Origin of the sequence: Phreatobacter stygius (assembly GCF_005144885.1) — a bacterium.
Taxonomy (GTDB): Bacteria; Pseudomonadota; Alphaproteobacteria; order Rhizobiales; family Phreatobacteraceae; genus Phreatobacter; species Phreatobacter stygius.
Genome location: NZ_CP039690.1, coordinates 4,696,983 through 4,927,668, shown reverse-complemented (window position 1 = coordinate 4,927,668; position 230,686 = coordinate 4,696,983). Strand labels below are relative to the sequence as shown.

The 230,686-nt window shown below is 66.6% G+C and carries 203 protein-coding genes, 1 other RNA gene, 1 pseudogene, 2 CRISPR repeat arrays and 2 riboswitches (2 of these 209 only partly in view); of the genes and pseudogenes, 101 read left to right on the top strand and 104 right to left on the bottom strand.

Going from position 1 to position 230,686, the window contains the following annotated elements:
* Positions 1-562 carry the 5' portion of an ABC transporter substrate-binding protein gene (locus E8M01_RS23105; protein ID WP_170182036.1) on the bottom strand. It extends 557 nt beyond the left edge of the window, so 562 of the gene's 1,119 nt are visible here — the first part of the coding sequence; it begins with the start codon at positions 560-562; its stop codon lies off the left edge, out of view.
* 273 nt (positions 563-835) lie between these two features.
* On the opposite strand from E8M01_RS23105, the gene E8M01_RS23100 reads away from it, so the two are divergent.
* The 5 genes from E8M01_RS23100 (at position 836) to E8M01_RS23080 (ending at position 5,369) form a co-directional block, all read left to right on the top strand.
* Positions 836-1,993, top strand: a complete 1,158-nt coding sequence (locus E8M01_RS23100; protein ID WP_136962315.1) for a M24 family metallopeptidase — start codon at positions 836-838, stop codon at positions 1,991-1,993.
* A gap of 141 nt (positions 1,994-2,134) precedes the next feature.
* Positions 2,135-2,788 carry an NADPH-dependent FMN reductase gene (locus tag E8M01_RS23095; protein ID WP_136962314.1) on the top strand — a complete coding sequence of 218 codons (654 nt, stop codon included), beginning with the start codon at positions 2,135-2,137 and terminating at the stop codon, positions 2,786-2,788.
* Between the two features lie 5 nt (positions 2,789-2,793).
* Positions 2,794-3,120, top strand: coding sequence for an antibiotic biosynthesis monooxygenase family protein (locus E8M01_RS23090; RefSeq protein WP_170182035.1), 327 nt, complete (start codon positions 2,794-2,796; stop codon positions 3,118-3,120).
* Positions 3,121-3,187: 67 nt separating this feature from the next.
* On the top strand, positions 3,188-4,357 hold the full coding sequence (gene argE, locus E8M01_RS23085) for an acetylornithine deacetylase (RefSeq protein ID WP_136962312.1): 1,170 nt from the start codon (positions 3,188-3,190) through the stop codon (positions 4,355-4,357).
* Between the two features lie 73 nt (positions 4,358-4,430).
* Positions 4,431-5,369 carry a LysR family transcriptional regulator gene (locus E8M01_RS23080; RefSeq protein ID WP_136962311.1) on the top strand — a complete coding sequence of 313 codons (939 nt, stop codon included), beginning with the start codon at positions 4,431-4,433 and terminating at the stop codon, positions 5,367-5,369.
* A 4-nt stretch (positions 5,370-5,373) separates the two neighbouring features.
* On the opposite strand, the gene E8M01_RS23075 is transcribed toward E8M01_RS23080, so the two are convergent.
* Together E8M01_RS23075 and E8M01_RS23070 are read right to left on the bottom strand one after the other, a co-directional pair.
* Positions 5,374-6,528, bottom strand: coding sequence for a M24 family metallopeptidase (locus tag E8M01_RS23075; RefSeq protein ID WP_136962310.1), 1,155 nt, complete (start codon positions 6,526-6,528; stop codon positions 5,374-5,376).
* Positions 6,529-6,562: 34 nt separating this feature from the next.
* A complete protein-coding gene (locus tag E8M01_RS23070) occupies positions 6,563-7,648 on the bottom strand; it encodes an LLM class flavin-dependent oxidoreductase (RefSeq protein WP_136962309.1) in 1,086 nt (361 codons plus the stop codon).
* Positions 7,649-7,977: 329 nt separating this feature from the next.
* Between E8M01_RS23070 and E8M01_RS23065 the strand changes: the two genes are divergently transcribed.
* Complete coding sequence (locus tag E8M01_RS23065; protein ID WP_246088396.1) at positions 7,978-9,624, top strand: SulP family inorganic anion transporter; 1,647 nt, start codon at positions 7,978-7,980, stop codon at positions 9,622-9,624.
* A gap of 100 nt (positions 9,625-9,724) precedes the next feature.
* On the opposite strand, the gene E8M01_RS23060 is transcribed toward E8M01_RS23065, so the two are convergent.
* The 5 genes from E8M01_RS23060 to E8M01_RS23040 all read right to left on the bottom strand — a co-directional run bounded on the left by E8M01_RS23060 (position 9,725) and on the right by E8M01_RS23040 (position 13,635).
* Positions 9,725-10,348, bottom strand: a complete 624-nt coding sequence (locus E8M01_RS23060) for a LysE family transporter (protein ID WP_136962307.1) — start codon at positions 10,346-10,348, stop codon at positions 9,725-9,727.
* 88 nt (positions 10,349-10,436) lie between these two features.
* Positions 10,437-10,958, bottom strand: a complete 522-nt coding sequence (locus E8M01_RS23055; protein ID WP_136962306.1) for a methylated-DNA--[protein]-cysteine S-methyltransferase — start codon at positions 10,956-10,958, stop codon at positions 10,437-10,439.
* 132 nt (positions 10,959-11,090) lie between these two features.
* Positions 11,091-11,741 (bottom strand): DNA oxidative demethylase AlkB, encoded by a 651-nt coding sequence (gene alkB / locus E8M01_RS23050; protein WP_136962305.1) that lies wholly within the window; start codon positions 11,739-11,741, stop codon positions 11,091-11,093.
* Positions 11,742-12,183: 442 nt separating this feature from the next.
* Positions 12,184-12,954, bottom strand: coding sequence for a DUF2182 domain-containing protein (locus E8M01_RS23045; protein WP_246088395.1), 771 nt, complete (start codon positions 12,952-12,954; stop codon positions 12,184-12,186).
* A gap of 48 nt (positions 12,955-13,002) precedes the next feature.
* Positions 13,003-13,635: a DUF1326 domain-containing protein gene (locus E8M01_RS23040; RefSeq protein ID WP_136962303.1), complete on the bottom strand. Its 633-nt coding sequence runs from the start codon at positions 13,633-13,635 to the stop codon at positions 13,003-13,005.
* A 519-nt stretch (positions 13,636-14,154) separates the two neighbouring features.
* On the opposite strand from E8M01_RS23040, the gene E8M01_RS23035 reads away from it, so the two are divergent.
* Positions 14,155-14,517 carry a hypothetical protein gene (locus tag E8M01_RS23035; protein ID WP_136962302.1) on the top strand — a complete coding sequence of 121 codons (363 nt, stop codon included), beginning with the start codon at positions 14,155-14,157 and terminating at the stop codon, positions 14,515-14,517.
* A 30-nt stretch (positions 14,518-14,547) separates the two neighbouring features.
* On the opposite strand, the gene E8M01_RS23030 is transcribed toward E8M01_RS23035, so the two are convergent.
* Both E8M01_RS23030 and E8M01_RS23025 read right to left on the bottom strand, forming a co-directional pair.
* Positions 14,548-15,462: a LysR family transcriptional regulator gene (locus tag E8M01_RS23030; RefSeq protein ID WP_136962301.1), complete on the bottom strand. Its 915-nt coding sequence runs from the start codon at positions 15,460-15,462 to the stop codon at positions 14,548-14,550.
* Positions 15,463-15,497: 35 nt separating this feature from the next.
* Complete coding sequence (locus E8M01_RS23025; protein ID WP_136959355.1) at positions 15,498-16,463, bottom strand: IS481 family transposase; 966 nt, start codon at positions 16,461-16,463, stop codon at positions 15,498-15,500.
* A 108-nt stretch (positions 16,464-16,571) separates the two neighbouring features.
* Here E8M01_RS23025 and E8M01_RS23020 point away from each other — a divergent pair, with 108 nt between their 5' ends.
* The 3 genes from E8M01_RS23020 (at position 16,572) to E8M01_RS23010 (ending at position 19,873) form a co-directional block, all read left to right on the top strand.
* Positions 16,572-17,147 carry a hypothetical protein gene (locus tag E8M01_RS23020; protein ID WP_136962300.1) on the top strand — a complete coding sequence of 192 codons (576 nt, stop codon included), beginning with the start codon at positions 16,572-16,574 and terminating at the stop codon, positions 17,145-17,147.
* 65 nt (positions 17,148-17,212) lie between these two features.
* On the top strand, positions 17,213-19,402 hold the full coding sequence (locus E8M01_RS23015; RefSeq protein ID WP_136962299.1) for a xanthine dehydrogenase family protein molybdopterin-binding subunit: 2,190 nt from the start codon (positions 17,213-17,215) through the stop codon (positions 19,400-19,402).
* 24 nt (positions 19,403-19,426) lie between these two features.
* On the top strand, positions 19,427-19,873 hold the full coding sequence (locus E8M01_RS23010) for a (2Fe-2S)-binding protein (RefSeq protein ID WP_136962298.1): 447 nt from the start codon (positions 19,427-19,429) through the stop codon (positions 19,871-19,873).
* Positions 19,874-19,876: 3 nt separating this feature from the next.
* Here E8M01_RS23010 and E8M01_RS23005 read toward each other — a convergent pair whose 3' ends face one another.
* From E8M01_RS23005 to E8M01_RS22965, 9 genes are all read right to left on the bottom strand, one after another.
* Positions 19,877-21,022, bottom strand: a complete 1,146-nt coding sequence (locus tag E8M01_RS23005) for an extracellular catalytic domain type 1 short-chain-length polyhydroxyalkanoate depolymerase (protein WP_136962297.1) — start codon at positions 21,020-21,022, stop codon at positions 19,877-19,879.
* Positions 21,023-21,220: 198 nt separating this feature from the next.
* Positions 21,221-22,726 carry a serine protease gene (locus E8M01_RS23000; protein ID WP_136962296.1) on the bottom strand — a complete coding sequence of 502 codons (1,506 nt, stop codon included), beginning with the start codon at positions 22,724-22,726 and terminating at the stop codon, positions 21,221-21,223.
* Between the two features lie 252 nt (positions 22,727-22,978).
* Entirely contained in the window at positions 22,979-24,478 is a 1,500-nt protein-coding gene (locus tag E8M01_RS22995; RefSeq protein WP_136962295.1) for a tripartite tricarboxylate transporter permease, read from the bottom strand.
* 1 nt (position 24,479) lies between these two features.
* Complete coding sequence (locus E8M01_RS22990; protein WP_136962294.1) at positions 24,480-24,926, bottom strand: tripartite tricarboxylate transporter TctB family protein; 447 nt, start codon at positions 24,924-24,926, stop codon at positions 24,480-24,482.
* A 30-nt stretch (positions 24,927-24,956) separates the two neighbouring features.
* Complete coding sequence (locus E8M01_RS22985; protein WP_136962293.1) at positions 24,957-25,931, bottom strand: Bug family tripartite tricarboxylate transporter substrate binding protein; 975 nt, start codon at positions 25,929-25,931, stop codon at positions 24,957-24,959.
* A gap of 163 nt (positions 25,932-26,094) precedes the next feature.
* Positions 26,095-28,026 carry a M15 family metallopeptidase gene (locus tag E8M01_RS22980; protein ID WP_136962292.1) on the bottom strand — a complete coding sequence of 644 codons (1,932 nt, stop codon included), beginning with the start codon at positions 28,024-28,026 and terminating at the stop codon, positions 26,095-26,097.
* A 254-nt stretch (positions 28,027-28,280) separates the two neighbouring features.
* Complete coding sequence (locus E8M01_RS22975; RefSeq protein ID WP_136962291.1) at positions 28,281-30,758, bottom strand: hypothetical protein; 2,478 nt, start codon at positions 30,756-30,758, stop codon at positions 28,281-28,283.
* Positions 30,759-30,803: 45 nt separating this feature from the next.
* Entirely contained in the window at positions 30,804-34,694 is a 3,891-nt protein-coding gene (locus E8M01_RS22970) for a hypothetical protein (RefSeq protein WP_136962290.1), read from the bottom strand.
* Between the two features lie 208 nt (positions 34,695-34,902).
* Positions 34,903-35,721, bottom strand: coding sequence for an IclR family transcriptional regulator (locus E8M01_RS22965; protein WP_246088394.1), 819 nt, complete (start codon positions 35,719-35,721; stop codon positions 34,903-34,905).
* 134 nt (positions 35,722-35,855) lie between these two features.
* Between E8M01_RS22965 and E8M01_RS22960 the strand changes: the two genes are divergently transcribed.
* From E8M01_RS22960 to E8M01_RS22930, 7 genes and pseudogenes are all read left to right on the top strand, one after another.
* The gene (locus E8M01_RS22960) at positions 35,856-36,713 is read left to right on the top strand and encodes a fumarylacetoacetate hydrolase family protein (RefSeq protein ID WP_136962289.1); all 858 of its coding nucleotides are present in this window, start codon (positions 35,856-35,858) and stop codon (positions 36,711-36,713) included.
* Positions 36,714-36,746: 33 nt separating this feature from the next.
* Positions 36,747-37,550, top strand: coding sequence for a 2-oxo-hept-4-ene-1,7-dioate hydratase (gene hpaH / locus E8M01_RS22955; RefSeq protein WP_136962288.1), 804 nt, complete (start codon positions 36,747-36,749; stop codon positions 37,548-37,550).
* A gap of 12 nt (positions 37,551-37,562) precedes the next feature.
* Positions 37,563-37,949, top strand: coding sequence for a RidA family protein (locus tag E8M01_RS22950; RefSeq protein ID WP_136962287.1), 387 nt, complete (start codon positions 37,563-37,565; stop codon positions 37,947-37,949).
* Positions 37,835-38,589: pseudogene (locus E8M01_RS35890) on the top strand (flavin reductase family protein). Before E8M01_RS22950 ends, E8M01_RS35890 begins: the two are co-directional and overlap by 115 nt.
* Before the next feature lie 24 nt (positions 38,590-38,613).
* Positions 38,614-39,483, top strand: coding sequence for an amidohydrolase family protein (locus E8M01_RS22940; protein WP_136962286.1), 870 nt, complete (start codon positions 38,614-38,616; stop codon positions 39,481-39,483).
* A gap of 50 nt (positions 39,484-39,533) precedes the next feature.
* Positions 39,534-40,514, top strand: a complete 981-nt coding sequence (locus tag E8M01_RS22935) for a Bug family tripartite tricarboxylate transporter substrate binding protein (RefSeq protein ID WP_136962285.1) — start codon at positions 39,534-39,536, stop codon at positions 40,512-40,514.
* A gap of 137 nt (positions 40,515-40,651) precedes the next feature.
* Positions 40,652-41,191: a DUF805 domain-containing protein gene (locus tag E8M01_RS22930; protein ID WP_136962284.1), complete on the top strand. Its 540-nt coding sequence runs from the start codon at positions 40,652-40,654 to the stop codon at positions 41,189-41,191.
* 10 nt (positions 41,192-41,201) lie between these two features.
* On the opposite strand, the gene E8M01_RS22925 is transcribed toward E8M01_RS22930, so the two are convergent.
* The 11 genes from E8M01_RS22925 to cas3 form a co-directional block, all read right to left on the bottom strand.
* On the bottom strand, positions 41,202-42,392 hold the full coding sequence (locus E8M01_RS22925) for an MFS transporter (RefSeq protein WP_170182034.1): 1,191 nt from the start codon (positions 42,390-42,392) through the stop codon (positions 41,202-41,204).
* Between the two features lie 316 nt (positions 42,393-42,708).
* Positions 42,709-45,299: a CRISPR direct-repeat array (repeat unit 29 nt; unit sequence CGGTTCATCCCCGCGCAGGCGGGGCACAC).
* Between the two features lie 125 nt (positions 45,300-45,424).
* A complete protein-coding gene (cas2e, locus tag E8M01_RS22920; protein WP_170182033.1) occupies positions 45,425-45,727 on the bottom strand; it encodes a type I-E CRISPR-associated endoribonuclease Cas2e in 303 nt (100 codons plus the stop codon).
* Entirely contained in the window at positions 45,708-46,658 is a 951-nt protein-coding gene (gene cas1e, locus E8M01_RS22915; RefSeq protein ID WP_136962282.1) for a type I-E CRISPR-associated endonuclease Cas1e, read from the bottom strand. The genes cas2e and cas1e overlap by 20 nt, the downstream gene beginning before the upstream one ends.
* 6 nt (positions 46,659-46,664) lie before the next feature.
* Entirely contained in the window at positions 46,665-47,348 is a 684-nt protein-coding gene (gene cas6e / locus E8M01_RS22910; protein WP_136962281.1) for a type I-E CRISPR-associated protein Cas6/Cse3/CasE, read from the bottom strand.
* Positions 47,345-48,133 carry a type I-E CRISPR-associated protein Cas5/CasD gene (gene cas5e, locus E8M01_RS22905; protein ID WP_136962280.1) on the bottom strand — a complete coding sequence of 263 codons (789 nt, stop codon included), beginning with the start codon at positions 48,131-48,133 and terminating at the stop codon, positions 47,345-47,347. Before cas5e ends, cas6e begins: the two co-directional genes overlap by 4 nt.
* A 4-nt stretch (positions 48,134-48,137) precedes the next feature.
* Entirely contained in the window at positions 48,138-49,205 is a 1,068-nt protein-coding gene (cas7e, locus tag E8M01_RS22900; RefSeq protein WP_136962279.1) for a type I-E CRISPR-associated protein Cas7/Cse4/CasC, read from the bottom strand.
* 6 nt (positions 49,206-49,211) lie between these two features.
* Positions 49,212-49,799 carry a type I-E CRISPR-associated protein Cse2/CasB gene (gene casB, locus E8M01_RS22895; RefSeq protein WP_136962278.1) on the bottom strand — a complete coding sequence of 196 codons (588 nt, stop codon included), beginning with the start codon at positions 49,797-49,799 and terminating at the stop codon, positions 49,212-49,214.
* Positions 49,799-51,427, bottom strand: coding sequence for a type I-E CRISPR-associated protein Cse1/CasA (casA, locus tag E8M01_RS22890; RefSeq protein ID WP_136962277.1), 1,629 nt, complete (start codon positions 51,425-51,427; stop codon positions 49,799-49,801). The genes casB and casA overlap by 1 nt, the downstream gene beginning before the upstream one ends.
* 137 nt (positions 51,428-51,564) lie before the next feature.
* Positions 51,565-52,047 (bottom strand): type II toxin-antitoxin system YhaV family toxin, encoded by a 483-nt coding sequence (locus E8M01_RS22885; protein WP_136962276.1) that lies wholly within the window; start codon positions 52,045-52,047, stop codon positions 51,565-51,567.
* Positions 52,044-52,493 carry a type II toxin-antitoxin system PrlF family antitoxin gene (locus E8M01_RS22880; protein WP_246088391.1) on the bottom strand — a complete coding sequence of 150 codons (450 nt, stop codon included), beginning with the start codon at positions 52,491-52,493 and terminating at the stop codon, positions 52,044-52,046. Before E8M01_RS22880 ends, E8M01_RS22885 begins: the two co-directional genes overlap by 4 nt.
* Positions 52,494-52,496: 3 nt before the next feature.
* Positions 52,497-53,889: a CRISPR direct-repeat array (repeat unit 29 nt; unit sequence CGGTTCATCCCCGCGCAGGCGGGGCACAC).
* Positions 53,890-54,032: 143 nt separating this feature from the next.
* Positions 54,033-56,648 carry a CRISPR-associated helicase Cas3' gene (cas3, locus tag E8M01_RS22875; RefSeq protein WP_170182032.1) on the bottom strand — a complete coding sequence of 872 codons (2,616 nt, stop codon included), beginning with the start codon at positions 56,646-56,648 and terminating at the stop codon, positions 54,033-54,035.
* Positions 56,649-57,023: 375 nt separating this feature from the next.
* On the opposite strand from cas3, the gene E8M01_RS22870 reads away from it, so the two are divergent.
* Positions 57,024-58,214 carry an MFS transporter gene (locus E8M01_RS22870; RefSeq protein WP_246088850.1) on the top strand — a complete coding sequence of 397 codons (1,191 nt, stop codon included), beginning with the start codon at positions 57,024-57,026 and terminating at the stop codon, positions 58,212-58,214.
* A 14-nt stretch (positions 58,215-58,228) separates the two neighbouring features.
* Here the strand turns inward: E8M01_RS22870 and E8M01_RS22865 are convergent, their stop codons facing one another.
* Positions 58,229-59,482: a flavin-dependent oxidoreductase gene (locus tag E8M01_RS22865; protein ID WP_136962273.1), complete on the bottom strand. Its 1,254-nt coding sequence runs from the start codon at positions 59,480-59,482 to the stop codon at positions 58,229-58,231.
* A 172-nt stretch (positions 59,483-59,654) separates the two neighbouring features.
* Here E8M01_RS22865 and E8M01_RS22860 point away from each other — a divergent pair, with 172 nt between their 5' ends.
* The gene (locus E8M01_RS22860; protein WP_170182031.1) at positions 59,655-60,875 is read left to right on the top strand and encodes a GGDEF domain-containing protein; all 1,221 of its coding nucleotides are present in this window, start codon (positions 59,655-59,657) and stop codon (positions 60,873-60,875) included.
* A 31-nt stretch (positions 60,876-60,906) separates the two neighbouring features.
* Here the strand turns inward: E8M01_RS22860 and E8M01_RS22855 are convergent, their stop codons facing one another.
* On the bottom strand, positions 60,907-62,364 hold the full coding sequence (locus E8M01_RS22855) for an MFS transporter (RefSeq protein ID WP_136962271.1): 1,458 nt from the start codon (positions 62,362-62,364) through the stop codon (positions 60,907-60,909).
* Positions 62,365-62,560: 196 nt separating this feature from the next.
* On the opposite strand from E8M01_RS22855, the gene E8M01_RS22850 reads away from it, so the two are divergent.
* The gene (locus E8M01_RS22850) at positions 62,561-63,553 is read left to right on the top strand and encodes a glucokinase (protein WP_136962270.1); all 993 of its coding nucleotides are present in this window, start codon (positions 62,561-62,563) and stop codon (positions 63,551-63,553) included.
* Positions 63,554-63,583: 30 nt separating this feature from the next.
* On the opposite strand, the gene E8M01_RS22845 is transcribed toward E8M01_RS22850, so the two are convergent.
* The 11 genes from E8M01_RS22845 to E8M01_RS22795 all read right to left on the bottom strand — a co-directional run bounded on the left by E8M01_RS22845 (position 63,584) and on the right by E8M01_RS22795 (position 76,601).
* On the bottom strand, positions 63,584-65,827 hold the full coding sequence (locus tag E8M01_RS22845; protein ID WP_136962269.1) for an alpha,alpha-trehalose-phosphate synthase (UDP-forming): 2,244 nt from the start codon (positions 65,825-65,827) through the stop codon (positions 63,584-63,586).
* Positions 65,828-65,996: 169 nt separating this feature from the next.
* Entirely contained in the window at positions 65,997-67,772 is a 1,776-nt protein-coding gene (locus E8M01_RS22840) for a glycoside hydrolase family 15 protein (RefSeq protein WP_246088390.1), read from the bottom strand.
* A gap of 5 nt (positions 67,773-67,777) precedes the next feature.
* A complete protein-coding gene (otsB, locus tag E8M01_RS22835; RefSeq protein WP_170182030.1) occupies positions 67,778-68,599 on the bottom strand; it encodes a trehalose-phosphatase in 822 nt (273 codons plus the stop codon).
* Positions 68,600-68,899: 300 nt separating this feature from the next.
* On the bottom strand, positions 68,900-69,196 hold the full coding sequence (locus E8M01_RS22830) for a hypothetical protein (RefSeq protein WP_136962266.1): 297 nt from the start codon (positions 69,194-69,196) through the stop codon (positions 68,900-68,902).
* 159 nt (positions 69,197-69,355) lie between these two features.
* Positions 69,356-70,264, bottom strand: a complete 909-nt coding sequence (locus E8M01_RS22825; RefSeq protein WP_170182029.1) for an ROK family protein — start codon at positions 70,262-70,264, stop codon at positions 69,356-69,358.
* Positions 70,261-71,283: an SIS domain-containing protein gene (locus E8M01_RS22820; RefSeq protein WP_170182028.1), complete on the bottom strand. Its 1,023-nt coding sequence runs from the start codon at positions 71,281-71,283 to the stop codon at positions 70,261-70,263. The genes E8M01_RS22825 and E8M01_RS22820 overlap by 4 nt, the downstream gene beginning before the upstream one ends.
* Position 71,284: 1 nt before the next feature.
* The gene (locus E8M01_RS22815; protein ID WP_136962263.1) at positions 71,285-72,115 is read right to left on the bottom strand and encodes a carbohydrate ABC transporter permease; all 831 of its coding nucleotides are present in this window, start codon (positions 72,113-72,115) and stop codon (positions 71,285-71,287) included.
* Positions 72,116-72,118: 3 nt separating this feature from the next.
* A complete protein-coding gene (locus E8M01_RS22810; protein WP_136962262.1) occupies positions 72,119-73,009 on the bottom strand; it encodes a carbohydrate ABC transporter permease in 891 nt (296 codons plus the stop codon).
* The gene (locus tag E8M01_RS22805) at positions 73,009-74,049 is read right to left on the bottom strand and encodes a Gfo/Idh/MocA family protein (RefSeq protein ID WP_136962261.1); all 1,041 of its coding nucleotides are present in this window, start codon (positions 74,047-74,049) and stop codon (positions 73,009-73,011) included. The genes E8M01_RS22810 and E8M01_RS22805 overlap by 1 nt, the downstream gene beginning before the upstream one ends.
* An 18-nt stretch (positions 74,050-74,067) precedes the next feature.
* On the bottom strand, positions 74,068-75,315 hold the full coding sequence (locus tag E8M01_RS22800) for an ABC transporter substrate-binding protein (RefSeq protein ID WP_136962260.1): 1,248 nt from the start codon (positions 75,313-75,315) through the stop codon (positions 74,068-74,070).
* 35 nt (positions 75,316-75,350) lie between these two features.
* The gene (locus tag E8M01_RS22795; protein ID WP_136962259.1) at positions 75,351-76,601 is read right to left on the bottom strand and encodes a Gfo/Idh/MocA family protein; all 1,251 of its coding nucleotides are present in this window, start codon (positions 76,599-76,601) and stop codon (positions 75,351-75,353) included.
* A gap of 96 nt (positions 76,602-76,697) precedes the next feature.
* On the opposite strand from E8M01_RS22795, the gene E8M01_RS22790 reads away from it, so the two are divergent.
* Positions 76,698-77,915, top strand: a complete 1,218-nt coding sequence (locus tag E8M01_RS22790; protein WP_136962258.1) for an ROK family transcriptional regulator — start codon at positions 76,698-76,700, stop codon at positions 77,913-77,915.
* Between the two features lie 13 nt (positions 77,916-77,928).
* Here the strand turns inward: E8M01_RS22790 and E8M01_RS35885 are convergent, their stop codons facing one another.
* Complete coding sequence (locus E8M01_RS35885) at positions 77,929-79,572, bottom strand: AlkA N-terminal domain-containing protein (protein WP_342778623.1); 1,644 nt, start codon at positions 79,570-79,572, stop codon at positions 77,929-77,931.
* Between the two features lie 7 nt (positions 79,573-79,579).
* On the opposite strand from E8M01_RS35885, the gene ogt reads away from it, so the two are divergent.
* From ogt to E8M01_RS22765, 4 genes are all read left to right on the top strand, one after another.
* A complete protein-coding gene (gene ogt / locus E8M01_RS22780) occupies positions 79,580-80,056 on the top strand; it encodes a methylated-DNA--[protein]-cysteine S-methyltransferase (protein ID WP_246088848.1) in 477 nt (158 codons plus the stop codon).
* A 151-nt stretch (positions 80,057-80,207) separates the two neighbouring features.
* On the top strand, positions 80,208-80,852 hold the full coding sequence (locus E8M01_RS22775) for a DUF47 domain-containing protein (RefSeq protein ID WP_136962256.1): 645 nt from the start codon (positions 80,208-80,210) through the stop codon (positions 80,850-80,852).
* A 16-nt stretch (positions 80,853-80,868) separates the two neighbouring features.
* A complete protein-coding gene (locus tag E8M01_RS22770; RefSeq protein ID WP_136962255.1) occupies positions 80,869-81,873 on the top strand; it encodes an inorganic phosphate transporter in 1,005 nt (334 codons plus the stop codon).
* Positions 81,870-82,328, top strand: a complete 459-nt coding sequence (locus E8M01_RS22765; RefSeq protein WP_136962254.1) for an NUDIX hydrolase — start codon at positions 81,870-81,872, stop codon at positions 82,326-82,328. The genes E8M01_RS22770 and E8M01_RS22765 overlap by 4 nt, the downstream gene beginning before the upstream one ends.
* A gap of 34 nt (positions 82,329-82,362) precedes the next feature.
* Here the strand turns inward: E8M01_RS22765 and E8M01_RS22760 are convergent, their stop codons facing one another.
* Together E8M01_RS22760 and E8M01_RS22755 are read right to left on the bottom strand one after the other, a co-directional pair.
* Positions 82,363-83,634 carry an MFS transporter gene (locus tag E8M01_RS22760; RefSeq protein ID WP_170182027.1) on the bottom strand — a complete coding sequence of 424 codons (1,272 nt, stop codon included), beginning with the start codon at positions 83,632-83,634 and terminating at the stop codon, positions 82,363-82,365.
* 7 nt (positions 83,635-83,641) lie between these two features.
* Positions 83,642-84,607 (bottom strand): helix-turn-helix transcriptional regulator, encoded by a 966-nt coding sequence (locus E8M01_RS22755; RefSeq protein ID WP_170182026.1) that lies wholly within the window; start codon positions 84,605-84,607, stop codon positions 83,642-83,644.
* 323 nt (positions 84,608-84,930) lie between these two features.
* Here E8M01_RS22755 and E8M01_RS22750 point away from each other — a divergent pair, with 323 nt between their 5' ends.
* The 9 genes from E8M01_RS22750 to E8M01_RS22710 all read left to right on the top strand — a co-directional run bounded on the left by E8M01_RS22750 (position 84,931) and on the right by E8M01_RS22710 (position 94,757).
* A complete protein-coding gene (locus tag E8M01_RS22750; protein ID WP_136962251.1) occupies positions 84,931-85,743 on the top strand; it encodes an ABC transporter ATP-binding protein in 813 nt (270 codons plus the stop codon).
* A 1-nt stretch (position 85,744) separates the two neighbouring features.
* Positions 85,745-86,494, top strand: a complete 750-nt coding sequence (locus tag E8M01_RS22745; RefSeq protein ID WP_136962250.1) for an ABC transporter ATP-binding protein — start codon at positions 85,745-85,747, stop codon at positions 86,492-86,494.
* 95 nt (positions 86,495-86,589) lie between these two features.
* Positions 86,590-87,495, top strand: a complete 906-nt coding sequence (locus tag E8M01_RS22740) for a branched-chain amino acid ABC transporter permease (protein WP_136962249.1) — start codon at positions 86,590-86,592, stop codon at positions 87,493-87,495.
* Positions 87,496-87,499: 4 nt separating this feature from the next.
* Positions 87,500-88,540, top strand: a complete 1,041-nt coding sequence (locus E8M01_RS22735; RefSeq protein ID WP_136962248.1) for a branched-chain amino acid ABC transporter permease — start codon at positions 87,500-87,502, stop codon at positions 88,538-88,540.
* A 111-nt stretch (positions 88,541-88,651) separates the two neighbouring features.
* Positions 88,652-89,884, top strand: a complete 1,233-nt coding sequence (locus tag E8M01_RS22730; RefSeq protein ID WP_425467678.1) for an ABC transporter substrate-binding protein — start codon at positions 88,652-88,654, stop codon at positions 89,882-89,884.
* 104 nt (positions 89,885-89,988) lie between these two features.
* A complete protein-coding gene (locus E8M01_RS22725) occupies positions 89,989-91,536 on the top strand; it encodes an AMP-binding protein (protein WP_136962246.1) in 1,548 nt (515 codons plus the stop codon).
* A 272-nt stretch (positions 91,537-91,808) separates the two neighbouring features.
* A complete protein-coding gene (locus E8M01_RS22720; RefSeq protein WP_136962245.1) occupies positions 91,809-92,804 on the top strand; it encodes a TRAP transporter substrate-binding protein in 996 nt (331 codons plus the stop codon).
* A gap of 118 nt (positions 92,805-92,922) precedes the next feature.
* Complete coding sequence (locus E8M01_RS22715) at positions 92,923-93,441, top strand: TRAP transporter small permease (protein WP_136962244.1); 519 nt, start codon at positions 92,923-92,925, stop codon at positions 93,439-93,441.
* Positions 93,438-94,757: a TRAP transporter large permease gene (locus E8M01_RS22710; protein WP_136962243.1), complete on the top strand. Its 1,320-nt coding sequence runs from the start codon at positions 93,438-93,440 to the stop codon at positions 94,755-94,757. The genes E8M01_RS22715 and E8M01_RS22710 overlap by 4 nt, the downstream gene beginning before the upstream one ends.
* Before the next feature lie 24 nt (positions 94,758-94,781).
* On the opposite strand, the gene E8M01_RS22705 is transcribed toward E8M01_RS22710, so the two are convergent.
* The 5 genes from E8M01_RS22705 to E8M01_RS22685 all read right to left on the bottom strand — a co-directional run bounded on the left by E8M01_RS22705 (position 94,782) and on the right by E8M01_RS22685 (position 100,284).
* Complete coding sequence (locus E8M01_RS22705) at positions 94,782-95,561, bottom strand: SDR family NAD(P)-dependent oxidoreductase (protein WP_136962242.1); 780 nt, start codon at positions 95,559-95,561, stop codon at positions 94,782-94,784.
* Positions 95,562-95,715: 154 nt separating this feature from the next.
* Positions 95,716-96,573 (bottom strand): PCC domain-containing protein, encoded by an 858-nt coding sequence (locus E8M01_RS22700; protein ID WP_136962241.1) that lies wholly within the window; start codon positions 96,571-96,573, stop codon positions 95,716-95,718.
* A 20-nt stretch (positions 96,574-96,593) separates the two neighbouring features.
* Entirely contained in the window at positions 96,594-98,234 is a 1,641-nt protein-coding gene (locus E8M01_RS22695) for an acyl-CoA synthetase (protein WP_136962240.1), read from the bottom strand.
* On the bottom strand, positions 98,231-99,400 hold the full coding sequence (locus E8M01_RS22690; protein WP_136962239.1) for an acetyl-CoA acetyltransferase: 1,170 nt from the start codon (positions 99,398-99,400) through the stop codon (positions 98,231-98,233). The genes E8M01_RS22695 and E8M01_RS22690 overlap by 4 nt, the downstream gene beginning before the upstream one ends.
* A gap of 5 nt (positions 99,401-99,405) precedes the next feature.
* On the bottom strand, positions 99,406-100,284 hold the full coding sequence (locus E8M01_RS22685) for an IclR family transcriptional regulator (protein WP_136962238.1): 879 nt from the start codon (positions 100,282-100,284) through the stop codon (positions 99,406-99,408).
* Positions 100,285-100,533: 249 nt separating this feature from the next.
* On the opposite strand from E8M01_RS22685, the gene E8M01_RS22680 reads away from it, so the two are divergent.
* The 4 genes from E8M01_RS22680 (at position 100,534) to E8M01_RS22665 (ending at position 105,116) form a co-directional block, all read left to right on the top strand.
* Complete coding sequence (locus E8M01_RS22680) at positions 100,534-101,547, top strand: TRAP transporter substrate-binding protein (RefSeq protein WP_136962237.1); 1,014 nt, start codon at positions 100,534-100,536, stop codon at positions 101,545-101,547.
* Positions 101,548-101,552: 5 nt separating this feature from the next.
* Positions 101,553-103,430 (top strand): TRAP transporter large permease, encoded by a 1,878-nt coding sequence (locus tag E8M01_RS22675; RefSeq protein WP_136962236.1) that lies wholly within the window; start codon positions 101,553-101,555, stop codon positions 103,428-103,430.
* An 8-nt stretch (positions 103,431-103,438) separates the two neighbouring features.
* Entirely contained in the window at positions 103,439-104,236 is a 798-nt protein-coding gene (locus E8M01_RS22670; RefSeq protein ID WP_246088389.1) for an SDR family NAD(P)-dependent oxidoreductase, read from the top strand.
* Positions 104,237-104,546: 310 nt separating this feature from the next.
* On the top strand, positions 104,547-105,116 hold the full coding sequence (locus E8M01_RS22665) for a hypothetical protein (protein ID WP_136962234.1): 570 nt from the start codon (positions 104,547-104,549) through the stop codon (positions 105,114-105,116).
* A 155-nt stretch (positions 105,117-105,271) separates the two neighbouring features.
* Here E8M01_RS22665 and crcB (E8M01_RS22660) read toward each other — a convergent pair whose 3' ends face one another.
* The 5 genes from crcB (E8M01_RS22660) to E8M01_RS22640 form a co-directional block, all read right to left on the bottom strand.
* Positions 105,272-105,703 carry a fluoride efflux transporter CrcB gene (gene crcB, locus E8M01_RS22660; protein WP_136962233.1) on the bottom strand — a complete coding sequence of 144 codons (432 nt, stop codon included), beginning with the start codon at positions 105,701-105,703 and terminating at the stop codon, positions 105,272-105,274.
* Complete coding sequence (gene crcB, locus E8M01_RS22655; protein WP_136962232.1) at positions 105,700-106,083, bottom strand: fluoride efflux transporter CrcB; 384 nt, start codon at positions 106,081-106,083, stop codon at positions 105,700-105,702. Before crcB (E8M01_RS22655) ends, crcB (E8M01_RS22660) begins: the two co-directional genes overlap by 4 nt.
* Positions 106,084-106,118: 35 nt before the next feature.
* Positions 106,119-106,499, bottom strand: a complete 381-nt coding sequence (locus tag E8M01_RS22650) for a DUF190 domain-containing protein (RefSeq protein WP_136962231.1) — start codon at positions 106,497-106,499, stop codon at positions 106,119-106,121.
* Positions 106,500-106,641: 142 nt separating this feature from the next.
* Positions 106,642-107,865: an MFS transporter gene (locus E8M01_RS22645; RefSeq protein WP_136962230.1), complete on the bottom strand. Its 1,224-nt coding sequence runs from the start codon at positions 107,863-107,865 to the stop codon at positions 106,642-106,644.
* Between the two features lie 228 nt (positions 107,866-108,093).
* Positions 108,094-109,398, bottom strand: a complete 1,305-nt coding sequence (locus E8M01_RS22640) for an amidohydrolase family protein (protein ID WP_136962229.1) — start codon at positions 109,396-109,398, stop codon at positions 108,094-108,096.
* A gap of 141 nt (positions 109,399-109,539) precedes the next feature.
* Here E8M01_RS22640 and E8M01_RS22635 point away from each other — a divergent pair, with 141 nt between their 5' ends.
* The 10 genes from E8M01_RS22635 to E8M01_RS22590 all read left to right on the top strand — a co-directional run bounded on the left by E8M01_RS22635 (position 109,540) and on the right by E8M01_RS22590 (position 118,370).
* Positions 109,540-110,553 (top strand): ABC transporter substrate-binding protein, encoded by a 1,014-nt coding sequence (locus E8M01_RS22635; protein ID WP_136962228.1) that lies wholly within the window; start codon positions 109,540-109,542, stop codon positions 110,551-110,553.
* Positions 110,554-110,643: 90 nt separating this feature from the next.
* Positions 110,644-111,423 carry an ABC transporter ATP-binding protein gene (locus E8M01_RS22630; protein WP_136962227.1) on the top strand — a complete coding sequence of 260 codons (780 nt, stop codon included), beginning with the start codon at positions 110,644-110,646 and terminating at the stop codon, positions 111,421-111,423.
* Positions 111,420-112,250, top strand: coding sequence for an ABC transporter permease (locus E8M01_RS22625; protein ID WP_136962226.1), 831 nt, complete (start codon positions 111,420-111,422; stop codon positions 112,248-112,250). The genes E8M01_RS22630 and E8M01_RS22625 overlap by 4 nt, the downstream gene beginning before the upstream one ends.
* Before the next feature lie 17 nt (positions 112,251-112,267).
* Positions 112,268-113,647 carry an FAD-dependent oxidoreductase gene (locus tag E8M01_RS22620; protein WP_425467677.1) on the top strand — a complete coding sequence of 460 codons (1,380 nt, stop codon included), beginning with the start codon at positions 112,268-112,270 and terminating at the stop codon, positions 113,645-113,647.
* On the top strand, positions 113,644-114,834 hold the full coding sequence (locus E8M01_RS22615) for a CaiB/BaiF CoA transferase family protein (protein WP_281287798.1): 1,191 nt from the start codon (positions 113,644-113,646) through the stop codon (positions 114,832-114,834). Before E8M01_RS22620 ends, E8M01_RS22615 begins: the two co-directional genes overlap by 4 nt.
* Positions 114,834-115,610 (top strand): enoyl-CoA hydratase-related protein, encoded by a 777-nt coding sequence (locus tag E8M01_RS22610; protein ID WP_136962225.1) that lies wholly within the window; start codon positions 114,834-114,836, stop codon positions 115,608-115,610. Before E8M01_RS22615 ends, E8M01_RS22610 begins: the two co-directional genes overlap by 1 nt.
* A 7-nt stretch (positions 115,611-115,617) precedes the next feature.
* Positions 115,618-115,950 (top strand): ferredoxin, encoded by a 333-nt coding sequence (gene fdxA, locus E8M01_RS22605; RefSeq protein ID WP_136962224.1) that lies wholly within the window; start codon positions 115,618-115,620, stop codon positions 115,948-115,950.
* A gap of 5 nt (positions 115,951-115,955) precedes the next feature.
* On the top strand, positions 115,956-116,858 hold the full coding sequence (locus tag E8M01_RS22600; RefSeq protein WP_136962223.1) for a LysR family transcriptional regulator: 903 nt from the start codon (positions 115,956-115,958) through the stop codon (positions 116,856-116,858).
* Positions 116,859-116,980: 122 nt separating this feature from the next.
* Positions 116,981-117,721, top strand: coding sequence for a calcium-binding protein (locus E8M01_RS22595; RefSeq protein WP_136962222.1), 741 nt, complete (start codon positions 116,981-116,983; stop codon positions 117,719-117,721).
* A gap of 313 nt (positions 117,722-118,034) precedes the next feature.
* Positions 118,035-118,370, top strand: coding sequence for a hypothetical protein (locus E8M01_RS22590; RefSeq protein ID WP_136962221.1), 336 nt, complete (start codon positions 118,035-118,037; stop codon positions 118,368-118,370).
* Between the two features lie 110 nt (positions 118,371-118,480).
* Here E8M01_RS22590 and E8M01_RS22585 read toward each other — a convergent pair whose 3' ends face one another.
* From E8M01_RS22585 to E8M01_RS22550, 8 genes are all read right to left on the bottom strand, one after another.
* Positions 118,481-118,870, bottom strand: a complete 390-nt coding sequence (locus E8M01_RS22585; protein WP_136964761.1) for a nuclear transport factor 2 family protein — start codon at positions 118,868-118,870, stop codon at positions 118,481-118,483.
* A 193-nt stretch (positions 118,871-119,063) separates the two neighbouring features.
* Positions 119,064-119,828 carry an aspartate/glutamate racemase family protein gene (locus E8M01_RS22580; RefSeq protein WP_136962220.1) on the bottom strand — a complete coding sequence of 255 codons (765 nt, stop codon included), beginning with the start codon at positions 119,826-119,828 and terminating at the stop codon, positions 119,064-119,066.
* 14 nt (positions 119,829-119,842) lie between these two features.
* Positions 119,843-120,589: a GntR family transcriptional regulator gene (locus tag E8M01_RS22575; protein ID WP_136962219.1), complete on the bottom strand. Its 747-nt coding sequence runs from the start codon at positions 120,587-120,589 to the stop codon at positions 119,843-119,845.
* A 142-nt stretch (positions 120,590-120,731) separates the two neighbouring features.
* On the bottom strand, positions 120,732-122,273 hold the full coding sequence (locus tag E8M01_RS22570; protein WP_136962218.1) for an amidohydrolase family protein: 1,542 nt from the start codon (positions 122,271-122,273) through the stop codon (positions 120,732-120,734).
* A 44-nt stretch (positions 122,274-122,317) separates the two neighbouring features.
* Complete coding sequence (locus E8M01_RS22565) at positions 122,318-122,809, bottom strand: nucleoside deaminase (protein ID WP_215908783.1); 492 nt, start codon at positions 122,807-122,809, stop codon at positions 122,318-122,320.
* An 84-nt stretch (positions 122,810-122,893) separates the two neighbouring features.
* Positions 122,894-124,231 carry an MFS transporter gene (locus E8M01_RS22560; protein ID WP_136962217.1) on the bottom strand — a complete coding sequence of 446 codons (1,338 nt, stop codon included), beginning with the start codon at positions 124,229-124,231 and terminating at the stop codon, positions 122,894-122,896.
* Positions 124,232-124,679: 448 nt separating this feature from the next.
* Positions 124,680-126,467, bottom strand: a complete 1,788-nt coding sequence (locus E8M01_RS22555) for an LCCL domain-containing protein (RefSeq protein WP_170182025.1) — start codon at positions 126,465-126,467, stop codon at positions 124,680-124,682.
* A gap of 362 nt (positions 126,468-126,829) precedes the next feature.
* Positions 126,830-127,741 (bottom strand): AraC family transcriptional regulator, encoded by a 912-nt coding sequence (locus tag E8M01_RS22550; protein WP_136962215.1) that lies wholly within the window; start codon positions 127,739-127,741, stop codon positions 126,830-126,832.
* A 152-nt stretch (positions 127,742-127,893) separates the two neighbouring features.
* Here E8M01_RS22550 and E8M01_RS22545 point away from each other — a divergent pair, with 152 nt between their 5' ends.
* The 7 genes from E8M01_RS22545 to E8M01_RS22515 all read left to right on the top strand — a co-directional run bounded on the left by E8M01_RS22545 (position 127,894) and on the right by E8M01_RS22515 (position 135,719).
* A complete protein-coding gene (locus tag E8M01_RS22545) occupies positions 127,894-128,820 on the top strand; it encodes a 2-hydroxyacid dehydrogenase (RefSeq protein ID WP_136962214.1) in 927 nt (308 codons plus the stop codon).
* A gap of 146 nt (positions 128,821-128,966) precedes the next feature.
* A complete protein-coding gene (locus E8M01_RS22540) occupies positions 128,967-130,556 on the top strand; it encodes an ABC transporter substrate-binding protein (protein ID WP_136962213.1) in 1,590 nt (529 codons plus the stop codon).
* Entirely contained in the window at positions 130,553-131,575 is a 1,023-nt protein-coding gene (locus E8M01_RS22535) for an ABC transporter permease (protein WP_136962212.1), read from the top strand. The genes E8M01_RS22540 and E8M01_RS22535 overlap by 4 nt, the downstream gene beginning before the upstream one ends.
* Before the next feature lie 16 nt (positions 131,576-131,591).
* Complete coding sequence (locus E8M01_RS22530) at positions 131,592-132,428, top strand: ABC transporter permease (protein ID WP_136962211.1); 837 nt, start codon at positions 131,592-131,594, stop codon at positions 132,426-132,428.
* Positions 132,428-134,086: a dipeptide ABC transporter ATP-binding protein gene (locus E8M01_RS22525; protein WP_136962210.1), complete on the top strand. Its 1,659-nt coding sequence runs from the start codon at positions 132,428-132,430 to the stop codon at positions 134,084-134,086. The genes E8M01_RS22530 and E8M01_RS22525 overlap by 1 nt, the downstream gene beginning before the upstream one ends.
* Before the next feature lie 29 nt (positions 134,087-134,115).
* Positions 134,116-135,099: an alpha/beta hydrolase gene (locus tag E8M01_RS22520; protein WP_136962209.1), complete on the top strand. Its 984-nt coding sequence runs from the start codon at positions 134,116-134,118 to the stop codon at positions 135,097-135,099.
* The gene (locus tag E8M01_RS22515; RefSeq protein ID WP_136962208.1) at positions 135,099-135,719 is read left to right on the top strand and encodes an FMN-binding negative transcriptional regulator; all 621 of its coding nucleotides are present in this window, start codon (positions 135,099-135,101) and stop codon (positions 135,717-135,719) included. The genes E8M01_RS22520 and E8M01_RS22515 overlap by 1 nt, the downstream gene beginning before the upstream one ends.
* Positions 135,720-135,839: 120 nt before the next feature.
* Here E8M01_RS22515 and E8M01_RS22510 read toward each other — a convergent pair whose 3' ends face one another.
* The 5 genes from E8M01_RS22510 to E8M01_RS22490 form a co-directional block, all read right to left on the bottom strand.
* Positions 135,840-136,088, bottom strand: a complete 249-nt coding sequence (locus E8M01_RS22510) for a hypothetical protein (RefSeq protein ID WP_136962207.1) — start codon at positions 136,086-136,088, stop codon at positions 135,840-135,842.
* An 89-nt stretch (positions 136,089-136,177) separates the two neighbouring features.
* Positions 136,178-136,402: a hypothetical protein gene (locus E8M01_RS22505; protein WP_136962206.1), complete on the bottom strand. Its 225-nt coding sequence runs from the start codon at positions 136,400-136,402 to the stop codon at positions 136,178-136,180.
* Positions 136,403-136,756: 354 nt separating this feature from the next.
* Positions 136,757-136,978 carry a hypothetical protein gene (locus E8M01_RS22500; RefSeq protein ID WP_136962205.1) on the bottom strand — a complete coding sequence of 74 codons (222 nt, stop codon included), beginning with the start codon at positions 136,976-136,978 and terminating at the stop codon, positions 136,757-136,759.
* Between the two features lie 89 nt (positions 136,979-137,067).
* Positions 137,068-137,292: a hypothetical protein gene (locus E8M01_RS22495; RefSeq protein ID WP_136962204.1), complete on the bottom strand. Its 225-nt coding sequence runs from the start codon at positions 137,290-137,292 to the stop codon at positions 137,068-137,070.
* Positions 137,293-137,581: 289 nt separating this feature from the next.
* On the bottom strand, positions 137,582-138,049 hold the full coding sequence (locus tag E8M01_RS22490; protein ID WP_136962203.1) for a MerR family transcriptional regulator: 468 nt from the start codon (positions 138,047-138,049) through the stop codon (positions 137,582-137,584).
* A 90-nt stretch (positions 138,050-138,139) separates the two neighbouring features.
* Here E8M01_RS22490 and E8M01_RS22485 point away from each other — a divergent pair, with 90 nt between their 5' ends.
* The 3 genes from E8M01_RS22485 (at position 138,140) to E8M01_RS22475 (ending at position 141,298) form a co-directional block, all read left to right on the top strand.
* Complete coding sequence (locus tag E8M01_RS22485) at positions 138,140-139,021, top strand: cation diffusion facilitator family transporter (protein ID WP_136962202.1); 882 nt, start codon at positions 138,140-138,142, stop codon at positions 139,019-139,021.
* A 144-nt stretch (positions 139,022-139,165) separates the two neighbouring features.
* The gene (locus E8M01_RS22480; protein WP_136962201.1) at positions 139,166-139,744 is read left to right on the top strand and encodes an invasion associated locus B family protein; all 579 of its coding nucleotides are present in this window, start codon (positions 139,166-139,168) and stop codon (positions 139,742-139,744) included.
* 3 nt (positions 139,745-139,747) lie between these two features.
* Entirely contained in the window at positions 139,748-141,298 is a 1,551-nt protein-coding gene (locus E8M01_RS22475; RefSeq protein ID WP_136962200.1) for a VOC family protein, read from the top strand.
* A 21-nt stretch (positions 141,299-141,319) separates the two neighbouring features.
* Here the strand turns inward: E8M01_RS22475 and E8M01_RS22470 are convergent, their stop codons facing one another.
* The gene (locus E8M01_RS22470) at positions 141,320-142,009 is read right to left on the bottom strand and encodes a hypothetical protein (RefSeq protein WP_136962199.1); all 690 of its coding nucleotides are present in this window, start codon (positions 142,007-142,009) and stop codon (positions 141,320-141,322) included.
* A 259-nt stretch (positions 142,010-142,268) separates the two neighbouring features.
* Between E8M01_RS22470 and E8M01_RS22465 the strand changes: the two genes are divergently transcribed.
* Positions 142,269-142,994, top strand: a complete 726-nt coding sequence (locus tag E8M01_RS22465; RefSeq protein WP_136962198.1) for a hypothetical protein — start codon at positions 142,269-142,271, stop codon at positions 142,992-142,994.
* 2 nt (positions 142,995-142,996) lie between these two features.
* On the opposite strand, the gene E8M01_RS22460 is transcribed toward E8M01_RS22465, so the two are convergent.
* The 8 genes from E8M01_RS22460 to E8M01_RS22425 form a co-directional block, all read right to left on the bottom strand.
* Positions 142,997-143,686: a GntR family transcriptional regulator gene (locus tag E8M01_RS22460; protein WP_246088388.1), complete on the bottom strand. Its 690-nt coding sequence runs from the start codon at positions 143,684-143,686 to the stop codon at positions 142,997-142,999.
* A 122-nt stretch (positions 143,687-143,808) separates the two neighbouring features.
* Positions 143,809-145,260: an FAD-binding oxidoreductase gene (locus E8M01_RS22455; protein WP_136962196.1), complete on the bottom strand. Its 1,452-nt coding sequence runs from the start codon at positions 145,258-145,260 to the stop codon at positions 143,809-143,811.
* Positions 145,261-145,291: 31 nt separating this feature from the next.
* Positions 145,292-146,053 carry an aspartate/glutamate racemase family protein gene (locus E8M01_RS22450; protein WP_136962195.1) on the bottom strand — a complete coding sequence of 254 codons (762 nt, stop codon included), beginning with the start codon at positions 146,051-146,053 and terminating at the stop codon, positions 145,292-145,294.
* 35 nt (positions 146,054-146,088) lie between these two features.
* Positions 146,089-147,375: an NAD(P)/FAD-dependent oxidoreductase gene (locus tag E8M01_RS22445; protein ID WP_136962194.1), complete on the bottom strand. Its 1,287-nt coding sequence runs from the start codon at positions 147,373-147,375 to the stop codon at positions 146,089-146,091.
* The gene (locus tag E8M01_RS22440; protein WP_136962193.1) at positions 147,372-149,045 is read right to left on the bottom strand and encodes a thiamine pyrophosphate-binding protein; all 1,674 of its coding nucleotides are present in this window, start codon (positions 149,043-149,045) and stop codon (positions 147,372-147,374) included. The genes E8M01_RS22445 and E8M01_RS22440 overlap by 4 nt, the downstream gene beginning before the upstream one ends.
* Positions 149,042-150,286: a pyridoxal phosphate-dependent aminotransferase gene (locus E8M01_RS22435; RefSeq protein WP_136962192.1), complete on the bottom strand. Its 1,245-nt coding sequence runs from the start codon at positions 150,284-150,286 to the stop codon at positions 149,042-149,044. Before E8M01_RS22435 ends, E8M01_RS22440 begins: the two co-directional genes overlap by 4 nt.
* Before the next feature lie 56 nt (positions 150,287-150,342).
* A complete protein-coding gene (locus E8M01_RS22430; protein ID WP_136962191.1) occupies positions 150,343-150,693 on the bottom strand; it encodes a RidA family protein in 351 nt (116 codons plus the stop codon).
* 30 nt (positions 150,694-150,723) lie between these two features.
* Positions 150,724-151,641, bottom strand: a complete 918-nt coding sequence (locus tag E8M01_RS22425) for an NAD(P)-dependent oxidoreductase (protein WP_136962190.1) — start codon at positions 151,639-151,641, stop codon at positions 150,724-150,726.
* A gap of 390 nt (positions 151,642-152,031) precedes the next feature.
* Between E8M01_RS22425 and E8M01_RS22420 the strand changes: the two genes are divergently transcribed.
* From E8M01_RS22420 to E8M01_RS22405, 4 genes are all read left to right on the top strand, one after another.
* Positions 152,032-152,874 (top strand): transporter substrate-binding domain-containing protein, encoded by an 843-nt coding sequence (locus E8M01_RS22420; RefSeq protein ID WP_136962189.1) that lies wholly within the window; start codon positions 152,032-152,034, stop codon positions 152,872-152,874.
* 13 nt (positions 152,875-152,887) lie between these two features.
* Positions 152,888-153,553, top strand: a complete 666-nt coding sequence (locus E8M01_RS22415) for an amino acid ABC transporter permease (protein ID WP_136962188.1) — start codon at positions 152,888-152,890, stop codon at positions 153,551-153,553.
* Entirely contained in the window at positions 153,550-154,323 is a 774-nt protein-coding gene (locus E8M01_RS22410; RefSeq protein ID WP_170182024.1) for an amino acid ABC transporter ATP-binding protein, read from the top strand. Before E8M01_RS22415 ends, E8M01_RS22410 begins: the two co-directional genes overlap by 4 nt.
* A gap of 95 nt (positions 154,324-154,418) precedes the next feature.
* Positions 154,419-154,781 (top strand): nuclear transport factor 2 family protein, encoded by a 363-nt coding sequence (locus E8M01_RS22405; protein WP_136962187.1) that lies wholly within the window; start codon positions 154,419-154,421, stop codon positions 154,779-154,781.
* A gap of 56 nt (positions 154,782-154,837) precedes the next feature.
* Here E8M01_RS22405 and metE read toward each other — a convergent pair whose 3' ends face one another.
* A complete protein-coding gene (gene metE, locus E8M01_RS22400) occupies positions 154,838-157,177 on the bottom strand; it encodes a 5-methyltetrahydropteroyltriglutamate--homocysteine S-methyltransferase (RefSeq protein WP_136962186.1) in 2,340 nt (779 codons plus the stop codon).
* 103 nt (positions 157,178-157,280) lie between these two features.
* A riboswitch (cobalamin riboswitch) is annotated at positions 157,281-157,491 on the bottom strand.
* Positions 157,492-157,628: 137 nt separating this feature from the next.
* Positions 157,629-157,841: riboswitch (cobalamin riboswitch) on the top strand.
* Between the two features lie 114 nt (positions 157,842-157,955).
* Here metE and E8M01_RS22395 point away from each other — a divergent pair.
* The 11 genes from E8M01_RS22395 (at position 157,956) to E8M01_RS22345 (ending at position 170,626) form a co-directional block, all read left to right on the top strand.
* Positions 157,956-160,841 carry a ribonucleoside-diphosphate reductase subunit alpha gene (locus E8M01_RS22395; protein WP_136962185.1) on the top strand — a complete coding sequence of 962 codons (2,886 nt, stop codon included), beginning with the start codon at positions 157,956-157,958 and terminating at the stop codon, positions 160,839-160,841.
* A gap of 113 nt (positions 160,842-160,954) precedes the next feature.
* Positions 160,955-162,082, top strand: a complete 1,128-nt coding sequence (locus E8M01_RS22390) for a ribonucleotide-diphosphate reductase subunit beta (RefSeq protein ID WP_136962184.1) — start codon at positions 160,955-160,957, stop codon at positions 162,080-162,082.
* Positions 162,083-162,350: 268 nt separating this feature from the next.
* Entirely contained in the window at positions 162,351-163,550 is a 1,200-nt protein-coding gene (locus E8M01_RS22385) for an IS4 family transposase (protein ID WP_136958598.1), read from the top strand.
* Positions 163,551-163,728: 178 nt separating this feature from the next.
* Positions 163,729-164,382, top strand: a complete 654-nt coding sequence (locus E8M01_RS22380; RefSeq protein WP_246088387.1) for a TetR/AcrR family transcriptional regulator — start codon at positions 163,729-163,731, stop codon at positions 164,380-164,382.
* Positions 164,379-165,143: an ABC transporter ATP-binding protein gene (locus E8M01_RS22375; protein ID WP_136962182.1), complete on the top strand. Its 765-nt coding sequence runs from the start codon at positions 164,379-164,381 to the stop codon at positions 165,141-165,143. Before E8M01_RS22380 ends, E8M01_RS22375 begins: the two co-directional genes overlap by 4 nt.
* Entirely contained in the window at positions 165,140-165,847 is a 708-nt protein-coding gene (locus E8M01_RS22370; protein WP_136962181.1) for an ABC transporter ATP-binding protein, read from the top strand. Before E8M01_RS22375 ends, E8M01_RS22370 begins: the two co-directional genes overlap by 4 nt.
* Before the next feature lie 32 nt (positions 165,848-165,879).
* Entirely contained in the window at positions 165,880-167,085 is a 1,206-nt protein-coding gene (locus tag E8M01_RS22365) for an ABC transporter substrate-binding protein (protein WP_136962180.1), read from the top strand.
* Positions 167,086-167,092: 7 nt separating this feature from the next.
* Entirely contained in the window at positions 167,093-167,956 is an 864-nt protein-coding gene (locus E8M01_RS22360; protein ID WP_136962179.1) for a branched-chain amino acid ABC transporter permease, read from the top strand.
* Positions 167,956-168,858: a branched-chain amino acid ABC transporter permease gene (locus tag E8M01_RS22355; RefSeq protein ID WP_136962178.1), complete on the top strand. Its 903-nt coding sequence runs from the start codon at positions 167,956-167,958 to the stop codon at positions 168,856-168,858. Before E8M01_RS22360 ends, E8M01_RS22355 begins: the two co-directional genes overlap by 1 nt.
* The gene (locus E8M01_RS22350; RefSeq protein ID WP_246088386.1) at positions 168,855-169,361 is read left to right on the top strand and encodes a GAF domain-containing protein; all 507 of its coding nucleotides are present in this window, start codon (positions 168,855-168,857) and stop codon (positions 169,359-169,361) included. Before E8M01_RS22355 ends, E8M01_RS22350 begins: the two co-directional genes overlap by 4 nt.
* Positions 169,362-169,390: 29 nt before the next feature.
* Positions 169,391-170,626, top strand: coding sequence for a metal-dependent hydrolase family protein (locus E8M01_RS22345; RefSeq protein WP_136962177.1), 1,236 nt, complete (start codon positions 169,391-169,393; stop codon positions 170,624-170,626).
* A gap of 42 nt (positions 170,627-170,668) precedes the next feature.
* Here E8M01_RS22345 and E8M01_RS22340 read toward each other — a convergent pair whose 3' ends face one another.
* The 4 genes from E8M01_RS22340 to E8M01_RS22325 form a co-directional block, all read right to left on the bottom strand.
* The gene (locus E8M01_RS22340) at positions 170,669-171,601 is read right to left on the bottom strand and encodes a LysR family transcriptional regulator (RefSeq protein WP_136962176.1); all 933 of its coding nucleotides are present in this window, start codon (positions 171,599-171,601) and stop codon (positions 170,669-170,671) included.
* A 190-nt stretch (positions 171,602-171,791) separates the two neighbouring features.
* Positions 171,792-172,481: a hypothetical protein gene (locus tag E8M01_RS22335; protein ID WP_136962175.1), complete on the bottom strand. Its 690-nt coding sequence runs from the start codon at positions 172,479-172,481 to the stop codon at positions 171,792-171,794.
* Entirely contained in the window at positions 172,478-172,891 is a 414-nt protein-coding gene (locus E8M01_RS22330) for a RusA family crossover junction endodeoxyribonuclease (RefSeq protein WP_136962174.1), read from the bottom strand. Before E8M01_RS22330 ends, E8M01_RS22335 begins: the two co-directional genes overlap by 4 nt.
* A gap of 160 nt (positions 172,892-173,051) precedes the next feature.
* Complete coding sequence (locus E8M01_RS22325) at positions 173,052-173,978, bottom strand: LysR family transcriptional regulator (protein ID WP_136964757.1); 927 nt, start codon at positions 173,976-173,978, stop codon at positions 173,052-173,054.
* Positions 173,979-174,077: 99 nt separating this feature from the next.
* Between E8M01_RS22325 and E8M01_RS22320 the strand changes: the two genes are divergently transcribed.
* Together E8M01_RS22320 and E8M01_RS22315 are read left to right on the top strand one after the other, a co-directional pair.
* The gene (locus tag E8M01_RS22320; protein ID WP_136962173.1) at positions 174,078-174,485 is read left to right on the top strand and encodes a nuclear transport factor 2 family protein; all 408 of its coding nucleotides are present in this window, start codon (positions 174,078-174,080) and stop codon (positions 174,483-174,485) included.
* A gap of 50 nt (positions 174,486-174,535) precedes the next feature.
* The gene (locus tag E8M01_RS22315; protein ID WP_136962172.1) at positions 174,536-175,381 is read left to right on the top strand and encodes a nucleotidyltransferase family protein; all 846 of its coding nucleotides are present in this window, start codon (positions 174,536-174,538) and stop codon (positions 175,379-175,381) included.
* Here the strand turns inward: E8M01_RS22315 and E8M01_RS22310 are convergent.
* Complete coding sequence (locus tag E8M01_RS22310; protein WP_170182023.1) at positions 175,369-177,147, bottom strand: methyl-accepting chemotaxis protein; 1,779 nt, start codon at positions 177,145-177,147, stop codon at positions 175,369-175,371. The two genes, E8M01_RS22315 and E8M01_RS22310, sit on opposite strands and share 13 nt — an antisense overlap.
* A 120-nt stretch (positions 177,148-177,267) precedes the next feature.
* On the bottom strand, positions 177,268-177,951 hold the full coding sequence (locus E8M01_RS22305) for an HAD hydrolase-like protein (RefSeq protein ID WP_136962170.1): 684 nt from the start codon (positions 177,949-177,951) through the stop codon (positions 177,268-177,270).
* A gap of 170 nt (positions 177,952-178,121) precedes the next feature.
* Between E8M01_RS22305 and E8M01_RS22300 the strand changes: the two genes are divergently transcribed.
* Complete coding sequence (locus E8M01_RS22300; protein ID WP_136962169.1) at positions 178,122-179,597, top strand: NAD-dependent succinate-semialdehyde dehydrogenase; 1,476 nt, start codon at positions 178,122-178,124, stop codon at positions 179,595-179,597.
* A 27-nt stretch (positions 179,598-179,624) separates the two neighbouring features.
* On the opposite strand, the gene E8M01_RS22295 is transcribed toward E8M01_RS22300, so the two are convergent.
* A complete protein-coding gene (locus E8M01_RS22295) occupies positions 179,625-181,142 on the bottom strand; it encodes an ArnT family glycosyltransferase (protein ID WP_136962168.1) in 1,518 nt (505 codons plus the stop codon).
* Positions 181,143-181,193: 51 nt separating this feature from the next.
* Positions 181,194-181,826 carry a LysE family translocator gene (locus E8M01_RS22290; RefSeq protein WP_170182022.1) on the bottom strand — a complete coding sequence of 211 codons (633 nt, stop codon included), beginning with the start codon at positions 181,824-181,826 and terminating at the stop codon, positions 181,194-181,196.
* A 169-nt stretch (positions 181,827-181,995) separates the two neighbouring features.
* Here E8M01_RS22290 and E8M01_RS22285 point away from each other — a divergent pair, with 169 nt between their 5' ends.
* The gene (locus E8M01_RS22285; RefSeq protein ID WP_136962166.1) at positions 181,996-182,466 is read left to right on the top strand and encodes a CYTH domain-containing protein; all 471 of its coding nucleotides are present in this window, start codon (positions 181,996-181,998) and stop codon (positions 182,464-182,466) included.
* A 39-nt stretch (positions 182,467-182,505) separates the two neighbouring features.
* Here the strand turns inward: E8M01_RS22285 and E8M01_RS22280 are convergent, their stop codons facing one another.
* The 3 genes from E8M01_RS22280 to E8M01_RS22270 form a co-directional block, all read right to left on the bottom strand.
* Positions 182,506-183,498, bottom strand: a complete 993-nt coding sequence (locus tag E8M01_RS22280; RefSeq protein WP_136962165.1) for a Bug family tripartite tricarboxylate transporter substrate binding protein — start codon at positions 183,496-183,498, stop codon at positions 182,506-182,508.
* Between the two features lie 185 nt (positions 183,499-183,683).
* Positions 183,684-184,751 carry a hypothetical protein gene (locus E8M01_RS22275; protein ID WP_136962164.1) on the bottom strand — a complete coding sequence of 356 codons (1,068 nt, stop codon included), beginning with the start codon at positions 184,749-184,751 and terminating at the stop codon, positions 183,684-183,686.
* A 4-nt stretch (positions 184,752-184,755) separates the two neighbouring features.
* Complete coding sequence (locus E8M01_RS22270; protein ID WP_136962163.1) at positions 184,756-185,160, bottom strand: gamma-butyrobetaine hydroxylase family protein; 405 nt, start codon at positions 185,158-185,160, stop codon at positions 184,756-184,758.
* Between the two features lie 193 nt (positions 185,161-185,353).
* Between E8M01_RS22270 and moaA the strand changes: the two genes are divergently transcribed.
* The 4 genes from moaA (at position 185,354) to E8M01_RS22250 (ending at position 189,388) form a co-directional block, all read left to right on the top strand.
* A complete protein-coding gene (moaA, locus tag E8M01_RS22265; RefSeq protein WP_246088385.1) occupies positions 185,354-186,343 on the top strand; it encodes a GTP 3',8-cyclase MoaA in 990 nt (329 codons plus the stop codon).
* 256 nt (positions 186,344-186,599) lie between these two features.
* Entirely contained in the window at positions 186,600-187,190 is a 591-nt protein-coding gene (locus E8M01_RS22260; protein ID WP_136962161.1) for a hypothetical protein, read from the top strand.
* Between the two features lie 129 nt (positions 187,191-187,319).
* The gene (gene solA, locus E8M01_RS22255; protein ID WP_136962160.1) at positions 187,320-188,450 is read left to right on the top strand and encodes an N-methyl-L-tryptophan oxidase; all 1,131 of its coding nucleotides are present in this window, start codon (positions 187,320-187,322) and stop codon (positions 188,448-188,450) included.
* Complete coding sequence (locus E8M01_RS22250) at positions 188,447-189,388, top strand: DMT family transporter (RefSeq protein WP_136962159.1); 942 nt, start codon at positions 188,447-188,449, stop codon at positions 189,386-189,388. Before solA ends, E8M01_RS22250 begins: the two co-directional genes overlap by 4 nt.
* Positions 189,389-189,450: 62 nt before the next feature.
* Here the strand turns inward: E8M01_RS22250 and nhaA are convergent, their stop codons facing one another.
* Complete coding sequence (nhaA, locus tag E8M01_RS22245; protein WP_136962158.1) at positions 189,451-190,653, bottom strand: Na+/H+ antiporter NhaA; 1,203 nt, start codon at positions 190,651-190,653, stop codon at positions 189,451-189,453.
* Here nhaA and E8M01_RS22240 point away from each other — a divergent pair.
* From E8M01_RS22240 to E8M01_RS22225, 4 genes are all read left to right on the top strand, one after another.
* Positions 190,641-191,441, top strand: a complete 801-nt coding sequence (locus E8M01_RS22240; protein WP_136962157.1) for a type VI secretion system-associated protein TagO — start codon at positions 190,641-190,643, stop codon at positions 191,439-191,441. The two genes, nhaA and E8M01_RS22240, sit on opposite strands and share 13 nt — an antisense overlap.
* A 463-nt stretch (positions 191,442-191,904) precedes the next feature.
* The gene (locus E8M01_RS22235; RefSeq protein WP_136962156.1) at positions 191,905-192,444 is read left to right on the top strand and encodes a TRAP transporter small permease subunit; all 540 of its coding nucleotides are present in this window, start codon (positions 191,905-191,907) and stop codon (positions 192,442-192,444) included.
* Between the two features lie 30 nt (positions 192,445-192,474).
* Complete coding sequence (locus E8M01_RS22230) at positions 192,475-193,938, top strand: TRAP transporter large permease (protein WP_136962155.1); 1,464 nt, start codon at positions 192,475-192,477, stop codon at positions 193,936-193,938.
* A 100-nt stretch (positions 193,939-194,038) separates the two neighbouring features.
* The gene (locus E8M01_RS22225; protein ID WP_136962154.1) at positions 194,039-195,223 is read left to right on the top strand and encodes a patatin-like phospholipase family protein; all 1,185 of its coding nucleotides are present in this window, start codon (positions 194,039-194,041) and stop codon (positions 195,221-195,223) included.
* Positions 195,224-195,278: 55 nt separating this feature from the next.
* Here the strand turns inward: E8M01_RS22225 and E8M01_RS22220 are convergent, their stop codons facing one another.
* Positions 195,279-196,370, bottom strand: a complete 1,092-nt coding sequence (locus E8M01_RS22220) for a TRAP transporter substrate-binding protein (RefSeq protein WP_136962153.1) — start codon at positions 196,368-196,370, stop codon at positions 195,279-195,281.
* Between the two features lie 239 nt (positions 196,371-196,609).
* Positions 196,610-197,698, bottom strand: coding sequence for a TRAP transporter substrate-binding protein (locus E8M01_RS22215; protein WP_136962152.1), 1,089 nt, complete (start codon positions 197,696-197,698; stop codon positions 196,610-196,612).
* Between the two features lie 251 nt (positions 197,699-197,949).
* Here E8M01_RS22215 and E8M01_RS22210 point away from each other — a divergent pair, with 251 nt between their 5' ends.
* The gene (locus E8M01_RS22210; RefSeq protein WP_136962151.1) at positions 197,950-198,822 is read left to right on the top strand and encodes an NAD(P)-dependent oxidoreductase; all 873 of its coding nucleotides are present in this window, start codon (positions 197,950-197,952) and stop codon (positions 198,820-198,822) included.
* Between the two features lie 98 nt (positions 198,823-198,920).
* Here the strand turns inward: E8M01_RS22210 and E8M01_RS22205 are convergent, their stop codons facing one another.
* The 4 genes from E8M01_RS22205 to E8M01_RS22190 all read right to left on the bottom strand — a co-directional run bounded on the left by E8M01_RS22205 (position 198,921) and on the right by E8M01_RS22190 (position 204,181).
* Positions 198,921-200,951, bottom strand: a complete 2,031-nt coding sequence (locus E8M01_RS22205) for a caspase family protein (RefSeq protein ID WP_170182021.1) — start codon at positions 200,949-200,951, stop codon at positions 198,921-198,923.
* Between the two features lie 119 nt (positions 200,952-201,070).
* A complete protein-coding gene (locus tag E8M01_RS22200; protein WP_136962149.1) occupies positions 201,071-201,739 on the bottom strand; it encodes a uracil-DNA glycosylase family protein in 669 nt (222 codons plus the stop codon).
* A 55-nt stretch (positions 201,740-201,794) separates the two neighbouring features.
* Complete coding sequence (locus tag E8M01_RS22195; protein ID WP_136962148.1) at positions 201,795-202,406, bottom strand: glutathione S-transferase family protein; 612 nt, start codon at positions 202,404-202,406, stop codon at positions 201,795-201,797.
* 167 nt (positions 202,407-202,573) lie between these two features.
* Positions 202,574-204,181, bottom strand: a complete 1,608-nt coding sequence (locus E8M01_RS22190) for a sensor histidine kinase (protein WP_136962147.1) — start codon at positions 204,179-204,181, stop codon at positions 202,574-202,576.
* 99 nt (positions 204,182-204,280) lie between these two features.
* Here E8M01_RS22190 and E8M01_RS22185 point away from each other — a divergent pair, with 99 nt between their 5' ends.
* The 3 genes from E8M01_RS22185 to E8M01_RS22175 all read left to right on the top strand — a co-directional run bounded on the left by E8M01_RS22185 (position 204,281) and on the right by E8M01_RS22175 (position 208,735).
* Complete coding sequence (locus E8M01_RS22185) at positions 204,281-204,850, top strand: thermonuclease family protein (RefSeq protein ID WP_136962146.1); 570 nt, start codon at positions 204,281-204,283, stop codon at positions 204,848-204,850.
* Positions 204,851-204,951: 101 nt separating this feature from the next.
* Entirely contained in the window at positions 204,952-207,144 is a 2,193-nt protein-coding gene (locus E8M01_RS22180) for an ATP-binding protein (RefSeq protein ID WP_136962145.1), read from the top strand.
* A 73-nt stretch (positions 207,145-207,217) separates the two neighbouring features.
* Positions 207,218-208,735, top strand: a complete 1,518-nt coding sequence (locus tag E8M01_RS22175) for a malonate--CoA ligase (RefSeq protein WP_136962144.1) — start codon at positions 207,218-207,220, stop codon at positions 208,733-208,735.
* A gap of 69 nt (positions 208,736-208,804) precedes the next feature.
* On the opposite strand, the gene E8M01_RS22170 is transcribed toward E8M01_RS22175, so the two are convergent.
* Complete coding sequence (locus E8M01_RS22170) at positions 208,805-210,151, bottom strand: 3-carboxy-cis,cis-muconate cycloisomerase (protein WP_136962143.1); 1,347 nt, start codon at positions 210,149-210,151, stop codon at positions 208,805-208,807.
* Between the two features lie 150 nt (positions 210,152-210,301).
* Between E8M01_RS22170 and E8M01_RS22165 the strand changes: the two genes are divergently transcribed.
* Both E8M01_RS22165 and rnpB read left to right on the top strand, forming a co-directional pair.
* Positions 210,302-210,535, top strand: a complete 234-nt coding sequence (locus E8M01_RS22165) for a hypothetical protein (RefSeq protein ID WP_136962142.1) — start codon at positions 210,302-210,304, stop codon at positions 210,533-210,535.
* Positions 210,536-210,597: 62 nt separating this feature from the next.
* Positions 210,598-210,995: RNase P RNA component class A (gene rnpB, locus E8M01_RS22160), an RNA gene on the top strand.
* 65 nt (positions 210,996-211,060) lie between these two features.
* Here the strand turns inward: rnpB and E8M01_RS22155 are convergent.
* Together E8M01_RS22155 and E8M01_RS22150 are read right to left on the bottom strand one after the other, a co-directional pair.
* On the bottom strand, positions 211,061-212,506 hold the full coding sequence (locus E8M01_RS22155) for a ComEC/Rec2 family competence protein (RefSeq protein ID WP_136962141.1): 1,446 nt from the start codon (positions 212,504-212,506) through the stop codon (positions 211,061-211,063).
* Between the two features lie 11 nt (positions 212,507-212,517).
* Entirely contained in the window at positions 212,518-216,069 is a 3,552-nt protein-coding gene (locus E8M01_RS22150; RefSeq protein ID WP_136962140.1) for a S8 family serine peptidase, read from the bottom strand.
* Positions 216,070-216,278: 209 nt separating this feature from the next.
* Between E8M01_RS22150 and trhO the strand changes: the two genes are divergently transcribed.
* Positions 216,279-217,049 (top strand): oxygen-dependent tRNA uridine(34) hydroxylase TrhO, encoded by a 771-nt coding sequence (trhO, locus tag E8M01_RS22145; RefSeq protein WP_136962139.1) that lies wholly within the window; start codon positions 216,279-216,281, stop codon positions 217,047-217,049.
* Positions 217,042-217,254, top strand: a complete 213-nt coding sequence (locus tag E8M01_RS22140) for a SlyX family protein (protein WP_136962138.1) — start codon at positions 217,042-217,044, stop codon at positions 217,252-217,254. Before trhO ends, E8M01_RS22140 begins: the two co-directional genes overlap by 8 nt.
* A gap of 16 nt (positions 217,255-217,270) precedes the next feature.
* On the opposite strand, the gene greA is transcribed toward E8M01_RS22140, so the two are convergent.
* The 3 genes from greA to E8M01_RS22125 all read right to left on the bottom strand — a co-directional run bounded on the left by greA (position 217,271) and on the right by E8M01_RS22125 (position 222,679).
* Positions 217,271-217,750 carry a transcription elongation factor GreA gene (gene greA, locus E8M01_RS22135; RefSeq protein WP_136962137.1) on the bottom strand — a complete coding sequence of 160 codons (480 nt, stop codon included), beginning with the start codon at positions 217,748-217,750 and terminating at the stop codon, positions 217,271-217,273.
* Between the two features lie 128 nt (positions 217,751-217,878).
* On the bottom strand, positions 217,879-221,163 hold the full coding sequence (locus tag E8M01_RS22130; protein WP_136962136.1) for a PAS-domain containing protein: 3,285 nt from the start codon (positions 221,161-221,163) through the stop codon (positions 217,879-217,881).
* 127 nt (positions 221,164-221,290) lie between these two features.
* The gene (locus E8M01_RS22125) at positions 221,291-222,679 is read right to left on the bottom strand and encodes an aminotransferase-like domain-containing protein (protein ID WP_136962135.1); all 1,389 of its coding nucleotides are present in this window, start codon (positions 222,677-222,679) and stop codon (positions 221,291-221,293) included.
* Between the two features lie 153 nt (positions 222,680-222,832).
* Between E8M01_RS22125 and E8M01_RS22120 the strand changes: the two genes are divergently transcribed.
* The 5 genes from E8M01_RS22120 (at position 222,833) to E8M01_RS22100 (ending at position 227,848) form a co-directional block, all read left to right on the top strand.
* Positions 222,833-223,222, top strand: a complete 390-nt coding sequence (locus tag E8M01_RS22120) for a DUF983 domain-containing protein (RefSeq protein ID WP_136962134.1) — start codon at positions 222,833-222,835, stop codon at positions 223,220-223,222.
* A gap of 46 nt (positions 223,223-223,268) precedes the next feature.
* Entirely contained in the window at positions 223,269-224,216 is a 948-nt protein-coding gene (locus tag E8M01_RS22115) for an SLAC1 family transporter (RefSeq protein ID WP_136962133.1), read from the top strand.
* 82 nt (positions 224,217-224,298) lie between these two features.
* Positions 224,299-225,171, top strand: coding sequence for a DMT family transporter (locus tag E8M01_RS22110; RefSeq protein WP_136962132.1), 873 nt, complete (start codon positions 224,299-224,301; stop codon positions 225,169-225,171).
* 524 nt (positions 225,172-225,695) lie between these two features.
* Positions 225,696-226,547 (top strand): lytic transglycosylase domain-containing protein, encoded by an 852-nt coding sequence (locus E8M01_RS22105; protein ID WP_170182020.1) that lies wholly within the window; start codon positions 225,696-225,698, stop codon positions 226,545-226,547.
* 170 nt (positions 226,548-226,717) lie between these two features.
* Positions 226,718-227,848 (top strand): M20/M25/M40 family metallo-hydrolase, encoded by a 1,131-nt coding sequence (locus E8M01_RS22100; RefSeq protein ID WP_136962130.1) that lies wholly within the window; start codon positions 226,718-226,720, stop codon positions 227,846-227,848.
* A 44-nt stretch (positions 227,849-227,892) separates the two neighbouring features.
* Here E8M01_RS22100 and E8M01_RS22095 read toward each other — a convergent pair whose 3' ends face one another.
* Complete coding sequence (locus E8M01_RS22095; protein WP_136962129.1) at positions 227,893-228,363, bottom strand: hypothetical protein; 471 nt, start codon at positions 228,361-228,363, stop codon at positions 227,893-227,895.
* Between the two features lie 210 nt (positions 228,364-228,573).
* Between E8M01_RS22095 and E8M01_RS22090 the strand changes: the two genes are divergently transcribed.
* Both E8M01_RS22090 and E8M01_RS22085 read left to right on the top strand, forming a co-directional pair.
* Positions 228,574-228,972, top strand: a complete 399-nt coding sequence (locus tag E8M01_RS22090) for a carboxymuconolactone decarboxylase family protein (protein WP_136962128.1) — start codon at positions 228,574-228,576, stop codon at positions 228,970-228,972.
* Positions 228,973-229,192: 220 nt separating this feature from the next.
* Positions 229,193-230,686, top strand: the 5' portion of a protein-coding gene (locus E8M01_RS22085; protein ID WP_136962127.1) for a Do family serine endopeptidase. It continues 81 nt past the right edge of the window; 1,494 of the gene's 1,575 nt are visible here — the first part of the coding sequence; it begins with the start codon at positions 229,193-229,195; the stop codon falls past the right edge of the window.

Below are 230,686 nucleotides of genomic sequence, written 5' to 3'. Positions count from 1 at the left end.
GGCCGACCGATGCATTCGGATCGAGGCCGGCATCGGTCAGCGTCGCCCGCAGCGAGGGAATGGCGCCGGAGGCCAGATTGGCGACACCGATGGTCTTGTCCTTGAGATCGGCCACCGTCTTGATCGCGCTGTCCTCGGGAACCACGATCTCATAGATGTTGCCGCGATCCTGCAGATAGACGGCCGTGATGGGCAATTGCGGGTTGCGCGCCTTGGCGAGGATCAGCACATCCATGCCGATATAACCCATCTGCACCTGGCCAGCGGCGATCAGCTGGAGCGTCGCAGCCGAGCCTGCGGCCGTACCGAATTCGACGTCGACACCGTCGTCCTTGAAGAAGCCGAGCGGGTTCCCGAGGAACAGGAAGCCGTGATAGGCCTCAACCGTTGCGGAAGCGCCCCACAGCCGCACCTTCGGCCGCCCCTGCGCGTGCGAGGCGGGAGCCGCCAGCATCATCGAGAGCGAAGCGGCCCCGAGCGCCAGGCTGCGCCGGGTGAGGCTCGCCTCGGCCTGCATGCAGCGATCGACCGCGTTATCGGCAGCGCGTGTTTTTCCCGACATCGAACATCCCCTAATCGTCTTCCCCGAGCGGCCTTCGGCCTGTCGCGAGCCAGCCGGCCTGTCGGCCTGCCGGCGGTGCGCCGTGTCGCGAGACGATCTCGTGAGGCGCGATGGCGAGATTGGATCAACAGGCGGCGCCCGCATAATGCCAAGGGGCTATAACTGCTATAATCTAAAGGCTTTAGACGGCCCGCCCGGCGGGTCGCTAGGGTCGGCGTGATCCCGAGATGCCCGCGGCGCTGGATGCGCGCCTGACCCGAGGACCGCGCCACCATGTCGAAAGCCGATTTCTCCAGCGCCGAATTCGCCGCGCGCCTGCAGCGGGTGCGCCAGGCGATCGCCGCGGCCGAGCTCGATTGGATGGTATTGTTTCATCCGGTCTCGATCCACTGGCTGACCGGCTCGGATGCCAAGAGTTATCAGGCCTTCCAATGTCTGATCGTTTCGGCCGAGGACCGGCCGGGCGTCATGCTGACGCGCGAGTCCGAGCGTTATGAATTCGAGCAGGACGCCCTGATCGACCAGCTCGAGACCTGGGGTGGCGCGGAGCCGGAGGACCCGATCGATGTGTTCGAGCGGATCGCCGGCCGGCTCGGGCTGAAACGCGGCCGCGTCGGCATGGAAGTGCCCGCCTATTACCTGCATCCTCACCACTATATGCGCGTGAAGACTTTCCTCGGCGCGGCGCTCAAGGCGGAGCCGAGCAATCTGGTCCATGACCTCAAGATGGTGAAGTCGCCGGCTGAGCTCGCCTATGTCAGGCAGTCGGCGCGGATCGCCGACGAGGCCCTCGAGGTCTTCGTCGCGCATCTGAACGAGGGAACGGCCGAACTCGCCATTGCGGGGGAAGTCTATGCGGCGCTGCTCAAGCGCGGCAGCGGCCTGCCGGCGAGCACGCTGAACCTGGTCTCCGGCGAGCGCTCGTGCTTCAGCCATGGCGCGCCGACGGAACGCCGGCTCCGGCAGGGCGATTTCGGCAATGTCGAATATGGCGCCGCCTTCAAGCGCTACACCGCGACCATCGGGCGGCAATTCTGCATGGGCATGCCGACGCCGCGGATGAACGAATTGCACGCCATCGCGCTGGAAGCGGCCGACGCCATGATCGGCGAGATCCGCGACGGCGTGCCGGCGCTGGCGCCGCACGAGGCAGCCAAGCGGGTGATCGGCCGCGAGGGCCTGGACCGCTACCGGATCCACACGTCGGGTTATGGTCTGGCTCCGGGATTTCCGCCGTCCTGGGGCGAGCCGGTCAATATGTTCGGCGGCGCCACCTACACGCTTCGGGCCGGCATGGTGGTCTCGGTCGAGCCGCCGATCTTCATCGGCGAGGAAGGGCTCGGGGTCCGCCTGATCGACAACGTCCTGGTGACCGCGACCGGCGCCGAACTGCTGTCGCGTCAGCCGCGCGGGCTGATCATGGCCGGCTGAACGGCGCGCGCTTTCACCATTTCAATTATAACAGCTATAGGTGCTTTGCCTTGGACGTATAGGTGAGCCGACCGCACAGTGGGGCGATGCAGCTGCCCTCGGCACTGCCGCAGAGCAACCGAAGCCCGTGCGAGGACGTCCATGCGCCAGGCCCCACGCCCCCTCATCCTCGGCATCGGCGGCACGCCGCGCGCCGGCTCGTCGACCGAGCGTGCCCTGGCCTTGAGTCTCAGGGCGGCCGCCGAAGCCGGCGCCGACACGCTGCTGATCGGCGGCCCCGAGCTGATGCTGCCCATGTACAATCCGGGCGAAACGGACCGCTCCCCCGAAGCGGCCCGCCTGGTCGATGCCTTCCGCCGTTGCCACGGCGTGATCGTCGCCTCACCGGCCTATCACGGCACCTTGTCCGGCCTGGTCAAGAACGCGCTGGACTATACCGAAGACCTGCGCACCGACGACCGGGTCTATTTCGATGGGCTGGCCGTCGGACTGATCGTCTGCGCCGGCGGCTGGCAGGCCGGCGGCCAGACCCTGGCGACCCTGCGCGGCATCGCCCACGCGCTACGCGGCTGGCCGACGCCGCTCGCGGCCATGCTCAATACCTCGACCCGCCTCTTCGACGATGCGGGGGAGTGCCTGGACCTCTCATCCAAGTTCCAGTTGCAGGCGGTGGGCCTGCAGGTCGTCGAGTTCGCACGGATGAAGATCGGCGCCCGCGTCACATCGGCAGCGCCGCCGCATGCGCCGATCGCCGGCCCGGACGGGCCGTCCCGCCTGTCGCTGTCGAGAGGATGACGCCGATGTTCGTTCGCATCTATTGGGGCAAGATCTATCCCGGCGCCTGGAGCTCGATCGAGCAGAAATATCGGGATCTGATGGCTGTCGAAACGCCGGGCCTGCTCGGCCGCCTGGTCAGCCAGGACGTCAACGACGCCGAGAGCATGTTCACCATCACGCTGTGGCGCGACATGGCGAGCGTGCAGGCCTGGGAGGCGTCGCCGGTCTATGCCGAGACCTTCTCCGCTGCATTGAAGCCATTCATCGTCGGCTCGCAATCGGTCTCGCTTTGCGAGGTCAAAGTGGCGAATATTCAAGGCCTGCTGGAATCGTTCCGCCCGGCGACATGAGCCTGCATCGCCGGAGCCTTGGCTCGGGGTGCGTCCCGACCATGCCTTTGACCTCTCGGATGCCCTTATGTCCCCTGCCCCCGTCACCTTGACCGCGCGCGCCATGCTCGACCGGCTGGTCGGCTTCCCGACGGTGTCGAGCGTCTCCAATCTCGACTGTATCGGCTTCATCAAGGACTACCTGGCAAGCCACGGCATCGCGAGCCGGCTGGTGCCGAGCCCTGACGGCACCAAGGCCAATCTCTACGCGACCATCGGGCCTGAGGTGGCAGGCGGCGTGGTGCTGTCAGGCCATACCGACGTGGTGCCGGTGGAGGGCCAGGCCTGGACCAGCGATCCCTGGACGGTGACCGAACGCAACGGCCGGCTTTACGGCCGTGGCACCTGCGACATGAAGGGCTTCGACGCACTGGTCCTGGCGGCCGTCCCCGCCATGGTCCGCGCCAAGCTGACCCGGCCGATCCATATCGCCCTGTCCTATGACGAGGAGGTCGGCTGTATCGGCGCGCCCTTCATGGTGGCCGAGATGGTCAAGACCGTGCCGACGCCGGCCGCCGTCATCGTCGGCGAGCCGACCCGCATGCAGGTGGTGACCGGCCACAAGGGCTCGCTGTCGTTCCGCACGCAGGTGACCGGCCATACCGTCCATTCGAGCCGCATCGACCAGGGCGTCAGCGCCGTCATGGTGGCGGCGAGGCTGATCACCTGGCTTGCCGACACCATGGCCGAGAATGCCCGTCGGGCCGATCCGGCCAATCCGTTCGAGCCGCCCTATACGACACTTCATTGCGGCACGATCCATGGCGGAACGGCGGGCAATGTGGTCGCATCCGACTGCGTCTTCGTCACCGATATCAGGGCCATTCCAAGCGAGGATCCAGCGGATTTTCGCGACCGCTACCTCGCCTATATCCGCGACGTCATCGAGCCCGAGATGAAGCGCATCGCGCCGCATTCGGGGGTCGAACTGGTGCCGCGCGCCTTCGTGCCCGGCCTGAAACCCGAGATCGACGGCGCTGCCGAGCGCATGGCGCGCCGCCTGACCGGCGACAATGGCGTGCATGTCGTGTCCTACGGCACCGAGGCCGGCCAGTTCCAGGAGCCCGGCTGGTCGACGGTGGTCTGCGGCCCCGGCGACATTGCCCAGGCGCACCAGGCCGACGAGTTCGTCGAGATTGCCGAATTCGAGGCGGGCGAACGTTTCCTGGCGCGACTGATCGAGGATTGCTCGGCATGAGGCCCTGTCCCCTTGCGTTCCGGCATGGTCCTGCGTCGTGCTATGCCTGAAATGACCTGAGGGGACGCAAGACTTGGATATCAGAGCGCTCCGCTATTTCCAGACGGTCGCCGAGAGCGGCAGCTACAGCCGCGGCTCGGAGCTGCTGCGTATCTCGCAGCCGGCGGTCAGCCGCACCATCCGCAATCTGGAAGACGAACTCGGCCGTCCGGTGTTCAAACGCCACGGCCATGGCGTCACGCTGACCGAGGCCGGCAAGCTGCTGCTCGAGCGCAGCCAGTTGCTGCTGCGCCAACTGGAACAGACCAAGGCCGATATCCGCAGTGGCCATGCCGGCCTTTCCGGCGTGATTTCCTTCGCGGTGCCACCGGCCGCCGGCCATTTCATCGCGCCGCCGCTGGTCGAGCGGTTCGGTGAAGCCTATCCGCACGTCTTCCTGAAGATCGTCGGCGGCTTCAGCGGCTATATCCACGAATGGCTGGTGCGCGGCCAGGTCGATCTCGCCTGCCTGCACGATCCGGTGCCGCAACGCGGCTTCGAGGTGACGCCGCTGCTCAACGAAGAGGTTTACCTGGTCGGCCGCGCCGGCAGCCTGGGTGCTTCCGTCGGCCGCATCCGCACCGAGGATCTCGCCAAGCTGCCGCTGATCCTGCCGAGCCGGCCCAATGCCTCGCGCCGGCTGCTCGACAAGTGGACCGCGGCGCGCGGCATTTCGCTGTCGGCCAAGGTGGAGGTCGACGACACCACCATCACCCGCGCCATGCTGCGCCAGGGCGTCGGCTTCAGCCTGCTCACCCGTGGCGCCATCGAAGGCGAGTTGAGCCGCGGCGAACTGGAGATCCACTCGTTCGAGCCGCCGGCCTATTGGCCCTTCGCCATGCTCACCTGCCAGAACGTGCCGCGCACCGACATTCAGCACACGCTGATCGGCAAGCTCGCCGAGACGGTCAAGGAGGTGGTGCGTGATCTCGTCCAGTCCGGTGTCTGGTCGGGCGAATTGCCGCCCGAGTGACGGGTCACACGACGATCAGATCGCGCGACGCGCGGCACAACCGTTCGGCACCGGTCTCGGTGACCAGGACATTGTCGACCAGACGCGCACCGAGACGTTCTTCGCCAAGAAAGACGGGCGGACAGACGGATAGCACCATGCCCGCCTCCAGCCGGTATGGGCTGCCGCCGAAGAGATGGATCGGCTCGCCCGATGCCGGCGGGAAGCCTGGCGCCACCCCATAACCCGAGATGTGGACACGGGCATGATCAAGCCCGGCTTCCGCGATCACGCGCTTGGCCGCCTCGTGGGGCACGGTGGCCGGCACGCCGGCGCGGATCGCCGCAATAGCGGCGTCGCTTGCCCGGCGCGCCACATCGTAGAGCTGCAGCATGCGTGCTGAGGGCCGGCCGATCGCGAACTGCCGGCCGATCGACACCGAATAGCGCCGATAGGGCACGCAATATTCGGCATTGCCGAAGTCGCCCGGCTCAAGCCGCCTTTCAGTCGGCGCGCCATGACTGAAGCCGGCGCGCGGGCCGGACACCAGATTGACCGGTGTCACCGGCTGGCCGCCGCCGGCGGCAAGCAGCGCCTGATAGATTGCAGCAGTCACCTCAAGTTCGCTGTGGCCGGGGCGAAGTGCGCCGACCAAGGCCTCGACGGTCAGGTCGGCGATGGCCGCGGCCTTGCGGATGAGGACAAGCTCGCGCGCCGACTTCCTGAGCTTCAGGTCGTGGACGAGGCTGCTCGGCTCGGCGACCAGGGCATCGCCCAGCAGTGCCTTGATCGCGAGATAATGGTGCGGATGCAGATAGAAGGCCGGCACTTCCATGCCAACGCGGGCGGCCGGCAGCCCCAGCCGACGCGCCAGAATCGCGAAGGCCGCCAGCGGGTCTTCCGGCTCCGGGCCCCCCCAACAGACCAGCTCGCCGGTCAGCGCGTCGTCAAGGATTTCCGCCTGTTCGGACAGCCTGGTGAACATGATCGGGGCGACCCCGGCCGCCGGCACCAGCAGGCACTGGAAGGCCTGGTAACCCTTGGCGTCCGAGCCGGTCAGCCAATGGATCGAGACGGGATGGAAGAGCAAAAGCCAGTCGAGGCCGGCATTCGCCATCGCCTGACGGACACGCACCAGCCGGTCGTCGAACTCCTCGGGCGGAAAGTCGGATTTCGACATGCGCGGACAGCCTCTGGCGTGGCGAACGGGTGGCTCAGACCGCGATGGCATAGTCCTTGTCGGCAAAGCGCGGGATCACCTTCTCGCCGATCAGCTCGATCGAGCGCATCACCTGGTCATGATTGGTATTGCCGGCCTGGATCATGAAGATCATCTGGTCGAGGCCGCAATTGGCCCATTTCTCGACCTGGCGCGACAAGGTGTCGGCATCGCCGCCGAGCGCCATGCCGTTCTCGATCAGGTCGTCATTGCTTAAGCCTGAAATGCGCTCGCGCACCTTGGCGACGCCGCCGGCCGTGGTGAAACGCATGTGATTGAGTTCGGCATCGTTGTCGCCGTAGTACCAGCGCGCCGCGGCGCAGGCGAGTTCGCGCCCGACCCGGTCGTTGTCGTGGCAGCAAGCAATGCCGAACACCGCCACCTGGTTGTTGACCACCTTGCCGATCTGGCTCGACCGGTCGCTGCCGGTGGCTGCCGCCCGATAGCGCTGGACCGCCGCCTTGGTGTCGTCCTGGCTGTTGCGGGTCACCCCGATGACACCGAAACCCTGGCGCCCGGCGAATTCATAGGTCTCCAGGTTGGTCGCGGCGATCCACAGGGGCGGATGCGGACGCTGGATCGGGCGCGGCGTGACATGGCGGGCCGGCAGGTCGAAATGCTGGCCCTTGTAACCGGTGAAGAACTCGCCCTCGTACATTTTCAGGATCGCCTCGAGCGATTCCTTGCCGAGTTCGCGCCCCTTGGCCGGATCCACTCCCATGCCTTTCAGGATGTAGGAGGTGGTGCCGCGGCCGGTGCCGAACTCGACCCGGCCATTGCTGAGGATATCGAGGGTTGCGACACGCTCGGCGACGCTGAAGGGATTGTGCAGCGGCAGAAGCACGACGCCGAGCCCCATGCGCAATGTCCTGGTGCGTTGGCTGAGCGCGGCCAGGAACATGTCGGAGGCCGGCGCATGGCCGATCTCGATCAGGAAGTGCTGCTCGGTGATCCAGAAATATTCGAAGCCGGCGGCCTCGGCCGCAACACCCTGGGCAAGGCCATCCCAATAGGCGTTGCGCTCGGTCGTCTCGGTCCAGGGGCGAGGCATCTGGATCTGCGTCATCAGACCGAATTTCATCGCGCTTTCCTCAAACGGTGGCAGCCCGATGATTGCTACGATGCAGCGGCACGCAGGTCTAAGAGAGAGATCCTATAAGTGCTATAACCGGATCGTTCAGTCGGCGGCGACGCCGACCGCCTGTGTTGACCTGCGATCCATTCCTCCCCCGATAGTCGCACGCGTTACCCTTGCGACAACACGACGTCGCATCGACTGCACTCGGCGCTCGGGTGGTGACTTAGCGCTGTAGCGCATCGGCCATTTCGGCCTATGGTCGCCGGATGAATGACCAAGCTTCCGGATCTCATGCCCGGTTGCCTCCGGCCGGCTCCCAGCCGGGGCCGGCATTGCCCGGTTACGCGGCCTTCGGGCGCGACGTCCTGACCGGCCTGACGCTCGCCGCCATCACCATTCCCGAACAGATGGCGACCGCCAGGCTCGGCGGCTTCGAACCGCAGATCGGCTTCTATGCCTTTGTCGGAGCAACGATCGGTTTCGCACTGGCCGGGGCGAGCCGCATCCTCACCGTTGGGGCCGACTCGACCATCACCCCGATCTTCGCCGGCGCTCTCGCGGCCCTGGCCGCCTCAGGCACCACGACGCTCGCGTCTGCGGCCGTCACGCTCGCGCTCATCGTCGGCGCCCTGCTGATCATCGGCGGAACGCTCAGGCTCGGCTGGATCGCCGATCTCCTGTCCGAGCCGGTGGTCACCGGCTTCCTCGCCGGCATTTCGGTTCATATCGTCGTCTCGCAATTGCCTGGCCTGTTCGGACTGGCCGTCGGCCCGGGCGACATGTTCGGCAAGCTCTCCGCCATCGCAACCCAGCTCGCCGCGATCAATCCCTTCTCGACCGGCATCGGGCTTGGCGTTCTCGCGATCATGCTCGTCTCGGAGCGGATCAGCGGCCGCATCCCCGGCGCGCTCATCGCCCTCGTTCTGGCAACGCTTGCCGTGGTCGCTTTCGATCTTCAGCGGCGCGGTGTCGCCGTGCTCGGCACCTTGCCCGGCGGCCTGCCCCATCCGGTCATGCCCGATCTCGGCCTGGAGGATCTGCGCCAGCTTCTGCCGCTGGCGCTGACGGTTGCGCTGGTCATCATGATGCAGACCGCGGCGGTCAGCCATTCCTTCCCCGACCCGGGCGGACGACCGCCCGACATCGACCGCGACTTCGTCGGCGCCGGCGCGGCCAATTTGGTCGCCGGGGCACTCGGCGCCATGCCGGTCAATGCCAGCCCGCCGCGCACCGCCGTGGTGGCCGAGACCGGCGGCGTATCACAGGCGGGCCCGCTGGTCGCGGCGGCCCTCGTGCTCGCCCTCGTCCTGTTTGGCGGCCAGCTGCTCGCCCATGTGCCGGAGGCGGCGCTCGCCGGCGTCCTGCTGTTCGTCGCCCAGCGCATCTTCCGGCTCGGCACCATGGTCACGATCGCCCGGCAAGCGCCGGCCGAATTTGCGCTGATCGCGCTGACGGCTGCGGCCATCATCGTCCTGCCGATCCAGGCCGGGGTGGCCATCGGTATTGGCCTGTCGCTGCTGCACGGCGTCTGGATGACCACCCAGACCCGGCCGGTCGAATACCGGCGGATCCCCGGCACCACCGTCTGGTGGCCGCCCGATCCGCATGCGCCAGGCGAGTTGCAGCCGGGCGTCATGGTCATCGGCTTCCAGGCGCCGCTGCTGTTCGCCAATGCGCGGACCTTCCAGAATGGCGCGGCCGGGCTCGTCTCGGCCTCGGGGCGGCCGCTGGCACTGGTCGTGCTCGAGGCCGGCGGCATAGCCAATGTCGACTATACCGCGGCGATGGCCTTGCGGGCGCTGATCGCCACCTGCAAGGCCTCCGGCGCCGATTTCGCCATTGCCCGGCTGGAGTCGGTACGCGCCCGGCAGGCGCTCGACCGGTTCGGCATTCTCGCCGATCTCGGCCCGGACAAGCTGTTCCGCAGCGTCCAGGAGGCGGTGGCGACATTGACCGACGCCACGCCCGCGCCAAGATAGCGGCCAGGCTATCGCGAGCACGTCATGATCCCGTTCGGCGATCTGCGCGGACGTCTCGACTTTTGAGCGGATGTCGACCGCTCGCCGGCGAGGTCAGCTGTCAGCGCGCGACCGCCAGCCTGACGCCCAGCAGGATCAGCAGCACGCCGACGGCACGGTCGATCCTGGATTTGGCCTTCCGGTAGCCGGCCTGGATCGCGGGCACCGAGAAGACCAGGGCCAGGCCGCAATGCCAGAACGCCGACAGCGCCGCGACCAGGGCAACGGCCGCGCCATAGACCCATGACGGCGCATGGGCCGGCAGCATGACCGCGAAGATACTGCCGAAAAAGGCCGCCGCCTTCGGATTGGTGATGCTGGTGAGGTAACCGCGCCGGAATGCCGCCCAGGTGCCGGCCCGATCGACCGGCGGCACATCGACCGCCCGGCCTGGCTTGGCCGCGCCAAGGATCATCGAGAGCCCGATCCAGACGAGATAGGCGGCGCCGGCAAGCCTGATGCCGGTATGGAGCCAGGCAAGCCGGGTCATCACGACGCCGAGGCCGAGCATGGTGACCAGGGCCCAGGTGAAGGTCGCGCCGGCGACGCCCAGGCCGACCAGGACGCCCGCCTTGCGCGACACGGCGATGGCGGTCGAGGAAATCACCACAAAGACCGGACCGGGACTGAGGCAGGCCAAGAGAAACACGCCGCCGATGGCCACCAATGTCCCGACATGATCCATGGACCGTCCTCCTCCGCGCGGCATGCCCGCCGCGCCACCTTGAGCAGTGGCGCGGCGCTTTGTCCATGCCGTGTGTACCGGCTCCTGCTCAGGCGAGCTGAAACGCCGAGGCCGCCTGCTCGCGCGCGACCAGTTCGCGCTTGCGCTTGAAGCCCCAGCGATAGCCCGCCAGCGCGCCGTCTTTCTTCACCACGCGATGGCACGGAATCAAGATGGCGATGGCATTGGCGGCGCAGGCTTCCGCCACCTCGCGGGCCTCGCGCGGCGCACCGAGCCCGGCGGCGATCTCGCCATAGCTGACAGTCCGGCCGGCCGGGATCCGGCGCAGCGCGTCCCACACCCGCATCTCGTAATCCGTGCCGCGCGGATCGAGCGCCAGGTCCGGATCACGATCCGGGTGATCGACGATGTCGATGAGCTTGCCGACGGTCCCGGCGAGCCCAGCCACGTCCTCGACCACCTGGGCGTCGGCGAAACGCTCGCCCAGCGCCTTGACCAAAGACGGGCCCTGCTCGGCGAATTCGAAGGCGACCAGGCCACGATCGGACGAGGCGGCGATGAACGCGCCGAGCGAGCTTTGCCCGAAGGCATAACGAATGGTTTCGGTCATTTTCATCTCCTCCTTGTCAGTCCACTTGAACTGCGATCGAAGGTAGGTCGTAGGGGGCCGACTTGCGCTCCGGTCCTTGCTTTCAAACTGGATTTCACACCGGCGGCGCTTTGGCCGCGACGACCGGCGGCCTCAAAGCGCCTTGCGGAACGTCAGGTTCAGCCTGACCCGGCCAACCGTCAGATGCTCACCGTCCTTGAGCGCGGGGACGCCGTGATAGAACAGCCGCGACGGCCCGCCCCAGACCACGACGTCGCCGTGCCGGAGCGGGATCTTGCGCACCGTGTCGGTCCGGCTGAGGCCGCCGAACTGGAAGGTCGCGGCAAGCCCAAGCGAGACGGAGACGATCGGGTTGTCGAAGTCGCGCTCGTTCCGGTCCTGGTGTAGCGACAGGCGGGCGCCCGGTTGGTAACGGTTGATCAGGCAGGCATCCGGAACGAAACCGGGATAACCGGCCTCGTCAGCCGCCTCACGCGCCAGCGTCAGGAACACCGCGGGCATGGGCGGCCAAGGCTTGCCGCTCTCCGGATCCTTGCCATCGTAACGATAGCCCCGGCGGTCGGTGACCCAGCCGGCCGCGCCGCAATTGGTCATGGCGACCGACATTTCGAAGCCGCCCGGCGTCACCATGTGGCGGAACGGCGCCTCGGCGACAATGCCGTCGAGTGCTGTCAGCAGCGCCGTTTCGAGCGGCAGCGCCCAACCGCGCAGGATGACCGCGCCAGGCGCCAATGGCTCGCGCTCTGGCGCTTCAGGAGCTTCGTTGCCGAAAAGGTCGTTCATGTCAGTCGATCCCGCCTGTTGCGTCGATCGGCCGCCTCTTGAGATAGGGCACGGCCGCGCGAGCTTTGCCGGGGCCGCAAGTAGACAGCGTCAAGCGTCAAGACACTCCGTCTCTTGCTTTCAAATCCAGTGGCTGCCGGGACGGATGGCGAAAGGCTGATCGCGGGGTTGGTGACACTGAAAGGCATCGGCCGCCGGACGGTCGAGATGCGACTCATGTTTTCGCTGGAACGCCCGGACGTGCTGCCGGTCGACGATTTCGGCGCCAGGGAGGGCTATCGGGCGCTCAAATCGCTCGACGAAACACCGAAGCCGAGGGCGCTCCGCGAGATCGGCAAGGCCTGGGCGTCCCGTCGTGCCGTCGCCTCCTTGGATCCTGGACGCATGCCGCGCGTCCGCGGCAATGTGCCGACGCGAGCCAGGCTCCGGAAAAGCCGCTCCGTCATCGCATCAGCCCGCCGAGGGTTGCGCCGCCCCAGGCGATGAGCAGGATGCCTGCCGCACGCCCGATCCAATGCCCCGCGGGAGCCAGTTTCTCGATCATCACGAAGACGGCGAGACCGGCGATCCACAACAGGTTCATGACGCCGCCGACAAAGAGCAGCAGCATGAGCATCCAGCAGCAGCCGAGGCAATAGCTGCCGTGGACGATCCCCATGGCCAGGGCGCCGCGCGTTCCCTCGCGCCAATGCGTCATGACGAAATCGAGCGGCGACCGACATTGCCGGAGGCAGGCCTGTTTGAAGGGCGTCCATTGATAAATCCCCGCGGCGATCAGCACGCTTCCGGCGACAGCGATGCTCGTCGTTTCCATCATCGGCGAGAGCAGGGCGGCCTGTTCCAGAGCGAATTGCAGCGCGACGGCCGCCAGGCTGAAGGCGGCCCAAACGGCGATGTAACCTGATGCGAACACGCCGGTGGCCGTCACCGGATCGCCCTTGTCCCGACGCCGCCGCGCGATGGAGCCATAGAACAGGATCATCGGAGCTGCGCTCGGCAGCATCATCGCCGCCATCATGACCGCCCACATGGCGAACAGCAGGCCGGCATATGCGGGCGTCCACGCGCCCATATGCATCGGCATCAGCATGCCGTCCATCTCGTGCACGCCCATGCCGGCGCCAGCGATCAGGTAGGCCCATGCCAGCACCGTGACGGTCAGCATGGCGCCGACGACAAGAATCCGATCCCGCCGCAGCAGAGCCTCGATCATCGGGTCACCCATCGCTCGAGCCTGGACCGCCCCGCCGTCATGCGACCCTTAAGCTGCGACCCCCTCAGGCGTCTGCACCACATGGGCGAGCGAACTATGCGTGCCCTTGCTCTCGAACTTGATGGCGCCGGTGCTGCTGATATTGGCCGATGCGATCTCGGCCTCGCGGTGCTCGAAGCCCTCCGGCATGACCACCTGGATGCGGTGCGGCGCGCCGGTGACCGGGTTCTTGATCGGTTCGACATCGGTTTCGAGCACGCCGGGGATGCTGACACGCGCGGTCCGCGCGCCCTTGTCGAACTGGAACGTGACGGGGGCGAAGATCGGGTCGTGCATCTTGGTGACGATCAGGCTGACAATATGGAAGAGCGTGCCTTCCGCCGAATTCTGCCCTGACATGATGGCGAACAGCGCTTCACGCTGCGCCGGGGTTGCCCGTTCGTCGATGATCGGCTGGGCCTGGCCGTTGCCCAGATGCAGGGCGCCGGGAAAGGACACGGTGACGAAGAAGCTCAGCTCGTCCAGGGTGACGTCGTTGAAATGGCCCTTGGTGATGCGCAGGCCGACCATGCCCTCGCAGTTGCCGTTGGTCGGCAACGCGTTGAAGTCGCAGGGGCACCCGAACGCACAGATGCAGTTCTTGATCCACTCGCCTTCGAGACGCCAATTTGCCTGAGCCATCGGATGCCTCCTCAAGTGAAGTCGGCCTCCTGCTTTAGTTCGACAAGAAAGGGTCCATCGACCCTCGGGGCCGAAGCTTCAGATTACAGCCATAAACACCTGGCGACAATGTGAAATGCCGTTGCACTTGCGCCACCAGATCGTCAGGCAAGCACCGGATACCTTGCCTCCTTTGCCTTCCGGTCCGATGCCAGCATGGCGGCGAATTCGGCATGATCCCCCAGTTGACGCCGGTGATGTTCAGTTCCTCCCCTGGCCTGGTGAACCATGTCCGTGACGCGGCCTCGGTGAAGGCCCGGAGCAGAGCCCCGTCACGCCTGGCGATCGGCGAGGAAGACCGTCTCGCTCCGGTGCCGTCAGTCGATCCGAACCCGGACCAGGTGAAGCCAAGGATTGACCTGCCCACGTGACCTTATTCTACCCGCATCTCGTCCACGAAACCGTCTGAATCCTTGCCTAGCTCGACAATCGGCCCGTGCCGGTCGACCGACACGGGCGGACCGATGGGGTGAGACTTTCATGCGCGAAGGCATGTACGGCATCGACTTCACCACTGGCGGCGACGCCGGCATGGGGATGTTCATTTTCGAGGGCGGCCGGGTCTATGGCGCCGATCGCGGCACGGCACGTTATGACGGCAGCTATGAGATCGATGCCGCGACGAAACTGGTGCTGCTGCACCTGAAAGTGACCTTTCCGGCCCATGTGATGACCGTCTTCGGCCTGGAATATCCGTTCGAATGGTCGGTCGATTGCGAGGCGGCGCTCGACCCGCTCAAGGACGAGGACCAGGTGCTGGTCGCCACCTCGATCGGCCAGCGCCTGATGGCGCATTACCTGTTCCTCAGGCCCCTGCCCGGCGCGCCCGCCTTCGTGCAGTGAACCCAGGCCGATACGACTGGCGAGCGCCCGCTACAGGCTCTCGCGAATACAGCCGATGAGCCAGTCCAGGCCATGGTCGCCGACGGTTCGCTGGTGGCGCAGCAGCGACACGGTATAGTTGTCGATCGGCATCGGCGGCGCGAAGCTGTCGAGATCGAAGAACGGCCCGAGGCGTGCGGCAAGCCGTGCCGGCACGGTCGCGATGCAATCGCTGGCCGCGATGATGGCGAGCGAGGTCGAGAACAGCGGCACGCTGGTCCGCACCCGCCGCTCGCGCCCGATCCGCTGCAGCGCCATGTCGACGGAACCGCGGACATTGCCGCGGAACGACACCAGCACATGGTCGAGCGCGCAATAGATCTCGAGCGTCAGGCCCTGGCCCAGCGCCGGATGGCCCTTGCGCGCCACCACCGCAAAACTCTCTTCGAACAGCGGCTCGGCGACGATGCCCTCGGGCAGCCTGAAGACGCGGCCAATCGCGAGATCGATGGTGTTGCGCCGCAAGGCTTCGAAACGATCGGCGCCACCGCCGAATTGCCAGGTGGCCCGGCACCCCGGCGCCGCGGCGGCAAGCCGGCCGGTCAGCGCCGTGGTCAACAGGCTCATCACATGGTCGTTGGCGGCGAGCCGAAACAGCCGCTGCGCGCCGCCGGCATCGAACGTGCCGCCTTCGCTGATGGCGGCCCGCAGCACTTCGATCACGCCCTCGATGCGTGGCGCGAGTTCGAGTGCGCGCGGCGTCGGATCGAGGCCGTCGGACCGGCGCGTGAACAGGGGATCGGCAAAGACGACGCGCAGGCGCGACAGGGCGTGGCTGATTGCCGATTGGCTCAAGCCCATGCGGGCGGCGACGTCGGTCGTCTTGCGACGCCGGACCAGTTCGGCGAAGACCAGCAGCACGGTCAGGTCGAGCCGCCTGATATCGATGAGATCACGATCCTTCATGCAGCGTTTTCATTTTCATTGAGATCGTGGCCACCCTAGCTGTTTAGTCCCGGCATTTGATGGAGTGGATCGAGCCTGAATCGTTGAGGCTCTGTTGTCCAGAGTTTGCAGATGAATTCGTAGGGTGTGAGGCCCTTGAGGGTCTTCAGCCTCCGCCCGAAATTGTAGGCGCTGACGAAGTCGGCGAGATGCGCTTCGAACTGCCGGTGGCTGTCGTAGTGGTAACGCTTGACGGTGGCTTCTTTGATGGTGCGGTTCATGCGCTCGACCTGGCCGTTAGTCCAAGGGTGCTTCACCTTGGTGAGGCGGTGCTCGATGCCGTTCTCCTGGCAGCGCATGCCGAACATGTGCGTCACGTAGCGCGCCGTCGGACCATCGGCATACCGTGGCGGGAAGGTGAACTGGATGCCGTTGTCGGTGAGAACGGTATGGATCTTGTAGGGGACGGCCTCGATCAAGGCCGAGAGGAAGGCTGACGCGGAGGTCCGCCCCGTCTTCCTGACGATCTGTACGACGGCGAATTTGCTCGTGCGATCGATGGCGACATAGAGGTACAGCTTGCCCTCAGCGGTCTGCACCTCGGCGATATCGATGTGGAAGAAGCCGATCGGATAGGATTTGAACTTCGTCTTCGCCGGCTTCTCGCCTTCGACCTCGGGCAGGCGGCTGATCCCGTGACGCTGCAGGCAGCGGTGCAGGGATGACCGCGTCAGCGTCGGGATCGTCGGCTGTAGCGCATAGAGGCAGTCGTCGAGCGGCAGCAAAGTATGCTTCCGGAAGGCGACGATCACGGCCTCTTCCTCAATCGTCAGCACTGTCGAAGTCGGGTTCTTCGGCCCGGTCGGCACATCGGTCACCGAGGTCCGCTTCTTCCACTTCGCGACCGTCTTCTGGTTAATCCCGTAGCGCTTAGACAGAGCCCTCAGGCTCTCTTGACTATGTTGTATCGCTCGACGGACCGCCTCAGTCGTCGTGGCGCTCCCGTGGAGAACCTGGCCCATAGCGCGTCCCTCGATTCCTGCATCGAGATTGCACCATCAAAGCCCGGGATCAAACACCTAGCTTGCGCTTCGTCGAACGGGAAGTGGCCCCGTCGGGAGGCGCAGGCAATGGCGATCAGCCGGTATCGGGGGCAACAGCTTCGGCGATTTGCGGCCATCGTGGCGGTCGCCGCCGCGGCCAGCACGACGGTCCTGGCGCAACCCTCGCCGTCCGCCATCGGCCATCCTTTCGATTCGCTCGCCGCGGTGCTGCAGAGCCCGCGTTGCCTCAACTGCCATCCGCGCGGCGAGCGGCCAGCCCAGGGCGACCAGGGCCGGCCCCATGGCATGAATGTCCAGCGCGGCCCTGACGACCACGGCCATGCCGCCATGACCTGCGCGGCCTGTCACGGCGAGCGCAACAACCTGGCGTCGGGCGCGCCCGGCGCGCCGCACTGGCATGTCGCCCCACGCAGCATGGGCTGGACCGGCCTCGGCGCCGGAACGCTATGCCGGACGATTCTCGACCCGGCCAGCAATGGCGGCCGGTCGGTGGATGATCTGGTCCGCCATATGACCGAGGACAAGCTGGTGCTGTGGGCCTGGACGCCGGGCGGCAAGCGCCAGCCGCCGCCGCTCGGGCGCGCCGCATTCGAGGCGGCGCTCAGGGCCTGGGCCGCCGCCGGCGCGCCCTGTCCGAACTGACCTGTGATCAGCGCCCAACCTTCCATCGGCGCCCAAGTGAATCGAGCTGAGCCCATGGAGCCGAGATGAACCAGCAACTGATTGAACCGGGCGACCTGCCCACGACGCGGCGCGGGCTGATCGGCGCCGGCCTGGCGGGCCTGACCGTGCTGGTTGCCGGGCGCCTCGGCACCGGCGCGGTTGCCGCCCAGGTGGCCGGCGGCGCTGCCGTCGCCATCAATGCCTGGATCGCCATCGGGCGTGACGGCCGGGTCAGGCTGCAATGTGCGCATTCCGAGATGGGCCAGGGCATCGTCACGACCTTCGGAGCGATCCTCGCCGACGAGCTCGGCGCCGACTGGGCCGCCTGCGACGTCGTCTTCTCGGCCGCTGGCGCGGCCTATCGGCATCCGCTCTATGACTGGCAGTTCACCGGCAATTCGGAGTCGGTCCGGACCTATCACGGGCTGATCCGCCGGATGGCGGCGGCCGCCCGCGAGATGCTGGTGGCGGCTGCCGCTGAGCGCCTGCGGGTGTCGGCGGCCGAATTGACCGTCGAGGCCGGCCTCGTCCGCCATGGCCGCTCCGGCCGGGCGATCGGGTTCGGCGAGATCGCCGAAGCCGCCGCCCTGCAGCCGGTCCCCGCCGAGCCGAGGCTGAAACCCGAGAGCCAATGGCGTCTGGTCGGCGGCGGCCGCTCGCTGCCGCGCCGCGACATTCCGACCAAGGTGACGGGCGAGGCGGTGTTCGGCACGGACGTCAAGGTGCCGGGCATGGTCCATGCCGCCGTGATGAGCGCGCCGATCATCGGCGGCAAACTTGAAGGCTTCGACGACGCCGAGGCCCGAAGGGTCGCTGGCTTCATCGCCACCGTGCCGCTCGGTGGCGCGGTCGCCGTGGTGGCCGAGCACTATTGGCAGGCGCGCATGGCGCTGGAGATGCTGAAACCCACCTGGCGGCCGGGCCCCGGCGGCGAGTTCGACGACCGGAGCCTGCAGGCGCGTTATGACGCCGCCATGGCCGCGCCGGCCGACTGGGTGGTCGCCGAGCGCCACGGCGAGGCTGAAACCGCGATGGCGGGGGCAAAGCCGATCGAGGCGACCTATCATTCGCCCTGGCAGGCCCATGCGCCGATGGAGCCGATGAACGCCACGGTGTCGGTGACGCCTGACGGCGTCACGGTCTGGGCACCCACCCAGGGCACCCAGATGACCCAGGTCGTGCTGGCCGGCGTGCTTGCGGTGGCGCCCGAAAAGGTAACGGTCGTCAGGACCTATCTCGGCGGCGGTTTCGGCCGCCGGCTGATCGCCGATTTCGCGGTCCAGGCCGCCCTTTGCTCGAAAGCGGTGGGGCGGCCGGTCAAGCTCATCTGGTCGCGCGAGGAGGATATTCGGCAGGACTGGTTCCGCCCCGCCTTCGAGCAGAGGCTTGCCGCCGTGCTCGATACGCAAGGCCTGCCCAGGGCCTTTCATCACCGGCTGGTCGCCCCGACCATCCTGGCGCCGGTCTCGCCGGTGCCGATCAAGCCCGGCATGATCGACACGCTCTGCGTCGAAGGACTGGTGGAGCATCCCTATGCGGTCGCGCACCGGCGCGTCGACTACAAGATGCTGGAGCTGCCGATCCCCACCATGGTGCTGCGCACCACCGGTCACGGACCGAACAATTTCGCGCTCGAATCCTTCGTCGACGAACTGGCGCTTGCCGCCGGCCAGGATGGCTATCGTTATCGCCGGCGGCTGCTGGCCGGCAACCCGGCGGCGCTCGCCGTGCTCGATCGGGCGGCCGAGCTCAGCGGTTGGAGCGCCCCGCCCGCCGGCCGCTATCTCGGCATGGCTTTCGCCGATTGTTTCCGCGCCTATCTCGCCCAGGTGGTCGAGCTGTCGCTGGAAGGCGATGCCTTCAAGATCCATCGGATCGTCTCGGTGGTCGACCCCGGCCGGGTGCTCGACCGGGTCAATGCCATCTCGATGATCGAGGGTGGCGTGGTCTGGGGCCTGTCGAGCGCGCTCTATTCCGAGATCACCTTCGAGGGTGGCACGACGCGCGAGACCAATTTCGACGGCTACCGGGTTGCCACCCTGCCCGACGTGCCGGAGCTCGTCACCGACTTCCTGGAAAACCGCGCGACGCTCGGCGGTCTCGGCGAGGTCGGCCCCGTCGGCATTCCCGCGGCGCTGTGCAACGCCCTGTTCGCCGCGACCGCCAAGCGCCACCGCACCCTGCCATTGTCCCGCCAGGGCGTGTTCAGCGTCCACGGCAAGGCGTCGGGTTGACATGACCTGCGGCTGAGGAACCCCATGACCCACTTCTCATTCAAGCTGAACGGCCAGCCGGTGACTGTCGATGTCGATCCGTCGACCCCTCTGCTCTGGGTGCTGCGCGACCATCTCGGCCTGACCGGCACCAAATTCGGCTGCGGCGCGGCGCAATGCGGGGCCTGCACCGTGCACGTCGCCGGTGATGCCGTGCGCTCCTGCAGCATGCCGATCGACGCCCTTGGCGCGGCCGACGTGACCACCATCGAGGGGCTGGCGCAAACCCGCTTCGCGACATTGCAGGAGGCCTGGATCAGCCACCAGGTGCCGCAATGCGGCTATTGCCAGCCGGGCTTCCTGATGGCCACCGCCGCACTGCTCGCCAAGACCGCCAAGCCGACGGCGGAAGATCTCGACAATTCGATCACCAATATTTGCCGCTGCGGCACCTATCGGCGCATCAGAGAGGCGATCCTGAGCCTCGGCTAAGGTTCAGCGCAACAGGCCCGCCGCCTTCAGCGCCTTGACGATCACCGTATTGACGTCGCCTGGACGCTGGAGCCCCGGGTCTGGCTGCGCCATGTCGGGGGCCAAAGGCATGGTCATGCGCCGCGGCGGGGCCACCGGGCGCGGCTTGTCGACCTGCCCTGGTGGAATCAGACCCCAGAAGGCCGCGATGTGGCGGGTCGAGGCGAGGCCGGCATCAAGAAAATAGGGACCGGTCTCACCGCCGCCCTCCTGCGAGGGATCGACCGGCACGCCGTGGCCCATGCCGGCAATGGTGACGAGTTCGACGACGCCGCCGTTCGGTCCGCTCCAGGTCAGCCGCTCATGACCTGGCCCAAGCACGCGTTTGGGCTCGACCTCGCCAATACCATGGACATTGGTCCACTGCTTGACGAGCTCATGGGCATTGCCGATGCGCACCGTCGGATCGTCGATGCCGTGCCAGACTGAAACCTTGGCCCGGGGGCCCTTGTATGGCGACGCCGCGCGGACGCGATCGCCCCAGGCTTCGGCCTCGTGGCTGCTGGCGCCGTTCATGCTGGCAAAGGCCTCCTGGACATTGCCGGCCACACCATAAGGCAGCCCGCCAATGATCGCCCCGGCCGCGAACAGCTCCGGATAGGTCGCCAGCATGACCGAGGTCATGGCGCCGCCGGCCGACAGACCGGTGACGAAGACCTTGCCGGCATCGAGCCGGTGGTTGCGCAGCATCCGCTTGATCATTTGCTGGATCGACAGCGGTTCGCCCTGGCCTCGCGCGATGTCGCCGCGGCGGAACCAGTTGAAACAGGTATTGGGATTGTTGGCGCGCTGCTGTTCGGGGAAGACCAGCGCGAAGCCGGCCTCGTCGGCAAGCCGCGACCAGCCCGAGCCATGGTTGTAGCCGGCCGCATCCTGGGTGCAGCCATGCAGCACGACGACCAGCGGGGCGTCAGCGGGCAGACCGTCCGGGACATAGGACAACATGCGCAACCGGCCGGGATTGGAGCCGAAATCAAGGGTCTCGGCGAGTGGGATCGCCACGGCGGAGGCATCGCCCGGAACCGCCGCATTCGCCGCCGACGGCAGCGAAGCGTACCAGTTGCGCCTTTGGCGCATGAGGCTCGCAAGCGAGGCAGAAAGACCAGACATGGTGGCACCCTGTGATCGAGTGCGCCCGAAGACGCTGCATCGCAACATGTTTGCTGCGACGCAACATATTGGGTCCGGAAGTGGCTTTGGCAACCCGATTGCGAACCGCGCTGGGGCGGGCAAGAGCTCAGCGCACCGATTGTTAAGCATCTTCAGCGGGCTGGCGAAGGCTTGCCCTGGGCAAAAAATCGGGGATCGTCAACGCTTGATGCAAGCCACCTGCTGAACCGCCTCTTGTGTGGAGGCGACGATCTCCACGGGCTCGCGGCGAGGCGCGTCATTGGCCGCGAGTGAAGCGGACAGGCCATGGCGGCGGAGGAAGAGCTCGGCCAACTCGGAACGAATGGCGAAATTCACTGACTGAGGAATGTCGCCGCTAACTTGCGCGACACGCGTCGCATTGAGTTTGGAAGTCACCACGCCAACCAGACGACCGCTTCGGTCCAGCAGGGGGCCACCGGAATTTCCTTGTTGAACGGCAGCGGTAATCTGGATGAAGCGGCTATCGCCGCCGATTCCGGCCAGAGCGGAGACATCGCCGCGGGTCATATTGATGCCGTTGCCAAGGATGTCCTGGAGCGGAAAGCCAAGTGCGATGATCTCCTCGCCGATCGCAGGCGAGCGCGCGGCAAACGAAATGGGCGAGGCAGGTACCCGCGCTTCGACCTTCAACAGAGCCAAGTCATTGGTCTGATCGGCGTCGATCAGGCGCGCTGCGCCGAAGACGCCGATGCCGATCGCGCTGCAGTTGGACACCACGTGAGCATTGGTCAGAAAATGGCCTTGCGCCGATACGAGGAAACCGGTGCCGGTCGAGATACTCTCGCGGATCGGTTCGGATGGCCCTCCGACGCCGGCCGGTGCTGCAGCCGGTGCCGGAGACGGAGCATCGACCGGTGGCAAGGGCTGAAGGTTTTGCGAGGGCGGCGATGGCAAGGCCGCCATGGATCCGCGCAGGCTCGCGAGATCCGACTGAGCTTCGGCGACGCTTGGCCCGTCGGCATACGGCTTGAAGTCACTCGACATGGCGGACACGACCGGCCCCAATATGCTGGTCAGGGCCGGGTCATAGCTGATCGCAAAGCCACGCAGAGAAGATCCGGAATCGTGCATGCGCACGTAATAACTGCGCCCGCTCTGTTCAGATCCGGCAATGACAAACCAATTGCCGCGAAACACCTTGTAATGAGCGGGAGGGCGGCTCCTCAGCGTCATCTCGTAGTGCTGCTGCAGGCTGCGCTCGCCGGTCGGGACATTCATGGTGACCAGATCGATGTCGCCGGCTGGCGACCGGAACCGCGTGCCACGCCGGACCGGTTCGGCAGAGGAAATCAGCGCCGACGGCAGGCCGATCATCGTGCCGGTCGCATTGTCTCGGAGCGTCCGATAGCCGACGCCGCCACGGACCCTGGCGGCATCCGCCAACAGTCGATCGAGCTCATCGGGCCGAAGCAAGCCAGTCTCCGGCCGTCCGAGCCGCCGTTGATATTCGCGAATGGCGGTAATGGTTCTCGGGGAGATGTTCCCGTCGGCAATGGCCGGGAAGGTGTTGACCCAAATCAGGCTCCGCTGCAACCCGACGCGCACCCCCAGATCCAGCCGTCCATAGAAGCGGAGCAGATCCTGCTGGGCTTGCGCGGGCACCTGGCCCAAGGCCGCTGTCGCCACGACAAGCAAAAGATAACGGACAACGCGGCCAAACATACTACCTCCCGACGCATCCTGCGCCTTACTCAACTCTCAAGCCAATACTGTCGCGAGACAAGTGATTTTCTCGCGAACGGTTATCGACCAAGTGCAGGTCGGCATGAATAGGGTGGCACGGGCGATCGATGAGGGTTCAGCGCTTGCTGTCCGCAAACCGACACGGATTAGGAACGCGACTGCCGTATCGCAATCGATGTACCCTTGACGGCTTGCTCAGCTGCATGCCTGGCGCCGCTCCGCGCGTCGCGGCTATTCCTGGAACACTTCCTCGCGCTTGGCCCTGACCGCCGGCAGGATCAGCACGACCAGCAGGGCGAGGGTCGCCACCAGCAGCGCGGCGCTGATCGGCCGCTCGAGGAACACCAGCACATTGCCGCGCGACAGGTTCATCGCCCGGCGGAAATTCTCCTCCATCAGCGGTCCCAGGATAAAGCCGAGGATGAAGGGCGCCGGCTCGGCGCCGACCTTGATGAAGAACACGCCGGCGACCGCGAAGAGCAGCATCAGCGCAATATCGAAGGTCGAATTGCTGACCGAGAAGGTGCCGATGCAGCAGAACAGCACGATGGCCGGGAACAGGATGCGATAGGGCACGCGCAGGAGCGAGACCCAGAGCCCGATCAGCGGCAGGTTGAGCACGATCAGCATGAGGTTGCCGAGCCACATCGAGGCGATGATGCCCCAGAACAGCTCCGGCTGGGCGGTCATCACCTGCGGCCCCGGCTGGATGCCGTGGATCATCATGGCGCCGACCATCAGCGCCATGATGGCATTGCCGGGAATGCCGAGCGTCAGGAGCGGGATGAACGAGGTTTGCGCACCGGCATTGTTGGCCGCCTCCGGCGCCGCCACGCCCTCGATCGCACCCTTGCCGAAGCGCTCGGGCGTGGCCGAAACCTTCTTTTCCACCGCATAGGCGGCAAAGGACGACAAGGCCGCGCCGCCGCCCGGCAGCACGCCGAGGATCGAGCCGATGGCGGTGCCGCGTGTCATCGCCGGCAGGCAGGCGCGGATCTCGAGCCAGTTCGGCCAGAGATTCTTCACCGCCACCGACAGGAGGCTGCGGTCCTGCGGCCGGCCGAGCGCGACCGCCAGTTCGGCAATGCCGAACATGCCGATGGCGATCGGCACGAAGCCGATGCCGTCGCCGAGTTCGCCGATGTTGAGCGTCATGCGCGGCAGGCCGGTGTTCACGTCGATGCCGACCAGGCCGAACAGGAGGCCGAGCAGCACCATGGCGATGGCCTTGGCGGGCGAACCATGGGCCAGCGCCACCGAGCCGGTAAGGCCGAGCACCATCAGGCTGAAATATTCGGCCGCGGTGAATTTGATCGCCAGCCAGGACAGCGGCACGCTGGCGGTGGCGATGATGACGGTGGCGACGGTGCCGGCGAAGAACGAGGCGATCGCCGCGATCGCCAGCGCCGGGCCCGCCCTGCCCTGCCGGGCCATCTGATGGCCGTCGAGGCAGGTGACGATGGAGGAGGATTCACCGGGCAGGTTGACCAGGATGGCGGTGGTCGAGCCGCCATATTGCGCGCCGTAGAAAATGCCGGAAAGCATGATCAGGGCCGAGGCCGGCGGCAGCGTGAAGGTGAAGGGCAGCAGGATGGCGATGGTGGTGATCGGCGCGATGCCGGGCAGCACGCCGACCAGGGTGCCGATGATCACCCCCATCAGGCAGAAGGCGAGGTTCAAGGGGGTCAGCGCGACGGCGAAACCGGTGGCGAGATTGCTGATCAGATCCATGTCAGCGCACCGGCCAGATCGCCAGCGGCAGGCCGAGCGCATAAACGAAAAGACCGACCGCGAAGGCGGCGAGCGACAGCGCCACGACGATGTTCTCCCTGAAGCGCACGTCGTGAGAGGCAAAACCCGCTGTGATGACGACGGCAAGGCTGGTCAGCGCCAAGCCGAGGCGCGGCAGCAGCAGCGCGAACAGGCCGACCGCGCCGGCGATCAGGGCAAGCGGCCGCCAGGCGATCTCGGGCAAGCCGACATGGCCGGCGAGCAGCGCGCGGCCGCCGAGACCCAGGCCGAACAGGATGATGATGACGGCAAGCGCGCGCGGGACATATCCGGCGCCCATGCGCGCGGTCGTGCCCATCGGCAGATCGCTGATCAGGACCAGCGCCAGCGCGCCGACCCCGACCAGGAACAGGCCGAAGGCGAGATCGGGGACATTGATGCGGCCCATGGCGCTCTCCGCTGCAGCGGCAGGTTCTGGTCAGTCGAGCGACAGGTTCTCGGCCTTGACGATGGCGCCCCATTCGGCCATCGCCTTGGTCATCCAGGCTGCGAATTCGGCGGCGCTGCCGGCCTTCACCTCGCTGCCGAGCTCGACGATCTTGGCCGAGACGTCGGGCATGGCGAGGATCTTGCCGAGCTCCGCGTTGAGTCTCGCCACCATGGCCGGCGGCGTGCCCTTGCTGGCATAGATGCCCTGCCAGGAACCGGTGTCGTGGATCGGGGTGTTGAGTTCCTTGAAGCTCGGCAGGTTGGGCAGTTGGGCCAGGCGCTTTTCGCCGGAGACGGCTATGCCCTTGAGCTGGCCTTGGGTGACGAAGGGCAAGGTGGCGATGGCGCCGTTGAAGATGACATTGGATTCGTTCGCCACCACGCCGCGAATGGCGGCGGCGCCGCCGCGATAGGGCACCGCCCCCCAATTGATGCCGAAGCGCTTGCCTATGACCAGCGCGGTGAGGTGATTGACCGCGCCGACGCCGCTGGTCGCGACATTCAGCTTGCCCGGATTGGCCTTGTCGAAGGCGGCGAGCTCTTCGATCGTATTGGCCGCGATCGACGGGTGGACCGCGAAGAGATAGGGCGAGAACGACACCATGCCGATCGGCACGAGGTCCGTCGACACGTCGAAGGACAGCTTCTTGAACAAGGCGGGCACGCTGGCCAGCGTGCCGGCATCCGAGAGCAGCAAGGTGTGGCCGTCGCCCGGCGCCCGCGCGACATAGTCGGCGCCGACATTGCCTGACGAACTCGGCCGGTTGTCGACGATGACCGGCTGGCCGATCGCCTGCGACAGTTTCGGCCCGATGAAGCGCGCCAGGATGTCGGATGTGCCGCCCGGCGCGAAAGGCACGATCAGCGTCACCTGCTTGGTGAAGGCTTGCGCGCGGGCTGGTGAACTTGCCGCCTGGATCGATCCAATCGACAGCGCGGCAATAGCGGAACGCCTGGTCAGCATGGTGGTCTCCTCCTCGGTCGTCTTATTGTTGAGGGGAGTGTAGAGCGCTTTCGCGCCGAGGGAAGCGGCGAGATCTATATCCAGCCTTGCGACGCGCCCGGTCGCGGCGCGCCTGTCGAACCGGCGCGGCAGGTCATGCCGGACCGGATCGGCGAAGGCGGTCTCACTTCATCGGCGTCGGCGTGGTCTGCGACCATTTCTCGAACTTGCCGAGCGCGCCCCAGGCGGCGGTCGCAAGGAAGATCGGCAGGAAGGTCCCGCTCATGCCAGCGAGCATGGGGATCGATGTCGCGACCGTGCCCAGTGTCGTGCCGGGCGCAGCATTGCCGAGCACGCTGGTGGCGAGCGCGCCGATCAGGCCAATGGCGGTCTTCTTGCCGTTCAGGAGATCGCCGAGCGACGCGCCGAGCGCCCCATTGACCGGGCCAATGTGGGCGGACGAGGCCGGTGTCGGTGCCGGAATTGGTGTCGGCGCTGGAACCGGCGGCACGGCAGGCATCACGCCGCCCGGGCTCAGCAACGCGGCAAGGATCGCCAGCAATTGCTGCTGGCCGGCGAGTTGCGGCGCCGGGTCGGCCACCGGCACCGGTTGCGCCTGGCGCACCGCGGCCAAGGCCTGCTGCAATTGCGCGATAAGACCGAGGAGACGGGTGAGATCGGGTTGTTGCGTTTCGGGCATGGGCGTTGGTCCTGGTGCCGGGAAAATGGGTGGCGGAACACCGTCGATGATCGGTCCGATCGGCCCGGGGATCACCGCCTCGACCTGACGCGGCGGCGGCGCGACCAAAGGCGACGCGGAGACTGAAGGCGGCGCGGCGTGGGCCGCCTCCACGGCATTCTCGAAATTGACCGCGTAACTGGCGACATCGCCGGCACGGTCGGTACCGATGATGCTGCGGGCGCCGCGATAGTCGCAGCGGCCGGCATCGATGAAATCGGCCAGCTTGCGGCCGGTCCAAAGGCCCTCGACATGACCGACGACCGTGATCGCTGCATCGATCTTCGGATCGGTGATCAACAGATCGGGCTGGCTCACCAAGGGATAACCAAAGCGCTTCTCGAGCTTCTTGTAATTTTCGTGCCAGGTGTTCTGCACCCGGCCGCGACCGAAATAGCTCTGGCCATTGACCGGCAGCGCGTAATTGGTGCGAATACGGCCCTGCTGGAACAGCCGGGTAACGGCTGCGACCGAGCCCTCGGTCGAGGTCGCGAAGCCTTCGCGCACCGGCACCATGCGCCGGCCGGTCTCGTGATAGACGGTCGCCAGGATATAGGCGAACCAACGCGGGTCCCGTCCCCGATAGGTCGCTTCCCAGACGTCGATGAGATCTTCCATGCCGGCGACCTGCGCCTTGCTGAGGCTGCCGGAAAACAGGTCGTCGCGAACCTCGTTGAAGAAAACCTGGCGGTTCATGCCTGCACCCCCCTGGCTCGTTGCTGTCGTGCCGCCGCCATTGGCCGGAAACCCGCCGAAGCGGATCGGTCCGTCGCCGGCTTCGCCATCGTCCGGCGACGGGCTGTCCCCGGCGCTCGATCCCGCCGCCCCTGTGCCCAGGTCGAGCCCGGCCCAGTCGACGCCCGCGGCGAGTTCCTGCGGGCTGACATCGATCTGGAAATGCATGGCGTCCTTGGTCGTCTTGAAATCTCCACCCCAGGCGAAGACCGGCAGGCCAGCCTTGGTCTTGATCGCCAGGGCATCGGCGACCAGAGCCGGCGTCATATCGGTATCGGCGCGCAGGAAGCGCACCTCACGGGCCCGCTCCTCCTGCGTCGGCTTGTCGGCGAACAGGACTTTCCGCCCGTCCGGCGTCTTCTTGTAGGGGTTGGTCTGCCAGTCGACATCGACCGCAATGCCATAGGCATGCAGGCTCGGCTTGGTGCCGCCGGTGATCGGTCGATCGGCATAGCCGCCGGTATCGACCTTGCGGATCAGGTAATCGTGCCGCAGGAAAACGCTTTCCAGCGCATGCCAGGCCTCCGCGGTCGGCGGCGCGATGGCGATCCGCGCCGGGCCGAAAGATTGCCGGACCATTTCAGCTTCACGGCGATAGAAGCGACCCCAGAGGTCGCGCAGATCTTGCGATGAATAACGCATCGGACACCCTGTCTGATGGTGGTTTCTTCATGCGCATGCTGTTGCCCTGGATCGTGACGCGACAAGGCAAGCAATTCAAGACTTATGTCGCGCCTTGATTACCGAAACGGGAACCAATTCACCGATCAGCGCTCAACAACCGCCACATCCCTCTAGGGCAGCTGCGCAACAAGACACTCCGAGTCCCGCTGGGCCACGGAGATATCCATTGCCTCGCAGGACGCCGCGCGCTCGCGGAGCGCCCTGCACGGAGATCATCTCAACGCCATGCTGGGCAGGAGCTGGTTCCATTCGGCGATGAGTGAGTCGTTGTCATCAGGCCTCGCCGCCACCGGCGATGTTCCGTCGGCGACGCGACGGGCGATATGTTCGCCGAGCGCCCGATAGACCTCGAACTGCTCTTCGCTGAAGAACTGGTCCGCGGTCGATTCCTGCGGGAAGACCGGATGGGCCGCCTTGTAGGCCGTGACGTAATCATTCTCGTCGCCGGACAGCGACGCCTTGATATAGAGCAGCAGTCCGGGCTGCGGGTTCGCGTCGCCGGGCACCACCGGGTAATGGATATAGCCCAGCGCCGCGTGCGGCCCTTCCGCCGGTCCGGTCGGCGCCGCGCCTTTCTTGCAGGCTTCGGAGACCAGCCGGGAGCGCGCGCCGATGGCTGTCCAGTCCATGTCGATGCTCACGCCGAAATCGATCCGGGCGAACCGTTCGAGCCTGACCAGCGCCGGGAATTGATAGTCGGGGTCAGCCTCAGCATCGACGACGATGATCAATTTGCAGCGCCGGCGCAGCAAACCATAGACGCCGAGATTTTCGATATGGCCGCCATCGGTCAGGAACAGGTAGGAATTGTCGGCGGTGGTGGCGCCGGGGCGGCGGACGCCCACCCCGGATTTGGCGAAGGCCTCACGCAATAGATAGCGCGGACCGGGAAAGCGCGGCCAGCCGGACGTCGATCCGGGGCCGCCGGTCGCCTGGCCGCTGCCAACCAGCGCGACGATCGCTCGCGGGTTGAGCACCCAGCGGCCCAGGCGGACGTTCAGGAAGGCCAGCGTCGGCGACAGGGGCGCGATGGATGCCATCCCCATATTGGGGGCGGCGGCGGCACCGGAAATCGCCATGGCCGTGCCGATCGTCAGGCCGTCGACCACCCGTTCGGCTGCCCGGGTCGGGGCATAACCGGTCAGCTCGCAGCCGATGAAACGGGGGCTGAACAGGAAGAAATCGGCGTTACGGCCGCGCTGGTTGGCAAAACGCGACCCCGGCACATTCACCGCGGCATTGATCAGGTGATAGGCCGCGCATCCCGGATTGATGCCGGACAGCAGGAATTCGTCGGCCGGTTCCATGGCCGCAGGCTCGACCGGAACGCCGTCGCCATCGGTCGCGCGCCGCTGCAGAAAGGCATAACCAAGCCGGTCCCGATAAAGCTGGTGCAGCGAATTGGCGTTGACGTTGAGAAGCCGCCAGAGGACCAGGAAGACTATTGCCGCAAGGCCGTAGAGGACGGCGACCTGATAGCTGAACGCCCCGGCACTCTTGTCGAACAGCCGCGACAACCAGTCCGGCGCATGGGCGTAGGAACGGGCCCCGTCGCAGGTCGCGGGCGGCACGGCGACACACTCCGAGACCCCTACGCCCCAATAGAACAACAGCATCATGGCAAGCCAGATCATCAGCGGCACGATGGCGGCGGCGAACAGGAGCAGCGCGCGGCTGCCGATCTTGGCGAGCTTGGCGCCATAACCGCCAACGGCTTCGGATGCGGCCTTTTCGCCGAGCTTCTGGACAAAGGGCAGGATCGCCAGGACGACAGGACTGAGCCACGAGATCCAGCCGGCCAGCCAGGTCAGAAGCGGCTGCGGTGTCGCCGTCGATGGCGCGGCACCGGTGGCGGCTTGGGGGCTGTCGAAAACCGCACGCATGATCGCCAGATGCGCCTCGATGACAATGAGGCCGCAAGCCAGCACCATGACCCAGGTCGCGATTTCCGCGATGAGCCGGCGCCGGGCCACGCTGACAATGCGGATATTCGAGACGAGCAGCACATAGACGAACCAGAGCGCCGCGAGGCCAAGCAGGATCAGGATGCTGAGCGGCATCCGGTAGCCGGCGACGGCCGGCCTGAGACCGTCCGGGACCCACCAGGTCGCAGCGAGCCAGGAGGTGTTCGGCGCAATGAACAGCAGCAGTGCCGCCGCGGCCAGAAGGATCGGCAAAAGCACCAGGACGCTGAGCACGATGCCGCGCATATAGACGACGAAGGCAGCCAGCACCGCGCCGATGCCGCCGCGCACGAGATAGCGCGAATTGTCGCGCAAGTGCCGCGTCTCGGGCGTCTCGCCGGCATCCTGGCCGGTCAAGCCATAGGGGAAGCGGCCGCCACGCTCCGACATGCAAATGGTCATGGCGGTGCCGAGATAGCCACCGCCCGAAACGGTGGAGAGGTAGTCCATCCGTTCGATCGTGCTGAGCGGCTGGTCGCGCGACTGGGCGTGCAGCCCCTGCACGACGCCAAGCGCGAAGGCCGCGGACCGGATGCCACCGCCGGAAAGCGCAAGGCCGGCGAGGCCGCGGTCGGTGCGCGGCCCCCCGGCGACCTCGAGCGCGTCGAGATCGGTCCGACCGAGCCTGCCGCGGCGTGTCGTGATGTCGTCGAGCTCGGCCCTGAAGACCTCGCTGAAGCTTGCGACCGCATGGGCGGCCTCGCCGGCTGCTGTGGTCTCGGTCATCGCGTCCCCCCGCGCCGCTGCCGGCGGCGCCGCTTCGGATCCAGGTCAGTCAATGTCGTAGGAAGGCCCGGTTCGACAGGCGAGCGGCCGCGAGGCGGCGGCGGCGTAGCCGAAGCGGGCATGGGTGTGGAAATAGGATGGGGCAGGCTGCGGCCAGCGGTGATGGTCCAACAGGCCGTAACGCCCTTTGACCGCACGCAGCGCGTCGTTTTTTTCGATGTGATGATCAAGGATCGTGCACAGGCCGGCCAGAACCTCATTGGCCGCCACGGCGCTGTTCGCCTCCCGGTTGGCCAGGAAGAAATCACCGAGCCCGGCACGAATTCCGGCCAATTGCCGGGACAGGGCAGCGCGGGTATCCCTGGTATTTTCCTTGTCCCTCAGATCCGATATCGCTTCGGTCACCGCTGGAATGTTGGGATCTCCCAGCACGGCCATGATGGCGACCAGCACGCGGATATGCTCGGCGGTGAACGGACCCGATTGTTCCGACGCCGCTTCGATGGCAGCAAGCCCTCTTCGACGCAGATCGGCACCGAGATAAGTGACCATCCGGCGTGATTCCTCGCGCAATTCGACAATGAGCGCGGCGTCGGCAGCCGCCAGGAGTTCACGAAGCGAGGCTCTCAGGCGATCGTTGAAGCCGCTTCGCCGGTCGATATCGGCGACCAGATCGGCAACCAGGCTGCGCGCCTCGGCTTTGCGGCCGAGCTCGAACAGCATGAAGGCCGCGCTGCGCAGGTTGATGGCCCGCCGCTCCGGACCGCGCGCGCAAGGCCGGAGAATGGGCGAGGACCGGCCCGGACAGGGACGAGCGAGACGCAGCTGCTGCGCGACGATGGCCTCGATCAGAACCTGCCGTTCCCGGCCCAGCGGCGGCGCGTCGCGGGGCATCGGGAAGGCTGCGTTGAACAGGCCGACCAGGAGCAGATCGTCGGTATCGTCGAGCCACAGGTCGGTTCCCTGAAGGACCGGACCGATGACATCGAGCGCTTCGGAAAAACGGCTCATTCCGATCAGCACGAGGGCCAGATCGATCGGCTTCTGCGCGGCCTCGCTCGCCGCCGCGCAGGTCGCGGCAAGCCGTGCCGCGCAGGACCGCAGATTGCCGCCGGCGAAGCCTGGTTCGACCCGACAGAACCGATAGCTGTTCATCAAGGTGACATCGAGATCGGCATGCAGCGATCTCAGCCGGGCTCCGTCGGCGCTATAGTCCTGCAGCTTGGCTGCCGTGCCCTGCCGCCACCGGTCACAGTCCGGCTGCACGATCCAGCCCGGGGGCGGGTCTTCTGCCGACCTTGCCGAACAGTCGGACGCGCGCTGCGGCAGGCGCACGGATCGCAATAGGCCGGCCATGTCCTGCATGGTCCTGACGCAGGCGGTCCGCGTCGCATTGCGGGTGCCGTCGAGGGCGGCCAGCAACGGTTGCGGATGCGACAGGCTGCCGCCCTGCAGCGTCAGGAGCTTGCCGGCAAGATCGGGCTGGTTCCAGGAAATGGCGTCCAGCGCGAGATCGACCAGGAAAGCGCGCTGCCAGGCGCGATCGGCGTCGCTCAAGACGGGATTGTCCGGCACGCCGCATTGGCCTTCGCGCCGAGCGGCGATGCGGTCCAGGACGGCGACGGCATCTTGCGGATCGCTGTCCCCGGCCAGAAGCAGCGGCAGATAGACCCGCGCGGCCGCGTCGAGATCGAGGTCGCGACAGGTCGCGTTGAGCGCGGCCCAGGCCTCCGCCGCCTGCCCCACTTGATCCGGGTTCAGGCGCCCGTCCCTGGAGACGATGCCGGCCATCAGGTGCAGCGTGACCAGATGGTTGGCGCGGGCGAGATGCGCCGCCCTTGCGGCGAGGCCTGCGCCTGGCTCCCGCTCGAGGATTTCGGTCCGCACCTGCCCGACGAGCTCCGCACGGCGGCCCTGATCCAATGCTCCATCCCGTCCCCAGGCAAAGGCCAGGCGCTGGCCGGTGACCGCCCGGGAATTCCGCTCCAGAATGTTGCGGAAGATCGCTTGCACGGCTGCGGCGGTATCGAGTTCGCCCATCGCCGCCAGGCGCACCACGAAAGCCCCGACCATCGGGGCGTCGGCCGTGGCGAAAGTTCCCGAGCGCTTCCAGGCCTCGATCGCCGCGGCGACCTGCGCCTCGCGTGTCAGCGGCCGGACGGCGGTTTCGAAAGCCGTTGTCGTCGCCAGCATGACCGAGCCGAAAGCCATGGCGAGGACGCCGAGCCTGGCGATCGTGACGGTGCGGAACCGTGTCTCATCGGCGAGCCGGAAGTCGGACGCCGCCGCCGATGTGTCACGCAAGGCGCCATGCAGCCGAGGCACCGGCGTTGCGCCGGCAGCCGGTTGCGGCGTCGCGCCGATGATATGGGCGGCGAGCCAGCCCAGAACGTCCTGACGCACCTTGGTCCGGCCTGCGTCCTCGAAGAAATAGCTGTTATGGACGAGCCCGCCGAAGGACAGGTCCTTGACGATCTGGTCAACCGTATCGTGTTCGCCGCCGGCCTTGCCGCTGGCTGAGAAACGCTCGCGCAATTGCGCGGCGAAGGCGCCGGCGGTCGAGTCGGCGAGCGCCATCATGCTCGCATCGGCCGCGCCCGACAGCGGCGGCCAGACCTGGGTGAAGGCCGGCGGCGCGAGGCCGACGCGGCGGATCACATAGCCGCTCATGTCGTCGCCCTGGACCCGCTGGGTCAGCCCCTCCCAGATGGCCTCGTCGCGCCCCTTGGTGAAGAGCGCCGAAATGGCCCGCAGCACCTTGTCGTTGAGCACGCCATGGGTATCGCGCTGCATCGGGCGAATGGCCGGCGCGGGCAGCAAGGAGGCCCCAAGCGCCGAGATCGCCTCGTCCTGGCGGTGAACCAGGGAATACCAGCGCTGGCCATAGGCGGTGTAGGCGGCCTGCGCGCGAAGCCGGCGCTCCTGGCGGTCCCACATGTTGAGCAGATGTCCCGCTAAGGACAAGAGCAGGACGACCACGACCAGGACGATGACGGCCAGCAGCAGCGCCATGACGACAAGGCCGATCTTGCCGGCAATGCCCTGGTGCAGGCCGGCAACGAACGGCACGGTGCGGGAGGCGACGAGAACGCCGGTGGTCGCCGCGAGCGCGGTCAGCGCCGGCGTCCAGCTCGATGCCAGGCGGCCGACCTGGAACCCCCAGCCCAGCAATTTGAGCCCCAGGTAGACCAGTACTCCCAGTGCCACGGCCGCGATGACGGTTGGCGTCTCGCGCCAGATCGGCCGGTACCAGGCATAGCTGGTCGAGACCTTCGACCAGTCGGTGGCGTTTTGCAGGATCAGGCCCGCCTGGGAAACGACCGACCTGACATCGAGGATCCAGGTCGACCAGGTGGCAAGCCAGAGCAGGAAGCCGACCAGCAGCAAGATGACGCCGAACAGTTCCCGCTTCGACGTTCCGAAGGTCAGGAACGGGGTTCCGACCGTCGCCCAGCTGCGCAGATGCGGCAAGGCTTCGGCAGCCGGACCGGCGCGGCGTGCGGCATCGGCCATGGAGGCGGTCAAGGCATGCCAGATCACCGAACCGCCATGGCTGTGGCCGATCAGGTGATACGGCCGGCCGGCGCCCTCCAGCTGCACCAGGCGGTTCAGCAGGAGTTTGCCCGCCAGGCGTCGCTGCACCTCCGAATTGGCGCCGGACCAGCGGAATTCTTCCACGTCGGGAGCATTGCCGATGGCGGCCTGGACCGCGCCGGCGAGCCCCGTCGCGAACGGGCCTCCCCGTTGCCACCACCTGGCATTTTGCGACGGGTTCACGGCGCTCGACCCGGCGACGGTGCCGTGAACCAGCACGATGACCGGCGCTATGCTTTCCGATCCTGCCGCGTGGTCCATCGCGAACACCAACACAACCCAGGGACGCGAGAAAAGTAAACGACTTTCAACTTTTGGTGTCAATTCCCTACGGGGAAGCAAGACATCACCTTTGCCACCCGGTATTTCTGGATGGCCGGATGACACGATCGACAGCAGTCATCCCAAGACGCCTTCACTCTTCCGATGCGGAAACATCCTGTTGCTTCGAATGTACCTCACTTCAAATGGACGGTCCCACGGAAGGACTAACAGTCAGCCGTCGGATTTGGATCAATTGAGATCAACCGACACCTCGTCTCGGTCGCGCTCAAGCCCGCGCCAGCAGCCGCTCGACCGCCTGGGCCGCGGCGCGCAGGTCCTCGGCAATCGCCTCCATGCGCGCCGGTGACATGCGCCGGATCACACCGGCGCAGGTGATCGCGGCGAAGGCTTCGCCGCTCCGGTCGCGAATGGTGACCGAGAGCGCGCGGGTGCCGGGCACCAGACCACGGTCGCGCACGGCATAACCGAGCTTGCGCGCCTCCTGCACCCAGGCCGAGGCCTGGGCCAGGGTGGCGCCGTAGGAGGTGAGCCGTGGGGCATTCTGCGCCAGGAGGTCGTTGGCCTCGTCGTCGGGCAATCGCGCGAGCAGCGCCAGGCCCGAACTGCTGACGCCGAGCGGTCGCCGGTCACCGACGCTCAGCGACAGGACCTGCACCGGATAGGCGCCGAGCCGGCGGGCCACGCAGACGGTGTCGAGGCCGGCGCGCTGGGTCAGGAACAGGGTGTCGCCGATACTGTCCGTCAGCTCGTCCAGAAGTGGTTCGGCGGCGGCCAGCAGGGGCGAGCGGCGTGGCCGCGACAAGGCGAGCAACTGGATCTGCTCGCCGACGGCATAACGGCGGGTCGCCGGCTTCTGCTCGACCAGGCCCTCGTCGATCAGCGCCAGCAGGATGCGGTGGGCGGTCGGGCGGGTCAGCCCGGTCAGCCGCGCGACATCGGTCAGGCCATAACCGGCCTCGCGGGCCATGGCGAGAATGCGCAGGACCCCGATGGCGCGGCGGATGCTCTGGGTGCCGCTCTCGCCCTGGCGGTCGTCGGCAGTGTCGGGCGCGACAGCCCCTTCAGGCAGTTCCGGCTGGGTCACGATGCTCCTCGGTCAAAGGCCAGTGTCCACCATGTGGACAAGAACGGGCGATTTCAATTGCGTCGAAGCGACATCCCGCGAGGATCCGCCCAACAACAAGGCGCGATGACCATCGCGCCCCGGGAGGAATTGTCATGAAGCTCGCAAGCTTCCGGCTCGGCGGCGCCGAGCATTTCGGCGCGGTCGTCGGCTCCGGCCTCGTCGACCTCGGCGGCCGGCTGAGGCAGTTCACCACGCTGCGCGACGCGATCGCGGCCGACGCCACCGCGCTGCTGCGCGACACGGCCGAACGCGCATCACCCGATCACGCGCTGGCCGATGTCGAATTGACGATCCCGATCACAACGCCGGAAAAGATCTGGTGCATTGGCGTGAACTATGCCGACCGCAATGCCGAATACAAAGACAACTCGGCGCCGCAGAGCTATCCGAGCCTGTTCTGCCGCACGCCGAGCTCGTTTGTCGGCCATGGCGTGCCGCTGGAACGGCCGAAGGTCTCCTCCCAGCTGGACTATGAGGGCGAGATCGTCATGGTGATCGGCAAGGGCGGCCGGCACATCCCCCGCGAAAGCGCGCTCGGCCACATCTTCGGCCTGACGCTTTGCAACGAGGGCAGCGTCCGCGACTGGCTGCACCATGCCAAGTTCAACGTCACCCAGGGCAAGAATTTCGACCGCTCCGGCGCCATCGGCCCATGGATCGTCACCTCGGACGCGCTCGATCCTGCCCAGCCGCTCGAGCTGACGACGCGGGTCAATGGCGAGGTGCGCCAGCACGACTCGACCCGGCGGCTGATGTTCCCTTTCGATTATCTCATTGCCTATCTCTCGACCTTCGCCACGCTGAAACCCGGCGACATGATCGTCACGGGGACGCCGACCGGCGCCGGCGTCCGCTTCGACCCGCCGAAATGGCTCATTCCCGGCGACATCGTGGAGGTGGAGGTGCCCGGCATCGGCACGCTGCGCAATGGCGTGACCGACGAGGCCTGACCCCTTTTTCCCCTGTCTGAACGGACCATCCCCATGCTGTCGCAAGATCAGATCAGCGATGCCGCGCGCCGCCTCGACGCGGCCGAGCGTACCGGTCGGCAAATCAAACAGCTGAGCCTCGCCCATCCCGGCATGACCATCGACGACGCCTACCAGGTGCAAAGCGCCTGGGTGGCGCTGAAGGTCGCCGCGGGCCGCAAGATCAGGGGCCACAAGATCGGCCTGACCTCCAAGGCCATGCAGAACGCGGTCAATATCAACGAGCCCGATTATGGCGTGCTGCTCGACGACATGTTTTTCCGCGACGGCGGCGAGATCGCCAGCGACCGCTTCGTGCAGTTGCGCGCCGAGGCCGAGCTCGCCTTCATCCTGAAGGACCGGATCAGCGGCCCCGATTGCACGATCTTCGACGTGCTCAACGCCACCGACTATGTGGTGCCGGCGATCGAGATCCTGGATGCGCGCATCGAACGTGTCGACGGCGAGACCAAGGCGACCCGCAAGGTGGTCGACACCATCGCCGACAATGCCGCCAATTGCGGCATCGTCATTGGCGGGCGGCCGTTCAAGCCGATGGAGGCGGATCTCCGCTGGCTCGCGGTGATCTTCTCGCGCAACGGCCAGATCGAGGAGACCGGCGTCGCCGCCGGCGTGCTCAACAATCCCGCCAACGGCATCGTGTGGCTCGCCAACAAGCTGGGCTCCCACGGCGTTTCGCTGGAGCCGGGCCAGGTCATCCTGTCGGGTTCGTTCATCCGGCCGGTCGACTGCCGGAAGGGCGACACGATCCATGCCGATTACGGTCCTTTCGGCACCGTCTCCTGCCATTTCACTTAAAAAGGCGACACGATGACCAAGCGCCAGAGCATCTATGTCGAGGGTTTCGGTCACAAGAACCCGATCCCCGCCGCCTGCCGGCTCGGCAATATCCTGATGTCGGGCATCGTCTTTGGGCTGGATCCGGCCACCGGCAACCCGGCGCCCGACCTCGAAGCGCAATGTGCCCTGATGTTCGGCCATATCCGCGCGATCATGGCGGCCGGCGGCGGCTCGACCGACGACATCGTCAAGGTCACCGTGTGGATGACCGACCGAAGCCAGCGCGAGGCGGTCAACAGGGAATGGCTCGCCATGTTTCCGGACCCGGCGACCCGGCCGGTGCGCCAGGCGATGAAGGCGGAGCTCGACGGCGGCAAGCTGATCCAGTGCGATTTCATGGCGGTGATCGGCGGATGACGACGGCGGCGACCCACACGATCCAGACCATCGACATCCAGGCGAAAGATCTGGCGGCGGAGGCCTGTTACCGGCTGTTGACCGGCCTGGTCGTGCCGCGGCCGATCGCCTGGGTCACCACGGTCTCGGCCACCGGCACGGTCAATCTCGCGCCGTTCAGCCACTTCACCTTCGTCTCGCCGAAACCGCCCATGCTGGCGATCAGCGTCGGGCAGAAGGCCGGTGTCTACAAGGACACGGCCAGGAACATCATGACGAGCGAAGAGTTCGTCGTGCATATCGCCGACCGGCCGCTGATCCCGGCCGTGCATGACAGCGCCGTCGAACATCCCCCGAGGTCAGCGAGGTCGAGCTGCTCGGCCTGGAGACGCGGCCCGGCGTCAATGTCCGCGTGCCCCGGCTGACCATCGCGCCGGTCGCGATGGAATGCCGGCTGCGCCATTGCATCGAATTCGGCGAGACGCGCAGCCGCCTCCTGGTCGGCGAAGTTCTCTCATTCCACCTGCGCGACGGCCTGATGGTCGACGGCAAGGTGGACACGCGCCGGCTCGACCCGATCTGCCGGCTGGCCGGGCCGAACTACGCGACGCTCGGCGACATCGTCACCATGGCCGCCATCCACCAGACCTCGAAATCCTGAACCGAGCGGGAGCGCGTGCCGATCATGCCGACCTATCTGCCCTTCGACCCGAACCCGCGGCCACCGGCAAAGCCGCTGCCGCCGCTCAGCTGCGACAGCCAGTTCCACGTGCTCGGGCCGGTGGATCGCTATCCGGTCCGACCGGGTGCGGTCTATGAAATGCCGACCGCCACCATCGACACCGCCTTGACGCTGCATCGAACCCTCGGCATCACGCGCGGCGTCATCGTCCAGCCGACCACCTATGGCGGCGATCACGCCGTGACGCTGGACGGCCTGAAGCGCGCCGGCCCGAACTATCGCGGCTGCGCCAATGCCGCCGTCTTCGCCGACCGGGGCGACGCCTATCTCGACCAACTGGACCGGGCCGGCGTCAAGGGCGCCCGTTTCACCCGTCAGGGCCTCGGCATCGCTTTCGACAAGGCTGAGTTCGAGCGCTCGCTTGCCCGCATCCGCGAGCTCGGCTGGTATGTGAAGCTGCAGCCGGAGGTCGAGGGCGTGATCGGCAATATCACCGATTTCGAGCGGCTCGACCTGCCCTTGCTGATCGACCATATGGGCCGGCCGGATCCGACCAGAGGGCCCGCCGACCCGAGCCTCGCCAAGGTGCTCGACCTCGTGAAGCGCGGCAATGTCTGGGTCATGCTGTCGCTGACCGAAAAGATCTCGAAAGCTGGATCCCCCTGGGACGACGTCATTCCGGTCGTCCGCGCGCTGATCGAGGCCGCGCCCGACCGGATCGTCTGGGGCAGCGACTGGCCGCATCCGGTCTCGACCAAACAGCCGCCGAACGAAGGCGCGCTACTCGACTTCCTGTTTCGCGCCACCGCCGATGACGCCGAGCGCCAGGCCATCCTGGTCGACAACCCCGCGCGCTTCTTCGGTTTCGCCTGATCACAACGACAACAAGCACCTGAACGACAACAAACACCTGGGAGAAACGCATGCGCAAACTGGCCCTCGCCGTGATATCGGCCGTCGCGCTCGCCGGCATCGGACTGACCGCGGCCAAGGCCCAGGCTCCGGCCTGGCCGAACCGCGCGGTGCGGCTGATCGTGCCCTATGCCGCCGGCGGCAATGTCGATGTCGCCGCCCGCATCCTGGCCGAGAAGCTGCAGCAGGAGCTCGGCCAGCCCTTCGTCATCGAGAACAAGCCGGGGGCCGGCGGCCTGCTCGGCAGCGAGACCGTCGCCAAGGCCGACCCGGACGGCTACACGCTGCTGATCGGCGCCAACGGCCCGATCCTGTTCGCTCCGGAAATGGGGACCAGGCGCGCCTATGAATGGCGCCGCGATTTCATCCCGATCAGCACGCTGACGCTGACGCCGCTGGCGCTGCAGATCCATCCCGATCTGCCGGCCAAGACGCTCGCCGAATTCCTGGCACTGGTCCGCACCCGCCAGCCGCCGCTGACCATGGCCTCGCCCGGGCCCGGCACCACCAACCACCTGCTGTCCGAGCTGATGCAGTCGAAGCTCGGGGTCAAATGGATGACCGTGCAATATCGCGGCAATGCGCCGGCGACCAACGACCTGGTCGGCGGCCATGTGCAGTTCAATCTCGATCAGATCTCGGTTGCCCTGCCCTTCCTGAAAGACAACCGCACCCGGGCGCTGGCCGTGACCGGCCCGGCACGGCTTGCCGAACTGCCCGACGTGCCGACCTTCACCGAGCTCGGCTACCCCGAATTCGACGGCCAGACCTTCACCGGCCTGATGGCGCCGGCCCGCACGCCCGAACCGATCATTGCCCGCCTGCACCAGGCGGTGATCAAGGTCTTGAACGACCCCGCGGTGAAGAGCCGGTTCAACGCGCTCGGCGCCCAGTCGGCGCCGATGACCCAGGACCAGTTCCGCGCCTATCTGGAGAAGGAGGACCAGACCTGGATCCCGTTGATCCGTTCGCTCAACATCCGCTCGGAATGAGGCGGGACAAGCGCGCGAAAACAAGGTGCCGCGACGGTTGAATTATTCGTTTGTTCACCGCCAGGTTGTTCAATGCCGCCTCGTCGACTCCCGCGGGCAAATGATGGATTGCCGCGGGCCGCGCAGAGGGGGCGACAATGCCACGCTTTCTTCAGTTCGGCGGCCGCATGGGGCGGCTGGCCTATCTCGGTTACAGTCTGCTCATCGGCTTCGGCCTGGGGTTCGTCCTTGCCCTCATTGGCATGGTCGCCGCGGCAGCCACCGGCGGCCAGGTCAGGACGCTGTGGCAGGTTCCATTGCCCATGCTCGCCCTGGGGGTCGTGGCCGGCATCATCGCCTTGTGGGCCTGGCTGGCCTTGCTGACCCAGCGCCTGCGCGACCTGGGCTTGCCGCCGCTGCCGATCCTCGGCCTCGGCCTGGCCTTCTTCTTTTTCGATCAGTACGCGCTGGTCGGGCTGCTTCAAGACATGGGCTGGCCACCGGTCGGCAGCTCGTCGCTGGTCGGAGGCCTGGTCAATCTCCTGGTGACGCTTGGCCTGCTGCTCATCCCGGGCGGAGCTTTCGAGAGTGACGGCGACGATGCCGATGCCGCGCCCGCCTTCGAGGTGAGCCGGCCGCGGACGGCGCCGGTCGACCGGCGCCAGCCCCGCGCCCATTTCGGCTTGCGCGGCCGCTGAACGGCCGCGCTCAGCCGTGCTGCAACTGCTTGACGATCAGCGCACTGACGACGGTGATCATCAAGGCCGCCGCAATGAAGGCGAAAGCGAAATTTGCCGCGCCATGGTCGATGAAGGCGCCAATGGCGATCGGCGCGACCACCGAACCAAGATCGAGCCCGGCATAAACGAAGCCGAAGACGGTGCCGACCGCGCCGGCGGGCGCTGCGCCGCGCACCAGCATGTCGCGCGAGGGAATGGTCGAGCCGGTGAGGAAGCCGGCAAGCCCGGTTGCCGCCAGCAGCAGCGGTTCGGGCAGGGTGACGAAGCCAAGCACCAGGCTGGCCAGCGCCGCGGCCGCGAGCCCGGCGCCGACCACCCGTTCGTGATTGGGGGTCAAATCGGCCAGGAAGCCGCCCGAGAAAGAGCCGAGCGCGCTGCCGATCAGATAGACCGTCGTGGCGGTGACCGCGACCGCCGCCGAGATCCCCTGGGTCAGCGGCAGCAGGCTTGGCAGGAAGCTCTGCGTGCCGGCCTGGGCAATCGCCAGAAGCGTGAAATAGACCAGGCAGGCGATGATCGGACCGGTCAGCAGCATCTGCCAGGCCGGCGCCTTCTGATGTGCCGGGCGCACCACCGCTTCGACCCTGATCTGGCGATGGCCGAGCGCCACGATCACCGCCAGGACAAGCCCGCCAAGGCCGAGCTGGATCAGCGCGGTCTGCCAGCCGAACTGCTGCGCCAGCGCCAGCGTGGTGACTGGCGCCGCGGCCCAGCCGAGCGTGCCCATGACGGTATGCGCGCTATAGGCCCGGCCGATCCGCTGCGGCGAGATGCGCGCCGTGATGACGGCATAATCGGCCGGGTGGAACACGCTGTTGCCGAGCCCGGAGATGGCCGCCGCCGCCAGCAGCACCGGATAATGCGGCAGAAGGCCGACCAGCAGCATGCCGCCGGCCAGCAATCCGATGCCGATGGGCAGAATGCGTTGCGGCCCGAACCGGTCGACCAGGAAGCCGGCCGCCACCTGGCCAAGGCCGGAGGCGGCAAAGAACACCGCCATGACGAAACCGAGCTCGGTATAGCTCACCCCGAAGGCCGTCCTCAGCACCGGAAACAGCGGCGGCAGGACCAGTTGGAAGAAATGGCTGGAGAAATGCGCCGCGCTGATCAGGGTCATGACCCGGGCATCGTCGCGCAAGGACATGGATTGGTCGGTCATCGATCGGGCCTTGGGGCGAGCGCTCGCCGGGTGCCCATGCTTTAAGCGATTTGCCGCGGATTGCGGCATGGTTTGGCGCAAACCTGCCGCGCGCGGGATCAGTGGGAGGGCGCCGGCCGGCCAGATGCGCTCAAGAACCACGACGTCATCCCCGGTCGAGCGAAGCGAGGGGAAGGGATCCAGGGGTTGCAGAGCAGAACCGCGAAACCGCAAGACCGACCGTACAACGCGCAATGCTGCAATAAATTGAAGGACGCCGACATCCACGCGCAGGCGGGGCACACGGGGTTTTCGCGGCCTGCCAAGGCTCACCCGTCGGTTCATCCCCGCGCAGGCGGGGCACACGATGATGTCCTCGGCGAGCCGAACGCGGATCGCGGTTCATCCCCGCGCAGGCGGGGCACGCACCGGGCGCGGAGGCCGCGGTGGGGCCGGCGGCGGTTCATCCCCGCGCAGGCGGGGCACACTACTGCGGCGAGGCGGTCGAATAGCGCGGGTCCGGTTCATCCCCGCGCAGGCGGGGCACACTCGCCGAAGCCAGTGCGGACCAGGTCCGCGGCCGGTTCATCCCCGCGCAGGCGGGGCACACCCGGCCAGCTTGATTAGGTCGCGCGTCGCCGCCGGTTCATCCCCGCGCAGGCGGGGCACACAGCGCACGCCGTCCCTCGGGCCATGAAATGGCCGGTTCATCCCCGCGCAGGCGGGGCACACGATCTCTGGCCGGCTCCAGCCTGCCGCCTCAGCGGTTCATCCCCGCGCAGGCGGGGCACACGCCAGCGATATATTCTGACAGCCTGCCGAATACGGTTCATCCCCGCGCAGGCGGGGCACACGATGACAGCGCCATCGACGGCCGTTAGATGCTCGGTTCATCCCCGCGCAGGCGGGGCACACAAAAACTCGCCGAGAAAGCGGCCGCAGCGAACCGGTTCATCCCCGCGCAGGCGGGGCACACGATTGCAAGCGACAGGCGTCCCATTTCGAGCGCGGTTCATCCCCGCGCAGGCGGGGCACACGCGCGGCCGGCCTGGATGCTCTCGGCTCGTACCGGTTCATCCCCGCGCAGGCGGGGCACACCCGGGTCCGGATGCTGCCGTCGGCGCCTGGACCGGTTCATCCCCGCGCAGGCGGGGCACACTGTACCGAGAGCATGGCGGCGACACCGTTATGCGGTTCATCCCCGCGCAGGCGGGGCACACGTGCTCGGGCCCTTGGCCAAAGGCCTGGAGGGCGGTTCATCCCCGCGCAGGCGGGGCACACGCGGCCCGACAGCAGCCGCTCCCAATTTGCGGCGGTTCATCCCCGCGCAGGCGGGGCACACCCTCGGCCGTTGGCCAGTGGGTGCCCGTCTCCCGGTTCATCCCCGCGCAGGCGGGGCACACGTGCCAGGGCTGCCGCTCGATCACACCTGCGTCGGTTCATCCCCGCGCAGGCGGGGCACACCCGGCAGGCGATTCGCCAACCTGCTCGAGGATCGGTTCATCCCCGCGCAGGCGGGGCACACTCGATGTTGTCTTTCGCCGTCTGCGACAGGACCGGTTCATCCCCGCGCAGGCGGGGCACACACCGCGCTGACCGGCGAGCAAGTGTTCGTCATCGGTTCATCCCCGCGCAGGCGGGGCACACGCGTAGTGATCCAATGGCGAGAAGCCGAACAGCGGTTCATCCCCGCGCAGGCGGGGCACACCTCGACGCCCTTACCGCCGAGACATCAATCGACGGTTCATCCCCGCGCAGGCGGGGCACACGAAACCTCGCGCAGTTTGGCGTCGGTTTCCGGCGGTTCATCCCCGCGCAGGCGGGGCACACCAATCTCAGACGTCCGAAGATGGCTCGGGAAACGGTTCATCCCCGCGCAGGCGGGGCACACGGGTTGAACGGGAAGCTGCCAATCCGGCCTTGCGGTTCATCCCCGCGCAGGCGGGGCACACCGGTACCGCAATATCGTCTCATGGCCCTACACCGGTTCATCCCCGCGCAGGCGGGGCACACTCGCCATAGTCGGCATGGCTGACCAGGTAGTGCGGTTCATCCCCGCGCAGGCGGGGCACACCCTTGATCGGGTCCGCCATGGTCACGCCTCCGCGGTTCATCCCCGCGCAGGCGGGGCACACGGCGCGCTGAAATAGTGCGGCGTGCGGTCGGTCGGTTCATCCCCGCGCAGGCGGGGCACACACGATTTCGATGCAGCCGACGCTGAGCGCCATCGGTTCATCCCCGCGCAGGCGGGGCACACATGAGACAGCGCTGGCGCGTCACCACCGATCTCGGTTCATCCCCGCGCAGGCGGGGCACACGCGACGTAGCCCGGATCGGGATCGAAGCGGACCGGTTCATCCCCGCGCAGGCGGGGCACACGTGGTCTGGTTCCCGTGTTTGCCGTCGCTGGCCGGTTCATCCCCGCGCAGGCGGGGCACACCTCGATGCGCCAGGGTGTGCCGGAGATCCGGCCGGTTCATCCCCGCGCAGGCGGGGCACACTCGGCGTCACCCTGCAGCAGACCCAGGAGGCCCGGTTCATCCCCGCGCAGGCGGGGCACACTTGAAAACGCCCAAATTCGACCAGTTCGCTGACGGTTCATCCCCGCGCAGGCGGGGCACACGGCCGCAAAAGCCCACGATCATGCTGCAACCCCGGTTCATCCCCGCGCAGGCGGGGCACACAACGATTTGGCGGCTGCCCGCGTAACCCGCCGCGGTTCATCCCCGCGCAGGCGGGGCACACGTTCATGACGGCAGCGACGTGGTGGTCGACGCCGGTTCATCCCCGCGCAGGCGGGGCACACTCCCGGCGCCCGCTTCGGAAAGCATCGGGTGCAGGTTCATCCCCGCGCAGGCGGGGCACACGAGGGCAACCTGTTCGTCCGTCAGCACGGTGTCGGTTCATCCCCGCGCAGGCGGGGCACACTCATCCGAACAAGTGTTTGATTCATTGCATGATTTGCAATGTCGAAAAAACCACCGAATTTTCGCTGGGTTCTGAAGGGTATCCTCGGCCCGCGATCGAGAGCGGACGCGGCCGCGATCCGATCCTCAGACGACCGGCCCGCCCGGGTCTTTCGGCGGCTTGAAACGGACCAGGGTGAGTCCGTCGAAGTCGGCTGCCTCACGGCGATTCTCGCCGATGGTTTCGAAGGCGAAGCCGGAATCCGTCGGGGCGCTCCAGGCGATCACGGCGTTGCCTTCACCGATCATCTGGCCGACTTCTTTCCAGATGCGCTCGCGGGTGCGCTGCGAATAGACGCCGACATAGACGCCGGCGCGCACCTCGGCCAGCCAGAGCGACAGTCGACCGCGCAGGCGCGGCGGCGCATTCTCAACCACGATGACCATCATCGCCGGCCGCCTCCTTGCGTGGGATGGCGGGATCGGCGGCCTCGGGCGCATCCTCGGCCTCGTCGGGAGGCGCAAGGCCGCCAGAGCGCAGGATGGCGTCGACATCCGGAATGATCCGCTCGAGCAGGCCGGTCCTGCGGAAGATGTCACGGCAGGCGATACGGACCTGACGCTCCGGCGAACCGTCGTCGCCCTTGCCCTTGGCGATCTTGGCAGCAGTGGCAAAGGCAGCTGGAACCACGGTTTCGAACTTGTAGAGGTCGGCGATGTCGTAGACGAAACTCTGCGGCTTGCCACGATGCAGAAAGCCGATCGCCGGCGCATAGCCGGAAGCGAGGATCGCCGCTTCACAAAGGCCATAGAGACAGGCGGTGGCCGAGGACAAACAGCGATTGGGAATGTCGGCCTTGTCCCAGTCCCCTTGGTCGTAGCGCCGCGCCTTCCAATCCACCCCGTGGCGCTGGGCCAGCAATCGGTACATTTCCCTGACCCGCACGCCCTCCATGCCGCGCAACTGGTCGACCGAACGCCGCGCCGGCGGCTCCTCGTCGAAGCGGCGGCGGTACATCTCGCGCACCACATTCAACCGTGCCGCGTCATCCAAGGCGTTGCGTGCCTGGAACAGCAGGCGCTCGGCCCTGGCACCTCCCGGCTGCCCAGCCGCATAGAGGCGTACACCGCCCTCGCCGACCCAGACCAGCAGGCAGCCGACCTGTGCGCACAGCACGACGGCGGCATGGGACACGCGCGTGCCGGGCTCCAGCATCAGGCAGGCCAATCCGCCGACCGGTATCTGTACCCGCACGCCGGTCTGGTCGACCAGGACGAAGGCACTGTCGAGCACGTCGAGCTGACCATATTCCAGGAAGACGATGGCCGAGCGATCCTTTAGCGGGATCGGACGCAAGGGCACAAAAACCGACTCGGCCATGGCGCGTCAGTCGCCGAGCGGCCTGAGCAGCATGAGCCCGAGCCCATAGGCGCGTCCCTTGCCGATGCCGGAGCGCAGGGTCGTCTCCAGAGCCGCGGGGTCATCGACGGTCAGCACCCCCTCGAAATCGACCACGGTGAATTCGGCCGGATGTGCCGAGCCCTTTCCTTTCTCCTTCTTGCGGGAAACCTTGAGCAGGTCGTAGCGCTTCGCCTGGCAGAGCATAGGGTCGAAGGTCACGCCCATGCGCTCGCCGCGCGCGGTCAGCCAGGCGAGCGCCGCGGCCTCCCGTTCCTCCGGTGTCAGCGGGCGCCCGGCCTGTTTCTTGGCATGTAGCAGCACGTCGCGAACCAGGCTGCGCGCCCGCCCCGGCTGGGACAGGCTGACCGTGGGATTGGCGCGCAATGAGAAGCCGTAGCGTCGCCCCTTTGTCGGGGCCGGTTGATAGGGGCGGCTCTTCAGGCTCCAGATGGCTTCCTCGCCCGCCGGCTGGCGTTGCGAGACGACCAGAAAGCGACCTGGTTCGGCCTCGCGGAACAGGAAGTCGCGTTCGGCATCGGGTTTGTCGCCGAACAACAGCCAGACCAGCCGGTGGGCGCTGTCCTCGATGCTGCTGTCGAGCAAGAGCCGGGCATAGGCGCGCGCCTGGGGCGTATCACGACGCAATTCGGCTAGGGTCAGGAAGCTCATGCGGCGGCCTCCCCGGCTGGTGGCGGCGCGAAGGTCAAGCTGCCTTCACGGCGATCGGAAAACTGCCAGCGACCGCGGTCGCGCACCGCGTCGCGGCGCTGGCGAATGCGGCCACCCTCGGCCGCTTGCCGCTCCTCGTCGGCGAGGCCGGCGTCCCATTCGAACCAGATGATGCGCTGCCGCTCGACCTGGCGCGTTGCGAACCACGGGAAGCGGAGCTTGGCGTCGGCATCGGCTTCCAGCGCGTCATAGGCAGCGAATGCCGGTTGCAGACCGCTCGCCACCACGATGTGCGGCCGAGGCGGCCGGCCCAAAGGACAGGCCTTGCGCCCGATATAGGGGGTGAAACGTGGCTGTTTCAGTGCTTCCGCCAGCGCATCGAGTGAAGGCGTCTCGCTGCCCTTGTTCCAAAGCGCGACAGTGGCGGCGGCCTCCAGCCGGTAGATGCGCTCCGACAGCACGGTGTTGAGTTCGTCCCCATCGGCGAGCTCTTCCTGGCGGGTGCGCCACTGGCCGTTGCGCCGCGCACTTGGCGCCTGCGCCGTGTGATAATCGCGCAGCGGCCGTCCAGCCACATCGACCCGCACGGCAAAGCCGAGGCCGGTTTCCAGGGCTAAATGCGCTGCCGTGTCGTCGCGCTTGAGGCCGAGCGCACCGGCGACAAGGCCGAGAATGGCCGATTTCGACGGCGCATCCCAGATGCCGCGCCGCTCCCCCACGGCAATGTCGCCGAAGGCGGCCATCGGCCCGGCCAGGCGAAAGACCAGGAAGTCGCGCTCACTCATGGTTTCAGGCCCCGACCGCCGCTCGGCCGGCTCCGACCAGATCGGCCAGACTGCCGCTGCCATCCGCCGCCACCTTCATTTCGGTGCCTTGCGACGCTTCGCCATAAGCCGCAGCAAAGCCGTTGCGCAGATCGGTCAGCCGCCGGTACGACGCCTCGAAATGGTCGTCCTCGCCGGAGCGGCCGCCAACCGCATGCTGGAAGGCCGAGGCCAGGCTGCGTGGCGTCTCCTTGCCGATTTCGAGCAGGGCGTAGCGCGCCTTGGCCCGGCTGGCGAAAGCGTTCTGCTTGCCACTGGGACTGACGGTCGCAGCGGCCCGGATCAAAGCCTCCACCGCGTCGGCGGCGAGCGCCGTGTCACCCGAGAGGTTGTCGACCAGCAGATCGGCATTGACACAGATATAGAGATAAAAGAGCCCCGCGCCGAATTCCTGCACGCCGATGAAACCGGCACCGCGATCGGCCTCGTCATCGGCATTCTTGATGTCGTCGACGGCGGTGTAGTAATCGTCCTCGACGGTGGCGCGGTGGGTGGTGAAAGCATGGGCCACCTGGACGGCCGCCTCGACATTGAAGCCGGGATTGTCGGCCAGCATGCGGCCGAACATGGCGATGTCGGCGGCCCGCGGCTTGTCCTTCAGCACCAGAACCTTCTTCTCGTTGAGGTCAGCCGAAGCGGCCAGCCGGTCGGCCAGCCCGGCGATGGTCGCGAGTTCGTCCGGGCCGAGATGAACGAGCTGTTCGGTCGCGGCCTGCCCCTTCTTCACCTTGCCGAGTTTGTCGTGCTTGATCACCGCTTCGGCGCGCGCCCTGGCTTCCTCCTCGCTCAGCCCCCGCGCGATGAGCGCAGCGACCAGTTCGTGGGCGAAATGCTGCGAGCGCTTGCCAAGCGCACCGGGCAGCCCTTGAATGAACACATCCGAGATGCGGAAGGCGCGCTTGAGGCTCTGCGAGGAAATCCTGAGCCGTTCGGCGCCGCCGAAATTGAGCGTCTTTGGCCGGCCGGTGTCGTCGCGGTTGAGATTGGCGGCGGCATAGGGCGTGAGCAAGTGCAATTGTAGGAAGCGGGTCATGGAGGGTCAGGCTCCGGCTTGGGCGATATCGGTTTCGGTCGGTTCCAGGCCCTCGACGTCGAGCCCGTAATAGGCGCGCGCCCAGTCGCGGCGCACGCGCGGCACATGACGCCAGAGCAGCAGCGAGGCGCCGAGTTCGCCGACCGGCGCTTGCCGGTCGAGCAGCGCCGAGAGCCGGCGTGCCTCGTTGAACAGATCGCCCGCGGTCGAAACCCGCATCAGCCGCAGGAAACGCACCTCCTTCATCTTGCGCGCATCATCGTCCGGCCCGCCAAGCATGGCTGCCGTCTTGCGCCTGGCGGCATCCTGCCTGATGTGGGCGAGCGTGACCGCGGCGGTGGCGAGGTCCGGCTCGCGGTCTTCCGACAATTCGCCAATGCCGCGGATGCGACGGTAGAGATTGCGGAAGGCTGCTTCGCTGAAGGCCAAGGTCAGATCCGGCTCCCGCTTCTCTCCAAAGGGCGCCAAATCAATGCGGCGCAAACGGGCGAGCGCCGCCCGATCCGCCTTGCGGCCGTCGTTTCCGGCATCGGTCAGGCCTTCCCACCATTCGCGAAAATGCCTCTCGATGGATTGGCGCTGGTAGTCGCGCATCAGGCCGCCTCCTTATCTTTCGGCGCCTTGGGTGCGGGGCTTAGATTGAGCGCCCTGCGGACTTCGGCCTTGGCATGGTCCGAAAAGGCGAAATCGAGCTGCCGCCGCGCCGATAACAGGCGACGCGGATTGGCATCGGTCATTCCCTCGATGTCGACCGTGTCGTCGAACAGGAAAAGCGCGTGACGGCGCAGGGTCCTGCGCCAATCCTGCTTCAGGTCGATGGTCGCTTCGGGACCATCCCTGAAGCGCTGGATCAGCTTGCCCAGCAGGGTTTCGAAGTCGCTCTGCGTTTCACGCCAGAGCCGCTCGGCCGGCTCCGGCAATGCATCCAAGGGCAAGGTTTTAGGCAGGCGATAGGAGCCCTCGCGCGGCTGCCCGAAAAAGGCGATCTTGACGGTGTAGCGCAAGGCGCGTGCCGCCGCATCCGCCGCGCGGATCGCGTCGCCGAGCAAAGGGCGCAATTCGCGATAGGCATCGGCGTGGATCGCCACCCAGGGAAAGCGCGCCTCGAGCCATTGAATGGCCTTCGCATTATCGGTCACAAATCCGAAAGCCTCAGCGCTGTCGCCGGGCGTGAGCAGATCCGCGACTTCATTGCGTCGAAAGCTCCAAAGACGGAACGGTTTGGCCGGTTGATTGCTCTCATCCTTCAGTCCCCACCAGGCGATCCAGTCGCCATAGCCGGATGGGCCAACGTGAGGATGCAACGGCAGTTTTCCGGCCTTCTTGTCGTTCCGATAACGCGACAGCGGATGTTCCCAGGAAACATAATTGGCGCCGTAATTGAGCGTGCGATAGCCAACGGCGCCCCGGCCAGTCCTGCCGCCGAAGGCGCACACCACCTCCCCGGCGAAGTCAAGCCGGATGCGGCGCGGGCAGGCGAAGAAAGCGAGCGCCGGGTGCCGATCCTCCGGCGCGACGATCTCCCCTTTGGTCGAGGTTGCAGTCGGACTGAGCCACGGGAAGATCCGCGCCAGATCCGTCAGACCGGCCTCCGGATCGGCATTCGGCACATTGGCCCAGATGCGATCCCACAAGGTGGCGACGGCGAGGCTCTTGCGGGCCGGCGCGAGCAAGGTGGTCAGCGGGCCGCCACCGCGCAGCGACGTGCGATGTCCGGCGCCGCCGGACGGCGCATAGGTCTGCAGGGTGATCAATGCCGCCGCCGCATAAGGCAAGCTCAGGCCGCCTGCCCCGCCACGTTTGACGAAGAGATCGGCATTATTCTTCAGCGTGTTCTCGCCTGGCGCATCGATCAGCAAGCCACTCAGCGGCTTCATCTCGGCCGCTTCGAGCCGATCGAAATCCTGGAAGGCGCGCGGGCCCTCGCCGTCGAAGTCGAAGGCCGAGGCGAAGGGCGCGAAAGCCGCCTGCAGCCTGTCGGGCGAGGGCGGCGTGCGGAAGTGATCGGCCCATTCCACCTCGTCGCGCGGCGCCATGGCGAGCCAGGTCAGGCCGATGAGAAACTCGGTCAGCGCCGCGTTCCAGTCGGCGCGGGGAAAATCGAGGGCGACGATCGGGTCGTTGTCAAACCGGTCCGTGACGGCGCCGGGGGCGACGACGGAGCGGCGGCCCGAGGCTCGCCTGACTTCAAGCCAAGCATCTGAGATCAGATTGAGTGGCATTGCTCCCCCAAGCCCGTGGATCAACTATGGGTTGATTCTAACGACCGTTCAACCCACGCAAAGTGCTTGGACAGTAATCGGGCTTGTACGCGACCAGGAAAGGGCCAATGGCACCTGCCTCGCTCGTTCCCCCTTCGCTAAGTCTTACGAGGCCCCACTTCCGCGGCGTTCGCCAGCAATTCCCCCCAATCATCCGGCGGATCGCCGTCATCCAGGCGGCGCGCGAAGACGGCATAGGGGTCGGTGCGCGATCCGGCTTTGCGCAAGGTGTTTTCGTCGTTCACCCAGGCATAGATGATGATGCGGCTGGCGCTGTCGAAACGAAAGAACAGCCTGAAACGTTGCAGGAACTTCGCCCGACGCCAATGACGGTGCGCGGCACCGAGCGTCTTGCCGAGGCCGTAGACATGGGCGTTCGGATCGCGCGGGATTTCGTCGAAGATCAGGTCGCGGATGCGCGCGAGCAATTTCGCCTTCGGATGCGACGCGACGTCCGACGGACGCTCCGCCGCGAGGCGCGCAACCTCGGCCTCCAACCTGTCGAAGGTCTCGGCAAAGGCCGAGGCACGATAGAGCTTCCAGCCGTGGCGTTCGGCAAGGGGCTCGGCCGGCGGCGTCACAAGGTCACATCGTCGGGAATGACATCGTCATCGGAAACCTCGACATCCCTGGTCAGCGCCTGAATGCGCGCGATATCGGCCTCGGTGAAGGGCTGCAGGCGTTCAGGATGTTCGCGCATGTCGCGTTCGAGGAAGGACAGGTAGGCCGCAACAACCGGATCATGCTCCACCGCATCCGCCGGCGCCAGCTCCGCCTCGCCGGCATCCAGCGTCACCAGCAGGCTGCCCGGCCCCAGAACGTGGGCGCGGATCTTCGCCCGCTGTTTGAATTCGGGATGAGCCTTGAACAAAGCCTTATCGAGCCGCAAGGCTTCGGAACGGCCCGTGGTCGTGATCGATCCCTTGAACTCGGCGCGTGTCATGGGAGTCTCCATTTCCTGATACGTATAATAGTACGTATCAGGAAGAGCTGCAAGATTTCGGCACTCCGATCGGATTACCAACAAGGACGCAGCATCCCCGCCTAGGCGGGGCACACCTTCCCTTCCAAAGCGTCCCCCATATCAACGCCGGTTCATCCCCGCGCAGGCGGGGCACACATGTGGTCGACGGCCTCACGCAAGATCTCGATCGGTTCATCCCCGCGCAGGCGGGGCACACGCCCTGGTTCGAATAGAGGCCGGCCAGGATCGCGGTTCATCCCCGCGCAGGCGGGGCACACCCCCGGTATCGAGGCTCGTGACCGGGTTGACACGGTTCATCGGCGCGCAGGCGGGGCACACATTTCGAGCGTGGCCGTGACGATCACCATGCGCGGTTCATCCCCGCGCAGGCGGGGCACACACATCACGAACCGGCCGCGGCCTCGCTCTGGCTGGCCTGCTGCCGGTTCATCCCCGCGCAGGCGGGACACACACCGCATATCGCCCGACTGCGACATTAGCCGTCGGTTCATCCCCGCGCAGGCGGGGCACACCCCCGGTATCGAGGCTCGTGACCGGGTTGACACGGTTCATCGGCGCGCAGGCGGGGCACACATTTCGAGCGTGGCCGTGACGATCACCATGCGCGGTTCATCCCCGCGCAGGCGGGGCACACACATCACGAACCGGCCGCGGCCTCGCTCTGGCTGGCCTGCTGCCGGTTCATCCCCGCGCAGGCGGGACACACACCGCATATCGCCCGACTGCGACATTAGCCGTCGGTTCATCCCCGCGCAGGCGGGGCACACTGGCGGTTCAATTCGGTGACGCTCCTGACCGCCGGTTCATCCCCGCGCAGGCGGGGCACACCCGCGTTGAACAGACCCGACAGGAACTCCGGCCGGTTCATCCCCGCGCACGCGGGGCACACCGCTGCAGCGCCGGCGAAAATGTCGATGTGTTCGGTTCATCCCCGCGCAGGCGGGGCACACTCCCGGCGGGTTCATCGTGGCGTTTTGGAGGGCGGTTCATCCCCGCGCAGGCGGGGCACACTCCGGAAACAGGTGGCGCGGGAAAAACGCAAGCGGTTCATCCCCGCGCAGGCGGGGCACACAATACGGTGGCTGAGATGCCCGGGCCAGGCGACGGTTCATCCCCGCGCAGCCGGGGCACACGCTGTGACGGGCCCATCCTTCAGCGTCAGCGCCGGTTCATCCCCGCGCAGGCGGGGCACACAGATTTTCAGGATCTTGCCGAACTCATAGGCCCGGTTCATCCCCGCGCAGGCGGGGCACACGAACTGCTCGATGGCGAGATCATCGTCGACAGCGGTTCATCCCCGCGCAGGCGGGGCACACGTCGGTGGCCATCACGCCATCCCCACGGCCTGCGGTTCATCCCCGCGCAGGCGGGGCACACCTCGAGCACGACTTCGGCTGCGACGCCATCGACGGTTCATCCCCGCGCAGGCGGGGCACACTCATCCCCGATAACCATTTGATTCATTGCATGATTTGCAATGTCGAAAAAGCTACCGATTTTTTCCGGGGGTCCAGGGGCGCACAATGGCCTTCCCGAGCGACAGGCGCGGCGCGCATGTGCTCGATCTGCGTGGGATACTCGTTAGGCCATGGTCTCCAATCCGGTCGCCTGGGAATAGCGCACCGCTTGCCGCTGCCCCCGCGCGTCCTTCCATGCGCCCTCCCAGACCCCGGGCAACGCCCCCGGTGTCAAGGCCAGGATGGGCGGCGGATCGAAGCGACCGGGCCAGCCTTGCTGAGCGGCCTTGATTGCCGCGGCTGCGGCGAGATCCGGCGCCTCGGTCTCGGCGACTCGCCTCGCCCGCACCGCGATCTCCGAGAGGCGCCAGGCGCGTCCTTCCGTTTCAGCCTCGCACCAAGGCAACAAAGAGCCATTGGCCCAACGGGCGAGGCGCAACATACGGGTTTCCTCACCAAGACGGGTCGGCGTCTTGTCGTCGCTGTCCCAGGCGCCGGCTTGGCGGTCGAAACCGTCGAGCTTGAGCACGTTGAGGTGGCCAATGGCGCGCTCGGCCTGCCGTTTGGCCTCGGCCCGCAATGCGCTGTCGTCGAGCCCGGGAGGATGGGCAACGGCTTTCGCCCCGAAAACCGGCTCGATCAGGTCGCGCGGCGAACCGCTCGCCAGCGTCAAGCCGCCCTTGTCGGTCAGGACGCGCATGGTGCGCCAGAGCTGGCCGGCGTCGGGATAGACAAAACGCGCATACGGAAACGGAACGTCATACCAGTCGACGCCTGCATCCTCGGTCGCGTCGGGCCCGACAATCCAAAGTTCCGGAGGCGGGCGCGAGGGACGATGGCCATGACGCTGCAGCCGACCCGCTCGCTGGATCAACAGATCCATCGGGCAGAGGTCGGTAACGAGATAATCGAAGTCGAGGTCCAGGCTCTGCTCGACGACCTGCGTGGCGACCAATAGTCGCCCGCGCCGCTCTTCGGGATGGCTGTCCCGCCCGAAGCGGGCAAGCGCTTCGCTCTCCCGGGCCATCCGATCACCAAGAGTGAAACGTGCGTGGAAGAGCTCGACCGTGACGCCCGCGCCGACCGCGGCCCGCAAGTGCTCGAAGGCTGCCACGGCGTCCTTCACGGTGTTCCTGATATAGACGCCACAGGCGCCGCCGCGCGCCGCCTCGACCAGAGCCGTCATGGCCTGTTCCGGCGAGTCGAAGCGGCGGAAAGGAAGATCGCGGCGCGTACCGCGAGCGGCATCGAGAGGGATTTCGATCGGGCCGGTCGCGCCGGTCTGGGTCACGAGCGGAAAAGCCATGCTTCGAGCTGCGGCTTTTTGCACTGTGCCGTAGATCGCCGCGAGCCTTTCGCGCTGCGCCAATGTCAGCGTCGCCGACAGGACGATCGCCGAGCCGCCGAGCGCATGGTGGAACTTGAGCAGCCGTTCCAACCCGACCGCCATGTAGGGGTCGTAGCTATGAGCCTCGTCGACCACCAGGACGCGTCGCGACAGGGCGGCGAGCCTGAGCGACTGGTGGCGGCTCGGCAGGACGGCGAGCAGCGCCTGGTCGAGCGTTCCGACGCCGACCTGTGCCAGGAAGGTCTTGCGGCGATCGTCGGCGATGAAAGCGGCACAGGCCGCTTCTGCGCTGATCGCCTCGGCCCCCTCGCCGCCATAGGACTGGATCTGGCCGCGGCCGATCGAAGCCTGGAAGCCGTCGTTCAGGTCGCGCGCACTATGCGCCAGGACCAGCGAGGGCACGGCACCATCCAACGCGAAGAGCTTACGATAGACCTGGTCCAACCGGGCATGAAGGCCATTGGCGGTCGCCATGCTGGGCAAGGCCCAATAGAGCCCTTCGGCCATGCCCGCCTGCATTAGCCGATGGGCAAGGATCAGTGCAGCCTCGGTCTTGCCGGAACCAGTGAGGTCCTCGATGAGATAGAGCAGTGGCCCCGCTGCGGGGCCTTGCCCCTCGGCCCAGGCCTGCAACGGCGAGGCCAGGGCATCCCTGCCGAGCAGCGTGGTGAGATCGACATGCACCGCGCTGGCCGCCTCCTCGAGACGCGCTTCCGACACCGCCGCCTTCGCCCGACTTTGCGCCAGAGCCCAATAGGCTTCGAGCCCATGGTTCGACGGCTCATAGGCAAACCATTGCTGGTTCGAGCCGATCCAATCGGCCAGGATCATCAACCCGGCGACACGCCAGGTCTCGGCGAGATTGCCTGCCCGCTGTTCGCCGGGTACGCCGATCAATGTCGCGATCGCCTCAATGAAGGCCATGGCATCCGCCCGCGCCGCGCTTGAGATGGCGTTGCGCGTCCCTGCCGACTCCGCGACCGGGGCGCCATGATGCGCGAAGGATGCCGCCATCCAGCGCCTGAGCACGGTGAAGCGCCGGTCGTTCAACTCGGACCAGAGGACGGCGCCCATCTCGCCGTGGCCACGCCCATCATCAGCCGCGAAGGCGCCGGGCATGAGTTCCTGCTGCAGAGCAGGAACCTTCTGTTGAAAATTCTCGGCGAACTTGCCGAGGTCGTGCAAGGCCGCGGCAAGGATCAGCCGGCGGCGCGCCTCCGGCTGAGGCAAATCCGACGCCGCCGCGATCGCCACGAGCCAGCGCGGGCGCAGGTCCAGCAAGGCGCCCATCGCGGCCGCGACATCGAGGCTGTGATAAGCGAGGGGATGCCACGGCGCAGCTCCTTCGACCGGTCGCGCCTTGCCCCAATAGCGGGCGAGATATCTCGGCATCCGATCTTCCGCAATCGCCAATGGCATGAACCACAACCACGCTTTTGAGCACCGCGACGCGGACGCAGGCATCGCCCCCCGAGATTGTCTTGTCAGTCCATGCAGAGCAATGTCATTCGTCACCGCGCAACGCCTGGGACACGCAGGTGCCTCCGGTCATCGGCCAAGCAACGGACCGTCTTCACTTTCGCGTTCCCCCGCACCTGCCGCTTGGGCGATCGGCGCATCTCGGCTAGGAAGCTCGCGCGCGAGCCTGGATACCTCGTCCGGCGCCCCGCGCCAGGAGCCCAGGCCAAAGCGATGACCGTGCAGCCGAGCCTGACCGAACCGGACCCGGCATCCGCCGCGGAGGCGGGCGCGCCGCCCGACCGGCTGATGCGCCATCGGGGTTTCGTGCTGTTCTGGATCGCGCGGGTTCTGTCGTCGCTCGGCTACCAGATCGCCGCGGTGGCGATCGGCTGGCATGTCTATGCCAAGACCGGCAGCGCCTATGACCTCGGCCTGATCGGGCTCGCCCAGTTCGTACCGATGGTGCTCCTGACCTTCGTGGTCGGCCATGTCGCCGACCGCTTCGACCGGCGCCGCATCGTCATGCTGTGCCAGGTGATCGAAGCCGCGACGCTGGCCGTGGTCACCCTTGGCGTGATCGAGGACTGGCTGACGGTGCCCGCCATCTTCGCGGCGGTCGCGGTGCTCGGTGCTGCCCGCTCGTTCGAGCATCCGACCTTTTCGGCTCTCCTGCCGGCCCTGCTGCCGGTCGATCTGCTGTCGCGCGCTCTGGCGATCTCGTCCTCGGCCATGCAGACCGCCACCATTATCGGCCCCTCGGTCGGCGGCCTGCTCTATGCCCTCGGCGCCGGCCTGCCGCTTGGCCTGGCGGCCTTCTGCCTCGCCGCGGCCTCGGTCGCGACCGCGCTCATCAAGGTCGAACGCGCGGCGCCCAGCCGCGAGCCGATCACCTTCCATTCGGTGTTCTCCGGCGTCCTGTTCATTCGCAGCCGGCCGTTGATCCTCGGCACCATCTCGCTCGACCTGTTCGCCGTGCTGCTCGGCGGCATCACCGCGCTGCTGCCGATCTTCGCCCGCGATATCCTGGACACCGGCCCCTGGGGCCTCGGCCTGTTGCGCTCGGCACCGGCGGTCGGCGCGATCGCCATGTCAGTCGTCCTGATGCGGCTGTCGATGCAGTCGCGGGTCGGCCTGAAGATGTTCGCCGCCGTCATCACGTTCGGGCTCGCCACCATCGTCTTTTCGCTCTCGAGCAATCTCGTTCTCTCGCTCGTCGCGCTGGCGATCATGGGAGCGGCCGACAATGTCAGCGTGGTGATCCGCAATTCGCTGGTGCTGCTGTCGACGCCGGACGAGATGCGCGGCCGGGTCAATGCGGTGAATTCGCTGTTCATCGGCACGTCGAACCAGCTCGGCGAATTCGAGTCCGGCATGGTCGCCGGCCTGATCGGCGCCGTGCCCGCCGGTGTTATCGGCGGCGTCGGCACGGTGCTGGTGGCGCTCATCTGGATGAAGCTGTTTCCGGCCGTCCGCCGGGCCGAGACGCTGACGGGATAGCGCCTGGTCTCCAGTCAGCCGCCGGAGGGCCGGTTGACCTTGTCGCGGGAGAAGCCGGCGACCTGTTTGTAGCGCGCCGAAATATCCTCCAGTTCGGCGCGGCTGATGACGTCGTGAACGTCGGCAAAACCATGGGGCGCCCGCTCCTCGGCAAGCTGCATCACCTGCTCCGGGCCATTGCCGCGATTGGCCAGGACGATCGCCGAGGTCGGCGGCCGGCGCTCGGCCTCATAAGCGAGCAAGGCTTCGGGCGTCGGCCCGAGCCTGGCAATGGCATTGGCCAGCGCCTCGGCGTCGAGGATCGCCTGCGAGGCGCCGTTCGAGCCGATCGGATACATCGGATGGGCGGCATCGCCCATCAGCGTGACCGGGCCGAACGACCAGCGTTCCAACGGGTCGCGGTCGACCAGCGGATATTCGTAGATGGTCTGGGCGCCCGCCATCAGGGCTGGAATGTCCAGCCAGTCGAAACGCCAGTCGGCGAACAGCGGAGCGATGTCCTCGAGCCGGGCGGTGCGATCCCAATCCTCGCGGCGCCAGCCCTTGGAGCGGTCGAACGACAATTCGGCGATCCAGTTGATCCGCACCGGTCCGGCCCCGTCAGGGCTGGTGGTCAGGGGATAGCAGACGAATTTCCGATCCTGGTGGCCAGCCATGATCATGGTCCGGCCGGACAGGAAGGGGCGGAAATCCTCGGTGATCGCGCGCCACAGCACGCGGCCGTTCCAGATCGGCGCGCCCTCGCCGGGATATAGCGCCGCCCGGACCGCCGAATGAATGCCGTCGGCGCCGATCAGCACGTCGGCCTGGCGTCTGGCGACCTCGTCACCGTTGCGGCCGGTGAAGCGGGCCTCGACCTTGCCGTCCGATGTCTCGGTGGCGCCGGCGAAACGTTCGCCGAGCCGGATGCGCTCGGGCCCGAGCCGCGCCACCGCCTCCTCCAGCAGAATGGTCTGCAGGGTTCCCCGATGGATGGAGAATTGCGGATAGTCATAACCGGCGTCGAGACCGCGCGGCTCGCTCCAGATCAACTGGCCCAGCTTGTTGAAATAGGTCAATTCCCTGGTGCGCACGGCCGCCGCGGCAAGTCGGTCGGCAAGGCCGAGCCCGGTCAGCACCCGCACCGCATGGGGCAAGAGGTTAATGCCGACGCCGAGCGGACGGATCTCGCCCACCTGTTCATGCAGGCTCGCCGCAATACCCTTCTGGTGCAATGCGAGCGCAGTGATCAGGCCGCCTATGCCGCCGCCGGCAATGATGATGGACACCCTGGCTGTCTCCCCTTGGCGATGCCGCGCCGGTTTTCCGTCGCGCTCGGTCCTGACCCGCTGTTAATATATCCGCGCTATGGATGACAGCCTGCAGGGGATTGTCTTGCCAGCGGAGCGTCCTTGTGCGAGCGACAGGGAGACGCTCGCGGCAGGGGCCGGAAGCGATACCATGACAGTTGACGTTCCGACGCTCTACGTCGTCATCCTGGCCAACTGCCTGGCGATCGGGCTGGTCTGGCTGTTCGTCATCCGCGCCCATCCAAAGCTTGCGGCCGGCCGCATCTGGATGGCTGGCGCCTTCATCGCCTCGGCCGGCGCCGGCGCCTCCATGCTGCGCGGCGAGACCGCCGGACTCGGGTCGATCCTTGTCGGCAACGGCCTTTTGATCCTGGCGTCCTGCATGAGCTGGGTCGGCACGCGCCAGTTTCTCGGCGAGAAGCGGCCCTGGCTCGCGACCGCCGCCATCACCTTGGCGTCGCTGGCGGCACTGGCCCTGTTCACCGTCTGGCAGGACGACATGGCAGCCAGGATCGTCATCTATTCCGCCGGCCAGTGCATTCCGCTCGGCTTCGCCATGGCGGATCTGCTGAGCCGGCGCGAAGGGCGCCGCACGCCCGGCATGATGCTGGCCGCCTCCGCCATGGGCTTCGTGCTCGTCGGCGACATCGCGCGCGCGGCGCTGGCGGTGACCGGCATCGGCGGACCGTTGAGCTTCCTCACCTTCAACGGCATCCAGTCGGCATTTCTGCTGACCACCCTGTTCGGCGCCATGGTGTGGAATTTCGGCTTCCTCTTGATGACCATCGACCGGCTCAGAAGCGAGATCATCCATCTGGCCGTGCTCGACGACCTGACCGGCGTCGCCAACCGGCGCCGGTTCATCCAGCGGCTCGACGAGGAGTGTTCGCGCTCGAACCGCACCGGCCATCCTTTCGTGTTGCTGGCCATCGACCTCGACGGGTTCAAGGGCATCAACGACCGCTTTGGTCACCAGGCGGGCGATGCCTGCCTGCGCCAGTTCACCGACGGCGCGCTGCTCAGGCTGCGCGGCCATGACCTGCTGGCGCGCACCGGCGGCGACGAGTTCTGCGTCATCCTGCCGGCGACCACCCTGGAGGCCGCCGAGGCGGTTGCCCGCGCGCTGGTGGAGAGTTCGCGCGAGCAATGGCTGGACTGGGAGGGCGAGGCGCTGCGCATCACGGTCAGCGTCGGGCTTGCCGAATGGTCGAAGCGGGTCGGTCGCGACACCCGGCTTTTGCTGTCACTCGCCGACGAGGCGCTCTACGAGGCCAAACGGGCCGGCCGCGACACCTTCGTCGCCGCACGGCGCGACCGGCTGTTCAAGATGCTGGGCGCCAAGCGCGATCGCGCGGCCGCGACCGGAAGCTAGCCCGGATTTCCCGGACGGCTGCGGCCCGGCATCAGTCGAGAAACGACAGGGGCCGGCTGACCTCTTCCAGCGGCCGCCGCTCCGCCGCTACGCCATAACGCCACATCACCACAGCCGCCACCATCATCAGGGCGGCTCCGAGCAGATAGCCGCCGAGCAGCGACACCCGCGAACCGGTATCGATCAGCACGCCGAACAGCCAGGGGCCGGCAACCCCGCCGACGCCGGTGCCGACGGCATAAAAGAAGGCGATGGCAAGTGCCCTGATTTCCAGCGGGAAGGTCTCGCTCACGGTCAGATAGGCCGAACTCGCCGCCGCCGAGGCGAAGAAGAAGATCACCATCCAGGCCAGCGTCTGCATCGGCGCGGTCAGCCAGCCAGCGGCGAACAGGGCACCCGACAGGGCCAGCAGAATGCCCGACATGGCATAGGTGAAGACGATCATCGGCCTGCGGCCGAGCGTATCGAACAATCGCCCGAGCAGGATCGGGCCGAGCACATTGCCGGCGGCGAAAGGCAGGATGTACCAGCCGACCTGGCTCGACGCGATGCCGTAGAAATCGGTCAGCACCAGCGCATAGGTGAAAAAGATGGCGTTGTAGAAGAAGGCCTGCGCGGCCATCAGCACGAGGCCGACGGCGGTGCGCTCGCGATGCCGCTGAAACAATGTGTGTGCGACCTCGGCGAAGGGGGTCGACCGGCGCGCGGCGAGCCGGACCTTGGGCAGGGGCTGGTCGGGAATGACATGACCTTCGGCGCGCAACTGCCGCTCGATACCGGCAACGATCGCCTCGGCTTCGGCTGCCCGGCCGTGGGTCATCAGCCAGCGCGGGCTTTCCGGCAGCCACAGACGCATGAAAACGATGAGCAAGGCCAAGGCGGCGCCGGTCAGGAAGGCGGCCCGCCAGCCCCACTCCGGATCGATCACCGCCGGATCGAGCAATATGATGGCCCCAACCGCCCCCAGCGCCGCGCCGATCCAGAAGCTGCCATTGATGACGAGATCGGTCCAGCCGCGCACACGCGCCGGAATCAGTTCCTGGATGGTCGAGTTGATCGCGGCATATTCGCCGCCGATGCCGGCCCCGGTCACGAACCGGCACAGCATGAAGCTCCACAGGTTCCAGGAGAAGGCCGTGGCGGCGGTCGCCACGAGATAGACGCCGAGCGTGATGAAGAACAGTTTCTTGCGCCCGAGCCGGTCGGTCAGCCAGCCGAAGAACAGCGCGCCCAGCACCGCGCCGGCGAGATAGGCGCTGCCGGCAAGCCCGATATCGCTGTTGGTGAACTGCAGGACCGGGCTCGCCTTGAGCGCCCCCGACAAGGTGCCGGCAAGCGTCACCTCCAGCCCGTCGAGGATCCAGGTGATGCCGAGCGCCGCCACGACAAGGGTGTGGAAGCGGCCCCAAGGCAGGCGGTCGAGCCGCGCCGGAATGTCGGTTTCGACAATGGTGTCGGCGCGGTCAGGCGGGCCAGATGGTCGATTCACACGCGGACTCCTCGGCCGACAACGCGCGAGGCGCGGATAAGTTCGGTCGGGACATCTTCATCTGGCGCGACCCGCCCATGGCCATGACGCGGTTCCCTCGGCGGCGCGCCGCCGCCATAGTTGTCTGCGACGATGCGACCTGCGTCCGACAACATCCGGGACAGGCGCCACGCGAACGACACCGAGCCAGACCGCCATGCAATTTCCGCTTCCAGCCCTGATCTGCGACGTCGGCGGCACCAATATCCGTGTCGCCCGGCTCGATCGGCCAGGCGCGGCGCCGGCCACCGTCGGCCATGCCGGGACCCGCAGCGCCCAGGGCCTGGCCGAAGCGGTGGCCGCAATGGAACAGGCCCGCCCGGCCCGCTCGATGATCGTCTGCGCCGCCGGCCCGATCCTCGGGCGCGAGGTCAAGCTGACCAATGCCGCCTGGACGCTCGACGGACCGGCGGTCGCAGCCGCCCTCGGCCTGGAACAGGGCCTGCTGCTGCATGATTTCGAAGCGCTCGCCCTGTCGATCCCGACCTTCCCGGCCGATCGCCTCCAGGCCATCGGGCCGGAGCTCGGCCAGCCCCTCGGGCCACGCCTGATCCTCGGTCCCGGAACCGGCCTCGGCGCGGCGGCTCTGACCACTGTGGACGGCCGCTACCTGGCGATCGCCAGCGAAGCCGGCCATGTCGAATTCGGCCCGGTCGGCGCGGACGAACTGGCGCTCTGGCCACATCTGGAGCCGGTCGGCGGACGGATCACCAGCGAGAGCGTGCTGTCCGGCGACGGCCTTTCCAGGCTTCATCGCGCCCGCCTCCGCGCAACCGGGGACACCGGCGAACCGATCGACCAGGCCGCCGTCGTGGCGCGTGCGCTGGCCGGTCCCGAAGGGCCGGAAGGCGACAGCGTGCGGCTGTTCTGGCGCCTGATCGGGCGCTTTGCCGGCGATCTCGCCTTGATCTATGCCGCGACCGGCGGCGTGACGCTCGCCGGCGGCATCCTGCCGCGGATCGCCCCGCTCATCGACGACAAGGCCTTCCGGGCCGCCTTCGAAGCCAAGGCGCCAATGGAGCCGCTGATGCGCGCCATGCCGAGCCGGCTGCTCACCCAACCCGAGGCGGTGCTCGCCGGCATGGCGGCGATCGCCACCGATCCGGACCATTACGTGATCGACTACGCGGCGCGGGCCTGGTGCCGCTGACGGCCGAGCAAACCCGGGATGGCCTGACGTCTACAGACTGCTGCCGGCCTCGAAATCGGCAACCTTCTGGCGCTTCCTGAGCCTGGACGCGTCGAGCAGGATCTGGCCGGCCCAGCGATAGACATTGCGCTCGCGGACATGGGTGCGCATCAGATGCATGCGCTCGCGCCGTTCCGCCTCCGGCATGGACAGCGCCCGGTGCATGGCATCCGACATGCCGTGGATGTCATAGGGGTTGATGATCAGCGCCTCGCCCAGTTCGCTGGACGCGCCGGCAAAACGCGACAGCACCAGCACGCCACCCTCGTCGTCGCGCGAAGCGACGAATTCCTTGGCCACCAGGTTCATGCCGTCATGCAGGCTGGACACGACGCAGACATCCGCTGCCCGGAACAGCTGATAGACCTCGTCCGGCTCGTGGTGACGGATCACCAGGAGGATCGGCTTGTAGGTCTCGCTGCCGTGGCGCTGGTTGATCTCCTCGGTCAAGCGGATGGCGTCGTCCTGCAGCGTCGCATAGCTCGCAAGCTTGGTGCGGGTCGGCGCCACCACCTGGATGAACACCAGCTTGCCCAGCCATTCGGGATAACGCGTCAGGAGATCGTCCATGGCGTGCAGCCGGTCGAGAATGCCCTTGGTATAGTCGAAGCGTTCGATGCCGATGCCGATGCGGATATCGTCCGGCAGGCCGTAATGGGCGATCACCGTGGCGCGGCAGTCCGGAACCGACGCCTGCCCCTCCATTGCCGCCGGCGGCCATTCGATCGAGATCGGATAGGGCCGGACCATGGTCTCATGGCCGCCAAGGGTGACCGAGGCCTGTTCGCGATCGATCCGGCTCTCCATGTAGCGGTCGACCGTGTCGAAGAAATTGTTGCAATGCGACCGGGTGTGGAAACCGAGCACGGTGCTGCCGAGCAGGCCCTCGATGATCTCCTCCTTCCACGGACAGATGCCGAAGGCCTCGGCATTGGGCCAGGGAATGTGCCAGAAGGTCAGGATGGTCGCCTTGGGCAATTGCTCGCGGATCATCCGCGGCAGCAGGGCGAAATGGTAGTCCTGGACCATGATGACCGGATCGGGCCGGGTCGCCTCGCGCACCACCGCATCGGCGAAGCGCTGGTTGATCGCGACATATTGCTGCCAGTCGCTTTCACGGAAAATCGGCCGGACATAGGCGATATGGCAGAGCGGCCAGAGCCCTTCATTGGCCAGGCCGTAATAATAACCCTCCTGCTCCTCATCGGTCATCCAGACGCGCCTGAGCCGGTAGGCCGGGCTGCCCGGCGGGACCTGGACATGGTCCTCCGCGTCGACCGTATCCCGGTCGGCGGTGCCGCTGCCATGGGCGACCCAGGTGCCGCCGCAAGCGCGCATCACCGGTTCGAGCGCTGAAACCAGACCGCTGGCCGGCCGCTGGACGACGATCCTGCCATCCGCGTGATTGTGGATATAGGGCTCACGGTTCGAGACCACGAAGACCTCGGTATCCGGCAATTCATTGTCCAAGAGATCGTGCAGGGTCTTCGGCGACCATTCGATCGGGCTGCCGTCTTCCAGGCGGATCTTCTCGCGGAAATCGCGCAGCAGGCTGCGGATTTCGGTGGTCACCGGCGGCGGCGGCAGGATGGGCTTGTCGAGAACCTTCGGCTGGCCGTCGCGCAGGTCGTTGATGGTGGCGAGCACCGACTTCATCAGGCGCCGCTGCAGCAGAATGACGGTCAGCGCGGCGAGCGTGCCGGCGAGCAGGATCAGGGCCAGCGCGCCGGCGATCAGATACCAGCGCGCCTCCAGCACCCGGTCGGCGACGAAACGCAATTCATGGACGATGAGCAACCGGCCCCGGGAGCCGCCGGTGCCGACCGGATAGCCGCCGACGATGACGCGATTGCCGCTGTTGTTGAAGGTGGCGAAGCGCACCGCGCGGCCCGCTTCGGTGCCGTTGTCGCCAACCGCGGCGCAGGTGATCACCTGCGGCATCTGGCCGGTCGCGACCACCAGCCTGCCCCTGCTATCGCAAAGCCCGAGCGCCAGGATCCGCTCGTCATTGGTAAAGCGCTCGAACAGCGGTGCCAGATCCGCCGGCCGGCCTGTCATCTCCTGCTCGACCCGGTCGCGGATCGACCGGAAGACCAGGCTGGAGCGCAGTTCCAGGTCGCGCTTCGACCAGCGCTCGATCAGCCCCTGCGAGAGCGGCACGAAGGCCACGACAAGGCCGGCCAGCACGATCGTGGCGATGGTGATGATCACGGCTATGCGGGGCAATCTGGTCATGAACATTCAGGCTTTCGGGCTTGCGATGCGGAATGACAGCGGCGTCGCCTCGCCGGGCGGGACGATGCCGTTAGGCCTGTGCTCCTTTCGTCGCGGGCCGACCGCCGGCATCGGCCCGGCCATCGCGGGCCACTTCTGTCATGGCCCTGTCGGTAACGTTCACGCGTCCCTAGTGGATCCATTCCCGCGAGAGGCGCATGGCTGTCACGATGATGCCGACCATCGAATAGGTCTGCGGGAAATTGCCCCAGAGCTCGCCGGTCACCGGATCGATGTCTTCCGACAACAGGCCAACATGGTTGCGCCTGGCGAGCAGGGCTTCGAACAGCGCGCGCGCCTCGTCCCGCCGGCCAATGGCGACCAGGGCATCGGCAAGCCAGAAGCTGCAGATATTGAAGGAAGTCTCGGGCGCGCCGAAATCGTCATTCTCGTCATAACGCATGAGGAAGCCCGAACGGGTCAGCCGCCGCTGCAGCGTCTCGACCGTGCGGACGAAGCGCTGGTCGGTCGGTTCGACCACGCCGAGCTCGACCAGCAGCAGGGTGCTGGCATCGGCCCCGCTGCCGTCGAAGCGCGAGGCGAACAGCCCCTCCTTCTCGTTCCAAGCGCGTGCCAGGATAGTCTCGCGAATGCGCGAGGCATGGGCCTGCCAATAGGTCTCGCGCTGGGACAGGGCGAGCTTGTGAGCGATCTTCGCCAGACGGTCGCAGGCGGCAAAGCACATGGCGGCCGAATGGGTGTGGATCGCCTTGCGGCCGCGATATTCCCAGATCCCGGCATCGGGCTCGAAGGCCATGGCTGCGGCGGTCTCGCCGAGCGCCTCCAGTTCATGGAACAGCGTGGCGTCGCCCATCTTCGGCAGCCGGCAGTCGTAGAACATGTGCGAGGCCGCCAAAATCAGGCTGCCGGCAACGTCGTGCTGCGCCTGCTCGGCCGCGGCATTGCCGATCCGAACCGGTCCATCGCCATTAAAGCCCGGCAGCGCATCGGCGATCCATTCGTCGAGCGAATGTTCCGGCACGATGGCATAGACCGGCTTCAGTCGCGGCCCGGTCTCGGTCGCGATGACGGTGCGCACATAGTCCAGGAACCGCTCCATGGTGAGCGTCGCGCCGAGCTTGTTGAGGGCGTGGACGGTGAAATAGGCGTCACGCAGCCAGCAGAACCGGTAGTCCCAGTTGCGCCCGGAACGCGGCGATTCGGGGATCGAGGTGGTCAGCGCCGCAACCACCGCGCCGGTCTCCTCGCAGGAGCACAACTTGAGCGTGATGGCGGCGCGGATCACCGCTTCCTGCCATTCATAGGGCACCGACAGGTAACGCGCCCAGTCGAGCCAATATTGCCGCGTCTGGCGCAGGAACGACCACCAGACCTCCTCGATCGAACTGGGGAAGGTCTCGTCCGCATGGACGATCAGGGTGACCGGCTTGGTCGGCGCAAATTTGGCTTCCGCCGAGAGATAGGCCACCGGAATATCCGAGGTCAGCCGCACCGAGCCGGCTTCCGAGACATAGCGCACGTGATTGCTGCCCGGCACCACCGTGCCGTCGAGCCGGCCATAGGCGAAGGTCGGGCGCATCAGCACGCGGATGCGCGGATTGCCGGCGACCGGCTCGATCCGGCGCATCAGCATGGGCGGCCGGAAGATCCGGTCATATTGCTTGAAGCGGGGGGCGAAATCGGTGACGCGAATGGCCGAGCCGTCCGCCGCGGTCATCAGCGTGGTGAGCACGGCGGTGTTGCGCTCATAGGCCTGGCGCGTGGCAACCATGCCGTCGAGCTCGACCGACATGAGCCCGCGTTGCGGATCGGCGCCCCCGAGAAGCGCCGAGAACAAGGGGTCGCTGTCGATCCTCGGCCAACAGGTCCAGAGGACACGCGCCTTGTCGTCGATCAGCGCGGCGATCGCGCTGTTGCCGATGACCGCGAGCTGTGGAGGGGCCATGTCGCTCATTGGGCAAGCCCCGCGTTGAGGCCGGCGATCCAGGAGCGCACATGGGCGGCGCCACGGAACGGTTCGTCACCTCGGTTGAAATGTTCGCCGGCGACCGTCAGGCCGAAACCGCCGGCGGCGCGCGCCACCGCGAAAGCGTCTTCGTCGGCGTGATCGTCGCCGATCATGATGGGGCGGCGGCCGGCAAAAGGGGCAGTCGCCATGATGCGGGCGATCGCGGTGCCTTTGGACGTGCCATTGGGGATCAGCTCGACCACGGCCCGGCCGGTTTTCAGGTGGTAGCCGTCACCGTGATCGGCCAGCAGAACCGCCAGGGCAGCCTCGACCCGGGCGCCGACGCTCGGTATCTCGCGATAATGGACGGTCAGGATAGGCCCCTTCTGTTCCAACCTGAGACCCGGGATGCTGGCGGCCAGCCTGACCACGCCGTCGACCAATGAGCGCGGCAGCAGCGTGCCCCACGCTTCCGGTCCGACGGCGCCCGCGGATGCGGCTTGGTGCCGGGTTTCCGCGACGCCGAGGAACTCCAGGCCATGCATGCCCGAGCCGATGACCCGGATCGGGGCCAGGATGGCCTCGACCTCGGCGAGGCGCCGGCCGGTGACCACCGCCACGGCGCCGCCGAGCCGGCGTTGCAGGGCGGCGAGGTCGCCGGCGAGATCGGCAGGCGCCGTAACCTGTTCCGGCGTTTCGGCAATATCGATGAGCGTGCCGTCGACGTCGAAATAGAGGGCGAAATCGGCCGGTGTGGCGGCGATCAGCCGGGCCAGGTGATCGGCCGAAGGGCCGGCCGGATGGTCCGGCCAAAGGTTGGCCAAGGGGTCGTCAGAGATCCTGGATTGGCGAATATCGAACATGTTCAAACCTGATGCAGCACAGGACGGCCCGCGCCTTGGCTGCGCCGCAACGAAAAGCGCGCCGTGCCGCGGGTGCGGTTCGGCGCCACGTTGGACAGGCAGTGATGGCGAATTTCGGACAAGCGATGAGGAGCGATACGGTCGGTGAATGGAACAAAGATAACCGCCGGGGGCCCGGAAGGTTCCCGAAGGCCCCAAAAAAAATCGCCGGTGGCGGGCCACGGAATGGCCCGCCCGGATTTCAGGCCGGGGTTCAGGGGATCACGGCTGATAGGCCAGAACCAGTTCTGGCGGACCGCCGCTGACCGTGCAGGGGACGCCGTCGAGCAGGGTCGAGATATGGCCGGCTTCTTCCGGCAGCAGGAACTGATGCACGGCACCGTCGCCCATGCTGAGCGACAGTGATCCGCCAACCTCGTCCACTTCCTGGCGGCACAAGTTCACAAGAGTCATCAGATCAAGTCGCGCCCACCCCGTCAGGTCGACAACAACCGTGCTTTTTCTGAAATGTTTCGCGGCTTCATGGAAAGCACCATAAGCCCCTTCTACATCAACCATTTTCGGTCTCCGTATCCTTGGATTATAATAATTCTACGATCTACTGAATCGATGTGATCGGCCCCACCAGTTATTCCGTGGCTTCGTTTACACGTGAGCGGAGACGAAAATGTGACCACTTCCGGCGCTCGCGGGAACGTGAGTTCCGGTGGCCCGAGCTCAGGCGATCAGACGGCGATCCAAAGCCCATGCGCCCGCGCCAAGAACCCCGGCATCCTGGCCGGTGGCGGCGACAGCGATGGTGGTGCGCTCACACAGGAAGGGCCAGGCGAAATCGGTCAGATGGCTTGCGACGCGATCACGCAAGGGAGCGCCGGCCGCCGCGATGCCGCCGCCGAGCAGGCAGGCTTCGAGGTTCAGGAGATTGATCATGGTGCCGCAGGCCTGGGCGATGCGTCGGCAGGTCGCGTCGAGCGCCAGATTCGCTGTCGCCTCGCCCGCGGCCGCCCGCGCGAAGATTTGCTCCGGCGGCACCTCGGCCGGTCCCCCGGCATCGCGATAGGCTGCCGAGAAGCCCGCCGCGCTGGCGAAGGCCTCGAATGTTCCGGGCCGCGCACCGGCGTCGAGCACCATGGCGCCGATCTCGGGGGGCTCGCCCTCGTTGCCGCGGATGACCTGGCCGGCGATGACCACACCGCCACCGACACCTGTGCCGAAGGTCATCAGGACGAAGCGCTCGAGCCCGCGCCCGGCGCCGAAGTGCAGTTCGCCATAGGCTGCGGCAGCGCCGTCGTTCAAGGTCACGACCGGCCGGTTCAGCCGATCCTTCAGTGCCGCGGCAAGCGATCGGTCGCGCAGCAGCGGCACGTTCGACGTGCCGTCGATCATCAGCCCGTCGCCGGGTCTGGCGTGGCCGGGCGCAGCGATGCCGATGGCCGCGACATCGTGACTCGTTTCGGCAGCCATGGCGCCGACGGCCTCGACCAGCATGCCGGCCAGATGATCGAAGCTCGCCATGGCGGCATAGGCGAACCTGCGCCGGGCCAGCACCTTGCCCTCGCCGGTCACCAGCCCGAGCTTGATGGCGGTGCCGCCAATGTCGATGCCGATCGCCGCGGGCCCGGTCATGGCCGCGTGTCGGTCTTGATGGCGAGTTCGGCGGAGAGCGCGCCGTGGCGCATGACTTCGGGTTTCAGCCCGCGCGCCTCGGCCAGCGCCACCGCCAGCCATTGAAACGGCAAGGTCAGGCCAAGCGCGTTCCAGGGCGTCGCCGGCAGCGCCAGGCCCGGCAGCCAGGGCGAGCCGGCCGGGTTCATCACCAGCACCCGGCAGCCGCGCCGGGCCATGGCGGCGGCGGCCGTCTCGGCCTCCGCCACCTCCTCGGCCCCCTCCGCGATGACGATGGCCAGGCCCCGTTCGGTCAGGCCGTGCAGCCGGCCATGCAGCAGCTCCTCGGTGGGCAGCCCTGTCGTCGGCAGGCCGGCCATCTCGGCGATCTTCAACGTGGCTTCCAGCGCCACGCCGTAATGGGCGCGCCGGCCGGCGACGATCAGCATGTCGGCTCCGGCAAGTCCGGCCGCCAGCCCGGCGGCGGCAGCGCGGGCCGGCTCGATCAGCGGTGCCAGGCCGATACCGGTCAGCCGCGGCGCGGGTGGCGCGCCGAGCGCTTCGGCCAGCACCATGAGCATGGCGACCGAGCCGAGAAACCCTTTGGTCTTGGGTCCGACCGGTTCGTCGCCGACCGGCATGACCAGGAGCTCGGCACCGGTCGCGCCGAGCGGCGCCTCCGCCGCGGCGGTGATGGCGAGCGTCGGCAAGCCGGCCTCGACCGCGGCGCGGGCGGCCGCGATCGTGGTTGCACTGGCGCCGCTCTGCGAGAGGACGAAGACGAGTGGCCGGCGGCCGGCCCGATGGCCGAGCTCGGCGACGAAATCCTGCGGTTCGTGGACCAGCACGGCGCCGCGCCGAGAGGCGACGAAACGCGGGCGTGCGACCGTCAGGGCGTTGAACGAGGAGCCGCTGCCGACCAGCGCGATGCCGTCGAAGGCCGGCGGCAGCCAGGTTTCGGCAAAGCGGCCGGCCGCCGCGATCGAGCGGTCGACCGCACCGGGCTGCTCGCGAATGAAGGCTGAAATCGGCATGGTCATGTCACCCTTTGATGCCGCCATCGGTCAATCCGCTGCGGTAGAGCCGCTGGATCAGCGCGAAGGGCACGGCGATGGGAATGCTCAGGAGCACGGCGGCCGCCATCAGGCGGCCGTAGTCGATCTGGTGCTGGCCGAGCAGATAGAACATCAGCACCGGGGCGGTCTGCGCCCGCTCCGACGTGGTGTAGAGCAGCGCGAAGATATATTCCTGCCAGGACAGGACGAAGGCGAAGATGCCGGCCGTGACCACGCCGGGCGCCGCGATCGGCAGAATGATCCGCCGGATCATGGCGATATCGCCGCAGCCGTCGATACGGGCCGCCTCCTCGATTTCCACGGGAATGTCGCGCAGCGACGTGGCGATCATCCAGGTGCAGATCGGCAAGGTCACCGAGAGATAGGCGAAGACCAGGCCGCTCAGCGTGTTCAGGAGACCGACCGTCTGCAGGATGATGTAGAACGGCACGAAAAACACCATGGGCGGGAAGAACTGCGAGGCCAGGATGCCGATCAGCATGGGGCGGCTGCCGCGCCGGGCGAGCCTGGTCAGGCCGTAGGCGGCCGGAATCGACAAGGCGAGGCTCAGCCCGGTGACCGCGATCGCCACCACGGCGCTGTTGAACAACGAACGCAGGAAGCGCGGATCGGCGAGGATGGCGGCGTAATTGTCGAGCGTCGGGCGGGCCGGCCACCAGATGATCGGGAAGGACACGACATCGGCGACCGGCTTGATGCTGGTGACCACCATCCAGGCATAAGGAAACAGCACGAAGACGGTCGTGGCGACCAGCGTCAGATGGGCCATGAGATGGGCGAGCCTGGGGCCGGACATCGGTCAGCCCCGCCGGCCGCGCGCCGGATCGGCAACGCGCAGATAAACCAGGGTGACCGCCAGGATCAGCACGAACAGCACCATTGAGGCCGCCGCGGCAAGGCCGAAATCGAAGGAATCGAAGGCAACCTTGTAGATGTAGAGCCCGATCACCTCGGTCGCGCGCAAAGGCCCGCCGCCGGTCATGATGATCGACAGGGTGAAGGCATTGAAAGCCCAGATCGTCGACAACAGCACCGCGGTCGCAATCGACGGAGCGAGCATCGGGACGATGACATAACGCAGCGTCTGCCAACGCCCGGCGCCGTCAATGGTCGCCGCCTCGCTCAGCTCGCGCGGGATCGCCTGCAGACCGGTGAACAGCGTGATCGCCACCAGCGGGAAGAACTTCCAGGTATTGGCCAGGATCAGCGAGAACTGGGCAAGCCCGGGCGAAGCCAGCCAGGCCACCGGCTGGTCGATCAGACCGAGCCGCGTCAGCACGTCGTTCAAGACGCCGAGGTCGGGATGGTAGAGCCAGAGGAAGACCACCGCGACGATGACGAAGGACGACACCCAGGGCACCATGACGACGGCGCTGTAAAGCGCCCGGAAGCTGGTGACGGTGTTGAGCGCCAGCGCCACGGCAAGGCCGAGCGCAAGCTGCAGGGCGACATTGCCGACGACCCAGATGCCGGTCACCGACAAGGCGTTCCAGAAGGCCGGCGCGTCGACCAGGGCGGTGAAATTGGCCGCGCCGACAAAACGCCAATTGTCGCGCATCGCGTCATAGCGCCAGAAGGCAAGCACCGCATTGTAGAGCGCCGGCAGCACGACAGCCGCGGCCAGGACGACCATCAGCGGCGCGGCGAACAGATAGCCGCGCAGCGTCGGATTGTTGGCGAGCGCGCGCATCAGGCGGCGATCGGCTGCCAGGTCCCGGTCGCCGCCGATCTGTAGGCCGCGTCCATGATCCGGTTGACCACCACGCCGTCGGCGAAGGTCACCTTCGGGCGGGCGCCGGTGCGGATACAGTCAATGAAATGGTGGATCTGGTCGAAATAGCCGTAGCGCCAATATTCATCGACGGTCGGGAACAGCCAGCCGCGGTCGTTCTCCAGCTTCTCGCTGAAATAGCGTTCGGTCCTCGACCGGGTGAACACCTTGATCGGCTGGGTGATGCCGGCACGGTCATAAGCGATCATGCCGTCCTCGCCATTGATCTCGAGGGTCACCTGCATGCCGCCGCGCTGGATCCACGAGGCCTCGCACTGGCCGATGGCTCCGCCGGGATAGCGCATCAACGCGATCGCATGGTCCTCGCAATCGGTATCGTGAAACAGCGTCGGCGTATGGGCGAGCACCGCCTCGGGCGCCTTGCCGAGCAGCATGTTGAACACCGCGATCAGATGGCAGCCCATGTCGATCAGCGCGCCGCCACCCGACAGCTCCTTCTGCCAGAACCAGGGCGAATGCGGGCCGAAATGGGCCTCCTTGCCGCGCAGCCACAACGGCTTGCCGATCACCCCCTGGTCGACGATGTCGAGGATCTCGCGGAAGTCCGGCGCATAGATCATGTTCTCGCCATAGGCGTGGACGACACCGGCCTTCTCGACGGCCTGAAACATCTCGATCGCCTCGGCCTCGGTGCGGCCGAGCGGCTTCTCGCACAGGATGTGCTTGCCGGCCGCTGCGGCGAGCAGCCCATATTCGCGGTGCCGGTGGTTCGGCAGGCAGAGGTCGACCGCGTCGAATTCGGGTCCCTCCATCAATTCGTCCCAGCTCGTGGCGACGTGGCCGATCCGCGTCCGCCCGGCAAAAGCCTCGGCCTTGGTCCGGTCCCGACCGAGCACGGACACGACCTTGGCGCCGTCGAGACGCGCGTAAACCTGGGCCCGGAACTCGGCGATGAAACCGGTTCCGAGCATGGCCACCCGTACAGGTGAAGAACTCATCGGGGCATGTCCTGTTGGTTAGGCGAGGAGACCGTCAATGCGCTTGCTGGCGTCGGCCGCCGCCGCTTCCGCGGTCGCCCGGCCGGCCAGCACCTGCTGCACGGCATCGCCGACGACATCGGCGATCTCGGTGAATTTGGCGGTGACGGTGAAGGGAATGGCCGCCGGCACGGCGGCGAGCCAGGGGGCATAGGCCGGCGTGGCGAAGCGGGCGTCGCGCGCCGCCGATTTTCGCGCCGGCAAGGTCACCACGCTCTTCGCCATGTTTTCCGGCTTCAGCAGAAATTCGACGAAGCGGAAGGCCTCGGCCTGGTTCCGGCCGCCCTTGAACATGGCGTAGTACCAGGACGAGGTCAGGTAGCGCGGCGATTTGCCGGCCGCCGGCGGCAATTGCGCCACCGACCATTTGAGGTTCGGCGCCTGCTCGCGCAGCGAGCCGGCGCGCCAGGGACCGTCAATGATCATGGCGGCGCGGCCGGTCAGGAACAGCTGATTGACGTCGTTCAGGCCATTGGCCATGGCGGAAGGCTGGGCGGCCTTATGCTTGACCAGCAGGTCGGTATAGAAGCGCAGGGCCGCAATCGATTCCGGCTGGGCGAAGGCCGACTTCTTGCCGTCCGGCGTCAACAGGTCGCCGTGGAAGGCATAGAGGAAATTGATGTAGCGGCTGATCAGGCTGGCATCCTTGGCGCCGAGAAGCCCCCAGCCATAGACGCCGCCGATAGTCAGCTTCTTCGCCGTCTCGGCCAGTTCCTCCATGGTTTTCGGGAAGGTGGCGATGCCGGCCTTCTCGAACAGATCGGTGTTGTAGTAGACCATCCAGGGATCGATGCGGTCAGGCACGGCGAACAGCCGCTGGTTCAGCGTGGCGCCGCGCCAGGGCTCCTCGTACCAGTCCGCGCGGTCGAGCTTGCCGACCTCCTGGGTGATGTCCTGCAACAGGCCGGGCGCGGCCATTTCAGGCACCCAGCGGCCGTCGCAATAGGCGATGTCGGGCGGATCGCCGGCACGCGCGGAGACCACCAGGCGCTGGCGCAGGACCGGGAACGGCAAAGAGATCAGCTCGATCTTCACATTCGGGTTGAGCCGTTCGTAATCGGCGAAAATGCCGGTCACCGCCTTCTGCTGCTCGGTGCTGTCCCAAGCGGGATAGGCAATCTTCAGCGTCACCGCCGTTTGCGCCTTGGCCCGGCCGGCCAGTCCGCCGGCGGCAAGCCCTGCCGTTGCCAGCCCACCGAGCGCGGTGCGTCGCGTCAAACCCGTCATGCTGTCCTCCTCCGTCCGTCGTGTTCAGGCTGCTGTTATTGTTCTTTTGGCCGCGCCACCGGCGGCACGTAATCCTCGAGATCCGGATCCGGCAGCGCGATGGTCCGCCCGAGCTCGGCCGAGCGGTAGAGCGCCATCAGCATCTCGACCACGGCGACGCCGTCGGCAAAGCTCTCCACCGGCATGCGGCGGGCACGGAAACAGTCGACGAAATAGCGGTTCTCCAGGGTGTAGCCGTAGATGCCGGCCTCGTCGTCGAGCACCGGCATCAGGCCCTGCTCGGCATTCTGTTTCTCGACCAGGTCCTCGCCGGCGCTGCCGGTGACCTCGCGCGACAGGAAGATCTTGAGCCCGGTGGAGAGCGAATTGAACTCCATGGAATATTCCGGCCCAAGCAGCTCCAGCGTGATGCGCAGGCCGGGGCCGACATAGGCCCAGGACGTTGTCGCCTCGATCACCGCTTCATTGCCGTCCGGGTCCTGCAGGGTCAGCAGGCCGCGGGCGAAATCTTCGGCCGGCCGATTGGCATAGTCGATCTCGCCGCCGGTGCGCCGGCGAAGCTTTTCGGCATAGGCCGGCCGACGCCACTTCAAGGTCGAGACCGTCGCATTGGCGCTGGTGAGCTTCAGCACATCGCGCCGCTCACCTGGCGCGGTCAGCAGATAGCGGGCAACCTCGACCGAATGGCACATCATGTCGGAGAGCACGCCGCCGCCCTGGCGCTCGCCGTCCCAGAACCAGGGTTCGTGCGGGCCGGAATGCTCCTCCGTTGCGCGGGCGAGATAGGGCCTGCCGGCATTGGGCACGGCACGGCGCCAGATGATGTCATGGCCGCGCTGGACCGCCGTCGAGAACAGCTGGTTCTCGAGATAGCCATGCAACAGCCCGGCATCTTCAGCCAGGGCCAGCATCTCACGGGCTTCGCCGAGCGTGCGCGCCAGGGGCTTCTCGCAAGCGACCGCGAAGACCTGGGTTCGGCCAGCCTTGCGCGCGGCATGGATCGTTCGCATCACCGCGAGCCGCGTGTGGTTCGGACTGACGATCCACACCGCATCGACAGCGCCCGATTCGAGCATGGCCTGAAGATCCGGATAGGCCCTGCAGGGTCCGAGCCCGGCGGCATTGGCTTCGGCCGCTAAGGCCTCGCGCCGCGCCGCGGTCGTCGACACCACCCCGGCCAGCACCACATTGCGCACGCCAATGAGCGCACGCAGGTGGAATTGCGCCATGAAACCGGCGCCGATCATGCCCAACCGCAGCGGGTCCTCTTTCTCGAGCGCGCTCATTTTGCCAGAAGCTCTTTCTCGAAAGCCGCCGAATGATTATTCAATCAAATTGATTTAATCATCGAGCCGGCGGCGTGGCAACAGGGTTCAGACGCGATGGCGACATCCACGGGCGGCGGCACCAATCTCGGCCATGCGCGCGCCTTCAACCGTCGCGTGGTCTTGGAGACCATCCGGCTGCACGGGCCTTTGTCACGCGCCGACATCACCCGCCGCACCGGCCTTTCCGTGCAGACCATCTCGAACATCGCCGAGGAGCTTGCGGCCGCCGGCATGCTGCGCGAAGAGGGCCGGCGCCAGGGCGGCCGGGGCGCGCCGGCGCTCGATCTGGCGCTTAATCCCGAGGGCGGCTTCACCTTCGGCCTGTCGATCGATCATCGCCGGCTGGTCGTCGTGCTGGTCGATCTGTCCGGCCGCCAGCGCCATCAGTCGACCATCGCGATCGACGGCCTGAAGCCTGATGCCGTGCTGCCGGTCATCGCCCGGACGGTTCGCGCCATGGCGGCCAAGGAAGGCGCGGCGCGCGAACGCATCTGGGGCGCCGGCGTCGCCATGCCCATGGTGTTCGAGGACGGCGCGCCGGTCGCCTTCGGCCCGAGCTCCATGCCGGCCTGGCAGGATTTTCCGATCACCGCACGGCTCGCCGAGAGCCTGGACATGCCGGTGCTGGTGGAAAACGACGCGACCGCCGCTGCGGTCGGCGAACAGCTCTATGGCGTCGGCCGGCGCCTGCGCGATTTCTTCTACATCTATGTCGGCGTCGGCGTCGGCGGCGGCATGATCCTGTCCGGCCACCCCTATCGTGGCAGCGCCGGACGCGCCGGCGAACTCGGCCATGTCGTTGTCGATCCCGGCGGCCGCGCCTGCGCCTGCGGCAACCGTGGCTGCCTCGAACGTTATGCTTCGCTGTCGGCGGCCCAGGCTGCCCTTGGCGGCCTCGCCGAAGGCGAAGCCCAGGTCGATGTCCAGGCGCTGGCATCAAGCGCGCCGGCGCTCGGAGATTGGATGGACCTCGCCGCCCGCCACCTGCGCACCGCCTCGGTGATCGTGTCGAACCTGCTCGATCCGCAGGCGATCGTGATTGGCGGCATCATTCCGGAGCCGCTGCTTGCCGGCCTGATGCGCAGGCTCGCGGCCGACGGCATTCCGGCCGGGCCGCGCCGGATCCCGATCCTGCAAGCCGAGGTCGATCTGGAGACGCCGGCACTGGGGGGCGCGGCGCTGCCGCTGTTCGCCGGGCTTGCGCCGGCCTTGTCGCTGATGTCCAAGCCGACCAACGAGACCGGCCTTGCCGGTCGGCCGCCGCCGGCCTGAGCAGCGGCAGCGCCTATTCGGATGCCCAGAGATGCTGGGCGGCATAGGCGCGCCATGGCCGCCACCGCTCGGCCCGCGCCATCAGTTCGTTTGCCGCCGGCCGCCGGCCGTCCTGATCGGCCATGGCGCGCATGAGGCCGATATCGGCGGCCGGAAAGGCGTCCGGCTCGCGCAACTGGCGAAGCGCGATGTAGTGCGCCGTCCATTGACCGACACCCTTGATGGCACGCAGCCGGTCAACGGCCTCGTCGAGCTCGCGGGTTGCGCCGAACAGGTCGGGGTCGGCAACCACCGCGGCGGCGACCGCGGAGAGCGTCGCGGCACGGCTCGCGGGCATGCCGAGGGTCCTCAGGTCGGCAACCGCGAGAACGTCGGGCGTCGGGAAGACATGGGTCAAATGGCCCGTCGGTTCGGCGAGCGGCATGCCATGGGCCTGAACCAGCCGGCCGGCGAGCCGGATGGCGGCGGCGACCGTGATCTGCTGCCCGAGGACCGCCCGCATCGCCAGCTCGAAACCGTCCCAGGCGCCCGGCACGCGCAGCCCCGGCCGGGCCGAGACCAGCGGCGCCAGCGCCGGATCTTCGGCGAGGTGGGCGGTGATGGCCCGCGGATCGGCGGCCAGATCGAAAACGCGCCTGAGCCTGGCAATGATCGCCGGCAAGGCCGACAGCCTGGGAAAACGAATGGTCGCGGCGAGCGCGTTGCCGTCCGCCGGGCTGACCGACAGGACCCCTTGCACGCCGTCGAGCGCGATGCTGCGCCAGTAGGTCTGGCCTTCGACATGCTCGATGCCGGCAATGGCGCGGGCCGACAGGAAAGCCAGCATGGCCGGCCAGTCATAGGGCGGCTGGTAGCGGAGACGCAGGCTGACCTCGCCTTGAGATCCCGCGGATATGTCGGGTCCGGCGCGGCGCCGGAGATCGCCGGGTGGCCGGCCGAACAACGCAAGGAAGGTCTCGTTGAAACGGCGAATGCTGCCGAAACCCGAGGCAAAGGCGATCTCGGCCATGGGCAGGCGCGTCTCATGAATGAGCTGCTTGGCCAGCAGCACCCGGCGGGTCTGGGCGACCGCAATCGGCGAGGCGCCGAGATGCTGGCGGAACAAGCGGCGGAGCTGCCGTTCGCCAAGCCCGAGCCGGCCGGCCAAGGCTTCGACATCGCCGGAATCGAGCGCGCCCAGCTCGATCAGGGCCAGCGCACGCGAGACACTGTTCGACGTGCCCCGCCAGGCACCGAGATCCGGCGCCGTCTCCGGCCGGCAGCGCAGGCAAGGGCGAAAGCCAGCCTCCTGCGCCGCAGCGGCGGTGCCAAAAAAGATGATGTTCTCGGAGCGCGGCGTGCGCGCAGGACAGATCGGCCGGCAGTAGATGCCGGTGGTCTTGACGGCGGTGAACAGCCGCCCGTCGAAACGGGCATCGCGCAGGCTGATGGCCCGGTAGCAAGCGTCGTGATCGAGATCCATGGCGACATGCTGCAGCCGATAGCGATCGCGGTCTAGCGGTTTTCGGACATGGTCAGCGGGGGCAAGATTGCCGATGGCCATGTCCGAAAACCGCCAGACGAGCGATGGCAAGAGAGCCATTGTGCCGGGATATCCTGCGGAGCCATTTGCCTTGCCCTTACAGACCTTCCAGCTGGAGCATATCGAGACGCCCACCGGCCGCATGCTCGTGGTCGCCGACGATGACGGATGCCTGCGCGCGGCCGACTGGCAGGACCACGAAGACCGCATGCATCAGCTGATACGTCGCTACTACGGCGCCTATGCCGTCCGGCTGCATGCCGCGACCAAACCCTCGGCGGCCAGCCAGGCGCTCGCCGCCTATTTCGACGGTGATCTCACGGCCATCGACGCTATTCCGGTCGCCACCAGGACAACGCCCTTCCAGACCGAGGTCTGGGCGGCGCTGCGTCGGATCCCGGTCGGCCGGACCATGAGTTATGGCGCGCTGGCCGCCCAGCTCGGCCGCGCCAATGCCGCCCGCGCCGTCGGTCACGCCAATGGCTCCAATCCGATCTCGATCGTCGTGCCGTGCCACCGCCTGATCGGTGCCGATGCGACACTGACCGGTTATGGCGGCGGCATCGAGCGCAAGCGCTGGCTGCTGGCCCATGAAGGCGTCCAGGGCCTGGACGCCTGACGCAGCGAATGACTTTCAGCACGGCGGACGGAGCCGGCACCGATCCCGCCCGCCGCGAAACTGTGAACTCCTGTCACAATCCCTTTACAGAGTGATTTCACGGGCCTATCGCCGATTGTGACATCGTGTCGAGGCGTTCGCGAGGCCCATTATGCTCGGCTGGTTCCAGGCCCTGTTGCCGAAGGAAGAGAAGTTCTACGACCTGTTCGAGCAACATGCCGCAACCCTGGTGGCGGGTGCGCATGCCCTCGAAAAGCTGCTCAACGGCCAGGGCGACATCAAGGCCGAGATCGCGCGCATTGCCGCCGAGGAGCAGAGAGCCGACGACATCGCCCGCGACGTCATGCTGGCGGTGCGGCGCACTTTCATCACGCCCTTCGACCGGAGCGATATCAAGAGCCTGATTTCGTCGATGGACGACGCCATCGACCAGATGCGCAAGACCGGCAAGACGATCACCCTGTTCGAAGTGGATCGTTTCGAGCCGTCGATGCAAGCGCTCGGCGTCACTGTCGTGGAGGCCGCCGGCAAGGTCCAGGAGCTGGTGCCGCTGCTCCGCGCGATGAACCAGAACTCCACCCGGATCAATGCGCTGGTCGAGGAGATCGGCAAGATCGAGGAACGCTCGGACGAGATCCACGATCAGGGGCTGAAAACCCTGTTCGCCAGCCACCGCACCAGCGACACCATGGCCTATATCGTCGGCGCGGAAATCTATGACCACCTGGAAAAGGTGGTCGACCGGTGCGAGGACGTCGCCAAGACCATCGCCGGCATCGTCATCGAACATCTCTAGAGAGACGGGGCCTGCCTTGGACCTGACAGCCGCCGCGCCCATACTCCTCGTCCTGATCGCAGTCGCGCTTCTTTTCGATTTCCTCAACGGCTTGCACGACGCGGCGAATTCGATTGCCACCATCGTCTCGACCCGGGTGCTCTCGCCGCACTATGCGGTGGCCTGGGCGGCTTTCTTCAACTTCATCGCCTTTCTGTTCTTCGGCCTGCATGTCGCCCAGACCGTCGGTTCGGGCATCATCTCGACCGCTGTCGTCGACGACCGGGTGATCTTCGGCGCCCTGATGGGCGCGATCAGCTGGAACGTCATCACCTGGATCGCCGGCATTCCGTCGAGCTCGTCCCATGCCCTGATCGGCGGGCTGGTCGGCGCGGGCGTCGCCAAGGCCGGCACCAGCGCCGTGGTCTGGTCGGGCCTCGCCAAGACCGGCGCCGCGATCTTCCTGTCGCCGGCCTTCGGCTTCTTCCTGGCGCTGCTGCTGGTGCTCAGCGTCTCCTGGCTGTTCGTCAAGGTCACGCCGGTGCGCGTCGACGGCACGTTCCGCAGCTTGCAATTCGTCTCCGCCTCGCTCTATTCCCTCGGCCATGGCGGCAATGACGCGCAGAAAACCATGGGTATCATCGCGGTGCTCTTGTTCTCCCACGGCATGATGGGCGACAAGTTCGAAGTGCCGTTCTGGGTGGTCATCACCTGCCAGGCCGCGATGGGGCTCGGCACGCTGTTCGGCGGCTGGCGTATCGTCCACACGATGGGGTCGAAAATCACCCGCCTGACACCGCAGCAGGGGTTTTGTGCCGAAACCGGCGGCGCCATCACGCTGTTCCTGGCGACCTATCTCGGCGTGCCCGTCTCGACCACCCATACCATTACCGGCGCCATTGTCGGTGTCGGCGCGGCGCGGCGGGTTTCGGCGGTCCGCTGGGGCGTGGCGCGCCAGATCGTGGTGGCCTGGGTGGTGACCATGCCGATGGCAGCGCTGATCGCCGCCGCCGTCTATTGGCTGACCGGGCTGGCGTCATGAGCGAACCGCCCCAGGCCGACAAGGGCCATGTCCCGGACAAGCCACGCATCCGCCGGCAATATGGCGTGCTGCCGTTTCGCCTGGCCCCGGACCTCGAGATCCTGCTGCTCACCTCGCGCGAAACGAAGCGCTGGGTTGTCCCCAAGGGCTGGCCGATGAAGGGGCGCAAGCCACGTCAAAGCGCCGCCCGCGAGGCGCTGGAGGAAGCCGGTATCGTCGGCAAGGCCGGCAACAAGGCGCTCGGCAGCTATTCCTACATGAAACTGCTGAAGAACGGCCAGCTCGTCCCCTGCAAGGTGAAGGTGTTCGCGCTGCAGGTCCGGCGCCAGCTGGAGACCTGGCGCGAACAGGAGCAGCGCGAGACACGCTGGTTCGCGCCGGAGGAGGCCGCCGAAGCGGTGCAGGAGCCCGAGCTCGCCGCCATCATCAGAGCTTTCGCGGCAGCCAAGGGCTGACGCAGACACGACGCGTCAGCCCGGCGGCTGGTCCTCAGTTCTCAGGCACGGCCGCTGTCGGGGCGCCCGTCGCGCCGGTCGAAGGCCTGCGATCCCACAAGGCGTTCAACTCCTTCGAACTGCCGATCATCATCCAGATCGCCGCCGCCAGAGCAATGCCGGCCGACAGCATGAACGGGGCCTGGGTGCCGAAACGGCCCGCGATCATCGTCCCGATCGAAGCCAGCGCCAGCATGAAGACATTGCTGATGCAAAGGAAGGTGCTGAGCTCGGTCGCGGCGCGCTGCGTGTTGCAGATGCCGAGCACCAGACTGCGGCTCGCGGTGAAATAGGCAAAGCTGATCAGCGACGAGCAGAGCACGAAGGTGACGGCGACAGCCGGGCTCGGCTCGCCGAGGTTGAGGGCAAGCCCGGCATTGAGCAGGCATGACGCACCCAGCAAGGCAATCAGGACACGCCGGGACCCCAGACGCGCGACGACCGGTGCCGCCAGCGCAGCACCGGCGAGGCCGGCAAGATTGCCGCCAAAAATGCCGAGAACGCCGATGCTCGCCATGCTCATTCCGGCATCGACCTGCACGATCGGTTTCATGCCCTGTGCAAGCAGCAGGCCGGCCTCGATGAACAGCAGGGCGCCGAGCAGGCCACGCACCTCAGGTCGCCGGAACATGGTGAAACTGGCGAAGGCCGAGACCGCCGCGCCACCGGCGGGCTCGCCGCGATCGAACGGCGCCATGACGAGAACGACCAGGCCCAACACCGTCAGCATGCCGAACAGGTATATGACGGGCCGCCAGCCGAGATCGCCAACGAGATAGAGTCCGACACCGACAACCAGACCGGCAAGACCGGCGCTGGCCGCTTGAATGCTCGCCCCGCCGACGCGCGAGGCCGGCGCGAGCGCGGTGACCATATAGCCGCCGGTCGCGGTTCCCTGTGTCGCGACGACGACCACCAGCAAGGCCGACGCCGCGATGACCGGCAACGCCGCCTCCACCGGATCGACCAGGAGAAACAGGCTGGCGCAAACCATCACGCCGACCTGCGCCAGCACGATCCACGAGCGCCGATGCCCCATCCTGGCCGAACCATAACGATCGACCAGCGGCGCCCAGGCGAAACGGAAAGCGTAGGGCATGAAAGCGAGGAAAATCAGCCCGACGATTTCAGGCGGATAGCCGGCCTTGCGCAGAAAGCTCGGCACGACATGAAGGATGAACTGGGTAGCGATCGACTGAATGAGAAAGGCCGCCGCAATCGACGTGAGCGGCGACTTTCGCAGGTACTGTTCCAGGCCTTGCACCATGGGCGACTTAATCACGCTGCCGCTGATGCCTGAACTCGCCAGGCGAGACACCATAGGCTGCGCGGAAGCCGCGGTGGAAAGTCGACAGGCTGTCGAAGCCGCAATGGTAACCGACATGCGCGATCGACTCGGCCGGCTGCATGACCAGCATCAGTCGCGCACGCGCCAGCCTTTCGGCGAAGACATAACGGCTGAAAGTCTCGCCGGTCGGCTCGAACAGCTGATGGAGACGGCGGACCGACATGCCGAGCATCGCCGCGACAAGCGCCGGCGAGAGGTCCGCGCGATGGAGATGGGCCTTGATGCGGTCGCGGGCCCTCTCCAGCAAGGCCTCGGAGATCGCCGCCCGGCCATCCTCCGGCGAGCGTTTGTCACCACGCGCCATCAGCGCCAGCTGCACCAGCGTCTCGATCGCCAGGTCAGCCTTGGCGCCCGAAAGATGCGGTGCCTGGGCCACGAAGGCGTCGAAATAGGAGTTCAGCAGGGCATTCAGTCCGGGCTCGTTGCCGAGCGGCCGGGCGACGAGATCGGTCTTGCCGGACAGATGCCGGTGCGCGGCCAGGGGAATCTTGACGAACTGGCAATGGAAGCCCTGCCGTGGCGCCGCAATATTGGCATAGGGCAAATCGGTATAGCCGATGGCGAGCGAACCGGCCAAGACGAGGTCGTCATCGTGGCCGGACTGCAGCCGGCCGGCACCGTCGACGAGCCGCCAGATGCACAGCGAATCGATCGGGATGCGGGCGATATCGGCTTCGGTCCGCGCGACGTGATACGACGCTTCGAGGTGACCGACGTGCATGTCGACGAAGCTCGCCTCACCAACCGGACAGGCCGCAATGGAGGCGCGGAAATCGTTCCGGCTGGCCGGGTCGAGCTCGATGGTGACACCGAAAACGGCCTTGCCTCGCTCTTCGCGCCAATGCGCGAACCGGTCCGCTGCCGGAATGTCGTCCGTTGTTATCCTCAGCATCCCGGGAACATCCATGGAAAATGCTTCGTGGCTATGAACACAGCATTTGATTCATATCGCAACTGGCTGCTTCGAACAGTGACGACCTCGGGTCATGGAGGGCGACACGCCGGACCGGTCGCTCCAACCCTGGCCCAAGCCGCGGATGCGATCGCGCCGCTCGATCCCGGCCGTTCAGTCCTGGCATTTTCCGGCCCCGTTCCGGCCGTCGCGCGACATCGCCCGTCAGGGTGATTGCGGAGGCGGCCGTTATCTGCTCACACTGGAAACAACAAAAATGGGCCGCGTGAAAGCGACAGGCCTTCCAGGGAGGATGACCGCCAATGACAGCCGTTGGTTCTGCGGCCGCGTCTCCAGGCGTGTCTCAAGCGGCGTTGCTCGCCGTCAGAGACATCTCTGTCCGTTTCGGCGGCATCATTGCGCTGAACGGCATTTCCTTCGACGTGATGGCCGGCGACGTGGTCGGCCTGATCGGGCCGAACGGCGCCGGCAAGACCACGTTGTTCAACTGCCTGAGCCGGCTCTACATCCCCAACAGCGGCGACATCCTGTTCGAGGGCCGCTCGATCATGAATGCGCCGCGCCACGCCATCGCCGCCATCGGCATGGGCCGCACCTTCCAGAATGTCGCCTTGTTCGACCGCATGTCGGTCATCGACAACGTCAAGGTCGGCTGCCACTGCCAGACCTCGTCGGGTTTCCTGACGAGCTTCCTGCGCACCGGCGCGGTGCATGCCGAGGAGCGCCGGATCGAAGAGCGGGCGCACGACCTGATCGCCTTCATGGGGCTCGAGGCCTTTGCCCAGATGCCCGCCGGCCCCCTGCCCTTCCCGATCCGCAAGCGGGTCGAACTTGCCCGCGCGCTCGCCGCCAAGCCGAAGCTTCTCCTGCTCGACGAGCCGGCCGCCGGGCTCAACCACGACGAGATCGAGGTGCTGAAGGACCAGATCCGCCGGGTGCGCGAATACCACGATGTCACCACCCTGCTGGTCGAGCATCACATGAGCCTGGTGATGTCGGTCTCCGACAAGGTCGTCGCCATCGATTTCGGCCGCAAGATCGCCGACGGCACGCCGGCCGAAGTGCAGCGCGACCCCGAGGTGATCCGCGCCTATCTCGGGACGGAGGCCGCCTGACATGCAGCTCCAGACGCAATCCCGGATCGATCCCGCGACCAAGCCCCTCCTGGAGATCAGCGGCCTGAAGGCCTTCTACGGCGGGACCCAGGCGCTGCACGGCATCGGCTTCACGCTCGCCAGCGGCGGCATCACCACCTTGCTCGGCGCCAATGGCGCCGGCAAGACCACGACGCTGCGCGCCATCTGCGGCATGGTCCGGCGCGAGGGACGGCTCATCTTCGACGGCCAGCCGATCGACAAGCTGGCGACCGAGGACATCGTCCGCCTGGGCGTCGCCCATGTCCCGGAGGGCCGCGGCACCTTCACCGGGCTGTCGGTGGAAGAGAACCTGAAGATCGCCGCCTATGGCCGGCGCAACAAGGCGACCGCGAAGCGCGACCTCGATCTGGTCTTCACCTATTTCCCGCGGCTGAAGGAGCGGATCACCCAGCAGGCCGGCACCTTGTCGGGGGGCGAACAGCAGATGCTGGCGATCAGTCGCGCGCTGATGCTCGGGCCCCGCCTGATGCTGCTGGACGAGCCGTCCTTCGGGCTCGCGCCGCTGATCGTCCAGGAGATCTTCCACATCATGCGGCGGATCAACGCGGAAGCCGGCGTCGCCATGCTGCTGGTCGAACAGAATGCCGCGCTGGCACTGAACCTCGCCGACAATGTCTATGTGCTGGAAACCGGCCATGTCGTCATGTCCGGCGCTTCCGACGACATGAAGAACAACGAGGGCATCCGCCGATCCTACCTCGGCTACTAGACGCAAGTCGTGGATGACAGCAACCGCTTCTATGGAGCGAGAGCCCGCCACCAGGAAACGAGACGGCCAACGCTTCGGCAAACCAGAGGTAGTTCATGGAGCAGCTCATCCAGCAGATCGCATCCGGCCTTGCCAGCGGCGCCATCTACGCGCTCGTGGCGCTGGCCCTGGTGATGATCTTCACGGCGACCGATCACCTGAATTTCTCGCAAGGTGAACTCGCCATGTTCTCCACCTATCTCTGCTGGCAGTTGATCCAGTGGGGCATGGGTTTCTGGACGGCGCTCGGCATCACCATCGTGCTGTCCTTCATCCTCGGCGTGCTGATCGAGCGGATCATCCTGCGGCCCCTGCACAACGCCTCGGTGCTGTCGGTGGTGGTGGTGTTCATTGGCCTCCTGGCGATTTTCCATTCGCTCGCCGGCGCGATCTGGAGCCATACGATCAAGAACTTTCCGTCACCCTTCCCGGAGGTCTCCTTCGCCGGCTCGGGTTATATCAGTTCGCACCAGATCGGCATGATCCTGGTCTCGGTGGTCATGCTGTTCGGGCTCTTCGCCTTCTTCCGCTTCACCCCGCTCGGGCTCGCGATGCGGGCGGCGGCGCAGAACCCGGCGTCGGCGCGCCTGGTCGGCGTCCGCGTCGACTGGATGCTGGCGCTCGGCTGGGGTCTTGCCGCCTCGATCGGCGCGGTTGCCGGCGCCATGGTCGCGCCGGTCGTCTATCTCGAACCGAACATGATGGCGTCGATCCTGCTCTATGGCTTCGCCGGCGCACTGGTCGGCGGCATTTCCAGCCCGGGCGGCGCGGTGTTCGGCGGCTTCTTCGTCGGCGTGCTGGAAAACCTCGTCGCCTATTTCGGCAATCTCACCGAGAAGACCTTCGGCATCTACATCGTCGGCAATGGCGAAAAGCTGACGGTGGCGCTGATCATCGTCATCACCATCCTGACCCTGAAGCCGGCGGGCCTGTTCGGCCGCACAACCGTCAAGCGGGTGTAGCCACGTGACCACGATCACCTCGACCGACCGCATTTCGCCCGAGGCGCCGAGCCAGATCGGCCGCTATGCCCTCTACGGCCTGCTCGTGCTGGCCGCCGCGCTGCCGTTCATCGGCGGCAAGACCGGGCTGATCAGCAATTTCACCTTCCTGCAGCTGAGCCTGATGATCGTCTATGCGATCGCCGTCCTCGGCCTCAACCTGCTGACCGGGTTCAACGGCCAGATCTCGCTCGGCCACGGCGCCTTCTTCGCGGCGGGAGCCTATGTCGCCGCCATCCTGATGGACCAGTACAACGTCAATTATTGGCTGACCTTGCCGGTGGCGGCGCTGTTCTGCTTCTGCGTCGGTTATCTCTTCGGCCTGCCGGCGCTGAGGCTCGAGGGCCACTATCTGGCGCTCGCCACCTTCGGGCTGGCGATCGCCGTGCCGCAGATGCTGAAATATCGCCATCTGGAACCGTTCACCAACGGCGTCATGGGCATCAACCTGATCAAGCCCGAGGCCCCCTTCGGCCTGGCGGTCTCGGCCGATCAATGGATGTATCTGGTGGTGCTCGTCGTCGCCGTCCTGATGTTCTGGTTTGCCCGCAATCTCATCGACAGCCGGCCCGGCCGGGCGATCCGGGCGATCCGCGACCACCCCATGGCCGCCGGCACGATGGGCATCGACACGTCGCGCTACAAGGCCACGGTGTTCGGCATCTCCGCGCTCTATACCGGCGTCGCCGGTGCGCTGCATGCGATCATCTTCGAATTCGTCGCACCCGACAGTTTCCGGTTCGAACTGTCGATCGCCATCCTGGTCGGCGCGGTGGTCGGCGGCGTCGCCTCCCTGCCGGGCGCAGTGATCGGCGGGGTCTTCGTCCAGGTCATCGAGAAATATGCCGATGCCGCGACCAAGAAGTTCACCGCGGCCTTTCACCTGCCGATCGAGCTCGAACCCTGGACGCTCTACGGCATCACGCTCATCGTGCTGATCTATGTCATGCCAACCGGCATCGCCGGCGGATTGTCGGCACTTTTCGCCCGCTTCAGACGCAACTGAAACCCATCGAAACCGCAACCCCATCGTTGGAAAGACACAACGGACCCGTATCACCGATCAACAATGAAGCATGCGGCCGGAACCGGCCGCCAAAAACAGCAACCGGAGGAAATGCCCATGACCACGATCAAGCGTCGAACCTTCATGTCCGGCCTCGGAGCCATGGCTCTGACCCCGGTCTTCTCGCCGGCCATCGCCCAGAAGCGTTATGACGACGGCGCCTCGGACGGCGAAATCAGGATCGGCAATATCATGCCCTATTCGGGCAATGCCTCGGCCTATGGCGTGATCGGGCGCACGTCCGAGGCCTTGATGAAAAAGATCAACGACGACGGCGGCATCAATGGCCGCAAGATCAATTTCATCACCTATGACGACGGCTATTCGCCACCCAAAGCGGTCGAGATGGTGCGCAAGCTGGTCGAGGAGGACAAGGTTCTCCTGGTCTTCAACCCGCTCGGCACGCCGTCCAACACCGCCATCCAGCGCTACATGAACACCCGCAAGGTGCCGCAGCTGTTCGTTGCCACCGGCGCGTCGAAATGGGGCAATCCGGCCCAGTTCCCCTGGACCATAGGCTGGCAGCCCGACTACGCCACCGAAGCGGCGATCTATGCCAAGCACATCCTGGCGAGCAATCCGAACGCCAAGATCGGCGTGCTGATGCAGAACGACGACTACGGCAAGGATTATTTCAACGGCTTCAAGGCCGGGCTCGGCAAGGACAACGAGCGGGCGATCGTCCAGCTCTCGACCTATGAGGTCACCGACCCGACCGTCGACAGCCAGATGATCCAGCTGAAGAATTCCGGCGCGGGCGTGTTCTTCAACATCACCACGCCGAAATTCGCCGCCCAGGCGATCCGCAAGGCCGCCGAGATCAACTGGAAGCCGGTCCACTATCTCAACAACGTGTCGTCGTCGTTCGGCTCGGTGATGAAACCGGCGGGCCTGGAAAACTCGCAAGGCATCATCATCGCGCTCTACCGCAAGGACGCCAATGACCCGCAATGGGCGGCGGCGCCCGACGTCGCGGCCTGGCGAGCCTTCATGGCCAAATACATGCCCAATGCCGACCTGCGCGACGACGGTCACAATTACGGCTATTCGGTCGCCAATACGCTGGTCCACGTGCTGAAGGCGGCCGGCGACAACCTGACCCGCGACAACGTGATGAAACAGGCAGCCAGCATCCGCAATTTCGAGGCGCCGCTGCTGCTGCCGGGCATCAAGGTCAATACCAGCGCCACCGACTATTACCCGATCCAGTCGGTGCAGCTGGCGCGCGTCAAGGGCGAGACCTTCGAGCTGTTCGGCGACGTGCTGTCGAACGAGAGCGTCTGAACCGCGGGCTCCCGAGAAGCGCGGGTGGGCGGAAGCCCGCCCGCGGCCGCGGCCCGCCTCGCCGGGGCCGCCGCTCCAGAGCAAAAAATCCGGAGGACGTCCAGATGTATGCAGGCAGGCATGTCCGTGAGCGCGGCGAGCAGCCGGCCTATATCATGGCGGAGAGCCGCGAGCAGGTGACCTATGCCGAGTTCGAGGCCCGCACCAACCGGCTGGCCCATCTGTTCAGGGCCAATGGCCTTAAGCGTCTCGACCACTTCGCGATCTTCATGGAGAACAATGTCCGCTACCTCGAGTGCTGCGGCGCCGGCGAGCGGTCCGGCCTCTATTGCACCTGCATCAATTCCTACCTGCTCGCCGACGAGCTCGCCTATATCCTCAACAACAGCGAAGCCCGGGTGCTGATCACCTCGCGGGCGAAACAGGCGGTGGCCGCCGAGGCGCTCCGGCAGTGCCCCGATATCCGGCTCTGCCTGATTGTCGATGGCCCCGGCGACGGCCGCTTCGTCAATCTCGACCAGGCGACGTCAGGCCTGCCCGACACGCCGATCGAGGACGAGTGGCTCGGCACGCCCATGCTCTATTCTTCCGGCACCACCGGGCGGCCGAAAGGCATCCTCAGGCCCCTGCCCGACAATCCGCCGTCCCAGCCGCTGCCGCTCTACGACTTCCTGAACAAGCTCTGGCGCTACCGCGAAGGCATGACCTACCTGTCGCCCGCGCCGCTCTATCATTCGGCGCCGCAAGCCGCCGTGGCGCTGGCCATCCGCAACGGCGCCACGATCATCATCATGGAGCATTTCGACCCGGAACTTTACCTGTCGCTGGTCGAGGAATTTCGGGTGACCCACAGCCAGCTGGTGCCGACCATGTTCAGCCGCATGCTGAAACTGCCCGACGCGGCCAGAACACGGCATGACCTGTCGTCGCTGGAGATCGCCATTCATGCGGCCGCGCCTTGTCCGCCCCAGGTCAAGGAGCAGATGATCGACTGGTGGGGGCCGATCATCCACGAATATTACGGGGCGACCGAAGGCATGGGCTTCACCGCCTGCGACAGCCAGCAATGGCTGGACCATCGCGGCACGGTCGGGCGTGTCCTGCTCGGCGATCTCCATGTGCTCGATGACGACATGCGGCCCTGCGCCAAGGGCCAGCCGGGCGGCCTGTGGTTCAAGACGGCGACGCCCTTCGTCTATTTCAACGATCCCGAACGCACCGCCCAGTCGCGCTCGGCCGACGGCACCATGTCGACCGTCGGCGATGTCGGTTATGTCGACGATGACGGCTTTCTCTACCTGACCGACCGCTCGACCTTCATGATCATCTCCGGTGGCGTGAACATCTATCCGCAGGAATGCGAGAACCTCCTGATCACCCATCCGAAGGTCGCCGACGCAGCGGTGTTCGGCGTACCCAATGCCGACTATGGCGAGGAGGTGAAGGCGGTGATCCAGCCCATGCCCGACGCGCCTTGCGGGCCGGAGCTGGAACAGGAACTCATCGCCTTCTGCAAGCAGCACCTGTCGCCGCAGAAATGCCCGCGCTCGGTCGATTTCGACCCGGAACTGCCGCGCCTGCCGACCGGCAAGCTCTACAAGAAGGGCCTGCGCGACCGCTACTGGACGAACAAGGCCAGCCGGATCCTGTGAGGCGGATCAGGCGCATGATGCTGGCCTGAAGGGCACCCGTCCGGGAAAGCGCCGGACAGCCGTGTGACGCGGCGCGGTGATGCGCGCCCTTCAAATAAAGACAGTATTCCTGTCGCTTTTATCGCACTGCAGCGATCGCTTTGCAGCAACGTCGATGCATGCCTTGCATGCAACCATGCCTCTTTCACTGTAGTTCGCCCTGATTCTTTCTGCCATACTAGCATACAGACCCATGCAAACATGGGCGCGAAGAAACCAGGGAGGAGATCATCGTGAAACGCAGGCAAGTTCTCATCGGCCTCGGAGCGACATCCGCGGCCCTCCTCGCCCACCCCGCCATCTTGCGCGCCCAGGGTCCGATCACGCTCAGCGGCGCGGTGCAATTCAACGACGACCATGCCTTCACCAAGGCGCTGGTGCGGTTCGAAGAACGGGTCAAGGCGCTCTACGGCAAGCCGATCAATTTCATTTTGCACAAGAACTCGTCGCTCGGCCTGGAAAAGCAATATTTCGAATATATGGCCCAGGGCCGGGCGGTCGATTACGGCATTGTCTCGCCGGCCCACATGTCGACCTTCGCCCGCGCCGCGCCGTTCATCGACGCGCCCTTCGTGTTCCGCGACATCGCGCACATGAACAGTGTGGTGAAACAGGACCTGCTGAAGCCGATCGCCGACGAGGTCGAGCAGCGTGCCGAGGTCCGGCTGATCGGCCATGCCGGCGGCGGCATCCGCAACATCTTCGCCAACAAGCCGGTGAAGAATCTCGCCGAAATCCGCGGCCTCAAGGTCCGCGTCCAGGGCGCGCCGATCTGGTCGCGCACCTTCGCCGCCGTCGGGATGTCGCCGACCGTGATCGCCTATAACGAGGTCTATAACGCCATCCAGAATGGCGTCATCAGCGCCGGAGAGAACGAGGCGGCCGGCGTCGAGGCGATGAAATTCTACGAGGTGGCGCCCCATCTCAACCTGACCCAGCATGCGGTGTCGATCCGGCCGATCTGCTTCTCGATGAAGACCTTGAGGGCATTGCCCAAGGAGTTGCAGGACGCGGTCATGGCGGCCGGCAAGGAAGCCGGAGATTTCGGCCGCCAGCTGGAATCGAGCGAAGAGGTGGTGAAGCTCGACGCGCTCGAGGCAGCCGGCAAGCTGAAGCGCGTGGTGTTCGAGGAACGCGACGCGATGAAGCGGCTGGTCGACCCGGTCATGGCGACCTACGCCAAGGAAATCGGCGCCGACGGCATCTTCAGCAAGGTCAACGCGGTCTGACGCGGAAGGCAGCCCCACCCCGTCACGGATCGTCGCGACGGGGTGGTGGTCCTCACATCCGCCGTCATCGAGCCCAAGTCCAGCAGCCCTTGCCAGCAGCCCTTGCCGAAAGTTCCCCATGAACCCGACAGACATTGCGCCGCCGAGCCTCTGGCGCCGGTTCACCGCGGCTTATTCAGCCCTCCTCTCCCATCTCCTGGTCGTCGCCGTCGCCATCCTGATCATCCCGGTCAGCCTGCAGATCTTCTCGCGTTATACCGACCTGATCCCGGCCTATATCTGGACCGAGGAAATGGCGCGCTTCCTGTTCATCTGGACGATCATGATCGGCGCGATGATCGGCGTGCGCGAATCGACCCATTTCGAGGTCGACCTGCTGCCGCAGCTGGGCCCGCGCGGCGAAGCGGTCGCCCGCATGCTCGGCCGCCTCGGCGTGCTGGCCCTGGCCCTGGTCTTCGTCTGGGCCGGCATCCAGTTCACCCGCTTCGGCTGGTACCGCATTTCCGAACTCGCGGAATTGCCGCTCTGGCTCATCCACATCGCCTGGCCGGTCATGGGGCTGACCTGGCTGGTCTTCCTCGGCGAACAGTTTGTCGACGATTTCAAAACCATCACCGGCAGGAGCGCCCAATCATGACCGGCGCTGTGCTTTCGTCCGGTCAGGCCGCCTTCATCTTGTTCGGTTGCTTCTTCGGCCTCTTGGTCCTGCGCGTGCCGGTCGCCTTTGCGCTCGGGCTTGCCTGCCTGCCGATCCTGGCGATCGAACCGCGGCTCGATTCCATGAGCCTGATGTCGGAAACCTTCAACGCCTTCAATTCCTTCATCCTTCTGGCGGTGCCGTTTTTCCTGTTGACCGCCAACCTGATGAACGTCGGCGGCATCACCGACCGGCTGATGAAACTGTCGCGCACCATGGTCGGTCATTGGCCGGGCGGCCTTGCCCAGATCAACGTCGTGCTGTCGATCTTCTTCGCCGGCATTTCCGGTTCGTCGACGGCGGATGCCGCCAGCCAGTCCAAGATCTTCATCGACGCACAGCGGCGCGAGGGTTATGACGACAGCTTCTCGGTCGCCATCACCGCGGTGTCGGCGGTGCTGGCGGTGATCATCCCGCCATCCATCCTGATGATCGTCTGGGGCGGCATCCTGACCACCTCGATCGGCGCGCTGTTCCTGGCCGGCATCATTCCCGGCCTGCTGATCGGCGTCGCCCAGATGGCCACCGTGCATGTCTATGCGACGAAGCGTGGCTATCCGACCTATCCGCGCGCGGCGTGGCGGGAATTCTTCTGCGCCTGCGCCCATTCCTTCCTCGCACTGATGACGCCCGGCATCATCATCGGCGGCAAGGTCTTCGGCTGGTTCACCGCCACCGAATCGGCCGCCATCGCCGTGCTCTATGCTGGCGTGCTGTCTCTGCTGGTCTATCGCGAGATGGACTTCAAGGGGCTCTATTCGGCGCTGCTCGACACCGGCAAGCTCGCCGGCATCGCGCTGTTCTGCGTCGGCACGGCAAGCTGTTTCGGCTGGCTCCTGGCCTATTACAAGATCCCCGAGGCGATCCTCTCCGGCGTGTCGGCGTGGAACATGGGTTTCATGGCCACCGGCTTCTTCATCGCCTTCGTCTTCCTGGTCGTCGGCTGCTTCCTGGATGCCATTCCGGCGATCATCATTTGCGGGCCGATCCTGGCGCCGCTCGCCAAGGCGGTGCAGATGGATCCGGTGCATTTCGCCATGGTCGGCATTGTCAGCCTGGCTTTCGGCCTGGTCACCCCACCTTACGGGCTGTGCCTGATGATCGCCTGCACGGTCGCCGGCATGCGGATGCGCGATGCCATCAAGGACACCATGATCATGTTGATCCCGATGCTCATGGTGCTGGCGCTGGTGATCGTCTGGCCGTCGGTGTCGCTGTTCCTGCCGAGCCTGATCTCGCCCGAATTCCTCCGGTGAGATCAGCCGGGACGGGCGCGCGGGTCAGCCGCGCGACTTGTCGTTCAGCCCGCAGGCGACGAAACCGCCATCCACCGCCAGGATCTGGCCGGTGATGTAGCTCGAACGCCTGGCATCGACCAGGAAGGCGACGGCCTCGCCGATCTCGGCGGGCGTGCCGTAACGCTCGAGCAGCACCTTGTCGTTCCACTGGTCGCGGATCGCCGAGGTGTGGACCTCAGCCACCATCGGGGTCTCGATCGGCCCGGGCGCCACGCTGTTGACCCGGATGCCGAAGCGGGCGAGTTCGACCGCCATGATGCGGGTGAGATTGACGATCGCCCCTTTCGACGAACCGTAGGCGGCGCGGCCGATATTGCCGGTCAGGCCGGACACCGAGGCGATGGTGACGATGGCACCGCCGCCCGAGGCGCGCATGGCGGCGGCGGCCGCACGCGCGATGATGAAGGTGCCGACCACATTGATCTCGTGGATGGTGCGGAACATGTCGGCGGTGGTGTCGAGGAACGGCACGTCGCGGCCGATGCCGGCCGAGGTCACCAGCCCGCGGATCGGGCCGACATCGCGCTCGGTCTCCTCGACCAGCCGTGCCATGGCCGCTTCGTCGGTCACATCGCCCTGAACCATGCGAAAGCGCCCGGCATGACCGGCGAGCGCCGTCTCGGCGGCGGCGAGCGCATCGGCGTCGCGGTCGGTGCCGACCACTTGCCAGCCCTGCTCCAAAAGGATCCCGGCAGTCGCCAGGCCGATGCCCGACGCCCCGCCGGTGACGATCGCCACGCGCACTTCCGGTGATGCCGTCATGGCCATTTCTTTCCCTCAGTCGTTGTTGTGCTTGATGAAATCGATCAACCGATTTCGGCCCATCGAGGGCTCGCGCCCTATGACGCTTGCCGGCCAAAACGAAAAAACGCTTATAAATCAACTCTCTCCCATAGGGAGAGGGCAGAACCCACCCTCACACCACCTCGAGCACGATCTCCACCGTCATCAGCACGGGGTTCTGCCCGCGCGCGAGCCGGCCCTCGGCGAGCCCGCCGGTATAGTCGACCAGCGCAACGTCGATCTCGGCCTGGAGCTCGCCGTCGGCGCCCGGCGCGATCGTCCCCGCGCGCACCGCCATTTCGGTGGCGAAAGGCTCGACGATCCGGCCGTCGTCGAAACAGGCGCCGATAATGCTGCCGACGCCACCATGCAGCCTGGCTTTGGCAATGCCATGGTCGCGGCAGAATTGTTCGAGCAGTCCGGCCATGTCGCGATTGGGCCTCAGCCTCATGGCGAAGACCCGCTGGCGGGCCGCCGTGCCGGCTGCCGGCCGGGCGACTGGCCCGAACAGCTTGAAATTGGTTTCAGGATCCGGCTCGGCGGTGAAGGCCGCGCCATCGAGCCCGATCGCCTCGACACGGCAGCGCTCGGCGACGACGGTTTCCTCCGGCAGGATATGGCCACCGTTCAAGCGCTCGTCGGCCTCCCGCCACAGCGCATGGCAATGGAAGAACGGTTTGTCGTCGCGGCTGCCGAAGGTCATCGCCGCCGATGTCAGCCGGGTGACGCCCGCGGGGCGAAAAGTGGGGCTGTAGAAGGCGGCATGATCGGGCGTTTCGGAGAGCGCCGGCATGACATAGGCAAAGGGCGACAAGGCGCCGTCCGATGCCGAGAGAACACCACTTTGATAGCCCCTGGCGGCGAAGCCCCGGCGCACCGCCTCGATGAGCGGCAGGCCGGCCTCGAGGTCGAAACTGAAGCTTTCGCCCCGGGCCTCGACCCATTGGATCGGCTCGGCTTGCGCCGGGCCTGGCTGAACGATCTGCCTCATCCTTCGGCCCTGCTCTGCCCTCACTGCTCTGCCCTCTTGGCAATCTGCTCGAGCAGGCCGCGGGCCTCCAGCTCGTCGCGCACCAGCCGCTTCGGCACCTTGCCGTAACCGGATTTCGGCAATTGCTCCCAGAAGAAGAAGCGCTTCGGCATCTTGTAGCGCGGGATCTTCGCGCCGAGGAACGCGGCGAGTTCCGCCTCGCTGACGGCCTGGCCGTCGCGCGCCACGCAGACCGCCACGCCGACCTCGCCCCAGACCGGATCCGGCACACCCAGAACGGCGACTTCGCCGATCGCCGGGTGAGTCAGGATCTTCTCCTCGACCTCGCGCGGATAGATGTTCGAGCCGCCGGAAATGTACATGTCGGAGGCGCGCCCGGTGATATAGACGAAGCCCTCATTGTCCATGTGGCCGAGATCGCCGGTGCGGAACCAGCCGTCGCGGAACGCCTTGGCATTGGCCTCGGGGTTTTCGTAATAGCCGGCGAACACCGCCGGGCCGATGACGCAGATCTCGCCGGTCTGAAACGGCTCGAGCTCGTCGCCGTCATCGCCCTGGATCGACACCTGCATGCCGGTGCGCTCGAAGCCGCAGGTGCCGATGCGCGCGCCCGGGCCGTCGTCCGGATCGTGCAGCGCCGGCGGCAGCACGGTGATGTTGCCGGTGACCTCGCCGAGGCCGAAATATTGCACCAGGACCTTGCCGAGCTTGGCGAGCGCAGCCTTCTGGTCCTCGCGATACATCGGCGCGCCGGCATAGATGATGTAGCGCAGCGACGAATGGTCGTGCTTGTCGACGGCCGGATGCTCGACCAGCATTTTCAGGATGGTCGGCACGGTGAAGATATTGGTGACCCGGTGGGTCTCGATCAGGCGGAAGGCCTCGTCGATATCGAAGCGTTCGGTCGGCAAGAGGATGGTCGGCACGCCGCGCGCCGCCTGGACCAGCTGATGCACGCCGGCGCCATGCGACAGGGGCGCGACCACCAGCGAGGCATCGCTCTCGGTGGTGCCGGGCATCAGATCGCAGAGGTGATTGGTGACGACGAAGGCCATCTGGCCATGGGTCAGCACCGCTGCCTTGGAGCGCCCGGTGGTGCCTGAAGTGAAAAAGAACCAGCAGGGATCATCGGCATCGACCGCCCGATTGGCGACCTGGGCGCCGTCATTCGCCGCGATCACCTCGTCCAGGCTCGTCTCGCCGAAAGCGCCCTCGCCGATCCGCCAGGTGAAGTCCAGCACCTTGCTCTCGGCCTTGACCGCCGCGGCATGCTCGGGAAAGTCACCATGGCAGAGGAAGGCCCTGGCGCCGGACGAGGTGCCGAGATAGGCGACCTCGTCGGGCATCAGGCGGAAATTGGTCGGCACCCAGACGGCGCCGAGCCGGAAGGCGGCGAACATCGACCAGAACATCTCGGCACAGTTCTTCGAATGCACCAGGATGCGGTCGCCCTTGACGATGCCGCGGGCGGCGAGGCCTGCGGCGAGCGCCGAGACGGCGGCGTCGATCTCCTTCCAGTTCCATTGCCTGCCGGCCCAGATGAAGCCTGGCCGGTCGCCATGGCGACGGGCGTTCTGGGTCAGGATATGGGCGAGGTTCATCACCCGGCGGCTCATCCGTGCGACGCCGCCGGCCGGTGCGGTTGCAATCTCGCCGCTCACTTGGAACGCTCCAGGATCGAGACGTAGTTGGCGACCGCGGCGCCGCCCATGTTGAAGACGCCGGCAAGCGAAGCGCCCGGCAATTGCATGTCGCCGGCCTCGCCCATCAGTTGCATCGCGGCCATGACATGTTGGGAAACGCCGGTGGCACCGAGCGGATGACCGCGCGACTTGAGGCCACCGGAAAGATTGACCGGCAGCCGGCCACCACGCGAGCTCTGGCCCTCGCGCGCCACCCGCCAGCCCTGGCCGGGCTCGGCAAGGCCCATGGCTTCGTATTCGATCATTTCGGCGACGGTGAAGCAGTCATGGGTCTCGACCAGGTCGAGATCGTCGATGACGATGCCGGCGTCCTCGCGCGCCTTGGTCCAGGCCCGCCGCGCGCCCTCGAAGGCCACCGGGTCACGCCGCGACAGAGGCAACATGTCGTTGACGTGGCGGCGGGCGCGGAACGAAATCGCCCGCTGCAAGGTCTGGGCGGTCTCCTCGTCGGCGACCACCAGGGCGGCGGCGCCGTCCGACACCAGCGAGCAATCGGTGCGCCTGAGCGGACCGGCAACCAGCGGGTTCTTCTCCGACACCGTATTGCAGAAGTCGAAGCCGAAATCCTTGCGCATATGGGCGAGCGGATTGGCCAGGCCATGCACGTGGTTCTTGGCGGCGATCATCGCGAGCTCTTCGCTGCGGTCGCCGTAACGCTGGAAATAGGTCTGGGCGATGCGGCCGAAAATGCCGGCAAAACCGGTGTCGCCGGCCTCTTCCTTGCGGTAGCAGGCGGTCAGCAAGATATCGCCGAGCTCGGCCGACGACGTCGCGGTCATCTTCTCGGCGCCGACCACCAGCGCGATCCGGCCGCGGCCGCTTTCGATGAAGTCGAGCGCCGAATAGAGTGCGGCCGAACCGGTGGCGCAGGCATTCTCCAGATGGGTCGCCGGCACATAGGCGAGCTCCGGCATGCTCAGCGCGACGAGCGATCCCTCGAAGGCCTGCTTGGCGAAGCCGTTATTGTAGACGCCGACGGTGATGGCATCGACATCGGCGGGGCCGACGCCGGCGTGGTTGAGCGCATCGGCGGCGACCCGGCCGATCAGGCTCTCGACATCAGGATCTTCCAGCTTGCCGAAGGGGGTGTGGGCCCAGCCCACGATCGCGGCCCGTTGAGCCATGATGGTCATCTCCTCTCATTGGGACGGCGCTGCGCGGCATGGGCCGGCGACACCGTCGCTGTTCTTGTTTCGCCTTTGGTCGCAAAGTCTTTCAGCCGCGCCTCCAGGCGCCTGACCTCGGTCTGCAGCAATTGCACCAGGTAGGCTTCGCGGTCCGGCTGCATGCGGCTCTCGATCGCGGCCAGCGACAGGCAGCCGTCGGGCCGCCCCTGAGCGTCACGCACCACCATGCCGATGCCCCATGAGCCTGGAAACAACAGGCCGCGGTTGAAGCCATAACCCTTGTCACGCGCCTCGCCGACGAGGTTGTCGAGAACCGGCCGGGTCAGCATCGGATAGCGTTCGGCCAGCAGCCCGGCATTGGCCTGCAAGGCCTGCTCGACCTCGGCATCGGGCAGCGCCGCGAGCAGCGCGATGCCGCCGGCGCCGGCGCCCAGCGGATGCCGGTCGCCGGCGGCCAGCACATGCGAGCGGATCGGATAGGGGCCATCCTCCCGGTGCAGGCAGATCACCACCCAGTCGCGCCGGACCTGGATGAAGGCCGCGTCGCCGGTGTCCTGGGCAAGCCTGGTCGCCCCTTCCAGGCCCAGGCGATGAATGCCGAAACGTTCGGCGGCCAGCGTGCCGAGCACATAGGTTTCGGGACCGAGGAAATAGCGCCGCGTCAGCGGATCCTGTTCGGCAAGGCCCGCGTCCATCAGCCCGATCAGGATCCGGCGGCAGGTCGGTTTGGTCAGCCCGGAGGCATCGACCAGCGCGGCCAGACCGGCGCCGGCAGCCCCATGACCAGCGACCAGCCGCAGCAAGGCGACGGCGCGCCCAATGCTTTGGGTGCCGGTTGGCTCCAGCTCGATCTCGCCGCGTGGATTTTCCACATGATCCATATTGTGGACCTGTCGCCTCGCTATTTGCCGTTGACAAGTCCGCGATTACGCGGCAACCGTCAACCGGAAAAATAAGATGGCCAATCCGGTCCAACATATGGACCCTTGACCACGCAGAAATCGCTGCCTGACAGGCGAATGAACAGGGTTGACGGCGGCAGCGCCTCGGTCCCTTCGTCATCAGGCAGATTTCAAGCTGGGGCCGCCTTGGTCAAGGGCGGCCACCGACATCCTGGGAGGATGAAGACGATGACCACTCTCTCTCGCCGCAGCTTCGCGGCCGGCACCAGCGCACTTGCCGTTTCGACCTTTGCCATCGGCAATGCCCGCGCCGCCGAATTCACCTATAAATATGCCAACAACCTGCCGCTCAGCCATCCCTTGAACATCCGCGCGCAGGAAGCCGCCGCCAAGATCAAGGAAGAGACCAGCGGCCGGTTCGAGCTGCAGATCTATCCGTCCAGCCAGCTCGGCTCCGACACCGATACGCTCGGCCAGATCCGCTCCGGCGCGGTCGACTTCTTCACCCTGTCCGGGCTGATCCTGTCGACCTTCGTACCGGCGGCCTCGATCAACGGCGTCGGCTTCGCCTTCAAGGACTACGACACGGTCTGGAAGACGATGGACGGCAAGCTCGGCGAATATGTCCGCGGCGAAATCGCCAAGGCGCGCTCGATCATTGCCTTCGAGAAGATCTGGGACAATGGCTTCCGCCATACGACCTCGTCGAACAAGCCGATCGTGACGCCGGCCGATCTCGCCAATTTCAAGATCCGCGTACCGGCTTCGCCGCTCTGGACCTCGATGTACCGGGCCTTCGGTTCGGCGCCGACCACGATCAATTTCAACGAGGTCTACAGCGCGCTGCAGTCGAAGGTCGTCGATGGCCAGGAGAACCCGCTCGCCATCGTCTCGACGGCCAAGCTCTTCGAGGTCCAGAGCTATTGCTCGCTGACCAACCACATGTGGGATGGCTTCTGGTTCCTGGCCAACCGCGCCAACTGGGAAGCCCTGCCGCAGGACATCCGGGCGGTCGTATCGAAACACATCAATGCCGCGGCGGTCGCCGAGCGCGCCGATGTCGCCAAGCTCGGTGACACCGTGCAGGCGGACCTCACCGCCAAGGGCATGAAGTTCAACACGGTCGATCCGGCGCCGTTCCGCGAAAAGCTGAAGGCCGCCGGCTTCTACACCGAGTGGAAGGGCAAGTTCGGCGACGCCGCCTGGGCGACGCTGGAAGCCTCCGTCGGCTCGCTCGGCTGACGCCGATGCAAACGGCCTCCGAGTTCGCGGCGCCTCTCGAAACGGGGGCGCCCGCGGCCCGGTCCTGGTTGGCGACCGCCGACCGGGTGCTGGGTTTCATCGTCGAGATCCCGGCAGCGATCCTGGTCGTCGCGGAAGTTGTCGTGCTCTTCTCCGGGATCGTCGCGCGCTATGTCCTGCACAAGCCGCTGATCTGGTCGGACGAGCTCGCATCGACCCTGTTTCTCTGGCTGGCCATGCTCGGCGCGGTGATCGCGCTCCGGCGCGGCGAACATATGCGCATGACCGCACTGGTCGCGCGGCTCAGTCCCGACAAGCGCGGCCTGTTCGATGCGCTCGCCGTCGCCGCCGGCCTCGGATTCCTCATCCTGGTCGCCGTGCCGTCCTATCACTGGGCCTATGAGGAAAGTTTCATCGTCACCTCGGCGATGGAAATCTCCAATGCCTGGCGCGCGGCGGCCTTCCCGATCGGCGTCGGCCTGATGATCGCCTTTTCGGTGATCCGGCTGGCCACCCGCACCAGCCTTGCCCATGCCGGGCTGGCGCTCGTGCTGGTCGCCGCGGTGATTGCCGGCTTCTGGTTCCTCGGCCCTGCGCTGAAGCCCCTCGGCAACTACAACCTCTTGATCTTTTTCGTCGGCGTCGTCGGCGTCTGCGTCTTCTCCGGCGTGCCGATCGTGTTCTCCTTCGCGCTCGCCACCTTCGGTTACCTGGCGCTGACCACGCGCGTGCCGACCATGACGCTGGTCGGTCGCATGGACGAGGGCATGAGCCATCTCATCCTGCTCGCCGTGCCGCTCTTCGTGTTTCTCGGACTGCTGATCGAAATGGCCGGCATGGCCAAGGCCATGGTGCGCTTCCTGGCGAGCCTGCTCGGCCATGTCCGCGGCGGCCTGTCCTATGTGCTGATCGGTGCCATGTATCTGGTGTCGGGCATTTCCGGCTCGAAGGCCGCCGACATGGCGGCGGTGGCGCCGGCCCTGTTCCCGGAAATGAAGGAGCGTGGCGCCAAGCCCGGCGACCTCGTGGCCTTGCTGTCGGCCACCGGCGCGCAGACCGAGACGATTCCGCCAAGCATTGTTCTGATCACCATCGGCTCGGTCACCGGCGTGTCGATCGCCGCTTTGTTCACCGGCGGCCTGGTGCCCGGCCTGGTGCTGGCGATCGGCCTCTGCTTCGTCGTCTCGCGGCGCTATCGCGACGATGACCTGAGCCAGGTCAAGCGCGCCCCGCTCTCGGAAATCCTCTGGAGCTTCGTCATCGCCCTGCCGGCGCTGGCACTGCCCTTCCTGATCCGCGCCGCGGTGGTCGAAGGCGTTTCGACCGCCACCGAGGTCTCGACCATCGGCATCGTCTATTCGCTGATCGTCGGGCTCCTGGTCTACCGCCAGTTCGACTGGTCCAGGCTCGGCACGATCCTGATCGACACGGCCTCGCTCTCGGGTGCCATCCTGATCATCATCGGGGCGGCCTCGGCCATGGCCTGGGGGCTGACCCAGTCCGGCTTCTCGCGCACCCTGGTCGAGATCATGACGCATCTGCCGGGCGGCGCCATCGGCTTCATGGCGGTGTCGATCGTCGCCTTCATCGTGCTGGGCAGCGTGCTGGAGGGCATTCCGGCGATCGTGCTGTTCGGCCCGCTCTTGTTCCCAATCGCCAAGCTCGTCGGCATCCACGAGGTCCACTATGCCATGGTGGTGGTGCTCGCCATGGGGCTCGGCCTGTTCGCACCGCCCTTCGGGGTCGGCTATTACGCCGCCTGCGCCATTGGCAAGGTCAATCCCGACGAGGGCATCCGGCCGATCTGGGCCTATATGCTGGCGCTGCTGATCGGCCTGATCGTGGTCGCCGCCGTGCCATGGTTCTCGATCGGCTTCCTGTGAGTGCTGCCATGCGCCTGAAAGATCGTGTCGCCATCGTCTTCGGGGCCGGTTCGTCCGGTCCCGGCTGGGGCAACGGCAAGGCCGCCGCGGTGACCTATGCGCGCGAGGGCGCCAAGGTGATCTCGGTCGATATGGCGGAGGCCGCGGCCGAAGAGACCGCTGCGATCATCCGCGGCGAAGGCGGCGAGGCCATCGCGGTCACCGCCGACACCACCAACCTCGCCGCGGTCGAAGCTGCGGTCCAGGCCGCGCTCGGCCGCTTCGGCAAGCTCGACATCCTGCACAACAATGTCGGCGTGGTGCTGCATGGCGGGCCGGTCGACCTCGACGAAGACGCGTTCCGGCGCAATCTCGACATCAATATCGGCTCGGTCTATCGCACCGCCAAGGCGGTGCTGCCGCATTTCATCGCGCAGAAGAGCGGTGTCATCGTCAATATCTCGTCGCTGGCCGCCATCCGCTGGACCGGTTACCCCTATTTTGCCTATTACGCCGCCAAGGCCGCGGTGAACCAGGCGACCGTCGCGCTCGCCCTGCAATATGCCCCGCACGGCATCCGCGCCAATTGCGTAATGCCCGGCATGATCGACACGCCGCTGATCTACAAGCAGATCTCCGGCCAATATGGCTCGATCGAGGAGATGGTCGCGGCGCGCGGCCGCGCCGTGCCGATGGGCCATATGGGCACCGCCTTCGATGTCGCCAATGCCGCCTTGTTCCTGGCGTCCGACGAAGCCAAGTTCATCACTGGGGTGAGCATTCCCGTCGACGGCGGCCAGAGCTGCGCGGTGCCGCTGCCGGTGTGAACCGCGCGAGTGGCACATAGCGAGTAGCGAATTCGATCCGGCCGCGTGGCACCGTCCTTTCGAATTCGATTCCAGCTTCGATCAAAAAATCAATCTCTTCAATGACATATATGGCTCGCCTGGAGTCCGGGCGAGAACGTGCTGACGCAGCGTTCCGCACGTGCCGGTTGCTTTGCCGCAATTTGACCACGTGCAAGGGATGCTCTGATCACCCGACCGGCCTGCCATGCAGGTTCGGTATGGGCGAATATGAAAACAGGATTTGACCATCCCGGACAAACGATCCGGACCAACAAGAAAGGTTGAAACCATGGGTATCGCCATTGCCGCCGAACGCCGCCTCCTGGCCGAAGACGAATATGAGCCGGTGGCCGCCAGCCATTATCCCGCGCTGGAAACCGCCAAGCGGGCAGACCTGATCGAGCTCGCCGGCTGGCTGCGCGAGCGGCGCGCCAAGGCAAGCGACATCGTCCGCGACCGCCGTCGCGTTCGCCGCGGCAAGGCCGAACCGCGCGGCGTGGCAGCCGAGGCGCCAAGCGAACTCGGCCAGTCCGCCAAGAAGCAGGTGTTCGCGCGGGCGCTGCGCCGGGTCAATGCTCGCCTCGAGCGGCTCGCCATCGAGGAGCGGCGCGGCCGGGGCTCGGCCCATCTGGCCGGGACGGTCGAGCGCAAGGCCAAGATGGCAAGCCCGCCTCCGAAACCGGCGCCCAAGACCGCCAAGGCCGACACGCCCAAAGCCGAGACGCCCAAGGCCGAGACGCCCAAGGCGACGGCGGCCAAGGAAACCGCCAAGCCGGCCAAGGCGGTGGAAGCCGGCAAGGCCGCTCGGGCAGCCCCCGCGGCCAAAAAGGCTTCAGCCAAGGACGCAAAGCCGGAATGACGGCAGGCCGGCTGAAGCTCTGAATCCAATCTAGGCGTCAGCCATTTCGCGAGCCCGAACAGGCTCTTGACGGAAAACGTGCAGTTCCCGGGCCGGTCAGGCAAACATGACCGGCCCTTTTTTTTCCGGCCGGTTTCACCGTCATTTGCCGATCGTTACCGGTTGATCCGCACGGCCAGCCCGAAACCAAACCAGGCGGCGGCGAGCGACAGCCCGACCACCGCCGCGAGATAGGCCAATGCGAGCGCGATGTCCCCCTCCAGCAGCAGGATGAAGGCGTCCAGACTCATCGCCGAGAAGGTGGTGAAGCCGCCGCAGAGCCCGGCCATGACGAACTGGCGGCTGGTGGCGCCAACGAGCAGGCGACCATCGGGCCCGGTCAGGGTGGCGAAGACCATGATCACGAAGGACCCGACCACATTGACGACGGCGGTCGTCACCAGCGCGCTGAGGCCCAGCGCCGAGACGATCAGCTCGCCCGACAGAAATCGCAACAGCGACCCGATCGCCGCGCCGCAGCCGACAGCCCAATAGACCTTCAAGGCGCGCATCCGGTCCGTCGCGCGGGTCGGGTTCACACCGGTCATGGCTTGACCGTCCAGAAGCCGATGGCGACGGCCGCAAGGCAAAGGCCGGCCGACAGGATGATGTTGAAGACCGCGGAACGGCGCTCGCCGGCGAGCGCAAGGTTGAGCGTCTGCAGGCAGAACGACGAGACCGTCGTATAGCCGCCGAGAAGGCCGACCACGACGAAATCACGGAACAGGTCGCCGGCAAAGATGCCGCCGGACGAGCGCGCCAGGCCGGTCGCGATTCCGATGAGAAAGGCGCCGGTGACATTGACGATCAGCGTGCCCCACGGAAAGGTCTCGCCGATCCGCCGCCCGACAATGCCGGACAGGGCGAAGCGCGAGACGCCGCCAAGGAAGCCGCCGACCAGCACGAGGAAACAAGCTGCGACGCTCATGAAAACCCGAGATCCCCGTGTTGCGGAATGGCCGCTCAGCGGCCCGCTTCGCGCGTGCCGCGCGCGGCCGGATCAACACCTGACTCATCATCACCGTAGCGAATGACGGTCACGTCCTCGAGCGTGATCAGGCAGCTGCGGGTGAGTGTCCTCAAGGTCGGCAGGAAAGCCTGGATTTTCTCGTTCGTGTCGACGATCTCGATCACGATCGGCAGGTCCTGCGACAGACGAAGGATCTTGGCGGTGTGCAGGACACTCGACCGCCCGAAGCCGAGCGGGCCGCGCAGCACGGTCGCTCCGGCAAGATGCGCCTCGCGCGCATGCAGAACGATCGATTCGTAAAGCGGCCGTCCATCGTCCTTGTCATCCTCGCCAATGAAGATGCGCAGCAGCGCCGCCTTCTCCGGGATCTGCATGATGGTCTCCGCTTGCGAGCGATGCGCCAAGGGCCGACCAGATCGGCTGACGGCCCGGCCCCGTGCCTTGAAACCCCACTGTGCCGAGATCGCCGGGCTCCGCAAGGCGGTCGCCGCGTTCTCGGAGACGGGACCTCCCCATTCAGCGCCGGTGTTGCTTCCGGCGCATGACAAGAAGTCCAGCCAGAGCCAGGGCGGCAAACCCGGCGCCGGCCAGAAAAGTGGCTTGAGGCCCGGACCAGTCCCACAACACACCCGCCGTGACGCTCGCGACAAGCAGAGCGATGCCGCCGGTGAGGTTGAAGATTCCATAGGCGGTGCCGCGCAACTCGGCTGGCGCCGAGTCCGCGACCAGCGTTGCCAGCAGTCCTTGGGTGAAGCCCATGTGGAGGCCCCACAGGATGACGCCGAGAGCGATGCCGGCAAGGCCGTCGGCAAAGGCCAGGACGAGATCGGCGCCGATCAGCAGCGCCAAGCCGAAGACCAGCACTTTCCCCCGGTCGACACGATCGGACAGAACGCCGGCGGGATAGGCCGCGAAGGCATAGACGACATTCATCAGAACCAGCACGAGTGGCACAAGCGCGATCGGCAGGCCCGCACCTTGAGCGCGCAGGATCAGGAAGGCCTCGCTGAAGCGGGCGAGCGAAAAGACGGTCGCGATCCCGACCACCCGCCAGTAGCGCGGCCCGAGCCGGCGCAGCTCCGGCAAGCTGAGCGGCATGCGAACGGCCCGCAGTTCCGGCGGCCGTGCGGGCTCTTTGACCGCGAAGACCAGGAGGCCGAGCGCCAGGAAGGCCGGGATCACGGCGACCCAGAAAACCAGCTGGAAGTTGTCGAGGGTGAGCCACATCAGGACGATGGCGATAGCAGGCCCGAGAAAGGCCCCCACCGTGTCGAGCGACTGGCGCAAGCCGAAGCTTGCTCCGCGCAGATGAGGCGGAGCGATGTCGGCCACCAGTGCATCGCGCGGCGCGCCACGGATGCCCTTGCCGACACGGTCGACGAAGCGGGCGGCGACCAGCCAGGATACCGAACTGGCAAGCGGAAAGACCGGCTTGGCGAAGGCCGCCAGGCCATAACCCAACACCGCCAGGATCTTGCGCTTGCCAAGCCAGTCCGACAGCACCCCCGAAAAGACCTTGACGATGGAAGCCGTCGCCTCGGCAATGCCCTCGATCACGCCGACCGTCAGCATCGACGTGCCGAGCACGGTCACAAGATAGACCGGCAGGAGGGCATGGATCATCTCGGAGGAGATATCCATGAGCAGCGAGACGAAGCCCAGCGCCCAGATCCCGCCGGGAATCTCGCGCAGGCGCCGGAGGAGCGGTTTGTGTCGGGATTCGGACGCATCGGCGTTCATGGCGCCGCGCTCAGCAAGCCGAGACAGGCCGACGGAACGGCCGGCGCGGCGGTCGCCCGGCCAATCATGAGACAACTCCGATCATGAGGCGCGCCTTCGCTATCGGCATGCCGGCAATCCGGGGCGGAGACTGTCTGCTGGGCGCAGATCCGATTCGACGATGCACACATCTTACATATACGCGCCCAGGACATCGTGACGCGCTCGCCGCGCGCTGGCCCGCGGCGATCAGCTCGCCTCGGCCCAGCTCCGGTGGTCCTGTACGAGGCGATGATCCCTCACCCGGATCTCGCCATCGACCAGCACGTCCCGGACGCTGCGCGGCGATGCCGAATAGACGACGTTCGAGATGGCGTCGTGCAACGGGGCCATTTCGAGCGCCGCCAGGTCGAGCACGACCAGGTCGGCGCGCTTGCCGGGTTCGACGCTGCCGACCAGGTGGTCGATGCCGAGTACCTTGGCGCCGTCAAGGGTCGCCAGCCGCAGCATCTGCCTGGTGTCCAGCACGGTCGGATCGTCGGCCTTCATCTTACCGACCAGGGCCGCCAGCCGCATTTCCCAGAACATGTCCATGCTGTTGTTCGAGGCGGTCCAGTCGGTACCGAGACCGACCGGCGTACGGCCGAGATAGCGGGCAAGCGGAAGGGTGCGTGCCTCGATCTTGAGATTGCTCGCCGGGCAATGGCAGATCGCCGTGCCGTCGGCGCAGAAACCGTCGATCTCGTCCTCGTCGAGATAGATGCAATGGGCGGCGATCACATCCGGTCCGGTCAGCCCCGCGCACCGCAGGCAGGCGAGCGCCCCGGAATGGCCACGCCGGCGGATGCTCGCGACCTCCGCCGCGCTCTGCGCCACATGCAGGAACACCTTGGCGCCGTGCCTCTCGGCGCGGCGCGCACATTCGGCCAGCAGCGCGTCCGAGCAGGTGTCGAGCGCATGCGGCGCTATGCCGGCTGAAATCCGCGAGGCCATGGGATCGACGCCGTAACGCTCGATGACACGCTCGGTCGCCCCCCAGTCGACCGGCCCTCCGGCATCGGCGATGGTGCTGCCGACCACCGCGCGCATGCCGCTGGCGGCAATGACCGGCGCCAGCTGGTCCATCCCGGCGACACGATCGGCAATGGTGGTGACGCCGTTGCCGAGGAACTCGGCACAGGCCGCCGCCAGCGAGCCGCGATAGTCGGCCATGGTGAAGCGCTCCTGGCCGGGCACGCTGTAGCCGCCCTCCGGCCAGAACTCGCGTGGCTTGTCGTCGGCAAGCCCGCGGAACAAGGCGGTCGCGGCATGGGTATGGGTGTTGACGAGACCGGGCATGACCAGACCCCGGGTGCAGTCGAGCGTGATGTCACCGGGGATTGCCAGCGTGCCGCCCGGACCGATCGCGGCGATCGTCCGGCCATCGATCCGGATGTCCCGATCATCGAGCACGCGATCTTGCGGATCGACGGTCAGCACGGTGGCGTGGGTCAGGACCAGGGCCATGGCGATCTCCTCGGGGGCGAGGCAAGCATCGGCCGGGGCCAGGGTCAATCACTCTCCAGGCGTCCTAATTTTTAGGACATAACTGCCGAATAATTGATCTTCTGAGAACGCTCTTGTTATGTTTTCATGACGGTCCATCAGCACAGCCGGAACCGGCGGCTATCCAGCGCAACCAGGGGAGCGCGAGAGATGATGGATCGCAGGAACTTCTTGAAGACGACTGCCGCGGCGGGCGTCTTCGTCGGTGTCGAGGTCGGGTCCGGCGCCCATGCCCAGGCGCGCCCGGTGATCAATTTCCAGCTCGGCTGGCTGCTGGGCGGCAACCAGATCGGCGAGGTCTGCGCCAAGCAGCTCGGCTACTATGCGCAGGAAGGCATCGAACTGCGCTTCCAGGCCGGCGGCCCGAACATTGACGGCGTCGCGGTGGTCGCGTCCGGCCGGCATGAGGTTGGCCAGGTCTCGTCCAGCCCGTCCTTGATGCTGGCCGCGTCGCAGGACCTGCCGATCCGCTGTTTCGCCACCGGCGCGCAAGTGCACCCCTACACCTTCTTCTCGCTGAAGAAGAACCCGGTGCGCGAGCCGAAAGACATGATCGGCAAGAAGGTCGGCGTCCAGGCGACCGGCGTCATCCTGCTGCGCGCGCTGCTTGCCAAGAACAAGATCACCGAGCGCGACGTGCAGATCGTCACCATCGGCGCCGACATGTCGCCGCTTCTGACCGGCCAGGTCGACGTCGTCACGGGTTGGCTGACCAACACCACCGCTCTCAAGGTGCTCGGTCCCGACCGCGTCGATCTGAGGCTGTGGGATGCCGGGGTCAGGCTCTACGCCCTGCCCTATTACGCCACCGTCGACACCATCCAGAAGAAGGCCGACGTGCTGGCCAAATTCCTGCGCGCCAGTGCCAAGGGCTGGGCCTATGCCCATGCCAACAGGGACGCCGCGGTCGATCTCCTGGTCAAGGAGTTCACCAATCTCAATCGCGCCGACGAGCGTGTCGCGCTCGATGTCATGCTCGAATACGCCTTCTCGTCGCGCACCGCAGCGGAAGGCTGGGGCACCATGGACCCGCAGGTCTGGCAGGAGCAGATCGACCTCTATGCGCAGCTCGGCCAGTTCAGCCGCAAAACGCCGAAGCTCGAAGAGGTCATGACCCTCGACATCCTGAAAGCCACCGCCGAGGCGCGGGCCAGGATCGGCTAGCGCAGCAGCGCCTCAGCGACGCGTTTCCGGTCATGCGCAGCCTTGTGCCGGAAACAGCATCCTTGTCGAACGAGCCGGGATAGACCCACCATGCGCGCGCCTTCGAATGCCGTCGATTGCCGGAATATCTCGGTCCGGTTCGTCACCGACCGGCGCACCGTCACCGCGCTGCACGACGTCTCGTTCTCGGTGAACCCAGGCGGGTTCCTCAGCCTGCTCGGACCGTCGGGTTGTGGCAAGTCGACGCTTCTCCGGGTGGTCGCCGATCTGGTCTCGCCCTCATCGGGCGACGTCTCGGTGTTCGGCATGTCGCCCGAGGAGGCGCGCCAGGCCCGCTCCTTCGGTTTCGTGTTCCAGGACGCCGCGCTGCTGCCCTGGCGTACGGCACTGCAGAATGTCGAGCTGCCGTTGGAAGTCGGCGGCTGCCGGCCGCTGGCGTCCAATGCGCCGACCCCGCGGGAACTGCTGAAGCTGGTCGGGCTCGAGGGCTGGGAAGGCAGTTTCCCGCATGAATTGTCCGGCGGCATGCGCCAGCGCGTGTCGATCGCCCGCGCGCTGCTCGGCGGCCCCCGCCTGTTGCTGATGGACGAGCCGTTCGGCGCGCTCGACGAGATCACCCGAGACCGGCTCAACGAGGAACTCCGGCGCATCTGGCACGAGACCAAGACGACCATCCTGTTCGTCACCCACTCGGTCTACGAGGCGATGTTCCTTGGCGAGCAGGTGCTGGTGCTGGCCGCCAATCCCGGCCGGGTCGCGGCGACCGTGCCGGTCGATCTGCCCAGCGATCGCGACCTCAGCATTCGCGAAACGCAGGCTTTCGTGACCATGGCCAGCACGCTCCGGGACGCATTGGGGAGGGGCATATGACATCCGTCGATCTCGCTATCGATCCGGGCCTCGCCGCGGCCGAAGAGGCTCACCGCATCTCGCGCCGCCGGCTGCAATGGCGGCGGCGGTTGCTGCCGGCCGCCGGCATCCTGTTCGCCCTGGCGCTCTGGGCCGGCATTGTCTGGCTGTTCAAGGTGCCGGTCTTCGTCGCGCCGTCGCCACAGCTGGTCGCCTATACGCTGTGGACCAAGATCGACATCCTGCTGGAGAACCTGCTGCCGACCGCCATCGAGGCGCTCGCCGGCTTCACCCTCGGCAATCTCGCGGCGATCCTGATCGCCACGGTCTTCGTCCACAAGAAGGCGCTGGAAGAGGCGTTCTTCCCGGTCGTCGTGGTGGTCAACACCATTCCTGTCGTGGCCAAGGCGCCCATCCTGGTGCTGCTGCTCGGCAACGGGATGGAGCCGAAGATCGCCATCGCGGCGCTGATCTGCTTCTTCCCGACCCTGGTCAACATGGTGCGCGGGCTTGAATCGGTGAACCCGCAGGCGATGGAACTGATGCGCGTGCTGTCGGCCTCCAATCGCGAGGTGTTCTTCAAGCTCAGGCTGCGCAACTCGCTGCCCTTCCTGTTTTCGGCCTTGAAGATTGCCGCCTCCACCTCGGTGATCGGCGCCATCGTCGGCGAGTGGATCGGGTCGACCACCGGCATCGGCGCCCTGATCATCCAGTCCACCTACAATTTCGACTCGGCGATGCTCTACGCAACCGTCCTCGTCGGCTCCGCTTTCTCCGTGCTGTTCTTCGTCACCATCGTCGCCGTCGAGCAACTGGTGGTGCGCTGGCAGCCGGCAAACGCTCACTGAACAATCGGGAGGTCGCCGTGACCCACAAGCATTCGGGCCAGGAGCGCGTCGCGCAGGATCGCATTGTCGAACCGCCGGGCGAGGCGACCGTCGTCGCGCGCTCCGACGTGGTGGTGGTCGGCGGTGGCCCCGCCGGCTTCTCGGCCGCGGTCGCCGCGCGCCGCGAAGGCGCGTCCGTCACCATGATCGAGCGCTATCCCTATCTCGGCGGGCTTGCCGCCGGCGGCATGGTGCTGGTGCTCGACGACATGCACAACGGCGACGAGGTGACCACGACAGGCATCTGCACCGAGATGATCGACCGGATGGCCAGGGTCGGCGCCTGCGTCTTCCCGCCACCGGAGGAGCGCGGCCAGAGCCATGAGCTCTATCGCAAATGGGCCCGCTGGGGCGCTTTCGACTTCCGCGCCCAGACCAAGCCGGCACCGATCGTCATGGCCGCCTCGTTCGATCCTGACGGCTGGAAGCGCATCGCCAACGAGATGATCGCGGAGGCGAAAGTCGACGTCCGGCTGCACTCCTGGTTCTCGCGCGCCGTCATGGACGGCAACCGCATCAAGGGGGTGATCTGCGAGACCAAGGCCGGCCGCCAGGCGATCATGGGCGACGTGGTGATCGACGCCACCGGCGACCTCGACGTGGCCGCCGCCGCGGGCGCCAATTTCGTCCACGGCTCCTACATCCTCACCACCGTGTTCCGCCTCGGCGGCGTCGACACCGAAGCGGCTGAACGCTTCCGCTTCGAAGAGCCGGAGACATACGCCCTGGTCGACCGGCAGGCCAAGCGCACCATGGGCGGCTCCTGGGATCTCTGGTGGCTGAAGACGCCGCTGCCGGGCGTGGTCTGGTGCAATTGCCCACATATGACCGGCCTCGACGGACTGACCGTCGAAGACATCACCAAGGCCGATTTCGAGGGCCGCAAGCGGATCTATGCCCTGGTCGATTTCGTCCGCGCCAACATGCCGGGCTTCGAAAACTGCTTCGTCGTCGACGTCGCGCCGCAGCTCGGCGTGCGCCAGACCCGCCTGCTCGAGGGCGACTATGTCGTCACCAAGGAGGACGTCATGGAGCGCGTCCACTTCCCCGACACCGTGGCGCGCGGCCGCGACTATTACACCCCTTACAGCGCGATGCTGCCCAAGGGCATCGACAACATGATCGTCGCCGGCCGGCACTATTCGGCGACGGAATCGGCCCAGAAGATGTCGCGCGAAATCCCGCCCTGCATGTCCATGGGCCAGTCCGCCGGCATTGCCGCCGCGCTCGCGGTTGCCGCCGGCATCCAGCCCCGTGCCGTGACGCCGCAGGCTATCTGCGCCCGTGTCCGCGCCCAGGGCGGCGATCCCGGCGATCGTCCCTCCGCCAACGCAAAACTTCTGGAGAAGGCCGCGTGACCGCTCTCAACACCCAGCCGCAAGGCACGCCGCAAGACCTGCCGTTGTCCGGTATCAAGGTCATCGACTTCACCCAGGTGATGATGGGTCCGGTGGCTACCCAGATGCTCGCCGACTATGGCGCCGATGTCATCAAGATCGAGAAGCCCGGCACCGGCGACCTGTCGCGCACCGCCTTCCCGAACGACCCGGCGGGCCTCACCGGACCGGTATTCTGCTCGCTCAACCGCAACAAGCGCTCGATCGTGCTCGACCTGCGCAAGCCGGAAGACCGCGACTTCGTCATCGCGCTCGCCCGCAACGCCGACGTGGTGGTCAACAATTTCCGCGCCGGGGTGATGGAGCGGCTGGGCTTCGGTTACGAAGACCTGGCCAAGATCAACCCGCGGCTGATCTATGCGGTCGGCACCGGCTTCGGCCTCGAGGGCCCCTATGCCCACAAGGGCGGGCAGGACGTGCTGGCCCAGGCGCTCAGCGGCGTCATGCATCGCCGCTCCAATGACGACCAGCCTTTGGCGGTGCATGCCACCACCTTCGCCGACTATTCCGCCGGCATGCATATGGTCCAAGGCGTGTTGCTGGCGATCCTGCAGCGGCAGAAGACCGGACGCGGCCAGCGTATTGCCGTGTCGCTCTATGATTCCATGCTGGCCGCCCAGACCCAGGAAGCGGCCGCCCAGCTGATGCGCGGGCGCGAGGTGAACTGGGGCGCCATGCCGCTCTCGGGCGTGTTCGAAACCTCCGACGGCGCACTGGTCATGGTCGGTGCGTTCAAGGCCGACCCGCTCGGCGACATCTCCAACGCGCTCGGCATCGACCATCTCGGACAAGACGCGCGCTTTGCCAGTTTTGCCGACCAGGTGGCCAACAAGCAGGCCTTGCAGGCGATATTCCGCGACCGCTTCAGGTCCGGCAGCACAGCCCACTGGCTGGCCCGGCTGGAGGCGCAGGACCTGCTCTGCGCGCCGGTGAAGTCCTTGGCCGAGGCGCTCGCCGACGAGCAGACCCTGGTCAATGCCATGATCATCGAGGCCGATGGCGAGGTCGAGCGGATCCGGGTGGTCGGTTCGCCGATCCACATGAGCGATGCACCGGTCGAGATTCGCATCGCGCCGCCATCGCTCGGCCGCGACACCGACCAGGTGCGCGCCGAGCTCGCCGCCCTCACCATCAGGGCGGCCGAGTGATGGCCGTCGTCTTCACCGTCACGGATCACGTCGCCCGCGTCACCATCGACCGACCGGAGGTGATGAACGCCGTCGACCAGGCGACCGAGCAGGAATTGCAGGCGATCTGGGCGCGCATCGAACAGGATCGCTCGGTGCGGGTGGTGGTGCTGACCGGCGCCGGCGAGCGCGCCTTCTCGACCGGCGCCGACATGAAGGGCGGCAGCGGCGGATCCGGGCTCGACTATTGGGCGATGCCCCGGCCAGGCGGTTTCGGCGGCATCGCGCTCAGGCAGACGCTCGACGTGCCGGTCATCGCCCGGGTCAACGGCCATGCGGTTGGCGGCGGCTTCGAAATGATGCTCGGTTGCGACCTGGTGGTGGCCGCCGATCACGCGACCTTCGGCCTGCCGGAGGCGCGTGTCGGCCGCATGCCGCTGGACGGTGGCATGACCTTGCTGCAGCGTCAGATCCCACACCGCGCCGCCATGGGCATGCTGCTGACCGGACGCCGCATCAAGGCGGCGGAAGCGCTCGGCTTCGGGCTGGTCAACGAAGTGGTGCCGCTGGCCGAGCTCGATGAGGCGGTCGATCGGTGGGTCGGCGAGGTGCTGGCCTGCGCGCCCCTGTCGATCCGCGCGATCAAGCAGGTGGTGCGCCGCACCGCCCATCTCAGCGCGGTCGAAGCCCAGGCCCTGCGCCTGCCGGCTCTGGTCGAGGCGTTGAATTCGGACGATTCGAACGAGGGCGTACGCGCCTTCGTCGAGAAGCGGAAACCGGTCTGGCAGGGACGGTAGGCGCGCCATGCCCTATGTCATCACCGAGGCCTGCATCGATGTGAAGGACCGGGCCTGTCTCGATGCCTGCCCGGTCGATTGCATCTATGAAGGCGGACGAACGCTCTATATCCATCCCGATGAGTGCATCGATTGCGGCCTGTGCGAAACCGTCTGTCCGGTCGCCGCGATCCATGCCGACGATCGGCTGCCGGAGGGGCTGATGGGCTGGGTGGCGGTGAACCGCGACTATTTCGGGCCTGATGTGACCGGCCTCGGCTCGCCTCGCGGCGCCGACGCCAAAACCATCACGGCCAAGGACCATCCGACCGTCGCCACCTGGCCGCCAGGGGAGCGCTGACCGCGATGCATGCCGCGGCGCTCGGCTATTTCCGCGAGACCGCGCGGCTCGGCTCGATCCGCAAGGCCGCCCAGAAGCTCAATGTCGCGGCGAGCGCGATCAACCGCCATATTCTGAAGCTCGAGGACGAATTCGGTACACCGCTGTTCGACCGGCTGTCGAGTGGCATGCGGCTGACCGCGGCCGGTGATCTCCTGCTCGCCCATATCACCACGACGCTGCATGATTACGACCGGCTACGCGCCGAGGTGGACGATCTCAGGGCGGCGCGCTCCGGCCACGTCTCGCTGGTGGCGGTCGATTCCCTGCTGGTCGATTTCCTGCCACGCTCGCTCGAGCGCTTCCGCGCCAGCTTTCCAGCCGTCACCTTCTCGGTCATGGCGGTGGCACCGGCCGACGTCGAGCGCATGGTGGCCGAAAACGAGGCCGATATCGGCTTCACCTTCGTCAGCCAGATGCCCAGGACGGTCAGTTTCCTGGCCGAGGTTTCCGCGCCGATCGGCGTGGTCATGCCGGCCGATCACCCGCTGGCGAACCGCCGCGCCGTGACCTTCGACGAAGCCGCCGCCTATCCGTTCCTGGCCCAGGCCGGGCCGTTGCCGCGTTCGGCCGACATCGATCCGGATTTCGCGCGCTTTCGCGAAGCGCTGAAACCGCGGCTCGTCTCCAACTCGATCCAACTGGTCAAGCGGGCGATCCGGCTCGGCATGGGGCTCGCTTATTTCACCAGGCTCGGCTTCCTGGAAGAGATCGAGCAGGGCGAGCTCGTCTGGCGTCCCTTCGCCTCGGCGCCGATCAACACGTTGCGCATCGGCTTGCTGGTCGCGACCGGGCGCTCGGTCAGTCCGCCGGCCAGGCAATTGATGCGCTGGCTGGCTGATGATGTCGAACGGTTGCGGATCATTTGACCGGACCGGTCTGACCGTCTTTCTGCTGCATCGCGAAAAAATAAGCTCGGCGCGCATGAACCTGACGCAAGGGAAGCGCCACTCAGGGTCCACATCCACCAACGATCCCTGAGGATACCATCGTGAACAAGTCCCAAGCTTCCATGCACGCGACCAGCCCGCTCGCCGCGCTGGCCGATCCGACCGATCATGTCCTGAACACCGCCGACAGCTTCGGCTTCAATTTCGGCATCGAGCCGCCGCCCCAGTTCGGCACCAGCGGCAACGACACCATGACCGCCTTCTCCGGCGGCACCGCCGCCAAGCCCAGCCACACCTATGGCGGCGACGGCAATGACAAGATCACCGGCTCGTCGGGTGTCGATGTCATCTCCGGCGGCAATGACGACGACCTCATCCAGGGTGTCGGCGGCCATGACACGCTCTCGGGCGGCAATGGCAAGGACATCGTCTATGGCGGCGGCGACTTCGACAAGCTGTCCGGCGGCAATGGCGACGACTGGGTCGCCGCGGCCTATAACAGCAAGGGCGCCGTTCTCGACGGCGGCATCGGCAACGACACGCTGGTCGGATCGTTCATGGGCGCGACACTCAATGGCGGCATCGGCAATGACTTCCTGATCGCCCGGGTCGCCTTCAACGGCGCCACCGAGAGCTTCTATGACGGCGGCGCCGGCTGGGACGTGATGGTCCTGGACAAGGCCATGCCGGGCTCCGATGCCTTCATCGAAACCACCGCCTCGGGCGATCACGTCCTGCACTGGATAAGCAAGACCGGTCAGGTACAGACCGACCACGTCGCCAATATCGAACAGTTCAATGTCGGCGGCACGCTCTACACCTGGGACCAACTGCTTGCCTGAGCCCAGGCCCTGCGGCCGGCTCGAGCCTGAAAGCCACGCAGGCTGGCCGACCGGGTGATCCAACCTGCCTCGGCGAACGTAGATTGATCAGATGGAAATCCGCTGCCGTGGATTTCCGTTGACCCAGCCACCCTTGGCCCGCTCTGGCAACGGAGCGGGCCCTTCTTTTTTCGGCCGCCGCAGCGTTTCGCCGGACCGTCCGGCGCAGGCTGTCGGCCAGCGCCCCCCTGTCGCCTGGAACAAACCGCCTGCCGAGCCGTTGTCGCGGTGAACCCCGAGACAATTTTGGGGGTAATCCCCGAGGAGATACGGCATGAAGAAACTCATTCTTGCGACACTCGCCGCCGCGATGCTCTGTGCCGCTCCTCTCGCAGCGTCAGCGCAGGACCTCCGTATCCGCGCCGGTGAAGGCGGAGTGACGGTAGGGACCGACCGCGACCGCGGCCACTGGGATCGGCGCGACGACCGTCGGGACGACCGTCGTGATTGGCGGCGCGGCGACCGGGGCCACCGTGATGATCGCGGCATGCGCGGCGACCGTCGCGTGACCATCATGCAAGGTGAGCGCTGCCGTGTCGTCTCGGTCCGCAGCGTGCGGCCGAATGGCGATGTCGTCATTCGCCGTTCGCGTCAGTGCCGCGGAATGTAATGCGCCGATGAGCGGCAGGTCCCCGCGGGCCGGCCGCCCCCGGGACCTTCAGAACATGGCCTGACGACTGAATGCCCGCCTTGTCGCCAAGGCGGGCATTATCTTTGCTCTCAACCGCGCGTGACATGGGCCGAAACTGCGAGCCATTGGCCCTGCCGGCGCGCCCAGACATCGGTATAGCGGCCGCGCGCCAGACGTCCGTCGGGCGCCGCATAGTGCGTCTCGGCGTGGATGATGGCGACATCATCGAGAATCCGGATCTTCACGTCCCGGACCGTCAGGCCGCTGATCGTCACCGGCTGCGCGGTCTGCTGGAGGAACTGCGCCCGGTCGATCAATGTGCCGTCCGGATTGCTGCAAAAGAAGTCCTCGGCGAGAATCTCGTCAAAGCGCCTGACGTCGCCGTTCTGAACCGAATTGATGTAGTCGAGGTTGAGCTGGGTGAGAATGTCCAGGTCTGACGCCTGATGAGTGTCGACTTTCGCTGCCGCGGCTACCATCGCATCCTCTCCCATGTCGCTTTTTCCCCGGCCCTTCGGCCAGGTCCGATCAAGTGAAACGAAGCCGTCATGCCGGCCTTGCCGCTTCGCCAAAGGCGAATGCTAGTCAAGCGCCGTCTCGGACGCCACGACCGGTCGCAATCGGGGGACGATACCACTTTCCCGGGCCGACAGGTTAAGCGGTCGCCCTCTCCTACTCCGCCGCCTCCGGCAGGTCGCGCATCTCGATGCGGGCGGCGAGTGCATCACCGAGGCCGGTCGTCGGTTTCGCCGCCGGGCGGCGGAAGGTGCCAACCGTCGCCTTGCGCGGATTGAGTGCCACCAGGGCCTCGGCCTGCTTGACCGCGGCGGCGATCGGATCGACCAGCGGCACGGGAATGCGGTCGCGCACCTTGGCGGCAAGCCCGGCGAGCGGTGCGCCGGCCAGGATGACGACATCGGCGTCGTCCTCCTGCACCGCACGGTTGGCGAGGGCCACCAGCATGGCCTCTTTCTCGACCTGCACGTCGGCGACCGGGCCGAAGCTCTCGTCGAGCGAACGGATGCCGGCGCAGCGTCCCCACAGCCCGTGCATGTCGACGCAGTCGCGGTACCAGCTGCCGAGAGCGGCGGCGAAGGTGATGATGCTGAAGCGCTGGCCGAGCATGCAGGCGGTGAGCATGGCGGCTTCCGACATGCCGATGACCGGGATGTCGAACAGTTCGCGTGCGGCGAACAGGCCGGGATCGCCAAAGGCGGCGATGATGGCGGCATCGACCTCGGAATGCTGCTCGGCCAGCGTCTCCAAGGCAATGGCGCCGCCGATCAGGGCTTCGCCACGGGTCGAGATATAGGGCACGCCGCGCGGTGCCGTGGTCGCAACGATCCGCGTCGCGGGACCGGCCACCGGCCGGGCCGCCGCAACGAGCAGGTCGGTGACGCCGGCCGTGGTGTTGGGATTGAGGATCAGAATACGCAAGGATCGCCTCCAGGTCAGGCCGCGACGCCGGCAAGCGTCGGATGATTGGCCAGGATCTGCACGACCTCCCGGCCGGTATGCTGGACATGTTCGGCGATGAGCCGGCCGGCGGTCTCGGCCTGCCGGGCCTCGAGTGCGGCAAGAATGGCGCGATGCTCGCCAATCGACTCTTCCCAGCGCCGGAGCGAACTCAGCGCGAAGAAGCGGGCGCGCTCGGCGCGTGCCAGCAGCCATTCATGGGTCTCGCGCAGCGTGATGTTGCCAGCACCTGCGACAATGGCCGAATGGATCTGCTGGTTGATGGTGAAATAGCCATCCATGTCACCGGCGGCCTCGTGACGCTCCATCTCGTCCTGCAGGCGGCGGAGCTCGGCCAGATCGGCCTCGGTCATGCGCTCGGCGGCGAGTTCCGCGGTCAGCCGCTCGAGCCCGCTCATCGCCTCGAACAGGTCATGGATCGTGTCGATGCGCATCGGCGCGATGCGGGCACTGCGGTTCTGGCGAAGTTCCACCAGGCCTTGTGCGGCCAGAAGCTTCAGGGCCTCGCGCAGCGGCGTACGCGAGACGCCCAGCATGTCGCAAAGATCGGTCTCGATCAGCGGCGTCTCAGGGGCGAGCTTGCCGCGCACGATCATGGTGCGCAGTCGGTCGAAGGCGCGCTCATGCAGATTGGCCCGGCTCAGCCGGAATTGTCCGGCCGCCTTTGCCGAGGCCTCCTTGCGCGGTCGGCCGCGTTTGCGCGGCACCGGTTCGACGGTCATGCCCAGTCCTCGATCGGCCAATGGCGTGCCGGATCTGCCCGGCATCGCCCATTGTATGCAAAATTCCAAAAAATTTCCGCGGCTGTCGCGCCGCATCTTGCCGCACCGGGTTCGGGCCGATGAAAGCGCCTGTCCATCGAGCTCACGTCCGTGAGTTCATCCGATAGAACGGCTCGTGCAAGCTGGCGTCGACATAGTCGGCATAGAAGGCGCGGATGAACGGCAGGATCGCCTTGGACAGGCCGCGCCGCTCCAGCTCGGCCTCGGAGAGCGGCTTCTGCAATCCGTCATGCAGGCGTTTCAAGGCGTCCTTCCGGTCGACGCGGGTGAATTCGCCGTCCTGGTAGAGCACCTCGCCGTCACACATGGTCAGCCGGACACCCTCGGTCTTGGCACGCTGGATCACCGCATCGATCAATGGCGTCGCCTCGTCGAGATAGGGAAAGGCGATCTGGTCCCAGTCGATCAGCACGAGATCGGCAGCCTTGCCGACCTCCAGCGTCCCGATGGTTTCACCGAAAGGCGTGGTCCGGGCGCCGCCCACCGTGGCCATGCGCAGGACCTGCGCCATGGCCGGCACGTCGGCCTCGGCCATGCCCGGCACCCGGTGCGCGCGCAGCACAAGGCGCATTTCCTGCAACATGTCGCGGTCGTCATTGATGCCGGCCTCGTCGATGCCGATGGCGGTGTTGATGCCCCTGGCCTCGAAACGGTTGAGCGGCGCGATGCCGGAGCGCAGGCGGAAATTCGACGAGCAATTGTGGCAGATGCAGACGCCCGTTTCGGCGACCTTGTCGATATCGCGCTCGGAGAGCCAGACGCCATGGCCAAGCGTCAGCCGGGCGTTCAACAGATCGAAGCGATCGAGATAGTCGAGCGCCGTGCCGCCGCCACGCTTGCCGGCATAGGCCTTCTGATAGGCCGTCTCGACCAGGTGCATGTGGATCGGCGCGTCATATTTCCTGGACATGTCGGAAAAGGCGGTGAGCGCCTGATCGGAGCACCAGTGCAGATTGGCCGGCGCCAGCTGGACTTTCACCCGCCGCTTGGCGTTGTGGTTCCGGTGGAGCCGGACGAACAGATCCATGCTCTCGTCCAGGCCGATCTTGAAACGCCCGAACCAGTGGCTCATCCGGCCCTGGAGCTCGGCCGGCAGGCTTTCGATCAAGGCGCGGTCGGACTGATACATCAGCCGGTTCTGGTCACGCACGGCGTAACAATAGGATGCCCGCATGCCGACATCCTGATAGGCGCTGATCACCTGGTTCGATTTCGCCTCGACCTCCTCCAGCGTGCCGGGGACCCAGCCATGCAGGTGCTGCACCGTGGTGACGCCGGAGGCGATCATCTCGAAAGCCGCATAGAGCGTGTCGAGATAGAGGTCGAGGTCGCGGATCACCATGCGGGTGATCCACCAGAGCTCCAGCGGCATGTCGGGCGAGCCGAGCTGGACCGGGGTCAGGCCGACATGGTGATGGGCGTTGACGAAGCCCGGCAGCATGACCTCGTTGCCGCTGCCGATGATCGGCACGTCCGGATGCAGCTGCTTCAGCGCATCGAACCGGCCGATCGCGACAATGATGCCGTCCTCCTGCAGCAATGCGCCGTCAGGGATCTCCTCGACCGTGTGACGGTCGAGGGCTCGCGTGATCATGGACCGGCTGCGAATGATCGATCTGGCCAAGACTATCCCCTGCGTCGTGAGATCAATTCCGTCGAACCCGAAGCTTAGTCCGCGACACGCGCCGGCGGCTCTACCCAGCGTTTCCAGGCTCGCCTGGCCGCCTCGCATTCGGCGACCCGCACGCCGTCGACCACCTCGAGTGCCGAGCCGGTCATCCCGATCAGTTTCTCGACCGAATAATCGCCGTAGTCGATGCGGCGCATGCCGGCATGACGGGCGCCGAGCACGACGCGGCCGATCCGGGCTTCCTTGATGGCCCAGCAGCACATCGGGCAGGGCTCCATGGCCGAATAGAGCGTGGCGCCGGAAAGGTCCGCGCTGCCGAGATTGCGGGCCGCGTCGCGAATGGCTTCCACCTCGGCATGGGCGGTCGGATCGCCACCGGTCGCCACCCGGTTGGAGCCCTGGCCGATCACCTCACCGTCGCGGACGATGATGGAGGCGACCGGGCAATCGCCCCGGGCATCCGCCTCGCCGCAGAGTTCGAGCACCCGCGCCATGAAGGCGTCGCGCCCATCGAGATCGATATCGCTCATCGTCCGTCCTTCTTCACCTGCGGTCCGAAGAAACGATCCCGGGCCGCGAAGGGTCCGGGATCCTGGCTGCGGTTTGGCGCCTCTTCACGCGGCGGTATCCTTCGGCTGGCGCATGGTGATCACGGCGCCGATGACCAGAAGGGCGGCCACCAGCCAGAGCGCGATGGTGACATGGCCGGTGGCATCCTTGACCACACCCATCAGGAAGGGCGCACCGAAGCCGCCGAGATTGCCGATCGAATTGATCAGCGCGATGCCGGCTGCCGCGGCGGTGCCGACCACGATCTTGTTCGGCAATTGCCAGAACACCGGGATCGAGCAGAGGATTCCGGGAAGCGCTATCCACAGCGCCAGGATCGCCCATTGCGAGCCCTGCAGGACCAGCAGACCCAGCACCGCGCAACCGATGCCGCCGGTCAGGATGCCCAGGCCGCAGTGGAAGCGCACCTCCTTCATGCGATCGGAATGGATGCCGTTGAGCACGGTCGCCACCACGCCGATGAAGAACGCGACCGAGACGATCGCGCCGATCGTCGCGGTGTTGGTGAAGCCGAGATCCCGGACGATGGTCGGCGCCCAGAAGATCAGCGCCGACTGGCCCATGATGATGCAGAAATAGATGAAGATGAAAGTCCAGATCCGCCGGTCTTTCAGCGCCCGGCCGATCGAATGCTCGCGGGCGCCAACCATGGCGCGGTCGCGCTCCAGGTCCTGGGTCAGCAAGCGACGCTCTTCCTCGGTCAGCCAGCGTGCTTCATGCGGTTTGTCGCTCAGAACCCAGATGGCGGCGATCCCGAGCAGCACCGAGGGAATGCCCTCGATCAGGAACACCCATTGCCAGCCAGCCCAGGCATTGAGGCCATTCATGTTCTCCATGATGACTCCGGCGATCGGACCGCTGACCACGCCGGAGGTCGAGGTGGCGCAGCCGAGCAATGCGAAGACCTTCGAACAGCGGGTCGTCGGGAACCAATAGGTGAGATAGAGGATGACGCCGGGCCAGAAGCCGGCCTCGCAGGCGCCCAGGATGAAGCGGACGACGTAGAAACCGGTGGGCGTCGTGACGAACATCATGGCGATGCAGGCCAGCCCCCAGCCGATCGCGATGCGCGAAATCGTCTTGCGCGCGCCATAGCGCTGGAGAGCCAGGTTGCTCGGTACCTCGAAGAAAAAATAGCCGATGAAGAACAGGCCGGCGCCAAGACCATAGACCGTCTCGCTGAAGCCGAGACTGGCGTTCATCTGCAGCTTGGTGAAACCGACATTGACCCGGTCGAGCCAGGCCATCAACCAGACGATGAACAGGAAGGGAATGAGCCTGAAGGTCACCTTCCTGTAGATGGCGTCGAGCTTCGATCGTTCGTCGGCGGCCGACAGGACGCCGACGCGTCCCGCCGTGTCGATGGTGTCTACCGAGCTCATCTGATCCTCCCCCTTTTTGGTTCTGGTTCGTGCGTTTCGTCCTGGACCGAGGGGTCGACAAGCGTGCGCCCGCCACGGCATTTCACTGCGAATTATTTTTTCGCATGTTGCATACAATCTAATATTAAATCGGATCTGTCCAGCCGCGATCGAAGCCTGTGGACGGAGATGGCCGGACAGGCTCGCTGGCCAGGCAATGGGGCAGGACGCGCCGCATCAGCGCCAGGTTTGGCGCCCATTCGCTCCGCTTGGGGAAAACCGCCGATGACATTGTCAGACGCCGATGCAGGCGCGCGAAAGGGCCGGCCAGGCGCGGGTTTCCCGGCAATGGCGTGCTCGATCCCGATTCGGCCTGGAACGGCAAACCCGCCGCGGATGACCGCGACGGGGTGCTTTGATGGCCGGCCGTCGAGACAGAAGCGGCCGGCGATTGCCGGCCACCCTGGCGTCAGAGCTTCAGCGCCTGAACCCGCCGGTTGGCGGCGCGGCCGGCCTCGGTCGCGTTGTCGGCAATCGGCTCGGCCCGGCCGCGCCCGTCGATGGTCAACCGGCTGGTGGCGATGCCCTGCTGCACCAGCCAGCGTCCGACCGCCTCGGCACGGCGGTAGGACAACGAGCGATTATAGTCGGCGGTTCCGACCGAATCCGTATGGCCGATCAGGCCGAGCCTCAGGTTGGTGTCAGCGGCGAGAACATTGCGCAGCTCGCGCAGCGTATCGGCGGCGGAGAGGTCCAGCTCCGCCGAATTGAAGCGGAACTGGACATAGAGATCGACCTCGCCGCGCTCGCGCAGGCTCTGCGTGATGTTCTGCTGAACCGGCGCCGTTGCCATCTTGGCCGGCGCCGCAGCGGTCGCGCCCTGGCGCGGCGGAAAGCGGAAGCTGCCGTCGTAGGGGCCATAGTTGGACGAGGTGACGCCGTTGCGGGTCAGGCCTGGATAAGCGTTGCGCCCGGGCTCCGGAATGACGCTGACCAGCCCGCCCTGGCGCGGCACCGCGCCGGCATGGACGGCCGCCTTGCAGACCGAGGAATCGGCCGTGTAGACATCCATGCCCCAGACCGAGCCGCGTTCCATCGCCGCCCTGTCGCAGGTGCAGCCGAGCGGCGCGGTGATCTCCTGAAAAGCGACGAAATTGTCCGGGCACACTGTCGGACCCGACGGCGCCGGGCCGAACCGGAAGCTCGAAGCATAGGAGCCGTAATTGGACGACGAGATGCCGTTGCGGGTGACGCCGGCATAGGTCGCCTGGCCGGCGTCCGGGCTCACGGTCACCTGGCCGCCGCGCCGGTTGATCGCGCCGGCGTGGACCGCCGCCTTGCAGACCGAGGAGTCGCCCGTATAGACGTCCATGCCCCAGACCGAACCACGATCGGCGGCCTGAGCGCTGCAGGTGCAGATCAGCGGTTCGGACGTGTCGGCGAAGGCCGAAAAGTCATTCGGGCATTCCGAGACCAGCACTTGCGTGGTCTGGCCTGTCGGTGCGCTGGCTGCCCGCCGCTCGCCCGCGACACGGAAGCTGGACGCATAAGCGCCGAAATTGGACGAGCTGACACCGTTGCGGGTCAGGCCGGGATAGGCCGGCCGACCGGCTTCGGGCGTCACCGTCACCTGGCCGCCGCGCCGGGTGATCGCGCCGGCATGGACGGCTGCCTTGCAGACCGAGGAATCACCGGTATAGACGTCCATGCCCCACACCGAACCACGCTCGGCGGCCTGAGCGCTGCAGCTGCAGGTCAAGGCCTCGGCGGTTTCCGCGAAAACCGAGAAGTCATCAGGGCATTCCGAAATGGCGGCAGTGGTCTCGGCGGGCACGCCAGCCGGGCCGGACTTGCTGTCCGACGACTTGCCGTCGGCGGCGGTATTGGGCCGGCCCGCGGCACCAGCGAAGCGGAAGCTCGACGCATAGGCACCGTAGTTGGACGAGCTGACGCCGTTGCGGGTCAGGCCGGGATAGGCGGGCCGGCCAGCCTCGGGCGTCACCGTCACCTGGCCGCCACGCCGGGTGATCGCGCCGGCATGGACGGCTGCCTTGCAGACCGAACTATCGCCGGTATAGACGTCCATGCCCCAGACCGACCCGCGCTCGGCGGCTTGCGCGCTACAGCTGCAGGTGAGCGGATCCGTCGCGCCTGCAAAGGCCGAGAAATCGTCGGGACATTCGGAAATTGCCTGAGCCCGCGCGGGCGAGGCCGCAAGGGACGCCAGGGCAAGCGTGAGCAGGATGATCCATTTCATGGGAGGCGTTCCGTCCTGGGGTTGACAGTCTCGACGCCGGCCCCGAAGGGCCGGAGGTCGCCGCAGCTCAACACGACGCTCGGACCGACGCGGACCAGATAACCCCATTCGCCCCCGCGAATGGTCCGCAAATGCACAGCGCGACAACCGCCCGCCGGACAGTCGAGAACAAGGACACCCTACCGGCAAAGCTCATGCCCGGTTCTTGCTGGTGCCAGTGGATCCGGCAACAGAATGGCTGACCTGTTCGAGACCGTGCCGACATCGACACGTGGGTCATCGGCGCATGCCGTCCGATAATCGTCGAAAGCTATTATCGAGACCGACAAGGCCTGTCCAGCCGGCGGTTATCGCCGCAAACGTCAGGCTCGCACTGCGGTTGCCGAGACTTCCCCGGCACGGAAATCCGGCTCGCTCGGCTCGGTCCAGCGCAGATATTCGCGCGGCGAAATGCCCATGATGCGGCGGAACATGGCGCTGAAGGCGCTCGGGCTGTCGTAGCCGAGATCGAGCGCGACATTGGTCACCGGCTCACCCGAGGTCAGCCGCGTCAGCGCCTCCATCAGGCGCACCTGCTGGCGCCATTCGGCGAAGCTCATATCGGTTTCCTGGCGGAACAGCCGGGTCAAGGTGCGCCGGCCGAGACCGCCGATGCGGGCCCAATGTTCCAGGTCCTGGTCGTTGCTGGGATCGCGCAGGATCGCCTCGCAAATGCGCGCGAGCCGCCGGTCGCGCGGCATGGGCGCACTCAACGGCAGGGCCGGCATGCGGCCGATCTCGGCCAGCATCAAGGCCACCACCTGGCCGTCGCGGCCATCGACGTCATATTCGACCGGCAAGGTCACGGCCTCGTTGAGAAGCGCACGCAACAGCGGCGAGACCTCGAGCAGTCGGCACGTCCTGGGCAAGCCGCCGGCGGCGTCGGGCTCGACATAGAGCGTGCGCAGCTGCACGTCGCCCCAGCAGCGGCTCTGGTGGATCACGCCGGGCGGGATCCACAAGGCGTGCTGCGGCGGCACGGCCCAGCTGCCCGCCTCGGTGATGACGGTCATCACCCCGCTCAAGGCATGCAGCAATTGCGCACGCCGATGGCTATGGCGCGTGCCGACGGTGCCCGAAACATATTCGGCCGCCATGGCCGCCACCGGGCGTCCGGCGCTCTGCAGCGCATCGGCGCGGCGTCCGCTCGCCTCATAGCCGGAAAAGCAGGTGACGGTCGGCGCACCCGCCCCACGGCGAGCGCGTCCCTGAGACAAGGCGAGCATATGGCCCATGTGCGACACTTCCTGACCCTGAACAGACAGCGTTGGCTCGCCGACCTCGTACCCTCGCACCCGAAGGCCTTGGTCCCATCATCGACCATTCGCCAGCGAATTTCAAAGCACGCTCCGTGCCAGGACCAGGACACAGGGTCTCAAGTCAGCCGATGACCAGCATTGCCTTGATCAGCGAGCGGGGCGTTCTGTCCTTTCTCTCCGCTCAGCTCGAAACCGCCCTGCCCGGCGCGACCTTCAGGCACTGGCCTGAGACAGGCGCGGCGGAAGCTGAGATCGCGATCTGCTGGGCGCCACCGAAAGGCGCCCTCGCCAGCATGCCGAACCTCCGGCTGATCCATTCGATCGGCGCCGGCGTCGACAATATCCTGTCCGATCCCAACCTGCCGGACCTGCCGGTCTGCCGGGTGGTCGATCCCAAGCTCGCCGCCGCCATGGCCGAATTCATCCTGTGGGGCACGCTCTATTTCCATCGCCGCTTCGACGAGGTCACCGCCAATGCGCAAGCCGGCCGCTGGCAGCGCCTGGAGCAGACGGCGGCCGGCGACAAGCGGGTCGGCATTCTCGGGCTCGGCGCCATGGGCGAACAGGCCGCGCGCCTGTTGCGCCGCGTCGGCTATCGGGTGTCCGGCTGGTCGCGCTCGCCGCGACAGCTCGAGGGCATCACCGTGCATGCCGGCGAGGCCGCGCTCGACCGGTTCCTCGGCAAGACCGACATCCTGGTCTGCCTGCTGCCGCTGACGCCCGCGACCGCGCGCATTCTCGACGCCGAACGGCTCGGCCGCCTGCCCAGGGGTGCGGGGCTGATCCTGGTGAGCCGCGGCGAACATCTTGTCGTCGACGACCTGGTCGGCCTGATCCGCTCGGGCCATCTGCGCGGCGCCATTCTCGACGTTTTCGACGAAGAGCCACTGCCGCCGGACCATCCGCTCTGGCGCGAGCCCGGCGTGCTCGTGACCCCGCATATGGCTGGCCTCGCCAAGCCGCGGGCCATCGCCGAGCAGATCGCCGAGAACATCCGCCGCCTCCAGGCCGGCGAACCGCTGGTCAACCGGGTCGATCCGGCACGCGGCTACTAGCCCGGCCCGACCGCCCTACCGCGCCATGCGGCCCGATCGCGATAGTACTCGGCCCGTTGGCGGCGGCGTGCCTGGCGCGCGGGCGAGAACATCCACCACGAACCAAGCCCGGGGCCGACCCGGCCGACGATACAGGGGAACCCGTGATGAACAGACGCGAATTCGCCAAGCTCATGGCCGCCGCAGGTGTTGCCGGCGGTACCGAGATTTCCTGGGGGCTCAGCCGCGCGGTCGGCCAGACCCGTGGCGGCACGCTCAACACCATCATCCAGCCGGAACCGCCGATCCTGGTCACCGCGATCAACCAGCAGCAGCCGACGCTCACCCTCGGCGGCAAAATCTATGAGAGCCTGCTGCGCTACGGCTTCGACCTGAAGCCGATGCCCGGCCTCGCCCAGTCCTGGGAGGTGTCGCCGGACGGCCTGAAATATACCTTCAAGCTGTTCCCCAATATCACCTTCCACGACGGCAAGCCGATGACCTCGGCCGACGTGGTGTTCTCGGTCATGACCGTGCTGCTCGAGACCCACCCGCGCGCCCGCGGCACCTTCCAGCGCATCGACAAGGCCGAAGCGCCCGATCCGCTGACGGTGGTGTTCACGCTGAAGCAGCCCTTCGCGCCGTTCCTCAGCTCGTTCGACTGCACCACTGCGCCGATCGTGCCGAAGCACATCTACGAGGGCACCGATATCCGCAAGAACCCGGCCAATGCCCAGGCGATCGGCACCGGCCCGTTCAAGCTGAAGGAATGGGTACGCGGCTCGCATATCCATCTCGTCCGGCACGAGGGCTATTACCGCCAGGGCGAGCCTTTTCTCGACGAGATCTATTACCGGGTCATTCCGGATGCCGCCTCGCGCTCGGTGGCGCTGGAGAAGGGCATCGTCCAGCTCACCCAGTGGACCGATGTCGAGTTCTTCGACGTGGCGCGCCTGCAGAAGCTGCCCAACCTGGAGATGACCACCAAGGGCTACGAATTCTTCGCCCCGCATCTCTGGCTCGACATGAACAACCGCGTCGCGCCGATGAACGACAAGCGCTTCCGCCAGGCCTGTTCGCATGCCATCGACCGCACCGCGATGAAGCAGCGGGTGTTCTTCGGCCTCGGCAAGGAAGCGACCGGGCCGGTCTCCTCCAAGACCCCGTTCTACGAAAAGAACGTCAAGCAATATGACTACTCGCTCGACAAGGCCAAGGCCCTGCTCGACGACATGGGCCTCAAGCCCGGGGCTGGCGGAAAACGCGTCACCATCAACTTCCTGGTGCCGCCTTATGGCGAGATCTGGCAGCGCATGGGCGAGTTCATCCGCCAGTCGCTCGGCCGGGTCGGTATCGACATCGTGCTGCAGGGCCTCGACCTCGCCGGCTGGGCCGAACGGGTGTCGAACTGGGAATATGAGATGACCGTCAACCTGCTTTACCAGCTCGGCGATCCGGCGCTCGGCGTGTCACGCAGCTATGTCTCGTCCAACATCCGGAAAGGCGTGCTGTTCTCCAACATGGCGGGCTATTCCAATCCGGAAGTCGACCGGCTGTTCGAGGAGGCGGCGGTCGCCACCGACGAAGCCAAGCGCCGGGAGCTCTATTCCCAGGTCCAGAAGATCGTCGTCGAGGACTGCCCGCTGGCCTGGCTGATCGAGCAGGACTTCCCGAACTTCGTCGACAAGCGCCTGAAAAACGTCGTGACATCCGGCATCGGCGTTCACGACACCTTCGGCCGGGTGTCGCTCGGATGAGCATGGTGACGCTGAAGGCGGGCGGCGGCCGCGGTATCGCGACCGCCCTCGCCGTCCTGGCCTGGGCCGTCAAATTCGTCGCGGTGGTCCTGGTGATCGCAACGTTCAGCTTCATCATCGTGCGCGCCGCGCCCGGCGATCCGGCCCAGGTCATGGCTGGCCAGACCGGCGCGGCCGACGAGCAGATGCTGGCCCAGCTCCGCCAGGAATATGGTCTCGACAAACCCTATGTCGTCCAGCTCGCCAGTCACCTGAAGCGCGTGCTGACCCTCGACCTCGGTTATTCCTATCGGCAGCAGCGCCCGGTCATCGCCTTGCTGGCGGAACGCATGCCGGCGACGCTGCTCTTGACCGGCACGGCGTTCCTGGTCGCCCTCATCGCCGGCATCGTGCTGGGCACGCTGGCCGGCATCCGCGCCGGCCGATGGTCCGACACGTTTCTCAGCGTGGTCTCGCTCCTGCTCTACGCCATGCCCGTCTTCTGGCTCGGCCTGATGCTGGTGCTGCTGTTCTCGGTGCAGCTCGATTGGCTGCCGGCCTTCGGTTACGTCACCATCGGCGTCGAGATGTCGCCGCTCAGGCGCGTCTTCGACATTGCCACCCACCTGGCCTTGCCGGCCCTGTCGCTCTCAGCGGTCTATCTTGCCATCTATGCGCGGCTGATGCGCTCGTCGGTGATCGAGGTCATGCATCAGGACTTCATCAAGACCGCGCGCGCCAAGGGCCTGGCCCAGGGCCGCATCATCGCGCGCCACATCCTGCGCAACGCGATTCTGCCGGTCGTCACGGTGGCCGGCATGCAGGCCGGCGCGCTAGTCGGCGGCGCCGTCGTGGTCGAGACCGTGTTTGCCTGGCCCGGCCTCGGCCGGCTCACCTATGACGCGGTGCTGCAGCGCGACTACCCGGTCCTGCTCGGCATCTTCCTGGTCATGTCGGTGCTGGTGATCGTGCTCAACCTCGTCACCGACGCGATCTATCGCGCCATCGATCCGCGCGTCACCACGCGCTCCGCGTCCTGAACGGAGGTCCCGTGTCATGGACACGCTCAAAGCATTCGTCCGCCACCCGAGCGGCATGATCGGCCTGATCATCCTGGCGGTGATCGTCACGCTGGCCGCGCTCGCGCCGGTGCTCTATCCCGACGATCCCTGGGACATGATCGGCCGGCCGTTCGCGCCGCCGTTCAGCGACGGCTTCGTACTCGGCTCCGACACGCTCGGCCGCGACGTCGCCGCCGGCATCGTCCACGGCACGCGCGTCTCCTTGACCATTGGCGTCGCCTCGACGCTCGCAGCCGTGCTGATCGGCGTGCTGATCGGCGCGATCTCCGGCTATTGCGGCGGCATGGTCGACGACGCGCTGATGCGCCTCACCGAACTGTTCCAGACCATTCCCGGCTTCATCCTGGCGATCCTGCTGGTCGCAACCCTCGGGCCGTCGCTGGTCAACGTCATCTTCGCCATCGGCGCCGTCAGCTGGCCGCCGCTGGCACGGCTGACACGCGCCGAATTCCTGAGATTGCGCCACCGCGAATTCGTCCAGGCCGCCGCCTGCCAGGGCCAGTCGCCCCTGGCGGTGGTGCTGCGCCACATCCTGCCGAACGCGATCTCGCCGATCATCGTCACGGGGTCGCTGACGATCGCCACCGCCATCCTGATCGAGAGCGCCTTGAGCTTCATGGGCCTCGGCGATCCCAACCTGATGTCCTGGGGCTTCATGGTCGGCGCCTCGCGCACGGTGATCCGGCAGGCCTGGTGGATGAGCGTCTTTCCCGGCGTCGCGATCCTCCTGACCGTGCTCGCGATCAACCTGCTCGGCGAAGGATTGAACGACACGTTGAACCCGCGCATTTCCCGCGGAGGGCGGCACTGATGGCACAGGACGTCCTGCTCTCGCTCGAAAACCTGTCGATTGCGCTGCCTCGCGGCGCCGACCGCGCCTTCGCCATCGAGGACGTCTCGCTGACGGTCCGGCGCAACGAGATCGTCTGCCTCGTCGGCGAATCCGGCTCGGGCAAATCGATGACCGCGCATGCGGCGCTCCGCCTCTTGCCGCAGAATGTCGAGATCGCCTCGGGCGCCATCCGCTTCAAGGGCACCGACATCGCGGTGGCCGGCGAAACAACCATGCGGAGCCTGCGCGGCGGTGAGATCTCGATGATCTTCCAGGAGCCGCTGAGCGCGCTCAATCCGCTGACGCGGGTGGGCGACCAGATTGCCGAAGCCATTGTCACCCACACCCGTCCGGTGCCGGCGCGGACGGCGGTCGATGCCCGCGTGCTGGAGCTGATCGGCGCGGTCGGCCTGCCCGAGCCGGCGACCCTGGCGCGCAGCTTCCCGTTCCAGCTGTCCGGCGGCCAGCGCCAGCGCGTCATGATCGCCATGGCCATGGCCAATGAACCGGCGCTGCTGCTCGCCGACGAGCCGACCACGGCGCTCGACGTGACCACGCAGCGCCAGATATTGGCCCTGATCAAGCAGCTTCAGACCGAGCGCGGCATGGGCGTGCTGCTGATCACCCACGATTTCGGTGTCGTGGCCGATGTCGCCGACCGCGTCGTCGTGATGCGCCACGGCCGCGTCGTCGAGGAGGGCAAGGTCGACGATGTGCTGCGCCGGCCCCAGCACAGCTACACCCAGGCGCTGATCGCCGCCGTACCGGGCGGGCGGCCTTTGACGCGTCCCAACCGCAAGCTCGGGACCGAGCCGCTGCTGACGGCGGAGCGCCTCGGCAAGACATTCGTCACGCGCCAGGGGCTGTTGCGTCCGCCGCGACGGGTCGCGGCCGTGCACGACGTCTCGCTGCTGCTGCGGCCGCGCGAAACGATCGCCGTGGTCGGCGAATCCGGCTCCGGCAAATCGACGCTCGGGCGGATGATCATGCGCCTGATCGAGCCGGACCAGGGCGCGATCAATTTCGACGGCGGCGATCTCCTGACGCTGCGCGGCGCCGCCATGCGTGCGGTCAGGCGCAAGATCCAGATCGTCTTCCAGGACCCGTTCGCCGCGCTCGATCCGCGCCAGAAGGTCGGCGATGCGGTAGCGCGCGGCCCGATAGCCTATGGCACGCCGGCAAGCGAAGCCATGGCGGATGCCCGGCGCCTGCTGGCGCGTGTCGGCCTGCATGAGAGCGCCGCCGATCGCTATCCGCACGAATTCTCCGGTGGCCAGCGCCAGCGCATCTGCATTGCCCGGGCCTTGGCGCTGAAACCACGCGTGCTGGTCGCCGACGAAGCCGTCTCCGCGCTCGATGTTTCGGTGCAGGCCCATATCCTGGCGCTGCTTGCCGAACTGCGCGAGGAAATGGATCTCGCGATGATCTTCATCACCCACGACCTCCGGGTCGCCGCCGAGATCGCCGACCGCATCGTGGTGATGCGCCGTGGCGAGATCGTCGAGCAGGGCGATACCCAGTCGGTCTTCATCGATCCGCAGCATGCCTATACCCGCGAATTGCTGGAGGCGATCCCCGGCCGTCGCCTGTTCGCGGGTCCCGGCGCGGCCCAACCGGTGGCCGCGCTCACCGCCTGAGCCCAGCCGAATCGTCCGAGGAAGCAGACATGTCCGATGCCGTCTTGTCCCTGCCGCCGCTCGACCCTGAGATCGCCGAGTTCGTGGCCCGCATGCGAGCCGCCTCGGCCAAGTACCCGCCGCGCGAGTCCATGTCGGTTTCAAGGGCGCGCGAGGTGGCCGAGATCGTGCGCAAGTCCTGGACCGAGGGCGGGCCGGTCATGGCCGAGACGGCGGAGCACCAGATACCGACCCGCCACGGGCCGGTGCGCATCCGCATCCATTATCCGGAAACGAGGCGTCCGCTGCCGGCCTTCGTCTACATCCATGGCGGCGGCTGGACGCTGTTCAGCGTCGACACGCATGACCGGCTGATGCGCGAATATGCGGCGCGGGCCGGGGTCGCGGTGGTCGGCATCGATTATAGCCGGGCGCCCGAAGCCCGCTTTCCGCAGCCGCTGGAAGAGACCATCGACATCGTCCGCTGGCTCAACCATGCGGGCCCGGCCCTCGGTCTCGATGTCTCGTCGTTGGTGATCGGCGGCGACAGCGCCGGCGGCAATATCTCGGTCTCGACCGCACTGGTGCTGCGCGATGCCGGCGAGGACCTGATCAAGGGCATGGTCCTGAACTATGGCTGCTACGACATCGATTTCCTGTCGGAATCGGTCGTGCGTTATGGCGGCGGCGATTATCTCCTGACCACCCACATGATGTTGTGGTTCTCCTGGCAATATCTGCGCGCGCCCCAGGATGCGGCGAATCCGCTGGCGAGCCCTCTGCGCGCGCGGCTCGCCGGCCTGCCGCCGGCTTTCATGGCGATCACCGAACTCGATGTGCTCTATGACCAGAACATCGCCATGGAACGCGCGCTGAAAGCCGCGGGCGTCGCCGTGGAGGCCCATGTCTACAAGGGCACGGTGCATTCCTTCCTCGAGGCGATGTCGATCGCCGATGTCAGCGTCAGGGCGATCGCGGAGACCGCCGACTGGCTGAAGCGCCTGATCGCGTCGCGGACCGGCCGAGGCGCCTGATGTACACGCCGCCTGCCTATCGCGAAGACCGGCTCGACATACTGCACGACCTGATGCGGCAATGGAGTTTCGCGACCTTGATCTCGTCGGGACCGGACGGGCTGCTGGCAACACAATTGCCGTTCCTGATCGACGCCAACAGCGGCAAGGGCCGGCTCGTCACCCATCTGGCCCGGGCCAACCCGCAATGCGCTCATCTCGCCGATGGCCGCGAGGCGCTGGTGGTGTTCCAGGGCCCGCACGCCTTCATTTCCCCCAGTTGGTACGACAATCGCCAGACCTTCCCGACCTGGAACTACACGGCGATCCATGCCTATGGGCGGCCCGTCACCAGCGACGATGCTGACGTGCTGCGCGCGCTGTTGAAGCGGGTCATCGCACGCTACGACACCCCGCTCGGCGGGCCGTGGCGGTTCGAGGACATGCCGGAAGCGGCCATTGCGCCCAGGCTGAAGGCGATCATCGCGGTCGAGATCGACATTGACCGGCTGGAAGGCAAACTCAAGCTCAACCAGGACAAGACGCCGGCCGACCGGGCCGGTGTGATCGCCGAACTCGAAGGCAGCGATGACCCTGTCGCCACGCAGACCGCCACCATGATGCGCCGGCTGGACACCTAGGGCCTGATCGCCTCGCGGAAGCAGGCAAGCGCTGCGCCGCCCAGACTCAAAAAGAAAACGCCGGGGTGAAGCCCCGGCGTTGGTCTTGGGATCAGCCGGCTGGTGCCGGCAGGCATAGGGTCAGCGCGCCGGAAGACGGCTCGGATCCGGCACCTGCTCACGGTCGATCAGGCTGCGCTCGAGCTCGGTCAGGCCGGTCTGGCCGCGGTGAGCGCGATGCGAGGTGAACTCGCGGGGCTGGTTCGGCGCATAGGTGGTGATCGAGGGAGTCTCGATGAAACCGGCGGCGTCGCTCATGCCCTGAGCGAAAGCCGGAGCAGCGACGGCGAGCGGCGCAAGCAGCGATGCGGCAAGAATGAATTTCTTCATGATGGTCTCCATTCGTGGTGTCCGGCCGGCGACAGACGCTTCAAGCCGGGATTGCTGGACGTGAGAAAAGGCGAAACGAACGCCGGCGGTCAGTTCGACGACGAGAAAGCCGAGGACGGCACGACTTCGCGCTGGATCAGGCTCTGATCGGCGGCGGAAACGTGACCATGGCGAGCGGTGAACTCGCGCGGCTGGTTCGGCGCATAGGTGGTGACCGAGGGGGTCTCGATGAAACCGGCCGAATCGTCGGCAAGAGCCGGGGCGGCGACGGCGAGCGGCGCAAGCAGCGCTGCGGCAAGGATGAGCTTCTTCATGACAGTCTCCATTGGAAAACCCGGTGGTGGGAGGGACACGCCAGATCCGGGATGTTTGTTTCGCTGTCGTCGGGAGGTGTCCGCCGTCGACGTCCCTGAGATAGGGGATGCCCGACCCAATTGCCAATCACGAACTTGAGAAAATGCATGCAAATATTCTTGACAGCTATTCCATCAATGCATTGTCGCAAATTTTACAATCCGAAGACAGGCCCCGCCTGACCGGCCGAGCGCGGCAGGCCAGCACCACCAGACGCTGGAACAACAGAAAACGCCGGGGTTTGTGCCCCGGCGTTGGTCTTGGGAAGGACCGGCTTGGTGCCGGGCTGCAACGCGCGGTCGGGTGGACCAGGTTCAGTTCGCCGACGAGAAGGCCGAAGACGGCACCTCGCGGTTGATCAGGCTCTGGCCGGCATTCGAGACCTGGCCGTGGCGAGCGGTGAACTCGCGCGGCTGGCTCGGCGCAGTGGCCGAGGCCGACGGCGTTGCGATGAAGCCGGCCGTATCGTCGGCGAAAGCCGGGGCGGCCAGGGCGAGCGGGGCGACCAGGGTCGCGGCAAGGATGAACTTCTTCATGATGGTCTCCATGTGTGTTGTCCGGCTGGCGGTGAACGCCTCAGGCCGGGACGGTTCGAGTGTGCCGAGGCGCCAAGCGGCGCCGGTGGTCAGTTCGTGGACGAGAAAGCCGAGGACGGCACGACTTCGCGGCTGATCAGGCTCTGATCGGCGTTCGCGACCTGGCCGTGGCGGGCGGTGAACTCGCGCGGCTGGTTCGGGGCGTAGGTCGAAACGGCAGGGGTCTCGACGAACCCGGCGCTGTCGTCGGCAAGAGCCGGAGCGGCCAGGGCGAGCGGGGCGAAAAGGGTGGCGGCAAGGATCAGCTTCTTCATGACAGTCTCCATTGGAAAACCCGGTGGTGGGAGGGACACGCCAGATCCGGGATGTTTGTTTCGCTGTCGTCGGGAGGTGTCCGCCGTCGACATCCCGGAGATAGGAGCCCGGCCGATCACGTGCCAATCACGAAATTGAGAAAACGCATGCAAAGTCGCACATCAGTCATTTCATTTGTGCATTGATGCAATTTTATGAACGAGACCCACCATCGCTCCCTCGGCATGGCTGCGGATGGCGACGGTCCGACGCGCGGGCATGTCTAGAATATTCCACCCGCCGGACCTGCTATCGCGTGATGGGACTTTCGCCATCGCCCGGGTGGTCATCCGCGCAGAGGTCATGGTTGCCGAGGGTTTCGATGACCCGGCATTCGGCGGCACGACCACGCCGACAGCTTTCGATCATCCGTTGGAGCTCACTCTCGAGCGCCCTGAGCCGCACGATCCTGCGGCGCACAGCCTCGAGCTGCTCGCTCGCAAGGCGGTCGGCGTCCTCGCAAGGCCGCTCGGGCTGGTCCGCCAGGTCCAGCAGCGAGCGTATCGCATCGATCGGAAAACCAAGCTCGCGGGCGTGCCGGATGAACAGCAGCCGGCTCGCATGGCGGGGGTCGTAGAGCCGTTGATTGCCCTCCGACCGGAACGGCTCGGGCATCAGCCCGATCGTCTCGTAGTAGCGGATCGTCGGCACCTTCGTCGCCGCGCGACGCGCGAGGACGCCGATCGTCAGCCCGGCGGTTCGAATTTTTTCGGTCATGGCCAAAAAATCACTTGAACCTCTAGTCGCTAGAGCTTGCATAGAGAATGTCGGCCCGCCTTTCCATGGCGCGCGACAAGGAGACATCCCATGGGAACCGGCCATGACCATGGCGCCCGCACGCAGAACCAGACGCGGCTGACCGTCGCGCTCGTGCTGACCTCGATCTTCCTGGTTGCCGAGGTGGTCGGCGGCATCCTGACCAACAGCCTCGCACTGCTGTCGGATGCGGCCCATATGTTCACCGACGCCGTCGGGCTGGCCATCGCGCTGATGGCGATCCGCATCGCCCGCCGGCCGGCGGACCGGCAGCGGACCTATGGCTATTACCGGTTTGAAATCCTGGCCGCGGCGTTCAATGCGGTCCTGTTGTTCCTGGTTGCGCTCTACATCCTCTATGAGGCCTGGCAGCGCTTCGCCACGCCGCCCGAAGTCCAGTCCCTGCCGATGCTCGCCATCGCGGTGCTTGGCCTGATCGTCAACATGATCAGCATGCGCCTGCTGGCCGGCGGCAAGGACGCGAGCCTCAACATCAAGGGCGCCTATCTGGAAGTGTGGAGCGATTTTCTCGGTTCGCTCGGCGTCATCCTCGGCGGGCTGATCATCTGGCTGACCAACTGGACCTGGGTCGACACGGTCATCGCCGTGCTGATCGGCCTGTGGGTGCTGCCGCGCACCTGGATCCTGCTGCGCGAAAGTGTCGATGTGCTGCTGCAGGCGGCGCCAGCGGGCATCGACGTGGCGGTGGTCGAACAGGACCTCCTGGCGCTCGAGGGTGTCGCCGGCGTCCATGACCTGCATGTCTGGTCGCTGACCAGCGGCCGGAACGTCGTCACCGCCCATATCGTGGCCAAGACACCGGCTGACGGAATGATCGCTTTGCGCAAGCGCGTCGAGAAGCTCCTCGAGCAGCGCTACGACCTGCATCTCTCGACCATCCAGATCGAGGACGAAACCGGCCATGCCGATTGACCGGCGCCAGCCGCGGCGCCGGCCGGCCAGGCGCGGAGCTCTGGTCCCGGGCTCACGGCTCGACCGGGCCTTCCGCCGTGCCGGAGCTTGTCGCGCGGCGTGCTTTGCGCCACAACGCTTCCCAGCAACTCCTGGATGTGCCGCATGACCAAGCCCCTTGTCGCCTTTGTCCTGACCACCGCGACCATCCTTGGCGTGGCGGCCTTCGGTACCCTGCCCGTGCGGGCTCAGGCAGCGCCCCCGGCGGCAGCGCCGGCCGCCGCGCCGGTCGCTTCGACCTTGCCGGGCGGCGCCTCGTCGCTGCAGGAGACCTATCAGGACTGGCAGGTTGCCTGCCTGCAGCAGGGCGCCGGCAAGCGTTGCGCCCTGTCGCAGCAGCAGGCCGACCCGCAGAGCCGGCAGCGTGTGCTGGCGATCGAGCTGACCACGGTCGCCGACAAGGCGGAAGGCGTGCTGGTGCTGCCTTTCGGCCTGGCGCTCGACAAGGGCGTGACCTTGCAGATCGACGATGGCCCGGTCGGCCAGCCGCTCCGGTTCCGCACCTGCCTGCCGGCCGGCTGCCTGGTGCCGCTGTCGTTCGACGCGCGGGCGGTCGCCACGCTGCGCCGCGGCACAGCGATCAAGGCGAAAGTCACCACCGACGACGGCCGCGAAACCACGTTCTCGATCTCGTTGAAGGGCCTGGCGCCGGCCCTCGACCGGACCGCCGTACTGCTGCGCTGAACCATGTCGGCCGGGCTGCATCACGTCACGCTGATCACCGGCCGGGCCCAGGCCAATGTCGATTTTTATGCCGGCTTTCTCGGCCTGCGCCTGGTCAAGCGGACCGGCGGCTTCGAGGATGCGACGCAGTTGCACCTGTTCTACGGCGATGCCGAGGGCACGCCGGGATCGCTGGTCACCTTCCTGGTCTGGGAAGACGGCGCGCCGGGCAGGGTCGGCCTCGGCCAGTTCGCCGAACTGGCGCTGGCGATCCCCTCCGCCAGCATCGGCTTCTGGCTGACGCGGGCGATGGGCCAGGGCGTCAAGGTTGCCGGACCGACGCGTGAATTTGGCGAGCCGGTGTTGCGCCTGACCGATCCGGACGGGGCGACGATCAAGCTGGTCGGCGTCGATGCGCTCGAAGCCGCCGCGCCATTGGCGAGCCAGGCCGTGCCGGCCGAACACGCGGTCCGCCGCCTGCGCGGCGCCACGATCCTCTCCGATCAGGCTGACGAGACCCAGGCCTTCCTGGCCGCGCATCTGGGTTACCGCGAGACGGCAAGGCAGGACGGCCTCATCCGCCTGGCGTCACCGGCCGGCGATACGCTCGACCTGCGCGACGCCACGGGCTTCTGGCCCGGCGCCGGCGGGCCGGGCACGATCGACCACCTGGCGTTCCGCACGGCCGATCTGGACAGCTTGCGCCAGGCGCTTCGTTTGCTCCAGGACGAGGGACGCGAGACCAGCCCGGTCAAGGACCGGCGCTATTTCACCTCGGTCTATTGGCGCGAGCCGGGCGGCGCCTTGTGCGAAAGGGCGACCGATGGACCGGGCATGGCCGTCGACGAGGCGACCGACCATCTCGGCGAGACGCTGTTCGTGCCGTCGGAAACGGCGGAAGCGGTCAAGCTGCAACTGCCTGACATCGCGCTGCCCGGCGAGCCGCGCGAGCGGCGGATCGATCTCGCCTTCGTGCATCGTTTGAAACGGCCCGCCGATCCGGATGGCAGCACCATCGTTGTCCTGCACGGCACCGGCGGCAATGAGACGGACTTGATGCCGCTCGCCCATCGGATCGCGCCCCGCGCGACGCTTCTGGGGTTTCGCGGCCGGAGCACCGAGGACGGTTCGCTGCGATGGTTCCGCCGGTTCGGCCCGGACGCATTCGATCAGAGCGATATCGTCGCGGAAGCCACGGCCTTCGCCGCAACCTTGCCCGAGGCGCTTGCCTTCCATGGGCTCGACCCCGGCACAACCACGGTGCTCGGCTATTCCAATGGCGCCAATTTCGCCGCGGCGACCATGCTTTTGCATCCCGGTGTCATCCGCTCAGCGGTCCTGCTGCGCGCCGTGCAGGTCCTGGAGGCGCCGCCCGCCGCCGACCTGACCGGAGCCAGGATCCTGACAGTGACCGGCAATGCCGATCCGTTTGCGCGCGACGCCGATGGCTTCGATGACCTGTTGCGGAGCACCGGCGCCGTGGTCGAGCGACGGCGTCTTGCCGCCGGCCACGAACTGACCGCTTGGGATGTGCAGGTGGTGCAGGACTGGCTGGCCGGCCCGGCGGCGCGCTAGCACTGGCCGGTTGCCAGACCGTCAGCCGGGCGCGGCTGCCGCCGGGTCCCGGCCCGCCCGGCCTTGGCTGTCGAGGACCAGGACCTGCAAGCGGCCGGCGACGGGATCATCGATGAACATGCCGGTCTCACGGAAGTCGCAGGCGCGGCAGGACGCGACCTGATCCTGGCTTGCCTGCAACAGCCCGTAGCGCCAGCCCGCATGCACGGCCTGCCAGCGCACATAACCGAGCAGAGCCGCCAGATCTTCACCGCCATGGCGCGGCGCGCAGACCAGCCGCGAGCAGGTATAGGCGAGGAACGGCGCGATGCCGTGCGCCCGCATGACCTGCCGGTGAGTATCGAAACCGGGCGAGCCCTGGTCCAGGGCATCGCCGACACGCAAGGCAACGGTCACGCCGTCGGCATCGAAGCTCAGCACATTGACGCCCTTGAAATCGCTCGCCTCGATCAGGCAGCCCGGGTCCGAGACCACGCTGGTCGTCACCTTTTCGGGTTCGCGCACGCCCTGGCCATAACGCAGCCGTCCGATCCGCTTCAGCATCTGCTGGTCGCGCACGACGCGGACCTGCGGAAAGCGGCCGAGATCCTCGACCAGCGCGATGGTCAGCGGCAAGGGCGGATAGGGCCGGCCGGCGACTGGCCCGTCCGGGCCGGCAGCGGCGCCGGCCGCCTCGTCGCCCTGGCCGAGCTCGTCGCGAGACAAGCTCATGGCCGCTCCGACATCTGAGAAGGCATTGCGCGTCCTGCCCTTCACTTCACCGAGCAGACGATCATCATTGCAACGGCCTCGCTTCCCCCGTTCGGGGGAGGCAGGCGAATCACGGGCATGCAATGCTGGCGTAGAAAGCCTCTGTCCCAAAGACCGCCGGAGCCCCTGAATTGCGCCAGACCGTGCCGACAGCCGTCAAGATTGATCCACGATCAAAACCCGGTACCGGCCAACGGACACCGCCCGAACGGGGGCCAGCATGACCATTACGCTCGCTCCCCCGGAATGCCGCCATTCCGCTGCTGCCCTTGCCGTTTTCGACGAAATCGACAGCCGTGTCGTCGATGTCTTCGCCAATATCCATGGTTGGCGCGGCTGGAAATTCATCTCCAACCGCCATGCGCCGAAACCGCAAAGCCTGGCGCTCGCCCGCGAGATCATGGATTTCATCGGCTGGTATCAGGCGCACCGTGCCGAGGCCTGCCTCACGCTGGCAAACCGCCTGGAGGCCAATGAGGCCGAGATCGTCCGGGCGCTCTGCGACGACACCGCCGATCGCCGGCCTGGCGCCGAAGATGACCATGCCTCGTTGCTCGGCCAGCCACTGACGCCGGCCTGCTTCGCGGTCGCTGCCGTCCATGGCCGGATTGCCGAGACGGACGACGGTCTCGGTCTGATCGGCGCGGATTATCTGTTCGAGCAGTTGACCGCGCTCATCACCCAGGCGGCCCAGCCGATCAGCGAGGCGCGGGATCGGCCGAATGACGGCATGAGCCTTGCGATCAAACGCGCGGCCAGCAATGCGGGACGCGCCAACCTCGCCAGGCAGTTGATCCTGGATGTCGCGACCCGCAGCCCGGAAAGCGCCAAGGCGATGCTGCGCGGCCTCGACTGCTTCCGCGTGGTCTATCCCCTGCCGGTCTGGGACGAGGCCTATGAGCGGGCGCTGCGAAGCGACCACATGCTCTGGCCGAGCCGCCGATAGGCCTAACCCGTCACGGCGCGCGCCGTCGCCATATAGATCTGGGCATACCCCTCCTTGATCGCCGAGGTGATCTGATCGAGGCGACGGTCGATATGTTTCTCCAGCACCGAGACGCAGGCCGCCTCGTCACGTGCCTTGACGGCCAGCAAAGCGGCGCGATGTTCGGCCTGGGTGTTGGAGCGGTTGAGCCGGTCCATGTCGATCCAGCGAACGAAACGGATGCGGGCGTTGACGTTGCGCAGCACGCGCAGCATCTCGGCATTGTTCGACATGGCCATCAGCCGCTCGTGAAAGGCCTCGTCCAGTTCAACGAGTTCGATCGCGCTGCGCTCGCCCGGATCTGGACCGGTGGCGTCGAGAAAGGCCAGCAGCGCGTCGATATCGCTGTCCTTGGCGCGCCGGATCGCCAGCCGCGCGGATGCCAGCTCTATGGATTTCCGCAATTCGTAGAGGTCGAAGATCTCATGGGCATCGAGCTCGCGGCAGAAGAAACCCTTGCCCGGCGTGAAGCGCAGGAAACCCTCGGTGTTCAGCCGGTTCAGCGCCTCGCGCAGCGGCGTGCGGCTGACCCCGAGGCGCTTGGCGATATCGCCCTCGTTGAGCCGCTCGCCGGGCTTGAACTCATAGCTCACCGCCATGGCCTTGAGCTGTTCATAGACCCGATCGACAACGCTGTCGGAGTTGATCTCCACGTGCTTTCCCTTGGCTGAATGCATTGCCGAACACACCTCAATATACGGGCGCGGCGAGAGCGCTGGCAATCGCGAAACCAGGCCATTCCCGGCCTATTCACGCGCCCGCGGCGGTCGATCGGTCATGATCGGGGGATTTCGAAGACCTTGCCAGGGTTCATCAGGCCCGCCGGATCGATCGCGGCCTTGAGCCTTTGCATCAGCTCGAATTCCGCGCCGGCCCGCCAATCCGCCAGCATGTCCGGCTTCAGCCGGCCAATGCCATGTTCGGCGGAGAAGCTGCCGTCGAGCGAGCGTACGACCGCATTGACCTGATCCATCAGGTCGTGGCTGCGGGCCAGGAATGCGGCGGGCGCCATGGCCTCGGGCTGGACGAAGTTCATATGGATATTGCCATCGCCCATATGGCCGAAGGGCACGGCGCGGATGCCGGGCATCAGCCGCTCGGCGGCTGCCGTCGCAAGCCGGATCAGATCCGGCACGCGCGAGACCGGCACGGAGACATCGTTCTTGACGCTCGCGCCGGCGAGCTTCTGCGATTCCGAGTGCTCCTCGCGCAGCCGCCAGAGCGCCTGGATCTGAGCCGTGCTTTCGGCGATCGCCGCATCCAGGACCTCGCCAGCCTCGAGCGCCTCGCCGAGCACGGCCTCGATCAGCGTGCGCAGGCCGGCATCGGGACGGGGCGAGGCAAGGTCGACCAGGACATAGTGATCGGCAGCTTCGGCCAGCGGCAAAGCCGTGCCCGGAATGTGCTTCAGCACCAGGCCGACGCCGGTGCCCGACATATATTCGAAAGCTTGAAGGCTCGCCTCGTCGCGATCGCGGAAACGGCGGAACAGGCCAAGTGCTGCCGCCAGATCCGGAACCGCGCAGAAGGCGACCTCCCGCGCGCGCGGACGCGCGACCAAGCGCAGCACCGCGGCGGTGATGATGCCGAGCGTGCCTTCGGCGCCAACGAAGAGCTGGCGCAGGGCGTAGCCGGTATTGTCCTTGCGCAGCCGCCGGAGGCCGTTCCAGACCTGCCCGTCCGGCAGCACCACTTCCAGGCCCAGCATCAGTTCGCGGGCATTGCCGTAGCGCACCGTCGTATTGCCGCCGGCATTGGTCGAGAGCACGCCGCCAATGGTGGCCGACCCCTCGGCGCCGAGCGACAGTGGAAACAGGCAGCCGGCCTCGGCGGCGGCGTCCTGCGCGGCCTTCAGGATGACACCGGCCTCGGCGACCATGGTCATGTCGACCGGATCGATGTCGCGGATGCGGTTCATCCGGGCAAGCGACAGCACCACCTGGCGGCCGCTCTCATCCGGCATGGCGCCGCCGACCATCGAGGTATTGCCGCCTTGCGGCACGACCGCAACCTGCCGGGATGCGAGAAGCTTCATCGCATCGGCGAGCTGTTGCGTGTCGGCCGGCCGCAGCACGCAGGGCGACTGGCCATGATAGAGGCCACGCCAGTCGGACAGGTAAGGCTCGATATCCGAGGCCGCGGTCAGGATGCCGCGCTCGCCGACCAGCGCGCGAAGATCGCTGATCAGGCTGTCTCGGATCAAGCTGTCGTCACCGCGAGAAGGCATCCCATGGTCCCAATGCGGCCGAGCGAGGAGGTCAGGCAAACGCGCGGGGGCGCAGGCCCGCGTGGAACCAGGTGATCATCGAATAGATGTCATAGACGGGAATGCCGACGGCTGCCTGGAGCGCCGCGGCATAGGGCGGCATGTTGGTGCATTCGAGCACGATGGCCCCGACATCGGGATTTTTGGCCACCAGCGCCTTGCCGGCCTCGACCACGTCCGCTTCGGCCAGCGCGATGTCCATGTCCTGCTTCTCGGCCTTGATCAGCACGCGGAAGAATTCCTTGCCGTTCTCGGTGCCGACCAGCGGCGTGTCGAGCGGCACGCCGGCCCCCTCCAGATGCGCCGGCGTCAAGGTCGAGCCCGACACTGTCACCAGGCCGACGCGTTTGCCGGGCGGAAGTGTCGCCTGCACCCACGGCACCTGCATCAGCGACGAGGTGGCGACCGGCACGCCGACGGCGGCAGCGATCTCCTTCTGGAACAGCGACAGGAAGCCGCAATTGGTGGTGATCGCCTCGGCACCGAGCCGGACCAGGTCCTTGGCGGCGTCGATGAAATCCGGCAGCAGGCCGGCCGCGCCCTTGAGCACCACCTTTTCCGGGCTGGCGCCGGAGACCACCCGGTAGAGCACCGGAAACGGCCAGGTCGTGCCATTGCCCATGTCGCCGGGAATGCGCGGGAACTTCGCCTCCAGCATCAGGATGCCGAGCGGTGCGCCATAGATGGCCTTGCCGCCGCGAGCGATGCGGGGAGCCGAAACGGCGGTCGCGGGAGGGCTGAGATGCGCGGTCATGAGCCTGGTCCTTTCAAAGGCGGCAGGAAGAGCGGTCAGAGATAGCGGGCGGGATCGAACGGGCCGACCGGGATTTCCGGTTCGCGGCCCCCGATGAGCTGGGCGACCACCCGGCCGGTTCGCGCCGAACCGACCAGGCCGACATGGCCGTGGCCGAAGGCATAGACGACGTCGCGGCTGGCGCGGGAAAAACCGATGCACGGCCGGCCGTCGGGCATGCTCGGACGGTGGCCGAGCCAGGCATGGACGCGCGCGCCGGCCACGCTGGTGGCCAATTCCTTCGGCAGTTTCGGGAACATGCTGATCAGGTGATCGCGCAGAATCTCGGCGCGCCGCCAGTTGGGTGCGGCATCGAGACCGGCGATCTCCACCTGACCTGCCGCGCGCAGGCCCTTGTTGGTCCAGTTGACCACCATCTTGGCATCGGAGGCCATGAACGAGGTCCGCGGCCCGGCCTCCGGGTTCTCGATCATGACGTGATAGCCACGCTCGGTCTCCAGCGGCAGGTTGTCGCCGATCGAGGCGGCGAGCGGCTTGGAACGGGCGCCGGCCGCCACCACGGCGGCATCGCAGGCGATCTCGCCGTCGGCGGTGACAACCGCGACCAGCTTGCCATTGGCGAGTTTCAGGCTTTCGGCCTTGGCCGCGACGAATTCGGCGCCGAGCGTTCGGGCATGCGCGGCAAGCCCGGCGACATAGGCGCCGGGATCACGGCAGCGCCCGGCCTCCTCGACCAGCACGCCGAACTGGTAGCGCGGATGCAGGTCCGGCTCGCGCTGGCGCATTTCGTCGGCCGAGAGCTCCATCCATTCGATGCCGACGCGCTTGCGGATGGTCCAGGCGAGCTTGTCGGCCTCGAAAGGCGCCCGCGAGGGATAGACATGCATGACGCCCTGGCGTTCGATCAGATCGCCGAGGCCAGCCTCGTCGGCGAGCTTCTTGTGCAGCGCCGGCGCGTCCTTCAGAAGCGCGCGCAAGGCGATGGCCGTCGCTTCGACCTTGGCCTCGGTCCAGCCCGAGCGGAGATATTGGATCAGCCAAGGCAGTGCCCACGGCAAATAGCCCCAGCGGATCGCCAGCGGCCCCAGCGGGTCCATCAGGAATTTCGGCACCTTCTTCCAGACGCCCGGTTCGGCCGGCGGGATCACCGAATGGGACGACAGCCAGCCGGCATTGCCATAGCTCGCCGCCTGGACATCACCCGGGGTTGCCGGCTCGATGATGGTGACCCGATGGCCGTCACGCAGCGCCTCGATGGCGCTGATGACGCCAATGGCGCCGGCTCCGATGATGGCGACGTGACGGCGCGGCTGCTCGCTCATGCTTGAACCTTTTCGCTGGGCACGAAATCCTTGCCGTGCGACTGGGCGCGCGGATCGAGCAGGCAGTGCAGAATGGCCGGCTTGCCCGAGGCCATGGCCCGCTCGAAGGCCGGCGCGAAATCCTCGGTCCGCTCGACCCTTTCGCCATGGCCGCCGAAGGCCCTGGCATAAAGCGCGAAGTCCGGATTCTGCAACTGGGTCGCCACCACCCGGCCGGGATAGTCGCGCTCCTGGTGCATGCGGATCGTGCCGTATTGGCCGTTGTCGATGACGATGGCGATGATGGCCGCGCCATATTGCACCGCGGTGGCGAATTCCTGGCCGTTCATCAGGAAGCAGCCGTCGCCGGCGAAAGCCACCACCGTGCGCTCGGGATGCTGGCGCTTGGCCAGCACCGCCGCCGGCACGCCATAGCCCATGGAGCCGGAGGTCGGCGCGAGCTGGGTGGCAAACGCATGGAAGCGGTGATGGCGGTGCAGCCAGCCGGCATAATTGCCGGCGCCGTTGCAGATGATCGCGTCCTTGGGCAGCCGGTCGCGCAGCCAGGCGATCACCTGGCCATATTGGAAGGCGCCCGGCAGTTCGCGCGGCGTCTCGGTCCAGTCGCGATAGTCGGCATGGGCCTTGGCCGCCTCACCGGCCCAGGCCGGCGCGCCGGCAGGCTTCAGCCCTTCGAGCGCGGCCGCAAAGCTTGCCGGCGTCGCCTGGATGGCCAGCTCCGGCTGATAGACGCGGCCGAGCTCTTCCGCGCCCGGATGAACGTGGACAAGCCTTTGCCGCGGCACCGGAACGTCGAGAACCGTGTAGGACGAGGACGGCATTTCCGACATGCGGCCGCCGATCAGCAGGATCAGGTCGGCGCCGGTGACCCGCGCTTTCAGGCGCGCATCGGGGCCGATGCCGAGATCGCCAGCATAGTTCGGGTGATCGGCCGGAAACAGCGCGGCGCGCCGGAACGAGGTCGCGACCGGCAGGTCGAAGCGCTCGGCAAAGCGCGCCATGGCCACGCAGGCTTCCGCGTCCCAGGCCGAACCGCCCAGGATGACGATCGGGCGCCTGGCCTCGGCCAGCATGGTGCCGAGGCCGGCGATGTCGGCTGGCGCCGGCCAGCTCCTGGCCGGCTCGACGCGCGGCGCGTCGGCAACCGCGGCGACCTCGGTCAGCATGTTCTCGGGCAGCGAGATCACCACCGGGCCGGGGCGGCCCTGCATCGCGATGCGGAAGGCGCGCGCCACCAGTTCCGGGATCCGGTCGGGCCGGTCGATCTCGACGACCCATTTGGCCATGGTGCCGAACACCGCCTTGTAGTCGACCTCCTGGAAGGCTTCGCGCTCGCGCATGCCGGTATCGACTTGGCCGATGAACAGGATCATCGGGGTCGAATCCTGCATGGCGATATGCACGCCGTGGCTGGCATTGGTGGCGCCGGGGCCACGGGTGACGAAGCAGATGCCGGGCCGTCCGGTGAGCTTGCCATAGGCTTCGGCCATCATGGCCGCCCCGCCTTCGGCACGGCAGACCAGCACGTCGATGGCGCTGTCATGCATCGCGTCGAGAGCGGCAAGATAGCTCTCGCCCGGTACGCAGCTGACCCGCTCGACGCCTTGCGCGACAAGCTGGTCGACGAGGATCTGGCCGCCGGTCCGGGCGTTGGTCTGGGTCTTGGTCATGACAGCACCTTGCAAGCCAGTTTCTCGCACGCCTTGGCTATGCGACCGGTGGCCTCTTCGAGGCTCGCCTCGGAGGCCGCGTAGGAAATGCGGAAATAGGGCGCGAGGCCGAAGCAGCTGCCCGGCACCACGGCGACGTCGTGCTGCTCCAGGAGATAGCGGCAGAAGGCGCTGTCGCTGTCGATCAGCGTGCCCTCGGGCGTGCGCCGGCCGATCAGCCCGGCGCAGCTGGCGAAGGTATAGAAGGCCCCCTCCGGCCGGCGGCAGGTGACGCCGTCGATCGCGTTGAGCGCGTCGACGACCAGGTCGCGGCGGCGCTGGAAGGCGGCGCAGCGCTCAGCCAGCAGGTCCTGCGGACCGGTCAGTGCCTCGACGGCGGCGGCCTGGCTGACCGATGAGGGGTTGGTCGTGCTCTGGCTCTGCACCACCGCCATGGCTCCGATCAATTCTTTCGGGCCGCCGGCATAACCGACACGCCAGCCGGTCATGGCATAGGCCTTGGAGACGCCGTTGACGGTGAGCGTGCGGTTCTTCAGGCCGGGTTCGATCTGGGCGGCCGTGACGAAGGGCAGCCCGTCATAGATCAGGTGCTCGTAGATGTCGTCGGCGATCAGCCAGACATGCGGATGGCGCTTCAGGACCTCGAGGATCGGCTGGAGCTGCGCCTGCGAATAGGCCGAGCCGGTCGGATTGGACGGCGAGTTCAGCAGGAGCCAGCGGGTGCGCGGCGTGATCGCCCGTTCGAGATCGGCGGCGTCGAGCCGGAAGCCGTTCTCCTCGCGGCAGACGACATTGACCGGCACGCCTTCGGCGATCTGCACCATGTCGGCATAGCTGGTCCAATAGGGGGCGGCCAGGATCACCTCGTCGCCGGGGTTCAGTGTCGCCATGAAGGCATTGTGGATGACCTGCTTGGCGCCGGCGCCGACGGTGATTTCGTCCGCCGCATAGGCAAGGCCGTTCTCGCGCAAGAACTTGCCTGATATCGCCGCCTTCAGCTCGGCGGTGCCGTCGAGCGTGGTATATTTGGTCTGGCCGGCACGGATGGCCTTTTCGGCCGCCGCCTTGATGTGGTCGGGCGTATCGAAATCGGGCTCGCCGGCACCCAGCACGATGACCGGCCGGCCCTCGCGTTTCAGCCGGGCGGCGACGGCGCCGATCTTCAGGATCTCAGAGACGCCAATGGCGCCGATGCGCCTGGCGGAACGAAAGCCGGTCTCCGGCGTAGCCACTGACGTCATCCTGTCCTCGTTGGTGCCCATGGGTTTGGCCAAGCTTGTCGCTGGCCGCGATCCGCTCAGCGGGCCGCGATCGCGATGATTTCGACGAGATAGCCGGGATCGGCGAGCTCGACCCGGCCGCAGGCGCGCGTCGGCGCATCGCCCGGCACGACCCAGGCATCATAGACGGCGTTCATGCCGTCGAAATCAGCCATGGTCTTCAACCAGACCTGCACGCTGAGCAGGCGCGACTTGTCGGTGCCGGCGCGCCCCAGCATGTCGTCGACCTTGGCGAGCGCCTGGCGGGTCTGGCTGGCGATATCGCCGGACTTGTCATCGGCCACCTGGCCGGCCAGGAAGACGAGGTCGCCGAACACCGAGGCGCGGCTGCGCCGGGCATTCTGGTCGATGCGGGTAATCGCGGACATTGGAATTTCCCTTTGAACTGAAGATGCGTGTCAGCGGCCGGTCGCGACGATGCGGCGGCAATGGTCGAGCGCAGCACCGATCAGGTTGTCGCTCGCCTCCGGCGTGCGGAAGGCCGAGTGCGCCGACAGCGTGACATTGGGCAGCGTGGTCAGCACGTGGCCCGCCGGCAGCGGCTCGACGGTGAAGACGTCGAGGCCGGCATGGCCGATATGACCGGAGCGCAGAGCCTCGACCATGGCCTCCTCGTCGACGACGGCGCCGCGCGCCGTGTTGATCAGGATGACGCCCGGACGGAGCCCTGCGATGCGCTCGCGCGACAGGAAGTTCTTGGTGTCGTCATTGAGCAGAAGATGCAGCGACACGACATGGCTTTCGGCGAGCAGCCGCTCGAGCGAGACGAACTCGACGTCCGGATGCGACTTGGCCGAACGGTTCCAGGCGATGACCTTCATGCCGGCGCCGGAGGCGAGCCTTGCGACTTCGGCCGCGATGCCGCCGAAGCCGATCAGGCCAAGGGTCTTGCCGGTGAGCTGCACACCGTCGGTGCGCAACCAGTTGCCGGCGCGCATTGCGCCATCCATGCGGGCAAAACCCTTGGCGGATGCCCACATTAGCGCAACGGCGCATTCGGCAACGGCCGTGTCGCCGTAACCCTTGATGATATGCACGGCGATGCCGAGCCCGGCGAGCTCTTCCGGGTTCATGTAGCTGCGCGCGCCGGTGCCAAGGAACACCACATGCTTCAGGCCCCGGCACTCGCGGGCGATCGCCGCCGGCAGGTGGGTGTGGTCGACAATGGCGATCTCGGCGCCATCGAGCACAGCGGGCAACGCTTCCGGCTTCACCTGGGGATTGCGGTTGATGATGACCTTGAGATCATCCGGCCGGACCAGCCTTTCGGTCACCGCCGCCAGGGTGTCATTCGCATCGACGAAAACAGCACGCACCGGATATCTCCTCACATCTGAACTCTCGCGCGCCCTAACGACCACTGGTCAAGAGCGCGCCATCGGCCACCGCAGGCCTGGCCCGGAGCCCGTTCCAGGCACCTCGCCTGAAGGCTGATACCGGCGGCCCTTGACCCGCGCGAAAACTGCGCCCAGAGTTGTATTCAGATTTGAATTCTGTTGGCAACCCCTCGTTTCGGATCTCTCCACTGGCCTGGCGCCTGGGATCGCCGGCCGCCTGCCCAGGAATGAGGCATGCAGAACAAATGATGCCCAATCAGCCAATTCAATAAAATACCATATTGCATTTCGACCTGAATACAGAAACAGTGCCGCAGCCTCCAAGGAGCCAAGCGCCCTGGGGCGGGATCAGCAACAGAGGGTTTCGAGATGAATCGCAGGGACGCTTTCACCGCCGTCGCGCTTGCGGGCGCAGCCATCGCCGCCACTGCCGCGCCGAACCAGGCGGCCGCCCAGGCTGCCACCTCCACGCTGGATCGGATCAAGCGATCCGGCATCCTGCGGGTCGCCGTGATCGTCGGCCAGGAGCCCTATTTCCACAAGGACCTGCCGACCGGCGTTTGGTCGGGCGCCTGCATCGACATGGCCAACGACATCGCATCCAAGCTGAGCGCCAAGGTGCAGACGGTCGAGTCGACCTGGGGCAACCAGATCCTCGACCTGCAGGGTGACAAGGTCGATCTCGCCTTCGCGGTCAACCCGACGCCCGAGCGCGCCCTGGTCATCGACTTCTCCACCCCGATCCTGGTCCACGCCTTCTCGATCATCACCAAGAAGGGCATGGCCAAGCCGCAGGCCTGGGAAGAGATCAACAAGCCCGAGGTCAAGATCGCCGTCGATATCGGTTCGACCCACGAGATGATCGCCCGCCGCTATTGCCCGAAGGCGACCATTCTCGGCTTCAAGAACCGCGACGAGGCAGTGCTGGCGGTCGCCACGGGACGCGCCGACTGCACCTGCGTGCTGGCGGTGCTGGCGATCTCGACCTTGAAGAAGAACCCCAATCTCGGCGAATTCGTCATTCCGCGGCCGCTCTTGAGCCTGCCGACCAATATGGGCATCCGGGCCGAGAGCGACCGGCGCTACAAGGACTTCCTGTCAGCCTGGGCCGATTACAACCGCTCGATGGGCCAGACCCGCGAGTGGATGATCAAGGGTTTCGCCGCGCTCGGCATGACCATCGACGACATCCCCTCCGAAGTGCAGTTCTGACGGAGCCCGGTCGATGCAATATGCGTGGGATTTCGGGGCGCTCAGGCCCTATTGGGGCCTGATCGGCCAAGGCCTTCTCGTCACCCTCATCTATACGGTGACGACGGTCGCGGCCGGTGTCGTCATTGGCCTGGTCACCGGCATCCTGCGCACCAATGCCCCGCGATGGGTGTCGATCCCGTTGCGTGGCTATATCGAGGTGTTCCGCTGCACGCCGCTGCTGGTGCAGTTGGTCTGGGTCTATTACGCGCTGCCCGTCCTGATCGGCGTCGACATGTCGGCGGCCATGGCCTGTTTCCTCACCCTGTCGCTTTATGCCGGCTCGTTCTATGCGGAAATCTTCCGCGGCGGCATCGAGGCGATCGATCGCGGCCAGTGGGAGGCCGGCCGGGCGATCGGCATGCGCCGGGGCCGGATCTTCCGGCGCATCGTGCTGCCGCAGGCGATCCAGGTGATGATCCCCTCCTTCATCAACCAGACCATCCTGCAGTTGAAGAACACCTCGCTGGTCTCGACGGTGGCGGTCGCCGACCTGCTCTATCAAGGCTCGGTCATCACCGCGGCCAGCTATCGGCCGCTGGAGGTCTATTCGCTGATCGCGCTGCTCTATTTCGTCGTGCTGTTTCCGCTCACCCTCGTCGCCGACCGGGTCGAACAACGCATGGGAGCCCATCGGTGACCGAGCTTAGTCCCACCCTGTCCGCCGAGGGCATCCACAAGGCCTTCGGCACCCATCAGGTGCTGAAGGGCGTCTCGCTCGACGTCGCACGCGGCGAAGTGGTGACGCTGATCGGCGCCAGCGGCTCCGGCAAATCGACCTTCCTGCGCTGCCTCAACCTCCTGGAACTGCCGCAGGCCGGCAAGCTCGCGGCGGGTGAGCACCGGTTCGAATTCGGCACGGGACGCAAGGCGCCCGACGATGCCCGGCTGGCACTCCTGCGCCGTGACGTCGGCATGGTGTTCCAGCACTTCAACCTGTTCCCGCATATGAACGTGCTCGCCAATGTCACGGAGGGGCCGGTGCAGGTGAAAGGCATGGCCAAGGCGGAGGCGAACGAACTCGGCCGCGACCTGCTCGACAAGGTCGGGCTCGCCGACAAGGCCGACGCCTTTCCGAGCCGGCTGTCCGGTGGCCAGAAGCAGCGCGTCGCCATTGCCCGGGCGCTGGCCATGAAACCCGACGTGATGCTGTTCGACGAGGTCACCTCGGCGCTCGACCCGGAACTGGTGTCCGAGGTGCTGGCGGTCATCCGCAACCTCGCCGCCGAGGGCATGACCATGATCCTGGTCACCCACGAAATGGCCTTCGCCGCCGACGTCTCCAATCGCGTCGGCTTCATGAACGAAGGCGTCATGGCCGAGATCGGCTCGCCCGACGACGTCATCCGCAAGCCGCGGAATCCCAGGCTCGCGACCTTCCTCGAGCGCTTCCACCAGGGTCACGGCTGAAACGAGCCGCGTCAGCATGCGATAACCTCCGAGGTAATTGGATCGGCGCCGCGAACCGCCATGATCGTCCCGTCAAGCCATTCACGGAGACGATCATGACCAACCCGAGCGAACTCGCCGACCGCTACATCGCCATGTGGAACGAAACCGACGCCTCGGCGCGCCGGAAGCTGGTCGCCGAGATCTGGGCGCCCGATGCCCATTTCGCCGATCCGGTGGCCGCCGGCCGCGGCCACGACCAGATCGACGCCGTGCTCGCCGGCGTGCAGCAGCAATTCGCCGGCTTGAGCTTCAGCCTCACCGGCAAGCCCGACGGCTTCGGCGACAATGTCAGGCTGTCCTGGCAGCTTGCCGCCGGCGACGGCCCGGCAGTGGTCAAGGGCACCGATATCGGCCGCGTTACAGCCGATGGCCGGCTCGCCTCGGTGGTCGGCTTCTTCGATCTGGTCCCGGGCTGAAATCGACCAGCCGCAAGAGCCGGAAGGGGCGCGCTTGCCGCGCCCCTTCACGGGCTTCACAGACGGGCCTGGCGGGCGGCCGCGACCATGTTTTCCAGCGCCGGGCGCACCTCGTCCCATTTGCGGGTCTTCAAGCCGCAATCGGGATTGACCCAGATCTGGCCGGGCGCCAGATGTTGCCGGGCCTTGTCGAGCAGTTCGGTCATTTCGGCCACCGCCGGGATGCGCGGCGAGTGGATGTCATAGACGCCCGGCCCGATCTCGTTCGGGTAGCGATAGCCGACAAAGGCATCGAGCAGTTCCATGCGGGAACGCGACGTCTCGATCGAGATGACGTCGGCATCCATGGCGCCGATCGCGTCGATGATGTCGTTGAATTCGGCGTAACACATATGGGTGTGGATCTGGGTCCGGTCGGCGACGCCGGCGGCCGAGAGCCTGAAACATTCGACCGCCCAGGCGAGATAGGCTTTCCATTCGCCCCGGCGCAGCGGCAGCCCCTCGCGGATCGCCGGCTCGTCGATCTGAATGATGCCGATGCCGGCCTGTTCGAGATCGACGACCTCGTCGCGGATCGCCAGCGCGATCTGCCGGCAGACCTGGTCGCGGGCAAGGTCATCACGGACGAAGGACCATTGCAGCATGGTGACCGGGCCGGTCAGCATGCCCTTCATCGGCCTGTCGGTGAGCGACTGCGCATAGGACGACCAGCCGACCGTCATCGGCCGCGGCCGCGACACATCGCCGAAAATGACCGGCGGGCGGACGTAACGCGAGCCGTAACTCTGCACCCAGCCGTGCCGGGTGAAGGCATAACCGGACAATTGCTCGCCGAAATATTGCACCATGTCGTTGCGCTCGAACTCGCCATGGACCAGCACGTCGATGCCGATGTCCTCCTGCCAGCGGATCGCCGCCTCGGTCTCCTTGCGCAGGAACGCGTCATAGGCACTGTCGCTGAGCGTGCCCTTGGCATGGGCCGAGCGGGCCTTGCGCACCTCCTCGGTCTGCGGAAACGAGCCGATGGTGGTGGTCGGGAAGGACGGCAGGCCGAAATGGTCGTGCTGCAGCTTCTGGCGCTCGGCAAAGGCGTGGGCGCGGCTCGCCATGGCCGGCGTCACCACGGCAAGCCTGGCAGCCACCGCCGGGTCGTGGATCTTGGCGGAGCTGCGCCGCCTGGCCGAAGCCTCGGCGGCAGCAGACAGGGCATCGGAGACCGATTGCCGCCCGCCGGCCAGCGCCTGCCCAAGGGTTGCAAGCTCGCCCATCTTCTGCGCGGCAAAGGCAAGCCAGCCCTTGAGGTCCGGATCGAGCCCGGTCTCCAGGTCGAGATCGACAGGCACATGCAGGAGGGAACAGGAGGCGGCGATCTCGATGTGGTCGGTGCCGCGTCTCGCCACCACCGGCTCGAGCCGGTCGAGCAAGGCCGGCAGGTCGGCGCGCCAGACATTGCGGCCGTCAATGACGCCGAGCGACAGCACCAGGCCGCGCGGCGCCTTGGCCAGCACCCGGTCGAGCTGATCGGGCGCGCGGACGAGATCGACGTGCAGGCCGGCGACCGGCATGCCGAAAGCGGTGTCGAGATTGTTGCCCAGTGCGCCGAAATAGCTTGCCAGCATGATCTTCAGATCGGGCAGCGCGCGCGCCAGGGTCTGGTAGCAATTGCGCAACGCGAGCCGCGTGGCCTCGTCGAGATCGAGCACCAGGCAGGGTTCGTCGAGCTGCACCCATTCCGCACCATTGGCGGCCAGCCGGCGCAGGATGTCGATATAGACGGGCACCAGATCCGGCAGCAGCGTCAGGGGATCGAACGAGCCGTCCTTGGCCTTGCCGAGCTTCAGATAGGTCACCGGCCCGAGCAGGACCGGGCGGGTGACGATGCCCAGCGCCTTGGCCTCCAGGAATTCGTCGAGCGGCTTGGTCGAGGCCAGCGCGAACTCCTGCCCGCGTTCGAATTCAGGCACCATGTAGTGGTAGTTGGTGTCGAACCACTTGGTCATTTCGAGCGCAGGCAAGCCATGGCCCGGAGCGCCACAGCCACAGGCCGCCGCGTGATCGGCCTCGCCGGTCGGGCCTTGGCTGCCGCGCGCCATGGCGAAATAGGTGGCAAGCGACACCTTGCCGCCGGCCCAGCCATAGATTTCCGGAATGGCGCCGACCATGACGCTGGTGTCGAGGACGTGGTCGTAGAGCGAGAAATCATTCGACGGAATGACGGTGACGCCGAGCGCCTGCTGGCGCGCCCAATGGCTCGCCCGCAGACCGGCGGCGGTCGCAAGCAATTGCGGCGCGTCGATCTTGCCGGACCAATAGCCTTCCAGAGCTGATTTCAATTCGCGCCTGGCGCCGATGCGCGGCACGCCGAGAGTGGCAACAGGCAGAGACAGAGACGACATTGGCAAACCCCGTTTGCTGGGGCGAAGGCCAAGCGGCCGCGTGCAGGCTGGCGGGACGCATGGCGGCCCGCTTTGCAAGCGACACACCGGACACCCCGCCCGTGGACGTTATCAGGTCGAGGCAGGTCTCCTGGCTCGCGGGTCAATGCTGCTGTTCGGCCTTCCCGAAGCCTTCAGGCCTCAGTGACACAGATGAACAGCGGCTCACCGCTTACAGTTGCGGGGGCAGCTCCGGCCTGGCCCGAAGGCGTACCGGATTCCCTCTTAGCCGCGAGCCCGGAGAGGCCCGCAGAACCACGACGCCGTCAGTTGGCGACGGCGGGCGACAAAAGTCAAGGAGATATAAAGACATCTTTATGTCGTCATATCTTTATGCAAAACAAGGACGCTTGGTGATGCCAAGCGCGCATTTCAAAAACCACAACCTGTTGACACTGAGGTCGACTGGGCCGCTATATATAGAGGTCGAGGTTCTCCTGAGTCGCACCGGGAGCTAAGAGGGAATCCGGGAAGATGCCGTTCGCATCGAAGCCGGAGCTGCCCCCGCAACTGTAAACGGCGAGACGCTGTCGAGACGTGTCACTGGGGCCCAGGAGGGCTTCGGGAAGGCCAGACAGCCCGACGACCCGTGAGCCAGGAGACCTGCCCCGACATCTTGAACGTCCACGGGCGGGGTGTCCTGGTGGGTCGCTTGCATCAGCGGGAGGGCGAAGGCGCCGTTCCGTTTCCGGCGGCGTCCTTTTTTGGCCCAAGCCCCCACACTGTCTGGGGTCTGCCGATGTCTCTGTTGATCGAAACCGAAACCGCGCCAAGCGCGTTGCCTCCCATCTCCCAGGCGTCCGCCAAGACGGCGAGCGAACCGGGTTACCAGGTGATCCGCCGCCATGGCGGCGTCACCCCCTTCGACCCTGCCAAGATCGCGGTGGCGCTGACCAAGGCCTTCCTGGCGGTGGAAGGCACCGGTGCGGCGGCGTCGCGGCGTGTCCACGACATTGTCGAGGTCCTGACCGGCCAGATCGTCAACGCCCTGATCCGCCGGGCCGATGCCGGCCGCACCTTCCATATCGAGGACGTCCAGGACCAGGTGGAGCTCGCGCTGATGCGCGGCGAATATCACAAGGTGGCGCGCGCCTATGTGCTCTATCGCGACGAGCGCGCCAGGGAACGTGCCCAGGTTCTCGCCGAAACAGCACCGGCGCCGGCCGCGCCAATGCTCAGCATGATCAATGCGCTGGGCGAGCGGGCGCCGCTCGACGCCGCAAGGCTCGCCCGGATCGTCAACGAGGCGGCCGCCGGCCTCGACGGCGTGGTTGCCGAAACCGTCATCGCCGAGGCCCATCGCAATCTCTATGACGGCATTTCGCTGGACGAGCTGGCGCTGGCGCCGATCCTCGCCGCGCGCACCCTGATCGAGACCGAACCGAACTACACTTTCGTCAGCGCCCGCCTGCTGCTCGACAAGCTCCGACGCGAGGCGCTGAGCTTCATTGCCGGCCGCCCCGATCAGGCGACCCAAGCCGAGATGGCGGCGCGTTACGGCGACTATTTCGCCGGCTATGTCGCGACCGGCATCAAACACGAATTGCTCGATCCGGAACTCGGCCGTTTCGACCTCGGCCGGCTCGCCGCCGCATTGAAACCCGAGCGCGACCTCGCCTTCCAATTTCTTGGCCTGCAGACGCTCTACGATCGCTATTTCCTGCATGTCTCGGGCAGCCGCTTCGAATTGCCCCAGGCCTTCTTCATGCGCGTCGCCATGGGCCTGGCCCTGCGCGAGATCGACCGCGAGGCCCGCGCCATCGAATTCTACGACCTCCTGTCGTCCTTCGACTTCATGGCCTCGACGCCAACCCTGTTCAATGCCGGCACGCTCCGGCCGCAGCTGTCATCCTGCTTCCTGACCACCGTGCCCGACGACCTCGACGGCATCTTCAAGAGCGTCAAGGACAATGCCTTGCTGGCCAAATATTCCGGCGGCCTCGGCAATGACTGGACCCGGGTGCGCGGCCTCGGCGCCCATATCAAGGGCACCAATGGCGAAAGCCAGGGTGTCGTGCCTTTCCTGAAGGTCGCCAATGATACGGCGATCGCCGTCAACCAGGGCGGAAAACGCAAGGGCGCGGTCTGCGCCTATCTCGAAACCTGGCATGTCGACATCGAGGAATTCCTCGACCTGCGCAAGAATACCGGCGACGACCGCCGCCGCACCCACGACATGAACACCGCCCATTGGGTGCCTGATCTGTTCATGCAGCGGGTCGAGCAGGACGCCGCCTGGACCCTGTTCTCACCCGACGAGACACCCGATCTGCACGACCTCTACGGCCCGGCGTTCAAGACGGCTTACGAGGCCTTTGAGGCCAAGGCCGCGCGCGGCGAGATCGAGGTGTTCCGCCAGGTCCGCGCCGGCGACCTGTGGCGGCGCATGCTGACCATGCTGTTCGAGACCGGCCATCCCTGGATCACCTTCAAGGATCCCTGCAACATCCGCTCGCCCCAGGGCCATGCCGGTGTCGTGCATTCGTCGAACCTGTGCACCGAGATCACCCTGAACACCTCGAACGACGAAGTCGCGGTGTGCAATCTCGGCTCGGTCAATCTCGCCCAGCACGTGACGGCCGACAGCCTCGACCGCGACCGGTTGAAGCGCACGGTGACGACCGCCATGCGCATGCTCGACAATGTCATCGACATCAATTTCTACACCATCCCGGAGGCACGCCGGTCCAATCTCCGGCACCGTCCGGTCGGCCTTGGCCTGATGGGCTTCCAGGATGCGCTGCAGACGCTGCGTATCGCCTATGCCTCCGAGGCGGCAGTCGCCTTCGCCGATAGCAGCATGGAGGCGCTTGCCTTCGAGGCGATCTCGGCCTCGGCCGATCTCGCCGCCGAGCGCGGCCGCTATCCGAGCTTCGAAGGTTCGCTCTGGTCGAAGGGGATCTTGCCGATCGACTCGATCGAACTTCTGGAAACCGCGCGCGGCGAGCTCGACCTCGATCGCTCGCAGCGCCTCGACTGGGCTTCGCTTCGGGCGCGCGTCACCACGGTCGGCATGCGCAATTCCAATGTCATGGCGATCGCCCCGACCGCCACCATCTCGAATATCTGCGGCGTCGCCCAGTCGATCGAGCCGGCCTACCAGAACCTCTATGTCAAATCGAACATGTCGGGTGATTTCACCGTGGTGAACGCCGCGCTCGTCAATGACCTGAAGGCGCGCGGCCTGTGGGACGCGGTGATGATCTCCGACCTGAAATATTTCGACGGCTCGCTCGGCCAGATCGACCGGGTTCCCGACGATCTGAAGGCGCTTTATGCGACCGCCTTCGAGATCGATTCGGCCTGGCTGATCGAGGCCGCGGCGCGCCGGCAGAAATGGATCGACCAGGCCCAGTCGCTCAACCTCTATATCGCCAATCCCTCGGGGCGGAAGCTCGACGCGCTCTATACGCTCGCCTGGAAGCGCGGCTTGAAGACCACCTATTACCTGCGCTCGCGCTCGGCCACCCATGTCGAGAAATCGACGCTGAAGGGCACCGACGGCAAGCTCAATGCGGTCTCCTCGGTGGTCGCGACGGCGGCGGCGCCGATCGCGATCACGGCCGGCGAAGCCTGGGGTCAGGCCTGCGTGATCGACGATCCGACCTGCGAAGCCTGCCAGTAGGCGCCAGGGCCAGCCATCCTGCCCGGGACTGCGTCCCGGGCACCTTTCTCACCCGCAGCCTCGCCGCCCGCGCGACATCGGCGCGATGGGGCTCTTTGCCTTCAGGTCTTCCCATGCTCGACTGGTCCGAACCCAAAGCCACCCCTGCCCGCCTTCCCGGCATGCCGGCGGCACCACTGCCCGCCGCCGATGCCACCGGCCTCGGTCTCATCGACCGCGGCGGCCAGCGCGTCTCCGTCGATGACAAGGCGATGATCAATGCCCGCGCCGACGTGAACCAGTTGCTGCCGCTGAAATATCGCTGGGCCTGGGAGAAATACCTTGCCGGCTGCAACAATCACTGGATGCCGACCGAAGTGTCGATGCAGGCCGACATCGCCCTGTGGAAATCAAAAGACGGCCTGACCGAGGACGAGCGGCGCGCCATCAAGCGCAACCTCGGTTTCTTCGCGGCGTCGGAAAGCCTGGTCGCCAACAATATCGTGCTGGCGATCTATCGCCACCTGACCAATCCGGAATGCCGGCAATACCTGCTGCGCCAGGCTTTCGAGGAGGCGGTCCACACCCACACCTTCCAATACATCGTGGAAAGCCTCGGCCTCGACGAGGGCGAATTGTTCAACATGTACCGGGAAGTGCCGTCGATCACCGACAAGGCCGCCTGGGCGCTGAAACACACCCAGAGCCTCGACGATCCCGATTTCAAGACCGGCACGCCGGCGGCCGACCAGGCCTTCCTGCGCGACCTCGTCGCCTTCTATGTCGTGTTCGAGGGCATGTGGTTCTACACCGGCTTCGCCCAGATCCTGTCGCTCGGCCGGCGCAACAAGATGGTCGGCATTGCCGAGCAATATCAATACATTCTGCGCGACGAGAGCATCCACCTGAACTTCGGCATCGACGTCATCAACCAGATCAAGGCGGAGAACCCGCATCTCTGGACCAAGGCCTTCCAGGACGAGCTGCGGCAAATGCTGAAGGACGGCGCCGAGATCGAGGCCGCCTATGGCCGGGACACCATGCCGCGCGGCTTCCTCGGGCTGAATGCCGGGCTCTGCGAGCACTATATGCATTTCATCGCCAACCGGCGCTGCGCCCAGCTCGGCCTCGCCCCGGTCTTCGCCGAGACCGACAACCCCTTCCCCTGGATGTCGGAAGCCATGGACCTGAAGAAGGAGAAGAACTTCTTCGAGACCCGGGTGATCGAATATCAGAACGGCGGCGCGCTGAGCTGGGAGTGAGCGGCGGTGCGGCGCCAGCCGGAAAAGCGCTGCTGAATCAACCCTCTCCCATCGGGCTACGACATTCACACATCGTGGGTTGCGAGGAGGATGCGGCTCTGATTCCTTGATCCGCAGCTAGCGGGAGGAAGCAGATGCAGGAGCATGGGCTGGGGCGGTTTGGCGACCGCCGGCTGGAAAAAGGGGGGTCTTTTTGCACCGCCGGCTGGTCGAGTGGGGTGGTCGTGGGATTCGGATTCGGCCGCTGGGCGGCAACCGGCGAGGCGAGATGCGCCTGACCCGTTTGCTGCGCAATCCGGCGGTGACGGTCGAAGAGATGGCGGCGACGGCGCAAGAGCGCACGGCGGAACGGTGTATCGGCCGGCCGGTGCTGGCGATCCAGGACACCACCAGCATCAAGTCGAGCGGCGGCGGTGGGCTTATGTTGCATGCGATGATCGCGGTGGATGCCGAGGACGGCGCCATCCTGGGGTTGGCGCATGCTCAATTCATGAGCCGCGACAAAGGCTTGCGTGGGGAGCGGAAATCCCGCCCATTGGCGGCGAAAGAGAGCCGGCGCTGGCTGGAAGGGGGCGAAGACGCGGCCAGGATCGGGGCGCTGGCTCGTAGCGTGACGGTGATCGCCGATCGCGAGGGCGATATCTTCGAGGCCTTTGCACGACGCCCGAAGGACATCGAGCTTCTGGTCAGGGCGGCCCAAGATCGCAGCCTCGGCGATGGCGGTCGGCTGTTTGCCACCGTGGATGCCTTGCCTGAGGCCGGCCGGACCCTGCTGGACCTGCCGGCCAAGCCCGGCCGCAAGGCGCGCCAGGCGCGACTGGCGGTCCGCTTCATGGCGGCGCAATTGGCACGTCCCAAGGCCGGCACACCAGGACTTGAGGCCCTGCCGGCGAGCGTCGGCATGACGCTGGTCGATATCCGCGAAGTCGATCCACCGGCGGGCGAGCCGGCGGTTCACTGGCGGCTCTTGATCTCGCGCGCGGTCCGCGACATCACCGAAGCCCTGGCGGTGGCCGAGCTCTACCGGCGTCGTTGGGCCATCGAGCAGTTGTTCCGCACCCTGAAGACCCAGGGCTACGACATCGAAGGCCTGCGCATCGCCGAGGATGTGCCCCGTCTCAAGCTGGTCATGGCAGCGCTGGTGGCCGCGGTCAGCGTCCAGCAACTCGTCCATGCTCGTGACGGCGCATCGCCTCAGACCCCGCTCAGGCCGCTCACCGATGCCTTCCAGCCGGAAGATCAGCCCTTGCTCGAGGCGCTCTCGGCCAAGCTGGAGGGCAAGACCCAGCGGCAGAAGAATCCACACCCCAAGGGCTCGCTCGCCTTTGCCGCCTGGGTTTGCGCAAGGCTCGGTGGCTGGACCGGATATTACGGCAAGCCTGGCCCGATGGTCATGCTACAGGGCTGGCTATCCTTCTACGATGCCAAGCAGGGATGGGACGCTCTCGCCCAGGCAAAAGATGTGTGAATCTAGTAGCCCAAAGGGAGAGGGTTGGTAACGTTGTGCCTTTCTCGCCGACGCGTTCCGTCGTCCCACTGTCCTCATGAACCGGGCCCCCAATCGACTTAAAAACAAACTTGCATGTTTGTTTGTGATGTGGCTCTCTCTGCCCCATCATGACCACGGTCGCGGGGGGCGGTCGGTTTTGGCGGAACGTCGCGAGAGACGATCACAGCAGGAGCGCAGCGCCGAGACCTCGACGCGTCTGCTCGAGGCTGCCATCGACCTGCTGCACGACCGCGGCATTTCGCGCATGCCGACGCCCGAGATCGCGGCTTATGCCGGCGTGTCGCGCGGCGCTTTGACCCATCATTTTTCAAGCCGCGAGGACCTGGTCACCTCGGCGATTGCCCGCATGCTCGGCCATGTCACCGAAGATCTCCACCGCTTCGCCGAGGACATCAACGCACGCGGCGGGTCGAGCGACGAGATCGTCGACTATCTCTGGAAAATCATGTCGGACCGGTTGTTCTATGTGACCATGGAATATCTGCCGGAAGCCCGGCACAATGGCGACTTCAGGGCCAGCCTCGTGCCCGTGGTGAAAGGCTTCCATTCCGGCCTCGACGCCATCTGGATGGCGCTGGCGACGAGCCGCGGCACCGATCCGGACCGCACCCGCACGGTCATGAACGCCAGCATGTGCATGATCCGCGGCATGATCGCCCAGACCGTGCTGCGCGACGACCCGGCCTATTTCGCCGAGCTCCTGGATTTCTGGAAAGAGCAGGCCAGACAGCATTTCCCCGACAAGCCGGCCAAGGTCGCCGGCCGCCGGCCAAAAGGAAAAGCCGCATGAGCGATCTTCTGTCGGTACGCGGCCTCGAGCGCGGCTTCTACGGCGTCAGCGTGTTGCAAGGCGTCGACCTGACCATCAAGGCCGGCAGCTTCACCGGCCTGATCGGACCGAATGGCGCGGGCAAATCGACCTTGTTCAATGTCGTCTCGGGCCTCTACCAGCCGGATGCGGGCGAGATCCGGCTCGGCTCGGAAGCGATCGGCGGGCTCGCGCCCGATCGCCTCGTCGCCCGCGGCCTGGTGCGCACCTTTCAGCTGGCGCGCGGCTTTCCCAAGCTCAGCGTGTTCCAGCACCTGATGCTTTACGGGCCGCGCCAGCAGGGCGAAGGCCTGGTCGCCGCCATGCTCGGCGGCAAGGCCGCGCGCCACCGCGAGGCCGAGCTTGCCGAGCGGGCGCTCGGCATCGCCAGGCGGCTGCGCCTCGACCATGTCATCGACAATCCGGTGACCGCGCTGTCCGGCGGCCAGAAGAAGCTGGTCGAGATCGGCCGGGCGCTGATGGCCGATCCCAAGCTCATCCTACTCGACGAGCCAATGGCCGGCGTCAATCCGAGCCTGACCGAGGAGATCGCCGGTCACCTGATCGCGCTCAACCGCGAGGGCATCACCATTTGCCTGATCGAGCATGACATGGGGCTGATCCGCAGGCTCTGCGATCCGATCATCGTGATGGCCGAGGGCCGGACGCTGGTCGAAGGCTCGTTCGAGACGGTCGCCGCCGATACCCGTGTCCAGGAAGCCTATCTCGGGAGGCGGCATTGAGCATTCTGTCAGTCGACCGGATCGTCGCCGGTTATGGCGCGTCCGAGGAGATCCTCAAGGGCACCTCGATGCGCGTCGAGGCGAACGAGATCGTCACCATTATCGGCCCGAACGGCGCCGGCAAATCGACCTTCCTGAAAGCGGTCGCCGGCCTCGTCGCCACCAAGGCCGGCGCGATCCGGCTCGGCGGCGACGATGTCACCTCGAGCGATGCCCAGGGCCGGGCGCGCGCCGGCATTTCCTTCGTGCCGCAGGAGCGCAATGTCTTCGGCAGCCTGACGGTTGCCGAGAACCTGGAAATATCGGGCTATCTCGATCCGAAGGGCGCGACCGCGCGGATCGCGGCGCTTTACGACCGCTATCCCATGCTCGCCGGAAAACGCCGGGCGCTCGCCCGCACCCTGTCCGGCGGCCAGCGCCAGATCCTCGCCATGGCCATGGGTCTGATGACCGATCCGAAGCTGATGCTGCTGGACGAGCCGACCGCCGGCCTGTCGCCCAAGGCGGCGGACGAATTGTTCGATGCCGTGGTGGCGCTCAACCGTGGCGGCCTGCCGATCCTGATGGTCGAGCAGCACGCGGTCGAGGCGCTGGCCATTTCAACCCGCGGCTATGTGCTCGTCTCGGGCCGCAACAGTGCCGAGGGCGCCGGTCCAAGCCTTGCCGCCGACCCGGAAATCCGCCGCCTGTTTCTCGGCGGCTGACAGATCAAGAAACCATCCAGAGGAGAACCACGATGTCACAACATGACACGACACGCCGCGACCTCATGGCCGGCGCCGCAGCCCTTGCCGGCCTGATCGCCCTGCCGAACCTGGCGCATGCCCAGGGCGCGCCGATCAAGCTCGGCTCGCTGACGCCGCTGACCGGCGCCGGCGGCCCTTATGGCCCGGTCATGGTCAAGGCGATCAAGGCCGTCGTCGACGAGGTCAATGCCGCAGGCGGCGTGCTCGGCCGCAAGGTCGAGCTGATTTCCGAAGACGACCAGACCAACCCGGAGGCCGGCGTGCGCGCCGCCCGCAAGCTGATCGACGTCGACCGGGTTTCGGCCATTCTCGGCACCTGGGCCTCCTCGGTCACGACGGCGGTCGCGCCGCTCTGCTGGGACTCCAAGACTTTCCTCGCCACCGTCTCCGGCGCCGATCCGATCACCGCCCTGCCGCACCAGGGTTACCTGGTCCGGACCCAGCCGAACACCACGCTGCAGGGCCGCAAGTTCGGCGAGTTCGCGCTCGAACAGGGCGCCAAGCGGGTGTTCTTCGTCTCGCCGCAGACGCCGTTCCAGCGCAGCCAGTTCGAGAACATCACGCTGGCCGTCAAAGCCAAGGGCGGCGACACCGGTGCGCTGATCTATGACGACAAGAAGCCGTCCTATCGCTCCGAGGTCGATGAGATCGCCCGCTTCCGGCCGGACGCCCTGGTGCTCGGCGGTTATGCGCCCGACACCACCGTGCTGCTGCGCGATCTCTACCGCGCCGGCTTCACCGCCAAGAAGATCGCCTTCGGTTATTCGGTCAACCAGAAGCTGGTCGAGAGCCTGCCGGCCGATGTGGTCGAAGGCGTCTTCACCATTTCGCCGTCCTCGGCGGAAGGCTCCAAGGCCTATGAGCGGCTCGTCAAGCTGATCGGCGTCAGCAATCCGGATCCCTACACCACCCAGGTCTATGACCAGGTCAACCTGGTGCTGATGGCGATCGCGCTCGCCGGCGACGCTTCCGGCACGGCGATCAAGGACAATATCCGCAAGGTCAGCCAGGCCCCCGGCGGCGTGAAGGTCGACAACGCGCTCGATGGCCTGAAGGCGATCGCCGCCAGGCAGCCGGTCGATTATGACGGCGCCAGCGGGCCGTGCGACTTCCTCGAGACGGGCGACATCGCCGATTGCCGCTTCCGCTACGAGCAGGTCAGGGCCGGCAAGATCAACCTGATCAAGATCGCCTGAGGCCGCCATGTCGATCCTGGCGCAGGCCATTCTCAACGGTGTGATGACCGGCACGCTCATCGCGGTGCCGGCCATCGGTTTCACCGCCATTTTCGCGGTCCTGCGCTATCCCAGCTTCGGGGTCGCCGCCTATGTCACCATTGGCGGCTTCGCCGGCTGGTTCGCCAACACCATGTGGGGCGCCGGCGTGCTGCCGGCGCTGGTCATCGCCTTCCTGGTCGCCGGCGCCGTCGGCGTCGCCGGCGAGGAGGGCGCGTTGCGCCGGCTGCGGCCGGCCGGCGCGCTGACGGTGGCGATCGCCACCATCGCGCTCAACCTGATCCTGGAAAACGTCGTCCGTTTCCTGTTCGGCAACGACCTGCGCGGTTACGACCTGCCGCTGAAACCCGACCTGCGCTTCCTCGACCTGCGCGTCGGCCCGCAGCAGATCGAGAATGTCGTGCTGGCCGGCCTGGTCATGCTCGCGGTCTTCGCCTTCCTGCGCTTCAGCCGCTTCGGCAAGGCGATGCGGGCGGTCGCCGACAATGTCGACCTGGCGCGGCTGAAGGGCATCGACCCGCAGGTGGTGGCGATCACCACGCTGTTTCTCGGCGCAGGGTTGTCCGGCGTCGGCGGCGTGCTGCTGGCGGTCGATACCTCGATCGACCCCCTGACCGGCGCGCGCATTCTGCTCTCGGTCTTCGCCGCCGCCGTGCTCGGCGGGCTCGGCTCGATCCCCGGCGCGGTGGTCGGCGCCTTCGCCGTCGGCATTGCCGAGGAATTGTCGCTGCTGGTCGTGCCGGCAACCTATCGCAGCGCGATCGGCTTTGCCGCCATCCTCGTCATGCTGACCTTCCGCCCGCGCGGCATTTTCGGCGAAAGGGCGGTCTGATGCTCTCCTACCTCCTGTTCACCCTGACCATGGGCGGCATCTATGCGCTGCTGGCACTCAGCCTCAACCTGATCTGGGGCGGCGCCGGCATGGTCAATCTCGGCCTTGCCGGCTTCTTCGCGGTCGGCGCCTATGCCTCGGCGATAGCGACCGGTGCCGGCACGCCGGTCGCCGTCGGCTTGGTCGCCGCGCTCGGCGCCGGCGTGGTCGCCGGCCTCATCGTCACCTTCGCCACCTTGAAGCTCCGGGACGACTATCTCGCCATCGTCACCCTCGGTTTTGCCGAAGTGGTGCGGCTCATCGCCTTGAACGAACGCTGGCTGACCAATGGCTCGGACGGCATGTCCGGCCTGAAGGCCCCGTTCAAGGCCGAGCTCGGCACCCAGGGCTTCAACCTGTTCTATCTGGCGCTGGTCAGCCTCGTGGTGCTCGCCGCCTGGGCGCTGCTGCGCCGGCTCGATCTCTCACCCTTCGGCCGCTCCCTGAAGGCGATCCGCGAGGACCAGGAGCTGGCAGCCTTTGCCGGCAAGCGCGTGCTGCGCTTCAAGTTCCAGGCCTTCGCCCTGTCGGCCGCGATCGCCGGGCTCGCCGGCGCGCTCTACGGCCATTACCAGACCTATATCTCGCCCGACCATTTCCAGCCGCTGATCACCATCTACATCTTCCTGGCGGTTTCGGCCGGCGGCGTCGGCCGCCCGACCGGCGCTGTCATCGGCGCCTATGCCGTGGTGGTCTTCCTGGAGGCGACCCGTTTCGTCGCCGATATCGCACCCGGCCTGCAGCCGGTGCAGATCGCCGCACTGCGCGAGATGCTGGTCGGGATTGCCCTGATCCTGGTCTTCTATGTCCGGCCGCAGGGCATCCTGCCCGAACGCATTCCGCCTGCCCCGAGGACGATATGACCGACCATTTGATGACCGACCATTTGCCCCATCTTCTGGCTGATCTCGCCGCGCCCGGCCAGCCGGACCGCCTCTACAAGGCGCTGGACCAGGCGACCGCCGAACTGGTCGGCCACAAGCTGTTCACCTTGCTTTATGCCGATGGCCAGGACGTCGCCCGGGTCTATTCGAGCAGGCCGGCCGAATATCCGGTCTCCGGCCGCAAGACCATGGGCGAGACGCCCTGGGGCAATCTGGTGCTCAAGGGCCGCCAGCCGTTTCTCGGCCGCGACCGCGAGGGCATCCGCTGGGCCTTTTTCGACCACCAGCTGATCGAGAGCATGGGTCTCGGCTCGGTGATCAATATCCCGGTCCTCTATGACGGCGAGACCATCGGCACGATGAACCTGCTCGATGTCGAGCACCATTACCGCGACGAGCATGTCGCGCCGCTCGCAAGGCTGAGCCCGCTGCTCGTTCCCGCCTTCCTCCAGGCCCGCGCCGTCGCCCGTTCCAAGACCTGACATCCAACACGCTGACCGGAGACAGTCCCGTGGCATCCACCCTCCTGACCAATGCACGCATCGTCGACGGCACCGCGCCGGAGCGCGGTGATCCCGTCCAGGTGCTGATCGAGAACGACCGCATCCGCGAAGTCGGCAAATCCATCGCGCCGGGCAAGGCCAGGGTGATCGACCTCGGCGGCCGCAGCCTGATGCCAGGCCTGATCGACGCCCATGTCCATGTCGTCGCCTGCCTCGCCGATCTCGGCCGCAACGCCATGCTGCCGGACGCCGTCACCACGGTGCGCGCCTTCAAGCTGATGGGTGAAATGCTCGGGCGCGGCTTCACCACGGTGCGCGACGTCGGCGGTGCCGATCACGGCCTGGTGGCGGCCGCCGATGACGGCTATCTGCCCGCCCCGCGGCTGGTCATCTCCGGCAAGGCGCTGAGCCAGACCGGCGGCCATTGCGACTTCCGCGGCCGCTACAACGACCGCACCGTCGAGCAGACCGGCTTCCGGCTGGGCCAGCTCGGCCGCATCTGCGACGGCGTCGACGAGGTGCGCCGGGCCGCCCGCGAGGAGATCAAGGGCGGCGCCGACTTCATCAAGATCATGGCCAATGGCGGCGTCGCCTCGCCGACCGACCCGATCCATTTCCTCGGCTTTTCGCGCGAGGAGATCATGGCGATCGTCGAGGAGGCCAACAATGCCGGCACCTATGTCTCGGCGCATCTCTATACCGACGCGGCGATCCGCCGGGCGGTCGAATGCGGCGTCCATTCGCTCGAGCATTGCAATCTGATCAAGCCGGAAACGGCCAAGCTCGCAGCCAAGGCCGGCGCGGTCGCCGTGCCGACGCTGGTCACCTATGACAAGCTGTCGAGCGAAGGCGCCAAGCTCGGCCTGCCGGCGGCTTCCGTCGCCAAGGTCGACGACGTCCGGCTGGCCGGCCTGGAATCGCTCGACATCATGCGCAAGGCCGGCCTCGCCATGGCCTATGGCTCGGACCTGCTCGGCGAGATGCATCGCCACCAGTCCGAGGAATTCGTCATTCGCGGCCAAGTCCTGCCCGCCCACGAGGTGATCGGCTCCGCCACCCATGTCGCGGCCAAGCTGCTGCGCCTGGACGGCAAGATCGGTGTGGTCGCGGCGGATGCCTATGCCGACCTGATCGTGGTCGACGGCGATCCGCTGAAGGACCTGTCGCTGCTCACCCGCCAGGGCAAGCACATGCCGCTGATCATGAAGGGCGGCGCGTTCATCAAGCGCTCCAGCCTGAACTGAGATTGAAAGATGTCAGGGCGGCGGCGCCGCCGCCCTGCGGGGTCAGGCCCTGTCGTGCCCCCGCTCCACCACCTCGCGATAGAACTCCAAGAGCAGCTCGGCCTGGCGCGACATGGCGCGCCCGGGCATGCGCAGGATCCGCGAGCGGAAGGTCAGCGGATAGGTCAGCGGCCGCACCACCAGGCGGGAACGGGCCATCGGGCTCAGCGCCGCCTCTTCGACCAGCGCCACGCCAATACCGTTCTCGACCGCCTCGACCAAGGTCGGTGAGGCGGTGATCTCGACATCAACTGGGATATTGGCTCCGCCGCGCCCGAATTCGGCACTGAGCCACCGGCCGAAAATCGTGTTCGGCCCATAGGACACGAAGGTCTCGCCGCGAAAGTCTTCGCGGCCAATGGCGGCGAGACCGCCAAAGCGATGACCCGCCGGCGCGATGCAGACGACATGGTGCTCGCCGATATCCTCCGCCTTGAGCTCCGGCGAGACGGTCATCGAGTGGACCAGCCCGAACTCGGCCCGGCCCGACACCACCGCGTCGATGATCAGCGGGTTGGCCAGGATCTCCAGCTTGACCAGGACATCCGGCTGGCGTTCGCGCAACAGCTTGATGGCCGGTACGGCGAAACGTGTCGCCTGGGTCGGAATGGCCGCCACATGGATCGACACGCCGGTCTCGCCGCGCAACGCGGCGGCCAGCCGCTGGATCGAGTCGTAGCTGCCGAACAGCTGTTCGACCTCCCATTGCAACATCTCGGCTTCGCGCGTCGGGATCACCCGGTTGCCGTCGCGCTGAACCAGCGGCAAGCCGAGGCTGCGCTCGACCTGACGCAGCAGCTTGCTGACGGCGGGCTGGGAGACATCGAGCAAGCGTGCCGCATCGCTGACGCCGCGGGTCGAAAGGACGGCGCGCAGTGCGTCGAGCTGCGCCAGGGTGAGGCGAGGAACACTGGGCTCGTCTTCGGGTTCTGCCATGCCCAAAGGGTATTCCACTTTTCCAGATTGGATAAAATGGTATTGCCGTCGCCTTCCGATGCCGAGGCTGAGCGATCCATGGCCTGACGGCCGTTCAGGCTGCCCGTACGAGCGGCCGGTCGAGCCCCCGGCCGATGTCGAGGACGTGCTTGCTCAGGCGCTCCTGATCACCACTTTCATCGAGGTGACGTCACAGTCTCATTCCTTCCGTCGAAGGCGCGTGGTCTTGGTCGACCGCCTGAAGAAGCACCTTCAACACATCAATGAAGCCTGCCAGTTCCACATCATCGGCCCCAAGTTCGAGACTCCCGTGCGCGATCTGGTTGCGACGATCGGCCAGGCGCCGCAACAGATCGGCTTCCGTAGGTGTGACGTGTCCGTCCGCAGCCAGGACCTCCACGAGACGCCGCGGTGACTGTGCGCGCGCGAATGTTTCGGGCATCAGGCTCCGCGCCAGCGCTTCGAGTGTCGCCCAAGCTATAAGTAAAGCTGGCGCTTGCTGCCCATCTAGCACCAGCTTTTTGACCGATGCTAGGGAAGTCTCAATCGCCGCTTTGGATATCGGCAATATTGCGTCCTGAGCCTGGAATGGTCTCACGAAAAAGACGCGCAGTTCCCAATCCTCAACCTCACTAAATCGACGCTTCAGCTGCGACAGCTTCTGCGTCGAGGCCGAACTGCGCTTGTCAGAAGGCCCCTCAACAATGACTTCGATCGCGAGATTTTTCTTGGGTCCAAGAGCAATCGCGTCGGGAATGTACCCCTGCATAAACGGGGGGAGCAGTTGACGAGAAGGCTCCAGATAAATCGTATAGCCGTCCGCCTCCAGCTGCGGGATAAGTCGTTCGATCACTTGCCGGGATTGTTCGGCAACGGTCATGACAAGTCCTCGAAAGGATCGTCCGTCAGTCGCACATAGAGGAGCGGCTTGGGACGACGCAGGGCCTCTTCAAGCATCGAACTGGGGGTGGCGAAGGGAAAGATGTTCCCCGGCTCGAATTTCTGGACCACCACGCGCTCGACCTGGGAGTCATCAATATAGATATGCCGGCCCAGCGCGTCGAGGATCGGCTTCACGATGTTGTCGATGTCGCCTTCCATCGCTGCGTCCGGAAAATAGTAAAGTGTCGCTGCGACGCGGCCTTCGGTCGCCCAGTGGCCTTCCGGTAGGGCCTGCTTGCTCGCCTCCTTGACCCGCGCTTGCCATTCAATCCTTGAGGCTGCGCGCTTTGTCTGAAGTGACACAGGCGTGCCCTCAACGACGAATTCCAGAGGAAACTCGGGTTCCAATTGTATGTCTCGGCGCGAGTCGTGATGAAAACGGCGAAGAACGCCACATATGAATTCTTGGCACTACCCTATCATTCAACCATCGGTTGTCGAGAGTCCTCGTCAGCCCTTGTGTCATCAAGCCTGCGAGCATTGAAGGCCGATGGCCCAAAGCATCGCCTCAGGCTGCCCGTACGAGCGGCCGGTCGAGCCCCCGGCCGATGTCGAGCACGTGCTTGCGCAGCCAGACCGATCCTTGATCGACCTGGGCGCGGGTCGGATGGAACAGGAATTCCTCGTAGGTCCCGGGATCGACCGGCGGCGGCACGATCGCGAGCCCAAGCGGACCGGCCATCACCTCGATCAGCCGGCGCGGCACGAAACTGACGAGATCGGTGCGGGCGGCCAGATGCAGCGCCTGCAGATAGCTCGGCACGACCATGGCGATCGGCCGCGCCAGGCCTTCCTGGCCGAGCCAGCCGTCGATCGGGTCCTCGCGCTGGCCGCGCCCGACCACCGCCACGTGGCGGGCCGCCAGAAAAGCCTCCAGACGCGTGAGGCCGGCGCCAACCGGATGGTCGCGGCGCACCGCCAGGGCCTCGGTATCGGCGAACAGCCGTTGCCGGTGGAAACCGGCAAAGGCCTCGCCCGTGCAGCCGATGACCAGGTCGATGGCGCGCGCCAGTTCCGCCGTCATGGTGGCCGGGCCACGCCAGGGCGCGATATCGAGCCGGACGCCGGGGGCTTCCCGCGCGATCCGTTCGGACAGCGCCGGCAAGACCAGATCGACGACATGATCCGGCATCATCAGGAGAAAGCGGCGGGAGCTGGTGGCGGCATCAAAACTGTCGGTGACGAACAGGCCGCGCACCTGGTCGAGCGCCTCGGCGAGCGGCTGGCGCAGGGCTTCGGCGCGCGGCGTCAGTTCCATGCGCGCGCCGACCCGCACCAGCAAGGGATCACCGATGAGATCGCGCAGGCGACGGAGCGCATGGCTGGTCGCCGGTTGCGACAGGCCGATGCGCATGGCGGCGCGGCCGACACTCGCCTCGCTCAGCAAGGCGTCGAGCGCGACCAGCAGGTTGAGATCGAGCGAAGCTAAATTCATCCGGTGAAGATACATCATTCGACCTATCGATTGGAAGAATGACGACCCCGGCGCGATGATCCCTCTCGAGCAATCACCCCGCGACGCGAGAGAGCCATCATGAACCCATCCGACAACAAAGCGATCCTGAAGACCGTTTTCGACGCCCTGGCCGAGGGCAATTCCAGGCCCTTCGTCGACAGCATGGCGGAGGAGTTCCGCTGGACCATGGCCGGCGAGAGCCAATGGTCGAGGACCTATGACGGCAAGGCCGCTGTCATGGATCAGCTGTTTCCCCTGCTGCGCGCGCGGATCGAGGGCCGCACCCGAACCATCGCCCAGCGCTTCATCGCCGATGGCGACCTTGTCGTGGTCGAGGCGCGCGGCGCCAACATGGCCAAGGACGGCCGGCCCTACCGGAACCACTATTGCTTCGTCTTCCGGCTCGCCGGCGGCAAGCTGGTCGAGCTGACCGAATATATGGATACCGAGATGGCGATCACGGTATTGGGCGCTCCGCCGGCCTGACGCCGGCCGCCCGGGCTGCGCGTCGCGGCGTCCTCGGCTAGGCTCGGCGGATGACCGATCCGACCATCGACGCCGTGACAAGCGCCCTCACATCCGTTCCCGGCCTGACGGCGCTGGTGCTCGGCGGATCGCGGGCGCGCGGCACAGCCGGGCCCGGCTCCGACTATGATCTCGGCCTCTATTACGCACCGCAGGCGCCGCTTGATGTCGTGGCATTGCAGGCGGCCCTCGAACCCCTGGTCGACATTGCAGGCGAAGCTCAGGTAACCCGCCTTGGTGAATGGGGCCCCTGGATCAATGGCGGCGGCTGGCTGTCGATCGGCGGACGGAAGGTCGACCTGCTCTATCGCGACCTTGGCCGGGTCGGCGACGTGATCGCCGATTGCCGGGCTGGACGCGTGTCCATGGACTACCAGCCGGGCCACCCGCACGGCTTCTGTTCGGCGATCTGGATGGGCGAGGTCGCGCTTTGCCGGCCGCTCTTCGATCGCGGCGAGGCCGTGGCCGCGCTCAAGCAATTGACCACGCCCTATCCCGAAGCGCTGCGCCAGGCGCTGATCGCGCGGTTCCGTTGGGAGGTGCGTTTCGCCATCGAGATCGCCGCGACCGCGATCGCACGCGGTGACCAGACACATATCGCAGGCTCCGCGTATCGGGCGCTCGCCTGCGTGGCGCAGGTCCTGTTCGCCGCCAACCGGCGCTACCTGATCAACGAAAAGGGCGCGCTTGCCGAGACGGAGACCTTGCCGGTCCGCATCCATGGCGTGGTCGAAGACGCATCGGCGATCTGGTCAGCCATCGGCGCGCGGGATTTCGCGACCGCACTCGACCGGCTCCGCACGGTCGCCGCGGCGCTCGAGGCGGCGGTTGCGCGCTCCGCGCTTCAGAGCTTGTAGGCCATGCGCAGGCCACCCCAATGCTTGCCGAAAATGCGGATCGGCGCGTCGATCTCCTTCATCATCACGATGGTGCCGTTGCCCATGTCGCGGGCATAGGACTGGATCAGGAAGGGCCTGACGTTGCGCGCCGCGCTGAGGCCGGCGCGGTCGTCGAAGATGCGTTTGTTGCGGGCATTGACCGCGTTCCAGGCGGGATCGTCAGGCCTCTGCGGCTGTGAGCAGACCTTGTTGTGCACCGGCAGATAGGCGTTGCGGTCGACCGCGGCGCAAAAGGTCATGCGCTTGTCGAGGCCGAGCCAGCGTTCCTGGATCGCCGGCAGGATCGCCTCGAAAGCCCTGAGATAACGCGTGCTGTGCTGCAGCGGATTTGAACCGGCGATTTCGACATAGGCATTGTCGAAAGCATCCTCGCGGGTGAGTTTGCCCGCCTCGATCGCAGCCTCGATGGCGCTGCCGATTTCGGCGGCCGCCTGGACGGCGCGTTCGACCCGTTCGGCATCGGCGGCGCGCAATTCGATCAGCTTGCCGTCGAGTGCCGCCCTGGTCCGTTCGTCGATTTTGACGAACTGGCCGTGCAGACCGAGCGACGACTTGGCGACGACGCGCAGTTGCACCTTGCCGATGCCCGCCATGGCGCAATCATAGTGCCCGCTGTCCTTGATCCGGGAGAGGTCGGGCACCGCGAGCAGCATGCCGTCTTCCGAAAGATCGATCGTCTTGGCCTCGATCGAGATACCCTGGCCGGAGACTTTGACGCCAATATCGGCGGGCAGCCGATCGAAGCGGCGGCGGTCGCCAATCTCCGACTGGCGCAGGAAAATGGTGAAGCGCGAGCGCAGCTTCTCGGTCAGCGCCTGGGCACGCTTGCCGGCCGTGTCCGCCGCCAGTGATGTGTCCTCGGCCTCGCGGGCAGCCTCGTCAATGGCGCCGGCGCCGGACGCAACGGTCTCGACGAAGCGGGCGGTCTCGCCGGCCGAACGCGACAATGCACCAATGCTTGCGACCTGTTCTTCCACTGCATCGGCAACGGAAGCGAAGACCGGGCGGATCGCCTCGACCGCGCCGGCGATCCGCTGCACGGCTGATATCGAAGACTGGCTGTCGGCCTGCAACTGGGCGATACGCCGGGCGATCTCGTCGGTCGCTTTCTGGGTCTCCTGCGACAGCATCTTCACTTCGGTCGCGACCACGGCGAAACCCTTGCCGAGCTCGCCGGCGCGCGCCGCTTCGATCGTCGCATTGAGCGCCAGGAGATTGGTCTGGCGGGCGATCTTGGCGATCAGGCCCACCACCTGGTCGATCTCGGCCGAGGAGGCGCGCAGGCTGTCGACGCTCTGGGACGCGCTGCCGGCCGCCTCGATCGCCTGATCGGTCAGTTGGGTGGCCTGTCGCACCTGGCCGCCGATCTCGGTGGCGCTCTGGGTGAACTTCTCGGTCGCCGAGGCCAGTTCGCGCGAATTCTCCGAGGCGCCGGCGGCAAGCCCGTTCAGGGCGCCCGAGCGCTCACGGATGGCGGCGAGCGCACGCGCGGCCGCAGCCGTGCCGTCATGGACCTTGTCAGCCGAAGACGAGACGTCGCGGATGACGGCCATCAGATCGGATTCGACGAGATCGATGGTGTCGCGCACCTGGGCGATCTCGGCTTTCAGCCTGATGATTTCAACCTCGGCCGCGCTCGGCCCGGCGGCGGGAGGAGGTCCAGCCTCATGCGCATGCACGGCGTCGCTCTTGCGGCGCCCTTTGAGCAGATGGCCGAAGCCCATGGCGGTCTCCTCGAGGCCCGGCATCGCGATGCCGGGCCATTTGACCGCCGACCCTAAGAAATTGAGGTAAATGGGATCTTAATATTTCACCTTACCCAAGGGAATTTGTTCAAAAATCACCTAGCGGACAGCGGCCTGCGCCAGCAGCCGGGCAACTGTTGCCGGCAGGTCGTGGTAGTCGTCGAGGATGACATCCGGATTGAGTTCGGGCAGCGGGATGGCGGTATAGCCGCCGGAATAGGCGACCAGCGGCACCCGGGCCGCCTGGGCGGTGCGGATATCGGTCTCGGAATCGCCGATCATCACCGCCTTGGCCGGATCGCCGCCGGCATCCCGGATGGTGAAGATGAGGTGGTCGGGATGGGGTTTGCGCACCGGATAGGTGTCGAAGCCGGTGATGACCTGGAAGTGGCGGGTCAGATCCAACTCGTCGAGCAGCTTCACCGCCAGGCGATGCAGCTTGTTGGTGCACACCGCGAGCAGCATGCCTTCGGCCGCGAAGTGGTCGAGTGCCGCGACAATGCCCGGATAAGGCCGGCTGGCCGCGGCGATGCGCTTTTCGTAGGCCACGACATAGCGGCCAAAGACCTCGTCGATCTCGTCCTGGGTGCTGCCCCTGCCCTGCAGCTTCAGCGCCTTCTCGATCATCGGTTTCATGCCGTGGCCGATCAGGTTCTTGGCCTGGACGAGATCGACGGGATCGAGGCCTTCGGCCTCCAGGAGCCAGGACAGCGTGCCGATCAGATCGGGATGGGTATCGACGAGCGTGCCGTCGAGGTCGAAGACGATGGTGGGGGCGGTCATGGGGACTCGGGCTGGCGTGGTTTCGAGAGAGCAGGCCCCTCATGCCGGATCAGGCCATGACTGTCACGCTCATCGCGCCTGCCCTGCGCTGGACGGGATGCATGCGCCAGATGCCGATGCTAGAGAGCGTCCGCCCCATTCCACATGGCCCGAACTGGCTGGAGCCCCCCATGAACGCGCCGCTCAAATCCTCGCCGCTGCCGCTGAAGGATCCCTCGCTCCTCAAGTCGCAATGTTATGTCAACGGCGAATGGATCGGCTCCGGCACCGATCCGGTGATCAATCCGGCGACCGGCCAGACCATCGGCCACGTGCCGCGCTTCGGCGCAAGGGAAGCGGCCGAGGCGGTCGAACATGCCGACAAGGCGTTCAAGCTCTGGTCGAAGACGACCGCCAAGGAACGCTCGAACATCTTGCGCAGGTGGTTCGACCTGATCATCGCCAATACCGACGACCTCGGCCTGATCATGACCGCCGAGCAGGGCAAGCCGCTGTTCGAATCCAAGGGCGAGGTCGGTTATGCCGCCTCCTTCGTCGAGTTCTATGCCGAGGAAGCCCGCCGCATCTATGGCGAGATGATCCCGACCCATCGCAACGACGCGCGCATCCTGGTGCACAAGCAGCCGATCGGCGTCTGCGCCGCCATCACGCCGTGGAATTTCCCGGCCGCCATGATCACCCGCAAATGCGCCCCGGCGATCGCGGTCGGCTGCGCCACCGTGATCAAGCCCGCCCCGGAGACGCCGCTGACCGCGCTGGCGCTCGCCGAACTCGCCCACCGCGCCGGCATTCCGGCCGGCGTGTTCAACGTCATCACCGGCGACGCCGCACCGATCGGCAAGGTCTGGTGCGAGCATCCGACGGTGCGCTTCATCGGCTTCACCGGCTCGACCCCGGTCGGCAAGCTGTTGATGCAGCAGGCTGCTTCCACCGTGAAGCGGGTCGGCCTGGAGCTTGGCGGCAATGCACCCTTCATCGTCTTCGACGATGCCGATATCGACGCCGCCGTCGAGGGCGCCATGCTGTCGAAATACCGCAACATGGGTCAGACCTGCGTCTGCGCCAACCGCATCTTCGTCCAGGACGAGGTGCATGACGAGTTCGTCGCCAAGTTCACCGCCAAGGTCCGCGAGCTGAAGGTCGGCAACGGCCTCGACGCCGGCGTCACCCAGGGGCCGCTGATCAAGCCGGCGGCGGTCGACAAGGTCGAGAGCCACGTCCAGGACGCGCTGGCCAAGGGCGCCAAGCTGGAAACCGGCGGCCATCGCCATGCGCTTGGCCACACCTTCTTCGAGCCGACCGTGCTGTCGGGCATGACCTCGGACATGATCGTCACCCGCGAGGAGACCTTCGGGCCGCTCGCCCCGGTCTACAGGTTCAAGACCGAGCAGGAGGCGATCGACCTCGCCAATGCCAGCCAGTACGGCTTGGCGAGCTATTTCTACGGCCGTGACATCGGCCGCATCTTCCGCGTCGCGGAGGCGCTGGAATATGGCATGGTCGGCATCAATACCGGCCTGATCGGCGTCGACGTGGCGCCGTTCGGCGGCGTCAAGGAATCCGGTCTCGGCCGCGAGGGTTCACATCACGGCACCGAGGAATTCCTCGAGATCAAATATATGCTGCTGGCCGGCCTGGATAAGTGAGCCGGGCGAGCCGACCGGCGCCGCGCGTCAGCGCAGCGCCAAGGCCCGTGGCGTGGCGGACTTCAGTCCGCCCGCCCGGACAATGACCAGATCGAGCTCCGGTCGGCCCAGGCGGCCGACCGTTGCTTTTTCGGGCTCCCCGAGGACGTCGAACTGGCTCGCCAGCGCCGCCTGTTGCCGCGCATAGGTGCCGGCAAGCGCCACGATGATCACCTGGCGGCCGGCGAAACTGCGCTGGTCCTGGCGGAAGCCGAAACCCCGCGGGTCGGGCCCGAGCACGATCACCGGCGCGATGTCGCCAATGGCCAGGTCGACTTTGCCGCCCTCGTTCCAGGTGAGGCCGGCGACCACCGGACCGCTCGGCTGGCCGGCGCCGCGGGCGATGAGCAGCGGCCGGAGCTCGGTCCAGTTCAGCGCGTCGAGCGTCGGGTCGGCCCTGACCGGCACGCCGAAGCGGGTCAGCGCACCGGTCGCGCCGATGATGCCGAGGCCGAGCGACAGGCCGACAGCGAGCCCCGCGCACCATTTGGCCCAGGTCTCGGACGACGGCTTGGCGTCGGGGTTTTCGACAAGCCAGAGACCGAGCAACGGGAAGACGAAGAACCAGCCCGGCATCGGCCAGTGCGGCAGCGCCCAGCCCGACCAGAGCGACTGAAGCGTGAAATAGCCGATGCTCGGCAGCGCCAGCGCGATCAGGAACAGCCGGCGTGGATCCTTGATCTGGCCGAAGGCCGCGACCCCGGCATAAGCCAGCGGCACGGCAACCCAGGGCGCCAGCCAGACGAACTGACCGACCACCATTTGCGCGAAGGCCGGAAAGGTCAGGCCGTTGCCGCCGCCCCTGCCCGCCTGGAACTTCAGCGAGGCCCAGTCATGGCTCATGTTCCAGACGATGACCGGGCTGACCAGCACGGCTGCGATCAGCGCGCCGAGCCAGGGTGCCGGATGCAGCAGGTGGCGCCGGTGCGGCGTCGCCAGCATGAAGATGGCGAGCCCGAAAATGACGAAGACCGCGGAATATTTGGAAAGACCCGCAAGCCCGAAGCAGAGGCCGGCGACCACCCAGGCGCCCCAGGCCGACGGCGCCTCGCCATCTTTCGGGAAGAACAGGCGGGCCAGCGCCAGCATGCCGGCCGAGAGGCAGAACAGCAGCGGCCCGTCCGGCACAACCCAGGTGCCGGGAGATGCCAGGAAAAAGACCGAGACATTCAAGGCGAAGACGGCCCAGGCGGCAGCCCAGCCGCCGAACAGCCGCTCGGTCAGGCGGAACATCAACCAGGATGTCAGGGCAAACAGCAGCACGAAGGGCAGCCGGACCGCCCAGCTCGTGCCGAACAGCTTCATCGCCCCATGGGCGAGCCAGATGTGCAGCGGCGGATGGTCGAAATAGGACAGGGCCAGGAAACGCGCCTGGCCGAGCGTATAGCTCTCGTCGACGCCGAAGCCGAGCAGGCTCGCGAACACCACACGCAGGGCCGTGAAGGCCAGGATGACGATCAGCGCGGCGCGGGCGGGATCGGTCGAGAGGCGATCGAAGGGTTTCATGCCGCGCCGATTAAAGCGCTTTGCGGCTTCAGGGAAGCAAAACCACGCCGCTCACGCCCGGGCGCGATAGCTCGAGATCGCGTCCGAGATCGATTTGGCGCCGAACAGCACGAAGGTGACGCCGACGACGCGCGTGATGATCAGGCCGTGGCCGAGGAAGAAACGGCGGACCGGCGCGAGGCCCGCGACCGACACCAGGATCATATCGGCCATGATGAAGCCGAAGAAGGCCACCGCCATGACGGAAGGGGCCATGTCCCAGGTGAGCAGGCCGGAATAGTGACCGACCAGCACGGTGAACATGGCGACCGAGACCGGATAGGCCTTGGGATTGGTGACGCCGAACAAGAGACCTGCGGCGAGCGGATGCCTGAAGCCGATGACCGTCGTGCCCGAGGCTTCCTTGGCCATGATTGCCTTGGTGCCAAGGAAGATCAGATAGAGCCCGCAGAACAGGCCGAGCGCCTCGAACAGCATGGGCCCCAACTGGTTGACGCCGACGATCGCCGCCAGCGCCAGGGTGCCCCAGAGCACGTCACCGACCAGGTGACCGGTGACGAACCAGGCACCGGCGCCGCGCCCGTCCTTGGCCGAGAGCGCGAACAGGGCGAGGAAGGCCGGCCCGGGCGTCAGGACATAGATCATCGCAGCGGCAATGGTGGCAAAGAACAGACCAAGGGTCATGGGGGAGCCCGCAGGAGGTGAGGTTTGCATCTGACCATTGCCGGGCACCTGAGCGCAATCCTTCTGCGTCGGGAGGCAGATCCGCCACCTGAGGTGGCTTGCCCATCCCGGCATCGGCGGGCACATTGTCCCGCCCCTTGTATTTTCGGGCGATCGAGGACCGTCCTTCATGGCGATCGAAATCGAGCGCAAATTTCTGGTTGTCGGCGAGGCCTGGCGGCGCGGCGCGACGGTCAAGCCGATCGAACAGGGTTATCTGTTTTCCTCGCCCATGGTCTCGGCCCGCATTCGCCTGGTCGACGGCACCGCGACGCTGACCCTCAAGGGCGAGCGTGCCGGCCTGGCGCGCGACGAGTTCGAATATGCCATCCCGATCGCCGACGCCAGGGACCTGATGCGGCTCAGCCAACATCCGCCGATCGTCAAGCTGCGCCATGAGGTGGTCTATGCCGGCAAGCTGTGGGAGGTCGACGAATTCACCGGCCGGCATGCCGGGCTGGTCATCGCGGAAATCGAGCTCGACCATGCCGACGAAGTCTTCGAGCGCCCCTCCTGGCTTGGCCAGGAAGTGACCCACGATCGCCGCTACCGCAACTCGGCGCTGATTGCCTCGGGCATTCCGGGCGAGCAGGCGGCCTGAGCGGCGCCGGGCGGCAGGAGCGCCGCCCGGACCGGCACGTCAGTTCTGCAAGGTGATGCCGGCCTTGGTGATGATCTCGTCGAACTTCGCCATTTCGGACAGCGACTTCGCCTTGAACTCGTCCGGTGTGGAGGGTGTGGACGCCGCCCCCATTTCTTCGAAACGGCTGACCACCGACGGTTCCGAGAGCGAGTCGCGCAGCGCCTGGGTCAACCGGTCGCAGATCTCCTTTGGCGTGCCCTTGGGCGCCAGGAAGCCGTTCCAGGAGGTGATGTCGAAGCCCGGCAAGGTCTCGGCGAGCGGCGGGATCTCCGGCGCGATCTTGGCGCGCTGGGCCGAGGTCACGGCCAGTCCGCGGATCGAACCTGCCTTGTAATGCGGATAGGGCGAGGTGAAATTGTCGAACGACAGTTTCACTTCGCCATTGATCAGGGCCTGCACCAGGGCCGCCGAGGAGCGCATCGGCACATGGATCAGCTTGGTGCCGGTGAGCTGCATGAACAGTTCCGCCGACAGATGGATCGACGTGCCGATGCCCGACGAGCCGAAATTCTCCTTGCCCGGATTGGCTTTGAGATAGGCGATGAATTCAGGCAGCGTCTTGGCCGGGATCGACGGGTGAATGCACATGAAGTTCGGCTGGGCCGACGACAGGCTGAGGAATTCGAAATCCTCGATCGGTTTGAACGGCAACCGCTCGCGGTAGAGGATCGGATTGATCCCGTGGTTCGAGATCGTCGTCATGCCGATCGTGTAGCCGTCATTGGCCGAGCGGGCGAGCGCGGCGACGCCGACATTGCCGCCGGCCCCGGCGCGGTTCTCGATGATGAAGCCCTGGCCGAGCCGCTGCTGCAGGCGCTCGCCGACGATGCGGCCGATGACATCGGTCGAGCCGCCCGCCCCGAACGGCACGATCACGGTGACCGGGCGGTTCGGATAGGCCTGGGCAAAGCCCTCGCGCGCCACAAGGGGCGAAGCGATTGCGCCGGCGGCAAGCCCGAACGCGGTTCGTCTGGTGATGCGGATGGTCATGGTTCCTCCCGGGAAAGCTTGCGGCTTTTGGCCGTCGTTACCAGGAAGGTAGCACGGGTTCCGGCAGTTTCAATCGCGCCCGGCGCACCGGGGGCGGCAAACCCGTGACGGAGCCGGACACAATCAAAAGAGCCCGCGCGACGGCGGGCTCTCGCAGTCGATGAAAGCTGATCCGCGCGTCGTGCTCAGGCCTCCGACGGCAGGCTCTTCAACTGTTTCGGCAGGGCCGCGAGATCGGCCTCCAATTCGCCGAGGCGGGCGCGATGGGCAGCCTCCGCCTCGGTGCGATTGGTATAGTCGATGCCGGCGACGACGAATTTCTCGCCGCGCAGGAAGCCCGACTTCTTGATCGCCACGCCGTTCGCCTTCAAATCCTCGAGCGCCTTCTGGGCGGCGGTGATCTTGGCGTTGACCGCGGCGTTCTGCTCGAGGATCTGAGCCCGGTCGCGCCGGCGCGCCTCGCCGTCGATCCGGTCCTGCCGCGCCTTGATCCGCGCCTTGTAGTCGATGGCATCGAGCCATTCGGTGCGCTGGCAGACCACCAGGAGCGAGGCGGTGGTGTTGGCGGCCCAGCCGAGCCCGAAGGCGCCGAGCACGGCTTCCGGCTCGCGCCGGCTGCCCTGGCGCATCACCTTCTGGTGCTCGTGATAGGTCAGGCTCTTGTCGAGCGGCACAACCAGCTTGATCTCCCACTGGTCCTCGTTGAGCGAGGCGATCAACTGGTCGAGCTTTGCGGTGATGTCAGGCACGTCGACCGTTACGGCGCCGAGGCTCCACTCCTTGTCGCCTTCGGTCTTGGTCCAGGATGGGAACAGATCGACGGTGAACTGTTTTGTGGCGATCCACGGAATCATGGTGGCGGTCTCGGGGCTTGTCTGGGGGCTGGAGGCGGGAAGCGGCGCGGCGCTGACCAGGGCCGGCTCGGGCACGGCAACCGGCGCCGGCGGGGTGACCGGCATGGACGGCGGCTCGTCGATCGGGTCGGCAGGACCCGGATCGGGCTCGGAGGGCTCGTCGGGGTTCGATGGCTCGGGATCCGGCGACGGTTCGCCTGGATCCTGCAGGGCCGGCTCCTGACGCTGCGGATCGGCGACCGTGGCTCCGGCCGCTCGCGCCTGGGTGATCTCCGGGGCCTGCGGGGGCTGCACTTGTGGGGGCTGGACTTGCGGCGGCTGGACTTGCGGGCGCTGCGGCAGGGGATCGGCCAGCAAGGCGCTCAGTTCATCCAGGACCACCAGATCCTTGTCGTCCAAGGGCTCAACGCGGTCGGCGTTCTCTTGAGCCGCCCGTGGCCGCGAGCCCTTCGAGGTACCGGTTCCAGATGACGGCGTGGTCGCGTCCGAGCTCATACAGATAGTCCCATGAAAAAATCCCGGTGGAATGCAGATCGTCAAAGGACAGCCTGATCGCGTAATGGCCCACGCGATCGATGCCGATCACCTGCACGTCCTTCTTGCCCGCGACGAATTTCCGTTCCGACGGCGAATGGCCTTGGACTTCCGCCGAAGGACTCTCGACGCGCAAATATTCCGCATCCAGGGCGAAAATGTGCCCGTCCTCGAAGCTTACCGTCAGCCGGCGCTTGTCGGCGGACAGCCTGAGCTCGACCGGCCAGGCATGGCCCCGGCCCGTCGCGCTCTCGACGGCGCTGACTTCGGCCATCGCGGCGTCTCCCCGATTCCCGTTATTGCCTCTGCCTGGACAGGTAGACGTTTCGCCAGCGATCTTCAACGGCAGTGGGCGTGACGAAGCCACAAAGGTCGCCTAAATAGAAGGAGAAGTCGGTTGGTGCCCTGTGGCGCCGGCCGCGGGGTAAGCCATGTTCGACCATGCCGCATCCGTAAGGCCAACGCCGATGATCGATCCTTTCGGTCGCGGCATCGACTATCTGCGTGTCTCGGTGACGGACCGTTGTGACTTCCGCTGCGTCTATTGCATGGCGGAAAACATGACTTTCCTGCCCAAGAAGGACCTGCTGACGCTCGAAGAGCTCGATCGGTTGTGCTCGGCCTTCATCGACAAGGGCGTGAAGAAGCTGCGCCTGACCGGTGGCGAGCCGCTGGTGCGCAAGGATGTGATGACGCTGTTCCGTTCGCTGTCGCGCCACCTGGAAACCGGTGCGCTCGACGAATTGACGGTCACCACCAACGGATCGCAGCTCGCCAAATATTCAACCGAGCTCGCGGCCCTCGGTGTCAAGCGCATCAATGTCTCGCTCGATACGCTCAATCCGACGCTGTTCCGCACGATCACCCGCTGGGGCGATCTGAACGACGTGCTCGGCGGCATCGACGCGGCGCTGGCCGCCGGCATCCACGTCAAGATCAATGCGGTGGCGCTCAAGGGCGTCAACGAGGCGGAAATCGAGGACCTGATCGTCTGGGCCCACGGCAAGGGCATGGACATCTCGTTCATCGAGGTCATGCCGCTCGGCGATATCGAGCCTTCGCGCCTCGACCAGTACCTGCCGCTGTCGATGGTCCGCGCCCGCCTGATGGACCGCTGGACCCTCGCCGAGAGCGACCATCGCACCGGTGGTCCGGCCCGTTATGTCACGGTGAACGAGACCGGCGGGCGCATCGGCTTCATCACCCCGATGACCCATAATTTCTGCGAGAGCTGCAACCGGGTCCGGGTCACCTGCACCGGCACCCTGTTCATGTGCCTCGGCCAGGAGGACGCCGCCGACCTGCGTTCGCCGCTGCGCGCCTCCGAAGCCAACGACCTGATCTACGCCGCGATCGACCGGGCCATCGCGCGCAAGCCCAAGGGCCATGACTTCATCATCGACCGGCGCACCAAGCGGCCGTCGGTGACCCGCCACATGAGCATGACCGGCGGCTGAAGCGGCTGTTACATAACTGTGACCGGCGATCGCTCGCCGGCAATCGTTTGCACGGCAAAACGATGGGCAGGCTTGCGCCGCGCGGCCGGGACCGCCGCGCTTTGGCCGTAATTTGCCGGCGTATGGCGCCATCAAGACGCTGATGGTCCGACACCCCTGCGCGTGTGTTTCGCGGGGCGGACTGGCGTTGCGCAGCCAAGAATGAATCTGGCCGGAGCAACGACGCTCGTGGCCTCCCGGGTATAGGGTGACCGCGATGACCCAATCATCTCTGTCGCAGCCTAGTCCTGCTGCCGTGCAGGACGAGCTGGGGCGCATTTTGCAATCATCCTTCGTGCCCGAAGGGTCGTTGCTGGCCAAAATGCTGACCTATGTGGTCGAGCAGACGCTGGCTGGCGACGATCGCTCGATCAAGGCCTATACGATCGCGGTCGAAGCGCTTGGCCGGCCGGCCAATTTCGAGCCGGACCGCGATTCGACGGTCAGGGTCGCCGCGATGCGGCTGCGCGGCGCGCTCGACCTCTATTACAGCGGTCCCGGCGCCAGTTCGCCAACACGGATCAAGATGGTGCCCGGGTCTTATCGGCCGATCTTCGAGACGGTGGCCGTGGAGACGCAGCCGTCCGTCCCCCCGGCCTTCGCCCGGCTGGCACGCGGCCTGGTTTCGACCCGGACCCTGCTGATCGTGCTCAGCGCCATGATGACGATCAACTTTGCCATGACCATTTCGCTGATGAGCCTGCAGATGCAGGCCCAGGCCAAGGATGGCCAGCCGGAAAAATCGGTCGCCGTCTATGAGCTGATCCAGCACGACATCCAGCGCAGTTTCGGCCAGGCCCTGGACTAAACACTTGGCGCGGTACCGATCGTCGATGGCTCCTCGTCCGGCGGGCGGCTGACCTTCGCAACCCGCGCTCGACGCCGGCGCCAGACGTGATTAGCTGAGCGCCAGGGAAGAAACGACCGGAGCACAGACGTGCCCAGCTATGACGTGATTGTCGCCGGCGTCGGTGCCATGGGCTCGGCTGCCTACTGGCAGCTCGCCCGCCGGGGTCAGCGGGTGCTCGGCCTGGAGCGCTTCGACATCCCGCACGCGATGGGCTCGTCGCACGGCATCAACCGGATCATCCGGCTCGCCTATTTTGAACACCCCTCCTATGTGCCGCTGCTGCGGCGCGCCTATCAGCTCTGGCGCGAGACCGAACAGCTGTTCGGCGAACAGCTGCTCTATGTCACCGGTGGCCTCGATATCGGAGCCGCGGACGGGCGGGTGGTGACTGGCTCGCTCGCGGCTTGCGCCCAGCACGATCTCGACCATGAGCTGATCGACGCCAAGGAGCTGATGCGCCGCTTCCCCGGCTACCGCCTGGCGCCCGATCACGTCGGCAACTACCAGCCGGACGCGGGCTTCGTGATGAGCGAGCGCGCCATTGTCGCGCAGGCGACCATGGCCATGGCGGCCGGCGCCGAGATCCGGGCGCGTGAACCGATCACCGGCTGGGAGCCGACAGCCGGCGGCGGCGTCAGGGTCACGACATCGAAGGGACATTACGAGGCCGGCCGGCTGATCCTCTCCACCGGCGCCTGGATCGCCGACCATGTCCCGGCGCTCGCCAATCTCGCCGTGCCGGAACGCCAGGTGCTCGGCTGGTTCCAGCCCAGGCAGCCGGAGCATTTCAAGCTCGGCGCCTTCCCTGTCTCGGTCGTCCAGACGGCGGCCACCACCTGCTATCAGTTCCCGGTCTTCGGCGTGCCCGGCTTCAAGATCGGCCTTTACAATCACCTGAAGCAGCGCGGCCATGCCGACGCCCTGTCGCGCGAGCCCGATGCCGAGGACGAGGCCGTGTTGCGCGCCGTCGTCCGCGAGGTGTTCCCGGGCGCCGACGGCGCGACGCTGGCCTTGAGAGCCTGCATGTTCACCAATACGCCCGACGAACATTTCATCATCGACACCTTGCCGGGTCACCCTCAGGTGGTCGTTGCCTCCCCCTGTTCAGGCCACGGCTTCAAATTCGCCAGTGTCGTGGGCGAGATTCTGGCCGATCTCGCCACCAAGGGCACGACCCGCCACGATCTCGCGCTGTTTCGCCTGGGCCGCCTGGCATGACACCCCTGACGCTTGCGGCCTCCACCCCCGATGCCAACCGCCGTGGCATCGTCGCGATGCTCGGCGCCATGGCCTTCTTCGTCACCAACGATACGCTGGTGAAGATCGTCGCCGCCGATCTGCCGTCGGGCCAGCTCATCGCCATCCGCGGCGTCTTCGCCACCACGCTCGTGGTCATCTGGCTGTTCGCCGCCGGCCATCTCCGGGCCATTGGCCGCATCCTGTCGCCGCTTGTGCTCGGCCGGGCGATCAGCGAGGCAACGGTCGCCTTCCTGTTCATCACCGCGCTGAAGAGCATGCCGATCGGCGACATCACGGCGATTTCACTGATCACGCCGCTGGTGATCACTGCCCTGTCGGTGCCGCTGCTCGCCGAAAAGGTCGGCTGGCGCCGCGGCCTGGCGGTGGTGGCCGGCTTCATCGGCATGCTGTTCGTGGTCAAGCCGACCGGCGCCGGTTTCACCGCCGGCTTCGCCACGGCGCTGGCGCTCGCCAGCGTGCTGTTCTGCGCGCTCCGCGACCTGATCACCCGCTTCATCGACCCGACCATCCCGACCCTGGTGATCACGCTCTCGACCTGCCTGGCGGTCGGGCTGTTCGGCGCGGCCGCCGTCCCGTTCCAGGGCTGGGTCAGCCCGAGCTGGCAGCATATCGGTCTGCTCGCGGCCGCCTCGGTCGTGCTGGTCATCGGCAATTTCTGCATGATCCAGGCGTTCCGCGGCGTCGAGGTGTCGCTGGTCTCGCCGTTCCGCTACAGCGTGATGATCTGGGCGCTGATTTCAGGCATCGCGGTGTTCGGCGACTGGCCGGACTGGGCGAGCTGGGCCGGCATGGCGATCATCATCGCGTCCGGCCTCTATACCTTGCACCGCGAGACCACCCGCCTCAGCCGGCCGATCAGCGCCGCCGAGGCTACCGTGCGCACGCCGCCGTCCTGAACCATCGGTCTCGGCCAGACCGCCGCAATCGCGGCGCCGGCCGCCGGCCGCGCATCAGGGCGTCACGCCGCTTTGGCGGGCGGCGGCGCGGGTTTGGCCACCAGCAGCACCAGCGTGCCGACCAGAGCCGACAGCAGCGAGCCCATCAGCACGCCGATCTTGACCTCGTTCTGAAGGAGTTCCGAGGTCGGGAAAGCCAGGAGCCCGATGAACAGGCTCATGGTGAAACCGATGCCGCAAAGCAGCGAGACGCCATAGACCTGCGGCCAGGAGGCGTTTTCCGGGCAATCCGCCCAGTCGAGCTTCACCGCGATCCAGGTGGTCAGGAATACGCCGATCTGCTTGCCGAGGAACAGGCCGGCGGCAATGCCCAGCGGAACCGGAGCGACCAGCGCCGCGACATTGATGCCGGACAGCGAGACGCCGGCATTGGCGAAGCCGAAGACCGGCACGATCAGGTAGGCGACCCAGGGGTGGAGCGCATGTTCAAGAATATGCAGCGGCGAATGCGGGTCGTCGGGCCTGCCCGGCGAGGTGCGCAGGGGAATGGTCAGCGCCAGCGCGACACCCGCGAGGGTCGCATGGATCCCCGATTTCAGCAGGAAGAACCAGAGAGCCGCGCCGAGGACGAGATAGACCGGCAGTCTCTCGACCCCCATGCGGTTGAGACCGGCGAGCACCACCAGGACGGCGAGCGCGGCCGCGAACCAGGCAAGCGAGAGATCGGCTGTGTAGAAAGCGGCGATGATCGCGATCGCGCCGAGATCGTCGATGATGGCAAGCGCCGTCAGGAAGATCTTCAACGACACCGGGACCCGCGAACCGATGAGCGCCAGGACGCCCAGTGCGAAGGCAATGTCGGTGGCGGTTGGAATGGCCCAGCCGCGCAGCGTCGGGGGCGTTCCGACATTGAGCGCCAGATAGATGACAGCGGGTGCGACCATGCCGCCGGCGGCGGCGATGCCCGGCAGCACGCGCCGCGGCCAGGTCGAGAGCTGTCCGTCGACAAATTCCCGCTTGATCTCCAGGCCGACCAGGAGAAAGAACAGGGCCATCAGCCCATCATTGATCCAATGCAGCACGCTGAGCGGGCCGATATAGGTCTTCAGCACGGCGAAATAGATTGGCGCCGCGGCCGAGTTCGCCATCACCATGGCAACCGCCGCGGCCACCATCAGGACGATGCCGCCGCTGGCCTCGCTTGCGATAAAAGCGCGCAGGGCGGATATCGGGCGGTGCGGTGAAGCGCTGGATGGACGTGTCATGCGTATTTGTATCCATCCTGGTCAAGGCGCGCCAGATGTCTCGCATCAGGGCGCGGGTCCGGCATGCACAGCCTTTGATCGAGCCCGAGCACTGCTGCACTATCCTACGATTGACCTGCCGACGATGCGCCAGCAAGGTCTGGCCAATGAATATCCTTCGCCATATCACGATCCAATGTGCTGCGCTTGCCCTGCTGGCCGGGCCAGCCCTGCCTCAAGGCGACGCACTGGCCAACGTCAAACGGTGCGCGTCGATTCTCCAGGATGTGGAACGCCTACGCTGTTTCGACGCGGCGGCGCGGTCGCTGGAGGCAACCGGAACATCACCCGGTACCGGCAGCGGGACGTCCAATAGCGGGGCGTCCAGTAGCGGAACCTGGGATGTTCAGGCCGGCCGGCCGCAGCCCGACGGGACGATCCCGGTCATGGCCATCCAGCGCCCGACCGGCCAGTCCGGCGACGAGAGCATCGTGCTTCGGGTCGGCTGCGCCGATGGACGGACCGTCCTGTCGGTGTCGCGAGATCCCGTTATTGCACGCAGTGCCTCCACCCTGGTCACGCTTCACGTCAATGATCGTCTCGTGCTCAGCGATCTCTGGGTCTCGTCGACCAACTATCAATCCGCGGCCATGCCGGGCGATGTCGCCGACTTTCTGCGCTCGCTTCCCGACGCGGGACGGCTATCGGTCCGTCTCGAGGGATCACGTGGCTTTCGCTTCGAGGGAACCTTCGAACTGCAGGGCATCGATCTGGTCCGCCGCCGCGTGGCGCAGGCCTGTCGCTGGTAGGCCGGCGCCGGCGCGGTCCACAGCGGCATGGCACGGCGATGACACGGTCGCCTTCGACTTCCGTCGTAAGTCGTTCCACGCATGATGCACTGACATTTCAGCGTTTTTTCCGAAATGATGCCGCCGGTTCACGCACAACAGACGTCGTTTTCGGTGGATCTGCCTTGCAACAAACTATTGTGCAGATGACAAGCGTGGCATAGACAAGCCGCGGTGTTTCGGCACCAAGAGACTGGTACCTGCAAAAAACGCAGGACCGACAGACGGGAAGGACTTCGTGGGTGGGCTGTCGCGGGTTGAGCCGTGGCGCGCTGAGGGCGCAGCCGGGCTCCGGCTGGTCACAGAACACTCCCCAACGTTCCATGCGTGACGCGCCTCGCGGAGCGCTAGAGCCTTGGTTCACGCCGATTCGCGTGGACGACGCGCGGCCCGTTTCCTGAATGGTTCGAGGAGACTGCCTCGCATGAACGGACTTCTGGCCCTGAGCCGCGGCATCGACGCGGTGAACGAGAAGGTCGGCCGCATCGCTGACTGGTGTGTGCTGCTCGCCTGCCTGATCAGCGCCGGCAATGCGATATTCCGCTATCTCTTCAGTCTGTCATCGAACTCGCTGCTGGAGATCCAGTGGTACCTGTTCGGGGTCATCGTGCTGCTCGGCGCCTCCTACACATACAAGATGAACGAACATGTCCGGGTCGACCTGGTCTATGGCTCGCTGTCCGATCGGGGCCGGCTGTGGGTCGACACCATCGGCATCATCGTCTTCCTGCTGCCGGCCACCATCTTCCTGACCTATCTCGCCTGGCCGTTCTTCCTGATCTCCTACCGCCAGCACGAATGGTCGCAGAATGCCGGCGGGCTTCTGGTCTGGCCGATCAAGTTCGTGCTGCCGCTCGGTTTCGCATTGCTGACGGCGCAGGGCATTTCCGAACTGATCAAGCGTGTCGCCGCTCTCTCCGGCGCCATCGCGATCGACACCAAATACGAAAAACCGCTGCAGTAAGCCGCGCGACGACCACTCAGGAGTAGAGCGATGTTCTCGCACGGCATCATGCCCCCGCTCATGTTCGGCGGAATGATCTGTTTCATGCTGATCGGCTTCCCGGTCGCCTTCTCGCTGGCCGCGGTCGGCCTGTTCTTCGGCGGCATCGGCATTCTCACCGGCCATTTCGAGCCGGGCTTCCTGCAGGCCCTGCCGCTGCGCTTTCACGGCATCATCTCCAACGATCTCCTGCTGGCGATTCCGTTCTTCACCTTCATGGGTGCGATCCTGGAGCGCTGCGGCCTGGCCGAAGACCTGCTGGAGGGCACCGGCAAGCTGTTCGGCTCGCTGCCGGGGGGCCTCGCCTATGCGGTCATCGTGGTCGGCGCCATTCTCGGCGCCATCACCGGCACGGTGGCGGCCTCGGTCATCGCGATGGGCGTCATCTCGCTGCCGATCATGCAGCGCTACGGCTACGACATGAAGCTTGCCACCGGCGTGATCGCGGCCTCGGGCACGATCACCCAGCTGATCCCGCCGTCGCTGGTCCTGGTGGTGCTCGCCGACCAGCTCGGCCGCTCGGTCGGCGACATGTATCTCGGTGCCATCGGCCCGTCGATGCTGCAGGTCGGCATCTTCCTGGTCTATGTCATCGTCCTGTCGATCTTCAGGCCGAACCTGATGCCGCCGCTGCCGCCGGAAGCGCGTGGCGAGGTCGGCTGGGAACTGATCTCCAAGGTGCTGTGGGGCATGGTGCCCTCCATCGTGCTGATCTTCCTGGTGCTCGGCACCATCTTCATGGGTCTCGCGACGCCGACCGAAGCCGGCGCCATGGGCGCGGTCGGTGCGCTGGTGCTCGCCGCCCTGCATGGGCGCCTGACCTGGCCGCTGGTCGATCAGGGCATGAAATCGACCATGCGGATCACCTCCATGGTGGTGTTCATCCTGATCGGTTCGACCGTGTTCAGCCTGGTCTTCCAGGGCATGGACGGTTCGCGCTGGATCGAGCACATGCTGATCAGCCTGCCCGGCGGCCAGACCGGCTTCCTAATCTTCGTCAATATTTTCGTGTTCTTCCTGGCGTTCTTCCTCGATTTCTTCGAGATCGCCTTCATCGTGGTGCCGCTGCTGGCGCCGGTGGCCGCCAAGCTCGGCATCGATCTGATCTGGTTCGGCGTGCTGCTCTGCGTCAACATGCAGACCAGCTTCATGCACCCGCCCTTCGGCTTCGCGCTGTTCTATCTGCGCGGCATCGCGCCGCCCTCGATCAAGTCGAACGACATCTATCTCGGCGCCCTGCCCTGGGTCGTGTTGCAACTGCTGCTGGTGGCGATCGTCATCTGGTGGCCGGGATCGGTGACCTATTGGCTCGACAAGGGGCCGAAGATGGACCCGTCCAAGGTCGAAATCCGCATCGACATGCCAAATCTGCCAGGTGGCGGTGGCCTGCCGGGCTTCGAGCCGCCGCCGGGCCTCGCCCCGCCGCCGGGCCTGACGCCGCCGCCACGCAACTGAGCCGCTGAAGCCTCGGGTCGCCGATCTGACCCGACCCGTGGCTTTTCTGCCCTAGACGGAAAACAGGCCGGGCCGGTATGTTGCCCGCGGAGTTTTTCGTATGGCGTTGTCACTTTCGCATCTGTTGCGTCCGCTCGCCCTGGTGCTTGCCCTCGGGCTTGCCGCCGGTTGCGCCACCCGCGAGCGGCTGCCGGCCGTGCCGCCGGCCGAGACGCGCTCGGCAACCTTCCTCGAGCTGACGGATGCCCGTTTCTATCTCTGGGGCGACCCGACACCGCTCGCCACCGCCTGGTTCGCGGCGGAGCGCCGGCGCAACGCCCTCGGCCTGTCGGGCGGCACGATGCACCTGCTGGCGATCTCGGGCGGCGGCGACAACGGCGCCTTCGGCTCGGGCGTTCTCTATGGCTGGACCGAACGCGGCACCCGGCCCGAGTTCCGCCTGGTCACCGGCGTCTCGACCGGATCGCTGATTGCCCCCTTTGCCTTTCTCGGCAGCCGCTACGACGAACAGTTGAAGGCGGTCTACACCACGGTGATGCGTGACAATATTGCCGTCCTGCTGCCGATCGCATCGATCCTGACCGGCGATTCCGTCGCCTCCAGCGAACCCCTCGCGCGGCTGATCGCGACCTATGTCACGCCCGAAATGATCGCCGAGATCGCCAGCGAATATCGCAAGGGGCGCATGCTGCTGATCGGCACAACCGATCTCGATCTGGCCCAGCCGGTCGCCTGGAACATTGGCGCCATCGCGGCCAGCAGCCATCCCGGGCGGGTCCAGGCGATCCGCGACATCCTGCTCGCCTCCGCCTCGATCCCCGGTGCCTTCCCGCCGGTCATGATGGATGTGGTCGCCGGCGGCCGCAGGCGCCAGGAGCTGCATGTCGATGGCGGCGCCACCAATCAGGTGTTCCTCTATCCCGCCAGTGTGCCGCGCCGCGAGGCGCCGGCCCATCTGCGCTCCGGCCGCGTGGTTGCCTGGATCATCCGCAACGGCCGCACGCAGGAAGCGCCGTCGGAGACGCCGCGTGGCCTGGTGCAGATCACCGCCCGATCGATCTCGACGATGATCGCCGCCAATGGCATGGGCGACATCTATCGGATGTATCTTCTGACCAAGCGGGACAATATCGACTTCAATCTCGCCTATATTTCGAGCCGCTTCACGGTGCCCTACGACAAGCCGTTCGACCCGGCCTACATGAACGCCCTGTTCGAATTCGGCCGCAACGAAAGCCGCAACGGAGCCGCCTGGCTGAAGCGGCCACCGGGCTACGCGCCCTAAGAAAACAGCCCCTCCCCGCCCGGCGGAAAGGGGCTGATCACTTGGTCGCGAAGGCTCAGTTGGAGCGTGCGCGCATCCGGATCATGAAGCTGTCGAAGCTATATTCGGCCACTTGGAACCACAGATATTCTTCGTTGCGGAAGGCCAGGGTGTGGTCCAGCACCCGCTTGAACCAGGGGTTTTGGGCTGCCACTTCGGCATAGAGTTCATGGGCCTGCTTGTAGCAGGCCTCCATGACCTCCAGCGTGAACGGGCGGAGCTGGGTGCCCTGCGCGACCAGCCGGCGCAGCGCCGCCGGGTTCGAGGCATCGTAGCGCGCCTGCATCCAGGTGCCGGCCTGATAGGCCGCCGCCTCATAGGCTGCCTTGTAGTGTTTCGGCAGGGTTTCCCATTTGGCGATATTGGCGAAGGTCTGAACCTGTGCGCCGCCTTCCCACCAGCCGGGGTAATAATAATAGGGCGCGACCTTGGCGAAGCCGAGCTTCTCATCGTCATGCGGGCCCACCCACTCGGCGGCATCGATCGTGCCTTTTTCGAGCGCCGGATAGATGTCGCCGCCGGCAATCTGCTGCGGCACCACGCCGAGCCGGGTGAGGATCCGCCCGGCAAAGCCGCCGACGCGGAATTTCAGGCCGCGCAGATCCTCCACGGTCCGGATCTCCTTGCGGAACCAGCCACCCATCTGGGTGCCGGTATTGCCACAGGAGATCGCGGTGACGTTGTAGGACTTGTAGAATTCGTTGAGCAGGTCGGTGCCCCCGCCCTCGATGAACCAGGCATTCTGCTGGCGTGGGTTCATGCCGAACGGCAAGGCCGTGCCGAAGGTGAAGGTCGGGTCCTTGCCGACGTAATAATAGGACGCCGTGTGGCAGGCCTCGACCGTGCCGTTCGACACCGCGTCCAGCGCCTGCAGGCCCGGCACGATTTCGCCGGCGGCGAAGGGCTGGATGATGAAGCGGTTGTCGGTGATCTCGGCGAGCCGCTTGGCGAACACCTCGGAGACGCCGAACAGCGTGTCGAGCGATTTCGGAAAGCTCGAGGTCAGGCGCCAGCGGATCTCGGGCATGGATTGGGCGACGGCGGGCGAAGCGACCGCCGCGGCGACCAGGCCGGCGCCCGCGGATGTGACGAAAGTTCGGCGTTGCATGGGGTTCCCTTCCTTCCGGTTGCAAGAAAACCCGGGCCCCGGCGGGTCGTTGTCGACGCCCACGTCTTGTGCGGTTGCCCGGTCATGCGCTGAAATCGGCGGTCGACAAAAAGCCAAGCCCCGCAGGTGTCGCAAGGCTTGGTCCTGGCCCCCGGGATGTCCCGGGCAAGGCCGCCGGATGCCACTGAAGACCGGCGGAAATGCGCCGCCGGTCTCATGTCGCAAAATGGGCCGCCGGGTCAGCCGCGCGCGCGGGCCCGGACCATGAAGGTGTCGAAGGTATATTCGGCCACCTGCCACCACAGATATTGCTCGCCGCGGAAGGCGATGGTGTTATCCAGCACCTTCTTGAAGTCGGCATTGGTCGCCGCGGTCTCGACATTGACCTCGTTGGCCGCCTTCAGGCAGCCCTCGAGCACTTCGAGCGAGAATGGCCTGAGCTGGGTTCCGGCCGCCACCAGCTGGCGCAGCGCCGTCGGGTTCTGGGCGTCGTAACGCGCCTGCATCCAGTTATGGGCATGGTGCGAGGCGTTGAGCACGATCGCCTGATAGGTCTTCGGCAAGGCGTTCCACTTCGCCGTGTTGATGAAATTGTGGAGCATCGCGCCACCCTCCCACCAGCCGGGGTAATAATAATAGGGCGCCACCTTGTTGAAGCCGAGCTTCTGGTCGTCATAGGGGCCGACCCATTCGGCCGCGTCGATCGTGCCCTTTTCGAGCGCCGGATAGATATCGCCGCCGGCCACCTGTTGCGGCACCACGCCGAGCTTCTGCATGGCCCGGCCGGCAAAGCCGCCGATGCGCATCTTCAGGCCGTTCAGGTCGGCCAGCGTGCGGATCTCCTTGCGGAACCAGCCGCCCATCTGACAGCCGGTATTGCCGCAGGGAATGGCGTGGATGTTATGTTTGCCATAGAACTCGTTCATCAGTTCCATGCCGCCGTTCTGGAACTGCCAGGCGTTCTGCATGCGCGAGTTGAGCCCGAAGGGCAGCGCGGTGCCGAAGCAGAAGGTCGGGTCGATGCCGACGTAATAATAAGAGGCGGTGTGGCAGACCTCGACCGTGCCGTCGCGCACCGCCTGCATGGCCTGCAGGCCGGGCACGATTTCACCGGCCGCGAAGACCTGCACCTGGAACTTGTTGTCGGTCATGTCGGCGACCGCCTTGGCGAAGACTTCCGCCGCGCCGAAAATGGTGTCGAGCGATTTCGGAAAGCTCGAGGTCATGCGCCACTTCACCTCGGGCATCGCCTGGGCGAGCGCCGGCGCGGCGATCGCAGTGGTCGCGGCTGCCACCGAGGCAGTCTTGATGAATGTCCGGCGCTCCATGAGCGGTCTCTCCCTGAACCCAAAGTCTTGTGAAACGGTCCGTTTCCCGGACTCGTGGGCGGACGACACCACAATTCATCTCTGCATGCCAGCATTGCAGGATGGCTCTGGTGCATTTTATGCATGGCTACGTATTGCCACTTAGGCGGTCGCGGCGCAGAGCACACCGCCGCACTGGCCACTTGACCTTGCTCCGGCGGCGGGGATGGTAGGCGGCCGCAATTTCAACTGCCGCATCGGAGCTTCCTGCCATGGCGAAAGTCGCGTTCCTGGGCCTCGGTGTCATGGGCTATCCCATGGCCGGCCACCTGAAGGCCAAGGGCGGTCATGAGCTGACCGTCTACAACCGGACCTTCGCCAAGGCCGAGGCTTGGGTGAAACAGCATGGCGGGCGCGCCGCCAGGACGCCGAAGGAGGCCGCCGAGGGCCAGGACTTCGTGTTCTGCTGCGTCGGCAATGACGACGACCTGAGGCAGGTGACGATCGGCCCGGACGGCGCGCTCCAGGCGATGGGGCCAGGCACCGTCTTCATCGACAACACCACGGCTTCCGCCGATGTCGCGCGCGAATTGCAAGCCAAGGCCAAGGCGCTGGGCATCGGCTTCGTCGACGCCCCGGTCTCGGGCGGCCAGGCCGGCGCCGAGAACGGCGTGCTCACCGTCATGTGCGGCGGCGAGGTGTCCGACTATGCCAAGGCCGAGCCGGTGATCGCGGCCTATGCCCGCGCCTGCAAGCGGCTCGGCGACCCGGGCGCCGGCCAGCTGGCCAAGATGGTCAACCAGATCTGCATCGCCGGCCTCGTCCAGGGGCTTGCCGAAGGCCTGCATTTCGCCCGCAAGTCCGGCCTCGATATCGAACAGCTGGTCGAGGTGATCTCCAAGGGCGCCGCCGGGTCCTGGCAAATGGAGAACCGGCACAAGACCATCAACCAGGACAAGTTCGACTTCGGCTTCGCCGTCGACTGGATGCGCAAGGATCTCGGCATCTGCCTCGCCGAATCCCGGCGCAATGGCGCGCATCTGCCGGTCACGGCCCTGGTCGATCAATTCTATGGCGAGGTACAGACCATGGGTGGCGGTCGCTGGGACACGTCCAGCCTGTTCGCCCGGCTGGAGAAGAAATGACCTGACGCGTCATCGACGCCAGGATCAAAAGGCAAAGGGAGGGCCGCGAGGGATGACCTCGCGGCCCTTTTCTTGTCAGCGGCTCCAGCCCCGTGTGATCAGAACCGGCGCCGAACGTTGGGTGCGGCCGCGCGCGGGGGCGCCGACATGCGCGGTGCCGACATGCGCGGTGGTGCCGACATGCGCGGTGGTGCCGACATGCGCGGTGGTGCCGACATGCGTGGTGCTGACATGCGCGGCGCCACCATGCGCGGCTGGATGTTCATGCGCGGCTGCACATTCATCCGCGGCTGGACGTTCATCCGCGGCTGGATATTGGCGCGCGGCTGGAAGTTGCCGCCCGGTCGCACCGGTCGGAAGTTGCCCTGCGGCGCGACACGCGGGCCGCGGATGGTCGGGTTGATGCCCTGGTTGCGCAGGCCCGGATTGATCCGGCTTTGCATCGGTCCCGCAGGACCGCCCGGACGGCCGCGATTGAGCCCCGGATTGATCACGCCCTGGCCGCGGCCCGGTGCACCGATCTGGTTGAGCGGCTTGCCGCCACCCGGCTGAAACTGCGGGCCAGGACGCAAGCCCGGATTGTTCAGGCGAGCACCGGGCGGCAGGACCGCCCCGCCGGGCCCACCCGGCAAGGGCCGCAAGGCCGGTCCGCCGGGGCCGCCCGGCAGCGGCCGCAAGCCCGGACCACCCGGTCCAGCTGGCCGCAAACCGCCGCCCGGCATGCCCCAGCGCGGACCGCCCGTGGGCGGCCGCAGGACCACTGGCGCCAGCGGCGGCCGCACGATGCGCGGCAGGACGAAGGGTGCCGCGATGATCGCCGCGCCGGCGATCACCGGCAACACGCCCCAGGCATAAGGAGGCGGAGGCGGCAAGGCCCAGATCGGCGCCACCGGTGGTCCAAGATAGACCGGCGCGAGCACCACCGTGTCGTAGAAGACGGCCGGGGCCGGCTCCCAATAGACTGGATCATCGATCACTTCGATTACCGGCAGCGGCGGCGGGATGTCCTCATAGACCACCTCGTCGAAGGCCGGCGGCGGCGCCACCGGGGCCGACAGCCGGCTCAGACGCCAGCGCGCCTCTTCGGCATGCGGACCGCCGGGATAGCGCCTGAGATAGGTCCAATAGCCCTGAGCCGAGCCGAAGCGCACCGTCTGGCGCCAGACCAGCGCCTCGCGCTTGGCCGCCAGCAGCCGCTTGATGCGCGGCGTCAGCGCATCATTGGGATAGAGGCGCAGGAAGGCCTGATAGCCGGCAATGGTGTCCTGCTCGATCGCCAGCGCATAGGCCTCCTGGGCCGGCAGGCCGTCCATCGGCCGCTCGCCGATCGGCACGGATGGCGGCGGCGTGGCGCCGGTCGCAGCCATCTCGGCCGGCAAGGTCAGGACCGGGGCCGGCTGGGCCAGGGCCGAAACCTCCCAGGGCGTGTCGCGGCCATTGGTCTGCTGGTGCACGCGCAAACGAGCGCGCGCGATGATCTGGTCGACCGGAACGCCCGGTTCGCGCAATTGCTCGGCCAGCGCCAGGGCAAAACGGCTATAGGCGGCGTCATCGAAACTGGCGACCTGGCCCGGCGCTGCGGCGGACGCGATCAGCATGCCCGGCGCGCCGTCGAGCACGCCGAGCCCCGGCCTGACCGGCGGGCCGACATTGGCATAGGGATGGCCGCTCGACAGGTCGAACAGCACCACCTTGGCCTTGCTCGGCAGGCCAGCCAGCGCCCGCGTGATGTCCATCAGCCTGACGCCGCCGATCGGCACATCCGACTCGCGTTCGATCGCGGTGTCGGAAGGGACCAGATAGCTGTCGCTGTCATGCTGCAGGCCGAGGCCCGACAGATAGACGAAGACGATCGAGTCGGGCCCCGCCTCGCGCACCTTGGTCATGAAATTGGCGATCGCGCCGCGCAGCTCCGATTGCGGCAGGTCCGCTCCCTCGACGGTGGAGAAACCGAGATCGCGCAAGGTCTGCGCCATCAAGCCGGCATTGTTCAACGCATTCGGCAGAGGATTGGTCTGGTAGGTGCCCGAGCCGAGGACCAGCGCGACCCGGCTCTCGGCATGGGCAGGCGCTGCCACCACAACCGCGACGAACGCGGCCGCGAGCAGCCCGAAAAGGCGACGGACCATGGAGGCCTCCCTGATGATCTTGTTGCGGACAGACCGCGCCCCCGGATTCCGCGATGGCAATGTTGCGCGCGAATGCCGTGGGAATACAAGGCACATCGGGAAAAGACCCTAGAGATCAATCACAGATGCGCTGCGATCTCGGCGCGCAGCACCGGCAACAATTCCGCCTCGAACCAGGGATGGCGCTTCAGCCAGCCGGTGTTGCGCCAGGACGGATGCGGCAGGACCAGCACCGCCGGATGGTCCCCGGCGGCGCGAATGGCGTGCCAGTTCTCGACCGTGGCGGTGAGCGTCGCGGCACGCAGGTGCTTCAATCCCAGGCGATCCAGGTGATAGGCCTGGGCGGTCGCGCCGATCGCCAGCACCAGGCCGATCTGCGGCATGGCGGCGATCAGCCGGTCGTGCCATGCCGCGCGGCATTCGGGACGCGGCGGCAGGTCGCCGCCCTTGGCGTCGTAGCCTGGAAAGCAGAAACCCATGGGCACGATGGCGAGCCGCGAGCGGTCGTAGAAGGTGGCCCGGTCGACACCCATCCAGTCACGCAGGCGGTCGCCCGAGCGGTCGTCGAACGGCAGGCCCGAGACATGGACGCGCAGGCCCGGAGCCTGGCCGGCGATCAGCACGCGAGCGGTCGCCGACGACCAGGCCACCGGCCGCGGCTCATGCGGCAGCGGCCGCCCGCGCGGCGTTTCGACGCAAATCCGGCAACCGGCGATCTCGGCCATCAGGCCAGCGAGCTCGTCGCGATGATCAGGCCCCGGCCCAGGCAAGGAGCGCGATGCGGTCATGCCCTGAAGGCTATCAGTTGCGGTCGCCACGCGACAATGCGCTGGTGCGTGATGGTCAGGCCTGGGCGCTCGGCCGCGCCGAAGCGGCAGCCCGCCAGCGGGCGAGATTGGTCAGGTCCTCGGGGATCGGGACGCGCGTCGGCCTGACGAAGTCGACCGCGACCAGGGCGGTGATGTCGGCGACCGTGAAGCGGCCGGCCGCGATATGATCCTTGCCCTGCAAGTGGCGGTCCAGCACGCCCAGTTCGTCGACGATGCGCGCTCTGTTGACCTCGCCCCATTCCTTCACCTGCGGCACCTCCATCTCCACCATGGCCGGATGCAGGTGGCGGAAGGCCGAGGCGATAGTGGACAGGAGATAGAGCTCGAGCCGACGCGTCCACATCTCGATCTCGCCGATTTCCAGCGGCGTCCGGCCGAACAGATTGGGTTCTGGATGCAACGCTTCCAGATAACGGCAGATCGCCATGGACTCGCAGATCACCTTGCCGTCGTCGAGTTCGAGCGCCGGCGTGCGCTGGCGCGGGTTCACCGCCGTGTAGGCCTCGCTCTTCTGCTCGAGCTTGCCGAGGTCGATGGCGACGCTCGGAATGGCGATGGCCTTTTCAGCAAGGAACATCCGGACGCGGCGCGGATTCGGCGCCCCTGGCGTATCGTAGAATTTCATGGTCGTTTCCCGCTGCTCTTATCGTGTAACTGCACCACGCGGCCAGACGCCGGTCAAGCCGGTTCGGCCGGGCAAAGGACAGAGGCTCTTGGAAGCTTTCTCTTGGAACCTTGGCCGCGCAGTCATTCGCCAGCGCGCGTCTCCAGCTTCGATCTGAGGTCCGGGGCCTAGCGACCGCCGAACAGCGCGCGGCGCAGCGCGCCGACATTGGCCGCTTCCGGCATGGTCAGGACCGGCTCGGGCGGCAGCATGTAGCTCGGCTCGACCGGCGGGCTTTCGATCGCCGGCAAAGCTTCCATAACCCGCTCCGCCGGGAACGTGGCGATCACCTCGGTGCCTTCCCGCAAAGTCGACTTCAGCTTGAACGAGCCGCCATGCATGGTCGCAAGCCCCTGGACGATCGGCAGCCCGAGGCCGGTGCCCTGCTCGGCGCTCTTGATGGCGTTCGAGCCCTGGCCGAAATTCGACAGGACGATCGGGATCTCGTCTTCCGGAATGCCCGGGCCGGTGTCGCGGACCGAGATATATTGGCCGCCCGACGCGGTCCAGCCGACCTTCAAGGTGATCTCGCCGCCCGCCGGCGTGAATTTGATGGCGTTCGACATCAGGTTCAGCACGATCTGGCGGATCGCGCGCTCGTCGGCCCACAGCTTCGGCATGTTCGGCTCGAAGCGCTGGGCGATGGTCACGCCCTTGTTCTTGGCGCGCACCTTCAACAGGTGATGGCACTCCTCCACCACATGGGCGAGCACCAGGGCCTCCTCGTTCAGTTCATAACGTCCGGCCTCGATGCGCGAGAGATCGAGGATCTCGTTGATCAGCGACAGGAGATGCTGGCCGGAGGAATGAATATCATTGGCATATTCGGCATATTGCGGCGCCGAATGGGAGCCGAACATCTCTTCCTTCATCACCTCGGAAAAACCGAGAATGGCATTGAGCGGCGTGCGCAGCTCATGGCTCATCTGCGCAAGGAAACGCGACTTGGCGATATTGGCCATCTCGGCATTGCGCCGCGCTTCGTCGGAATTGGCCTTTGCCGTTTCCAGCTCGCCGAACAGCGCATCCTTTTCGGCGCGCGCCTCGAGCGTCGCGAGGTTCGCCTGGTAGAGCCTGGTCGAGATGATGCCGAAAAACACCAGGGCACCGCCGGCCATGGTCGCCAGCATGGCACCCTGCAGGCCGTCGACCAGCAGGAAACGGGCGATCACCATGATGCCGACCGGCAAGGTCGCGGCCAGCACGGCGCCCGGCAGGGTCGCGCCGATCATCGCCGAGACCGCCACGACGATCAGCATGCCGACCAGCAGGAAGGTATTGGCCTCCGGCACATTGGTCTGCATGACCACGGTCAGAGCCAGGACCCAGGCCAACGCCAGAACCGTCTCGGCGAGCACGAAGCGCAGGTGCCAGCCGCGCAGATCCGCCTTGTCCGATTGGACCTTGAGGAAGCCGCGCGCCAGCATGATGATGACGCCATGGGCAATCAACACGGCCGCCGCACCGACGGCGCCGGTCAAGGGATCGGTGATCCAGCCGGCAACCCCGCCGGTGGCCAGCGCCAGCAGCACGACGGCGAGCGCCGCCGAAAGTTTGTTCTGTGCATAAAGGCGCATGAGTTCGAAATCGAACGAGCGCCGCGTGCCGGTGGTCGAGGTCAGTTTCTCGCGCGCGTCGCGAACCTGGCGAACGACACGCTTACGGCTCAGCGCGTGCTTTTGCGCACGCTCTGCCGCCCGGTCGCTCAACCGCTCCGCCGCCACCTCGACGCTCATCCGAGCGGACCTCTCCAGACGCGACACAACACTTATCGAAATGTTGCAGACGTTGATTAACGCCCGGTCGAGAGGCATGGTGAACGAAAGGTGAAAGGAGTGTCCTGGATCCACCAATGGACCGCCATGACACGCTGGAGGAGATCGCGCAGGCCGCCCGTCAACCGGGCTTTCACGACCCTTGCGCTGGCTCTCTTCGTCATCGCGGCGGGCGTCGGCGCCTATGCGCTCAGGAACGTTCCGTCCCGGCCGATCATCAGCGGCCACGCCCGCGTGATCGACGGCGACAGCCTGATGGTCGCCGGCACCGAGGTGCGCATTTACGGCGTCGACGCACCGGAACTGTTCCAGCGCTGCACCCGTGAGGGCCGCGAGGTGCTGTGCGGGCGGGAGGCGGCACGCCAGCTGATCGCGCTGATCGCCGGCCAGATCGTCACCTGCGAGCGGCGCGACATCGACCGCTTCGGTCGCACCGTCGCGCTGTGCCGGGTCGACGGCGTCGACCTCGGCCGCGCGCTGGTGGCGGGCGGCCATGCCGTCTCCTACGGTTCCTATCTGCAGGAAGAGGCCAGCGCCCGAAGCGAACGCAAGGGGGTCTGGGCCGGCCAGTTCATCCGCCCGAGGGAATGGCGCGACCGCGAGCGCGGCCGGTTTGCGCCGGGCGCCTGAATGCGCTCCACGCCTCACTGTTTTCCGTTTGGCTAACGTAGCGTTAACCACGGCAATCCAAGATCGCCGGCACGCACCGCTTTGGCTCATTGGGCAGCTCGATGGACGTTCAGCATGCCAACGACGCCTGGCTGGTCGCGGCGACGCTCTGCGCCTTCCTGGTGCTGGCCGGCCAGGTGACACTGGAAAGCGGCCTGGTGCGCGCCAAGCACAGCGTCAATGCCGCTGCCAAGGCCCTGGTCCAGGCCGGACTCAGCGTGTTGATCATCTGGGCCATCGGCGAAGGTCTGATGGCGACCGGCGATGGCCATCGCCTGATCGGCCACGGGCCGTTCCTGCCCGGCGCCGAGGCTGCCGGGCCAATTCTGCTGTTCCACATCGCGCTGGCCGCCGGCGCGGCGACCATCCTGTCCGGTCCGCTGGCCGAGCGCACGACCCTGCGCGGTTATGCCCTGGCGGTCGCGGTCTTCACCGCCGTGATCCTTCCGCCGGTCGTGCACTGGGCCTGGGCGGTCTCCGCCGACGGCGCCGGCTGGCTGAAGGCCATCGGTTTCATCGACCTGGCCGGCGGCGCGGTGATCCATGTAACCGGCGGCGCGGCCGCCCTTGCCGCCGCCTGGATGATCGGCCCGCGCAGCGGCCGGTTCGACGGGGTCCGGCGCCTGCCGGTGATCCAGAGCCAGAGTTTCCCCTTCGCGGCGCTCGGCGTCCTGCTGCTCTGGCTCGGCTGGTTCGGCATCGCCGCCGGCCAGACCATGGCGGCGGGCGTGCCGCTGGCGCCGGTGGTGCTCAACCTGGTGCTGGCCGGCGCTGCCGGCATCGCCGCCGTCTTCGTGCTGAACCAGCTTCGCCCGGCCGAGGTCACGGTCATTCACCTGGTGCACGCGGCGCTCGCCGGCGTGATCGCGGCCGGCGCCGGCGCGCAATTGTTCAGCCCGGCCGGCGCCGTCGCCATCGGAACCGCCGGGGCGCTTGCGGCGCTGGTCGGAGCGCGGCTGGTCGAGGCGCTGAAGATCGACGATGCGCTCGGCATGGCCTCGGTGCATCTGTTTGCCGGCGCGCTCGGCACGCTGGCCCTGGCCACGACCAGCGGTGAGGCGCCATTCATGCTGTTGGCCGTCCAGGCGCTCGGCGTGCTGGCCATTGCCGGCTTCGCCTCCGGCATGATGACGCTGGCGCTGGCCGGCGGCCGGATGATCCTGAAGCTCAGGGTCGATGCCGACCAGGAGCGGATCGGGCTGAACGTCGCCGAACATGGCATGACCACCGACGTCGCCTTGCTGGTCGGCCAGATGAGCGCGGTCAACCGCCATTCCAGCAGTTTCGCCTATCTCGACGCCGACGGCGATGGCGAGATCGGCCAGGTGGCGCGTGAATATAACCGCGCGGTCGACATTTTCCGCGCCCAGATCACCGGCGTGAAGACCGAATTGAGCCAGGCCGAGGCGGTGATCGACGAGACCAGTGCCGCCTTTGCCAGGCTGCAGGCGGATCTCGCGCAGCGCGACGAGAAGCTGGAGGAGGCGGCGCGCGAGGTGGCGCTGCTGACCGACCAGCTCGCCCGCTCGCTGGTCACCGTCCAGGGCCTGAAATCCCTGCGCATCGGCCTCGTCAAGCTGGTCGGCCGGACGTTCCGTGCGCCGATCGAGCGGCTGCATGCCATGGCCAAGCGGGCCGAGGCGACCCGCGAGCCGGCCGATATCGATGCGCTGATCGAGGCGGCCCGGGAGGAATCGGCAAGGCTTGCCCGCAGGCTCGCCGACGTCATCGACTATGCCGAGGTTTCGACGTTCGAGACGCCGCCGGCCACCGATCGGATGGCAGTCGAGAAACTGATCGCCGAGATCAACATGATCTACCGGCCGCGCGCCGACGCCAAGCGGCTCAAGCTGCGCGTCGTCTGGGGGCCGGAAATCAGCGGCATGGCGGCGAGCGCCACGGCACTGCGCCGGATCATGGGCGAACTGGTCGGCAATGCCATCGACCGGACCGGGAGCGGCGGACTGGTCAGCCTGTCGGCGCAGCGTGGCGGTGACGGCCAATTGATCCTGGACGTGGTCGATTCCGGCGCCGGCATCAGTCCGGGCGCCATCGCGGCCGCCCTCGATCCGCTGGCCGAGCGGATCTATGGCGCGGACGAAGAGCCGGCCGGACTAGGCCTCGCGCTGGTCAAGAAGCTGGTCGATCTCTATGGTGGAACCTTCACGATCCGCTCCAAGCCGGGCATCGGCACGCAGGTGCGGGTGATGATCCGTCCGGCCCATCTGAGCGAGCCGATCGCCAGGCCGGCGTGAAGCGGCCCTCGACCTCGCCGCTCGAATGCGGCATGGTCCGGCCCTTTCCATGCCACCCCTCGCTTAGATCGCCATGGCCAATCACCTGTTCGACCTCGTCCGCGCCAATGCGACGGACCTGACCAAAACCTTCATCGAGACCGAAGCCGGGCTGAAGCTCAGCTACGACAACCTGATGACCGGCACGGCGCGCTACGCCAATGTGCTGGTCGGGCTCGGCGTCAAGCCGGGCGATCGGGTGGCGGTGCAGGTCGAGAAATCCGCCGCTGCGATCTTCCTCTATCTCGCCTGCGTGCGCGCCGGCGCGGTGTTCCTGCCGCTCAACACCGCCTATACGCTGACCGAGATCGCGTACTTCCTCGGAGATGCCGAGCCGGCTCTGGTGGTTTGCGACCCGACGCGCCGCGACGGCATCGCCGAGGTCGCGAAAACGACCGGCGTGCCTGCTGTCGAGACGCTCGGCAAAGGCATGGACGGCAGCCTGTTCGACAAGGCGGCCACCGCCTCGGAGGCGTTCGACGACGTGGCGCGTGGGCCGGACGATCTCGCCGCCATTCTCTACACGTCAGGCACCACCGGGCGCTCCAAGGGCGCCATGCTGAGCCACGACAATCTCGCCTCCAATGCCCTGACGCTGAAGGACTACTGGCGGTTCACCGCCGACGACGTTCTGCTGCACGCCCTGCCGATCTTCCACACCCATGGCCTGTTCGTCGCCACCAACACCATCCTGGTGGCTGGCGCCAGCATGCTGTTCCTGCCGAAATTCGATGCCGACAAGGTGTTCGAACTCATGCCGCGGGCCACCACCATGATGGGCGTGCCAACCTTCTATGTCCGCCTGGTACAGGACCAGCGCCTGACCCGCGAGGCGACGCGGCACATGCGGCTGTTCATTTCCGGCTCGGCGCCGCTGCTGGCCGAAACCCACAAGCTGTTCCGCGAGAAGACCGGGGTTGCGATCCTCGAGCGCTACGGCATGACCGAAACCAATATGAACACCTCGAACCCCTATGACGGCGACCGGGTCGCCGGCACGGTCGGCTTTCCGCTGCCGGGAGTGTCGCTCAGGGTTGCCGATCCCGAGACCGGCGCGCCGATCGCCCAGGGCGAGATCGGCGTCATCGAGGTCAAGGGCCCGAACGTCTTCTCGGGCTATTGGCGCATGCCGGAAAAGACCGCGGCGGAATTCCGGGCCGACGGTTTCTTCATCACCGGCGATCTCGGCAAGATCGACGATCGCGGTTATGTCCATATCGTCGGACGTGGCAAGGACCTGGTGATTTCGGGCGGCTACAACGTCTATCCGAAAGAGGTCGAGACCGAGATCGACGGCATGCCGGGCGTGGTCGAGAGTGCGGTGATCGGCGTGCCGCATCCCGATTTCGGCGAGGGCGTCACGGCAATCGTGGTGGGTGAGAAGGGTGCGACGCTCGACGAGGCCACGATCATCAAGTCGCTGGAACAGCGGCTCGCGCGCTACAAGCTGCCGAAACGGGTCATCGTGGTCGACGACCTGCCGCGCAACACCATGGGCAAGGTGCAGAAAAACCTGCTGCGCGACGCCTATAAGGGCCTCTACGGCGGCTGAGGCTGCGACGATCCCTAACTGCACAGCGCGTGATGGCCGTGCCCGTCACGCCGTCTCGCGCGGGATGGCTCACATCCCGGCGTAGCGCGCCAGCACCCGGTCGACGAATTCCCCCGCCGCGCCGAGATAGCGCGCGGGATCGAGCAGGCCGGCAAGTTCGTCGCGCGACGCTGCCCCGGCAATCACGCTGTCCTCGGCCAGGACATCGAGCAGCCCCCTGCCCTCGGCCACGGCCTTGCGACAGGCGGCCTCGATCAGGTCATGGGCGGCAAGCCGGCCGAGCGCCGGCGCCAGCGCCATCTGCACCGCCTCGGCCATCAGCAACCCATCGGTCAGGCCAAGATTGGCGCGCATGCGCTCGGGCCTGACCTCCAGGCCTTCCAGGAGTTCGGCTGCGCGATGCAGCGCGCCGCCGGCGAGGCGCGCGAGTTCCGGCAGCGCCAGCCATTCCGCCTGCCAGCCGCCGGTGAAGCGCTCATGCTCGCCGGCTCCGCCCGCGGCCACCGCCGCCAGCAGTTGCGGCGCCAGATTGGCCGCCCCCAGAATGGTCGCCGACAGCATGGGATTGCGCTTGTGCGGCATGGTGGAAGAACCGCCGCGCCCGGGCGCCGCCGGTTCCATGACCTCGCCGACCTCGGTCTGCATCAACAGCGCCACGTCGCGGGCCAGCTTGCCGCAGGTGACCGCGATACCGGCGAACAAGGCCGCCGCCTCCAGGATGCGGTCGCGATGGCCGTGCCAGGGCGTGTCGGCAAAGGCCAGGCCCAGGGCCGTGGCCAGCCGGTCGGCAACCTCCGGTCCCTTGTCGCCGAGCGAGGCCAGCGTGCCGGCGGCACCGCCGAGCTGCAGCACCAGAACGCGCGGGCGCGCCTCGCCCAAACGCTCCCGGTGACGCATCAGCGCGTCCAGCACCCCGGCCATCTTCAGGCCGAAGGTGATCGGCAGGGCCTGCTGCAGCCAGGTCCGCCCGGCCATCGGCGTGTCGCGGTAGATCCGGGCGAGCCGGGCGGCCGCCTTGGCGGCGCGGGCAAGATCGGCGTCCAGCACATCGAAGGCGGCTTTGAGCTGGAGCACCAGCCCGCTATCCATGACATCCTGGCTGGTCGCACCGTAATGGACCCATTTGGCCGCTTCGGCATCGGCGGCCGCAACCTTGGCTGTCAGCATCTTGACCAGCGGAATGGCGGTATTGCCGGCGACCCCGGCGGCAGCAGCCAAGGCCGCCGGGTCGATCGGCCCTCCGGCGCAGGCCTTGGCGATCGACGTCACCGCCGCCTTGGGAATGACGCCGGCCTCAGCCTCGACGGCGGCCAGCGCCGCCTCGAAACGGAGCATCGCGGCGATCGTTTCGCGATCGGAGAATACAGCCTCCATGGCGGTGGAACCGAACAGGGGCGCGAGCAGCGGCGACGGCATGAGACACCCAAGGTTCGGGACACCGGGGACCAGCGATTTCGCCCGACCCTTAGCAGAGCCGGACCGCCCGCTCCAGACGGACCGGAGCTGGCGCCGGGCATCGCTCGTCCCCACATGGGAGGATGACCCTGTCGGCTGAGGAGACCACCCATGGATTCCGTGGCGAAAAAGGCGCTGGACCTGCAGACCGAAGGAACCCGTGAGTTCGAACGGGCGATTGCCGGCCCGGGGCCGGTCATGCCGCGCAGACAAGCCGATCCGATCGAAGATGCCGACCTGAGCCTGGCGCTCGAGAATACCTTCCCGGCGAGCGACCCGATCGCCGCGACCTCGGCCGAGACGATCAGCGGCGCGCCTCCAGGCCACCCGCCACCGGAGCGTTGATCTCGACCGGCAGCCGACCGCAACGCTTGACACCCCGCGCCCGCTGACGCACTTGAGGCCGGTCAGCCGGCCGGACGGCCGCCGCCGCATCACCCGAAAGGGCGCGGGGGAGGAAAGTCCGGGCTCCACGGAAACACGGTGCCGGATAACGTCCGGCGGGGGCGACCCCAGGGAAAGTGCCACAGAGAACAGACCGCCGGAGCATGCTCCGGCAAGGGTGAAACGGTGGGGTAAGAGCCCACCGCGCGACCGGCAACGGAAGCGGCACGGCAAACCCCACCGGGAGCAAAACCGAATAGGGACGGCATGGGGCGCCCCACCGGGGAGACCCAAGGCGTGGATCCGCGTCGCCGTCCGGGTAGGTTGCCAGAGGCGTCCAGCAATGGGCGTCCTAGAGGAATGGCCGTCGCGCGGGAGCGATCCCGCCCCACAAAACCCGGCTTACAGGCCGACTGATGATGAGGGCTCCCGGCGGGAAACCGTCCGGGAGCTCGCCATGTCAGGCGGTCGTCCCGGCGCCCGGATTCAGACCGAAATCTCGAAATAGAGCTTGTCGACCACGACATTGGCCGGCGGCTTTGCCGGGGTCTCGTCAAGACGCAGGACGCCGTCGCGCGCCTTCTCGCCAAGCGCCGCGACCAGTTCCGGCAAGGGCATGTTGCCCCAGCGCTTCTTGACCGCCATGGCATGATCGACCGGGATCATCGCGAAGCGCAGGCGTTCCATCAGGTCGAGACCCTTGGCCTTGAGCGTCGCATTGTGGCTGCCGTGGTGGCCGACCTTGTAGACGATGGCGCGGCGCAGCAGGTCCCAGGCGGTCACCTTGCGGCCGTCGACGGTCCAGTCGAGCGTTTCCCAGGACAGCCAGTTGCCGACCTGGGCATCGGCGACGAACAGCAGGACGTCGCCATCGGCGAATTCGATGGCCAGCACCAGGCTGGTATTGTTGGTGGCGCTGTCGAGCGCCAGCGCCAGTTCCGACGCGCCGTCGAGCCAGGCCGTGTCGATCCGCCGCCAGTCCGGCGCGGCCTCGCCCGGGCCCCAGTAATGGGCGCGGAAGAAATCCATGCCGCGGGCAATTTCGAGGGGGATGGCGCGGTTCGGGCCGAAGGGCGCGGCGTCGTCGGTGCCATCGAGCGCCGCCAGCACATTGGCCCCGAATGCGTTGGCGCTGACGCCATAGGTCTCGGGCTCGCGCGTCGACGGCAAGGTCTTGCGAATGAGCTTGCGGTCGTGCGGCGGCCCCAGCACGTAGAGCCGGGCGTCGGGATCGGCGAGTTGCACCGGCGGATCGGACGGCCGGCAATAGCGGATCGGACCGAGCGCCTTGACCACGTTCAAGGCGTCTTCGGTGGAGGCGCCGCCGGCCGCACCGAAGAAACCGATGAGCGCGTCGATCTCGTCGGCCTCATCCGCGCCGCCGGCCAGGCGCATGGCGCCGGCGCTCAGCCTCAGGCTCCTCAGCGCGGTGTCGCGTTCTCCGGCCAGCTCGCGCGCCAATTGATCGGCCGGGTCTTCGGTCCAGGCGAGCCAGACCTTCTTGAAGGTCAGTTTCTTCAGGGCTTCGGTCGCCTGGACGAACCCGGACAGGTGATCCCAGTGCTGGTGGGTCGCCAGCAGGAGGTCGATCGTGCCGCCGGTCTCGCGGGCGATATCCTCGACCACCGCGGTCATGATCGCGCTGCTGTCCGGGGTGCCGAGAATGACACCGCAATCGATCATGATGCGATAGGGCTTGCCGCTCGCGCGGCTGAGCGAAATCAGGAAACAGTCGCCGAGGCCCTGGCGGTACATGCGGATTTTTGCGCGCCCGGCATTTTTACCGCGCGCGCCGGTCTTGGCCCGCCCGCCGGTTTTGGCGCTGACGGCCGCCGGCGCCGGCTTGCGCTGGCCGGCGGTCGACGCGGCGGTTGGTTTCGCCTTTGGCTTCGCCGCCTTGAGGGGTCCGGCACTTCGCGGTCTGCGCGCCATGTCGGTATCCCCTAGCGATGCCTGTGCAACAGCGCGAAGGGCTCGCGCGATGCAGCCGCACTGTCGGAATAGGCGTTGCTCTCATCCGCCGCCACGGCCTGGCGATAGCGGGTCTGGCGCTCGATCGAAGCCTGGCTGTCGAGCCGCTTGCGAATGAAATAGCGCACCTCGTTCGCCTCCAGGTCGATCAGCAACGTGCAGCCGCCGCGATAGATCACCCCGGCCTGCTCGCTGCGGAACGTCTGGGTGATCTCGACCACCAGGTCGGTCCGGCTCTGGCCGTCGGGACCGATCCGGCGCGCCGGGCGGACCGAATGGACCTCGATGCCGCCGCGCCTGCCCTTCAAGCCGTTGATGGTGACGGCCTCCGCCTTGCGCCTGAGCCCGAGCGCAGCCAGCTCGTCGTCCGAGACCTGGCTCGCCGAGGTCAGCCAGGAATGGACGATCGCCGCGTTGTCGCGCGCGGTGTCGAAGGCCTCCCGGCGATCGCCGGTCAGGCTCCAGGTGAGTTTCAGCCGCTTCAGCACGACGGCAAGATTGGCCAGCGGCAGCGGCGGCGGTTCCCACACCAGATTGCCCGGCGACAGGTGGCGAACCCCGGTCGGATAGATGCCGCGGTCGCGGAACGCCGCGACGAAGGCGGCCCGATAGCCGCGCGGATCGTCGGGCACGAGATCCCGGTCGGCGGTGATCAGGGCACGCAGATAGTCCCCGAAGGTGATGTCGACAGGCGGACAATAGTCGAGCGCGCGGATGGTCATGCTGAGCACCTGGCCAGCCACCTTGCTCGCCTCCTCGGCAAGCCGCCCGGCCAGCGCCTCCGGCAGGTCGCCTTCCGGCAGCACGCCGCTGCCATTGGTGGCGAGGCGGACCAGGTCACGGGTGCGCGCCTTGTAGATCGCCAGGAAGGCCGCGAACACCGCCGAGACCAGCACCGAGCCGAGGGCATGGGCTTCCTTGGCCGGATCATAGTCGGTGCGCGCCGGCTTGGCTGGCACCCAGGCGCCGGTTCGCGGATCCAGGCTGCCAATGGCATCGCGCAACGCGCCATAACCGCCGCCGATCGCCTGGCCGAATTCGACCGCGAGCTTGCCGAGCAGGTTCTCCTTGCCGAGATCGCCGCGCGTCGTCCGGATCGTGTCGCGCAGCGCCTCGGGCATGGAGAAATGCTGGAACAGGGCGACGATGTCGGCGAAGGCTTCGTGGAAGGCGAGCACATCGGGATTGGTCGGCTCGCGGAAGCGCCGGTGCAAGCCGTCGAGCAGCGCGTGGGTGGTCTCATGGGCGATGACATCGTGCGACAGGGCACTGAAGGTCATGCCGCCGGGCAGGCCCTCGCCGGCCGCCCTATGGTCGGCGGCGAAATAGCCGAGCAGCAGCGCCTTGCGATCCGGGCTGTAGAAGGCGTTGGCCGCGCGGATCGCGTGAGGGTAGATGCGCAGCCGCTGAACATAGGTGTCGCGCCGCCGGCCGGCCTGATCACGCGTGTGGCGCGGCGCCCAGAGTGCGCTGCGGCCAAGCGCATGCTCGAAGAACTCGATGGTCCGCATCGCCACCGCATAGACCATCTGCTGGTGGAACTGCGGATTGTCCTCGGCCGGCGTCAGCCCGTCGCGTGGCAGGAGGTGCGGGTGATTGAGGTCGACCGGCGCGTAGGCCGCGCGGCTCGACGGGTCGATGTCGATCACCTCGACATAGTCGCCGACCGGGCCGGGCTTCAGGTTGGTCTCCCAGCGGATATCCAGCACCGCCTCGTTGATCGCCGCGGTGTCCAGGCTGGTGCCGAGCGACGGGTCGAGCGCGAAGACCTTCAACCGCCGCCGGTTCGGCGTCGCGACCGGCGGGTTCATCGCCCGGTCGAGCTGGTAGGTCTTGACCTTGCTCGGTGGCGCCGCGACGGCGATCGACGACCGGGTGGCAAGGCCTGCCGCCTGCAGCGCCCGGCTGAGCTTGGCCGAAATGCCGGGCTGCGCGATCAGCGCGTCGGCGAGGTTGCGCCGGTCGCGGGTGGTCAGCTTGTCCGGCGGCACCGCCGCGTCCGGCAGCACGGCCTCGACCGCGGCCGACTGCGACAATTGCAGCGCCTCCAGTTCCAGCATGCGCCGCTCGGCATCCGAGGCAATGCCGAAATCGGTGCCGAGCAAGGTGTCGAGAAACGGAAAGCGGGCGCTGTCCGGGGGTTGCTTGACGAGCGTGGCGGCCTTGGGCGGCGCGATGCCGAGAGCCGCAAGCGCGCGCAATTCACCCCGGCCGAGCCGGCGGCGGTCGCCAGCCTCGCCCGAGGCCGAACGGAACAGTGCCTGACGGATCGCTTCGACCCGCATCCAGCCCTGCGGGTAACCGGCGACCGCGGCGCGGTTTGCCTGCAGCCAGAGCGCCGCCGCGGCCGCCACCTGCGGCGTCGCCGACGACGTGCCGGCGCCGTCCAGGTCGACGATGCCGGGACAGCCCATGCGCGCCCAGGGCGTGTTCGGCGTAAAAGCCGAGACCGCCGTTTCCATCTTGCTGTCCGGACCATAATTGCCGGCCATCTGGTTCGGCGCGAGATCGGCATAGGGCCGATGGTTGGCCATGATGCCGCAGGCCGCGACGACCCGGTGGAAGCGCGCGGGATAGACGATGTGGCGGGTCGGCAGGTTGGCGAAATTGTTGCCGGCGGCGGTGACGATGAAAACGCCCTGTTCGTAGAGCGCATTGACCGCGTCGGCCCAGGCCTGCGAGGCAAGGCCGCCCATGCTCATGGTGATGATGTCGACGCGGGTCGCCGGTTTCGCCGCCAGGCCGTGGACATAGTCGAAGGCGCGCGCAATGGCGCTGTTGTAGAACAGCACGACGCTGTCGGCGACCCGCAGCGGCACCACCTCGGCCTCCGGCGCGCAGCCGAGCGGCCGGCCGGGCCCTGGCGCGGCGCCAGCCAGGATGCCGAGCGTGCCGGTGCCGTGGCCGGGATTGGACAAGGCGCCGAAGCTGACTTCGCAGGCGTCGTTCGGCCGTTCGGCATCGACGAAATTGCGCTGCAGATTGCGGTTGAGCCGGCGAGGCAAGGTCCGGTGCGCGGGATCGTAGCCGGTGTCGAAATGGGCAATGCGCACGCGGCCGGCGGGCGTCGGCGCACCCACCTTGTCATTGGCCCTGTCGAATTGGCCGTGCCGCTCGTTGCGGATCCAATAGGGATCCGGATCGGTTGGAAAATCGGGTTTCTGACGATCGGGCGCGCCGCAGCCGGCGGCCAGCCGGAAGCCTGCCGCCTTTTCGTCGCCCACCGGCCATTGCTGGGCGAGATCCGGCTCGGCAAAAGCGACGGCCTCGCCGCCGGCAACCCCCAGGCCTTCGCTGAGCAGGCGATGGCAGGCGTCCCAGGGATTGAGGTCGACGGCTTCGGTTGCGGTCAGCACCTGCCAGGCGGTCGGCGCCGCCATGCCGAAGGCATCGTGCACCGCGATGCTCTCGAACAAGGGCCGGGCGTCGAAGCGGACCGAAGCGCCGTCGACCGCAAGCGCGGCGCCAGGCGCGCCGGGTTTGGCCTTGACCAGGAATCGCGGACCAGCGGCAGCGTTCGCCATGCCTCGCCCCACTCGTCAGACCCGCGCCTGACCGGCCCGAAAGGGCCAGCCATCCGTTTCACGCACTGCCGCTAACTCTTGGTTGCCGGATTTGAGGCCAGCACAACCAGGCTGTCAATCGGCGGCGCCGGCGCCTGGCCTGCGGGCTGGTGTGTCGTGCTCCGCGCGCCCGGCTTTCGCGCCGGCGCTCATCTTGATAGACCAGCGCCATGACATTCCGCGTGGCCGCCCTCTATCAGTTCGTCGCACTGCCGGATGCCGGCGGGTTGCTGGCGCCGCTCCGCGAGATCTGCGCCGATTCCGGGCTGAAGGGCACGATCATCCTTGCGCATGAGGGCATCAACGGCACTGTCGCCGGCACCGCCGAAGCGATCGAGGGCTTCATCGACGCGCTGCGCGAAGGCCCGCTGTTCGACGGTCGTCTCGACCGGCTCGAACTGAAATTCTCGGCCGCTGCCGCCATGCCGTTCAAGCGCCTGAAGGTGCATCTGAAGCCGGAAATCGTGACCTTCGGCGACATCGGGACCGACCCGGCCCGCCGAACCGGCACCTATGTCGACGCCACCGGGTGGAACCGCCTGATCGGCTGCCCCGATACCCTGGTGATCGATACGCGCAACCAGTTCGAGGTCGCCATGGGCACTTTCGACGGCGCGGTCGACCCGCGGATCGGCCGGTTCAGCGGGTTCCGCGATTTCGTGGCGCGCGAACTCGATCCGGCGAAGCACCGCAAGGTCGCGATGTTCTGCACCGGCGGCATACGCTGCGAAAAAGCCAGCTCCTATCTGCTGTCCCGAGGCTTCCAGGAGGTCTATCACCTGCGCGGCGGGATCTTGAAATATCTCGAAGAGATCGCCCCGGCCGAGAGCCGGTGGACCGGTGAATGTTTCGTCTTCGACGAGCGCGTGGCGCTCGGCCATGGGCTCGCCGAGCGCGGGCCAGGCGCGGCACTGGAAGGGGCTCAGACCTCGGATGACTGACACCAGCCTCACGAGCCGCGTCGATACGCTGGAAATGCGCATCGCCTATCAGGACGACACCATCGAGGACCTGAACCGGACGATCACGGCGCAATGGAAGGAGATCGACCGGCTCACCCGCGAGATCGCCAACCTGGCCGACCGGGTGCGCGAAGCCGGAAGCGGGGCCAGCGGCGCACCGGAGCCGCCGCCGCCGCATTATTGAACAGCTGGTTCTGCTGTTAGCCGATCGCGACGACTTCGACCTCGCCGGCGCCGACGATGGCGGTGTCACCGACACGCTTGCCGATCAAGGCGCGGGCAATCGGCGAGACATGGGAAATCGTGCCCTTGGCGGGATCCGCCTCGTCTTCACCGACGATCCGGAAAGTCTGCCGGCGACCGTCCTCGCGATCGAAGGTGACGCTGCCGCCGAAACCGACGGTGCCGGTCTCCGGATGAGGCTCGACCAGTTGGGCGCTGTTGCGCCGGGCGGCGTAATAGCGCAGGTCGCGGCTGGCGCGGGCCAGCGCCGTCTCGTCGGCCGGGGCCTCGCCATTGGCCTGGGCCGCGACAACGGCGGCGCGCGCGGCGGCAAGCGCCGCGTCCAGGGCGGCGAGCCCGTTCGGCGTCACCAGGTTCGGGTGGGGCGAGATCGGCCGGTCCGGCAATTCCGCCTCGCCGCCGTCACGATCGTTTTCTTTGGTGAAGGCAACACTCATATCGGCAATGTCCCAAGGCCCAGGCCGGCGGCGGCCGAACGCGCGGGCCGCCCTCCTGTCCAGCCCTCAAAGCTAGCCCAAACGCCGCTGAGCGTCGAGAATATTGCCGATCGGCAGCAGCCGTCCGCTCACGCCGCGACGGCCTTGCGATAGAGCCTTGCGATCAGGTCGAGCGCGTCGGCCGCGGGTTTCGGCGGGCTGATCAGATAGCCCTGGATCTCGGTGCAACCGCAGGCGCGGACGATGGCGAGCTGTTCCGGCGTCTCGACACCCTCGGCGGTGGTCTCGATGCGCAGGCTCGTTCCCAGATCCGCCATGGCGCGGACGATGGCGGCATTGTCCTTGTTGCGGTCGAGATCGGCAATGAAGGAACGGTCGATCTTGATCTTGTCGAAGGGAAAGCTGCGGAGATAGCTGAGCGAGGAATAGCCGACGCCGAAATCGTCCATCGAGATGCGGATGCCGAGCGCTCTGAGCTCATGCAGCATGGCGATGGTAACGTCGTCCTTCTGCAGCAGCACGGCCTCGGTGATTTCCAGCTCCAGCCGGTGCGGCGGCAAGCCGGAGGCGGCCAGCGCGTTCACCACCATGGCCACCAGGCTGCGGTTCTTGAACTGGACCGGCGACAGATTGACCGCCACCTTGATCGGATCGGGCCAGCGCGCCGCCTCCATGCAGGCGCCGCGCAAGACCCATTCGCCGATCGGCAGGATCAGGCCGGTCTCCTCGGCCAGCGGAATGAATTCGGCCGGCGAGACCGCGCCGCGTGCAGGGTGGGTCCAGCGCAGCAACGTTTCGAAGCCGGTCAGCACTTCGGTTGCGGCGCGCACCTGCGGCTGGAACACCAGATGGAACTCGCCGGCGCCCAACGCCTGGCGAAGGTCGAGTTCCAGCTCGCGCCGGGCCTGGATGCGCGCGCTCATGTCCGGCTCGAAGAAGCGGAACATGCCGCGGCCCTCGGATTTCGCCCGATAGAGCGCCAGATCGGCGCATTTCATCAAATGGTCGGCGGCGGTGCCGTCCTGCGGTGCGACCGCGATGCCAATGCTCGAGCCGGTATTGATCACCTGGCCGTCGATGACGAAGGGTTCGGCCATCAGCGCCACCAGGCGACGCGCCAGGGCCTCCGAGTCCTGCGGCCGGGCCGTCCGCATGAGGATGGCGAATTCGTCGCCACCGAGCCGCGCGATCGTGCCCTGCGGCCCGACCGCGAGCATCAACCGCTCGGAGACCGCGCGCAGCAGGCGGTCACCGACGGGATGGCCGAGCGTATCGTTGACACTCTTGAAATGGTCGAGGTCGAGGCAGAAGACCGCCAGCGGATCGCCACCGTGCTCCACGTCGGTCAGGCCTTCGGCCATCTTGTCGCGGAACAGCACGCGGTTCGGCAGGTCGGTCAGCGCGTCATGATGGGCCATGTGGGCGATATGCTGCTCGGCCTTGTGCCGCTCGGTGACGTCCTCGTGGGTGGCGACCCAGCCGCCATGCTCCATCGGCTCGTAGACGACCTTGAAAATGCGTCCGTCGGCCAGTTGACGATGGGAAACGTAGTTGCCGGCTCTCAGGCGCTCGAAATAACCCTTGAGCAGGTCGTCCGCCGACATGTCCTGGTAATTGCCGATGGCGACGCTGTGCTCGACGATCTTGCGCATGCTGACGCCGGGCCGGACCACGTCGGGCGACAGGCGGTACATGTCGAGATAGCGCTGGTTGCAGACGATCAGGCTGAGGCGCTCGTCGAGCATGCACAGGCCGTGGGCCATGTTGTTGAGCGCCGCATCGAAGCGCCGATATTGCTCGCTCAGCTCCTCGGCCGCACGCTCGCGCTCGGTAATGTCCTCAAATGTCGTGACCCAGCCGCCATTCGCCATCGGTCGCGACCGGACCGCGACGACCCGACCATCGGCAAGCCGACGGGTCAGCATAGGCTCGCCCTTGTCGAGGAGCCGGGCCTTGAAATCGGCCATCACCGCATCGGCATCATAGCCCTGCAGGTGGATGCCGCGCGCGACGCTGAGGCGCATCAGGTCGATCAGCGGCGTGCCCGGTTTGCAGGCCTCGGGATCCAGTCCGTAGAACTCCAGATAGCGCTTGTTGCGGACGACCACCCGCAGGTCCGGGTCGAACACGCAAAGCCCCTGTGCCATGCTGTCCAGTGTTGCGTCGAGCAGCAGGTTCTGCTCCTGGACCTCGGCAATGGCCATGGCCCGCTCGGCTTCGACCTGGCGCAGATCGGTGACATCCTCGAAGGTGCCGATCCAGCCGCCGTCCGGCAGCGGGCAAATGGTGATCTCGATCCGCCGGCCGTCGGCCATTTTCTGGTCATAGGTCTTGGTCACGCGGTCGGCCATGGCGGCCATCCGGCGTTCGACCAGTTCCTCGGCCGTGGCACCTGGATAGATGCCGATCGCCACGCCGTGCTCGAACACGCCGCGCAAGCTGACGCCGGGCTTCACGACCGCCGGGTCGGCCCTGAACATGCTGATATATTGTTCGTTGCAGACGGTCAGGCGGTGCTGGCCGTCGAACATGCACAGGCCTTGCGACATGTTGTTCAAGGCGGCATCGAACCGGCGATGCTGTTCACGCAGTTCTTCGGCGGCGTGCTCGCGATCGGTGATGTCCTCGCTGGTGATGACCCAGCCGCCGCCAGCCGTCGGGCGGTTGCGGATCGACAGATAGCGCCCGTCGGCGAGCGGCCGGACGAAATCGCAGCGGCCGACTTCGGTCAGCCGGCGGTGCGATTCGTCATAGAGCTCCTGCCCGGTCATCCCGACATAGGTGCCCCGGTCGATGAAATGCTGCAGCACGTCGTAAAGGCTGACGCCCGGCTGCACGACCGCGGGATCGAGGTCGAAATGCTCGATATAGTGGCGGTTGCAGACGATCAGCCGCTCATCGGGACCGTACATGGCAAGGCCATGCGCCATGTTGCCGAGCGCCTGTTCGAAGCGCATCACCTGAAGTCGGTAGGCTTGCTCCAGGCGGTGATGGGCGGTGACATCGGCATAGGTCGCGACCCAGCCGCCATCGGTGGTCGGACGATAGCTGATGGCGATGATACGGCCGTCAGCGAGGGCCTGGCAGTCGTCGAAAGGTTCGGCGCGAGCCAGGCGCTGGGACCGGGCCTGCCAGACGGCATCGAAGGCCACGCCGACGAAATTGCCGCGATCGGCGCTGTGTTTCAGCAGGTCGCGCATGGCAAGGCCCGGACGAACCACCGCCGCGGCCAGGCCGAAAAGCTCGAGGAAACGTCGATTGTGCAGCGCGATCCGATAGGCGGCATCGAAGACGCAGAGGCCATGAGTGATCGCGTCGAGCGCGGTTTCGTGCAGGGCGAGCAGGCTTTCCTGTCGATCGCGCCCGGACTTGCCAGGGCCGTCGTCGCAAGCCTCCATCATCTGATCAGTCACGTCGCCCGCCGCCTTCAACACCCCGATCGTGAAAACTAGCGGCAATTCCAAGAATTACGGGTTAATCCCTGTGGTATAAATTGTCTGACCAAACGGAACCCTGCAAGGTTAATGTCGGAGCCGGTCGTTAGACGAAGGCAGCCAGCGGCTGTCCCGAACCGGTCAGCAGGGCATCGATCAGGCGCGCGGCACGGCGGAGCGCGCCCAGATCGGCAAGACTGCCGAGCGACAGCCTGACGGCATTGGGCGGCCGGTCGGTCACCGCGAAGGCGTCGCTGGAGACGACCGCAAGCCCCGCCTGGCGGAGCGCGGTCGAAAACGCCTCGCGCTCCCACCGGTCCGGCAGGGTCAACCAGGCATGGGGCGCCTCCGGATCGCCCGCAAGATCGTGCCCGGCGAGCACCTCCGTCATGATCTCCTGCCTCGCCCGGTTTTCGCCGCGCATGGCGGCAACGATCTCGGCGAGCGAACCGTCCCGGACCCAGAGCGAGGCCAACGCCGCGTTCAACGGCGGTGCCATCACGCAGGCCGCATGGATTTCGGCGCCCAGCCGCAGGCCGTCGCCGGTGCCGGGAACCGCGACATAGGCCACCCGCAACGCCGGCGAGACGCTCTTGGCGAGCGAGGCGATATGCCAGGTCCGGTCGGGTGCGAGCCGGGCGATGGCCGGCATCGGTTCGCTCCGCAGATCGCCATAGGCGTCGTCCTCGATGATCCACAGGCCATGCCGGCGGGCGATGGCGCCAAGCGCGGCGCGACGCTCAACGCTCAGGGTGACGGTCGTCGGATTGTCCATGGTCGGGACGCAATAGAGTGCCTTCGGCCGGTGCACCCGGCAAAGCGCTTCAAGACGATCCGGGTCGAGGCCAAGGGCATCGCCCGCCAGCGGAATCAGCCCGACACCGAGCCGTTCTGCGACCGATTTCATGCCCGGAAAGGTCAGTTCGCCGGTCACCACCGCATCGCCGGAACCGAGCAGCAACCGGCAGATCGAGGCGAGCGCGTTCTGCGCGCCGGCGGCAATGACGACCCGGTCCTCGGCGAGCTCGCCGAGCCGGCCCTTCAGCCACTCGGCGCCGGCCATGCGGTCGGGCAGCGCGCCGCCGGCCTGCTGGTATTGCAGGCGCTCGGCGGCATCCGGTGCCTGGAGCACGGCGCGAAAGCCTTCATCGAACCGGTCGGCGAGATGCAGCCGCGCCGGCGTCGGCGGCAAATTCATGCGCCAGTCGACCGCCACTGGCGCGACCGGCGGGATGGTGCGCCGGGCCGAGCCCGGTCCGAGCACAAAACTGCCGCGCCGGCCATTGGCGCCGATCAGGCCGTCGCGGCGCGCCTCATTGAAGGCTCGTGTCACCGTGGTCAGATCGACCCCGATCAGCCTGGCCAATTCGCGCTGCGGCGGCAAGGCGTCGCCCGGCTTGAGCCGGCCTGACCGGATGTCGGCGGCAAGAGCCGAGGCGATCGCCAGATATTTCGGCCCGCCGCCCGCACTCAGATCCGGCACCCACTGCGTCATCACCTTGCCCCCGCCCGCGGCTTTGTCGCCTTGACATCGTCTGCATACATATTACATACGATGGAGACAAATTCAACGCCTTGTATGGAGATATATCCATACAAAGACCGGTCGGCCGAGATGAGCCATCCCGCGCGACCAGAAAGGCCTGTCATGTCGGACCGCGTTTGGCCAGAACTGTCGCCGTTCCACACCGGTGTCCGCGGCCGATGCCCGCGCTGCGGTGACGGGCACCTGTTCGACGGCTTCCTGAAGCTTCGGCCGAAATGCGAGGTTTGCGGCCTCGACTACAGCTTCGCCGATCCGGCCGACGGCCCGGCCTTCTTCGTCATGATGTTCGCCTGCGTGCCGCTGGTGATCCTGGCGTTGTGGCTGGAGGTGAAATACCAGGCGCCGCTGTGGGTGCACCTCGTCGTCACCTTGCCCTTCGGCCTTGCCACCTGCATCCCGCCGCTTCGCCCGTTGAAGGGCTGGCTGGTCGCCTCGCAGTTCTATTTCAAGGCCGAGGAAGGCCGGCTCGTCCGCAAGGATGAACTGAACTAGGATCGCCTGATCGCCTGCGCAACCGAACCGAAGGACCGCTCCAGACATGCGCCCCATGCTGTTCGGGATGGTCCTTGGCATTGGCGGCCTCGGCAATGGCTGGCGGGTGGCCGCGCGCCTGTGGGGAGCGCCGGCCTTCATCGGTGAAACCCTGGCGATCGCCGCGGCCGTGATCTGGCTCGGCCTCGCCATTGCCTATGTCAGGCTCTGGCTGACCGACCCTGAGGCGGCTCTGGCCGATGTGATGCACCCGGCCCAGGGCATGCTCGCCTCGCTGATCCCGGTCTCCACCTTGATCGCCAGCCTGGCGCTGGCCCCGCACCTGCCAAACCTCGCCTGGCTCATGTTCCTCGCGGGCCTGGCCGGCGTGCTCGGCTTTGCGGTCTGGGGCATCGGGGCGCTCTGGCAGGGCGGGCGGGTGGTCGAGGACACCACGCCGGTGCTCTACATGCCGACCGTCGGCGGCAGCCTGGTGGCGGCGCTGGCCGCCGGCTCGTTCGGCCAGGCGGACACCGGCTGGCTGTTCTTCGGCCTCGGCCTCCTGTCGTTCCTGGCCATGGAACCGGTGATCATCAAACGTCTGCTGCTGACGACCCTGCCGCCCGGCCAGCGCGCGACGCTCGGCGTGCATATGGCGCCGGCGGCCGTCGCCAGCGTCGCCCTCATGGCGCTGACGGATCAGCCAGGCTCGACGCCCCTGGCGCTCATGCTGTTCGGTTATGGCTGCTTCCAGGCCCTGGTCCTGCTGCGACTGGCGCCCTGGCTGCGCGAGCAGCCTTTCGGACAGGCGGCCTGGGCCTATACATTCGGCATCTCGGCGCTGCCGCTGGCGGCGCTTCGGCTGGTCGAGCGTGGCGCCGGTGCGCCGGTCACCGCGCTGGCGCCGCTGCTGTTCCTTGCGGCCAACCTGATCATCGGCTGGATCGCCCTGCGCACCCTGTGGGCTCTCATGGCCCGATTGGGGACCTTCCGCGGACCGGCACCCGGCCGGTGATCGGTCTCATCAGCGAAAAGCGCTTGTTCCGAAGGCCGACCGGCCCGATGGTCGCGGCCCGTTTCGCGCAAGCCCCATTTGAATGTCCTCCCGCAAAGCTCTCGGCCTCCTGCTCGGCTTCATCGGCGTCGTCATCTTCGGCGCGACCTTGCCGATGACACGCATCGCGGTCGGTCATCTCGACCCCTGGTTCGTGACTTTTGGACGCGCGGCGCTCGCCGGTCTGGTCGCCGTGATCCTGCTGGCCGCCGGCCGCAAGACCGTGCCGCCGCGTTCGGAATGGCCGGGTTATGGACTTGCGGCGCTGATGCTGATCACCGGCTTCCCGGCGTTCATCGCGCTCGCCATGCTCACCGTGCCATCGGTCCATGGCGGCATCGTGCTCGGCATCTTGCCGCTCGCAACGGCAATAGCCTCGGCCCTGATCACCGGCGAGCGGCCCTCGACCGGCTTCTGGCTCGCCGGTGTGGCCGGCGCCGCGCTGGTGCTGGCCTTCACCCTGCGCCAGGCTGGCGGCCTGCATCTCGAAATTGGCGACCTGTTCCTGCTGGCGGCGGTGGCGGCCTCCGCCATCGGCTATACCGTGAGTGCCGTGCTCACCCGCTCGCGCCCTGGCTGGGAGGTCGTCTCCTGGATGCTGGCCCTGTCCCTGCCGGTCACCCTGCCCGCGGCCTGGCTGACCAGCCCCGCCGACCTCGCAATCGTGCCGCGACAGGCCTGGTGGGCCTTCATCTATCTGGCACTGTTCAGCCAGTTCATCGGCTTCTTCTTCTGGAATGCCGGCCTGGCGATGGGCGGCATCGCCCGGGTCAGTCAGGTGCAATTGCTTCAAACTTTCGTGACGCTGGCGGTCGCGGCCCTGCTGATCGGCGAGAAAGTCGGGCCGGAAACCCTTGGTTTTGCCGCCGCCGTCGCTCTCGTCGTGCTGATTGGCAGCCGCATGCGGACACGGTGAACAGCCGTTGAGGCGGTTTTGCCTCAATCGCGTGAGACAATCGCCCAGCTCTTGGTTCCAATCGCATTCTCGCCACGCGAGACGGCTTCCTATTCGCGCGAAAATGCTCATGGTGGCGCTCTGAAATGGCCTGCGGTAAAGTTTCAGCCATGCGATCCGGTATGCGTTTCTTCCTGCTCGCGGGCGTCGGCGTGGTGTTGGGCACAGTCCCGGCCTCGGCTCCCGCGCGTGCCCAACTCGACTTGTCGCCGCCGGCACCGACACGGGTCGCCCCGGCCAGCACGACGGCGCCGCGCGCCCATCGGCCTGCCGCCCGGGCCCCGCGCACCGCGCCCTTGCCGGTCGCGCGACCGGACATCCCGGCCGAAGCGACGGCCACGACGGACGCCGAGGCTGCGTCCACGCCGCCGGCGGGCCGGGCTCCAATCGACGCGGCAACGACCCCAGCCGCAGTTGCGGCAACTCCACCGGCGCCGCCGGCACCTGCGCTTGCCGGCGCGACCCGGCCGGCCGGCAGCTTCGACATGCCGACGCCCGCGAGCCCCGCACCGGGCCTGTCGGTGAGCCGCATCGACGAAGCCTTCGAGGCCGCGGCCGGTGCACAGCCGGAAATGGCGGTCACCCCGGGGACGCCGCCGGCGCTGGCTCGCGCGCCCATGCCGGCGGCCCGGCCGGCGGATGTGCCGGGCGCGCCCGCCGACGCCGCAGCCGCCGCCGCCACATCGGCAGCGTCAAAGGCCGAGGCACCGGCGGCCGCCCCGCATATCCCGCCGCCCTTTGCAGAAGCCCCGGCCCGGCGTGTCGAAGGTCGCGCCTTCGCGGACCAGCGCTATCCGATCGGCCGCGAGGCGCACCTGCCGACCATCAAGAAATATGCCGAGGCAAGCCGCGTTCCGATCGACCTCGCCGATGCGATCGCCACCATCGAAAGCGCCTATGACCCGCATGCGGTCGGCAGCGCCGACGAGATCGGCATCATGCAGGTGCGTTCGAGCGTCGCGCGGGATGTCGGTTTCGAAGGCCCCGCGCAGACTTTGTTCGACCCGGAAACCAATATCCGGATCGGCGTCAGCTATCTGGCCGGCGCCTGGGAGCGTTCGGGCGGCAATGTCTGTCAGGCCTTGATGAAATACCGTATTGGCTGGGACGAGACACGGATCAGTCCACTCTCCGCGGAATATTGCCGGCGCGCCCTGCTCTACCTGAATGCCATCGGCTCGCCGCTGGCCCGTGGCCTGTCGCCACCGCCGGCGCTGAACGGCGTTCCCGGTGCCGGCGTCGGCCGGGGTTTGTTCAACTGGTCCGACCACGACACCCGGCTGCGCCAGATCGAGCAGCGCTTCGGCGGCGAGAATTTCGGCATCATAGCTCGGTAGCGGCAACGCGCGTAGACGCTCGGCGACAAACCGCACTAGGCTCGGCGCGCACTGGAGTGGCGGGCCGTTGATCACAACGGGCCAATGCTCCGTCTCGTCGTCTTGTCGCATTGTCCTCGCTCGCGCGGCGGTCCGTCGCGCCTTGGAAATGCCCTCGCCAGGAGCCTTGCATGCCCGTCACGACCGATGTCGAAGCCGTCATCGCCGATATCATCCGCTGGGCCTCGATCGAAAGCCCGACCTATGACGCGGCAGCGGTCAACCGGATGCTCGACGAGGGCGGTCGCGACCTCCGGGACATGGGCTTCCGCATCGAGCGCCAGCCGGGCACCATGGGTTTCGCCGACGTGCTGATCGGCCGGCTCGACGGCCATGAGCCGGGCCCGGGCCTCTTGATCCTGGCTCATGTCGATACGGTTCATGCGGTCGGCAGCCTCGCCGGGCCGCTGCCGATCCGGCGCGACGGCGACCGGCTCTACGGGCCGGGTGTCACCGATATGAAAGGCGGCACGGTGCTGACCTTGCATGTGCTCGGCAAGCTGATCGCGGCCAAGGGCGGCAAGCTGAAGCGCTCGGTCACCGTGGTGCTGATTCCCGACGAAGAAGTCGGCAGCCCCTCGTCGCGCGCCACCATCGAGGCCGAAGCGCGCAAGGCCGCTCATGTGCTGGTGCCGGAACCCGGCCGCGACCATGTCTGCGTGTCCGGTCGGCATGCCGTGCTGCGCTACAATATTCATGTCCACGGCAAACCCTCGCATGCCGGGGCCGCCATCGGCCGCGGCGTCAGCGCGATCCGCGCCATGGCGCGGATCATCGAGACGGTCGAGGACTGGTCGGACTACGAGCGTGGCCAGACCTTTGCCGTCGGCCGGGTCAATGCCGGCACCTGGGTCAATGTCGTGCCGGTGATCTGCTCGGCCGAGGTGCTGTGCGTGGCGGCCACGCCGGATGATGTCGCCGACATCGATCTCAGGCTGAAGACGCTGAGAGCGCCCTTCCCCGGCACGCGCGTGACCATCGAGGCAGGTCCGGTCCGGCCGTTGTTCGTCGCCTCCGAAGGCACCATGGCGATCTACGCCAAGGCCAAGGCGATCGCCGACCGCAACGGCTTCCCGATCGACCACATGCAGTCCGGCGGCGGCTCGGATGGCAATTTCACCGGGGCGCTCGGCGTACCGACGCTCGATGGGCTCGGCGTCTGGGGCGGCGGGATCCATACCAAGGAAGAATATTGCGACATCCGCTCGATCACGCCGCGCGGCACGATCGTCGCCGGCCTGATCGAAGAGCTCGCCTGCTGACGCAGGCTGCGTGACGCCGGCGGGCCGTCCCGCCGGCGGCCAGCTCAATCGCCGTCGAGCAGTGCGATACGGGCGATGGCCAGGCATCCGCCGGTGCGCACGAAGGAGACGCTCTGCAGATAGAGCGTGTTGTGCAGAATGCCCGAGGGGCCGAAACGGCAGGTCAAGCCCTGGCATTGCATGCCGTCGAGCACCCCGCGCAGACGCGCCGCCTGGCGCGGTTCGGCCGTTTCCGCCCTGGCGAGCCGTGCTTCCACCCGTGCCGCCGGCACGCGCGCCGAAAAACTCAGGTCATCGGCCAGCGAATGCTCGACATGGATGGTGACCGGCCGCGCGGGCAACCGGCGCGCCAGGTGATCCAGGGTGCGGGCGACAAAATGGGCCGCGACGTCGCGGCCAAGGTCCTCGGCTCGCGAATAGGTGCAGGTCGCGGCCCGCAGATCAGCGAAAGAGCCGCCGGCAAAGCACAGGGCGATGGTCAGGGCGGCGCGCGCGAGCATGGCATCCAGATCCATTCATTGCGCCCGAGACCCGGCGCTGTCGGGACAACATTTCTGGGTCGCGACTCAGCCAGGATAAAGTTCAGGCTGGGAGATCATTTTTTCGCCGGCCCGCCAGATCCTGTCGCGCCGCGGCGAGGTCACCGCATCACTGGTGGACCTCGAGGCCGTGCGGCACCATCGTCAGAAGCCGCGGCTGAGCCGCCACAAAAACCGGAGACCCGCATGTCGACCATGGTCCTGCTCGACGACGACCAGCTGTCGCCCGAAGCTGCCGCCGTCTTCGCCGACATCCGTGCCGTCAGAGGCACCGACTTCGTCAACAATTTCTGGCGCGCGCTGGCCCATGACCCGGTGGCTCTGAAGCGCACCTGGGAGAGCATCAAACAGGTGATGGCACCGGGTGCGCTCGATCCGCTGACCAAGGAAATGATCTATGTCGCGGTTTCGATCGCCAATTCCTGTGAATATTGCATCCGCTCGCATTCGGCCGCAGCGCGCGCCAAGGGCATGACCGACGCGCAGTTCATGGAACTCGTTGCCGTGGTCGGCATGGCGAGCGAGACCAACCGGCTGGCGACCGGCCTGCAAGTACCGGTCGATGAAGCCTTCCGCGCGCCCTGACGGACGGTCGAACTGGTCCGCTTCAAGCAGCTGTGAAGGGATTGGACCGTACCCGCGACGACAAGCCTCCTTTCGCCGGTCGCCAATTTGCCCCATTTCATGGTTGAGTAGGACACGACGACATCCCGTCGAAACACGATGGGTGTTCCTTCCGAGGCCACGATCATGCGTTCGGCCGGCTCCAGGGCCGACGGATCGGGCCATTTCACGGGGATCCGCCATGGCGCGCACTAAGTCTTCCACCCATCGGCTTCGCGACGGCATGGCCGCGGCAGCGCTCACGCTGACGCTCGGCATGCCGCTGTCGCTGACGCCAGCTCTGGCGCCACCGGCCGAGGCCCGCGCCGCCATCGACGTTTCCGATCTCGCCGAGCGCGTCATCGACGCGGTCGTCAATATCTCGACCCAGACCCGTGTCGATACCTCGGCCGCCCGTCCGCCGGGCGGCGCGCCCGGCACTCCAGGCACCCCCGGCAACCCCGGCAACCCGGGCAATCGCGACGGCGCTCGCCCCGGTCCGGGCACGCCGTTCGACGAGCTGTTCGAGGAATTCTTCCGCCGTCGCGGCGAAGGCGGCCAGGGTGCGCCCGGCCAGCCGCAGCAGCCGCAGCGCCGGCAATCCTCGCTCGGCTCCGGCTTCGTGATCGACGCCTCCGGCATCATCATCACCAACAACCACGTGATCGACGGCGCCGATGAAGTCACCGTCATCTTCAATGACGGCACCCGGCTGAAGGCCGAGATCATCGGCCGCGACCGCGAGATCGACATCGCCGTGCTGCGGGTGAAGCCGGAGCGGCCGTTGAAGGCGGTGCCCTTCGCCGATTCCGACAAGATCCGCATCGGTGAGCCGGTCATGGCCATCGGCAATCCGCTCGGCCTCGGCGGCACGGTGACCGCCGGCATCGTCTCGGCCAAGAACCGCGACATCCAGTCCGGCCCGTTCGACAATTACATCCAGACCGACGCTGCCATCAATCGCGGCAATTCCGGCGGCCCGCTGTTCAACATGGCCGGCGAGGTGATCGGCATCAATACGGCGATCTTCTCGCAGTCCGGCGGCAATATCGGCATCGCCTTCGCGGTGCCGGCCAATACCGCCAAGCCGGTGGTCGAGCAGTTGCGCGAATTCGGCGAGACCCGGCGCGGCTGGCTCGGCGTGCGGATCCAGGAGGTCACCGACGAGATCGCCGAAAGTCTGAACCTGCGCGGCTCGCGCGGAGCGCTGATCGCCGGCGTCGAGCCGAACGGTCCGGCCGGCCCGGCCGGCCTGCGCACCGGCGACGTGGTGCTGCGTTTCGACGGCAAGGAAGTGCGCAACTCGCGTGAACTGCCGCGCATCGTCTCCGAGACGCCGGTCGGCAAGGCGGTGCCCGTGGTGGTCATGCGCGCCGGCAAGGAAGAGACGCTGATGGTGACGCTCGGCCGTCGCGAAGGCAATATTCAGCAGGCCTCCACGGGCCGCCAGCCGGCGGAACGCCCGCAGCAGAACCCGACCGTCTCGGCGCTCGGGCTGCAGCTGTCGGGCGTGACGGCGGAACTGCGCCAGCGCTACCGGCTGCGCGACGATGCGCGCGGCGTGGTCGTGACCCAGGTCGACCCCAATTCGCGAGCCGCCGAACGGCGTGTCCAGGCCGGCGACGTGATCATGGAAGTGCAGAACGAGGCGGTGAATTCCCCCGCCGAGGTGACCCGCCGGATCGACGCCCTGAAG

Coding starts and splice junctions, on each gene's coding strand:
- E8M01_RS22845 (WP_136962269.1), bottom strand. CDS start 65,827: ATGACCAGATTGCCCCGCATAGCCGTGATCATCACCATCGCCACGATC.
- E8M01_RS22815 (WP_136962263.1), bottom strand. CDS start 72,115: ATGTCCGGCCCCAGGCTCGCCCATCTCATGGCCCATCTGACGCTGGTC.
- E8M01_RS22375 (WP_136962182.1), top strand. CDS start 164,379: ATGAGCGATCTTCTGTCGGTACGCGGCCTCGAGCGCGGCTTCTACGGC.
- E8M01_RS22675 (WP_136962236.1), top strand. CDS start 101,553: ATGCAAACGGCCTCCGAGTTCGCGGCGCCTCTCGAAACGGGGGCGCCC.
- E8M01_RS22700 (WP_136962241.1), bottom strand. CDS start 96,573: ATGAGGCAGATCGTTCAGCCAGGCCCGGCGCAAGCCGAGCCGATCCAA.
- E8M01_RS22430 (WP_136962191.1), bottom strand. CDS start 150,693: ATGTCCGCGATTACCCGCATCGACCAGAATGCCCGGCGCAGCCGCGCC.
- E8M01_RS22210 (WP_136962151.1), top strand. CDS start 197,950: ATGGCGAAAGTCGCGTTCCTGGGCCTCGGTGTCATGGGCTATCCCATG.
- E8M01_RS23035 (WP_136962302.1), top strand. CDS start 14,155: ATGCGCGAAGGCATGTACGGCATCGACTTCACCACTGGCGGCGACGCC.
- E8M01_RS22250 (WP_136962159.1), top strand. CDS start 188,447: ATGACACCCCTGACGCTTGCGGCCTCCACCCCCGATGCCAACCGCCGT.
- E8M01_RS22760 (WP_170182027.1), bottom strand. CDS start 83,634: ATGGTGCAAGGCCTGGAACAGTACCTGCGAAAGTCGCCGCTCACGTCG.
- E8M01_RS22670 (WP_246088389.1), top strand. CDS start 103,439: ATGCGCCTGAAAGATCGTGTCGCCATCGTCTTCGGGGCCGGTTCGTCC.
- moaA (WP_246088385.1), top strand. CDS start 185,354: ATGATCGATCCTTTCGGTCGCGGCATCGACTATCTGCGTGTCTCGGTG.
- E8M01_RS22935 (WP_136962285.1), top strand. CDS start 39,534: ATGCGCAAACTGGCCCTCGCCGTGATATCGGCCGTCGCGCTCGCCGGC.
- E8M01_RS22870 (WP_246088850.1), top strand. CDS start 57,024: ATGCGCCATCGGGGTTTCGTGCTGTTCTGGATCGCGCGGGTTCTGTCG.
- E8M01_RS22715 (WP_136962244.1), top strand. CDS start 92,923: ATGAACCCGACAGACATTGCGCCGCCGAGCCTCTGGCGCCGGTTCACC.
- E8M01_RS22225 (WP_136962154.1), top strand. CDS start 194,039: ATGGCGTTGTCACTTTCGCATCTGTTGCGTCCGCTCGCCCTGGTGCTT.
- E8M01_RS22440 (WP_136962193.1), bottom strand. CDS start 149,045: ATGACCAAGACCCAGACCAACGCCCGGACCGGCGGCCAGATCCTCGTC.
- E8M01_RS22930 (WP_136962284.1), top strand. CDS start 40,652: ATGCCACGCTTTCTTCAGTTCGGCGGCCGCATGGGGCGGCTGGCCTAT.
- E8M01_RS22925 (WP_170182034.1), bottom strand. CDS start 42,392: ATGACCGACCAATCCATGTCCTTGCGCGACGATGCCCGGGTCATGACC.
- E8M01_RS22120 (WP_136962134.1), top strand. CDS start 222,833: ATGTCGGACCGCGTTTGGCCAGAACTGTCGCCGTTCCACACCGGTGTC.
- casA (WP_136962277.1), bottom strand. CDS start 51,427: ATGCCACTCAATCTGATCTCAGATGCTTGGCTTGAAGTCAGGCGAGCC.
- E8M01_RS22825 (WP_170182029.1), bottom strand. CDS start 70,264: ATGACCGGGCCCGCGGCGATCGGCATCGACATTGGCGGCACCGCCATC.
- E8M01_RS23045 (WP_246088395.1), bottom strand. CDS start 12,954: ATGATCGAGGCTCTGCTGCGGCGGGATCGGATTCTTGTCGTCGGCGCC.
- E8M01_RS22240 (WP_136962157.1), top strand. CDS start 190,641: ATGGACGTGTCATGCGTATTTGTATCCATCCTGGTCAAGGCGCGCCAG.
- cas7e (WP_136962279.1), bottom strand. CDS start 49,205: ATGACCCGCTTCCTACAATTGCACTTGCTCACGCCCTATGCCGCCGCC.
- E8M01_RS22755 (WP_170182026.1), bottom strand. CDS start 84,607: ATGCTGAGGATAACAACGGACGACATTCCGGCAGCGGACCGGTTCGCG.
- E8M01_RS22545 (WP_136962214.1), top strand. CDS start 127,894: ATGACCAGCATTGCCTTGATCAGCGAGCGGGGCGTTCTGTCCTTTCTC.
- E8M01_RS23075 (WP_136962310.1), bottom strand. CDS start 6,528: ATGTCGAAATCCGACTTTCCGCCCGAGGAGTTCGACGACCGGCTGGTG.
- E8M01_RS22530 (WP_136962211.1), top strand. CDS start 131,592: ATGGACACGCTCAAAGCATTCGTCCGCCACCCGAGCGGCATGATCGGC.
- E8M01_RS22585 (WP_136964761.1), bottom strand. CDS start 118,870: ATGGTAGCCGCGGCAGCGAAAGTCGACACTCATCAGGCGTCAGACCTG.
- E8M01_RS22295 (WP_136962168.1), bottom strand. CDS start 181,142: ATGAAACCCTTCGATCGCCTCTCGACCGATCCCGCCCGCGCCGCGCTG.
- E8M01_RS22750 (WP_136962251.1), top strand. CDS start 84,931: ATGACAGCCGTTGGTTCTGCGGCCGCGTCTCCAGGCGTGTCTCAAGCG.
- E8M01_RS22820 (WP_170182028.1), bottom strand. CDS start 71,283: ATGACCATGCCGATTTCAGCCTTCATTCGCGAGCAGCCCGGTGCGGTC.
- E8M01_RS22490 (WP_136962203.1), bottom strand. CDS start 138,049: ATGACCGAAAAAATTCGAACCGCCGGGCTGACGATCGGCGTCCTCGCG.
- E8M01_RS22310 (WP_170182023.1), bottom strand. CDS start 177,147: ATGGGCTTCGGCCATCTGCTCAAAGGGCGCCGCAAGAGCGACGCCGTG.
- E8M01_RS22550 (WP_136962215.1), bottom strand. CDS start 127,741: ATGGGCCATATGCTCGCCTTGTCTCAGGGACGCGCTCGCCGTGGGGCG.
- E8M01_RS22575 (WP_136962219.1), bottom strand. CDS start 120,589: ATGACCGTCGAACCGGTGCCGCGCAAACGCGGCCGACCGCGCAAGGAG.
- E8M01_RS23055 (WP_136962306.1), bottom strand. CDS start 10,958: ATGACCGAAACCATTCGTTATGCCTTCGGGCAAAGCTCGCTCGGCGCG.
- E8M01_RS22125 (WP_136962135.1), bottom strand. CDS start 222,679: ATGACGCAGTGGGTGCCGGATCTGAGTGCGGGCGGCGGGCCGAAATAT.
- E8M01_RS22850 (WP_136962270.1), top strand. CDS start 62,561: ATGCAATTTCCGCTTCCAGCCCTGATCTGCGACGTCGGCGGCACCAAT.
- E8M01_RS23070 (WP_136962309.1), bottom strand. CDS start 7,648: ATGAAATTCGGTCTGATGACGCAGATCCAGATGCCTCGCCCCTGGACC.
- E8M01_RS23025 (WP_136959355.1), bottom strand. CDS start 16,463: ATGGGCCAGGTTCTCCACGGGAGCGCCACGACGACTGAGGCGGTCCGT.
- E8M01_RS23015 (WP_136962299.1), top strand. CDS start 17,213: ATGAACCAGCAACTGATTGAACCGGGCGACCTGCCCACGACGCGGCGC.
- E8M01_RS22165 (WP_136962142.1), top strand. CDS start 210,302: ATGGATTCCGTGGCGAAAAAGGCGCTGGACCTGCAGACCGAAGGAACC.
- E8M01_RS22395 (WP_136962185.1), top strand. CDS start 157,956: ATGTCTCTGTTGATCGAAACCGAAACCGCGCCAAGCGCGTTGCCTCCC.
- cas5e (WP_136962280.1), bottom strand. CDS start 48,133: ATGAGTGAGCGCGACTTCCTGGTCTTTCGCCTGGCCGGGCCGATGGCC.
- E8M01_RS22280 (WP_136962165.1), bottom strand. CDS start 183,498: ATGACCATCCGCATCACCAGACGAACCGCGTTCGGGCTTGCCGCCGGC.
- E8M01_RS22810 (WP_136962262.1), bottom strand. CDS start 73,009: ATGCGCGCGCTCGCCAACAATCCGACGCTGCGCGGCTATCTGTTCGCC.
- E8M01_RS22360 (WP_136962179.1), top strand. CDS start 167,093: ATGTCGATCCTGGCGCAGGCCATTCTCAACGGTGTGATGACCGGCACG.
- E8M01_RS22215 (WP_136962152.1), bottom strand. CDS start 197,698: ATGGAGCGCCGGACATTCATCAAGACTGCCTCGGTGGCAGCCGCGACC.
- E8M01_RS22180 (WP_136962145.1), top strand. CDS start 204,952: ATGGACGTTCAGCATGCCAACGACGCCTGGCTGGTCGCGGCGACGCTC.
- E8M01_RS22385 (WP_136958598.1), top strand. CDS start 162,351: ATGCGCCTGACCCGTTTGCTGCGCAATCCGGCGGTGACGGTCGAAGAG.
- hpaH (WP_136962288.1), top strand. CDS start 36,747: ATGCTGTCGCAAGATCAGATCAGCGATGCCGCGCGCCGCCTCGACGCG.
- E8M01_RS22420 (WP_136962189.1), top strand. CDS start 152,032: ATGAATCGCAGGGACGCTTTCACCGCCGTCGCGCTTGCGGGCGCAGCC.
- E8M01_RS22740 (WP_136962249.1), top strand. CDS start 86,590: ATGGAGCAGCTCATCCAGCAGATCGCATCCGGCCTTGCCAGCGGCGCC.
- E8M01_RS22645 (WP_136962230.1), bottom strand. CDS start 107,865: ATGAACGCCGATGCGTCCGAATCCCGACACAAACCGCTCCTCCGGCGC.
- E8M01_RS22495 (WP_136962204.1), bottom strand. CDS start 137,292: ATGAAGAAGCTGATCCTTGCCGCCACCCTTTTCGCCCCGCTCGCCCTG.
- E8M01_RS22980 (WP_136962292.1), bottom strand. CDS start 28,026: ATGCGTTATTCATCGCAAGATCTGCGCGACCTCTGGGGTCGCTTCTAT.
- E8M01_RS22525 (WP_136962210.1), top strand. CDS start 132,428: ATGGCACAGGACGTCCTGCTCTCGCTCGAAAACCTGTCGATTGCGCTG.
- E8M01_RS22100 (WP_136962130.1), top strand. CDS start 226,718: ATGCCCGTCACGACCGATGTCGAAGCCGTCATCGCCGATATCATCCGC.
- E8M01_RS22520 (WP_136962209.1), top strand. CDS start 134,116: ATGTCCGATGCCGTCTTGTCCCTGCCGCCGCTCGACCCTGAGATCGCC.
- E8M01_RS22685 (WP_136962238.1), bottom strand. CDS start 100,284: ATGGATCATGTGGAAAATCCACGCGGCGAGATCGAGCTGGAGCCAACC.
- E8M01_RS22650 (WP_136962231.1), bottom strand. CDS start 106,499: ATGCAGATCCCGGAGAAGGCGGCGCTGCTGCGCATCTTCATTGGCGAG.
- E8M01_RS22610 (WP_136962225.1), top strand. CDS start 114,834: ATGGCCGTCGTCTTCACCGTCACGGATCACGTCGCCCGCGTCACCATC.
- E8M01_RS22625 (WP_136962226.1), top strand. CDS start 111,420: ATGACATCCGTCGATCTCGCTATCGATCCGGGCCTCGCCGCGGCCGAA.
- E8M01_RS22155 (WP_136962141.1), bottom strand. CDS start 212,506: ATGGCGCGCAGACCGCGAAGTGCCGGACCCCTCAAGGCGGCGAAGCCA.
- E8M01_RS22635 (WP_136962228.1), top strand. CDS start 109,540: ATGATGGATCGCAGGAACTTCTTGAAGACGACTGCCGCGGCGGGCGTC.
- E8M01_RS22290 (WP_170182022.1), bottom strand. CDS start 181,826: ATGACCCTTGGTCTGTTCTTTGCCACCATTGCCGCTGCGATGATCTAT.
- trhO (WP_136962139.1), top strand. CDS start 216,279: ATGACATTCCGCGTGGCCGCCCTCTATCAGTTCGTCGCACTGCCGGAT.
- E8M01_RS22300 (WP_136962169.1), top strand. CDS start 178,122: ATGAACGCGCCGCTCAAATCCTCGCCGCTGCCGCTGAAGGATCCCTCG.
- E8M01_RS22260 (WP_136962161.1), top strand. CDS start 186,600: ATGACCCAATCATCTCTGTCGCAGCCTAGTCCTGCTGCCGTGCAGGAC.
- E8M01_RS22190 (WP_136962147.1), bottom strand. CDS start 204,181: ATGAGCGTCGAGGTGGCGGCGGAGCGGTTGAGCGACCGGGCGGCAGAG.
- E8M01_RS23040 (WP_136962303.1), bottom strand. CDS start 13,635: ATGGCTCAGGCAAATTGGCGTCTCGAAGGCGAGTGGATCAAGAACTGC.
- E8M01_RS23060 (WP_136962307.1), bottom strand. CDS start 10,348: ATGGATCATGTCGGGACATTGGTGGCCATCGGCGGCGTGTTTCTCTTG.
- E8M01_RS22200 (WP_136962149.1), bottom strand. CDS start 201,739: ATGACCGCATCGCGCTCCTTGCCTGGGCCGGGGCCTGATCATCGCGAC.
- E8M01_RS22230 (WP_136962155.1), top strand. CDS start 192,475: ATGTTCTCGCACGGCATCATGCCCCCGCTCATGTTCGGCGGAATGATC.
- E8M01_RS23030 (WP_136962301.1), bottom strand. CDS start 15,462: ATGAAGGATCGTGATCTCATCGATATCAGGCGGCTCGACCTGACCGTG.
- E8M01_RS22445 (WP_136962194.1), bottom strand. CDS start 147,375: ATGAGCGAGCAGCCGCGCCGTCACGTCGCCATCATCGGAGCCGGCGCC.
- fdxA (WP_136962224.1), top strand. CDS start 115,618: ATGCCCTATGTCATCACCGAGGCCTGCATCGATGTGAAGGACCGGGCC.
- E8M01_RS22665 (WP_136962234.1), top strand. CDS start 104,547: ATGGGTATCGCCATTGCCGCCGAACGCCGCCTCCTGGCCGAAGACGAA.
- E8M01_RS22435 (WP_136962192.1), bottom strand. CDS start 150,286: ATGACGTCAGTGGCTACGCCGGAGACCGGCTTTCGTTCCGCCAGGCGC.
- E8M01_RS22450 (WP_136962195.1), bottom strand. CDS start 146,053: ATGACCGCGCATCTCAGCCCTCCCGCGACCGCCGTTTCGGCTCCCCGC.
- E8M01_RS22405 (WP_136962187.1), top strand. CDS start 154,419: ATGACCAACCCGAGCGAACTCGCCGACCGCTACATCGCCATGTGGAAC.
- E8M01_RS22795 (WP_136962259.1), bottom strand. CDS start 76,601: ATGAGCGCGCTCGAGAAAGAGGACCCGCTGCGGTTGGGCATGATCGGC.
- E8M01_RS22805 (WP_136962261.1), bottom strand. CDS start 74,049: ATGAGTTCTTCACCTGTACGGGTGGCCATGCTCGGAACCGGTTTCATC.
- E8M01_RS22150 (WP_136962140.1), bottom strand. CDS start 216,069: ATGGCGAACGCTGCCGCTGGTCCGCGATTCCTGGTCAAGGCCAAACCC.
- alkB (WP_136962305.1), bottom strand. CDS start 11,741: ATGAACGACCTTTTCGGCAACGAAGCTCCTGAAGCGCCAGAGCGCGAG.
- E8M01_RS22325 (WP_136964757.1), bottom strand. CDS start 173,978: ATGAATTTAGCTTCGCTCGATCTCAACCTGCTGGTCGCGCTCGACGCC.
- E8M01_RS22515 (WP_136962208.1), top strand. CDS start 135,099: ATGTACACGCCGCCTGCCTATCGCGAAGACCGGCTCGACATACTGCAC.
- E8M01_RS22485 (WP_136962202.1), top strand. CDS start 138,140: ATGGGAACCGGCCATGACCATGGCGCCCGCACGCAGAACCAGACGCGG.
- crcB (WP_136962233.1), bottom strand. CDS start 105,703: ATGACCGGTGTGAACCCGACCCGCGCGACGGACCGGATGCGCGCCTTG.
- E8M01_RS22340 (WP_136962176.1), bottom strand. CDS start 171,601: ATGGCAGAACCCGAAGACGAGCCCAGTGTTCCTCGCCTCACCCTGGCG.
- E8M01_RS22510 (WP_136962207.1), bottom strand. CDS start 136,088: ATGAAGAAATTCATTCTTGCCGCATCGCTGCTTGCGCCGCTCGCCGTC.
- E8M01_RS22480 (WP_136962201.1), top strand. CDS start 139,166: ATGACCAAGCCCCTTGTCGCCTTTGTCCTGACCACCGCGACCATCCTT.
- E8M01_RS22470 (WP_136962199.1), bottom strand. CDS start 142,009: ATGAGCTTGTCTCGCGACGAGCTCGGCCAGGGCGACGAGGCGGCCGGC.
- E8M01_RS22690 (WP_136962239.1), bottom strand. CDS start 99,400: ATGGCTCAACGGGCCGCGATCGTGGGCTGGGCCCACACCCCCTTCGGC.
- E8M01_RS22500 (WP_136962205.1), bottom strand. CDS start 136,978: ATGAAGAAGTTCATCCTTGCCGCGACCCTGGTCGCCCCGCTCGCCCTG.
- E8M01_RS22220 (WP_136962153.1), bottom strand. CDS start 196,370: ATGCAACGCCGAACTTTCGTCACATCCGCGGGCGCCGGCCTGGTCGCC.
- E8M01_RS22940 (WP_136962286.1), top strand. CDS start 38,614: ATGCCGACCTATCTGCCCTTCGACCCGAACCCGCGGCCACCGGCAAAG.
- E8M01_RS22315 (WP_136962172.1), top strand. CDS start 174,536: ATGACCGATCCGACCATCGACGCCGTGACAAGCGCCCTCACATCCGTT.
- nhaA (WP_136962158.1), bottom strand. CDS start 190,653: ATGACACGTCCATCCAGCGCTTCACCGCACCGCCCGATATCCGCCCTG.
- E8M01_RS22995 (WP_136962295.1), bottom strand. CDS start 24,478: ATGGATCTGATCAGCAATCTCGCCACCGGTTTCGCCGTCGCGCTGACC.
- E8M01_RS22090 (WP_136962128.1), top strand. CDS start 228,574: ATGTCGACCATGGTCCTGCTCGACGACGACCAGCTGTCGCCCGAAGCT.
- E8M01_RS23000 (WP_136962296.1), bottom strand. CDS start 22,726: ATGTTTGGCCGCGTTGTCCGTTATCTTTTGCTTGTCGTGGCGACAGCG.
- E8M01_RS22990 (WP_136962294.1), bottom strand. CDS start 24,926: ATGGGCCGCATCAATGTCCCCGATCTCGCCTTCGGCCTGTTCCTGGTC.
- E8M01_RS22975 (WP_136962291.1), bottom strand. CDS start 30,758: ATGACCGAGACCACAGCAGCCGGCGAGGCCGCCCATGCGGTCGCAAGC.
- E8M01_RS22115 (WP_136962133.1), top strand. CDS start 223,269: ATGCGCCCCATGCTGTTCGGGATGGTCCTTGGCATTGGCGGCCTCGGC.
- E8M01_RS22860 (WP_170182031.1), top strand. CDS start 59,655: ATGACAGTTGACGTTCCGACGCTCTACGTCGTCATCCTGGCCAACTGC.
- E8M01_RS22270 (WP_136962163.1), bottom strand. CDS start 185,160: ATGGCCGAAGTCAGCGCCGTCGAGAGCGCGACGGGCCGGGGCCATGCC.
- E8M01_RS22105 (WP_170182020.1), top strand. CDS start 225,696: ATGCCGACGCCCGCGAGCCCCGCACCGGGCCTGTCGGTGAGCCGCATC.
- E8M01_RS22455 (WP_136962196.1), bottom strand. CDS start 145,260: ATGCCTTCTCGCGGTGACGACAGCTTGATCCGAGACAGCCTGATCAGC.
- E8M01_RS22565 (WP_215908783.1), bottom strand. CDS start 122,809: ATGAGCGATATCGATCTCGATGGGCGCGACGCCTTCATGGCGCGGGTG.
- E8M01_RS22535 (WP_136962212.1), top strand. CDS start 130,553: ATGAGCATGGTGACGCTGAAGGCGGGCGGCGGCCGCGGTATCGCGACC.
- cas6e (WP_136962281.1), bottom strand. CDS start 47,348: ATGAGCTTCCTGACCCTAGCCGAATTGCGTCGTGATACGCCCCAGGCG.
- E8M01_RS22110 (WP_136962132.1), top strand. CDS start 224,299: ATGTCCTCCCGCAAAGCTCTCGGCCTCCTGCTCGGCTTCATCGGCGTC.
- E8M01_RS22950 (WP_136962287.1), top strand. CDS start 37,563: ATGACCAAGCGCCAGAGCATCTATGTCGAGGGTTTCGGTCACAAGAAC.
- E8M01_RS22170 (WP_136962143.1), bottom strand. CDS start 210,151: ATGCCGTCGCCGCTGCTCGCGCCCCTGTTCGGTTCCACCGCCATGGAG.
- E8M01_RS22960 (WP_136962289.1), top strand. CDS start 35,856: ATGAAGCTCGCAAGCTTCCGGCTCGGCGGCGCCGAGCATTTCGGCGCG.
- E8M01_RS22765 (WP_136962254.1), top strand. CDS start 81,870: ATGAGCGAACCGCCCCAGGCCGACAAGGGCCATGTCCCGGACAAGCCA.
- E8M01_RS23095 (WP_136962314.1), top strand. CDS start 2,135: ATGCGCCAGGCCCCACGCCCCCTCATCCTCGGCATCGGCGGCACGCCG.
- E8M01_RS22725 (WP_136962246.1), top strand. CDS start 89,989: ATGTATGCAGGCAGGCATGTCCGTGAGCGCGGCGAGCAGCCGGCCTAT.
- E8M01_RS23090 (WP_170182035.1), top strand. CDS start 2,794: ATGTTCGTTCGCATCTATTGGGGCAAGATCTATCCCGGCGCCTGGAGC.
- E8M01_RS22985 (WP_136962293.1), bottom strand. CDS start 25,931: ATGCTGACCAGGCGTTCCGCTATTGCCGCGCTGTCGATTGGATCGATC.
- E8M01_RS22285 (WP_136962166.1), top strand. CDS start 181,996: ATGGCGATCGAAATCGAGCGCAAATTTCTGGTTGTCGGCGAGGCCTGG.
- E8M01_RS22830 (WP_136962266.1), bottom strand. CDS start 69,196: ATGGTTGATGTAGAAGGGGCTTATGGTGCTTTCCATGAAGCCGCGAAA.
- cas2e (WP_170182033.1), bottom strand. CDS start 45,727: ATGATGGTCATCGTGGTTGAGAATGCGCCGCCGCGCCTGCGCGGTCGA.
- E8M01_RS22350 (WP_246088386.1), top strand. CDS start 168,855: ATGACCGACCATTTGATGACCGACCATTTGCCCCATCTTCTGGCTGAT.
- E8M01_RS22465 (WP_136962198.1), top strand. CDS start 142,269: ATGACCATTACGCTCGCTCCCCCGGAATGCCGCCATTCCGCTGCTGCC.
- E8M01_RS22790 (WP_136962258.1), top strand. CDS start 76,698: ATGGCGACATCCACGGGCGGCGGCACCAATCTCGGCCATGCGCGCGCC.
- E8M01_RS22630 (WP_136962227.1), top strand. CDS start 110,644: ATGCGCGCGCCTTCGAATGCCGTCGATTGCCGGAATATCTCGGTCCGG.
- E8M01_RS22540 (WP_136962213.1), top strand. CDS start 128,967: ATGAACAGACGCGAATTCGCCAAGCTCATGGCCGCCGCAGGTGTTGCC.
- cas1e (WP_136962282.1), bottom strand. CDS start 46,658: ATGGCCGAGTCGGTTTTTGTGCCCTTGCGTCCGATCCCGCTAAAGGAT.
- E8M01_RS22355 (WP_136962178.1), top strand. CDS start 167,956: ATGCTCTCCTACCTCCTGTTCACCCTGACCATGGGCGGCATCTATGCG.
- E8M01_RS23020 (WP_136962300.1), top strand. CDS start 16,572: ATGGCGATCAGCCGGTATCGGGGGCAACAGCTTCGGCGATTTGCGGCC.
- E8M01_RS22415 (WP_136962188.1), top strand. CDS start 152,888: ATGCAATATGCGTGGGATTTCGGGGCGCTCAGGCCCTATTGGGGCCTG.
- E8M01_RS23010 (WP_136962298.1), top strand. CDS start 19,427: ATGACCCACTTCTCATTCAAGCTGAACGGCCAGCCGGTGACTGTCGAT.
- E8M01_RS22600 (WP_136962223.1), top strand. CDS start 115,956: ATGCATGCCGCGGCGCTCGGCTATTTCCGCGAGACCGCGCGGCTCGGC.
- E8M01_RS22800 (WP_136962260.1), bottom strand. CDS start 75,315: ATGACGGGTTTGACGCGACGCACCGCGCTCGGTGGGCTGGCAACGGCA.
- E8M01_RS23005 (WP_136962297.1), bottom strand. CDS start 21,022: ATGTCTGGTCTTTCTGCCTCGCTTGCGAGCCTCATGCGCCAAAGGCGC.
- E8M01_RS22590 (WP_136962221.1), top strand. CDS start 118,035: ATGAAGAAACTCATTCTTGCGACACTCGCCGCCGCGATGCTCTGTGCC.
- casB (WP_136962278.1), bottom strand. CDS start 49,799: ATGCGCGACTACCAGCGCCAATCCATCGAGAGGCATTTTCGCGAATGG.
- E8M01_RS22175 (WP_136962144.1), top strand. CDS start 207,218: ATGGCCAATCACCTGTTCGACCTCGTCCGCGCCAATGCGACGGACCTG.
- E8M01_RS23100 (WP_136962315.1), top strand. CDS start 836: ATGTCGAAAGCCGATTTCTCCAGCGCCGAATTCGCCGCGCGCCTGCAG.
- E8M01_RS22475 (WP_136962200.1), top strand. CDS start 139,748: ATGTCGGCCGGGCTGCATCACGTCACGCTGATCACCGGCCGGGCCCAG.
- E8M01_RS22365 (WP_136962180.1), top strand. CDS start 165,880: ATGTCACAACATGACACGACACGCCGCGACCTCATGGCCGGCGCCGCA.
- E8M01_RS22560 (WP_136962217.1), bottom strand. CDS start 124,231: ATGAGCTCGGTAGACACCATCGACACGGCGGGACGCGTCGGCGTCCTG.
- E8M01_RS22730 (WP_425467678.1), top strand. CDS start 88,652: ATGCCCATGACCACGATCAAGCGTCGAACCTTCATGTCCGGCCTCGGA.
- E8M01_RS22305 (WP_136962170.1), bottom strand. CDS start 177,951: ATGACCGCCCCCACCATCGTCTTCGACCTCGACGGCACGCTCGTCGAT.
- E8M01_RS22335 (WP_136962175.1), bottom strand. CDS start 172,481: ATGACCGTTGCCGAACAATCCCGGCAAGTGATCGAACGACTTATCCCG.
- greA (WP_136962137.1), bottom strand. CDS start 217,750: ATGAGTGTTGCCTTCACCAAAGAAAACGATCGTGACGGCGGCGAGGCG.
- E8M01_RS22140 (WP_136962138.1), top strand. CDS start 217,042: ATGACTGACACCAGCCTCACGAGCCGCGTCGATACGCTGGAAATGCGC.
- E8M01_RS22555 (WP_170182025.1), bottom strand. CDS start 126,467: ATGAAATGGATCATCCTGCTCACGCTTGCCCTGGCGTCCCTTGCGGCC.
- E8M01_RS22505 (WP_136962206.1), bottom strand. CDS start 136,402: ATGAAGAAGCTCATCCTTGCCGCAGCGCTGCTTGCGCCGCTCGCCGTC.
- E8M01_RS22320 (WP_136962173.1), top strand. CDS start 174,078: ATGAACCCATCCGACAACAAAGCGATCCTGAAGACCGTTTTCGACGCC.
- E8M01_RS22195 (WP_136962148.1), bottom strand. CDS start 202,406: ATGAAATTCTACGATACGCCAGGGGCGCCGAATCCGCGCCGCGTCCGG.
- E8M01_RS22235 (WP_136962156.1), top strand. CDS start 191,905: ATGAACGGACTTCTGGCCCTGAGCCGCGGCATCGACGCGGTGAACGAG.
- E8M01_RS22840 (WP_246088390.1), bottom strand. CDS start 67,772: ATGGCCCCTCCACAGCTCGCGGTCATCGGCAACAGCGCGATCGCCGCG.
- E8M01_RS22095 (WP_136962129.1), bottom strand. CDS start 228,363: ATGGATCTGGATGCCATGCTCGCGCGCGCCGCCCTGACCATCGCCCTG.
- E8M01_RS22775 (WP_136962256.1), top strand. CDS start 80,208: ATGCTCGGCTGGTTCCAGGCCCTGTTGCCGAAGGAAGAGAAGTTCTAC.
- E8M01_RS22745 (WP_136962250.1), top strand. CDS start 85,745: ATGCAGCTCCAGACGCAATCCCGGATCGATCCCGCGACCAAGCCCCTC.
- E8M01_RS22705 (WP_136962242.1), bottom strand. CDS start 95,561: ATGACGGCATCACCGGAAGTGCGCGTGGCGATCGTCACCGGCGGGGCG.
- E8M01_RS22680 (WP_136962237.1), top strand. CDS start 100,534: ATGACCACTCTCTCTCGCCGCAGCTTCGCGGCCGGCACCAGCGCACTT.
- E8M01_RS22205 (WP_170182021.1), bottom strand. CDS start 200,951: ATGGTCCGTCGCCTTTTCGGGCTGCTCGCGGCCGCGTTCGTCGCGGTT.
- E8M01_RS22390 (WP_136962184.1), top strand. CDS start 160,955: ATGCTCGACTGGTCCGAACCCAAAGCCACCCCTGCCCGCCTTCCCGGC.
- cas3 (WP_170182032.1), bottom strand. CDS start 56,648: ATGCCGAGATATCTCGCCCGCTATTGGGGCAAGGCGCGACCGGTCGAA.
- E8M01_RS22710 (WP_136962243.1), top strand. CDS start 93,438: ATGACCGGCGCTGTGCTTTCGTCCGGTCAGGCCGCCTTCATCTTGTTC.
- metE (WP_136962186.1), bottom strand. CDS start 157,177: ATGTCGTCTCTGTCTCTGCCTGTTGCCACTCTCGGCGTGCCGCGCATC.
- ogt (WP_246088848.1), top strand. CDS start 79,580: ATGCTCGTGGTCGCCGACGATGACGGATGCCTGCGCGCGGCCGACTGG.
- argE (WP_136962312.1), top strand. CDS start 3,188: ATGTCCCCTGCCCCCGTCACCTTGACCGCGCGCGCCATGCTCGACCGG.
- crcB (WP_136962232.1), bottom strand. CDS start 106,083: ATGAGCGTCGCAGCTTGTTTCCTCGTGCTGGTCGGCGGCTTCCTTGGC.